The organism is Mesorhizobium sp. M8A.F.Ca.ET.057.01.1.1 (assembly GCF_003952565.1).
GTDB lineage: Bacteria > Pseudomonadota > Alphaproteobacteria > Rhizobiales > Rhizobiaceae > Mesorhizobium.
Map to the genome: position 1 here is coordinate 2798075 of NZ_CP034454.1, position 225425 is coordinate 3023499.

A 225425-nucleotide genomic window follows, 5' to 3' on the forward strand; every position below is an offset into this window, starting at 1 on the left:
CGGCGGCAGATCACTGCCATGGTCGAGGATGTGATCAAGTCAACGACCGCCAATCTGGAGCGGATCAGGCCGCTGAGCGCCGACGCGGTGAGGGCGGCGGGCGAGACGATGGTGACATTTTCGGCCGAAATGGCGGAAGCCGAGAAGGAACTGAAGGCCTTCCTCTACAAGCATCTCTACCGGCACGAGGAGGTCATGCGGGTGCGTGCGGACGCGGAGCAGATCGTGAGGGACCTGTTCGACGCCTATTTCGCCGACCCGCGCGCCATGCCGGACGGCTGGCGCGAAGGGCTGGACCGCGCCGAGGATCGCATCAAGGCACGCAGCGTCGCCGATTTCCTGGCTGGCATGACCGACACCTACGCGCTCAAGGAACACAGGCGTTTGTTTGACCGCACCCCGGATTTGAGCTAGGGCGGGCTCGATTTGCCGGCCAAAGGGCCGGATTCGTCATAAAGCCGCCAGAGCATACACCATGAACATCTTCGCCGATTTCACCGCGCGAGTCGTAAAAGCTGTCGAAGCGCTTGACCTGAAAGACAGCAATGGCGTTTCGCCTGATCTGTCGCGCATCGCCGTCGAGCCGCCGCGCGACGCCAGCCATGGCGATCTCGCGACCAATGCGGCAATGGTGCTGGCCAAGCCCACGGGCCAGAACCCGCGTGCACTGGCCGAGAAACTGGCGGAAGCGCTGCGGGCGGACAATGACGTCGCCGCTGCCGAGGTCGCCGGTCCAGGCTTCGTCAATCTGCGGCTCAAGGACGGTTTCTGGCAGGCACATCTGTCGGCGCTTCTGGGCGAGGGGCGCAACTACGGCCGCTCGACGGTCGGCGCCGGCCGCAAGACCAACGTCGAATATGTCTCGGCCAACCCGACCGGACCGATGCATGTCGGCCATTGCCGGGGTGCCGTCGTCGGTGACGCGCTCGCCAATCTGATGGCGTTCGCCGGTTACGAGGTGACCAAGGAATATGTCATCAACGACGCCGGCTCCCAGATCGACGTGCTTGGGCGTTCGGCGATGCTGCGCTACCGCGAAGCGCTTGGAGAAGATATCGGCGAGATTCCGGCAGGGCTTTATCCCGGTGACTATCTTGTCTCCGTCGGCGAGGCCCTGGTGAGGGAGTTCGGCCGTTCCTTGCTGCAGATGCCGGATGACGAGGCGCTGGCCATCGTCAAGGACCGGACCATCGATGCGATGATGGCGATGATCCGCGAGGACCTTGCGCTGCTCAACGTGCACCACGACGTGTTCTTTTCCGAACGCACGCTGCATGCCGACAATGCCAGGAAGATCCGCTCGGCGATCAACGACCTGACGCTGAAGGGCCATATCTACAAGGGCAAGCTGCCACCGCCCAAGGGCGAGAAGCCGGACGACTGGGAAGACCGCGAACAGACGCTGTTCCGCTCGACCGCCGTCGGCGACGACATGGACCGGGCGCTGGTAAAGTCCGACGGCTCGTTTACCTATTTCGCCGCCGATGTGGCGTATCTGAAGGACAAGGTCGATCGCGGCTTCGTCGACCTGATCTATGTGCTCGGTGCCGACCATGGCGGCTACGTCAAGCGCCTGGAAGCCTTGGCGCGGGCGATTGCCGGCGACGACGTCAAGCTCACCGTCCTCTTGTGCAATCTGGTCAAGCTGTTTCGCGATGGCGAGCCGGTGCGCATGTCTAAGCGGTCCGGCGATTTCGTGACGCTGCGCGAGGTGGTGGAAGAAGTCGGACGCGATCCGATCCGCTTCATGATGCTCTACCGCAAGAACGATGCGCCGCTCGATTTCGACTTCGCCAAGGTGACCGAGCAGTCGAAGGACAATCCGGTGTTCTACGTGCAGTACGCCTCGGCGCGCTGCCATTCGGTGTTCCGGCAGGCGAGCGAACAGTTGGGGGAGGCGAATTTCGATCGCAACAATCTGGCGGCCGCGGCAACGTCGCTGGCCGACGAAGGTGAAATCGGGCTGATCCGGAAGCTTGCCGAATATCCACGCCTGATCGAGTCCGCCGCTCTTGCGCTCGAGCCGCATCGGCTGGCATTTTACCTCTATGATCTGGCTTCCAGTTTCCACGGACACTGGAACCGGGGCACGGATAATCCGGACTTACGTTTTGTTAAGGTTAACGACCGACAATTGACGCATGCCAGACTAGGGCTGGTGCAGGCTGTTTCGGATGTTCTGACGTCCGGCCTGACGTTGATCGGAGCGGCTGCGCCCACCGAAATGCGTTAGGTTTGACTAAAAAACCTGTCACCTTTTGCCCACATTGCGCTGGTAAGGGCCAACCCTGCGCGACGTCCAAGGCGTCCGAATGAGTGCGAGTTCGGGAACAATAATGGCAGACAGAACCCAGCTGAGAGCAGCCGACAACAACGACATCGCCGACGATGATCCGTTCGCGGAACTGACCAGGATCATGGGATTCGACCCGCGCCAGCCGGTCAAGCCGCAGGCGCCCGTCGAGCCGAAAGCCGCCGTCACCGATCCGTCCGCGGGAGAGGGCGATTTCGACATCGACCTCGAAAAAGAGCTGATGGGCGAGTTCGACGCCGCCGACAGCGTTGCCGCTCCAGTTGTCGCGGCTCATCAGCCGGCAATCGAGCCGGTGGCCGTCGATGTTGCGGACGACGATCTCGCATTGTCGCTCGACGACGATTTCCACCTGGACATGTCGGATGCCGATGACCAGGCGGTCGCCGCCAGCCATACGACCACTGGCGCCGCGCAAGCCGTGCCGTCCGTCGAGCCTGCCTTCGACGCCGATTTCGACAATGCCGTCGCCAGTTCGCTCGAAGACATCTCGCCCTTCGACGATGATCTGCCGATGGAGGACGAGCTTGCCGCCTCCCTCGACCAGGATTTTCATATCGAGGACGAGGCTGCCGAGACCCGGTATGCCGTTGAATCGCCGGTGGCCGACATGCCGGTGGCCGTCGAGCCGACCTCCAATCATGAATTCGACGACGCGGTCGCGATCTCGCTCGAAGACGAGCTGATGCTCGACGACCATCCGGCGGATCAGCGCCAAGCGGCTGCTGTCGAATATCCAGAACCTGTACTGGCCACCGCGAATGAAACCCAGGCGATCTCCGACGAGGATTTCGTGGGCTACTTCGACGATGCCATGGCCGATGTCGATTTGGATTTTGACGTTCAGGCGGATGAGCCGGAGGCTTTTGACGAGGCGCAAGCGCACGAGTTGCTTGCCGACGCTGTCGACACGACGGACGAGATTCCAGAGGCCGTTTCGGATGACGCTTTCGACCTGAATCTGGACGAGGCGGTTGCCCAGCCTGCCGAGGAGCCCGTCGCCGAAGTCGCCGCGGCTTCCTCGCAACCGGCAGCACCCGTGGCAGCCATCGTGCCGCCGGTGCAAGCGCCCATCGCGGACGAACGAAGCCTCGAAGACGAGTTGAACGCGCTTCTTGGTGCCATGACCGCGCGCACGCTGCCGTCCGCCAAGGAGCCGGCCATGGTTCAGCCAGCCGTGACCCAGCCAGCCGCTGCGCCCGTTCAGCCGCCTCTCGCCGCGACTACAAAGATCGCGGAGGAACCCGCCGATCTTGTTGGTGATCTCGACTGGGATCTCGATGAAGCGGCATCCGAGGATGTGCATCAATCCGGCTCCGCCCAGGCCGCCGACGCCAACCTCGACGACCTGTTGCTCGATGAACTTCAGGACCAGGATTTCGGCCCGGATGCCGCTGAACAGGGCGATGTCGATCTCGACAATGATGCCTTCGACGCCGCCCTGGGCAAAAGCATCGATTCGCGTGACGAAACGGCGTCACGGCGGGATCAGGCCGATTCGCTCGATTGGCTGGCGGAACGCTCCGGAGCGTCGGAGTCGGCCCGTTCCTGGAGCCGCGTGACACCAGTTCCCCAACAGCCGGCGTTTGCCGCGCAGCCTGCCCCCTCCATGGCGGCCAGGACGGCGGCACCGGAGGTGGCCACGGTGCCGTCCTACCGTTCGGCCGAGCCCGTTGCAGCTGCTCCCTATATGGCTCCCGTATCGGCGCCGCAGGCAGGGCAGTCCTCGCGTTATGAAGAGATGCCCGATGTCGAGACGGTCGATGTGCCGGAGCGCGTCGTGGCGCTGGCTGACGATCTCGACATTCCGGAGTTGCATTTCGAGGAAGATGAGCCGGCAGCAGCCGGTTATGACGATCTCGACGCCGAATTCGCCAGCCTTCTGACTGAGATGAATTCGGTCGAGGTCGCGCCTGCTCCTGCCGGCAACGCCGCCTATGCCGACGAATCCTACAATACTGGGTTCAATACAGGATATGGCGCGGCCAATCCGGGATATGGCGCGGCCAATCCGAGACATGGCGAGGCCAATCCGGGATATGACGGGGTCAATCCGGGATATGAAGAGCCGAGGCAAGCCTATCAGCCGGAAGCGCGGACCTATGCGGCACGGCCGGCGGAAATGCCTGCCCGCGCGTCGGCCTCGGGCTATGCCGATGCTGCCGAAGGCTTCGATCTCGACAATCTGCCCGGCAGCCAGCCGGTCTCGCAGGCGGACGATTTTGCCGTCGATGAACTCGACTACGATCCCGAGCTGGACGAAGCGATGTCGGTTCCGGGCCTCGGCGAGCGGGAAGCCGCCAGGCCGTCGGGCCGACGCGGCCTGTTCATTGCCGCGATTGTCGGTGCCGTTGCGGTCGCGGGCGGCCTTGGCGCCTTCGCGCTGTCTTTGGGCGGCAAGGGCGGCAGCGAAGCTCCGGTGATCGTCAAGGCGGACAACTCGCCGATCAAGGTCAAGCCGGACAATCCGGGCGGCACCGTGGTGCCGAACCAGGACAACAAGGTCTATGATGCGGTGGTCAAGGGCGCGAAGCCCGCCGAGCCGGTCCAGCAGAAGCTTGTCACCAACACCGAGGAACCGGTGGACGTGCAGGCGAAAGACCCGGCCCGCGCCGTCGATCTTTCTCCTGACCAGAACGCCGCCGCCGGCACGGATGGGGGTGGCGAGGTTTCGACCGCTGGCGCGGCCCCGGCCGACAATGCGGCGCCCGCGCCGAAGTCGGAGGATCGCATCGCGCAGGTCCTGCAGGACGCCGACAAGGGCACCAACAACGACGTCGTTGCCGTTGCGCCGCGCAAGGTCAGGACCATGGTGGTCAAGTCCGACGGCTCACTGGTGGCGCGCGAGGATCCGGCCCCGGCGGCACCGCAGGTGGCCGCGGCGGAGCCGACCGATCCGGCGCCACAGCATGTGGCGCCTGCCGGAGCTGACCAGACTGGAGCCGACCAGACTGGCGCCAACCAGACTGGCGCCAACCAGACTGGCACCGACCAGACTGGCACCGTGGCGCCCGCCGCCGCGCAGGCCGACGATGAGCCGGCTCTGAAGCCTGCCGCCAAGCCTGCCAAGGCTGAAGCCAAGGCGCAGTCGGCCAACACGCCAGCCAAGGTTGCGATCGCGCCGCAGCGTCCGTCCGACCAGCCGGTCGACGTGGTCGGCGAGGTCAAGCCCGATCAGGTCGCTTCCATCGATCCAGCCTCGACCGCGGCCGGCAGCGGTTCGTGGTCGATACAGATCGCTTCGCAGCCGACGGTGGACAGCGCCCAGTCGACCTACCAGGATCTGCAGCGTCGCTATGGCAGCGTGCTTTCCGGCCGCACGGCCAACATCGTCAAGGCCGAGATTGCCGGCAAGGGAACGTTCTACCGTGTCCGCGTTCCGGCTCAATCGCGCAACGATGCCATCAATCTGTGCACTAGCTACAAGGCCGCGGGCGGCAACTGCTTCGTATCGCGCTAGACGTCGATCCAATCCCTCAAAGCCGGTGCGGTCCTGGGCCGTGCCGGCTTTTTGATATGGCGATATTCATATGCCTGACTTTTTCATGTGGAAGCATGTCTTGCAGCCCGCCGCCTGCGGTCAGGGATGATTCCCTTTGACCGCGCGAAGCCCTAGACTCCTGAAATGACCGAATCAAAATCCATGATCCTCGGCTGTGCCGGGAAATCGCTCACCCGCGAAGAAATCAATTTGTATCGCAATGAATGCCCGTGGGCCTTCATCCTGTTTGCCCGCAATATCGGCGAGGCCGAGCAGATCCGTGACCTGGTCGCCGAAATGCGTGACTGCATCGGACGCCCGGACGCGCTGGTCTTCATCGACCAGGAAGGTGGCAGGGTACAGCGCCTGCGGCCGCCGCTGGCGCCGAACTATCCGGCCGGAGGCGCGCTTGGGGCGTTGTGGCGCGATGACCACGACGCCGGCGCACGCGCCGCCTGGCTGATGGCGCGGCTGCATGCCTTCGACCTGCTGCGCTACGGCATATCAGCCGATTGCCTGCCGGTGCTCGACGTGCCGATCGAAGGGGCCAGCGATGTCATCGGCGCGCGCGCCTATGGCAAGGATCCGCGTCCGGTCATCGAACTTGGCCGCGCCGCGGCCGAGGGCCTGATCTCGGGCGGTGTGCTGCCCGTGATGAAGCATATTCCGGGACACGGCCGGGCCTTTGCCGACACGCATTTCGAACTGCCTGTCGTCGACGCCTCGCTCAGCGATCTGCAGCGGCACGATTTTGCTCCGTTCCGTGAGCTCAACCATCTGCCCATGGCGATGACCGCGCATGTCGTCTACAGCGCGATCGATCCCAAGAACCCGGCGACGACTTCCGGCAAGGTCATCGACGAGATCATTCGACGCGAGATCGGCTTCGATGGACTGCTGATGAGCGACGACACCTCGATGAAGGCACTTTCTGGGGATTTCCCGACAAAGGCGGCCTCGATCCTTGCGGCGGGCTGCGATCTGGTCCTTCACTGCAACGGTGTTTTGAGGAGATGGCGGGTATCGCATCGCGCACAACGGGGCTTGAAGGCAAGTCACTGGAGCGTGCCAAGCGGGCGATGACCTATATAAGCAAACGCGACGCGGCCGAAGAAACCGAAATCCGTGCCGAATTCGCCACCTATTTCGACGCGGTGGCCTAGCAAAGAGGAAGTGACAGGCAGTGGCGGAAGCATTGGAAAGCAAGGCCGCGAAGGCTGCACCGATGGACCGCCTGTGGGCCGAGAACGATGAGTCACGGCTGACGGGCGACCCGTCGCTGGTCGTCGACGTGGCCGGCTTCGAAGGCCCGCTCGATCTTCTCTTGCATCTTGCCCGCACCCAGAAGGTCGATCTGGCGCGCATTTCCATCCTGGCGCTGGTCGAGCAATATTTGACCTTTGTCGAGACGGCGCGGGCGCTGCGGCTCGAACTTGCCGCCGACTATCTGGTGATGGCGGCGTGGCTGGCCTTCCTCAAATCGAAGCTCCTGATCCCCAAGCAGCCGGGCGAAGAGGGCGAAAGCGGCGAGGAACTGGCGGCGGTGCTGCAATTCCGGCTGAAGCGGCTCGAAGCAATGCGCGATGCGTCGGCGCGTCTGGTCAACCGCAACCGGCTCGGCCGCGACGTGTTCGCACGCGGCATGCCGGAAATGGTCATCATCGAGAAGCGCAACACCTATTCGGCGTCGCTTTACGACCTCCTGACCGCCTATGCGCAGCAGCGGCAGAAGCAGGCGATCACCAATGTGACGATCGCCAGGCGCGGGGTCTGGTCACTCAAGGACGCTCGCGACATCCTGACCCGGCTGATCGGCTCGCTGCGCGACTGGACGACGCTCGACAGCTTCCTCATTCAATATCTGACCAGCCCGCAAGAGCGGCGCACCGCGATCGCCAGTTCGTTCGCGGCCACACTGGAACTGGTGCGCGAGCGCAAGATGGATATGCGGCAGGACGAGGTGTTCGCACCGATCTATCTGCGCGACCACCGCGCACAGACAATCAAGGCAGTCGAGGTGGCATCATGAGCGAACGCGCCAACGCTTCGGTCATTCCTTTCAAGATGGACAATGAGTCGGAAGAGATCGACCAGGCTTCGGCTGGGAATCCAGTACAGAATCCGGCCGAGCGGCTGCATATGGCGGAAGCCGTGCGCATGGCCGAGGCGATCGTGTTCGCCAGCGCCGAACCCGTCAGCGAAAAGCAGCTCGCCGCACGCCTTCCCGATGGCATCAACCTTACCCTCGCCATGACAGAGCTGCAGCAGATCTACTCCCGGCGCGGCGTCAATCTTGTCCGGGTCGGCGACGCCTGGGCGTTCCGCACCGCGGGCGACCTGGCCTTCCTGATGAGCCGCGATACGGTGCAGCAGCGCAAGCTGTCGCGGGCGGCGCTCGAGGTGCTGGCGATCATTGCCTATCACCAGCCGGTGACGCGCGCCGAGATCGAGGACATCAGAGGCGTCGAGACCTCGAAGGGGACACTGGATACGCTGCTCGAGACGGAATGGGTGCGCATGCGCGGCCGGCGCAAAACGCCCGGCCGTCCCGTCACCTATGGCACCACTGAAACCTTCCTCGACCATTTCGCGCTCGAAGAGATCCGCGATCTTCCTGGTATGGAGGAACTGAAGGGCGCCGGTCTGCTGTCAGGCCGCATGCCGTCGAACTTCTCCATCCCGCAGCCGCCGGCCGATCCCGACGCGTTGACCGAGGACGAGGATCCGCTGACCGACATCGATCTCGAGGAGCTTGGTCTGCTGACGCCGCGCGTCACGGAAGATTGACCACGAGCGCCTATCAAAAGCCGTCTTGCGGCTTTACATGCGCCGTTTGGTAGCGGGCCGCATTGCTGAAAATGCGTGACATCCGACACCCTTTCATAAACTCTGTCGCGGTTGTGTTTGAATCCCAACGCGAAAACGCATAGATCATCGCCAGGGAAAACATTCGAGAGAGATTTGCTATGGGTTCATTTTCGATTTGGCACTGGATGATCGTGCTGGTCATCGTGCTGCTGGTGTTCGGCCGCGGCAAGATTCCCGAGCTGATGGGCGACATGGCCAAGGGCATCAAGAGCTTCAAGAAGGGCATGGCCGACGACGACGTTGCCGACGACAAGCGTACCGTCGAACACCGTGCCGATGAGACCGTTTCGGCCGCGAAGGAAAAGGCCAGCAAGAGCTGAGCCAAAGAGTTCTAGTCGGAACAGATTGCCATGTTTGAAGTCGGCTGGACCGAAATGCTGGTGATTGCGATCGTCATGATCGTGGTTGTCGGGCCGAAGGATTTGCCCAACATGCTGCGCACCTTTGGCCGCACGACGGCGAAGCTGCGCGCCATGGCCGGCGATTTCCAGAAGCAGTTCAACGAGGCGTTGAAGGAAGCCGAGCTCGACGACGTGAAGAAGTCGGTCGACGAGCTCAGGGGCCTGAGCCCGGTTGCCGAAATCCGAAAGCAGCTCAACCCGTTCGAGCAGGCGGCGGCCGATGTACGCGCCGGTGTCGATGCCGCGATGAAGCCGAAGCCGGCCGCCGATCCGTCGGCCCCTGCCGCTTCGACGCCACAGGCGGCCGAGCCGTTGAAGAATGGCGCGACTGAAATGCCTGGCGTCAACGGGCCTGAAGCCACGACACCAGCACCGATTTTCCCGGCGATGACCGATGAATCGGTTGTGGCGGCATCCATGGATCCTGTCGTTGCGCCGAAGGCAGCTTCGGCCAAGAAAACCGCCAAGGCCGCGCCGGCCGCGAAGGCGCCGTCCAAGGCCTCGACATCTGCGAAGGCCGTGACGGCAAAAGCCGCACCCGCGGTGAAGGCGAAAGCAACACCTGCAGCCAAGGCGACTGCTGCCAAAGCGTCAGCAAAAGCCGAACCGAAGCCTGCTCCGGCGAAGAAGCCGGCGGCCAAAAAGACGGCTGGAGCCGCCAAGTGAGCGTTTCGGACAAGGAAAAGGACGAGATCGAGAAATCGTCCGCGCCGCTGATCGAGCATCTCATCGAGTTGCGCCGACGGCTGATCTGGTCGCTCGGCGGCTTCTTCGTTGCCTTCCTGGTCTGTTTCTTCTTCGCCAAGAGGCTGTTCAACCTTCTGGTCGTCCCGTTCAAATGGGCGACGAAATGGGCGGGGCTTGATCCGCACAAGGTCGAGCTGATCTACACCGCGCCGCAGGAATTCTTCTTCACGCAGGTCAAGCTCGCCATGTTCGGGGGCATGGTCATCGCGTTTCCGCTGATCGCCACGCAGATCTACAAGTTCATCGCGCCCGGCCTCTACAAGAACGAGCGCAACGCCTTCCTGCCCTTCCTGATCGCGTCGCCCATCCTGTTCCTGATGGGCGCCTCGCTGGTCTATTTCTTCTTCACCCCGATGGTGATGTGGTTCTTCCTCGCCATGCAGCAGGCCGGCACGGATGAGCAGGTTCAGATTTCGCTGCTGCCGAAAGTGTCGGAATATCTCAGCCTGATCATGACGCTGATCTTCTCCTTCGGTCTGGTGTTCCAGCTGCCGGTGGTGACCAGCCTGATGACGCGCGTCGGCATGCTGTCGTCCAAGGCGCTGGCCGAAAAGCGCAAATGGGCGATCGTCATCGCCTTCGTCGTCGCCGCCGTGCTGACGCCCCCTGATCCGATGAGCCAGATCGGCTTGGCCATCCCGACCATCCTGCTCTACGAGGTCGCCATCTGGTCGGCCAGGCTGATCGAGCGCAGCCAGGAGCGTGAGCGGCTGGCGCGCGAAAAGCAGGAAGCCGAAGAGACGGTCGCGGACAAGACACCGGACGAGCCTCCGGCGCCGGCTGCCTCGTAAGACGCCAGCGGCGGAAAACGACAACCGCCGCCCCGCCTCATCTTGCATCGATCAAGGATGCGGTTTACGCCCTCGTGCCTAGCTTGAGGACGGATAACCATGCTTGACATCAAATGGATTCGCGACAACCCGAAGGCTCTCGTCGAGGCGCTCACCAAGCGCTCGTGGCCGTCGGCTGAGGCGCAGTCCACGGTCGACGGTCTGATCGCCAAGGACGAGATGCGGCGCGAGCACGTCACCGAGCTGCAGACCAAGCAGGAACGCCGCAACGCTGCCTCGAAGGAGATCGGCAACGCCATGCGTTCGGGTGATGCCGCCCTTGCCGAAAAGCTCAAGGCCGAAGTCGGCGAGATCAAGACCTTCATCCAGAATGGCGAGGCGCGCGAGCGCGAGCTCGACAGGGCGCTGAACGACGCGCTGGCGGTGCTGCCCAATGTGCCGCTCGACGACGTTCCGGTCGGCAAGGATGAGCACGACAATGTCGTCAGGCATATCGTCGGCAAGGTGCCGACGCGGCCGAACTGGGTGAAGGAGCATTTCGAGATCGGCGAAGCGCTCGGCATGATGGATTTCGAGCGCGCGGCAAAGCTGTCTGGCTCGCGCTTCACCGTGCTGAAGGGCGGCCTGGCGCGGATGGAACGCGCGATCGGCCAGTTCATGCTCGACCTGCACACCACCGAACACGGCTATGAGGAGGTCATCCCGCCGTTGATGGTGAAGGACGACGTTCTGTTCGGCACCAACCAGTTGCCGAAGTTCGAGGAGGATCTGTTCTTCGCGCCACACGGGGAGGGCAGGCTTGGCCTGATCCCAACCGCCGAAGTGCCACTCACCAACCTCGTGCGCGAGGAAATCACCGCGCATGAAATGCTGCCGCTGCGCTACACCGCGCTGACGCCCTGCTTCCGTTCGGAGGCAGGCTCGGCGGGACGCGACACACGCGGCATGCTGCGCCAGCATCAGTTCTACAAGGTCGAGCTGGTGTCGATCACCGACCAGGACTCCTCACTCGCCGAGCACGAGCGAATGACACAATGCGCCGAGGAGGTCCTGAAGCGGCTCGAGCTGCCGTTCCGTACCATGGTGCTGTGCACCGGCGACATGGGTTTTGGCGCGCGCAAGACCTATGACATCGAGGTCTGGCTGCCCGGCCAGAACGCCTATCGCGAAATCTCGTCCTGCTCTGTCTGCGGCGATTTCCAGGCGCGCCGCATGGACGCCCGCTACAAGGACAAGGACGGCAAGGGCAACCGTTTCGTCCATACGCTCAACGGTTCGGGCACCGCTGTCGGCCGCGCGCTTATTGCTGTCATCGAAAACTACCAGAATGAGGATGGCAGCGTAACCATTCCTGAAGTGCTGCGGCCTTACATGGGCGGTCTGGGAAAGATCGAATCGAAATAATGCGTATCCTTCTGACCAATGACGACGGCATCCATGCCGAGGGCCTGGCGTCGCTCGAACGCGTTGCCCGCACACTGTCCGACGATGTCTGGGTGGTGGCGCCGGAACAGGACCAATCGGGTTATGCGCATTCGCTGTCGATTTCGGAGCCGCTGCGGTTGCGAAAAATCGGCGAGAAGCATTTTGCCGTACGCGGCACGCCGACAGACTGCGTCATCATGGGCGTCAAGAAGATCCTGCCTGGTGCACCCGACCTGATCCTGTCCGGCATCAATTCGGGCGCCAACATCGCCGACGACGTGACCTATTCCGGCACCGTCGCCGGCGCCATGGAAGGCGCGCTGCTCGGCATCAGGTCGATCGCGCTCAGCCAGGGCTACAGCTATGTCGGCGAAGACCGCGTCGTCCCTTACGAGACCACCGAGGCGCTGGCGCCGGCGCTGTTGAAGAAGCTTGTGGCGACGCCATTGCCCGACGGCGTCCTGCTCAACGTCAATTTCCCCAACTGCCTTCCCGAGGAGGTGGCCGGCACGGTGGTCACCACGCAGGGCAAGCTGGTGCACAGCCTGTGGGTCGATGAGCGCCGCGACGGGCGCGGCCTGCCTTATTACTGGCTTCGCTTCGGCCGCGAGCCGGTCGAAGGCAAACAAGGCACCGACCTCTTTGCCTTGCGCAACCGGCTGGTGTCGGTAACGCCGTTGCAGCTTGACCTTACCGCGCATGAGATCCGTGACCAGCTGAGCAAGGCGCTTGCATGAACCAAGGCTTTCCAATCGATGATCGCGAAGGATTTGCCGCTTTCCTGCTGCGCCTGCGCGGCAGGGGAACGGTGCCGAAGGCACTGATCGCGGCTTTCGAAGCAACACCGCGGCGCGGCTTCCTTGCGGCGCAGTACCACCAGATCGCCTGGTCGGATCGCATGCTGCCGATCGAATGCGGCGAAGCGATCGAAGGGGCTGACATGCAGGCGGCGGTGATCGCCGCACTCGCCATCGAAACGGGAAACCGCGTGCTCGAGATCGGCACCGGTTCCGGCTACACATCGGCTGTCATGTCGCGGCTGGCGGCGCGCGTTGTGACCGTCGATCGCTACAAGACACTGGTCGAGCAAGCCCGGCAGCGTTTCGAGGCGCTCGGCATCGGCAATGCCATCGTGCGCCAGGCGGATGGTTCCAACGGATTGCCCAATGAAGGGCCGTTCGACCGCATCGTGGCCTGGGCGGCGTTCGACAGCCTACCGCGCTTCCTGCTCGACCAGTTGTCGAGCGGCGGCATCGTCATCGCGCCGATCGGGCCGGAGGAGGGCGAGCAGGTGCTGGCCAAGCTCACCAAGGTCGGCAGCCGTTTCGAACGCGAGGATATCGGCATGGTGCGGCTGCAACCGATCCTGCGCAGCATTGCAGCGGTTATCTAGTTTCAGACAGGCTGGTGATCTCTTTTGCGCCCAGCTATCGGTATCGCTGACCATCCTCAAATGTTTTAAGAAAATTTTCGTCGGATTCTAATGGGTTAACCGCCCAGTAACATTAACGCGCTTTAATCCTGTCCAGTTGGTGCAGCGTTTTGTGCGGGTTAGTGCGATGCAACTCAGTGTTTTGAAGGCAAATAGTCGCAATCTGGCGCGGGGCTGCGCTGTTCTGATGATTGCGGGCGCGGCGGCCGGGTGCAGTTCCCAGGCTTCGCGGTTCAACAGTGTCGATGACGTCTTCACCTCCTCGACGAACAACCAGCGCGCCATCATCAATAAGCAGGATGCGGCGCAGCCTTATCCGGGCGATGTCTCGGCCGCTCCGCTCGACGGCACCCACACGCAGTCGGTGAGCCGCTCCAGTCTCGAACCGGTTTCGAGCCGGCCATTGCCGCCGCCGGCTTCCGCGCAGGCGCAGCCGGCTCCCGCGCTCGCACCTGCCGCCAATCCGGTGCGTGTCGCATCGGCGCCGGCCCTGGTTCGGCCCGCTCCTCACGTCGACCGGACGACGACCGGCACCGTCGCGCCGGCCGCGAAGCCTTTCAAGAATGCCCAGCCCAACGAGCCGAAGACGGCCCAGGCAGGCACGCCGCACGCCACCGAAATCGTAGTCAGGGACGGCGAGACCATTTCCGGCCTGGCTGCGCATTACAAGGTGCCGGCCGATGTCATCATGAAGGTGAATGGCCTGAGCCCGACCAAGGGGTTGAAGTCCGGTCAGAAGATCGTCATCCCGGCCTATGCCTATTCAAGCAAGGGCGAGCCGAAGGTTGCCGACGCAAAGCCGGTGAAGGACGGCAAGCACGATCTCCCGGCCTCCGCGCCGGACAAGGTGGCCGTGCTGCCGCAGCAGCCGAAACTGAAGGAAGGCAAGTCCGCCGCTCAGGTCGACGCGTCGGCCGCGGCGAGCCAGCCCAAGGAGCCCAAGCCTGCACTGGTGGCCAAGGCAACCGGCGCCGCCGGTACCTACACGGTCCAGTCGGGCGACACGATGTCCTCGATTGCCAGGAAGACCGGTGTCGGCGTCGTCGCGCTGAAGCAGGCCAATGGCATGAAGGATGGCTTGTTAAAGATTGGCCAGACCCTGAAGGTGCCGGCCGGCGGAACAGCGACAGTAGCCAGCGCAAAGCCGGCCAAGATCGATCCGGTGACTACGGCCACCACGCAGCCCGCCGCAAAGGCCACGCCGTCGGAAACGCTGGCTTCCTACACGCCGCCGAAGAAGGACGCCAAGGTCATCCAGCAGGCCGAGGACGACGACGCGGTGGCGCCGGGTGGCACGGGGATCGGCAAGATGCGCTGGCCGGTTCGCGGCCGGGTGATTTCCGGTTTCGGATCCGGCAAGGACGGCGTCGACATCGCCGTGCCGTCAGGCACGCCGGTCAAGGCGGCCGAGAACGGCGTCGTCATCTATGCCGGCGACGGGCTCAAGGAATTCGGCAACACTGTGCTGGTGCGCCACGAGAATGGTCTGGTCACCGTCTATGGCCACGCCAGCTCGATCGAGGTGCAGCGTGGCCAGAAGGTCAAGCGCGGCCAGGAAATCGCGCTGTCGGGCATGAGCGGCACGACGGACTCGCCGAAGCTGCACTTCGAAGTGCGCAAGAACTCGGCTCCGGTCGACCCGTCAGGTTATCTCGAATAGAATAAAAAAAGCGATTTGCGGGCCGCCTGACCTCCAGTCCAGCCCGCCGGCTCAGGCCCGCCCCGAAAGGAGCGGGCTTTTTCAGTTTTGTCGGATGCCTGTTGCTCAAGGCTCAAAGGTGATCGCGCAGGGTGTCGGCGATCATGACCTCGAGGCTGCTGGCCTTGACGCCGAGAAGGACCTCCGCGTCGGAAGAATCCACCAATAAGGGTTCTCAAAAAGATAACTCATCTCGATCAGCTCATGCATGCCCAATGCCTCCATCTCGGCGATGGAATAGGAACGCGTTTCTGAAATCTCTCGTCGAAGCATCGCAGCGGTTTTCTGGATGAGCTCCCTGGGTGAGGCGTATTGCGAGGGAACGTGAAACGCGCGCCCCCATTCGCCCGTGTAGCGGGAGGCCGCGACAAGCGTCCTGGCGACGTCCTTGGTGAAGGCCCAGGCATGCGTCGCATCGAGGTTTCCAATGAAAGCGGTGGGTTTCCCCTCGATGATGGAGGGCAGCGCAACCAGCGAGAAGTAGCTGATGGCGCCATGTCCGAGATAGTCGCTCGACCGCACTTCGATCGCCGGTACATCGGCCCGAACCGCCCGCTGCCACATGATCGTCCTGGCGGTTCCTTTCTTCGACGTCGGGTCCAGGGAAAGGTCGGAGCGAAGCGGGCTGTCGGCATTCTCCCCATAGCCATACAGGTTTCCAAGTACGATGAGCTTCGCACCAACCGTTTCGGCCGCGCGCACGGTACCGTCGATGATGGGGAAGAAGTCGGTGGGCCACCTGTGATAGGTGGCCATGGCGCACATGAAGATGGCAACGGCGCCTTGGCAGACACGCGCGAGGTCCGAGGCATCGGTGGCGTCGGCCTGTACGGTCCGCACATTCCGCAATCCGCTCGAACCGACGCTTCGGCTGGTGAGAACGACATCATGTCCGTCCTCGCCAAGAAGGCGAGCGGTTTCGCGACCGACCGGGCCGGCTCCGACAACAACATAGAAACTCATGGCATAGCCTCTCTTCCAAGTTTGGTGGAGAGGCGTGAGTACAGGTCCACGGCATTGAAAATCGCGCGGGAATTGCCAAATCTTGAACAGGTTTTGCCATGAATCGAGAGAGCATGCGTTCGCAATACGCTTCGGCCCAAGCCCCGTCCGACGTAACAATGGCCTCCCGGCATGTCGAAGCTGGCATCCATCGTCTGCCCGGGCGCCACATCATCGCATCATGGTCCATGCCAGCGCGGCGACGCGCTCCTACTGCAATCAGGTCGGACGATATTTCGTCAGGCGCGCCGGTGATATCGACCTGGTGCCGGCCGGCCAGGAGGGCGGCTTCGAGGCCGAAACCTCGTTCGACACGATAGAGATTGCGTTGCAGCCGGCGCTGATGGAAAGGGTGGCGGCGGAACTTGGCGGCAAGGCACAAGCAGCGCGGTTCGACACGCGTCATCTGCTTCGTGACCAGCGCATCGAACATCTCGCCCGGGCGCTCGAGAGCGAATTGAAGTCGAACTCGCCGAGTGACCCCTTGTTTGCCGACAGCATCGGCGCCGCACTGGCGGTGAGGCTGCTTGGGCTCGGTGAACCTGATATCGGTCGAACGAACCGTTTGTCGGATACCCAGCTGAAACGCGTGCTGGAGTACATCGAGGCGGCTCTCCACGAGCCGCTTTCGACCCATCGACTAAGCCGAGTTGCCGGCGCGAGCAGCTCGCATTTGCGGACATGGTTCAAGGTGGCGACGGGCGTCACACTGCACCGCTACGTGTTGCGACGTCGCGTCGAACGCGCACGCGTTCTGCTGCTGCGAGGCGATCTCAGCACAAGCGAAGTGGCGGAATTGACCGGCTTCGCGCACCAGTCACACCTGGCGCACTGGATGCGCCGCGAGATCGGCCAAACACCGGGCGATCTGCGACGGGCTCAACCGCCTGGATGACGTTGCACCCGCGAAGCGAGCAAACGGATCAATCCTTCAACGGTTTGCCAAGCCGGCCGGCCAAATCCTGCGTGAACTGCCAGGCGACACGGCCGGAGCGGCTGCCGCGCGTCGTTGCCCATTCCAGCGCCTCGGCGCGCAGCTGCTCGGGATCGATGTCGAGGCCATGGTGGCTGGCATAGCCGTTGACCATGTCGAGATATTCGTCCTGCGAGCATTTGTGGAAGCCGAGCCACAGGCCAAAACGGTCGGACAGCGAGACCTTCTCCTCGACCGCTTCGGACGGGTTGATGGCGGTCGAGCGTTCATTGTCGATCATGTCGCGCGGCAACAGGTGGCGGCGGTTCGACGTGGCGTAGAAGATGACGTTGGCGGGCCGGCCCTCGACGCCACCTTCAAGCGCCGCCTTCAGCGACTTGTAGGACGTGTCATCATGATCGAAGGAGAGGTCGTCGCAAAACAGGATGACGCGGAAAGGGAGCGCCTTCAGCAAGCTCATCAGCTTCGGCAGCGTGTCGATGTCCTCGCGGTGGATTTCGATCAGCTTGAGCGGCAGGTCGGACCTGGGCCCTTGTGATTTGGCCTTGGCATTGATCTCGGCATGCACGGCCTTGACCAGCGACGATTTGCCCATGCCGCGCGCGCCCCACAACAGGACGTTGTTGGCGGCGAAGCCGGCCGCGAAGCGCTCGGTGTTGTCGACGAGGATGTCGCGGACGCGGTCGACGCCGCGGATCAGGCCGATGTCGACGCGATTGACCTTGCGCACCGGCTCCAGATAGCCGGGATCGGCCTGCCAGACGAAGCAGTCGGCCACGTTGAGGTTGGTTTCAGGCACCGGCGCCGGAGCGAGGCGGCCTACCGCTTCGATCAGGCGGTCGAGTTTCTGGTTCAAGGCATCGATGCTGGTATCGGTCATATCAGGTCTTTTTGCTTTGGTTTTTGCGGTGGCAGGCGGACCCGGTTCGATTCCGGCGGTTTCGAAACTGGTTGCAACCATTTGTTCGAACGTGATCTTTTCCGAAAACCGGCTCGCGCTTTTCGCGATCCTGCTCTAACACGGCTAAACAGGCCGGAAAAGCGGCGGATTTGCCCGGTCGCGCAGTTGCATTGACAACTTTACCGACTATATTCCGGCCAAATTTCTAGGGGCGGCCAAATTCCATGAGACGGTTTGGCGGCTGTTTTCAAAATTCAGGAGTACCTCGATGTTCGTGACACCGGCATACGCCCAAGGCATCGGCGGCGCCTCTCCCGATATGTTCATCAGCATTTTGCCGTTTGTCCTGATTTTCGTGATCATGTATTTTCTGATCATCCGCCCGCAGCGCACGCAGCTGAAGAAGCGCGGCGAGATGCTGGCGGCGGTTCGCCGCGGCGACACGGTCGTCACCGGCGGCGGTTTCGTCGGCAAGGTGACGAAGGTGATCGACGACAACGAACTCGAGATCGACCTTGGCGGCGGCACCAAGGTGACGGCGCTGCGCTCGACGATCGCCGATGTGCGCGTCAAGGGCGAACCGGTCGCCAACCAGAACGCCAAGAAATAACCAAATTCCAGGCGGAGCGATCCGCGGACACGCTCTGACGGACGACGCCATATGCTTTATTTCTCGCGCTTCAAGATGATCCTGATCTGGCTGGCCGTGGCCGCCACAGTGGTCCTCGCCGCGCCGAATCTGTTCCCCGCCAGCACGCTGGCCCAGCTCCCCAGCTGGGTGCCGAAGCGGCAGATGACGCTCGGCCTCGATCTACAGGGCGGTTCGCACATCCTGCTGGAGATGAACCAGAACGATCTGATCAAGGATCGCCTCGAGACGACGCGCGATGAAATTCGCACACTGCTGCGTGATGCCAAGATCGGCTATACGGGTCTTGCCGGTACCGGCAAGACCCTGCAGGTCCGCATCACCGATCCTGCCCAGCTCGATGCCGCCAAGAAGGCGTTGAAGACCTTGACCGATCCTGTCGCTGCCGGCTTGTTCACAGGCGGTTCCATCCAGGAAATGTCGCTCGACGATTCCGAGCCGGGCTTGCTCAAGTTCACCGTCACCGACGCCGGTATCAAGTACCGCACATCGACCGCATTGGCGCAGTCGATCGAAGTGGTCGAGCGCCGCGTCAATGAACTCGGCACGACCGAACCCATCGTGCAGCGGCAGGGCGACGACCGCATCCTTGTCCAGGTGCCTGGCCTGCAGGATCCGCAGCGGCTGAAGGAAATCCTCGGCCAGACCGCGAAGCTGACCTTCCAGATGGTCGACCAGTCGATGCCGGTGCAGGATGCGCTCAGGGGACGCCCGCCGGCGGGTTCTTCGGTGCTCTATTCGCAGGACGATCCGCCGGTTCCATACCTGATCGAGAACCGCGTCATCGTATCGGGTGAAAACCTCGTCGACGCACAGGCGACGTATAATTCGCAGAACAACGAGCCGGTGGTTTCGTTCCGCTTCGATTCTAAGGGCGCTGCCCGCTTCGGCCAGGCCACCGCGCAGAATGTCGGCAAGCTGTTCGCCATCATCCTCGACAACCAGGTGATCTCGGCGCCGCAGATACGTGAGCCGATCCTTGGCGGCACCGGCCAGATCTCCGGTAATTTCACTGCCCAGAGCGCCAACGACCTCGCCGTGCTGCTGCGCGCCGGCGCGCTGCCAGCGACATTGACGGTCATCGAGGAGCGTACGGTGGGTCCAGGCCTTGGCCAGGATTCGATCCATGCCGGCAAGATTGCCGGCATCATCGGTTCGATTCTCGTCGTCGCCTTCATGTTCGTCGCCTACGGCTTCCTCGGCTTCCTCGCCAACATCGCGCTGGCGGTGCACGTGGCGATGATCGTCGCGCTGCTGTCGCTGCTCGGGGCGACGCTGACCTTGCCTGGTATCGCCGGTATCGTGCTGACCATCGGCATGGCGGTCGATTCCAACGTGCTGATCTACGAACGTATCCGTGAGGAGCGGCGCAATGGGCGATCGGTGATCCAGGCGATTGACACAGGCTTCACCAAGGCGCTGGCGACGATCGTCGACTCCAACGTCACGTCGCTGATCGCCACTGTGGTGCTGTTCTATCTTGGCAGCGGGCCGATCAAAGGCTTTGCCATCACCTTCGCCATCGGCATCCTGACCACGGTGTTCACCGCTTTCACCTTCACGCGCCTGCTGGTGTCGATCTGGCTGCGCCGCGCCCGTCCGAAGGAATTGCCGAAGGCGCCGGTGACCTTCATTCCGCCCGGCACCAAAATTCCGTTCATGGGCATCCGTCGCTGGACCTTCGCCCTGTCGAGCATCCTGTCGGTCCTGTCGGTTGTGCTGTTCATGACCGTCGACATCAACTACGGCATCGATTTCAAGGGCGGCTCGCTGATCGAGGTGCAGTCCAAGAGCGGCGATGCCAATCTCGGCGATATCCGCACCAGGCTGACGGAACTCAACATCGGCGAAGTGCAGGTGCAGCAGTTCGGCGCCCCCAACGACGTGCTGATCCGCGTTGGCTCGCAGGATGCGGGCGAGAATGCCGAGCAGACCGTCATCGACAAGGTGCGCGGCGAGTTGCAGGACAATTATGACTTCCGCCGCGTCGAGGTCGTCGGACCGACCGTATCGGGCGAGCTTGCCAAGCAAGGCACCCTCGCCATGCTGGTCGCGCTGGTCGGCATCCTTGTCTATGTCTGGTTCCGTTTTGAATGGCAGTTCGCGGTCGGCGCCATCGTCGCGACGGTGCACGACGTGGTCATGACGCTCGGCTTCTTCGTCATCACCGGTCTCGAGTTCAACCAGTCGTCACTGGCGGCGATCCTGACCATCATCGGCTATTCGCTGAACGACACGATCGTCGTCTATGACCGCGTCCGCGAGGATCTGCGAAAATACAAGCGAATGCCGCTGCCGCAGCTTCTGAACAACGCCATCAACGAAACGCTGTCGAGAACCACGCTCACCTCGGTAACGACGATCCTTGCGTTGCTGGCACTGGTGCTGTTTGGCGGCGAGGTCATCCGCTCGTTCACCATGGCGATGCTGTTCGGCGTGGTCTTCGGCACTTATTCGTCGATCTTCATCGCGGCGCCGTTGCTGATCCTGTTCAAGCTGCGGCCGCAGGCTTCGGCCGATGAGGAAAAGCCGGTGAACGGCGGCAAGGCCGTCGCGACCTGACGCGCGGCCCGAAGGGTGACAGAGTGATGACCGGCAAAGGCATCGTCATCCGCGAGGCGCATTTCCCTGGTCGCGCGCCGATCGAGGCCTATGGCAATGGCGGGTTTCGCTTTGCCGACATGTCGCATCGTGGCTCGCTGCTCTGCCTGCCCACGGGCATCCATGGCTGGGAGCCGGCAAATCCCCTGGCGCTGACCGTCGCGGATTTCGACAAGCTTCTGGCCGAGGCGGACAAGGTCGAGATACTGCTGGTCGGCATGGGCAGGGATTTGCGGCCCTTGCCGGCGGCGCTGCGGGCGGCTCTGAAAGAGGCCGGCATAACGTCCGACCCGATGTCGACCGGGGCCGCGGTGCGGACATACAATGTCCTTCTGGCGGAAGACCGCGCTGTGGCCGCGGCGCTCATCGCCGTCGATTGATATGTTGCAGAATGCCAAAATCGTCATGGACGCGGTGCGCGCCGCCGACCATGACAGGTATCTCACCGCGCTCTACGCGCCTGCCGACAAGCGCGACGCGCTGTTTTCGCTCTACGCCTTCAATGCCGAGATCGCCGGCATCCGTGACCGCATCCATGAGCCGTTACCCGGCGAGGTGCGGCTGCAATGGTGGCGCGATGTCATTGCTGCCGGTGGCGAGGCGGGCGCGGGCCATCCCGTTGCCGACGCATTGAACGTCACCATTACAGCGTTCAAGCTGCCGAAACCGGCCTTCGAGAATATGCTCGAGGCGCGCATCTTCGATCTCTACGACGACCCGATGCCATCGCGCACCGATCTGGAGGGCTATTGCGGCGAGACAGCTGCCGCGCTGATCCAACTGGCGGCGATGGTGCTTGATCCCGCCGAGGCGCCAGGGTTTGCCGAACCGGCGGGCAGGGCTGGTTGCGCCCAGGCGATTACAGGGCTCTTGCTTCTGTTGCCGCTGCACCGCAGGCGTGGACAGTGTTTTATCCCGGCCGACATCCTGGCGGCGGCGGGTTCGTCGCCGGAAGAATTTGTTGCCGGCGATGGCGGCCCCGGTGCCCAGCGCGCGGTGGCGGCGATGATCGCGCTGGCGCGAGAACACCTTTCGGCCTTCGAGCAAGGCGCTGCCACGCTGCCGGGGTCGCTGCGTCCGGCATTCCTGCCGCTGGCGCTGTCGCGCGCTTATCTCGCCAAGATGGAAGGCTCGCCCCACTCACCGCTCGGCGGCGTGGCACGACTGTCGGCGTTGCGCCGGCATTGGTTGCTGCTGCGTCGTGCAGGCAACGGTTGGCCGGCACTTTGACGTAAACGTCAACCGTGTTAAGGAGTCCCCCTGCCGGGAACTGTCGCCGAAGACGACAGGACGGCCGGGAGGAAATCCATGAGCTTGTCCGTTCTGGTTGCGATCGTCGTGCTAGGCATTGCGCTGTCGGTTGCCGCCGTGCATTTCACCGGCGGCAGCAAGATGGCCACTCTGGACAGCAGAGATCAAACTCTGCGCCGTTTCGCCGAGGATTTTCCTGATTAGGCAGCCACGGCAGTCCGTCTGACGGCGGATGGGCGGACGGCGTTTCTGGATATCGGGCGAGGCCGCGTCGGTATCGTTCACGGCATCGGCGACTGTTTCTTGACGCGTATCGTCACCGCCGCGGATGTCGCGGTGTCCAAGCCTGACGAGACGAACACAATTCTGATGCGGCTAACGGACTTCACCTGGAAGGGCGGCCGCTTCCGCTTCGCCGATGCCGCTGACGCGCAGGCGTTGCTGAACGCTCTTGGGCCGCGTGACACGAGCTCGGCCAGGGAGGCCGCGTGATGGACAGTTACGATTTTCCGCAGGTCACCCAGCTGGCCATTCCGTTTTTCGTCGCCGCGATCCTGATCGAGCTATGGCTGGTGCGCACAGGTCGCGCCAAGGGCTCGTTCGAGACGCGCGATACGCTGACCAGCCTGATGATGGGCACCGGCAATGTCGTTGCCGGTCTGCTGCTGGGCGTCGTGTCCTATTGGGCCTTGCTGTGGCTGTGGCAGTTCCGCGTCTCCAATCTCGGCCTGTCGGTCTGGGTCTTCCTTGCCGCCTTCCTGCTCGACGATTTGCGCTACTATGTCTACCACCGCATCGCGCATCGGGTGCGCTGGGTGTGGGCCGAGCATGTCAATCACCATTCCAGCCAGCACTACAATTTGTCGACGGCGCTCAGGCAAAGCTGGACCGGCCTGTTCACCTTCATGTTCGTGCTGCAGGCGCCGCTGGTGCTGCTCGGCTTCCATCCGGCGGTGATTGCCTTCACCTTCGGCTTCAACCTCGTCTGGCAGTTCTGGATCCACACCGAGACGATCGGCAAGATGTGGGGCTGGTTCGAATTCATCTTCAATACGCCCTCGCACCACCGCGTCCACCATGCCACCAACCCGCGTTATCTCGACGCCAACTATGCCGGCACGCTGGTCATCTGGGACCGCATGTTCTGCACCTTCGTCGAGGAATTGGAGGAAGACCGGCCGCGCTACGGCATCGTGAAGAACCTGGGAACCTTCAACCCCCTGAAGGTGGCGTTCCACGAATGGATCGGCATGTTCAGGGACGCGTTCGCACCGGATCTGACGCCGCGCGAGCGCCTGAACTACCTGATCAAGCCGCCGGGATGGAGCCATGACGGTTCGCGCGACACGTCGGAAACGCTGAAGGCGGCGTATGTGCGGAGAAATCCGGGGGAGGCGGGCAAGCCGGGACTGCCTTCGTCAGGTGTCGAGGCCGCGGAATAATATCGCCTGGGGACTGATCGCGCGGTCCGCTACTCCGCCGCCTGAGCCGTCTCCGCCGGCAAACCCAGCCACTGTCGACAATCACTCCGCGCTCGCGACGTGATCGCATGCCGTTTGGCTACGGTCTTGTCCTTGCCGCGCATGCGCTTGCCTTCGATTTTCGGCGCTTCGACGGGCGGGAACAGGCCGAAATTGACGTTCATCGGCTGGAAGGAGCGTTTGCCCGGTTCGTCGTCGGAAACGATATGGCCACCGGTGATGTGGTTGAGCAGCGCGCCGAAGGCGGTGGTGAGCGGCGGCAGGGACGGTGCGTGGCCAAGCCGCTCGGCTGCGGCAAAGCGCCCGGCAAGCAGGCCGATGGCCGCACTTTCGACATAGCCTTCGCAGCCGGTGATCTGGCCGGCAAAACGCAGGCCGGGTCGCGACTTCAGCTGCAGCGAGGCGTCGAGCAAGGTCGGAGAATTGATGTAGGTGTTGCGGTGCAGGCCGCCGAGGCGGGCGAAGTCGGCGTTTTCCAGGCCCGGAATAGTGCGGAAAATACGCACCTGCTCGGCGTGCTTCAATTTGGTCTGGAAACCGACCATGTTGTAGAGCGTGCCCAGCGCATTGTCCTGGCGTAGCTGGACGACGGCATAGGCTTTCACCGTCGGATTGTGCGCATTGGTCAGGCCCATCGGCTTCATCGGCCCGTAGCGCAGCGTCTCGACGCCGCGCTCGGCCATGATCTCGATCGGCAGGCAGCCGTCGAAATAGGGCGTGCCTTCCCACTGCTTGAATTCGGTTTTCTGGCCGTCGATCAGCGCCTGCACGAAGGCGAGATATTGCTCCTTGTCCATCGGACAGTTGATGTAGTCCTTGCCGGTGCCGCCAGGCCCGACCTTGTCGTAGCGCGACTGGAACCAGCAGATGTCCATGTCGATGGTGTCGAAATGGATGATCGGCGCAATGGCGTCGAAGAATGCCAGCGCATCGGCGCCGGTCGCCTCGGCGATTGATTGGGCAAGCGATGGTGCGGTCAGCGGCCCGGTGGCAATGATCGCCTGGTCCCACTCCGCCGGCGGCAGGCCGGGAACCTCCTCGCGCTCAATGGTGATCAGCGGATGCGCCTCGAGCTTTCTGGTCACCGCCTCGGAGAAACCGTCGCGGTCCACGGCCAGCGCGCCGCCGGCCGGCACCTGGTTGGCGTCGCCGGCACTCATGATCAGCGAGCCTGCGAGCCGCATTTCCGCGTGCAGAAGGCCGACCGCGTTGTTTTCGGCGTCGTCGGAGCGAAAGGAGTTGGAACAGACCAGTTCGGCCAGGCCATCGGTCTTGTGGGCGTCTGTGCCGCGAACCGGGCGCATTTCATGCAGGATGACAGGAACGCCAGCTTGCGCCACCTGCCACGCCGCTTCGGAACCGGCGAGGCCGCCGCCGATGATATGGATTGGATTTTTGCTCATGGCCGCCGGAATAATCGCTTGCCGTCGCGATTGCAATTGTCGCGCGGCGGTAACGCGAACTCTGGTCGGGAAAGCCTCCGCCTGAAAACAACAACACCCGCCGGGGGAGGAGGTCCGGCGGGTGTCGTTTTGAGGGTCGACCCTCGGGAGGAGGTGAAGGCCGACCGTATTCGTCATCGCCGGGGAGGAGGTCGGCTCAGACGAAATTCCTTTCGCCATTTTAAAGAGGGCGAAGCCTCTGGGGCAATTTGATTTTTGCCCTGGGGAAACAACGCCCTCCGCGGGAGGAGGTGCGGCGGGCGCCGTTTGGGTGGCCAACCCTCGGGAGGAGGTGAAGGTTGGGCCTATTCGTCATCGCCGGGGAGGAGGTCGGCTTTGACGAAATTCTTTTCGCATTTTTAAAGAGGGCGGAGCCTCTTGGGCAAAGTCGTTTTGCCCCTGGAAACAACGCCCGCCGCGGGAGGAGGTGCGGCGGGCGCCGTTTTGGTGGTCAACCCTTGGGAGGAGGTAAGGGCTCACCGTATTCGTCGAGGTCGGGGAGGAGGTCGACCCGGACGAAATTCCGTCGTTTAGATCGCCTTGCGGGCGACGATCTTGATTTCGTCGCGAACGATACCGAGATCATGCAGCTGGCGGTTCGAAAGGCGACCCAGCTCGGTAACCGTCTCGCGATAAACGCGCCAGTTACGATAGTTGCGGATCAGGTTCATTGTCGTTCTCTTTTTCAAAACTGGTCGGACCATTCGCGGTCCGAAGAATTAGACCGCCTTGCGAGCGACGTAAGGAATGTCGCTGCGGCTGATGCCGAGGTCGGTCAGTTCACGGTTGCTCAGGCGGCTCAGCTCGGAAACGGTGTCCCGGTAGCGGCGCCAGTTGCGGTAGTTGCGGATCAAGTTCATGGTAGTTCTCGTTTCGTCTTTCTTGCGGATCATTCCGTTTGTGTACGAACCATAAATAGGGGGACCCATATCGATTTAAAAGCGCTATGGCTGCATGGCTGCAATGCAAATTGTGCAATGCAACATTAACGCGCCTTCACGGACCTGACACAAAGAAGCCAGAATCAGAAAGTGCCGTGACGTCAACGGTTTGGGTGCATCGGTTGAAATGACGACCGGGTGGGAGAGAGGACATGGCGGGGTACTCGACACGGATCAGGGCCGACATCGAGCGGTGGCGGCAGGCCGGACTGATCGATGCCTCGACGGCTGACGTGCTGAGGCGCGATGTCGAGGCCAACGCACGCCAGTCGCTCAGCTTCGGCTCGATCCTCGCAATGATGGCGGCCCTTCTCTTTGGAGCGGCTATCCTGATCTTCGTCGCCGCCAACTGGGATGCGATTCCGCGGCTGGCGCGGGTGGCGGCGCTCTTTGCCATTATCCTCGGCGGCTATGTCGGCGGCGCGGTGCTGAAGACGCGAGACCACGCGGCAATCGGCGAAGCGCTTTGGATCGTGGCGGCGGCCGCGTTCGGCGGCTCGATCGCGCTGATCGGCCAGATGTACCATTTGTCCGGCGACGAGGCTTCGGCGCTGGTCACCTGGGGCGCCGGCACGGCGTTGGCGGCGGTGGCGCTGCGCTCAAACCCGCTGACCGTGGCAGCAGTTGGCATCGCCGACGCCTGGCTGTTCCTGAAAGGGTTCGACTACTACAACCGCAGCAACTTTCCGCATGCCTTCGTCGTCATGGCGGTCGTGCTGTTTGCCATCTCGTTCTGGACCCGCAGCCAGCCGGCGCGGCACCTGATCATCCTGTCGCTGCTCTTCTATCTCATATTGTTGGCGACGGACCATGCGACGCTGCCGGTAGCGATCCCGCTGGTCATCGTTTCGGCGCTGCTTTTCGCGGGTTCGGTCGTTGCGCCGGAACCTATCGACAGGATCGTGCAGCTTGGCGGCCGCTTGCCGCTGCACGCATTGCTCGGCTTCCTCACCGGCCTGGCCATCATCCAGTTCGAACTGGCCGACGAAAGTACCTATAGCAGCGGCTTCGCCATCGCTTCGGTCGTCGCGCTGGCCGGCATCGTCGCGGCTATCGTCCTCGCAGGGCGCGAGAGCCGGGGCCTGCGCTGGCTTGCCTATCTCGGCTTCGCCTTCGAACTCGCTATCATCTATGTCGTGACCTTGCAGTCGATGCTCGATACGGCCGGCTTCTTCCTTGCCGCCGCGGTACTGCTCGGCGTGCTTGCGATCGTCATCATCCGCGTCGAAAAACGCATGAAGGGTCCACTCAGCGGGGGAGCCACGGCATGATGACCGGAAAGAGGCTTGTCATTTCGGCGCTGGTGCTGGCGCTCGTCCAGATCGGGTTCCTGAGCTGGATCATCGCTGGACGCGCGGCGATCCTGCGCAATGGCAAGGAAGTGCTGCTGAAGATCGAGCCCGTCGACCCGCGCGATCTGCTGCGCGGCGACTATATCATCCTCGGCTACGACATCTCGCGCATACCGGTGAAGATGATCGCCAACATTCCCGAGGGCAAATTCTCCAGCGACGATACCTCAATCGTGGTCCGGCTGAAAAAGGGGGCCGATGGTTACTGGACACCGACCATCGCCTGGTTCGGCAGGGCGCCGACGCCGGTCGGCGCAGAGGAGGCCGACATTTCGGGCCATGTCGCCGCGGGGTGGGACCTGCGTGGCGAAGGCATGACGATCGCGCCGGATTACGGCATCGAACGCTTCTATCTGCCCGAAGGCGAGGGTATGGCGATCCAGAACGACATGCGGGTTCGGCCATTCGGCATCAAGCTGGCGCTCGCCGCCGATGGCACGGCGCAGATCAAGGCGCTGGTGGATGGCGACAAGACGCTGTTCGAGGAGCCGCTTTACTAGGTCGTGGGAGGCACGATAATGCCGGTCCTCATTCGCCAAGGCTTCGGAGGACACTCCTTCGTCTAACGAGCTTCGTGTGGCCTGCCACCCGAAGCTCGAAGAGCGAAGGGTGGTGCGGGTAGAGGGACTCGAACCCCCACGATCTCTCGCCAGAACCTAAATCTGGTGCGTCTACCAGTTCCGCCATACCCGCGTGGCCCGGCAATCCCATGTAGCCATCATTCTGTCAATGTCACAGACAAGATGTCGGGTCAGGGCCGAAATGTGGTTATTCGCCTAAACGCGAAGACTGTTGAAAATTAGGCTCGCCTGTGACAAAAGGCGTGTCAAATGTGACGGGACGCGACGATCCGCTTCTACAAGATGTGATAAGAAGTAGGAAAAACAAGAACTTATTCACATTTTGGAACGCAGTTTGGGAGAGTTTGAGCCGCATTTCCGGTCAAATCGCCAGGTTCCGTACCAAAAGCCATTCCCGGCAAGAATTACCGGCAGGCTGTGAACGGCAGGGAGCCGTTTGGCAGTCTCATTGGTGAAAACAAAGGTTTTACGATGCAGGTCACCGAAACACTCAATTCCGGTCTCAAGCGCGAGATCAAGATCACCGTGCCGGCCGGTGATATGGAAGCCAAGCTGATGGCGCGGCTGTCGGATGCCCGCAACAAGGTCCGCATCAACGGCTTTCGTCCGGGCAAGGTGCCGGTGCAGCACCTGCGCAAGGTTTATGGCAAGTCGTTCATGGCCGAAGTGGTCAACGAGATCCTCAACGACTCGACCCGTTCCATCATCACCGGGCGCGGCGAAAAAGCCGCCATGCAGCCCGAGGTCATCATGACCGAGGACGAGAAGGAAGCCGAGAAGATCCTGGCCGGCGGCGCCGACTTCGAATTCCGCCTCAACTATGAGGTCATTCCGGCGATAGAGATCAAGGATTTCTCCGACATCAAGGTGACGCGGCAGGTGTTCGACGTTCCGGATTCGGAAATCGACGACCAGGTCAAGCGCGTCGCCGAATCGGCACGCAGCTACGAGCCGAAGGCCGGCAAGGCCGCCGAGGGCGACCGGGTCAGCATCGACTATGTCGGCAAGATCGACGGCGAGGCTTTCGCTGGCGGCGCCGGCAACGACCAGCCGCTGGTGCTGGGCTCCAAGGAGTTCATTCCTGGTTTCGAGGAACAGCTGATCGGCACCAAGGCCGGCGACGAGAAGCAGGTCACCGTAACCTTCCCGGAAAACTACCAGGCGGCGCATCTGGCCGGCAAGGAAGCGACCTTCGACGTCACCGTCAAGGAAGTATCGAAGCCCGGCGAACTGGAAATCAATGACGAGACCGCCAAGAATCTTGGCCTGGAATCGCTCGAGCGCCTGCGCGACATCGTGCGCGGTCAGATCGAGAACCAGTTCGGCTCGATGACGCGCCAGAAGGTCAAGCGCCAGCTGCTCGACCAGCTCGATGCGGCCTATTCGTTCGAAGCGCCGTCGAAGCTCGTCGAGGCGGAATTCAACAACATCTGGACACAGGTCAACCGCGACCTGGAAGCCGCCGGCCGCACCTTCGCCGACGAAGAGACGACCGAGGAAGAGGCGCGCGCCGAGTACATGCGTCTTGCCGAGCGCCGCGTGCGCCTTGGCCTGGTGCTGGCCGAGATCGGCGAGAAGGCCGGCGTCACCGTTTCGGACGAGGAACTGCAGCGCGGCCTGTTCGAGCAGGTTCGTCGCTTCCCGGCCAACCAGCAGCAGGAAGCTTTCGAGTTCTATCGCAGCAACCCCGAGGCGCTCAACGCGCTCAGGGCGCCGATGTTCGAGGAGAAGGTTGTCGACCACCTGCTCGAGCAGATCTCGGTCACCGACGTCAAGGTCAGCAAGGAAGAGCTGATGGCCGACGACGAAGAGGCCGAAACCGCGACCAAGGCGAAGCCGGCCAAGAAGGCCGCCGCGAAGAAGGCTGACGACAAGAAAGCCGATGACGCGGAAGAGCCGAAGAAGAAGGCCGCACCGAAGAAAAAGGCGGCCAAGGACGCCGAATAGACCGGACATTCCATCGAATTCCGAAAGGCCGCCCCGGGCGGCCTTTTTCGTTGCGAAATTGCAACATCGGATCTGCTCGTGACGGGCACCGGTGGCGGTACGAAGCCTTGATCATTATCTTGGTTGGAAGACCTGAGGTAATTGGCGATGTCGTTGCGGGTGTTCGTGGAACTGAGGCGCGCTGCCGCCACGGTGCTTTTCCTGGCCTTGCCCTGCGGCGCTGCCGGGGCCGGCACGGACAATTGGCGTTTCGACACCGGCAATGACGGCCTCGTCACCGCCTCGGTCTATGCCACCAACAAGCTGATCACCGGGGGCGGCGCGCTAGGCTACAGCCCGGTGCTGACCATTGCCTGCCGGGCGGACGGCGAGCCGGCCTGGACCGAATGGCTGCAGTTGAACGACGCGGTCTCCGCCAGCCGGAAAATCACCATGTCGGTCACGATCGACAGGGGCAGCAAATTCGACGAGAGCTGGTCGGTCGGCACACGCGCCAGGCTGCTCATGCGCGATGGCGCCGATGGCATAAAGCGCCTCGTTCCGGCAAGCCGCCTGCTGCTGTCGTGGCGCTTCGGGCTGCTGTCCGGGCGCGGTCAGGCCGATTTCGACCTGGCCGGCCTCGGCGAGGCGGTCAGCCAGATTGCCGCGACTTGTCAGACCGAAGTGCCCTGAGCCACCGCAGACCTGCCTAAAGCGCGTCGCGTCGAAACGTTTTGACGCGCTTTTGGCTTTTGCTTCCATGCATGTCGTTGTTCCGAAACCGTGATCAATTTTGGGCGACATGCATCAAACCTTTGTACGGTCGACCTCTTCTACCTGCCAGCCAGATTCTGTGGTATACAGATGCCGCAATTCCATATGGGGAGAAGCGGATAGTCTGTTCTCCCGTGCAAGGCGCATGGTACCGGCATGCGCAGATCGTCTCTGGACATTTGACGATCAGGAGGAAATGCCATGCGCTTGATCGCGTTTTTCGCCGTCGCTTCTGTCGCAACCTTCATTGCCAATCCATCGCAGGCCCAGGACGCTGCGGCTGGTGAGAAGGTCTTCACCAAATGCAAGGTTTGCCACATCGCGGACGAGGACAAGAACAAGATCGGTCCATCGCTGCACGGCGTCATCGGCCGCACCGCCGGTACGCATCCGGATTTCAAGTATTCCGATGCGATGATCGCCGCCGGCAAATCCGGCGTCAAATGGGACGAACCGACATTGACGACCTACCTTCATGACCCCAAGGCCATGGTCAAAGGGACCAAGATGACGTTTCCCGGCCTCAAGGCCGATGCGGACGTGGCCAACGTCATTGCCTATCTGAAACAATTCTCTCCGTAACCCTGCTCTTTCACCGGCTGAAATGTCGACTCAGGAAGGCCGCCTCAAGGATACCGCCATCCGCCTCTCGGATGCGACAGCGGGCGACTTCTTCGCGCTTCTGAAGCCGAGAGTGATGGCGCTTGCCGTATTCACCGCCTTCGTCGGCCTGATGGTAGCGCCCGGCGCGATGAATCCTGTCATTGCCGTGATTGCAATCGGTGCGATTGCAGTCGGGGCAGGGGCGGCCGGGGCCCTCAACATGTGGTACGACGCCGACATCGACGCGCTGATGTCTCGCACGTCAAAGCGGCCCGTTCCGTCGGGCCGCGTCACGCCAGGCGAAGCTCTCGGTTTCGGCCTGGTGCTTTCGGCGCTTTCGGTCATGACGCTCGGCGTGCTGGTGGGGTGGCTTGCCGCGCTGCTGCTGGCCTTCACCATCTTCTTCTACATCGTCATCTATACGATGTGGCTGAAGCGCTCGACGCCGCAGAACATCGTCATCGGCGGCGCGGCGGGTGCCCTCCCTCCGGTCATTGGCTGGGCGGCCGCGACTGGCGCCATCGGCATTGAAAGCTTGATCCTGTTTCTGATCATCTTCCTGTGGACGCCGCCGCATTTCTGGGCGTTGGCGCTGTTCAAGGTCGGCGACTACGCGGCTGCCGGCATTCCGATGATGCCGAACGTGGCCGGCAAGGCCTCGACCAGAAAACAGATATTCGCCTATTCACTGCTCCTGGCGCCGATCGGCGTGCTGCCCTGGATGCTCGGATTCGCGAGCGCGTTTTATGGGATTGCGTCAGCTGCATTGGGCGCGGGTTTCATCTGGCACGCCTGGACGGTTCTGGTCGTTGCAGACAAGGAGACGAAGCCTGCGAAAGCGTTGTTTGCCTTCTCGATTTTCTATCTTTTCGCGATCTTTGCCATCCTGCTTGCAGACACCGTCGCAACGCGGGCGTTCATGTCAGCCGGAGGTTGACGCTGTTGTTGCCACCCGCCGGCTCGAGACCGCCAGTCCGCAATTGTTGCATTGAAGACCCTGCGAGCAGACCAGGATCGGCTCCGAGATCAAGATGGTATTGCCCAAAATCCCAGGATCAGCAAAGCGACTATGCCAAGGCCGAGTATCAGAAGCGTCCTTCCGTCCATGACCTTCACCTTTGACCCGGCGCATGGTCCTGAAAATCGAAATCGATCTTCAGCAGGAACCATCCGCCAATCAATGTGGTATGGCGCCCTTCGCGTGTCCAAAAAGGGCGCGCGGCGCTGTAGCAGAATATCGAAAAAATCCCGCTGGAGCTAGCCAGACCGGCGGTCTCCCTCTGACAAAGCGCGACAAGTCTCCGGCAAGAGAGTATGTTGTTTGCGGTGCAGGTCGCGGTTTTGCGTGGCCAGTCACACAGAACGGCAGCACCACGAAACCGCGACCTTACCGGACCTGGTCTGGAGGAACGGTCATGGCAAGCTTTCACGTGATTGCAGGTTCCAGCGAGACGCTGGAACATATCGGAATTCGAAAAATCGGTGTTTCTGACCTTTTCGACGCGCTCAGGCGGGGCGTCGACGATTTCATGGTCAAACCGTCGCACATCGTTTTTCTCTGCCTGATCTATCCGCTGGTGGGCGTCGTGCTCGCCGCCTGGACTTCGGGCGCCAATGCTTTGCCGTTGTTGTTTCCACTGGTCTCGGGTTTCGCGCTGGTTGGCCCGTTCGCGGCGATAGGCCTCTATGAAATCAGCCGCAGACGGGAAGCCGGGCTCGACACCTCCTGGCGGCACGCTCTCGAAGTCAGGAATTCTCCGGCGCTGCCCGCCATCGCGGCGGTCGGGATCATGCTTCTGGCAATCTTCATCACCTGGCTTTTGACGGCGAAACTCTTCTACGAATATCTCTTCGGTCCGGCTCCGCCGGAATCGATATCCAGCTTCATCAATGAGATATTCGCCACCGGACGCGGCTGGTCGCTGATTGTCCTGGGGCATGCCATCGGCTTCGTCTTCGCAGTGGTGGTTTTGTGCACAACGGTTGTCGCCTTCCCCTTGCTGCTCGATCGCGACGTCGGCGCCTACGAAGCCATCCACACCTCGGTGCGTGCGGTGCTGGCGAACCCGATCACCATGGCTGTCTGGGGACTGATTGTCGCCATCGCCCTGATCATCGGATCGCTGCCGGTGTTCGTCGGGTTGGCCGTCGTGTTGCCAATCCTCGGTCACGCCACCTGGCATGTCTACCGCAAGGTCGTGGAGCCGCCCGCCGGGCCGGCGAGTTGAGGACGTTCCGCCTCCCTGCACCGGCGAGGTGCCGGTGCAGGGCGGATTGAAGTCAGCCGGGTGACTGAAGCGGCCCTGGTATGCGCCCATGGTCAGATTGCGGAAATCCTTGCCGCTGACATGCACCAGCGTCCGATGGTCGCCGCCTTCGAAGTAGACGTCGGGGGCGTCGCCAAGGCTTTCATCGACGATCACCGGCACATCGTAGGCGGCGCCGATCGGCGGGATGGCGCCAGTGTCGCAATCATCGAAGAGCGAAATCACCTCGTCTTCGGAAGCGAGGCCAAGGCGCTTGTCCATGACGTCTTGCAACCTGCCAAGTTCGATCCTGTGGGTGCTCGGAACCACGGCCAGCGTATAGCCAAGCTCGTGGTGAACGACCACGGATTTAGCCATGATGCTGCCGGGCACATGCGCGGCTATTGCCGCCTGCCGGCTTGTCGACGTGCGATGATGAGCGACGGTGTCGTAGGCAATTCCCTTGCCGTCGATGAAGTCCTTCAATTTGTTTGCGATCGTCATCTTGGCCTCCCTTGTTTGAGCATGTTCTTTTCCGAACCGAAGATCAGCACGGCTAAACTGAGTCCATTTCTAGGAAAAATGGACCAGCGGCCGATTGTTTCAAGGCGCCGGCAAGGAGGCTGCACGCACGCCACATCCGTGGGGCCTGACCGGAAGTGCCAGAGGCAAATCCGGTGTGCGCGTCAGGGGCCGGCTCCGAAAAACGACAGTCGGGTGAAAAGCGTGTAGTCGGCCTCGAAGACCATCATGGTCACGAACACCAGCACCAGTAACGGCGGCAGAATGATCGCATAGGCCAGCGCCAGCCTTTCCCAGGCCATGTGCATGAAGACAGCGACGATCAGCCCTGCCTTGAGGATCATGAAGGTCAGGATCAGCGACCATCTGAGATAGCCGTGAAGGCCGAAGTAATCGACCAGGTAGGAGCAGGTGCTGAGGATGAACAGCCATGCCCAGACCACCAGGTAGAGCTTGATCGGATGTTCCTGATGCAAGTCGGTATGTGCGATGGCCGCCGGCGCTTCATGTGCATGACCAGTGTGAAGTGCGTGTTGCCCCAGGCCGTTTGCGGTTGCTTCAGCCATATCTGCCTCTCACCAAAGATAGAAGAATGCGAAGATGAACACCCAGACCAGATCGACGAAGTGCCAGTACAGCCCCATGATCTCGACATTCTCGTAGCGGCCCGTGCGGCTGGTGAAGAAGCCGCGCCGGCCGGTGTCGTAGTCTCCACGCCAGACCTTGCGGGCCACGATGATCAGGAAGATCACCCCGATCGTCACATGGGTGCCGTGGAAGCCGGTGATCATGAAGAAGCATGAGCCGAATTGGGCGGCGCCCCAGGGATTGCCCCAGGGCCGCACCCCTTCGGTGATAAGCTTGGTCCATTCGAAGGCCTGCATGCCGACGAAGGTCGCGCCGAGCGCCGCCGTTACAAGCATGAGGATCGCCGTCTTGCGGCGGTCGCGGCGATAGCCGAAATTGACCGCCATGGCCATCGTTCCGCTGCTTGAGATCAGCACGAACGTCATGATGGCAATAAGGATCAGCGGGATATCCGAGCCACCGATACGAAGCGCAAAAACCTCACTCGGATTGGGCCACGGCACACGCGTCGAAATGCGCGCGGTCATGTAGGAGAGCAGGAAGCAGCCGAAGATAAAGGTGTCGCTGAGCAGGAAGATCCACATCATGGCCTTGCCCCAGGACACGTTCTTGAACGCACGCTGATCTGAGGACCAGTCGGCGGCAATGCCTTGCCAGCCCGTGGGCCGTGGCTCCGTCTGGCCGATATGTGTCAGTGTCTCCGCCATCCGCTTGATCCTCTCAGGTCAGCAATCGTTGGCAAATGTCGACGAATGTCGCGGCCCAGCCGGCCAGCAGCGCGAAGATGGCGAGCCAGATGAAGAGCAGGAAATGCCAGTACATGGCGCACAGTTCGACGCTGAGGCGAAGCCGCTCCGGCCGCGCTCCATTCCAGGCGCCGGCGGTGGTTCTGCCGAGGCCCACCAGCCCGCCCGATATGTGCAGGCCATGCATGCCGGTGATCAGGTAGAAAAAGCTGTTGGCCGGATTGGAGCTCAGGAGGTAGCCGTCGTCGGTCAGTTGCCGCCATGCCATGAGCTGTCCGATCAGGAAGGCGAGCGCCGTGAGCCCGGCCGTGACAAGACCGAGCCTGACAATGTCGACTTGGCCCCTGCGCGCCGCCACCGAGGCGCATTGCAGGGCTATGCTGCTCAGGATCAGCACGCCGGTGTTGAACCAGAGCAACCGCGGCAGCGGCAGCGGCTGCCAGTCCGACACCGTCATCCGCATGAAATAGGCGCTGGTGAAGAGCGCGAACAGGCAGCCGACAACGGCGAGGAAGACGCCGAGGCCGATCTTGGCGGTGGGCAGCGCCGACCTGTCGAAGGCGACAAAATCGCTGGCCAGGCCTTGCTCGAGCCATGGCTTGCCCATCAGCCTCTGGTGTGAAAGCCACCATCCGGCAAAACCGGCAATGACGAGCAGGAAGACCAGTATGACGCTCATGCCGGTTCCCTCGAAGGGCCGAAGGAGCCCGGCATGTTCTGCGGAATGAAGTCCTCCTTGGCGCCCGGCACGCTGTAGTCATAGGCCCAGCGGTAGACGATCGGCAGGTCCTTGCCGAAATTGCCGTGGGCCGGCGGTGTTTGCGGGGTCTGCCATTCGAGGGTCGTGGCCCGCCACGGATTGCCGCCGGCCTCGCGGCCATGGCGGATACTCCAGATCAGATTGAACAGGAACACCATTTGGGCAAAGCCGACGATGAACGCCATGATGCTGATGAACGAGTTCAGGTGGTGGGCCGACTCCGTCATGACCGTCATGTCGGTCAGTTCGGCATAGCGCCGCGGCACGCCCATCAGGCCGAGATAGTGCATGGGAAAGAAGATCAGGTAGGCGCCGAGGAAGGTGACCCAGAAATGGAACCGGCCCAGCATCTCGTTGAGCATCCGGCCGGTGACCTTCGGGTACCAATGGTAGATCGCGCCAAAAACCACGAGGATCGGGGCGACACCCATGACCATATGGAAGTGGGCAACGACGAACATCGTGTCGGACAGTGGGACATCGACGACGACATTGCCGAGAAACAGCCCGGTCAGCCCGCCGTTGACGAAGGTGACGATGAAGGCCAGGGCAAACAGCATGGGTATGGTGAGGTGGATGTCACCGCGCCACAATGTCAGCACCCAATTGTAGACCTTGATGGCGGTCGGAATGGCGATGATTAGTGTCGTGGTGGCGAAGAAGAACCCGAAATAGGGGTGCATTCCGCTGACATACATGTGGTGTGCCCAGACCACGAAGCTCAGCGCGCCGATGCCGACGATGGCCCAGACCATCATCCGGTAGCCGAAGATGTTCTTGCGGGCGTGGGTGCTGATCAGGTCGGATACGATGCCGAAGGCCGGCAGCGCCACGATATAGACCTCGGGATGGCCAAAGAACCAGAACAGGTGCTGGAACAGGATCGGGCTGCCGCCATTGTGCGGCAATTGCTCGCCCATCTCGGAGATCGCCGGCATGAAGAAGCTGGTGCCGAGCACGCGATCGAGCAGCATCATCACGCTGGCGACGAACAGCGCTGGAAAGGCAAGCAGCGCCATGACGGTCGCGGTGAAGATGCCCCAGACGGTCAGCGGCAGGCGCATCATCGTCATCCCGCGCGTGCGGCCCTGCAGCACCGTCACCACATAGTTCAGGCCGCCCATCGTGAAGCCGATGATGAACAGGATCAGCGAGGAGAGCATCAGGATGATGCCCCAGCCCTGGCCACCCGGTGTGCCGCTCAAAATGGCTTGTGGCGGGTACAGCGTCCAGCCGGCCCCCGTCGGTCCGCCGGGCGCAAAGAAGCCCGCCACCAGAACCAGCACGGCGAGCAGGTAGATCCAGTAGCTCAGCATGTTGACATAGGGAAAGACCATGTCGCGGGCGCCGACCATCAACGGGATCAGGTAGTTGCCGAAGCCGCCGAGGAAGAGGGCGGTGAGCAGGTAGATCACCATGATCATGCCGTGCATGGTGATGAACTGGTAGTAGGCCTCCGGAGTGATGAAGTCGAACGTGCCGGGGAAGCCGAGCTGCAGCCGCATCAGCCAGGACAGCACCAGGGCCACCAGACCGATTCCCGTCGCTGTCGCGGAATACTGGATCGCGATGACCTTGGCGTCCTGCGAGAAGACGTATTTCGTCCACCAGCTGCGCGGATGATAGAGTTCCACTTCCGCGACTTCGGCGGGCGGGATGCCGTCCGCAGGGGTGATGTCGACCATAGGAACACCTCCGGTCCTTCTCAGCGAGCTCCGGCCGTTTCGAGCTTTGCTGCAATTTTCAAACCCGTCGTCTTGCCCGGCGCCTGGTCTACCGAACCGGTTTGCTGCGGCGCCGACAACTGCGCAAAAGTCTGCTGCTGGCCAAGCCAGGCCACGTAGTCCTGCTGCGTGTCGACCACGACCACGCCATGCATCAAGGGATGCCCTTGGCCGCAGAGTTCGGCGCACAAGACCTGAAAGGTCCCGGTCCTGGTCGGAGTGAACCAGAAATAGGTGACGGAGCCCGGGATCATGTCCATCTTGGCGCGGAATTCCGGGATATAGAAATCATGAAGCACGTCGATGGAGCGGAGCAGCATCTTGACCGGCTTGCCGACCGGCAGATGCAGATCGGCCGCTTCGACCACGACATCGTCCTGACCATTGGGATCGCCGCCGATCACGCCCAGCGGATTGTCGGCGGTCACGTCGCGGGTGTCGGATGTGCCAAGCTTGCCGTCCTTGCCGGGCAGACGGAAACTCCACTGCCACTGCTGGCCGACGACTTCGACGTCGGTTGCGTCGCTTGGGACGTTGACAAACCGGCTCCAGACAAACAGGCCGGGAACCAGCAATGCCGTGACCCCGACCGCGGTGACGATCGTCAGCCACGATTCGAGCCGCTTGTTTTCAGGTTCGTAGGCAGCCCGGTTCCCTTCCCGATGACGGAAGCGGAAGACGCAATAGGCCATGAATAGAACCACTGCGGCGAATACGATGCCGGTGATCCAGAAGGTGATGATGATGGTATTGTCGATATAGGCCCAGTTCGAGGCAATCGGCGTCCACCACCATGGGCTCAGCAGGTGAAACAACACTGAGCCCACGACGATCAAAACGAGTACAAGCGCTACGGCCATGTCCCGTTCCTCCAGGCATTCCAAGAGGCGCTAAGCCGTCCAGGGGAATACCTGGCCCATCATAGCTTAATTTGGGGTCGCAATTCTAGAGCCGACTATGTTGATGGAAAAATCCCGGCGTTGCCGTCGCCTGGCGCCAGTCCCGCCGCCTAGATAAGCAGCAAGCCTTTCATGCTGGAATAGCCTTTTCGCCCGATGATGATGTGGTCGTGCACGGAGATACCCAGCCGCTTGGCCGCTTCGATGATCTCTTTCGTCATCTCGATATCGGCGCGTGACGGCGTCGGATCGCCGGAAGGGTGGTTGTGGACCACGCCGACAAAACGCGCAATGTATTGATTTTGAACGGATAAATCCAAATGCGACTGCGAATGGTGCCGGTAATTGGGATCTGTTGACCGTGCCCGTTCGTGATCATCACGCCTGATCACCCAGCCGCTCAATGAGTCGTTTGGATGCACTGCACTGCACTCTATTCCTTTCGTCCCACGCATCAAGATCATCGACCGGATATAGGACGGCCTTGCCAACCTTAACGAAAGAAGGGCCCAGACGCATCGCGCGCCAATTTCGCAGGGTCCCGACTGAAACGCCGCCACGATAACGCTCAGCCACCTCTTCCGGCGTAAGGAATTTGCTATCTGCCATTACTGCCTCCTTCGGCAGCACGATTGAGGCCGTGCCGCCGTGCTTTACGTTGCTTATCGCGGCAGCCTTTTCAACGTTTTGAGTAGTTGGTTTTGGATCACTGGTTCAATCGCCCGAGCCCAGTACCTAACGCTTCCGCATGGACATACATGCTGTGATATTCGCGACCGCGAAAGACGTTGAACGCAGGCGTCGGAGAAACGGATACCATGGGTGCCATATAGGCGGGGCTGTCGGCGCCCCCGCCTTAGCGGAGCGCGGCCATCAGCGGGGCTAGGTGCCGCACAAGTGTTTCCAACAATGTGAAGACGATTTCCGGTACGGACTTTTACAGGCTCACTGGCACCGCAAGTTTGAAGAGGCCATCGCCGATCTCCGTTGCCACCTCTACTCGACCGCAGAGTACAAACGGCAACCTTGTTTCAATCGCTGTTTCGGCGGCTTTCTGCGGCGTCTGGAACAGTAGGCTGAATAGGACGTCGAAGCCAATGTCGCCGATGGCGGAGGCGATGACTTTGGCGCCACGGGCGTGGCCGTCCTGACCGAGCTTTGCGACCATTACCTTTGGCTTGATCCCTGACCTCTTGGCGTATTTGGCAAGCCGACCCGCCAGCACTGTCATCTCGGGTCGTCGCCACAGGCTTGCCATAGAGTGCCCCACTTCTGGCGTTGCGCAATGGTCACCGAAAGCGGCACGCATGGCGTCCGAAATCTCGCCGACGGTCGTACGTGCACGCGCCGCGTCCACCGCCGCGCTGAGCAAGGTTGCCCACGGCGTCCTTCGCCACTTGGGTAATTGTTGCGAGCCTTTTCGACGCGTTCGAATGCCGCCGGCGCCACGGTCGACCGCTGCTTGTCGCTTGGTGGCCGCAGCTTCGATCAGTTTTCGGCAGGCCGTCATCCGTCGTTGACTGTGTTGCAACACATCCCTGAACATGTGACGCAAAGCGAACCTAGTCTCGCTCCAGCCTGAAGGACTGGCCGGCTGAGATGAACCTCATGTCACGCGATCAGGCCTGCCGCTCGATCGCGACCCTTGTTTAAGCAACCTGTATGTCATCGAGCATCGGCCTGACAAGGCGCAAGCCGTCCAATACTACTTCTGACAACCGATCGATCTCGGCCTCAGTCATCGGGGTGGATAAAAGGCCCGAACATGTCTCGATCATGAGCAAGCCATTGGAGAAGAAGTGGTCGAGCAGCGCTGAGATACAGTTCTGTTCCTTAGGTCCTGCGAAGGCGCTCCGATAGCTGGTTGGCGCGGTCCCTTTTAGATGTATGCGGAACATGGAACCTGCTCCGGTAACGCACGCAGGCACATCAGCAATCTTGATAGCTTCTGCGATCCCTGCTCGGGCTCGGTCAGCCAGGCTGTTCAAGCTTGCAACGGCGTCCCGATCGAACATCTGCATCGCGACCAAGCCCGCGGTCATTGTGATAGGGTTGGCGCTAAACGTGCCAGAGTGTGGAAATGGAGCTGGGCCGTTCAATGGGTTCATGACGTCCATGACGTCAGCTCGACCGGCCAATGCACCGACAGGAAACCCACCTCCGATCATTTTTCCCATCGCGGTCAAGTCAGGCTTGATTGCATATGAACCTTGGGCGCCATCGAAATTTGTGCGGAAGGTGATCACCTCGTCCACGATTAGAAGTGCGCCGTTCTTGGTGGCCCATTTGCTAAGACCCAGGACGAACTCCTGGGTGGCCTGGATGACACCGATGCGATGTGGAAGCAGATCGATCACAATAGCGGCTAGATCAGCCTTGTGCAGATCCAGGATGGCTATTGCACGGTCCAACTCGTTGAACGGTATGACCACGACCTCGCTCAATGCCGACTCTGGGGTTCCGCGTGACACCGGTACGCTGGTGGGTGATTCCAAGCTTCCCCAGTTTGATGGCCTCGCAGTCTGACTGACTTCCGCGTAATCATATAAGCCGTGGTATGCGCCTTCGACCTTAGCGATCTTAGGGCGATCGGTAAAAGCTCTAGCGGCCTTGATGCAACTCATTACCGCTTCAGTGCCAGAGTTGACGAAGCGTATCTTCTCGAAGCTTGAGTTGCGTGACACCATCTGCTCGGCAAATACCACCTCAACTTCCGTCCCCACAGTAAAGGCTGTCCCTCTGCCGATCTGTTCGATAACAGCCCTTGTGATGTCGGGGTGTGCATGCCCGTGAATGAGCGAAGCCACGTTGTTCGCAAAATCAATCCGTTCGACGCCTTCGATGTCGGTGACGTGGCATCCCTGGGCCTTTGCCACATAGATCGGGTGAGGCTTGCGAAGGATCGTATTGCGGCTGCAGCCACCGGGCATGACTGTTTTGGCGCGTTCATACAACGCGGCGCTTTTCGACATATTATTCATGATCAGTCGTGCCGCGCCAATTTAACGAGGTTTTCCAACTTGCCAGCGATTCCTAACCATTGCTCAGCATCGGGCAATGGGTCCTTCCTTGCCGTTATCTGCGGCCAGACCAGCGACAACTCTTCGTTGATTTCAAGAAAATGCTTCTTTTCAATTGGCAACCTGTCTTCGTTGTATATCGCTTCGGCTGGACATGCCGCGACGCACGCGTCGCAATCGATGCATTCACCCGGATGGATCACCAGGAAATTTGGACCTTCATAAAAGCAGTCGACAGGGCAGACGGAAACGCAATCGGTGAACTTGCACTGGATACAGTTGTCGGTAACGACGTATGTCATCTTCACACCGGGATTAAGTTCGACGCGTATTTTCAGCGGCCAACGGATTATTCGGCGGCCAGGAGCGCCAAAGGCTTAATGTTATACATTGAATAGAGCTCGGCCTCGTCCATTATGACCCGATCGTCATAACCGCCGAACCAGATCGCGTCCGGGTTGCGACCAACGATGGTCACCTTGCAGCGATCTCGAGCATCGGCTGCCGAACGCAGCAGCTTGAAAATCACTACTCCGTTCTCGCCGCCCTTCACGCCCGGGAAGGGTTCGTTCGTCACTGCGGAGACCTCGGTCTTGCCCTTATAGTGTGTGATGGAGAGACGCGCATGTGTCTCCACGCCGGAAAGCCCTTTCTGGGATTCATTCAAAATCTGCCAGGCTCGCTCAATCGGCACATTGAATGCCTTGTGTCCCACGATGTCTCTCCCGCAGAAGAAGTAGTGGTTCTCGACGCCGTTCCGCTTGAGTTCGCGTTGCATTATCCGCAGCGCATCAGGATCGTCATTTATACCGGAAATGATCGGTGACTGATTGTCGATGTTGATCCAGTGACGGCTTCGCAGTGCCTGGACCGCAGCGAGGGTGGGCGGCAGCCATCTGAAACCCGCGTGGGCATCGGGGATGTAGCTGCCATCGGGATTCTTGGCCAGAAATTCATCGGGATGGTTGAAATGAACCATCATACGAAGACTGGCTCGCGGATATGACTTGTGGAATGAATCCAGCATTGCAAAAAACGTTGCGTCGAAACGCTCAGGATAGAAAGCTAGTTCCTTTGTTCCGATTCTGATGTTCTCAATACCGGCTTCCGACAAGGCTGCCAGCCACTGTGCGATGTTTTTGTTTCCAAGCACCATCGGATCGCCGCCAGACATCAGGATCTCGCGCAGGCGTTCTCGATTTGTGGTCGGATGACGACCGCCGTTCTCATCTACCAAGCGGTTATGTTCGCGAATATATGCAACAATCTCGGGAATTTGGGCGAGTCCTTTGGGCGCGACGGTGCCATCGGGTCGCTCGACTTCTTTCTTGGCGATGAGCTCTTCTCGGTAGCAAAACCGACAGTGGGCTGAGCAAGTCGCCGCGACGTAGATCAATCCAAGTTCGTATTTGTGTATCAGCCCTTCGACCGGGCTGTAGGACATCTGCTTTCCCGGATCGGATGCTCCATCCAGATCGTAGGTCTCCTTTGGACTGGCTTTTACCAGTGTCTGGATCGCCTTTGAATTTTTGGCCTGCTCAAAATAGTGGCGCGTTATTTTCACCGGCATGCGAGCTTGTAAATCGCGCGGAGTTCCTTCGAGTTCTTTGATCGCCTCCAGTTCCTCCTGCGAATAGAAACCCTGCATGTCCTGGGGCACGGAGCCGTCAAAAAACTTCTTGAGACCGGTGATGATCTCGCGATCGTATTTGCCATTCGAGACTTCGGCCAAGAAGGCCTGCTCCCTTGACGAGAGCTCGTATTTCTCCGCGATGGCCATAGCGATACCCAACCTTTTCGTTTTGGTGTGGCGCGGCAAATCTGGTGCTGATCCGAGCGCCGCAGACTGTCGATGAATAGACGACGTAAGCCGCGGACATTACAAACAGCGATTTCTCATCGATTCGTGAGTTTTCATCATCTAAGAAGGGAATCTCCTTGTTGACTGGGTGCTCCACGAATGGCCAACTGGTGGGCGTCCATCGTTGCCAAGCGGGTTTACATCTTGGTTGAGAGCGAGAAGTATGTCCCGGTTCCCGCGCCGTTTTCTCCCTTCAAGCTCAGCTTTGACTAGCTTTGAGGCAGCGGCGCGCCATGAGAGCTTCACACTAGCGGCAGAAGAACTGCACCTGACTCAAAGCGCCATCAGCAGGCAGGTCAAGGAACTTGAGCTTACCATCGGAACGAAGCTTTTTAGGAGGGTTGGTCGACATGTCGTGTTAACCGATGCAGGGCGTAGCTTGGCGACTGAACTTTGCGTCGATCTTGAAAATATCCAACGGACTGTAATGCGGGCCATTTCGGCAGGCGGGATGGGGGCCGCTTTGCGCATTGCGACATTACCGGCTTTTGCCAATAGCTGGTTGATACCCCGACTACCCGATTTTTTTGCAAGACACAGTGGGGTCGAGCTCAGTCTGTTCACGCGACTGGAGCCATTCGATATGACCCGGGAACGGTTCGATCTAGCAATTCATTTTGGGGTCGCGGATTGGCCGGACACCGATATGAAACCCCTATGCTCAGAGAGCCTCGTACCAGTCGCCTCTCCCGCTTTTAAGCACATGCATGGGATTGAAGACATCTCCGACCTTGCGCGGTCGCCCTTGCTGCATCTGTCGACACGCCCTATCGCCTGGAAGAACTATTTCGAGCAGGCTGGCCTGGTGGATAACCATAGTCTGGCTGGGAAGTATTTTGATCAGTTTTCGATGGTTATCTCGGCAGCCAAAGCGTCGCTCGGAGCCGGATTGATACCAAGTTACTTAGTTGAAGAGGAATTGCGGTCAGGATCTATAATAGAGATATCCAAGATCAGTATGGTCACAAGCAACAATTACTATCTTGTCACACCGGTAAATCAGCGCAACAAAAATGTCATTATTTTTTCTGACTGGATTACGAGCTGCGCGAGGGAGACTATATTATAGGGTCCTTCCCGAAAGCTGGTCAGGTGGTCGACAAAATGTAGGGAGCCCTCCGAAGACTATGCCGCTATGGCGTCAGCTACCGTGATCTTGAGCAGAGGTTGGGTGAGCGCGGCGTGCCCGTTGATCATTCCACGATTTATCGCTTGGCGCGGAAATACGCGCCGGAGATGGAAAGACGGTTGCGCTGGCAATACCAGCGAACAGCCCACGAAATCACTTCACCCTAAAAATGGCGCCATTTGAAATCCTCATCAAAAATCTCGCGGGAAATCTTTGGCGCTCTTTCAGACATCAACAGCAAAACTTTGCGACGGGCCCCTTTGTCTTCGGTTCCTATGGCGAGCTCGAGATCCGTCGCCGATCGCCGTCTTGCCGAGCGCGCACCACGCAGGACCATCGTCCTTCTCTTCGGTGGGTTAAAAGCGCATATCAAGCGGGCGAGATCTCGTCCGAAACACTGAAGATCAGAGGGACCGCAATTTCTCAACGACTTCGTTCGCAACCTGCCGCATCACATTCACAAAAAGGTCGGCGTGAGTGGATCTCAAGGTCTTGGCCGGTCGCCACAGGTTCAACTGGTACGGAACAAGCACACTAAAGCGACGTAAAGCAACGCCTTTCGCGGCATAGTGCGAAGCTGTCAAAGGATTGACGATGGAGACGCCAACTCCGGAAGCGACCATCGAGCAGACACCCGTTGCCGTCGTTGCTTCCACGCAATATCTCCGAGAGATGCCCTCGGCCTCGAAGATCAGATCAATCTTACGGCGGTATGGATCCTCCTGAGTGAAGTAGACGAAATCAGCACCTTGGAAATCCTTCGGCTCCAACACGCTCTTGGACGTGAGGGGATGGTTGCAAGGAAGCACGCATACGACTTCACCAACATCGATGGTTTCCGTTGTCGCATCGTCAGTTTCAAGGCTGCCTTCCGTCAAACCTATATCGAACATCTGGGTGGTGATGTCGTGCCGCAATTGCACTTCCTCGAGGGAATGTATCGACAGATGGACTTGCGATTTATTATTCAGGAATCGTTGTACGACCATTGGTAGGAACGCCTCAGCGTAGGCGGGAAGGCTCGCGATCCTCAACTGAGCCGCGTTGTGTTGCTTTATAGCCAACGCCACGCGGCTAATTTCCTGCATACCTACGAAAGAGCGGCTTACGGCGGAGTGAAGAAGCAGTGCTTGTTTGGTCGGAGAAAGGCGCTTGCCGAACCGATTGAAGAGTTCAAAGCCGAGATAGGATTCGAGCTCCCGTAGCTCTCGGCTTACCGTCGGCTGGGAGGTGCCGAGCGCCTCTGCAGCCGCGGTAGCGCTCTTGTAAATCATCACAGCATTGAAAATTTCAATCTGACGCTGACTGAGCCGCATGAACCCGACCTCATATATATCAAGAATGAATGAGAGGCGGTCAAATTAGTATTTTGTCGTGGTTTTGTCATCTGCAAAGATCAGACCAAGGGCAGCTAACGATGCGAGATGCAGATGACACTCCTGGACGGAAATGAACGCGCGGCACGATCGCCAGCGCTCCACCACGGCAGCTTCTCTTATGAGAATGGTCAACTGTTTATCGAAGAGATATCGGTTGGCGAAATCGCAGATGCAATTCCAACCCCGTTCTACTGCTACAGCGCCTCTACGATCACCCACGCCTACAGACTGCTGGCCGACAAACTCGGATCGTCGCGAGCTTCGATCTGTTTTGCCGTCAAAGCGAACAGCAACGTTTCCGTGCTGCGACTGCTCTCGGATCTAGGTTGCGGCATGGACATCGTATCGGGGGGCGAGTTGGAGAGGGCGCTCGCCGCCGGCGTTCAGCCGTCTAGGATTGTTTTTTCCGGTGTTGGCAAGGCCCGAGCGGAGATCTCCCGCGCCTTGGAGGTTGGCATCCATCAGATCAATGTCGAATCGCCCGCCGAGCTCGATGTTATCCGCGACATCGCTCGATTGCTCGGTCGTAGGGCGCCTATCGTCTTCCGGGTAAATCCTGACGTCGATGCAAAGACCCACGCGAAAATCAGCACTGGCAAGAAAGGCGACAAGTTTGGAATTGCCCTTGAGGAAATCCCAGAACTGTACACGAGGGCCGAAGCTTCGCCCGAACTCGATGTGGCTGGTCTTGCCGTGCACATTGGGTCACAGCTCCTGGATCTGTCGCCTTACCGGGCAGCATACGAACGGCTCGCTGACCTTGTTAAGACATTGCGGTCTCGCGGTCACCAGGTACGGCGCCTCGACCTGGGAGGTGGCTTGGGAATCTCCTACGAATTCGGAGCCGGGCCTGATGTCGGTGCGTACGCGAAGATTATCGAGGAAGCGTTCAATGGCATTGATTGCGAACTCACCGTCGAACCCGGCCGGTGGCTTGTCGGACCAGCGGGCTTGCTGGTCACCGAAGTACTATATGTGAAGAATACTGGCAATATGGCGACCGTCATCGTTGATGCCGCCATGAACGATCTCATGCGACCCTCGCTCTATAGCGCCGTCCATCCGGTACTCCCGCTACAAGATATCAAGGGCGGCGACTCTTCAACGTATCAGTTGGTCGGTCCTGTCTGCGAAACTTCCGATGTGTTCGGAAGCTATGAAGGCCTACCCAAGCTTCGTGCAGGGGCTCGCCTCGCATTCGGGTGCGCAGGCGCCTACGGGGCATCGATGGCTTCTACCTATAATTCAAGAGATCTGATCGCCGAAGTCCTTGTCGATGGCGCCCGGTTCCGGGTCATTCGGCGTCGCCAGACGATCGAGGACCTCCTCACCCTCGAGGTGGAGAGGCCTTGGCAGGCATCCAATACCTACGCTGACGCAGCAACAGCACTTTGAAAGCGGTCGCGATATGAACCACATCCAATTCCTCTCGCAAACCCCATGCGTGGATGCGCCGACGCTTTGGTCATTCGTGAAGATGCACGGGTTGGAAAACTATTTCGTGATTGTCGATCGGCGTGCGGTCGCAAAGCCGTTTGACGTCGCGGACATCGTCAGGATTTGCAGTACAAACGTCGGAGCTGGCGGCGAACAACTGCTCACGATCGAACGACCCTCCGACGAGGGACGAAGGGCAGGCGCTTACGCGCAGATGAGGATTTTCAACATCGACGGCAAGGAAGTCGGTGCGTGTGGGAATGCTACACGCTGTATGGCTTACTTGTTGCTTGAGGAGACGGGGACTGAGGAAGTACTGATCGAGACCAAGTCCGGGGTGCTGCAATGCTACGGAGCAGGTCTTCGGCAGATCAGCGTCAAATTGGGGCCGATTAGCCTGGACTGGCAGCAAATCCCGTTGAGCCGCGAGATCGATACCCGCCATGTCCTTTTGACAAGCGGACCTCTTTCCGATGGGGTCGCGCTGAACATCGGCAATCCGCATGCTGTGTTCTTCGTCGATCAACTCGTCGTCGACGACATTCCGACCTATGCCCCGGCCGTGCAGAACGATCCGCTTTTCCCGGAAGGCGTCAACGTTGGCGTGGCCCAGATCGTCGACTCCCAAACCATACGCCTCGCCGTGTGGGAGCGTCCCGGCATTCTCACCAAAGCATGCGGGACCGGGGCTTGCGTTGCCGTCTATGCTGCGAAGATGCGCGGTCTCGTGAATTCTCCGAAGGTCACGGTACACCTTCCCGCGGGCGAACTTCAGATCGAGCTTGTCGAAAACAACATGGTGATCATGACCGGTCCTGTCGCTTTCTGCTGCCACGGTTTCATTGAAGGGAGCAACCCCAACACACCTGCGCTGGACATGGCATAAGCCGCTGGGCCGTTTCTTCAGACAACCAAAAGGGGGATGCGATGACAACTAGAACTATCAGCCTGGCACTTAGCTTCGCGGCGATGGCCGTAACACAAGTCTCTGCAGTCCGCGCCGAAGACATTCCGGAAAACTTGAAGGGTTCCGGAGAGGTCGTTGTGGCAGTCGACGGTGGAAGCTACGAGGCGGCGCTTCGAAAGGCGTTCTTCGACCCGTTCACCAAGGATACGGGAATCAAGATCGTGGTCGTTCCCTCCAATCCCGGAAAGCTGCTTGCATCAGTAAAAGTCGGTCAGCCGGATGCGGATCTGACGTCCGTTTCCGGCGGCGAGTTTCCCGGCTGGATCTCGAAGGACGCCGTTGAGCCGATGGACTACAGCTTCTTCGCGAAAGAAACTCTCGCAGCAATGCCCGAGCAACTCGTGGACAAGAACGGCGTCGGAGCCCTGCTCTATTCCGCCGTTATCGCCTTCAATACCAACAAATTCGCTGCCGATGGGAGGCATCCGGACAACTGGGTCGATTTCTACGATGTGAAGGACTTTCCGGGGAAGCGAGCGCTCCCGAAGTGTGAACGTATACTCGCGGGCGGTCTTCTGGCAGGCGCTCTGCTCGGAGACGGAGTTTCGCCGGCGAATCTGTATCCACTCGACGTCGATCGCGGCTTCGCGAAAATCAAGCAGTTTAGGCCCAACGTGGGACGTTGGTGGTCCGGTGGAGCGGAAGCTCCGCAGAGCCTCATCTCCGGAGACGCCGATATGGCAGTTTCCTTCAACGGCCGCATTGCCATTGCCAAGCAGGAAGGTGCGCCCATCGCCTTCACATGGAACCAGTCGCTTCTTCAGTATGATTACTGGGTCATTATGAAAGGCTCGCCGAACAAAGAAAATGCAAACAAGTTTCTGGCCTATATCTCGCGGCCTGTACCTCAGTCGCAGTTCGCGCTGGCCATGCGCTACGGGCCTGTCAACAAGGAAGCTTTCGGTCTTCTTCCGAAGGAAATCGCTGCGGATCTCCCCGGAGCGCCGGAAATCGCCGACAAGCAAATCTTCGAAAACTACAAATGGTGGGCTGAGATGCGTCCCGATGGCCGGACGAACTACGACGACGCAATGAGCCGTTGTGTAGAGATGCTATCGCAATAGGACCAAGCATCGGAAACCACGAGTGCTACGACAATGAAGATAACTGCATCATCGAACAGCGTTGCTTATGGAGAGCCTGGCATCTTCCGAGGCCACTTCTCCTTCGCCGACTCTCGTCTTTCAGGATACATGTGGCCTCTGTGCGAGATCCGTGGCGATCGTGATGGGCCGAGGCTTTGTATCTCGGCAGGCGTTCATGTGAATGAGGTCGCCGCTATCGAGGCTGCTGTTCGCCTTCAGAAGCTGTTCGATCCCCGAAAAATTCAGGGATCGGTTTCGATTATCCCGCTTGTGAACCAGCCCGCACTGTACAAATACAGCGAATACGTCTGTCCCCTTGATGGAAAAAACATCAATTTCTCGTTCCCAGGCGACCCCAATGGCTCGTTTTCTGAGATCCTCTGTGACGCAATAATGAACGAGTGGTGCGTGGGTGCGGACTGCTACGTAGACATGCACGGAGGTGATCTTCGAGAAAACGTTTCCAAGTTCACCATCTTCCAGCACACGGAGGACCCGGTCCTGGACGAACGTGCAAGACGGATGGCGATGTGCTTCGACGCCGAACTCGTCGTCGGGCTCCCCGTTGCTCATATGTCGAAGCCGGGCCGCCCGCCGACAGGATTTGCCTCGAAGGACAGGCTCGCAATCATGTCGGAGGCCGGCGCGAATGGATTAGTTGACGAGACCTCGGCACAATTTCATGTCGACGGCGTCCTTAATGTCGCACGGGCTCTAGGAATACTCGACACGCCGTCAACCGAATTCCAACGAGCACGGGTTCCTTGTGACGACTATATCTGGGTGGCTTGTCCGACAGACGGGGAGTTTCACTCGGACGTAGAGCCTGGCGACCGAATTCATAAAGATCAGCGGCTCGGAAATATCTGCGATCTGTTTGGGGAAACCGTCGCGGAGATTGCCGCGCCCGAAACTGGATTCTTGCTGTGGCGCATGACGCACCCCTCCATTCCGAAGGGGTCGCCGGTGCTCGCGGTCGCTGTGGAAGAACGAGCAGCGAGCCAGCGTCAGGGAGACATCCGAACACCGTAAAGCCAGACAACGACCAGGCCATGGCTCGGGCCTGACGTTTGAATATAGACCAGAGCTACTTCACAAAGGGGAATAAAAATGAAAACCACAACGATTACTCAATCACTCACCGCAGTTTTGTTGCTTGCTGCCCTGTCGGCAACCGCCAAGGCTGACGAAGTACCTGCAAATCTTAAAGGTACAGGCGAAGTCGTCATCACTTCCGGCGGCGGCACCTGGGAAGCGGCGCAGAAGAAAGCCTTCTTCGATCCTTTCACACGTGACACCGGCATCAAGGTGGTGTTGGTACCGGAAGATCACGCCAAATTGCTAGCTTCGGTGAAGCTTGGTCAGCCTGAAGCCGACCTCACATCTGTTCCCGGCGGTGCCCTCAACGGCTTCGTCGAAAAGGACGCCGTCGAGAAAATCGACTACAGCCTATTCGCAAAGGACACCCTTGCGGAAATGCCGGAGCAGCTGAAGAACGAGAACGGTGTCGGCGCGCTACTCTATTCGGTTGGTGTCGCCTACAACACCACGAAGTTTCCGAAAGGCCAAGAACCGAAAAACTGGGTCGATTTCTACGACGTAAAGAAATTCCCGGGCGCGCGAAGCCTTCCCAAATGCGAAAAGATCGTCGACGGCGGTTTGCTTGAAGGTGCGCTTATGGGCGACGGCGTTCCCGCTGACAAGGTCTATCCTATCGACATGGACCGAGCATTCGCGAAAGTGGCGGAACTGAAGCCCCATGTCGGTCGCTGGTGGGTCGCCGGTGCAGATGCCCCTCAGAGTTTGATCAGTGGCGAGGTTGATATGGCCGATGCCTACAATGGCCGCATCTTCGGCGCCAAGAAGGAAGGTGCGCCGTTGGAATTTTCCTGGGATCAATCCTTGCTTCAGTACGACTTCTGGGTCGTCATGAAGGGTTCCCCGAATAAGGAAAACGCCCAGAAATTCCTCGCATACGTTTCTCGCCCGGAACCACAGGCTGCGTTCTCGGAAGCTATCTCCTACGGCCCGGTCAACGAAAAAGCTTTCAGCCTCGTATCGAAAGAACTGCTCGATATCCTTCCAGGATCTCCCTCCATCGCAAAGAAGCAGGTCTACCAGGACTACAAATGGTGGAACGCCAAGAATGCCGATGGACGCACGAACTGGGACGTAGCACTCGAGCGTTGCGTGGCTCTCCTGTCGCAGTGAGGCGGCGCGCGACGCGCCATCTCATAACGAAGAATTCGATACACGCTGCTCGTCCTTGACGAGCAGCGAAGGAGAAAGCCATCATGGACGTGGCAACTTTTAATCTCGTCGCTTCGGCGTCTGAGGGGCTGGCCGAAAGACAAAACCCGATGAAACGATCAAACCGAAAATTGAAGATGGGCAGCATTGTCGCAGCCACTCCACTTCTCGTCTTGTTGATCGGGTTCCTTGTCATTCCGCTGTCCTACATCTTCTGGGGAAGTTTCGAAGGTACGAAGCTGAATTTCGCACATTACGGACGCGTATTTGCCAGTGCCGTGAACTTCAACATTCTCCTTCATACACTTCGCGTAGGTCTTATTGTCACCGTGGTCTCGCTTCTGCTGGGCTACCCGGTAGCCTATCTCCTGACCAAGGTTCGGTCGCTCTCTCTGTCCATTCTGAGCGTCTTCATTCTGATCCCTCTCTTCACAGCCTTTTTGATCCGGACTTATGCCTGGATGATCATTCTGGGGCGTGAAGGGATCATAAATAACGCGCTGATCTGGCTTGGCCTGATCAGCGCGCCTCTCCAGCTCCTAAACACCACCTTCGCGGTTGTAGTCGGCATGACACACGTCTTCGTGCCGATGGCCATCTTCACGATGTATTCAGCAATGGCACGTATCGACCACGATTACGCGCATGCGGCCCAGATCCTTGGCGCGAAACCCGTTCAAGCCTTCCTTCGTGTGTATCTGCCGCTGACGCTGCCAGGCGTATTTTCGGCGGGCATCCTGATTTTCATCACCGCCATCGGCTTCTACATCACGCCAGCTCTCCTCGGTGGACCGAGCGACACGATGATTTCGCAGCTCATCGTAGATCAGATGACGACGCTTCTGAACTTTGAACTCGGATATGCTTCGTCCATGGTCCTGCTTTTCGTCACGATCGCAATCCTCTTCGTCGCGAGCTTGTTCATTCCCCTCGAAATGATCTGGTCGTCGGAGACGAGCTCGCCGGATAGGGAGCCTCGTGCTGCGGCTCGCCTGCTTAAGCGCGCTAAGCGAATGCTTGGTCCGCTCGTCGCCGCTATTGAGGGAGGCACGCATGCGGTCACAAGACCCCTGCTCACCAAAAATGGCGGTTGGCTTTGGGCTTACACCGTCGCGATCCTGATGTTCCTCACAGCGCCCTTGATCGTCGTGGTGATTCTCTCATTTAGCTCTTCGCCGTTCGTGGTGTTTCCTCCCCGGGTTTCTCGCTGCAATGGTGGCAGAAGCTGGCGAATGCTGCGGACTGGCACCAGTCCTTCTTCTTCTCGATCCAACTCGGGATCGCCGCGGCATTCGTCGCTACGATCATTGGGACCATGGGGGCCTTCTGGCTCGTGCGCACGAAGTTCATGTTTAAGAAGATGCTCTTCCTGGTCTCACTGTCTCCTCTTATGGTCCCGGTCGTAATCATCGCAACGTCTCTCTATGTATTCGAGGCTCGTCTGAAAATCCTTGGAACCTTCACGGGCTTGGTGATCGGACATGTGTTGCTGTCCGTGCCCTACGTCATAGTAGTCATGGCCGCCGCATTGAGGAACTTCGACGCCTCACTTGAACCGGCTGCCGCAGTCCACGGCGCTCGTCCGCATCAGGTGCTTCGCCTTGTGACACTTCCGATTTTGAAGCCGGCTCTTCTCACGGCAAGCCTGCTCGCGTTCCTCACATCGTTCGACGAGCTTCTTGTCGGCCTCTTCCTTCTGGGACGTCAGACACCGACCCTTCCAATCAAGTTCTGGGCCGATATCAAGTATCAGATCGATCCGCTTCTTAGCGCAGCATCCACTCTCATCGTCGTGCTCGTTACGGCATCGATAATTACAGTCCAACTGATCCGCGTGCGTTACGAAAAGCGCACTGCGGCCAGTGCGGCCGAATGATCGGAGACAGATATGTCCACTAGTCTTGAAATGAAAAACATTCAGAAGTTCTATGGCTCTCTCCATGTGGTGAAAGACTTCGATCTCCACATCCAACCCGGGGAGTTCGTTACGTTCCTGGGACCATCGGGCTCTGGCAAAACGACTGCCCTCAAGATGATCGCCGGCTTCGAAACACCGACATCAGGGGACATCTTCCTGGGCGCTCGGTCGATCGTCGATCTTCCCGCTTGTGAGCGCGGGATTGGCATGGTCTTCCAGAACTACGCGCTCTTTCCGCATATGACGGTCGCAGAAAACGTCGCCTTCCCCCTCACAGTCCGGAAGGCGCCTCGCAAAGACGTCGAGGAAAAACTCGCAAGGGCCTTGCAACTCGTCAAGATGGATCAGTACAGCAGCCGCTATCCCAACCAACTATCAGGTGGTCAGCAGCAACGCATCGCCTTGGCCAGAGCGATCGTGTTCAATCCGAGCATCCTGCTCATGGACGAGCCGCTCGGGGCATTGGATCGGAATCTGCGTGAGCACATGAAGATCGAAATCATGCGGATTCAGAAAGAACTCAACATGACGGTTGTCTTCGTAACTCACGACCAGGACGAGGCGCTAACAATGTCCGACCGCATAGCCGTGATCAACGAAGGTCGGCTCGTGCAGGTAGATGACAGCAAAAGTCTTTATAGTAAGCCCAAAAACCGCTTCGTCGCGTCATTCGTTGGAGAATCGAACATGATCCGCTGTCGCGTCGATGAGGCGGAAAACGGAGCGGGCAAGGTCACGATGGCAGGGATTTCTACCTTCTCAGCACAACTGACGGGTCAGTCTCAGGGTGACGATGGTTGGCTCTTTGTCCGTCCGGAGCATATCGACATCACTCCTGTGTCAACGTCTTCCGAGACGCTGAACTCCGTCGCCGGCGTCATCGAGAACGTGCTCTTCCTTGGTGAGATGACCCGATACCACATTCGTTGCGGTGACGAAACCATCATCGCCAAGCGGCAAAACCGCGGTCAACCCTACTATACGGGTGGCACCTCGGTAACGGTATCCTGGAAACCCGAGCATTGCGTCATGCTGAACTAACTGAGGCGGGCGGCTTCGCAATCAAGGATAACCGTCGACCTTTGATCTGGACGCGTCCGGACATTTAGCTTCGACACTTCAACGGAAGGGGTTGAGGTATGGCCGAGCTAGCTCTGCGGACGCCCTTCCACTCAGGGTCGCTTCTTCAACGGGGACTATAGTCACAATGACCTTTAAGCTTGCAGTTGGCGGCATCGAGCATGAGACGAATACGTTTCGGCTCCAAGACGCGAAGTCTTCCGACTTTGATGTGGTGCGGGGAGATGCGCTTATTCTCAAGCACGAAGGGGTGCGTTCCTATCTAGGCGGAATGCTGGATGCCGCGTCTAGTTTAGGTGCAACAGTGGTGCCAACTTTACATGCAGATGACGAGCCTTCGGGTATCATTGATGCGGACGCCTATGCACAAATGGTCGACGATCTGCTTTTACACATCAAGAGAGCCCTTCCTCTCGACGCGGTAGCTCTGGCTCTACATGGAGCAGGGGTCGCCCATGGCGTAAGCAATATTGAAGTAGACATTTGTGAGAAGGTTCGGCAACTCGTAGGCCAAGAAGTTAAAATCGTGGTAACTCTGGATCTTCATGGGAACCTAAACCCGAGATTATCAGAATTAGTTGACGCGGCATTTGGCACTCGCTACCATCCTCATACGGATATGTTCGAAAGAGGTCAGGACGCGGTAAATATCATCCCTAGATTGCTGGATGGCAGCGTTATTCCAGAACTGTATATTGAGAAGATTCCCTTCCTACTAGCGCCCGTCACAACAATGTATGGTGTTGCCGCCGCAGTGAACGATCTTTGTCGACAATGTGAAAAGGACGACGACATTGTCTCGTGCACGTTCTTTCATGGCTTCCCGTACGTCGACAACTCGGACTTGGGGGCATCGGTACTTGTGGTGGCCAATGGCAATGCGGAAAAGGCCGGTGTGGCCGCGAAGCAAGTTGCCCGTTTGGTCTGGGATTCTAGAGAGACCATTGGAGCACAATCGTTTTCCCCAGAAGCAGCCATCGAAATCGCTTTATCATCGGGCGACTGGCCTGTGGCTGTACTCGACGGGGCAGATAATCCGGGGGGAGGATGCCCTGGCGATGGGACATATCTCTTGCGCGCTATGCTTGAGGCGGATCTGCGAGAGGCTTGCTACGCTGCCGTTTGCGATCCAGCGGTTGTCAGACAGTCGCACCAGGCAGGTGTCGGTAAGACGATCCAGATAACCCTCGGCGGTAAGACCGATGAAATGCATGGTGCGCCCATCGAGGCAAACGCATATGTAAAAGCCCTAACTGATGGCCGCTTCATCCGTATGTCCGCTGAAGAAAGAGGACGGTCGATGAATGTAGGGCCGACCGTGCGGCTACAAGTAGGTGGCATCGAGATCATCGTCGTTTCCGAGCGCCATCAGGTGTACGATCCTGAGATATTTTTGATGCATGGGATCGATGTATCGCGCTTCAAGATCGTGGGAATTAAATCGACCAACAAGTGGAGGGACGGCTTCGCCGGCATAATCAAGCGTGATTATCTAGCGGATAGCCCTGGCCTGATGAGCCAAGACCTGACCCGCTATGACTATAAGCAGATCCGACGACCATTGTGGCCCTTAGATAAGGAGACACAATACTGACCGATTATCTAGCGTAGTTGCTGCCTTGCGCGCGCCAAGGTATACCATCGACTATAGTCGCTTACTGCTTCGAAAGATCGCGCAAGGCGCTGCGCTAATGACCGAGGCCGCAATGGCGTTCAAGCAGCTTTCGGGGGAAGCCAATCTTGTTGGGAATGCTCCGCTCGAAATGGCTACGCATCGGAACCTGCCGCACTTGGTGGGCCACAATTTGACGAAGCGCATAAAAGTTTTGCGGCCGAGAGTCAAAAGACCCTGTCGCCTACGAACATCAGGACCTCCTACGCGAGTACAGGCTGCCGGAAAAGAATGAGGTGCTTTCAAGCGACATCTATTCGCCGCTGAACGGAAGGTTGCCTCCATCGTCGTCGACGGACGTAGGAACACTTAGTTGGGTCGTACCCACCGTCCAATGCCGTGTGGCGTGTTATGCCGTCGGAACGACGCCCCACTTGTGGCAACTCGTTGCGCAAGGCAAGGCACCAGCCGCACACAAGGGCGTAGCACTTGCAGCCAAGGCAATGGCCGCGGTCGCCTTGGACCTCTTAACGAACGAAAGCCTTTTGTCTGCTGCTAAGACCGAGTTGCAGCGTTCAGGGCCGCGAATGAATTCAGAAATCCCATGGGTCCTGAAATGACCCACCGCTTGCTATGGGTGCCTTGAAGTAAGCGCTCCTCGTTGGGTTTTGCCGCCCAGTGTCTCGATGAGAAGCCAATCCCATTGATCGCATCGGTCACGCAAACTTCTAGAGGGAACCAGATCACTCAGCGGCAAGTTGTTTTGGACTGAGACGAAGTGCGGCGGCGCGGCGATGGCCCTCGAGTTTTTCGGTCGCGCTCTGGCGAACAGCTGCGGGAGCAACGGCGGCGACACCGCGTTCGTCCAGCCATTGGTGGGTCGCGATCTTCACGTAGGAACCGACCCAGAGGCCACCGGTATAACGCCCAGCACCCATCGTCGGCAGGGTATGGTTCGTGCCACAGCATTTGTCGGAATAGACGACGCTGGCCAGTTCGCCGATGAAAATCGAGCCGTAGTTGCGCAGCTTCTGCGCGGTTGCCTGCGGGTCACGGGTGTGGACCTGCAAATGCTCTGTTGCGATGTGATCGGAGTACGCAATCATCGTCTCTTCGTCCTCGACAACGGTGATCTCGCCGTAGTCCTTCCACGCGGCTCCTGCCACCGGTGCCGTCGGCAGGGTTTCCAACTGTTTCTCGACTTCGCTTAGAATGTCTTCAGCGAGTTTGCGGTCGGTTGTGACCACACCAACACGGGTGCGAACGTCATGCTCGGCCTGAGCGAGCAGGTCCGTTGCGATCGTTACTGCATTGGCCGTTTCGTCAGCAACAACGAATATTTCGCTGGGACCGGCAAGCTGGTCGATACCGACCTGGCCGAACACCTGGCGCTTTGCTTCGTTGACGAAGGCATTGCCTGGTCCGACGATCTTGTCGACGGCCGGAATCGTCTCGGTGCCATATGCCATGGCGGCGATTGCTTGCGCGCCGCCGACGCGGAAGATGCGATCGGCGCCCGCGAGATGGCAGCCAGCGATCATTGCAGGGTGAGCATTTGGCGGAAGGCAAGCGATGACCTGGTCGCAGCCAGCGACCTTTGCCGGTACGATGGTCATCACCGGAGCCGAAAGAAGCGGGTAACGACCGCCCGGTACGTAGCAACCAACCGTTTCAATCGGGATTACACGATGGCCGAGGTGAAGGCCGGGAAGGCTCTCGATTTCGAGGGGCAAAATAGTGCCAAGTTGCGCCTCGGCGAAGCGACGGACATTGGCAATCGCGAACTCGGTGTCCTCGCGGGTCTGCGGATCAAGATCGGCAATAGCCTTCAGCTTCTCTTCCTTGGTGACCTCGAAGTTTGCGACGTCAGCCTTGTCGAAGGCGAGGGAGTATTCGCGAACCGCCGCGTCACCTCGCTTGCGGACATTTGCGATGATCTCTTTTACGGTTGTTTCGACCTGAGCTGTATCGGAGACGGCGTCCCTGGTCGGTTGCTTGAGCTGGACAAATTTGCCTTTCAACGCTTCAAGACGCGGCGTCATCAAAATCTCCTGAAATTGGGATAATCCACGCCAGCATCGTGGAAGCTCAGCGGCCCGGCAATCGCCAGTCGCTCGCCCGTTCAGTATATTCACCAGTGTTTAGCCTATATGTTGCATCTGGTCCTCCCTTCGACATGGATGGTGTCATTGTGGGCCTGGTTGAATGATACGGGGAGAGCTGTCACATGCCCAAGATCGGGAGCAAGCTGCATGAGTTGCGCCGTCGACGCAATTTGAGTGCTCGGGAACTGGCCGCCCGTTCAGGGATATCTCATTCAACAATTTCCCTTATCGAACGAGATCGCATGAGTCCCTCGGTTGACACGCTCAGCGCGGTGCTCGAAGCCCTGGGCACGACAATGCCTGGCTTCTTCTCCGATTTGCAGTCGACCCTTCCATACTCTCCATTCTACGCGTCTGTTGACCTGACCGAGATTGGAAAGGTCGATACAATTTCATATCGCGTCATCGGACTGGATCACCCAAACCGACAGTTGCTGATGTTGCACGAGCGCTATGCGCCCGGCGCTGACACAGGCGAGGAGTTTTCACACGCCGCGCAGGAGGCTGGCATGGTGCTGTCGGGGAAGGTGGAGGTCACGGTTGGAGATCAGAAACGAGTGCTGGAGCCGGGTGACGGATACTATTTCGAGAGCCGGCTGCCTCACCGCTTTCGCAACGTCGATGACGGGCAGAGCGAAATCCTCAGCGCGATCACGCCGCCCACCTACTAGCGCCGAACCGCCAACCGGATGGTGAGAATAATAACCAGGGCAGTCGGAGCTGCTTCCCAAATGCTTGAAACGTGATTTCCTATGGCTAGTCCAGAACTCAGGGGAATGGCCGCTCAAGGTTGAAGCTGCGTACGCTCAGGCGGCCGGCTCTGCCAATCAGCCGCGTACCCTTACACTGCTTGAGTGGAAGCCTTAGTCAGGGAGGAAGAAAGCATGAAGACATCAGCACTTGCCATCGCCATCAGCACCGCGCTGGGCTGGTCAATAGTGGCACCATCCGCCTGGGCACAAACTGTGCCTGAAAACCTAAAAGGATCTGGAGAGGTCATTGTTACATCTGGAGGTGGCGCTTGGGAGGCTGCTCAGCGCAAAGCCTTCTTTGAGCCGTTCACTCGTGACACGGGGATCAAAGTTGTCGTCGTGCCGCAGGACGACGGCAAGATGTTGGCTTCAGTTAAACTGGGTCAACCGGCCGCAGACATAACTGAGATAAATGGGGGTTCGTTACCTACCTGGGTCAATAAATCCGCAGCTGAAGAAATTGACTACAGCCTTTTCGGGAAAGATACACTGAAGGGTGTGCCAGATTATCTAAAGTCCAAGTATGGCGTCGGCGCTGTTATCTTCTCGTTGAACGTAGCCTATAACACTAAGGTGTTCTCTGAAACGAATGCTCCGAGGAATTGGGTAGATTTCTATAACGTTGATGCATATCCGGGTAAACGAGGCCTTCCGAAATGTGAAAGTATGTTAAACGGGGGGCTGTTAGAAACAGCACTTTTGGGTGACGGTGTTTCGCCTCAAGCGCTTTATCCTCTCGATGTGGAGCGCGCATTTGCGAAGATCACGAAAATGAAACCGAATGTTGGCCGTTGGTGGGTCGCTGGCGCGGACGCGCCTCAAAGCCTTGTGAGCGGTGAGGTCGATATGGCGGCTTCCTACAATGGTAGGATTATAAGTGCAAAAAAGCAGGGAGCGCCACTCGCCCTATCTTGGGATCAAGCCTTACTGCAATATGATTACTGGGTGGTGCTGAAAGATGCACCCAACAAGGAAAATGCTTTTAAATTCCTGGCCTATATTTCCCAAGCGAAGCCCCAGGCGGCATTTTCCACAGAAATTCCATACGGTCCAATAAATAGCGACGCATTTGCGCTATTGTCAAAGGATCTGGTTGAAGCCCTTCCGGGGGCGCCCGAGCGGAAAGGCAAAGAAATCCCGCAGAACTATGAATGGTGGGGTCAGACACAAGCTGACGGACGCACGAACTATGAGCTAGCGCTTGAGCGCTGCGTGTCAATTCTTTCCCAATGAGAGAACCCGGCACAACTTTGACGGATTGAGGCAAGGTTGTTTTTGAAAATTCGTCGACACCTTCTCGTAGGAGGTGTCGACGTCAGTGCGACTGGTTCCAAGTCAATACGAACCTCTACGTCATTGCATTGTCGGCTGCGACTTCTCGTTAGTCAGGGAAAGTCTCTAACGAGATAGCGGCTTTGCTGGTGGCAGCATCTTGTTCAGGACTCATGAAATATTTGGCCCCGGAGTGGCGATAGAGTTTGATCTATTGATTTCTCGAAGAAGCCATTCCTGAAATTCCACTGCGAGCCCCATCGTGCGCTTCTGCTCGGGGCGAACGACCCAGTACGCATTCTCCGTTTGCATTGATTGGGGGACAAACGGGGCCAGCGCGCCGGAGGCAAGCTCATCTTCAACTAAATATGTAGGGAGGAGCGCAACTCCAAGACCCGCAATCGCGGCCGAAATGATCATCGAGAATTGATCAAACCTCGGCCCCTGATACGCGCGCGGAAGCGATATGGCGTGATGTGCGGACCAGTCAGACCAGAGTTTTGGTCTTGTCGTCAAATGCAACAATTGCGCGCTGCAAAAAGGATCGTTCGTTGCCGCATGAGTTCCCTCTTGAAGGGCCGGGCTTGCAACAGGCAAAACGGTCTCGTGACACAAGAACGTGGCGGTTGCACCTGCCCATGTGGGCTGCCCGAAATGAATTGCCAGATCGAATTTCTCCTCGGCGAAACTGAACGGGCTCGAGCGTGACTCAACAGATATGGCAACGTCAGAATGATCGGCAATGAACCTTCCGAGTTTGGGAACAAGCCACTTGGCCCCGAAAGTCGGAAGCGTGGCAATTCGCAGAGACGAACTCATGGTCCCGGCTGCTACCGCTCCAATCATCAGGCGCTCAGACTGCGCTAGGAACTGTCTAACTTCAGGCAGCAGTCTCTGCCCTGCGTCGGAAAGCACGACACGACGTTTGATGCGCTCGAATAGTCTCAGTCCGGTTTGCTGCTCGAGTTCAGCTACCTGCCTGCTGATGGCACCTTGGGTGAGATTGAGTTCTTCGGCAGCCCTGGAAAAGTTCTCATGACGCGCAGCGCTTTCGAATGCCTGCAGATTTACGATGTCCGGGATCAAGGCTCTGCGCATATATATTCCGTTACCTCATTAATTTAACAGAAAACCTCACAACACGGCCACGAAAATCCGGGTTATGGTGATGAAAGTGGATGATAAGCACTAACCACAGGAATTTCCACCATGACCGGGAAGGTTTCTGCAAGCGACATCCGGGCCTCGTTTTCGAGTGCGATGTCCGTAATGTACCGAGAAGAAGTTCCGGCATATGGCACGCTTATGGAGCTGGTGGCTCGCGTGAACCAACAGGCGCTGGCCAGCGATCCAGAGCTGAAATCCCGTCTCGAAGCGACCGACAATTTGCAACGCATTTCCGAGGAGCGGCACGGGGCCATCCGGCTCGGCACCGCAGCCGAGCTTGCGATGATGCGCCGCATCTTCGCGGTGATGGGAATGTATCCGGTTGGCTACTACGACCTCTCGATGGCGGCCGTTCCAGTTCACTCAACGGCTTTCCGGCCAGTTGGTGAGGCGGCGCTCAGGCGCAATCCCTTCCGTGTTTTCACTTCGCTGCTTCGCCTCGACCTGATCGCGGATGAAGCGCTCCGGCAAGAGGCACAGACTGTTCTGGCGGAGCGCCAGATCTTCACGTCCGCCGCAGTTGCCCTGACGGAAAAGGCGGAGAGGGAAGGTGGGCTCTGCCAGGAAGCCGCGACCCGTTTCGTGGCGGAAGTGCTGGAGACGTTTCGCTGGCACGACAAGGCCAATGTCGAATTGTCCATGTACCATCGCCTGCACGACGCCCACCGGCTGATCGCGGATGTCGTGTCTTTTAAGGGGCCGCACATTAACCACCTGACACCCCGCACCCTGGACATCGACGAGGTGCAGGCGCTGATGCCGGAATATGGCATTTCGCCGAAGGCCGTGGTCGAAGGTCCTCCCACGCGCAAATGTCAGATCCTGCTGCGTCAGACCTCGTTCAAGGCTCTGGAAGAACCTGTCTCCTTCCAGGACTGTGAGGGGGCTGGCAGGCCGGCACCCATACGGCCCGCTTCGGCGAGATCGAGCAGCGCGGTGTCGCGTTGACCCCGACTGGCCGCGCCCTTTACGACAGGCTGCTGGATGGCACGCGCAAGATCGCACGTCCAGCCGCCGATGGCTCTAATGCCGCTGCCTACGAGACCGCGCTTGCCGAGACGTTCAAGGCTTTTCCGGATGATTGGGCGTCGATCCGCTCCCAAGGTCTCGGCTACTTCGCTTACGCGCTGACCGAAAAGGCGGAGCATACGGCTCCGGCGTCGCTCGATCTCGATACATTGATCGCCGAAGGCTTTATCCGCTTCGATCCCGTCGTGTACGAAGACTTTTTGCCCGTCAGTGCCGCCGGAATCTTCCAGTCAAATCTGGGCGGCGGCGCGCAGCAGGAATTTGAAGCGAGCCCGAACCAGAAGCGGTTCGAAGCCGATCTCGGCGCCAAAGTCCTGAACGAATTCGATCACTACGCGGGTATCGAAAAGACGTCCCTCGAAGCCTGCCTCAACGCGCTTCAGAAGCGTGCCGCAGCCGAGTAGCCGGCCGAACCAACCCTCTCTTGGAGTTCCATAGATGAACATTGTTCCTGAAAACCTCTCCCTCAAAGCGGAAGCTGCTGCCATTCTGGACCGCCTCGGGGTGGACAAATCCGCCTATACGGGCGGTAACCTTAGCTCCTTCTCTCCCGTCACCGGCGAGCAGACCGGTAGCCTGAAAACCGTTTCAGCAGCGGGGGCCACCGAGACTATCGAGCGCGCCGATACTGCATTTCGCGCATGGCGCCTGGTGCCCGCCCCGAAGCGTGGCGAACTGGTTCGGCTGTTCGGTGAGGAACTGCGCGCCGCCAGGGCTGATCTCGGACGTCTCGTGTCCATCGAAGCCGGCAAGATTCCGTCCGAAGGCCTCGGCGAAGTGCAAGAAATGATCGATATTTGCGATTTCGCGGTCGGCCTGTCCCGCCAGCTATACGGCCTGACGATCGCCACCGAACGCCCCGGTCACCGCATGATGGAAACCTGGCATCCACTTGGTGTCATCGGGATCATTTCCGCTTTCAACTTCCCCGTTGCCGTCTGGGCTTGGAATACCGCCCTTGCCTTAGTCTGCGGCAACAGCGTGGTGTGGAAACCGTCCGAAAAGACGACCCTAACCGCGCTTGCCGCGCAGGCCATCCTCGAGCGCGCCCTGAAGCGCTTCGGCGATGCGCCGGAGGGCCTGGCGCAAGTGCTGATCGGTGACCGAACCGTTGGCGAGGTTTTGGTCGATCACCCCAAAGTGCCGCTGGTTTCTGCAACCGGGTCGACCCGGATGGGCCGCGAGGTCGGACCGCGCCTTGCCAAGCGCTTTGCCCGCGCAATCCTAGAGCTTGGGGGCAACAACGGTGGCATCGTCTGCCCTTCCGCCGATCTCGACATGGCGTTGCGTGCCATTGCCTTCGGCGCGATGGGCACCGCCGGCCAGCGCTGCACCACGCTGCGCCGCCTCTTCGTCCATGAAAGCGTCTATGACCTACTCGTGCCGCGTCTGAAGAAGGCCTATGCCAGCGTTTCCGTCGGCAACCCGCTGGACGGAAGCGCTTTGGTCGGTCCGTTGATTGACAAGCTGGCTTTTGAGGGGATGCAGAAAGCGATCGCCGCGGCCAAGGCGCACGGCGGCACCGTACATGGCGGCGAGCGGATAGACGCCGGTAGCGCGAACGCCTATTATGTGAGGCCTGCCTTTGTCGAGATGCCGGCGCATGACGGCCCGGTGCGGGATGAGACTTTCGCACCCATTCTCTATGTGATGAAATACAGCGACTTCGACGCCGTTCTGGCCGATCACAATGCGGTGGGTGCAGGTCTTTCCTCGTCGATTTTTACATTGGACATGCGCGAAGCCGAGCGCTTCCTGGCGGCGGATGGTTCGGACTGCGGCATCGCCAATGTCAATATCGGCACGTCGGGCGCTGAAATCGGTGGCGCTTTCGGTGGGGAAAAGGAGACCGGCGGCGGACGTGAGTCCGGTTCCGACGCATGGAAGGCCTATATGCGCCGCGCCACCAACACCATAAACTATTCGAAATCCTTGCCGCTCGCGCAAGGTGTCTCTTTCGATATTGAATAGGGCTCGACGCCATGACGGTCTCAATCAACGTTGGGGAGGGGAGCTTTCGGCCCGCCGCGCGGCTCGCCTGTCGACGTTTCGAAAATCCTGCAAATTGGCGCCAAAGCCGCGGCGATGAAGCAAGAGGGCTTGCCCGTCATTATTCTCGGCACGGGCGAGCCGGATTTCGATACACCAGACCATATCAAGCAGGCCGCGAAGGCAGCCATTGATGCCGGTGAGACCAAATACACCGCGCTCGACGGTTCTCCAGCTATGAAGCCGGCGGTCTCCACTAAGTTCAAGCGCGAGAACGGCATTGAACACGCTACCGACGAAGTGACGTCGGCGCCGGCGCCAAGCAGATCCTGTTCAACGCCTTCATGGCAACCATCATACTCACACCCTGCTATTCCGATATTGTAGAAGTGTGCGGCGGCACATCCGGTCTTGTGCCATGTGATGCTGCGGCCGGGTTTCGTCTTCAGGCGATCGCGCCGAAAACCCGCTGGCTGCTGTTGAGCTCGCCGTCCAATCCGTCCGGCTTGTAGTCCCGTAGATTACCAGCCGCTGATCGAAGTTCTACTACGCCATCTGGATGTCTGGCTGATGGTGGACAATATGTATGGGCATATCGTCAATGATAGGTTCGAGTTCGTCACACCGGTAGCACTACGTCGCGATCTGGTGGTCGGTCGGCTCAATGCCATTCCTGATCTTGAATGCCGCACACACCCGAAGGGCCTTCTGCACCTTTTCGGGCTGCGCGGGCGTGCTGAAAAAGTTCATTCCGAAAGGGAAAGACCCTGCTGACGGATACCGATTTCACCGATTACCTCCTGCGGCTGGCTCTGAAAGGATAAATTCTCCCGCCATGATTCCACGCCTCGATCGCCTAGCTTCCGCCGCTGACGCTCCTGCAAGCTTCTTCGAGCGCCTGATCGAGGCGGGCTTTCGCGGCGATATTGAAAAGCGAGCGGCCTCCCGCACGGTTTATGCCACGGATAACTCCATCTATCAGATGGAGCCGAAGGCGATTGTCTTTCCCCGCGATGCGGAAGATCTGCAAATCATCGCCCGCACCCTCTCCGAGCCAGCTTTCCGCACCATCGTCATTGCCCCGCGTGGTGGTGGTACAGGCACCAACGGCCAGTCTCTGACCGATGGCGTAGTGGTCGATTGTTCACGGCACATGAACCGCATTCTCGAGATCGACCCTGTGCGACGAACGGCTCGCGTTGAGGCGGGCGTCGTCAAGGACCAGCTCAACAGGGCGCTAAAGCCGCATGGATTATTCTTCGCGCCGGAGCTTTCCACCTCGAACCGGGCGACGATCGGCGGTATGATTTCTACCGATGCCTGCGGGCAGGGCTCCTGCCTCTACGGCAAGACGTCGAACCATGTTCTGGGTCTGCGGCTCGTGCTGATGGACGCCTCGGATTTCTGGTCCCGCCCGCTCGAAAACGCGGAGCTTACCGAAATATGCGCGCGCGATGACCGCATCGGTGAAGTCCATCGGATCGTGTATCGCATCACGCGGGAAAAGCAGGAGCGGGTCGCCGAGGTCTTCCCAAATCTCAACCGGTACATGACCGGCTACGACCTGGCGCATGTGCGACGGCAGGACGGGCTTTTCGATCTCAACGCTGTGCTGTGCGGGTCGGAGGGAACTCTCGCCCTGATTGCTGAGGCCGAACTCAATCTCATGCCGCTTCCCGCCGAGGTGGCGCTCATCAACATCCAATATGGCGATTTCAATGCTGCGCTGGAAGATGCCCGCAACCTGGTGGCGCTCGGCGTCGCCTCGGTTGAAACGGTTGACGAGAAAGTTCTCGGTCTTGCCAAAGGCGATATTGTGTGGAGCGCTATCGGCCGTTTCTTTCCCACGGAGGGGGGGCGGGCGGCAAACGGCATCAACATCGTGGAAATCTTGGCTGACGACGGCGACGCGCTTGAGCAAAAGATCGCGGAGGTCGCTGCCTCGCTCGAGGCAAGGCCCGGTGCAAACAGGCTGAGGTTCACGGTCGCGCGCGGCCATGCCGATGCCGGGTCGATCTGGACCATGCGCAAGCGCGCGGTGGGCCTGCTCGGCAATGTCGAAGGCTCGATTCGGCCGGTGCCTTTCGTCGAGGACACCGCCGTGCCGCCTGAGCATTTGGCTGCCTATATCCGCGAGTTTCGCGATCTTCTCGATAGGGCAGGCGTGTCCTACGGCATGTTCGGTCATGTCGATGCCGGCGTGCTGCATGTCCGCCCGGCTCTTGATCTGGTTCGACCGGATCACACAGCCCTGGTTCGCCAAATTAGCGATGCGGTGGTGGCGCTCACTCGCAAATATGGCGGCGTGCTATGGGGCGAGCATGGCAAGGGCGTGCGGTCGGAATATGTGCCCGAATTCTTCGGAGACCTTTACCCTTGCCTGCAAGACATCAAGCGCGGCTTCGATCCGCAAAACCGGCTTAATCCAGGCAAGATCACCAGCATCGACGGAAGACCGTTGCTGAAGATCGATGAGGTGCCGCTCCGCGGCGATTTCGACAGGATTATAGGGCACGAGATCCGCGCCGCGTTCGACAACGCCGCCTATTGCAACGGCAATGGTGCCTGTTTCGATTTCGATGAAAGAAGTCCCATGTGCCCGTCCTACAAGGCGACACGGGATCGGCGTCAGTCGCCCAAGGGCCGTGCGTCATTGATGCGCGAATGGCTGCGGCTTCTGGCGGAGAAGGGCACCGATCCCGGTAGGGAAGTGGAGCGTCTGCGCAAGGCCGTCGGTCTGTGGCAACTGCCGCGCCGTATCCTCAATTCATTCAACCCGACAAACGCAGGCGATTTCTCGCATGAGGTCAAGGCGGCGATGGACAGCTGCCTCGCCTGCAAAGCCTGCGCCGGGCAATGTCCTGTTAAGGTGAGTGTCCCCTCTTTCCGGGCCAAGTTTTTGGAGATCTACCATGGCCGCTATCTGCGGCCCCTCAAGGACTCGCTCGTTGCATCCATCGAGACAATGCTGCCGATGATGGCGCGTGTCCGACCGCTCTATAACCTCGTTGCAGGCACTATGCCTGGCAAGGCTCTGACGCGCATGGCTGGGCTGACGGCACTCCCACCTTTGCCCGCAGTTTCGCTGCGCAGGGAAGCCAGACGGCTGGGAGTGGCCATTGCGCATGCCGAGGATCTGACACGGTTCGCCAATGAAAAACTGGCCCGGACAGTCGTCTTCGTGCCGGATGTTTTCACCTCCTATTTCGATCCGGATGTCGCACTTGCAGCGATCAGCCTTGCCCGCAAGCTGGGGTATGAGCCTTTGCTTGCCGCTCCGCACATCAACGGGAAAGCGCTGCATGTGCATGGCTATCTGGCACGCTTCGAAAAGGCGGCAAGAGAAACGTCCGCCTACCTGCAAGGGCTTGCTGATCTTGGCGTAACATTAGTCGGCATTGATCCTTCAATGACGCTTGCCTTCCGCAGCGAATATAGCGCGCTGCCCGGCAAGCCTTTGGGGGCCGATGTCGCCCTGCCGCAAGAGTGGCTGGCAAATGTTCTAGCAGAGCTACCTCGCGCAAAAGCCATCGAAGGTACGCGTTACACGCTCATGCCCCATTGCACGGAAAGAACCAACGCGCCTGCCGCCATCGGGCAGTGGAAGGCGGTATTCGCGCAATTCGGTATTGAACTCGAAGTTGCCGAGACGGGGTGTTGCGGGATGGCGGGCACGTTTGGGCACGAGACGCGCAACAGAAGATTATCGGAAGCGCTCTACGAAATGAGTTGGAAGTCTCCGATCGCAGGTCGACAAAAAGAGGACGTTGTCATGGTCACTGGATATTCCTGCCGGTCGCAGGTCAAGATCCTTGGGGCCGTTGCTGTGGAGCATCCCCTTCAAATCATAGCACGCCTAGTCAATTCCAACGCATAGAGACTGGCGTTGTAATCAGCGGTGAGGCGCATCTAGCTGGATGTGTTCAGCGGCTTAGTCGAGTGGACATGATGATCGAGGAAAGCGTTCGCTCAACGCCATCGATCATTCCGATCCCGTCCACGAGTTGATCAAGTTCCGAAATTGACGGCGCTTCGAGAACCGCAATTAGATCGAATGTACCGCTCACCGAGTGCAGTGATTTCACACCATGGATTGCCTGCAGCGAAACGCAAACCTGTGATAAGACTTTTGGCGCGAGCGTGATCATGACATGGGCTTTCGCTAGACCTGATTGATACGCATCGGACAGTCTAACGTTATATCCGGCAATGACCCCTTCACGCTCCAGGCGATCAAGTCGGGCCTGAACGGTCGTTCTCGACAAACCGAGCTTTTTGGCAAGGCTTGCCACGGGCGCCCGTGCATTTTCGCCAAGCAAATCGAGCAGTTCCCGATCTTTTCCCGTCACATTCATTGGAACCCCGGCATTCAGTCAATCTGATACGGCGAAATGCTTAAAACAAGCAAACAAAAATAGCAATGTGACCCTATGATATGTTGCCTCATCCCTTCAAACTATCAACATTGAAATCCTGAAGCGGAGGAGACTGAAATGAAGGACGTAGTGGTCATTGGCGCAGGTAAGATCGGTGGCGCCATCGCATTGATGCTGGCCGAAACAGGCGATTACAATGTCGTCGTAACCGATCGTGACCAGGCGCAGCTCAACAAGCTCGACAAGCATCCCGGGATTTCCGGAAAAGTTGTTGATATCACCGAAAACGCGGCGATCGTGGCGCTGCTTCGCGGGAAGTTCGCCGTTCTGTCCGCGGCGCCCTTCAACCTGACCGGCAAAGTCGCCGAGGCTGCGCTGGAAGCCTCGGTGCATTACCTTGACCTGACGGAAGATGTCGCAACGACCAAGAAGGTTGAGGAGCTCTCCGAAGGTGCGGATGTTGCTTTCATCCCCCAGTGTGGCCTCGCGCCCGGCTTTATCTCGATTGTTGCCAATGAGCTCGCCAAGCGCTTTGACACGCTGGATAGCGTACGCATGCGCGTTGGAGCACTGCCGCAATATCCGTCGAACGCTCTGAACTACAATCTGACCTGGAGCACGGATGGGCTGATCAACGAATACATCGAGCCATGCGAGGCGATTGTCGAGGGCAAGTTCATTACAGTGCCGGCCATGGAAGAGCGCGAAGAATTTTCGCTGGATGGTGTTACCTACGAGGCATTCAACACATCTGGTGGTCTCGGCACGCTGGCCAAGACGCTGGAGGGCCGCGTTCGGACGATGAACTACCGCACGATCCGCTATCCAGGCCATCAGGCCATCATCAAGGCACTACTGAACGACCTCAACCTCAAAAACCGCCGGGACGTGCTCAAGGACCTGTTCGAAAACGCTCTGCCGGCCACGATGCAGGACGTGGTGGTGATCTTCGTCACCGTGTGTGGCTGGAAAGATGGCCGCTACATGCAGGAAACCTACGCCAACAAGGTTTATTCGGGTGTCGTCGCGGGCAAAACGATGAGCGCGATCCAGATCACGACGGCCGCCGGCATCACGACGGTTCTCGACCTCCTCGCCGATGGAAAACTGCCTCAGAAGGGCTTCGTTCGGCAGGAGGAAGTCGCGCTGGCAGATTTCCTGAACAATCGCTTTGGCCGGGTTTACGACCCTGAGGCCATTCGTCTGAAGAAGGCGGTCTAGTCCCTGTCATGACTTCGGGCGCCCAGCGCTGATGGTGTCGGGCGTGTCGCTCTGAACGCGGGCTGCGCTCACCCCTCGCGGGGTGGGCTTGGCAACCCGGCAGTCGTTCACAACAACAGCAGACCCCAACGAGCATTGTCCGATGAATTCCGCCAGCTTCCTTGAAAGTGTCGACCAGAACTTCCGCCATGCCATGTCCTTCCTCGACCTGCCGGAAGGACTGGCTGAACGGATCATTTAATGCAACTCAACCTACACGGTTCGCTTCGGGGTGCGCCTGCGTGGTCGAATGTACAGCTTTATCGGCTGGCGATCGGTCCACAGTGAGCACTGCGAACCGGTCAAAGAGCGTTGCCGTGGCCGTTGCAGGGCCAGCGAATACAGAGGGCTATAGCGTCGGCCTAGTTCTCATCTGGTTCCTGAGAATGCGGTCAGCCCAGTCGTTGAACCGAACGAGATCACGATGCCCGATTGCGGCATGGCGCCGAAAGAGGACGAATTGGAGAGCCATAGCGTGGAATCGGATAGAGAGGCAATGTGATCATGCCGGAAGGGATGCATGCAAAAACTGGGCTTGCGGTTCAGCGACAGGCCCTAAGCTAATATCTACTGGACAAGGTGTTTTCCTTGACGGAACTGCGTGCGTTGCAGCATTCAGCTTCCTGCTACATCGGGAATTTGCGGCGTGAAATTCGAGCTTCGCCATCTGCGATATGTTCTCGCAGCGGCTGAGCAGCGAAGCTTTCGGCGGGCTGCTCGCAGCCTTTCCGTCGAGCCATCGACGATCAGTCGCCGTATCCGCGATCTGGAAGACGACATTGGCGCTGCCCTGTTCATTCGCGCTCATGATGGCGTCAGTCTCACTGTTGCAGGTGAGCGCTTCATCCGAAGGGCACGCAAAGCGCTGAACCAGCTCACCCATGCTACCCTTGATGCCAGCGCCATAGGGCGAGGCCAAGCGGGCATCATCAGGATCGGCCTGACGTCCTCGATTGCTTCCGGTTTCATCGCCAAGCTTCTTGATGCCTATGGTGTCACTCATGCCGAGGTACAGATCGAATATGTCGAAGGTCAAGCTTCTCAACATGTTCCGGCGATCCAGCAGCACCAGCTGGATGTCGCCTTCCTGACTGGCACGCCTGCGGCCGAAGACTGCGACGTTTTGCATCTGTGGAACGAGCGGATTTTCGTGGCGATGTCGGGCAGACATGAACTGGCCGGAAAAGACGGGATCGCGTGGAGCGATCTTCGAGACCGGGAGTTCATCGTCAGCGAAGCGCAGTCGGGGCAGGAGATTCACGACTGCTTGGTGAAGCATCTTGCCGAACTCGGCCATAGTCCAAGTGTGCAGAAGCATGCGGTCTATCGAGACACACTGATGCAGATTGTCGCCGGCGGAAGCAGTCTGACGCTCACCAGCGAAGCGACGATCGCTGCGCAGTTTCCCGGTGTTGTCTATCGCCCTCTTACAGGCGAAGTGCTGCCTTTCTGTGCGGTATGGTTGCCCCGCAATGACAATCCGGCCTTCCGGCGGTTTCTCAGCTTGGCCAAAGTCATTTCAAAACGCTGTGAGGCCAGCGTTGTCACGACGGGCGTGACTGGTCCTTCGGAAAGCGGGATGAACGGTTCTGATCCGGCGCTCGCCGCACCTTTGCAAAGCCCCGATCCGTCGCAATAAACCGCTCCAGCATCGGCACGATCAGCCGCTTTGGATCGGCAGCGGGCTGACCGCTTTCCCTGGCCAGGGCCTCGGCATAGGCGGCGAGATCACGATGCAGGCTACCAGGCAAGTCTATTGTGACCTTGACTGGCTTGTCTTCGGTAATCGGGCCGAGTTTCAGTTTGGTCATTTCAGCCCTTGTATGGTTCGAGGACGAGATCGCGGGTGACGATCACGCGCACAGGGAATCCCGGGCGGATCGTGAGCGTCGGCGCAATGTTGAGCTGGCGGCTAACGATCTGCTGACCGGTCTGACTGACGCTGTCTGATGCCCCTTGGCGCAACGCGCGCACGATGTCGCTGTCCTGGCCTGACGATCCTGCCTCTGCGCCGACGCTAAGGATGGTGGAGAGCGCGGCGGCCTTGAGCAGTTCGGCCCAGTGATAGTCGACGCCGTCCTCCAGGCCGGCATACCCCTCGGAGTCGGTGCCTGGTTGGCGTTCGAGCACGATCGAGCGTCCATTCGGCATGATGAGCCGGTTCCAGACCAGCAACACGCGGCGCTGGCCAAAGCCGACGCCGTTATCATACTGGCCGATTAATCTGGTGCCTTGGGGCACAAGCAGGATGCGGCCGCTCGGGCTGTCATAGATGTTCTCTGTGACCTGAGCAGTGATCTGGCCGGGCAGATCGGAGCGGATGCCGGTGATCAGCGCGGCCGAGATTACCGCACCGGCCTGCAGGATGTTCGGCGACGCCGGCGCAGCGACGCGATCCGGGGAGACGGTCCGTCGATCGGCGGCAGCACTCAGGAACGCGAGCTGGCGGTCCTGCGCGGTCGGTGTGGCGGGCGGTGGCGCGAGGCCGAGGCTGGTCAGGTCTGGCGCCGGCAGTTGAGGACTGGCGGCTGGTGTCGCCCCAGGCGATGTCGCCGCGGGCGCGCTTGTCCTGGTTTCTGTCGAGGCGAACAGGCGCGCCGTGCGCGCGGCCTCCAATTCCTGCAGCCGACGCTGTTCCTCGGGGTTGGGTGTCGCCATGCCAGGAACGAGGACCTGCTGTCCCCGGTTCTGAGCGTCGAGGATGGGACGGCCAAGGTCGCCGGGCAGCGGAGGACCCAGCACCGGCCCCGTATAGTCCCGCGGCAGGCCGGCAAGGCCGTCGGCGGTGGCGCGATTGTCAGTGGAATACAGCTCCTCATTCGGGCGGCCGCCGTCGCGGGTCTGGAGGGCGTAGATCAGCGCGCCGCCAATACCGACGCTGGCGACCAGACCGAGACCGGTCAACACCTTCCTCGACAAGCGCGTGACACGCGGCGCCTCGGCGCGCAGCCGCATTGGCGGTGCCGGTTCGCCGGTCAGGGGCTGCTCGACGTTGTCCGGCGCAGGCCCTTCCTCTTTCCGGGGATCGATGTCACTCACGATGCTGGCCTCCCGTCAGTACGGGTGATGCGCACACGCTTCTGGCGGTCGCCCGCTCCGAAGCGCAGCTCGGCGGCGGCGAACAGGCGGTCGACGATCATGTGGTTGCCGCGAACCCGGTAGTTCACCAACTCGGACGTGTTGCCTTCAGGGCCGATGACGAAGAGCGGCGGCATCTCGCCCTGACCAATGCCGCGCGGAAACTCGATGAACACCTGACGGCCGTCGTCGAAGGCGCGGAGCGGCCGCCACGGCGCGCGGTCGCCGTCGATCTCGTAGCGGAAATTGACGCGGGAAATGTCGATGCCGGTGGCGACAGGCTGGACTGCCTGGGCCTCGGTGTTTTGACGGCGCAGCGCAATGAGCTGATCCTGCGGATACTGCCAGGAGACGGACGCCATATATGTCCGTTCGGTCGAGCGCAGCTCCATGTAGTAGGTGCGCAAGTTGGTGTTGATGACCAGGTTCGTCATCAACTCGGCACGGGTCGGCTTCACCAAAATATGGATCTGTCGCGTCGCGCCGGTTCCGCTTTCGGTGTCACCGATGATCCAGCGCACGGTGTCGCCCGCGGCGACGGGACCGGAGCCGACGAGCTGCTCGCCGGGCTGGAGCGCGATGTCGGTGATCTGCCCGACGGCGGTGTAGACCTGATACAGTGCGCCTTGTGTGAACGGATAGACCTGCATCGAGTTGATGAAGCCGTTGCGTACCGGCTGAATGCGAGCAGCGGCGTTGGCCTGGTTGACCCGCGCTGTCGGATCGGACGCCTCAGGCGCTCTCCGCGTCGTCTCGACCGGCTTCATCTGGCCAGGGAGCGGCAGTGGCCGGGGAAGTTCGACCACGGTGACCGGCGCTGGCGGATCGACCGTCTGCACGGCCGGCGCGGCGTCGTCATAGCTGATCTCGGGCGGCTTATGCGTCGTGGCGCAGCCGGCGAGGGCGGTCGTTGCGAGGAGGATGAGCGGCAACCCGGCTTTGCGCAAAACCGACGATGCGGATGAATGTGAAGCCGGGTTTCCGGCTTTACGGAAAGACGACTTCATTGTCCCAGCTCCCGTGACCAATTGATGGCGTTGACGTAGATTCCGAGCGGATTGGCCCGGAGTTTTTCGGCGTCGCGCGGCGGCTGCACGACGATGGTGAGGATGGCAGTCCAGCGTGATGTCTCGGCAAGCGCGCCGTCCTGATAGTGGCGCTCGACCCAGGCGACGCGGAAACTCGTGGGCGACGCGCGGATGACCGACGAGACATCGACCGAGATCTGCTGCTTGCCGACCTTGGTAAAGGGGTCGTTGGCGCGGGCATAGTCGTTGAGCGCCATCGCGCCAGCAGAGGTCGTGAACTCATAGGCGCGCAGCCAGTTCTGCCGCACAATGATGGCGTCGGCCGGGATCGAGCGAACCTGCTCGATGAAGCGGGCGAGATGCCAGGCCATCTGCGGATCGGTCGGTTGATAGTCGGCGGTGGCGGGCGCGACGGCCTGCGCCTGCCCGAGACGATCGACCTGCACCACCCAGGGCACGATCGTTCCGCGCGCCGACTGCCAGACCAGCGCCGAAGCGAAGCCGGCCGAGAGGATCAGCGAGCCGAACGCCATCCAACGCCAGTTCTTCGCCTGCACACGGGCCGAGCCGATGCGTTCGTCCCAGACCTGACCGGCGCGCTGGTAGGGCGTCTCGGGCTCGGGTGATTTGCCATAGTGGGTTGCCGGTCGTTTGAAGAGGCTCATCAGCGTTCGCTTTCGGAGAGGTTGATGGAAGAGCCGCCGCCATGGCTGTCGCCGGAGCGGACGGCATGCGCGGCGGCCTGGACGCCGTGCGTGATGTTCTGAGAGCGCTTCATGCGCTTGGCCCAGTCGGGCGGCCCATGACGGGAAGACGCGCTCTGACTGGTAGAGGAGTCGTTGGCTGCCTCGGTGTCGCTGCCGATCGTGCCTGCGGTCGAAGAGCCGCCGGTTGCCTCGAAAACGGACTTGGCGCCGGCGGAGAAGCTCGACTTCATACTGTCCGCCGTACGCGACGCGGCGCGCTTCAGCGGAGAGGCAGCAGCGGACGCGCCGGCGCGGGCAACGCCACCGAGGCCGGAAGCGACGCCCGCCGCACCGGACTGACCAGCCGCGCCGAGGCTGTAGGCGCTTGACGCTCCACCTGCGAGCGCGGCTCCACCGCGGGCGGCGGCGGCCGCGCCACCGATCGCGGCAGTACCTCCGGAAGCAACAGCTCCCACGGTGGCCGCGCCGGCGGCGACCATGCCCCCGGCGGCAACCCCGGTGCCAATCGCCGCGCCCGCGCCGAGCTGCGGTCCGCCCGAGACCAGGCCGTTGGCGATGCCGGGACCGAAGATGCCGAGGCCTAGCAGCGAGAGCGCTGCGAGCACGATCGCCATGGCCTGGTCGATCGTCGGTGTCGCGCCGCCGAAGCCAGCGGTGAATTCGGAGAACAAGGTGGAGCCGATACCGATGATGACGGCGAGCACGAGCACCTTGATGCCAGACGAGATGACGTTGCCGAGGACCCGCTCCGCCATGAAGGCGGATTTGCCGAAGAGGCCAAAGGGAATGAGAACAAAGCCGGCGAGCGTCGTCAGCTTGAACTCTATCAGTGTCACGAAGAGTTGGATGGCGAGGATGAAGAAGGCGAGTAGCACCAGTGCCCAAGCAAAGAACATGCAGGCGATCTGGATGAAATTCTCGAAGAAGCTCCAATAGCCCATCAGGCCGGAGATGGAATCGAGGAGCGGCCGGCCGGCATCGAGCCCGGTCTGCGCCACCTTGCCGGGACGCAGAAAATCGGCGGTCGTGAAGCCCGTACCGCTCGCCTTCAGGCCGAGCCCGGCAAAACTCTCGAAAACGATGCGGGCGAGATTGTTCCAGTTGCCGATGATGTAGGCGAAAACACCGACGAACAGGGTCTTCTTCACCAGCCGCGCAACGATGTCGTCGTCGGCACCCCAACTCCAGAACAGGGCGGCGAGCGTCACGTCGATGACGATCAGGGTCGTTGCGATGAACGCGATCTCACCGCTCAACAGGCCGAACCCGCTATCGATGTAGCGGGTGAAGACCTCCAGGAAGTGGTCGATGACGCCGGAGCCGCCCATGGTTTTACCTGACTTCTTCGCGTTGGAGCGGAACGACGGGCGCAGGGATGGTCGCCGTCGGGTGCGGCGACTGCGGCGCGTCGGGCAACCGCTCGGCGGGGCGAGATCCGGGGGCCAGGAAGTGACGACGGTTCTCGGCCCAGGCGTGCAGACAGGACGGGTCGCGCGGACCGGCCTCGCCGATCCCTGCGCAGCGGATGAGTTCGGCCCGCAGACGATCGGCGGCCTCGTTACTGGGACGATCGACACTTCGATAGATCGGCGCGTCCTCGTGTCTGGTCATCTCGACCGCCGCGGCGGTGACGGCCACTGCGATGAAGACGATGGCACCGATGCGGGCGAACATCTTTCCATCCATGATCGCACCCTCAGTTGCCGCTCTGGAACATCCGGGCGTTGCCGGGCTGATAGCCGGAGCCGGGGGTAAGGAAGCGACGGCGCTGCTCGCGGCCCTGTTCGGCAGCCGTGGCTTGCTCGGCGGACTGGAGCGCCTGCGCCCGGCCATTGGCGGCGACGACGGCCGTGAGGTCGGCGAGTTGCTGCGCCTGCAGCGCGAGGAGCTGGTTGCCGGCCTGCGTGGCCTGAAGCGCTCCGGTCGCGCCCTGGCTTTGACCGACCAGCGCCGACATCTGCGTCCGGTTGGTGTCGATGTTGCCGACGACGCCAGCTTGGACGCGCATGGAGTCCTGTAGGCCGCCGACCGTGTTCTGCCAACGCGAACGCGCGTCAGCGACAAGCTGTTGGTCGGATGCCGATAGCGAGATGTTGCCGTATTTGGTCTGGAATGCCTTGTCGATATCCTGGACGCTGTAAGCGATGTTCTGCGCTTGGGTGAGGAGCTGTTGTGTTCGCTGGACGGATTGCTGAAGCTGCTGGAGCGATGAGAAGGGCAGACTTGCGAGATTGCGGGCTTGGTTGATCAGCATCGTCGCTTGATTTTGCAACGAGGTGATCTGGTTGTTGATCTGCTCAAGCGCGCGGGCCGCCTGAAGGACATTTTGCGCGTAGTTGGTGGGGTCGTAGACGATGATGGCGTGTGCAGGCGAGGTCAGCAGCGGCGCCAGCGCCAACGGCGCCGCCAGGATGGAGAAGACGAGCCGAGCGGCGCGCGTGCGGGATCGAATACGGGTCATGACGAAACCTCTTGGCTGGTGGGGATGGCGGTCTGGGGAATGACGTTGGTGAGATCGGCGATGACATCCGCCGCCCAGCCGAGCGAACATTCGGCGAGCCACTCGTGCAGGAAGCCATCACGGCCGGACCGGGCGAACACTTCGGCGATCAGAGTCTGGTGCTGCTTCGAGGACGCGGCGCAGAGCGCCAGCGCGACGTCGGACAGGCCCAGCTCGAACAGTCGGTTGCCGCGCCGCGACTGGCAGTAGTAGTCGCGCTTCGGCATGGCCCGCGCGAGGATTTCGATCTGGCGGTCGTTGAGGCCGAAGCGACGATAGATGGCGGTGATCTGTGGCTCGATCGCACGCTCGTTCGGCAGCAGCAGGCGGGTCAGGCAGCTCTCGATGATGGCGGGTGCGATGGCCGAATTATCGATGTCCGACAGCGACTGGGTGGCGAAGATGACGCTGGCGTTCTTCTTGCGCAGCGTCTTCAGCCACTCACGCAGCTGACCAGCGAAGCCCTCGTCATCAAGCGCGAGCCAGCCCTCGTCTATGATCAGCAACGTCGGCCGGCCGTCGAGCCGGTCCTCGATGCGATGGAACAGATAGGCGAGCACGGCGGGCGCGGCGCCGGTGCCGATCAGGCCCTCGGTCTCGAAAGCCTGCACCGAGGCTTCACCCAGATACTCGGCCTCGGCGTCGAGCAGCCGGCCGTAGGGGCCGCCGATGCAATAGGGGCGCAGCGCCTGTTTCAGGTCGTTCGATTGCAGGAGGACGGCGAGGCCGGTGATGGTGCGCTCGTTGATCGGGGCGGAGGCCAATGAGGTCAGCGCCGACCACAGATGTTCTTTCACGTCAGGCGTGATCGGCACGCCCTCGCGCATCAGGATCGCGATAATCCAGTCGGACGCCCAGGCGCGTTCCGGAACCTCGTCGATGCCGGCCAGCGGCTGAAGCGAGACTGAGGTGGCCGATCCCTCGGTCAGGCCGCCGCCGAGATCGTGCCAGTCGCCGCGCATGGCGAGCGCCGCCGCGCGGATCGAGCCGCCGAAGTCGAAAGCGAACACCTGAGATTCGGCGTAACGGCGGAACTGCAACGCCATCAGCGCCAACAGGACGGATTTGCCCGCGCCCGTCGGGCCGACGACAAGCGTGTGGCCAACATCGCCGACATGAAGGGAAAACCGGAACGGGGTACTTCCCTCGGTCTTGCCGTAGAGCAAGGGGGGCGACCCGAAGTGCTCATCCCGTTCCGGCCCCGCCCACACCGCCGACAGCGGGATCATGTGGGCGAGATTGAGCGTGGAGATCGGCGGTTGCCGGACATTGGCGTAGACGTGGCCGGGCAGCGAGCCGAGCCAGGCGTCGACGGCGTTGATCGTCTCGGGCATTGCCGTGAAGTCGCGACCCTGGACGATCTTCTCGACCAGCCGCAGCTTCTCGGCGGCGATGCGCGGATCCTCATCCCAGACCGTTACGGTCGCCGTCACATAGGCCTGGCCGGCATAATCGGCGCCGAGTTCCTGAAGCGCTAGATCGGCGTCAGCTGCCTTGTTGGCGGCATCGGTGTCGACGAGAGCCGAGGCTTCGTTGGTCATCACCTCCTTCAGGATGGCGGCGATCGATTTGCGCTTGGCGAACCATTGCCGCCGGATCTTCGTCAGCAGCTTGGTCGCATCGGTCTTGTCGAGCAGGATCGCCCGGGTTGACCAACGATAGGAAAAGGCCAGCCGATTGAGATCGTCGAGCAATCCAGGCGTGGTTGCCGTCGGAAAGCCGACGACGGTGAGGATGCGCAGATGCGCCGTTCCCAATCTCGGCTCCAGCCCGCCGGTGAGCGTCTGGTCGGCGATCAGGGCATCGAGATACATCGGCGTCTCGGGAACGCGCACGCGGTGGCGTTTGGTCGAGACGCAGGAATGGAGGTAGGTCAGCGTCTCGCCGTCGTCGAGCCAGAGGCATTCGGGCATGAAACCTTCGACGAGCTGCAGCACGCGATCGGTGCGGTCGATGAAGCCGCGCAGGATCTCATGGGCATCGACGCCCGATTGTTCGCGGCCTTCGTAGAGCCAGGCTTCGGTGCGCGCGGCATCCTCGGCAGGCGGGAGATGGAGGAAGGTCAAGAAGTAGCTCGACTCGAAATGCGTGCCCGCCTGCTCGAAGTCGGCCTTGCGCTCGGCATCCAACAGACCCGACGCTGAATCCGGGAACATGCTGGAGGGATAGGTCCCGGCCGCATGGCGCTGCGCTTCGACGAAGATCGACCAGCCGGAGCCGAGACGCCGGAAGGCGTTGTTGAGCCGGCCGGCGACGGCGACCAGTTCGGCCGGCACGGCGGAATCCATATCGGGGCCGCGGAAACGGGCCGTGCGCTGGAACGATCCGTCCTTGTTGAGAACGACGCCTTCGCCGACCAGGGCGACCCAGGGCAGGAAGTCGGCAAGCCGGGTGTTGCGATTGCGATATTCAGCTAGGTTCAACATCGATGCCGCTCCTCAGACCGCCAAGTGGCCCGGGATGCGCAGATGGCGGCGCACCACATCGACGAATTGGGGATCGCGCTTGGCCGCCCAGACGGCGGCGAAGTGCCCGATGGCCCAAAGGCCGAGGCCGACCAGCCAAAGACGCAGCCCGAGACCGAGCGCCGCCGCCAGCGTGCCGTTGAGGATGGCGATCGCGCGCGGGGCGCCGCCGAGCAGGATGTGCTCGGTCAGCGCCCGGTGGACCGGAACGGAGAAGCCCGGCACCTCGCCGGCATGTTCGGTCGGACCGGCCATCAGACGAGCGCCCCACCGCCGAACGAGAAGAACGACAGGAAGAACGAGCTGGCGGCGAACGCGATCGACAGACCGAAGACGATTTGGATCAGTCGGCGGAAGCCACCCGACGTATCACCGAAGGCCAGCGTCAGACCGGTGACGATTATGATGATCACCGCGAGAATCTTCGCCACCGGGCCTTCAATCGACTGGAGGATCTGCTGGAGCGGCTGCTCCCATGGCATGGACGAGCCCGACGCATAGGCGGCGGGCGTCAGGGCGATCGACAGGAAGGTGACGGCCGCCGCAGTTGCGATGTGACGGCGTATATGGTGCGAATAACGGATCATGCTGGATCTCCCGAAGGTTCGGATGCTGCGAGGGTGATGGCGTAGTCGCCGGTCGGGCCGAGCCCATCGACACAGGCGAGTTCGGTTAGGCGTCGCTGGGTGCCGCGGCCGGAAAGGACGGCGACGAGATCGATGGTCTCGGCGATCAGCGCGCGCGGGACGGTGACGACGGCTTCCTGGATGAGTTGCTCGAGGCGGCGCACCGCGCCGATCGCGGTGCCGGCGTGGATGGTGCCGATACCGCCCGGATGGCCGGTGCCCCAAGCTTTCAAAAGGTCGAGGGCTTCAGCGCCGCGGACCTCGCCGATCGGAATCCGGTCTGGTCGGAGCCGCAGGCTGGAGCGCACCAGATCGGAGAGCGAGACGACGCCGTCCTTGGTGCGCAGCGCGACGAGGTTGGGCGCGGCGCATTGCAACTCGCGCGTGTCCTCGATCAGGACGACGCGATCGTCCGTCTTGGCGACTTCGGCCAGGAGCGCGTTGGTGAGTGTCGTCTTGCCGGTCGAGGTGCCGCCGGCGACGAGGATGTTTTTCCGGGACGCGACGGCGTCGCGTAGCGCCTCGGATTGTGCCTTCGTCATGATGCCGGCGGCGACATAATCATCGAGAGTAAAGACGGCGACGGCGGGTTTGCGGATTGCAAATGCAGGCGACGAGACGACAGGAGGCAGCAGGCCTTCGAACCGCTCCCCTGTCTCGGGCAGTTCGGCCGAAACGCGCGGGCTGCCTGCATGCACCTCGGCGCCGACATGGTGCGCGACCAGGCGCACGATCCGTTCGCCGTCGGCGGGCGAGAGCCGCTCACCTGTATCGGAAAGCCCCTCGGAAAGTCGGTCGATCCAGAGCCGTCCGTCGGGGTTGAGCATCACCTCAACGATCGCGGGATCTTCCAGAAACCGGGCGATGGCGGGGCCAAGGGCGGTGCGCAACATACGCGCGCCCCGCACGATCGCTTCGGATTTCTGGTGAGTTGTCGCCACGTCGTCCCCGTTCTATCGCGGGCGCGCACGACACGCGGCCCTGGATCGGGGAGATTAAAAGAGCCAGAACTCAGGCCGCTTCAACAAGATTAGATCGTCGTAGTAGCCTAGCGTGCAAATACAGGAGAACGGCGGAATCGACTCTGATTAATCGATGACAAGCGGAAACTACCGGTCTTCTGCTGGCGAGTCGTCGTCATCGCCGCGAACCCTGCCGGCGATATCGTTCGGGATTTCCCGCAGAAAGCTCTGACTCTTCTGAAGCCTTTTGCCGAGCGTCTCGACAAAGCCTTCGAAGCGCTCCCGACCTTTGATTTGGGCTGCGGCCTGCGCGTCACCGGGCAACGGCGGCGTGATCGTCAGCCAGAAGCGGACGAATAGCGCGAGTGTCTCGGCTGTAACGCCGAGATCGCGCTCGATCCGCTGGGCCTGCCGGGAGAGCCGATCCATCCGGCGGGTGAAGGCGGCCTCGCGTCGATCGGCGGCATCAGGCGACAGGAACGACGCCACAGCCGCCTCGACGATGGCCGATCGCGGGATCTTCTTGCGTTCCGACAACTCGTTGATCCGCGTGATCATTTCGACAGGCAAGGTGAGGTTCAGGCGGTCTCGCATCATCGCCTCCTACAGGTCCATGCCGTCGTTGGGATCGAGCGAGACCTGACGGGCCACGCCGCTCATCTGGCGGCGCAGCGCCTGCCGCTGGCGGGCGACATCTTCGGGCTCCTCGTCGAGCAGAACCGCGAACTCCTCCGCCGGCTGCTGGTCGGTCGTCTCCTTGACGATGGCCACATGATCGGGAAGCTCGGGCTCGCGGCGCAGGCCGCTATTGGCCGGATCGCCTTCCGCCTTCTCCATTTCGGCGAGCAGCAGCGCGTCGGGTTTCTGTGGGGAGCGCGCCGACCAGCCGTCCGCGCGGGACGTACGTCCGGACGTCTGCGGATCGGGTGGCGACAGCACCCGCTCCTTGAAGCGGGAGTCCTCATAATAGCGCGCCTTTTGCGCGCGGATCGGCGGGGTTCCGGCGATCATGACGATTTCTTCGGTCGGCGGAAGCTGCATCACCTCGCCTGGGGTCATCAGCGGGCGAGCGGTCTCCGAGCGCGACACCATCAGATGGCCGAGCCAAGGCGAAAGCCGGTGCCCTGCATAGTTCTTCATCGCCTTCATTTCGGTCGCGGTGCCGAGTGCATCGGAGACGCGTTTCGCTGTCCGCTCGTCGTTAGTCGCGAAGCTGACACGGACATGGCAGTTGTCGAGGATCGAGTTGTTCGCCCCGTACGCCTTCTCGATCTGGTTCAGCGACTGCGCGATCAGGAAGCTCTTGATGCCGTAGCCGGCCATGAAGGCGAGTGCGGACTCGAAAAAGTCGAGACGGCCGAGCGCCGGGAACTCGTCCAGCATCATCAGCACGCGATGCTTTCGCTCCTTGGCGTGCAGGTCCTCCGTCAGACGGCGGCCGATCTGATTGAGCACGAGGCGGATGAGCGGCTTGGTCCGTGAGATGTCGGATGGCGGCACCACGAGGTAGAGCGTCGCCGGACGCGGATCGGCGATCAGGTCGGCGATGCGCCAGTCGCAGCGCCGCGTCACCTGGGCGACGACGGGATCGCGATAGAGGCCAAGAAACGACATGGCGGTCGAGAGCACGCCGGAGCGCTCGTTGTCGGATTTATTGAGGAGTTCGCGCGCCGTGGAGGCGACGACGGGATGCGGCCCCTTCGCCCCAAGATGCGGCGTCGTCATCATCGCCTTCAGCGTCGTCTCGATCGGCCGCTTCGGGTCCGAGAGGAAGCCGGCGACGCCGGCAAGTGTCTTGTCTGCTTCCGCGTAGAGGACATGCAGGATCGCGCCGACCAGCAGCGAGTGGCTGGTCTTCTCCCAGTGATTGCGCTTGTCGAGCGAGCCTTCCGGATCGACCAGCACGTCGGCGACATTCTGGACGTCGCGGACTTCCCAATCACCGCGGCGCACTTCGAGCAGCGGATTGTATGCGGCGGATTTCGGATTGGTCGGGTCGAAAAGCAACACGCGGCCACGCTTCGCCCTGAAGCCGGCGGTGAGCTGCCAATTCTCGCCCTTGATGTCATGGACGATGGCCGAACCCGGCCAGGTCAGCAGCGACGGCACAACCAGCCCAACGCCCTTGCCGGAGCGTGTCGGCGCGAAGCACAGCACATGCTCGGGCCCATCATGTCGGAGATAGTCGCGCTCCAGTTTGCCAAGCACTACGCCATCCGGGCCGAGCAGCCCTGCCGCCTTCACCTCTCCCTTATCGGCCCAACGCGCCGAGCCGTAGGTCTCGACGTTCTTGGCTTCCCGCGCCCGCCAGACCGACATGCCGATGGCGACCGCGATCGAAATGAAGCCGCCCGACGAGGCGATGAAGGCGCCGTGTGTGAATATCTCCGGCGCATAGGCGTCATAGGAGAACCACCAGGCGAAGAAGGCGGGCGGGAAATAGATGGGCATGCCGGCGAGCCTGAACCAAGGCGCTCCGAGCTGGGCCTGAAATCCAAGCTGCCAGGCGACATACTGCGTCGCGCCCCAAGTCGTGATCAAGACGATCAGGAACACAATAATGATCTGGCCCCAGAGGATTTTGGTCGCGGACATAGGCGTCCTCCTTGTCTCTTGTTCGTGGCTAAAGGCCGAGGTCGCGCTGGCGCCCCAGGCTCCACTCGATGCCGCCGCCATCGCGGGCGACGCCGGCGATGTGCTGGCCTAGCTTGCGTTCGATCTCGCGCGACCAGGGCACGAGCTGGAAGCCAAGCCCGTTGTCGATCATGGCGAAGCGGCCCGAGGAGAGCGTCAGCCGCTGGCGATAGGTGCCCGAGACATGCTCGCCGGCCGCAGCCTTCACTTGAGGCAGGCCAGTCTCGGCCGACAGCTTCTCGCCCACGGCGTCCAGCTCGCGGCGGCGCAGCGAGCTGAGGAGATCGCGCTGGAGCATGATGCGCTGGCCCTGGCGGCGACCGAGCCCTTCGTCAGCGAGATGTTCGGCCCGGGCCTGCATAGCGTCGCGCGCCTCGCGGCCGAATCCACCCATGGAGAGGGGCATCTGGTCGCGCTCGACCAGACGGTGGTCGAGCCAGGTGGCGCCCGGCGCGGTGATCTGGCTGCGCAGATCGAAGTCAGAACGGGTGGCGAGCACCAACGTCGGCCGCTGGTCCTCCGGGCCGCCGAACCGTCGAACCTCGACGATGCCGCCGACTGGCGGCGCATGCTCGAAGGCCTCGATGCCATGGAAGCGGACGTGGTGGGCGCGGCCGTCGGTCCCGTCGATTACGGCATAGGCTTCACCGGTCAGCTCGTCGTGGAGACCCTTGTCGACCAGCCGGCCGATGATCGGCGAGCCGGCCCCGCCGTCGATCACATAGTCGGCGACGCTACGATCCTGGCCGCGCTCGGTGAAGGCGCGGTGCATGGTCTTGATGACGTCGCCGCGCATGCCGAGGTCGCGAAGATGGCGTTCAGCTTCCATGCCGACCATCCACTCCCCGGAGCCGGTCGAGGTGGCGAGCCCCATCTTCTCGAGACGCTGAAGACGGCCGATCATCAGGCGGCGGATCTCCGGGTTAGGGGCGTCGCTGGAGTCGGGGCGCAGGTCGATGGCGCCGACGTCGTCGGCCTGGCCGCGGATCTCGACATCGAGGCGGGTCCACCGCTCGGCGGTGACCTCCTTCTCCAGGGCGCTACGGATTTCGTGCTCAGGTTTTGGGCCAAGCTCGATCGCCACCAGATCCTCGGCGCGTGACCGAAGACCGCGGCTGATATAGTCGCGCGAGATCACGAGATCGGCGCCGGTCTCATCCACACCGCGCACGAGCAGATGGACGTGCGGATTGTCGGTGTTCCAGTGGTCGACTGCGACCCAGTCGAGCCGCGTCCCCAGATCGGCTTCCATTTGGCTCGCGAGTTCGCGCGTAAAGGCCTTGAGGTCGGTCATCTCGCCGGTGTCCTCGGGCGAGACGATGAAGCGGAAATGGTGCCGGTCGTCCTTAGACCGGTCGGCAAAGGCGAGATCCTCAGTGCGATCGGAGCCGGCGTCGAACATCACGCCCTTTTCTCCGTCCCGGCTGACGCCTTCGCGCTTGAGGTAAGACAGATGCGCCGACAGCGGCGCGGAGCGGAAGGATCGGCCCTGATGCCGCACGACGCGCGCCTTGACGACGACGCGGCGGGTCGAGTTGAACAGGCGGCTGCGGCTGAAGCTGCCGCGCCCCCGGCCAAAGGTCGAGCGGCCATAACCGGACGCGCGTCTGCCTGACGCCGAGGCGCCGGTATGGCCCGCCTTTTTTGCGGCCCGCAGCACCTGGCTAAGGAAGCTCTTCGCCTTCGGCGCACGCGTGGTGTTGATGCGCGCAGGCCGGACCCGAAAATCGCTATCGCCCTTGGTCATGACGCAGCTCCGAGGAGCAGCATTTCGGGGCCGTGCATATGGAGGCTTTGAAATTCCTCAATAAAAACGGGCTTCATGCCCGCGACCGACCGCCATGCACGCCAAAACGCGAGCCTCTTCAGAGGCTTACAGCGTTTCGGGCATGCGCTTTTATCTCGCCGTCTGTTGGTCGTGTTTCCCTGCCGTCCCCATCCTCCTGCCCAACCTGATCGGAGGCCCGCTACACCGCGCCAAAGTGCGAATGCCGTCATTGTGGCTCTCCCATACGATTGCGGGCGACGAACAGGCCGCCCGACTGAGGCGCGATGGCAGAGACATCGCGTGCGATCGTTGCTATTGGCGCATCGTCCCGCGTACCGCCGCGCTGCACAGGATCGGCAGTCGTGGTGCGCTCGAACTGCGCGATGAACAGCGGCGCTCTGGTCCAGGCGTGCGGATTGGCGGCGGCGGCGACGGTCGCCGAAGCGGTTAGTTCACCGCCGCCGAAGATAGGGAGGAGCGCGGCCACATAGGCGCGTGTTTCCGCCGGCAAGGGACGGCCGGCGAGATATTCCTCATATCGGCCTGGTCCCGCATTATACGCGGCGAGAAAACCCGGCGAGCCGTAGTGATCGTGCAGTTCGCGCAGATACGCCGCGCCCGCCAGGATGTTGTCGCGCGGATTGAAGGGATCCGTGCCGAGCGAATGACGGACGCGCAGCTCCGCCCAGGTTCCGGGCATGAGCTGCATCAAGCCGATCGCGCCCTTCCGCGAGACAGCGCGCAGGTCGTTCGCGCTCTCGACACGCATGACCGCCCTGATCCAGGCCGCCGGAATGCCAAAGCGCCGTGCTGCCTCGGCGATGTGGGCTGCATAGGGATCGATGGAAGTCGCATGGTCGCCCGGCACACTCTGCGCCAGCGTGATGCCCGATGGCGCGCCGACGAGAAGCAAGCCGGAAAGGAGAAGGAGGCCTGCATGCAGGGCGGCACGATGACGCCCGGCAGCAGTGCTTTTGCGACGAGGGAGGAAGGGCCAGGGCATCGGCTCATTCCCGCTCGAAGCGTCTTGGCGCGCGGTTCCAGTGCAGGCCCCAGGCGGTCTTATCGTCGCCTGACTGGAACAGGTTAGCGCGGATCGGCTGCACGAAGACGGGATCGTCGAGCTGCAATGAGACGTAGTCGCCGGCGCGTTCGCCAGTGCGTTTCCAGCCAGCGCCGACCTCCGGTCCGTCTTCGTCGCCGAGGTGGATACGATAGTCTGGGGCGTTCTCAGCGTTCGACGGTTCGGCCGAAACCAGCGTCAGTTCAACGTCGAGCGAGAGCGTGCGGACGCGGCCGGAGTAGCCCGATTTCGTGTGGGTGAATTCTCCGATCTGGGGCATGGGAAGGCTCCTTTGCTATGCGGTGGAGGACGGGATGGACGTGCGTGTCACCGCGTTGGCGCGCGCCATTCGAAGCGGCCGTTGCCCCCTTCATCGGTGTAGAGAGGCGTCGCCCGGCCGATGATCGTGTCGGTCGAAACGGGGCCGAAGTAGCGGCCGTCGAGGCTGTCGCGGACCTGCCAGTTCATCAGAAAGATCTCGCCCACGGCGATGACGCGGCAGCCTTGCCAACTCGGCAGGGCTCGGCCCAATCGGTCGCGATCGAGCGCCTCGGCCATGTCGATGCCATCGACCGAAATCGTGCGGCCCGCGCGACAGACGCGCTGCCCGGCAACGCCGGCGACGCGCTTCATCAAAGGCACGCCGTGCGGCAGGTAACCGCGCTCGGCCAGGAAGGTCGCGAGCGGTTCGGGGGCATCGACGGCGAGGAGGTCCGCGGTCTGGGGCAGTTCGTCGGAGTCGATCGCGTAGAGCCCAAGCGGGGCACTCGCGGAGGCGTTCCAGATGAGTTTGAGCGGCAACGGAAGGAAGGCCGCGATGGCGACACCCATTGTCGCGAAATACGTCGCCATGACGTAACCGAAGCGGCTCATGGCTCGGCCCTCCGGCGCAGAAGGAAGGCTTGATGCTGATCGGCGCTGTAGGCGCGGGGTGTCTCGCCCGCGGTCAGGCGATTGTGGACGTGGCGCCAGTGATCGGGCGAAACGTCGACCGGATCCACGCCGATCGCCTCGATGGCGTCGATCGCCTGCAGCACGCGCTCGACCTTTGGCCAGCCTTCGATCTTCAACAGGATGTCGCCACCAGGCCGCACGAAGGGCAGCGTCTGGAACGGCGCACCGGCGCCAACCGCGCGCACGATGTCGATGCGCGAGATGACCGTTCCGAACTCGTTCGCCGCCCAGCGGACGAAGGCGAAGGCGCTGTTCGGCGCAAAGCCCATGACACGGCGGCAGCGATCGATGATCTGCTCGTAGGTGTCGTGGCCGAAGCGGATCCAGTTTTCGGTTTTCTTCTCGATCCACGTTAGTTCAACCAGCGTTGTGAACGGGGGCGGGCCGGCCGGCGCGGGGCCGCCGCGCACGCGGGGAGCCGCAGTGCCGGTCATGATGGCTCTCCCTCGGTGCTCGGAAATTCGCGCGCGAGCAACTCGCGCAGCATGTCGGCGACAGTGACGCCGCGCTGGAAGGCGGCGATCTTGATGCGCCCGCGCAGGTCCGGGGTGACGTCGATGGTCAGCCGGGCGGTGAAGCCGCCATCGGCCATCCCGCGCGTTGCGGACGCAGCGGATGCCTTGACCCAGCCCTCGGGATCGGCGGGGCGCGTGGCGAAACTGCGCTTCGGGGATCGCTCGCTCATAGCGCGACCCTCCCGATCTCGGCGCAGAGCGCGGCGATCTCACGGGCAGCGGGGCTGTCTTCATCCAGTTCGGAAACTAGGCGGCCGGATTGCGCAGCGTCAGCGAAGGCGACGCGCTGGCCGATGGTGGCGCTCAGCACCGGCGGATCGTGATCGGCAAGCGTCTCGGCCGTCGCGCGGGCGATGACAGTGCGCGCACCACAGCGGTTCAGCACGAAGCGGGCGGCGAGCTGCGGCCTATAGATGCGCGCCTCGCTGAGCAGCGATAGCATCTCGGCCGAGGCCCAACCGTCGAACGGAGAAGGCTGCACCGGGATCAACACCAAATCGGCAGCGAGCAGCGCCGAGCGCATCAGCCCGGCGACACGCGGCGGGCCGTCGATAACAATGTGATCGGCGTCTCGCGCCAGCTCCGGAGCCTCGCGATGCAGCGTGTCGCGCGCCAGACCAACGATGCCGAAAAGCCTCGGGAGCGCTTCGCGAGCGCGCTGCTGCGACCAGTCGAGAGCGGAGCCTTGTGGGTCCGCGTCGATCAGCGTGACGCGCTTTCCCCCGGCGGCCCATTCGCCGGCGAGATGCAGGGCCAGCGTCGTCTTGCCGACGCCACCTTTCTGATTGAGGAGCGCGACGATCATTTCGCCTCTCCCGATGCTGGATCGAGAGGCAGGGAGGTCGCGTTTTCGGGCCGGCCGGCGATGTTTTCCACATCGCGCGCGCGTCTTCTAAAGTTAGATTCTTGGTTAGACTCTAAGTTAAGGGCGCCATTCCGGGTTTGTTTTCCGTGACTTATGCCCTGTTTGGGTTCCCGATAGCACGAGCCTGCGGTTCCCGATGGCACGATAGTCCCGGTTCCCGATAGCACGAGGCCGTCCACAGCTTGTCCACAGGGGGCCGACGGTTCGAAGGCGAGCAGCACTCGGCCGCCGATTTCGACTTCGATGAACAGCGTGTAGCCTGGGAGCGGCTGACGGCGGATGATGTCGCGCAGCTCGAAGGCGAAGCGTTTGAAAGGGGAGAGGCTTCCGGATTTCTGATGGAGGTGACGGAAGTCGAAGCGCCAGCCGTTGCGTTGCTTGCCGCCGTGCTTGCGCACTAGGCGATAGAGCCAGCGGTCGAGCCCGCCGGTGAGATCGAAATACGCCCGGTCGATCGTGAGCACGAGCGCGTCATCGAGGACGGCGCGATAGAACCAGTCGGGGACGATCAACTCGATGCCGGCCGGCCTACCGTTGCGGTCGATGCGCTCCTGCCATTCGTTGATCCAGGAAAATCGATGCCGGCGACCTTCCGCCGGCTGGCGGATCGAGGTGGCGACGGTGGTCGACTGAAGCCTGTCGAGGGCGGCCTTCAGCCGCTGGTAGTCACGCAGGCCGACGCCGCGGCCGATGAAGTTCAAAATCTCATAGGGCGTCGCCGCCATCAGGCGCGATGTGCGCAGACCCGCGTCGCGTGCCTCGACGATCTGGCTCGCCGCCCAGATCAGGATGTCAGCATCCCAGATGGTCGCCATGCCGTGATCGGGCACCGCCTCGACACGGATCGACACGTCGCCGGCGACGAAGTCGATCGGCGCGGTGCGATGTGATTTGGAGAGGGAGAAAAACGGATAGGCCATGAGATCCTGCGTGTCGCGAGGCGCGAAGTCGCCGGTAAGTGCGTGGAACAGATCGAGTTGTCCGCGCTCCGAGAGTGGGCGATGTCGAGCAGTCATTGAGAGGGAACCCGAAGCGGTCAGCGCGCGTGGCGGCTGGCATGCGCGGGCGGCGCGGTGTCTTGGCGCTTGGCGGGAAGCACTGTGCCGCGCGGATCAGAGGTCGAGGTAACGGCGCCGCGTTCGGTCCAGGCCTGCAGGTCGTCGACAGCGTAGACGACACGGCCACCGAGCTTGCGATAGGAGGGGCCAGTTCCGTAGGTGCGGTGCTTTTCGAGGGTGCGAGCGGAGAGACTGAGGAATTCGGCGGCTTCCTTGGTGCGTAGAAAGCGCGGCGGCAAAACAGCGAGATCAGGTCTCATGGATAGGGCCTCCGTGGTGTTCGTTGAGGCCGCTGGCGTTCAGCGGCTGACGAAGGCCACGATGGCGAAGGGAAACCGCGTAGATGCAGTGGGGAGTTGGTGGGTGCTAAGTTCCCACACCGCTGGCCACGTATGATCCGGCTAGGGTCGGCGACGATGACGAAGCAGCTTGCGATAGCCGCCCGCGATCATGGCGAGGCCGTCCTTGATCAGGTCCATGGTCGCGTAGCGTTCCGGCGCGTTTTGCCAGTCGTCGCGACGGATGGGCTTGAGCCGGAAGATCACTTGCGCGATCTCAAGCTGGCTCGCGCCGTAACGATGTCCGTCAACGGCCTGCAACATGCGCCGCGCGCGGGCCAGTTGCTGACGGGTGAGGCGCGTGTCTGGTGGAATGGCGCGGCCATGGAGGGACGCGAGAAGTCGCGCGACCGCCTCCATGCGATCGAAGCCCTCGATACCAAGCGGGATCACGGCCACGAGTGGCGCGCCGGCCGATCCGTCAGCGGGAAACGCAAGGTGCAGACGTTGCCCATTGCTCAAATCGTGCAGGACGTGGGGGCCGTATTCTGATGCCTGATCGCCTACGTGTCCCGGCTGCGGGAGGGGCGTCCTATCCGCAGCGAAGGACGCTGGCGCCGGTGTCAGTATCACCGAGCCGGTGTCTTCTTCCGGAAGCCAGAACACTCGCGTTTCGGTGGATTTCCGAGCAGGGGCGACAAGGAAATCGCAAACCCCACCGTCGGCCAACGCGTTCGATCAGTGGTGGTGAATCTGTCGAAGCGCTGCTGAATTCGGCATAATCGCGCTGATACTCATCGTTTCGTCGCAACCATTCCCAACCGATATCGGGGGCAGTGAGCTGATCGACGTAATCGTAGCTTGATGACGATCGCCACCGGGATCTGTCGTGCGACATGGAAATCCTCCTAGCTCGCAATATTCACGCGTTTCGAGCTGGCTACAATTCCCGGTTGAGCGATGAGAAGGAAGTCCCTGGCCCGGCAACAGGTGTTGCCGCCGCGGCATCACCACGGCTCAGTGACGATAGCCTTCGCGGACAAGCTCGCGATAGCCGTGGGTCGTCATCCAGCGGGCACGGGCGAGATGGGTGCCATAGACCCGCCGGGCACGCTCGGGGTCTCGGTCTGGATCAAGGCCGAAGAGAATACGGACGGCCTCGCGCCAATCGGCGCCGTCCGTCTCCGCGTCGAGCAGGCGCAGATAGAGCTTCATGTGCTCACGATCATAGGACGTGAGCACCACGCTAGCCGGCGGCTCGTCTAGAAAATCTACCTTGGTCACAGTTCTCCCCTGGAATTATTCTTATCCATTCCGGAGCGAATTGTTAACCATACGCCGGTTGCCGCGCAGCAAAACCTGCGTCGTTGACGGCAACGTCCCGACCAAGGCCTGAAGCTTGCAGATTCGGCTCTATCGTTTGTCGATCTTCCCACGGACCACCATCACGCCTTCGCCTTGGTCGGTGGTCAGGAGGAGGATGCCATGGCCTTCAAGTGCCCGCCGGACCTGATCGCGCGTGGTCTCATACACATCGAGCCCGCTCGCGGATTCGAGGCGCTTCAGCGCGGTCAGTGATACCTGGGCCTTGTCAGCGAGCGTCTCCTGGTTCCATCCGAGCAACGCGCGTGCGGCCCGTGATTGTCGGGCGGTGATCATGCATGATCACCTCCCACCAACACCAACCAACACGCTAGAACTACGACTATTATAGTCGTTCTGCGTGGTCGGCGCTAGCCGATACTGCCTTAGATAGTTGGCGCGGCAGCCATTCGGGTGTCAACTGATTCGGTCGCCCACAAAGCGGAAGGCCCCGCCCGGTTCGATCCGGGCGGGGCCTTGGTCGGGGGTCTCACTCCCCGTTGCGGCGGCCGTTGGGGCGGGACCAGATGAGGCTGTAACCTTCGCCTTCCTCGTCGTCGAAGAGGTTGGCGTAGATTGGAGCGGTGAAGCTCGGATCGTCCAGCTTCAGGCCCAGATAGTCGCGACCCTCATTGGAGCGCTTCGACCAGGCGGCGCCGATTTCGACCCGGCCGACGAAGACGCGGTGGCTGGGGGCGTTGTCGCCGGAGCGGTTGGCCTCGGGCACGACGCGGACGTTCTTGGTCTGCAGGCTGAGGGTGACGATTTCGCCGGTGAACTCGTTGTTGCCGGTCTTCTTGAAGGTGCCGATAGTCGCCATGGTAGTTCTCCTTGAACTCTGTTCCGAGCCCGCACCATTGCGGCCTCGATGGCGATCGGTGGGCCGGAGGCGATCGACGCGGCATCGCTTGCGACCGCAGCGTCAGCGGAGGATGGCAGCCAGGCGAGTTTCTTGTTTCGCGAGGAATGTCGGCGCAGCCGGCAGGGGAAGAAAGTCGATCGGCGCCATTGCGGCATAGGCGATCGAGGCGCAGCCGACCTTCGGCCAGATCAGCCCATTGAAGAGGCCGTTTTGGAGCGGTCGACCTGATAGAGATGCATCAACGGAGAACGTGGCGACACCGCGTCCCGCGGAGATCTGGCTATGACGTCCGCCGGTGTCGATGCTTCCGTCGCCCAGGCCTTCGGGGATTCGGAAATTGTTGCCAAACACCGAGTTCAAGACACGGACAGCAACAGACCTTCGTCAGCCGAGAAGCGTGCGCCACTGGATCTCAATCATCGCTCCAATGAGGCGACAGGCGGTGATCGGTCCGAGCTGCCTGTCCGTGCCCTCGCTGCGTCCCCCAACGCTCGTGACGATCCAGGCGGAAGGGTCCCGCCCAGCGCCTAGTCTACCCCCGCCGCTTCGGTGCGTTCAACCCTGCGCTAGGCCCTGTCCGGTCGAACCGGGCGTCGCCATTGCAGCCATTCGCATCAGCGCCGTCACGCCAACCGCGACCGCGCCAACAACGGAAAAGGCGATCTGCCAACCCTCTGACGGCATGGTGTGTTTCACGATGCCATGTGTGGCGTGGTAGCCGGCGAGCGCGGCGGGAGCGACGAATGCGAGCGCGATTGCTATGCGTGCCCAGATCGGCCGGACGAAAACGAGCAGGAGTTGGCCGATGCCGAAGGTGAGCCCGGCTGCGAGCGCGCCGACGAGGATGGCGCCGAGCCACCCGGCGCCGGTGTCATAGGCCCACATTCCGGCGGTGACGCCCGCGAAGAAGGGCAAAGCGAAGATGGCGAGCGTGAACAGCAACCAGCAGAGGAAGCCGATGGCCGCGATGCTGAAGAGAATGCCGATGAAGATCATGGTGGTTGTCTCCGCGAGAAAGGTCTGACGGTCGCGCCTTCCACCACCACCACAGCGCGATCTTGAGTATAAATGAAGAAGTGCGGCGGCGGGAGCGGAAATCCAGCAGGATCTCCGCCTCGCCAGAGCAACACCCGTTAGGGGGCGAAGGGATCGATCTCCGCCACGACCTCGGCGTCGCCGTCGAACTCGGTGATGGGCGTGACCGAATGCGTGCCGTCGCCGGCCTTGAAGATGACCATGGCGACCATGAGGGTGGCGGCGAGGCTGAAAGCGTATGCGTGTGCATCGTTGAGGGACATCGTTCCGGCTCCTGTCTTGGAGGCGGGAGACCATCTCCCGCGCGACAGGCGCCCGATGTGTCTGGCCGAGGGCCGCAATCACCGCGGAGGCAAAGCCGCAGCGGCGGCATGCGTGCATAGCCGACCCTTCACGGGTTGATGGCGTCAGGCCCTCGGCCGGACCAAGGACGAGCGCGATGGAAGCGGGAGATGGTGTCTCGCTTTGACCGGAGCTAGGGTCGCTCCTCAACAGCCTCGCTGCGTTGGATTCGAGCCGTGTCCTGGTCGTCCGCGTCGGAGGACACGGGGGCGAATGATGGAAGCCGGATTTCACATTCCAGACGGTAACGAGGCTCTGCGGGATGATATCCCGGCGGTGGTCGAGCTGATCGAGCGGACAGCCCGATGGGTCAACCCAGAGACTTTCCGCCGTCTGCCGATCTGGGCGCCACATACTGCGCGCGGTCGAGCGCTCTACGATGCAGCATGGTCGCGTCGCTATACGAACACGCGCAAGGCGACGAAGATCACGGCCGAAAAGTTCGAGGGAAATGTCGCCGCGCTCAACGCTCTGGTTGCCGCTCTGGGTGGCGCGTCGCCAAAGCCGAAGAATTGGACTGTCTGTCACATCTGGGGTTACGACGATCCGTCATTCGCGCAGCAAAGCAGCGTCGTGCAGGATCCGCGCTTCTTCTCCTGCGTCGCTAACATGGTGTGGTTGCCGACCCCGCTGAAGGGGTTCACCGACACCCTCCCTGAGATCAAGGCGATGTTGCGCGTATGCTCTTTCCATCTGTACGGATGGGCGTGTGAGCACCAGTCGGTTGCGGCGCAGGCGGAGCAGGTGCGATCCGGTTGGACCCCGCCCGACTACCCAAAGAGTTGGCCTAGTGCGGAACGGCGTGGCGTCCTGCCACCAGGAACAGCGCCGTTCACATCGCGTATCGAGGGCGAGATCGCCAAGCGAAAATCGAAGATCCGATCCGATCTCGTCAACGCCGATTTTCTGCACTACCCTAAGGCCGAGGTCGAAAGTGTGCTGAAGTTCTGGAAGGTGGATCTGGGCTAGCCGGCGCTCACGCGCCGCCGAACTTCCACACCGGGATTCCGAGCTTCTTGGCCTTGTCGGCGAGGTTGTCGTTGATGCCGGTGCCGGGGAAGTGCATCACGCCCTTCGGCAGGATTTCCAGCATCTCGTCGTTGCGCTTGAAGGGCGCTGCGCGGCCGTGCTTCGTCCAGTCCGGTGCGAAACCGATCTGCGGCACGTTCCGGTTCGTCGCCCAAAAGGATGCGATCTTCTCGGCGCCCTTCGGCGACTTGCCGTGCATCAGCACCATGTCCGGGTGCTTTTCGTGGACCTGGTCGAGCTTGGCCCAGATCAGCCGGTAGTCGTTGAAGTCGAGCCCGCCGGTGACAAGGATTTTCGGACCAGGGGGAAGAAGGATCGTCTGCTCGGCGCGCCGTTTCGCTGCCAGGAAGTCGCGGCTGTCGATCATCGCCGAGGTGAGATTGCGGTGGCTGACCCTTGATCCGCTGCGCGGAAGCCAGGTCTTGCCGACGTGGCGTTCGTAATGTTCGGCTGCCTGGTCGCGCATCAGTTCGAAGGCGTTCTGGCGCTCGATCAGCGTCATGCCCTCGGCGGTCAGGCGCTCCAGCTCGACCGACTTCACCTCGCTGCCGTCCTGTTCCCGCTGCGCCCGCTTCTGGGCCTGCTCGTTATCGTCCAGTTCCCGGCTGATCCGGTCGGTGGCGCGGTGGAAGACGTTGACGGTCGACCAGAGGAGATCGCCGAGGTCGGGTTCGAGGCGCGTGTCCTCCAGGGTGCTAATCAGGGCGTCGAAGATGTCGGCGACGGCGCCCGCGACCTGGTTGCCATCGGGCAGAAGCCGCTGGTCGGGCTCGTCGGTGAAGGGGCGATAGCCGTAGAGCTGGAGTTCGTTGAGGACAGGGTCTGTGGGTGAGGGTTCGTGATGCGGTTCGTAGTCGTCGTGCTCGCGCATGGGATGCTCTGTCGGTTGGACCGCGACCGTCGCGGCCTTCATGGCGACGAAGCCCACGGGCCGGACGGCCGGGCACCCGGAGTGCGAGCGGAGGGCTCGATGGCTAAGGCCGGCTATTTTGTCTCGCGATGGAAAGGCCCGCAGGGCCGCCGGAAAATAGTCGGCCGCCGCCATTGCCCGGCTGGCCGGCTTGTGGGCCGATCGCCCCCTAGAAGGCCGAGGCGCGGTCCGCCTTCGACGGATTGACGCGTCCGCCGAGCACGGCGGCGTCCCGCACTCCCGTTCTCCTGCCGGCTATGCCGCCAACGCCATGAAGCGAGCCACGTCCTGCGGTGCGACCTGCAATCGGGTTCCCATCCGCAGCGCATCCAGGCCGAGGGTGCGGAGATCCTCGTTGAAGTCGCCCAGTTCGGGCGAGATGACGATCGCCTCGATCCCCGCCGCATTGGCCCGTTCGATCAGGCTGTCGCGCGCCCCGTCACCGGCGGGATCGTTATCGCGGACGATGTAGAGCCGCCGCAGTGTGTCGGGGAACAGGATGGCGGCGAGATGGGCTGCCGAGAGCGCCGCCAACATCGGCATGTCGGGAAGGACTTGCCGGAGCGACAGCACGGTCTCGATGCCTTCGCCGGCCGCCATCACCTCGCCACCGATGCCGAAGCGGACCGCATGCCTGAGAAGATCACCCATCGCCCGCCTTGGCGTGTCGATCGGAGCCTTGTCGCGACGGCGCGGATCGAGCCAGGTGCGATGCGCCCCGGTGATCTTGCCGTCGAGGTCGGTGACGGCCGCGATCATTGCCGGCCAGGTTTCGGTCGGCGAATGCTCGTCGGGGCGATAATAGCAGCGCGGGTGGTAATGCAGGCTTCCGGTTCCGCGTAAATCCGTAATGCCGCGTTCCCGGAGATACGCCTGTACGAGCGTGCCGTGGATCGCTTGCGACATGCGGGTCAGCCGTCGGGCCGCTTCGGGCGAGCCGTGCGGCGTCGTGGTCTGCACCTGCGGTTCGCGAGGTCCCCGCTCGGGTGTGGGCATGCTGAGAAAGGTCCGGGCCTCGTCCGCGACGTCCTTGAAATCGATGAGGCCGCAACTCTCGCGGATGACGTCGAGGAGATCGCCATGCTCGCCGGTCGCGGCATCGGTCCATTTGCCGGCGAGGCCCTTCGGCGAGTCCTTCAGCCGCACGTACATCGACCGGCCCGGCGTGTTGCGCACGTCGCCCACCAGCCAGTAGCCGCCCTCGCGGCGACCGCTGGGGAGGTAGTGCCGGCACACCGCCTCGGCCTGCCGGCCGAGACGATGGGCAAGATCGGAAGGGTCCTGACGTGCCATCACGCAGCCTCCCGCTCGGAGATGCGCGCCACCGGGAAGGTTTCGAGCAACTTGGCGAGGACGCCAGGCCCGGTCGCGTCGACCGGCACGAAGAAGCGGAGCTTCCACGAGATGATCTCGCTGAACAGGCCATAGGCCCGCAGACGATCCCGCATGGCCTCGGCGAAATTGGTCAGTTCCAGTCGGTGGGCGCTCATGACCCGAGCGCGGCGGAGCTGGAGCCCATCGGCGAGATCGAGGATCGTCGTGCCGTCCATCAAGGCGGCGAAAGCCTGCTCCGGGGTCAGCGACGCGGCGTCCGTCGTCACGGCGTTCGCCGCCCAGGCGGGCGAGACGCGGCGGCCGATGATGCGCTCGCCTGCATCGGTCTGGAGCCGATAGACCCGCGTCGACTCGTGCGGCAGACGCTTCCAGATCGGCAACAGCAGGCCGGCGACGATATGGATCGTGCTGTCGGAGAACTCCGGCACCTCGTTCAGTTCCGCACACCACGCTGCCGCGAAGGTGCCGTGATCGGCTTCCTCCCAGTGGCTCTCGTCCATCATGCGCAGCGGGGCATATTGCTGTTCCATAGGCCGGACCAGGCAGACGCGCCGCTCGATCTCGCCATCGTCGAGCATCATTGATGGGGCGGGGATCTGCACGGCGGCGCGGCCGGAGCGGCCGTTGACCAAGAGCTGCGCCCGTGGATCGGAGAGAAGGTCGAGCGCGTCTGCTAGCGTCGTCGGCCGATTGCACTGCCGGCGCGTGATGGTGAGCAGCCGCGTCTCCGCGCCGGTGCCGGCATGCGTGTGGATCATCTGGCTGTCGGTGACGACGAAGCTCTCGGCATGCAATGTCTCGAGCCCGATGTCATAGACGCCGCTGCGGATCGCGCCCTCGACCTTGGCGGTAAGGAGCTGCTCGAAGGCGGTGAAGAGCACGCCCTGCAGGTCGATGGTGAGGGCCAGCAGGCGATTGAGGAAGGTGGTGATCGGTGGCAGTTCGTCCTTGATGCCGTTGTCGTCCATTAGCTTCAGCCCGGTGGCGGACTCGAAGCGGTCGAGCGAGCAGCCCTCGACCTTGCCGCGGACGAGCAGTAGGTAGAGCTGGCGCAGCGCATCGCGGGCATACGGACTTTCGAGATTGTCCTCGGGCCGGAACAGGCCCTGGCCGCCGGTCTGGCGTTGGCCGCGCGTGATAGCGCCGAGCGTGTCAAGCCGGCGCGCGATCGTCGAGAGGAAGCGCTTCTCGGCCTTCACGTCGGTGGCGATCGGCCGGAAGAGCGGCGGCTGCGCCTGGTTGGTTCGGTTGGTGCGGCCGAGGCCCTGGATCGCGGCGTCGGCCTTCCAGCCGGCCTCCAGTAGATAGTGGATGCGCAGGCGCTGGTTCCTGGCGGCAAGGTCCGCGTGATAGCTGCGGCCGGTGCCGCCGGCGTCCGAGAAAACGAGAACGCGCTTCTGGTCATCCATGAAAGCGGCCGCCTCGCCGAGATTGGCCGACGCTGCCCGGTTCTCGACGACAAGGCGCTCGCCCTTGCGCACCACGCGCCGCGAACGGCCGGTCACCTCGGCGACGACATCGGTGCCGAAGCGCTGGACGATCTGGTCGAGGGCGCCGGGAACAGGCTCCAGAGAGGCGAGCCGCTCGATCAGCTTGTCGCGGCGGGCGACGGCTTCCCGGCTCTCGACGGGTTGGCCGTCCCGGTAGACCGGCCGCGACGACAGATTGCCCTCGCTGTCGGAGAACGGTTCGTAGAGCTGCACCGGGAAGGAATGGGCGAGGTAGTCGAGGACATATTCGCGCGGCGTGATGTCGACGCGCACGTCGTTCCATTCCTCGGTGGGGATCTCGGCGAGGCGTCGTTCCATCAGCGCTTCGCCGGTGGAGACAATCTGGATGACGGCGGTGTGCCCGTCGGCTAGGTCCTGCTCAATGGAGCGGACGAGCGTCGGGGTCTTCATGCTTGTCAGCAGATGGCCGAAGAAGCGCTGCTTGGCGCTCTCGAAGGCCGAGCGCGCCGCCGACTTCGCCTGTCGGTTCAGTGTGCCGCTGTCGCCGGTGATGTTGGCGGCCTGCATCGCCGCATCGAGATGATTGTGGATGATGGCGAAGGCGCCGGCATAGGCGTCGTAGATGCGGGTCTGCTCGGGCGTGAGCTGATGCTCGACCAACTCGTATTCGATGCCGTCATAGGAAAGCGACCGGGCCGTGTAGAGCCCGAGCGAGCGCAGATCGCGGGCGAGCACCTCCATGGCCGCGACGCCGCCATTCTCCACCGCCTCGACGAACTCGGCGCGATTGGCGAAGGGGAAGTCGTCGCCGCCCCAGAGACCGAGCCGCTGGGCATAAGCGAGATTGTGGACGGTGGTGGCGCCGGTCGCCGAGACGTAGACGATGCGGGCGTTGGGGAGCGCGTGCTGGAGCCGGAGCCCGGCACGGCCCTGCTGCGACGGGGCCACGTCGCCCCGTTCTCCCTTGCCGCCGCCGGCATTCTGCATCGCGTGGGACTCGTCGAAAATGATCGCTCCGTCGAAGTCGGAGCCCAACCATTCGACGATCTGCTTGACGCGCGAAAGCTTCTCCCCGCGGTCATCGGACCGTAGCGTAGCATAGGTGGTGAATAGGACGCCTTCGTGCAGCCGGATGGAAGTCCCTTGCGGGAAGCGCGACAGCGGCGTGACTAGCAGGCGCTCCATGCCGAGGGCTGACCAATCGCGCTGGGCGTCTTCGAGCAACTTGTCGGACTTGGAAATCCAGACGGCCTTGCGGCGCCCCTGGAGCCAATTGTCGAGAATGATGCCGGCGGACTGGCGGCCCTTGCCGGCGCCCGTGCCGTCGCCGAGCATGAAGCCCCGGCGGAAGCGGATGACGTTCGGCGCATCATCCGGCGCAGCGGTGACGAGATCGCCGGTCTCGTCCACGGTCCAGGCGCCGCTGAGAAATTCGCCGTGGGCTTCGCCAACATAGATGATCGTTTCGAGCTGAGCGTCGGACAGCACGCCGTCGGTGACGATAGCCACCGGAAGCGTCGGACGGTAGCTCGGCTTCGGAGGCGCGATTGACGCCATGGCGGCCGATTGCACCAGTTTGGTGGGATGCGGCTGCGCGCCCGGGATGCGGATCGACTGGAGCGTATAGACCTCGTAGATCGAGTCCGACAGGCGGCCACCCTCGGGCGGCGTCCAGTCCACGGTCTCATAGTCGAGCGGCACGCCCTCGATCTCAGCCGTGCGCCGGGCGGGCGCTGCGGCTGCCGCCCGGGCGAGATAGCCGCGAACGGTGCGCGGTGCGGCGTCGGGCCTTGCCTTCGGCAGCGTGACGGCGAGCCGTGGTGGGACGTCCCGCTCGATCCAGGCGAGCAGCGTCGCCACGTCCGCTGCAACACCAGGGGATTCGGGAAAGCGAGCCGCATCCTTGGCCGGCGCTTTGTCGATGACGGTCAGGCGCGTTTCGATGCTCGTGCCGTGCTTGGCATAGACCGAGCCCGCGATCGCCGCGGTGAACACGACGCGGCTGCGCTCCTGCAGCCGGACGAATCTGTCTCGCCAGGCCGGCAGCTCGGGCGAGAGATTGGCGCCGGTGATCGCGACCAACCGACCGCCCGGAGCGAGCCGCGCAAGCGCCGAGGCGATGTGGCGATAGGCGGCGTCCGCCACACGCCCGGAGACGTTCGCCATGACGGAGAATGGCGGGTTCATGATGACGACGCTGGGGATGGCGGCGCGATCGAGGTGATCGTGGATCTGGACTGCGTCGAAGCGCGTGACCGAAACGGCCGGAAAGAGGGCTGCGAGCAGATCGGCGCGAGCCTCGGCCAGCTCGTTGAGGATGAGATCGGAGCCGGCGACCTCCGCCAGGATCGCGATTAGGCCGGTGCCGGCCGAGGGCTCCAGCACCCGATCTGAGGGTGTAAGCGACGTGGCGGTCAATGCCGCCAGGCCGAGAGGGATCGGCGTCGAGAACTGCTGGAAAGCCTGAGCTTCCTCAGACCGGCGCGTATGGGTCGGTAGCAGGCTCGCGATCTTGGTGAGCGCGGAGAGACGTGCAGCCGGAGACGCGGCTTTGCGGAAAAGCGGCTTTCCGTATTTGTGCAGGAACAGGACGGTGGCTGCCTCACAGGCGTCGTAAGCCGTCTTCCAGTCCCAGGCGCCGCTGGCGTCGGACGCACCGAAGGCCTGTTCCATGGCGGAGCGAAGGACCGCGGCGTCGACGGGGCGGCCCTTTTCCAGATGAGGGAGGAGGTGGCCGACAGCAGCAAGGATGGCGGAGGCTGGAGGCGCTTTGAGTGCGGGCTGAGGCGGGGTCGCGGGCTCGACCGCGGGGAGCAGGGAGTAAGGCATGGAGGAAACCTCGGAGAGCAGGACACGGTGAGCGGGCCCGGCGCTCTCTCTCGACCGGACGGGCTCAAACCCGTCCCGGCCGTCCTCTTGCTCTCGAACTTCCCGCGTTGGGCAGCGCCCGACGCGGGCATTAAAAAAGCCCGGCTTTCGCCGGGCCTCCTTTGGGGGTGTGAAGCAGTCAGTGAGGGCGCTTCATTTCCTGCGCCATGGCCTCGACGACCAGCTCGAACCGTTCCGGATCGCGAACCGCCTCCTTGAGGCGGTCGGTCCATTCGGGATGAGTGTGGGTCCAGTTCATCATCATACGCGCGTCGACGCCCCGATGTTTGACGAGAAAGTTGCTGATCTTCGCCGGTATGAAGCTCGCGACCGATGCGGCATTAGTCGGCTTTGCGCGCGCCAGGATGATGAAGGCACGCGAGAAGCTCTGGAGATCGTCCTCGTCGGCGAGCTTCGTCATCAGATCGAGGACTGCCCCGGAAGAGTGAGTGTAGGCGGCCGAGCCGTGCTCGGCAATCGCATGGGCGATGCGGGTCTGGGTTTCTAGTGTCACTGTTTTCACCTCGTGGTGGAGGCCTTCGAGCGCTTCGGCTTTTTTTCGACGCTCCTCGGCCAGGTTACGGATATCTTCGGCGTCCTTTTCAGTGGGGACCCACACCTTCACCTCCTGCCATCCGGCGGCGACGCGGATCTCGCGTTGCTTCTGGACACGGGAGAGTGGCTTCTTGTCGGTCATGGGCGCTCCTCGCGATCTAGACATCATAGGGTGGTACGTCGTATGGTGGTACGAAATAAGGTGGTACGTTAATCTGAATTTGTCAAGGGCGCGATTCGAGAAGAGTGGACGGGGCGGCCGAAGCCGCCCCGCGAACGTCACTCCGCGGCGACTAAGGCGACCGGATCGTCCTCGGCGTCGGCCATCTCCGAGTCCTCCTCATTGGAGGAGAGGAATTGCGGCAGCTCGACTGCCGCGCCGGCCTCGCCCGTAGAGAGCTGAGCAGCGCTCGGCTCGTCGACGACCAGCCGCAGGGGCTCCGGCAGCCATCCGGTGTCGGCCAGCAGGCGCTCGGCCTCCTTGGCCATAGCACCCTTCTTCAGGTGGTCGATGAGCTGGGCGGCCTGCGCGCCGGCGCCTTCGCGAACTGCTTCGAGAATGCGGATCTTGGTGACGCGGCCGAGGTAATTGCCGGAGGTTGGGCGCCAGCCGGCGTCGACCATGTCGAGACCCACTGCCTGCGCAAGCCTGTCGGCCTGGCCGACGCGGCGATCCAGGTTATGCTGCGACAGGCCGGCGCCGCCGTACCGATCGACCTTCTCGACCAGCGCGTTGACGCCATAGCTGACGCAGTGCGCAAGCAGCGCCATCCTACTGGTGTCGTCGAGGCCCGCGATCCAGTCCCATAGCGCGTCATCGTCGGTCGGCACGTCGGCCTTCCAAGCCTCATGGCGCTCGGCGACCGACTTGGCGGACGGGCTGTCCTTGAGGTCGTCCGGCTGGGCGGGAAAGAAAACGTGGCGGACCGACGCTTCTAGGCAGGCGCCGCTCGCAGACGTTCGAAGGAAGGTGTCGGTTACGAGCTTGTGGAGCAGCGCCGTCATGGCGACGTGCGGATTGCCGGCGACTGCGTCACGGAGCGCGAGGGTTCGATAGGCGGTGAGTTCGGTCACCAGACGCTCGGGGAGCGGCTTGATGACATCGTCATCGTCTTCCTCCTGCTCAACGGGCGCACCGCCCATGGTGATGACGGCGCGTCGGACCGTGGTCTCGGCGGCTCCGGTCTCCGTGCCGGGCTCGACGGGCTCTCCTACGGGCTCTGCGGGCGCTTCGTCCTCGGGTCGGATATAACCTCGGTCGATATCGAGCGTGCCGTTGGCGTCTATGCTGACGAAGACGCCGGCGCGCACGACCTCGGTCGCGTCGTAGAGGGTGGGGCGGTTGTCGAAGGTCGCAAGGGACGTCTTGATCTCGCCAAGGCGCTGGTCGACCTCGTCGGGCAACTCGTCGGCCCCTTCAAACTCGGCTTCGAGCTTGTCGTATTCCGCCTTCAGGGCCTCGATCGCCACCTGTTCATCGACAGTCAGATCGGTGGGGTGGCCGACCAGCTCACGCAGGCCGTTCGCGGCGCCATAGGGAAAGCTGACGGCGACCGCGACCCACTTCCAGCCCTCGCGCGCGATCTCCTCGCCTGCGACCTTGAGGTTCTCGGTGACAAGCTGATCGAGAAGCGAGACATCCTGCAGCCAGCCGCCGTCATCGTCCTCGAACAAATCCCGCATGATCGCGCCGCCGGCGGCCTCGTAAGCATCGAGGCCGACGAACACGGCCCGCTTGTCGGAAGCGCGCGCGGTTTGCTCGGTCAGCATGCGCCGGATCTGGTATGGCTCCTTTGACCAAGCGTTCTTGATGGCGTCCCAGACCTGCTCCTGTCGGGCGTGATCGCTGGAGACGGTGAAAGCCATAAGCTGTTCGAGCGTCATGTCGTCGGCCTCGTAGACCTCCAACAGCGCCGGCGAGACAGTGAGGAGCCGGAGACGCTGCTTGACCACCGGCACCTGAACTAGGAAGGCCGAAGCGATCTCTTCTTCCGACATGCCCTTCGACAGCATCGCGGCGAATGCGCGGAACTGCTCGAGAGGTGTCAGCGGCAGCCGTTCGATATTTTCGGCGAGGGAAACCTCTTCTGCCAGGATCGGGCTCTTGGCGTCGCCGACAACACATGGGACCGGCGCGGTCTTGGCGAGTCGCTTCTGCTTCACCAGAAGGTCGAGAGCGCGGTAGCGACGGCCCCCGGCGGGGACGTCGAACATGCCGGTCTCGGCGCCATCGGCGTCGAGAACTGGGCGCACGTGAATGCTCTGGATCAGTCCACGACGGGCGATCGACGCCGCCAGGTCCTCGATCGAGATGCCGTCTTTTCTGGTCCGAACGTTGGTCTGGGAGAGAATGAGCTTGTTGAAGGGAATGTCGCGCGAGGACGACAGGACGATCTTCTGAACAGCAGTAGCCATCGGGATTTACTCCGCGACGGGCGGTCGGGAGACTCTCTCTCGACCTCCAACCCGTCACGAAAATCCCGTCACTCCTCTCCCTCTATCGCGCGGCGACGCCTGTTCGGGCGCGCTGCGGCTCGGCGTCGGATTCGGCCGGTTGGGTTTCCGTCTTCCCTTCGTCGGGCTTCACTTCAAGACGAAGTCCGACCGAGGACAGCACCTTCAGGATCGTGGTGAATTCGGGATTTCCCTTGGAATCGAGCGATCGATAGAGGCTCTCGCGAGCGAGGCCGGTTTCACGCGCGACCTGGCTCATGCCCCGATCGCGTGCGAATTGGCCGAGCGTCTCCTTGATCGCGCTCGTATCCGCGCGAGCGAGCGCGTCATTGAGCGCCTTCACGACATCGTCGAGTGAGGGCCCTTGAGGAAGCGAGGCCGGGCCGGCCTCGGCCGCGATGTCCTTAGGTGCTTCGGCCAGGGGGCTCCCTCCGCTTCAGCCGTAGGTGCTTCCTCCATGGAGGACAGGAAAGTGGGCTGATTGCTGGTTTCGACCAGCCGCCACTCATCGGGGGTCGCGCGCTCCTTCACATCCTTGCGCAGATCGTCGCTGCACTGCGCGATGAAGTTCTTCCACGCATCCACGGACTTGATATTCAAGACATCCTTGTCGGGAACGTTGAAGAGGACGGCGATCTTTCCGGCGAGTGCGAGGCGAAGGACGTTGAGGACGGTGCCCGGGCTCTTGCCATCCCAGATCATCAGGCCGAAGTCGGCTTCGCGCGCCATCTCCCGGTCCTTGGCCGCGTAGAACTGGAAGCCTTTGGCGCTCTTGGGCGCATCGACCTGATGGATGACCCACGGTCCGAGATTGTTGCGTGGCGCGCTACCCGAGCAGAACACCGTGACCTTGTCATAGTGCTTGTCGAGGAAGTGCTTCTGAACCGCTTTGTCGGCGCCGTTGGCGTCTCCGACGATGACGCGGTGGCCGCTCGCGACGACATTGTCGAGCCGCTTCTTAACCTCGGGGGAAGCCGGGAAACGTGTCGCGAGCCGCCTATGAAGATCGTGTTCAATGGTTGCTCCGTGTTTTTGTGATGGTGAGGGCACGGACCGACGCGGCCTTGCCTGGGCCGAGCAGCTCATCCGTGATGGCGTTCATCGTGGTTCCGGACCGAAAGAGATCGTCGAAGAGCAGGATACTGCGCCCCTGGGTCTGCGTTGCGTCGACCTGATAGAGACCCTCGACCTGCTTCTTTCGCTCCTCGGGATCAGTCACATTCTTCAGCTGGGACGTCGAGCGTGTCGTGGTGATGCAGGACAGCACCGGAACGCCAAGTGCCGCTCCGATCCCCTCGGCGAGGACAATGACCGGCTGCAAAGCGCGCTGATGCGACGGTGGGACCGGAACGATGCAATCGAACTTGTCGCGATATTGCGCGAGGAAGTTCGCGGTGCTTTCGATGATGGGTCCAGCGGCGTCCTTGTCCGCGCGGTTCTTCAAGCGGAACAGCAGTTCCGCAATTTCCGGCCGCACAGTATCGAACTGCATATGTCCGAATTCATTTGGCCCGGTCGGGGTGCTGCTGGTCGTATGAAGATCCAGCGCAATTCCCGAGTGCCAGCGGCCCTCGATTTTGATCGGATTGATTTTGACTATAGCCATCCGCGCTCCCGAGCCTCCCCCGTTGTAACCTATGGGCTACAGATGGGCAAGGTCCGGTCGCGATTCAAGCCTGTGGAAAGTCAGGCTGCTCGGGAAAACGCGGCTGAGGCCTCGTCCTCCGGGGGAGGAAGCTCAGCAGATAGTCGGCCGCCTTGCTGGCCTGGCTGGCGGCGCGCACGATGGCGCGGTTGTCCTCGCGCAGGACCTCAAGCCAGGAGCCGACATAATCGGCATGCCTGACGGTCGGCACGATGCCGATCGAGGCGCAGCAGAAGGCTGCGTTGATCTCGGCGACCAACTCCTCGAAGGCGTACTTCTTGGTGCCGAACGAGCCCGAGAGATCGCGCCCGACGCGGGATGCGTGGCCGGTAGCATGGCCGAGTTCGTGAAGCGCCGTGCGGTGCCAGTTAATGGGCTCGAAATAGGCCTGCGGTGGGGGACCTGCACGAAGTCGGGACCGGGCGCATAGAATGCGCGATTGCCACCAATCCGGAATTCGATCCCGGTCGCTTTGATAAGCGCTTCCACACGAGGCTCGATGAGGTCGGGCGTCGGCGCCGCCGCCTGTGTCGTGAGTTCGTCGGGAAGCCCGTCGCATTGGGCTGTGTTGAAGACGGTAAAGCGCTTCAGGAACGGGATCGCCTGGGCATCCTCACCGGTTTCGCGGGCGCGCCGCTTCTCGCCTTCCGGCACGAAACGGTCGGCGTAGACAACCGTTGTGCCGCGTTCGCCCTTTCGGACGTTGGCGCCAAGCGAGAGCGCCTGGCGGAAGGTGAGCCAGGTCTGGCTCGGATAGCCGCGGTCGATGACCGCGCCCCAAAGGATCAGGACGTTGATGCCGGAATATGCCCTTCCGGTCGAGGCGTTCCGCGGCAGCGCGAGCGGCGCTTTGGCGGCCGCTGTGCCCCAAGGCTGAACCCACGGAAGCCGGCCGGCTTCGAGTTCGCCGATGATCTTGGTCGTGATGTCGTCGTAGAGGCTCGCCCGATCTGGGGCCGCCTGGCGCTGATGCTTGGTCATCGCGGGTCTCCGCGACGGGCGCCGGAAGCCTCTCTCCCAGCCCTCAACCCGTCACGGCAAACCCGTCCGCACTCTCACTCTGCGGGGCGTTGCGGGGCAGCCGGCCCCGCAGAAGGGGTCGACCGAGACCGCGGGGCTCGGGCGCAGGGGAAGGCTTTCCCCCGCAAAACCGTAGAACCGTAAAAGCGGACATCCGGATTTCAGAACGCGAGTGCGTCCTGGGCGTAGTGCTCTTGCAGGCGTGCGACCTTGAAGCTTCCGGCAGGCAGCGGTCGCAGGAGTTCATTCTCGGGCACGGTGAGATCGAGCCAATCCATTCGCTGGTCTCGCCGCAAGACCGCCATTTGCCGATCATGGTACGGGGAGACATCGTCATTCGCCGTCGTCGTAAGGATCGCATAGGCCTCTGGCCATTGACGTGTTGCAGGCTGCCAGATCCCCGCGAAGTAGAACCAGTCACCGTTGGAGAGGGAGAGGCAATAGTGTTTGCCGTGACTACGATGGCGGAATTCGGAAGCCGGTATCAGGCAGCGATGACTGGGAAACGTTCTGCCTTCTGCGCGCACGACAGAGAAGGGGCGGCCCTCAGCTTCGCGGGGTTGAAGTCCCCAGGGCAGCTCCACCATCTCAACATCGCCGTCGTCGCGCCTTATGATGATACGGCGTTCGTCGAGCGATGCATCGGAGTCGAATACAGTTGCGCTCATGATCTGCGAACATACCAAGAACATGGTCGCACGGCAAGCGCGACGGAAACGGAGGACCCATGTGCAATGATTATCGACTGAAGGTGGACATTGCCTCGATCGTCGAGGACTTCGCCGACCTGAAGATCAAAATCCGCTTTGGCGAAGGCGCACCGAACATCGAGGCGCGCGACGACATCAAGATTACTGATATCGGGCCGATCATCCGGACCGTCGACGGCGCACGCGGTGAAGGCGACCTTGTGCAGCGGCGATGGAGTTGGCCGGGCCAGAACAAGCGGCCCGTCTATAATTTTCGATCGGAGGGCCGGGAGTTCACCTCGAACCGCTGCCTGATCGTCACCGACGGTTTCTATGAATTCACCGATCCCACCGAGAAGGGGAAGAAACGCAAGGACAAGTGGCTTTTCACGAAAAGCGACGAGCGCCTGATGTGCATCGCGGGCATCTGGCGCGAGACCAAGGATGTCGGCGAAGCCTTTACCATGCTGACCATGGAGCCCGGGCCCGATATCGCGCCATATCATGATCGGCAGATTGTTGTTCTCGAGCGCGAGGCTTGGTCTGACTGGCTCGATCCGTCCGTTTCAGCACGCGACCTTATCAAGCCCTTACGGCCAGGATCGCTCAAGGTCGAGCAGGTAGGCTAATGGTGCGACGTGGTAGCATCGACTGGCGCGATGGGATGGTCCGGGGGAATAGAGATTGGGAACTGAGATTACACTCGACGTCGCCGGGGTGTCGGTTACGTACAGCAAGAACCACCGCGGAATTGATCACGGATCTATTTTCCAGGAGCAAGATCGGAAGGCGATCAAGAGTGATCAACTCAACTATGATTGGTACGAGACGGAAGGCGAGGATCCCACGCCTTCTGAAATGGCGTTCACGCGGCAGCTCAGAGATGTCGTTCCCCGACTAGAACTCCTGGGCTTTGATTTGGAGCGGGTACGGCGCGAATACGACGCCGTCGTACAAAACTGGCTGGAGGAGAGGCAGTCTTTTCAGGACGAGGAGGATGGACCAGCTCCAGATGCGATGAGCTTTGTGGAGTTCGCGGAGTTTGTGAACGCGCATCCCCTCGATCGTCTCGACGACACATTCGTCTTAGGTTCCGACGACGCAAGCGAAGCGAAGATTCGGGGTCGGTTTGCCGAGATGCAGCTTGAGCGGCTTCCCCTTTATCGACCTCACGGCAGCCAAGCTTATTCGGAGCGGACCTTTTTCGGCGGTTTAGTCGATATCCTGCACCCGTATTCGGTTCTGCGAATACTGGCGGAGGCGAACGGTGATGCGCCGGTCGTCTGGCAGTATGGGCCGTTGGTCGAAGGCGGCTATGCGCCGGAGCGCGAGTTCGTGCCGCACGCCCGGCGGACCGAGACGTTCCTGATCGCGACAGAAGGCAGTTCGGACGTGCATATCTTGAAGCACGCCCTCGCGCTCTTGCGCCCAGGCGTCGCGGACTTCTTTCGGTTTATCGACGTAAGCGAGAGCCATCCGTTTTCCGGCACCGGCAATCTGGTGAAGTTTGCCGAAGGCCTCGCGAAAATCGACGTCCAGAACCAGGTTGTCTTTGTTTTCGATAACGATGCCGAGGGGCTCGACGCTCATCAGAAGCTTTCGGCTCTCACCCTTCCTGCCAATATGCGCCGGATCATGCTGCCCGAGCTCGACGCGTTTCGCGCGTTTCCGGCTGAGGGGCCGGAGGGCCTGCACAGTTCGGACATCAATCGTCGTGCTGCAGCGATCGAATGCTATCTCGATCTTGAGGTCGGCGGTCACCCGCCAGCCAAGGTGCTCTGGACCAACTACAAGAAGGGCCTCGGCATCTATCAGGGGGCGTTGGAATTCAAGGAGTCCTACGTCAAGGAGTTCTTGAAACAAACCCCTGAGACATTGAGCGATGGCTCATATGACGTTCGCAAGATCGAGGCAGTCCTTAATCTGCTTATTGCCGAATGTACGGCTATGGCTGTCGATCAGTGGGATCCGGCCGAGGTTGAATTGAGAGATACCTACTGATGACTGAAAAAAGCGCGTTTCAAGAGACATATATGCGCGCGGCAGGAGCCGTAGCGTTCGTCACCATCATTGATGGAAAGGGGGACGAGGGGATCGGGTCGGCGTTCCACATCGGCAAGGGCATTTTCGTCACGGCCCGGCATGTGATCGAAGGGGCCACGATCAAGGAGATTGCGACCACAAAGTCGGCGCATCTGAGCGAAGAAGCTGGTGGCAAGACGGCCCCGCCACGTCGGCTGGAAATTGTCGATGGACCCTATTTTGGTCCTGACGGCCTTGATGTCGCGGTTTTCCGCGTCGATCTTGGCGATACGCCGCTGCCGGCGATCGCTGTCAGCCAACACACGGACGCGTCGCTGGGAGAGAATGACCTCGTGCTGTCCGATATTCTCGTGATCGGCTATCCGCCGATCCCGTTCACAACGATTCCGAGCCAGGTCGTCACGCTTGGACAGATCAATGCCGTGGTGCGCGTGCGTCATTCTCCGGTCCTGCATTTCATCGCATCGGCTATGGCGCGCGGTGGATTCAGCGGAGGAGCGGCGCTCGATCAGTCCGGCACCGCGCTGGCGCTGGTGACCGAGAGCCTGGGCCAGGGCGATATGCCCGTGGAGACCGGCTATATGAGTCTGTTGTCGATCGAGCCGGCAGTGGATCTCGCTGCGGAGAAGTTCGGGTTCAGCACTCACGGCGCCTACCCCGGCCGCTACAGCGACACGCTGTTCGCGGCGAAATTCTCGAATCCGTCGAGCGACTCACTCAGTTCATTCATCTACGACGCAAGCCTGTACGTCTATGATGACGATCGTGACCTATTCGTTGAAATCAATTGCACGGACGAAGCGCTGCTTGCCGAGGCGATCGCGACCTTCCATGCGATCACGCCGGTGACTCGAAACGACGTTGACGACGGATATGTCCTCTACATCCCCAATGAAAATCCCCCGGCGACGCTGCTGCTCGAGGCTGGGGAAGCTGTCGCCGCGCTGCTCGAGCGGTCCGGCTATCGGCGCATGGCGTCGGAACGCAGCCAATGGCAGCTCAAGAACAATGCGTAGAGGGCATCGACGCTCTGAGGCGGTTGCCGTGCTCAGCGCCTCGTCCGTCCTTGGGCGTCAGTGGAAGTTGCGGCTCTTCACCCTGATCGTGTCGATGTGCAGGTCGGGAATATAGATGTCGCGCGTGCGCAGCCCCTTTGGAGGCAGCTCGCGCGGATCTGGAGCGGAACCTCCATTGCGGACCTGGTCGCCGCGACCGTGGGGAAGAGGAAAGGCCGCATCGCGGCTGCCGACGCTGGCGAGATCGGCCGAGAGGTCCATGATGCGTTGAGCAACCAGATGAACGACGTCGCCCTCACGCTGAATACGCCCCCGTACCGCCATCATGCTGGCCGATAGGACGGCACGCCGATTGGCCTCGAAGACCTTGGCCCAGACAACGAGATTGGCGATGCCGGTCTCATCCTCCAGCGTGATGAACATGACGCCTTTGGCGCTGCCCGGCCGCTGACGGACGAGGACGATGCCGGCGGCCTCGAGCCAGCGGCCGTCGCGCGTTGCCATGGCGTCGGCGCACGTCACGATGCGGCGGCGCCGCAGGTCCTCGCGGAGGAATAAAAGCGGATGATCACGCAAGGTCAGCCCGACATGGCCGTAATCCTCGACCACCTCGCTGCCGGCGGTCATTGGCCGCAGCGCAACGGAGGGCTCGTTTACCTCGGGGACGATTTCATTCTCACAAGCGGCGGCGGCTGCAAAAAGCGGCAACGGTTCATCCCGCAAGGCCTTGATCGCCCATAACGCCTCGCGGCGGGCGAGCCCGAAGGAAGGCCGAAATCCGTCAGCCTCCGCGAGTTGCACAAGGGCTGCGGACGGAACGCCGGCGCGGCGCCAGAGATCATCGATCGACGCGAACGGCTGGTCGGCGCGCGCCGCAACCATCGCCGCACCATGGGCATTGGCAAGGTTCTTGACCATGCGCAGTCCGAGACGGACGGCAAAGCGGCTATCGTCCTCGGTCGGCTCCAGCGTGCAATCCCATCTTGACGCATTGGCGCAAACGGGACGGACCTTGACGCCGTGCTCGATCGCGTCGCGCACGATCTGGGCAGTCGCATAGAAGCCCATCGGCTGGGCGTTGAGGAGCGCTGCGCAGAAGATGTCGGGATGCCAGCATTTCAGCCAGGCGCTGGCGTAGGCGATCAGCGCAAAAGAGGCTGCGTGCGATTCCGGAAATCCGTAACTTCCAAAGCCTTCGAGTTGCTTGAAGGTCGCCTCGGCGAAATCGCGCTCGTACCCGTTAGCGACCATGCCGTCGATCAGCTTGGCCTTGAACGATGAGACACCGCCCGTGAATTTGAATGTCGCCATCGACTTGCGCAGCAAATCGGCTTCGCCAGGCGTGAAGCCGGCGCACTCGATCGCCACCCTCATGGCCTGCTCCTGAAAGAGCGGAACGCCGAGGGTTTTTCCGAGCACCTTTTCCAGCTCCGGCTTGGGATAGACGACGGGCTCCAAACCTTCGCGGCGGCGCAGATACGGATGGACCATGTCGCCCTGGATTGGGCCGGGTCTGACGATCGCGACTTGAACCACGAGGTCGTAATAGGTTCGGGGCTTCAGCCGCGGCAGCATCGACATCTGCGCTCTGCTTTCGATCTGGAAGGTCCCTAGAGTGTCGGCCTTTCTGATCATCGCGTAGGTGCGCGGGTCCTCGGCCGGGATGGAAGCGAGGTCGAGATTGATCCCTTTGTGATCGGCAAGCATGTCGAAGCCGAGCTTCATGCAGGTGAGCATTCCCAGGGCCAGAACATCGACCTTCATGAAGCGGAGCGAGTCGATGTCGTCCTTGTCCCATTCGATCACTTGCCTGTCGGCCATCGCCGCGGGCTCGATCGGGACCAACTCGTCCAGGCGGTCATGGGTCAGGACGAAGCCGCCGGGATGCTGTGACAGATGACGGGGCGCGCCCATGAGCTGCCGCGCGAGATCTAGCGCCAGGCGCAGGCGGCGGTCGCCAAGATTGAGGTTGAGAGCTTCGACGTGCTTGGCTTCGACCCCTTCCGACCAGCCCCAAACCTGGCTCGATAGCGTCTTGATAAGGTCGTCGGTGAGGCCGAGCGCCTTGCCGACATCGCGCATCGCGCCCTTGGTTCCGTAGCGGATGACGGTCGAGCACAGCGCGGCGTGGTCGCGGCCATAGGTCTCGAACACCCACTGCATGACAATTTCGCGCCTGGCATGCTCAAAGTCGACGTCGATGTCCGGCGGTTCGCGACGCTCTTCGCTGACGAACCTTTCGAACAGCAGGTCGTTGCGACCGGGATCGATGGAGGTGATGCCGAGGACGTAGCACACGGCCGAATTGGCTGCCGATCCGCGTCCCTGACACAGGATGTCTTTGGATCTCGCAAAGCGGACGATGCTGTTTACGGTCAGGAAGTAGGGCGCATACTCAAGCTTCGCGATGAGGCGAAGCTCGTGTTCGAGCGAAGCCCGTACGCTGTCAGGCAACCCTTCAGGATAACGCGCCTCCGCGCCCTCCCTGGTCAGTTTTTCCAGCGTCTCCTGTGGGGTGAGCGTCGGGTCGTCGCGTTCCTCAGGATACTGATAGGCCAACTCCTTCAAATCGAAGCGGCAACGCGCGGCGATCTCGATCGAGCGAGCGACCGCCTCGGGATTGCGGGGGAAGAGCCGGTACATTTCCTCCGGCGGCTTGAGGTAGCGGTCGCCAAATTCACGGCGATCACCGAGCTCGTCGATGGTTATGCCGTGGCGGATGCACGTCACCACATCCTGGAGAATGCGCCGTGCCGGCTCGTGGTAGAGCACGTCGTTGGTAACGACGGCTGGCACCCGCATCTGCGTCGCCATGTTCGATAACTCGTGAACGCGCAGCTGATCGTTCGGCCGACGGCGAAGGGTCAGCGCCATGTAGGCCCGGTCACCGAAAGCGTCCCGGAGGCGTCGCAAATGGAGGCCGCAGGTTTCGTCGGCCTCGTCCGGCACGAGAATGGCGATCAGCCCGTCGCCGTAAGCGACAACATCCTCCCAGGTGAGAATGCACTTGGCCTTGCCGCCGCGCTTCTTGCCGAGGGAAAGCAGCCGGCAGAGCCGTCCATAGGCCGAGCGGTCGGTTGGATAGACCATGATCGACATGCCATCGGCGAGATCGAGGCGACAGCCGACGATCAGCCGCACGCCGGTCGCCTTGGCGGCCTCGAAGGCGCGTACGATGCCGGCAAGCGAGTTGCGGTCGACGATGGCCAGCGCTTCGATGCCTTGCGCAGCGGCCTGCGCGAATAATTCGTCGCAAGAGGACGCGCCCCTCAAGAAAGAGAAATGCGACGTCGCCTGCAGCTCGGCATAGCGCTGCGCGGTCATCCGAACACCCCATGCATGAACCAGCGCTGCGAGCCGGTGTTGGGGTCCTCGCCGTCGCCTGAGCGGAAAATCCAGTAGCGCTCGCCCGCATCGTCCTCGACCCTGAAATAGTCGCGAACTGCGGCCAGCTCGGCGTCGCGCCGCCACCATTCGCCGCGGATGCGCTCGGGGCCATCGGCGCGGCGGACGCGGCGACGGATACCGCGCCAGGTGAAGGAAACGGGCGGGTGGTCTGGGAGAAGCGCGACGGTGTCGATCAACTCGGGAGGCGCCAGCAGCCGCGAGGGCCGCGGCCAGCGGCTTGGCCAGGTCGCTCCTGTTTCCGGAGCCATCGGCGCAATCCGGCAGACCGAGCGCTCCGGCACCTCGGTTGCGACGGGCGCAGCACGATAGAGGCTTCGCTCGCCCACGCGGTTGATAAGGGTGTCGACCAGGTCAGAGACATCCGGAACCCCTTCATCGACCATAACGGTCAGGGTCTGCTTCTCGGCGAGAGGTTCGGCCAGAGTCGCGGTCAGGCTGAGGGTCTCGATGCCGAAGCCTGGCTCAATGGTTTCGATCTTGTCGGTAAGCAGCCGGGACAGGCGTTTGACGTCGCGCACGGGCAGCGCCGTTCCGACGCGGATGGCCTGTTTCAGCTTGTCGACGCGATGGCAGATGAAGTCGAGCCGTTTGGCCCCGAGACCCTTTGCCTCAAGCTCAGCGCAGAGCTGGACGACCAGTTTGCCGATGTAGCGAGCGATGGTTTCAGCCGCGCTGATCGGCTCAGCGAAATTCCGTTTCACCTCGATCAACTCGTCTGGCCGCACGGGCTCGATGGGCTCACTGAGCATACCGAGCGCCTGATCGATGCGACGGCCGAGCTGCGGGCCGAAGCGCAGCGTAAACGGCGCGCGCGGTTGCGCGAGGAGATCTCCAATCCGCTCGAAGCCGAGGATCTGCAGCCCGGAGACGGTTTCGGTCGGCAGTCGCAGGGCTGCGAGCGGCAGCCCTGCGAGGACGGATGCGCCGTGGCCGATGGGGGCCACCAGGACCGGCCGGGCATCAAAGCGCGCCAAGGCGTGAGCCGCACCCCAAGTGTCGGCGATCGCGGCCCGGGCGCGCACGCCTGATGCCGCGAGCCTGTCGATCAAGCCCGCGAGCATGACCTCTTCGCCGCCATGGAGATGGTCTGCGCCGGTGGAATCGATCACGAGCCCGTCGCCGGCGTCGGCAGCGACGATCGGCGCATACCGCTGAAGCACCCAGAGCGCGAGCCGGTCGAGAGCATCTGCATCGCCGGCCGCGTCATGATCATGAACGATAAGGTCGGGCACGATGACACGCGCCTGCGTGGCGGGCATTCCTACGCGCACGCCGGCTCGATGGGCCGCAGCGTCCGCCGCCAGCACCACCTGCTTTCTCCCGTCACGGCCTATCAGAGCGAGCGGTGCCTCAGCCGGAGGCGCCGCGCCGCCAGCCTTCCGCCTGTGCCGGTCGACGGACCAGCTCGGCAGGAACAGCGAGACGACCCGAGTCATCACATGCCTCCACTTCAAAATCTCCGCTTTCGCCCGCGCGGGCCCGAATCAGTTCCAGCAGCCAACGGTGTCGGCCGACGCCTGGCACCGGCAGCACTGCCGACGGCATGACCGAGACGCGCCATCGCGTTGAAGCGGCCGTGGGCTGGCCGAAATCGGCTGCTTCGGTTTGTCGCCGCCAGCGCCGTAGGGCGAGGCCGATCGTGCCACTTTCTTCGGCGCAAAGCTGAAGCCGCCGGGACGCGGTCATGTCGAGCCTTGCGACTTCGCCGACCACGGCTCCGAGGCCGCCATGCCGCAAACCTTCCTCAATGCAGGCGAGCACGGTCTTGTCGTTGCCGGCCTCGACGTAGATGACCCGGTCGGGGGCAGGCCTGCCTGGGCCAGCGCTGGTGCGAACAGGTCCGGGCGAGTGATAACCCAGAGCACCTTGCCCTTGGTGCGGGCGGCAACGCCGGCTGCAAACAGGGCGGCGGCAGCGCCGTCGATAGCGCCGTTACCGCCGCCTGCGATTTCGTGCAGCGCGCCGAGTGCTAGGCCACCGCCTGGCAGGCGCGAGTCGACCTCGGCGATTCCGAATGGGAGCACCGATTTTGCGCGCCGGCTTCGGCCTTTGATCTTTTCGATCTGAGCGCGCAACAACTCTATGGCGGGCTCGGGCCGCAACTTCTTTGTCGACCTCCAGGGACGGGTTCAACATCATGTTCGCTATTTGTTCTTCTTTCGACAGCCAGAGTCAAGGTGGATCTCGATGCGTGCTTACCTGAACTCTCGCAAAACGTGGACTTCGCGGAGGCGTGGGAACGCCGTGCCCGCGATCGGTGCCTTGTTTTGCGGGATCGCACAGTGTTACGCTGTCACTGTGACAGAGTGATAGGATATACGTGGATCAATCCGCAGCAGTCAGGCGCATCGCGCAGGAACTCAACGACGGTGAAGCCAGTGGCCGCAGCGCCCGGCTTGCCCGGTTGACCGGATCGAGCGCCGTAACTGTTCGCTCCTGGGGAGCGGCCGGAGCGAGCGAGGGGCGGAAAAGGGCGATGAGCCCGACGGCTCGTCGGTTGCTGTTCGTCTTACTCGTGCTTCACCGATCTGGTCACGACCTTGATCGCCTGCGCGCTGACGCGCGGAGGCTAGAGAACGAATTTCTTGACGAGGACGATGATGCCTAAGAGGGGAGTCTCGGGAGCTCAGCCGACTGAGGTGGACGCGCGACCTGAGCGGAGGTTTACGCGAGTAACCGCCCTTGTTGTCGCGATCGAGAACTATCGAAAGCCGCCCAAGGGCGAGCCGTTGCCATCCGTCGATTTCGCACATGCCGACGGGGACGCCTTCGCTGACGTTATCAAGAGAATCTATGCCGATCTACCGGACGAGGACGTGTCGGTACATGTCCTTAAGGACACCGATGCCAGTCTGACGGCTTTGCGAGACGATCTGAAGTACACGATCAAGACTCTCGCTGATGATGAGCTCTTCATCTTCTACTATGCTGGACATGGGTTTCACGGTGCTGGCGGCAACCGCCTCAGTACCTACGATACCAACCGCCACACCGTCGAGGATACGTCGCTGTCGATGCGCGACGATCTTCTGGAACCGCTGATGGATAGCGAGTGCCGTCAGGCGCTGGTGTTTGTCGATGCGTGCGCAGAGAGATTCAGCGGTGTCGTCAGATCGCGCGATGTTATCACCAATCTCGATGCTGATGAGGTCAGGGAGTTTCTCGACAGCGGGTGGTACCTCGGCGTCTTCTTGTCATGCTCGCCGGGCGAAAAGTCATATCCCGCGGCAACGCTAAAACACGGCATTTGGACGCACTTCCTGCTTGAAGCGATGGAAGGTCGGGCGCCGAAAGCCTTGACGCGCGATCGCTGGCTGACCGACTTCGGATTGCGCGATTATCTTCAAAAGGAAGTTCCGGGGTTCATCACGCGCCAAATGCAGGTGCGAGGTACTCAAACGCCTCAAGCGATTCTCTCGGGAAGCAGCAGCTTCCAGATTCGCCATATTCCGAAACCGCCCACCGTGCCGGCCGATGCGGCGTTGGCGGGCATCTCGCTGCGCAACAACAGCGAGTTTCTGGAAGGCACGGAAACGGGAGAGATCCGCCGGCTTCCTGGGTTTACGCGAACCAAAAAGCACACCGTGCCGACCGAAATAAGCGAGTCAGTGGAATCGTGGTGCCAGCGTCTGCTCACCGAGCGCGTCGCGGAAGAGTTACAGGAGCTCTACGAGTCCGCGCGCAAGGCGCTCAACGCGCGGCGGAAGGACGTCCAGAAGGCCGGCGATGGCGGTGGCGGTGACCTGGACACGGCGGCCTTCCGTTATTCGATCGAGACGGGCCAGAACCCTGATGACCCCGCAGAGTATATCATCCGGCGTCGACTGGAGCTGCGCGATGGCTGGGACGCGCATCGCGCCGCGATCGACGAAATATTCGGCAATGAGTTCGACCGCTTGGTAATAGAGTTCGAGCGGATGGACGACACGTTCGACGCATTGGTTGAAAAGCTTGAAGACATCCAGGAAAGCCAGGGTGGTGAGGTCCACGACGACGATCGGACCAAACGAGCGACGTACGACAGAGACGGCGTGACGTTTACTTTCGATCTGAGTAAGCGACGTCTAGAAATTTCGTTCGGTCGATCGGGCACGCTCGAACTCGTCGATGCTGCGCAAAAATTCCAACTAGGCACGAGCCGAGCAAGCCCAATGCTGGCGGCGCCGACCAGGCAAGCCGTGTCTGCATCTTCACCTGCACCCGTTCGCCGCGATGCACGAGGTCGGTAAATCCGCCGAGCCGATCAGATTTGATGGAGACGGACCTCACACCCACCATTGGTGAGAAGTGTCTGGAGCCGTGCGGCCCGGCTTTTCGGGACAGCAATCGCGAGCAGGCGCTCGGCCCGCGAGGCTCCGACGTAAATCTTACGGGCCTCTTCGTCGGCGTCCGACGGTTGGCCTTCGAGGAGGTCAATGATCGCGCCGGCGGTCTTCGTCGTCATGACCACGCACACCGCAGGAAACTCCTGGCCCTTTACGGAGTGGATCGTGCGGGCCGGCGGAGAGTTTGTGGGGGCGCGGGCAAGCGCCGTCGTCAGGTCTGCGTGCGCTTTCAGGCGCTGGTTGATGGTGGAGTTTGCGACGAGACCAGCGACGAGAAGATTGCGCGCCCTGGCCAGCCATTCATCAACGGTGTCGCCTTGACCGAAACGGAGGCCATTGGCGAGCGCGATGATCTCCGGTCGCCAACGGCCGTCCTCAAGTGCCTCGCTCAGCAGGTAGCTATGATAGCCTCCCAGCGCACCGAGGCGGCCTTGAACCAGCAGGACAACGCGGTGCAGGTTGACGAGTGCGTCACGACGATTTCCAACGGCGAACGCGAAATGATAGTTCATGGCCGCTTCCGCCAGAAGGAACGTCATGTGGGCGGTCGGCTCGATCGTCGGCTGACCGATGGCTTTTGAAGCACTGGCCCGCGTGGAGGCTAGAACCGGCGCGAGATGTAAGGGGATGCTCAGTCCCTCGACCAGGCCCCGGAAGGTTGAACCGATGGCCGGCGAGACGGCGCTTCCGCCATACGACAGGATGTGGACCGGCGTCGTATCGGCGCGATGCGGACCCAACGGTTTGTCCGGATCGGAGCGCGAGGACGGTGGTCGAAGCGTCACGATCGCGGCACAGATTGCTGGGCTGGATCTGAAATTGCCGCTCATCGGCAAACGATCCGTTGCCTCGAACGTCGCGGCGAACCGTTGAAGTTCGTCGGTCACGCCGCCCCGGAATTCGTAAATCGACTGGTGGGGGTCGCAGATGACCTTCACTCTGATCCCGGATGCCCGCAGCCAGTCGACAATCTCGAGATCAGCAGGGTTACAGTCCTGGGCTTCATCGACAATGATCTCCCGAAATCGGGCCGCGAGCGCAGCACCGAGACGCTTGGCGAAGGCCAGGTCGGTCAGCCTTTCACGGACACAGACGCGGACATCTTCGAAGTCGATTTGGCCTTGGCTTCGCGCACGTCTGATCGTGGAGAGCGCGGTGGTCTCATGCGCCGCGATCTGGCGCTTGTCGACGTCGAAGCCCTCGTCCTTTGCGAGCGCGGGAATAACCTTGCCCGTTGCTCGGTCAAAGCATCGCAACCGGAGCGCCTGCGCGCCGTCGTAGGGCGGCTTCACCTCCCAATTGCTTTTGTCGGGGACAAGCCTCGGCAGTTGGTGGCAGTCCGGAATGCCGAAGGGTGCGATCAAGAACTGCCAAAGGAATCGATCGAACGTTCCGATGAAACTGGGAAACACTGGCGCCGGCAGCACACCGAAGGTGCGGAGGCGTGCCTCCAGCTCATCGACCGCGGCGTTTGTGAACGACAGGAACGCGACGCCGCGTCGGTCGTCGGGATGATTTAGCAATTGACGGGCGCGCTCGACCATCGTCCTGGTCTTACCCGCGCCAGGGCAAGCCGTTACGAACGCCGTGCCGACGTGATCGATAACGTCCTGCTGCTCTTGGGTCGGAACATACGAGGAGAGGGTCACGGGACGACGACCTCTTCGATGGCCTTTGCGATGTAGGCGGGGACTACGAACGTGTCGCCATCCTCGATCAGCCGCGCGAGAATCTGAGCGAAATCGCCCTTGCGGGTCTTCTTGAATATCTCGTGGATTTTCTTCGCGCGCTCGTCGCCGCTGAGCGCAACGGCGTTGTCCCACTTCTTCTTCGATCTTGGGTGAAGCGTCAGGTAGGCCTTGCGAAGGATAGCGGAATTGCCCGCCTCCAGCAGCTCGGTCTCCAGCGAGTAGATGCTCGTGACCGCCGCAAGATGCTCGCTCGCGCCGAGTGAGCTAGCCAGGCTCATCAATGCAGCCTTGCGCATCTCACCTGGAATAGATGGCTCCTCTGGGACGGCCTCATCATCCTCGTCGGAGACCAGGGGTACGTCTTGCTCCGATGCGGGGCTGGCGGGGACTCCGTCCGAGGCGTCGCTTGGCAGTTCCTCGTCATCATCCTCGTCATCGTCGCTGTCGCCGGTCCCTTTGTCTCCGTCCGTCAGGATGACGACGCGGTCCGCTATGCGAGCACCATTGACCGTCGTCAGCAACAGCGTCGCGTAGGGACTGAAATCGACGCCATCGATGGGCACAAACACCGTTGATTTGAACAGACGAAGTTGGTCGGGATGATCCTTCAGCGTGTGATGCTTTGCGATGGCCGGGAGGAGAAGCGCTTCTGCAATTCCTTCGACGAGCAAGACTCGTCCGCCGAATAGTAGCGCCGCCTTCGTCACGTCGAGATAGCGATCGACCTTGCGCCGCTCCAGCGAATCAAGCGGCATCAGCGACAAGGGAATGCAGCGGGTAGACCTGCGAAGTGCCGCCGCTGTCATGGTGGCGGTGAGTGCATCGGTACCTGCCACGTCGGTCTTGGCGTGGTCAGTGCCTAACCCGCCTCCAATGACCGCTGCATCCGCCAAAGTCGGCTCGATACCTGGTTCGCCGGCCTGCGCTTGTTTGGTGCTCGCGACGACGGATTTGAACACCACCAAACGGTCGCTGCTGACCCATGCAGAAAGGTTCGGCGAATGCGTGGCGACTATCACTTGGAGCTCGCCAGATGGAGCGTGGTCGGCGGGCGCGTCTTTGCGTGATTGCTCGGCCTGGTCTCTCAAGAAGGAGAGGACGGCCGCCTGAAGCTGGGGATGGAGATGGGCCTCTGGTTCCTCAACGAGGAAAAGCGTGAGGTCGGCTGATCGGACCTTCTCAAGCTCAACGGCGATGATCGCCATGAACAGGAGATTTGCGTATCCGTGCCCAGAATACCGAAGGTCTTCGGGATCAACGCCGTGGTCGGCGAGCTTGAAACGCAGGTCTCGGGCGATATCGACTAAAGCTTCGTCGGTAGCGAACCCGAGTGAAGCCGTTTGTCGGCGAACCCCGGACGTCAGGGCTGATAGACCCTTCTCGACTGCACCGTCTACCTTGACGAGGATATCATGCGAGTGGGTCCGCGCGAGTTCTTTCGCGAGTTGCGCTGGAGTGGTCCCCTCGAGAAAATGATTTAATAGCGCCATGATCCGCGTTGGGTTTCCGGACGCCAAAGAACGCTTCGCATCGCGCAGCGGCGGTAGATAGACGTGCCGGACCATGTCGTGGCAGCCTGGTTCTGGAGAGTTTCCTTCTTTGCCGGCCCAGAGCACCGGTTTGACGCCGGCTCGCGTGCCATCGAAACGCAAGCCGAAGCGCGCTTGGGTCAGCGACGCATCCGTCGCAGCCGAAATGAAGCGGCCTTGCTGCCCCGTCGAAAGCTCTGCGAAGCACCCCTCCAGCTCGAAGTAGCTGGTCGCGCTTTGAAAGCGAACGTCCGTCGACTCGCAATATATTTCCCGTCGTCCACCGAGAGGGGTCGTAAGCAGGCGAACTGCGTCGATCGCGTTGCTTTTGCCGCCGTTGTTTTCACCCACGAAGACCGTCAAGTCTTTTTGGAGTTCGATCTCTCCTTCGTCGAAAGAGCGAAAGCTGTTGAGCTTTATATTCCTGAGATACATTGAACCCCTCGCAGAATCAGGAAGCATAGAGCAACGGCAGGGATTTCTCGATAGAGGCAGATCCCGAGTGCCCACATTGCACAGGGGTTTGAAGGAGGAGCGATGTTCACGGAATTAGAGAACGCATTTGAAGCGATCGCAGAGGCGATGAAACATGCCGCTGGGGACTGTTCGGCTTCAACCGCCTCTGCGGAAGCAGAGCGTCATGGGTTGCTTGAGCAGGGAGATGGAAAGCCTTCCCAATTACATGTCTGGGAGAGGAGTGAGGGAGGAAAGACTCTGCGGTTTCAGTGGCGTTGGTACGACCAGTCGAAGGCTTTCTCGATCCAACCTGACATGAATATCCTCTCCTTGGAGCTTCGAGAGGCTGACGGGCTTCTTCGAAGTACTGAGAAGCGATATGAAGACTGAGAATTTGGTTTATGTTCACACGAGAGGGCTGTGAACGAACATGAACGGGCTGAGTTTGAACTACGTCTGGGGGCAGGAGGTCATACCGGTCGTGCTGCGGCGAACGGGTAAAGGTCAGCTTTTACGTGTTCGTCTTCCGTATGTGGAGACAAACCGCCAGTGGCTTCAAAATGGAAGGCGAACGTCGCCGGCTTGGATCGCGGGCAAGAAATATTGGGAATTGCCGAAGTCCTGGTTCAACGACTTCGTTGATCGGGCGCTTCTGCGCTTCAGCAAGGTCTACATCATCCAGCCCTACCGCGAGCAGGAGATCTGCGCGCGGGCGTGCCAGGAAGCGCAGGGTCACGAATGCCAGTGTTCTTGCATGGGCGCCAACCATGGCGTCGGCAATGACGGAAGCTGGTTCGAGGTTTCCGACACCTTCTCGACCCGCTGGGGCGAGCGCGAGCTCGCGTGTCGTCTACTCACGGCCCGGTAGAGACGAGTGCCCGATCAGACGCTTACGTCATCGGACACCGGATGAATCTCTCGACTGTGCCGTCGAGAAACACTCGCTCGATGTGATGCCCGGCGCCTTCGACAAGACTGCGTGCCACCATCGGCAGCTCCCGGATCGAGCGCTGAACGTCATCCATCGCGATCGGCGCGTCGCTTTCCGGCACATCGATCCTTGTGACGTTGTTCTTGCCGACCAGCAGATAGGCTTGTCCCAGGGCATTGCGGGATTGCGCGCGGGCGGCCGCAGTGAAAGAGCGCATGAACGCCCAATCCTTGATGCCGCCGGTGCGCGCCCGCTCATCGACAGTGAAAATGGACTCACCCGTTCCCAGGCTCAGGATACGCACGTCCTCGCGCGCGATGTCGAAGCAGGCGAGGGCGTCGATCAGCGCGTTCATGACCGGATTGTTGGCCCAAATGCCGCCATCGATCATGACGTAGCCGTCGTCCTCGACACCGGGGTAATAGGACGGGGCCGCCGTCGTGTGGAGCGCCACATGCGCAAACTTCTTATGGCGGTCCTTCTGGTAGTCCGGGTGGTGCGGCGTCTTGTAGAGGAACGGCTCTCCGTGGCGCCCTTCGAAGCTCGGGATGACCAGCCGGGTGACGGCATCGTCCAGCACCTTGTCGCCAAAAATCCGCAGCAGCTCCTCCTTGAGGGCTGCCTGGTCGTGCTTTGGCTTGAACAGCCAGCGCAGCGCCCTCGACATCTTGCGGAGCCCCGCCGCCGGCGGAAAGATGCGCTCGCCGCGCTCGAGATAGATGTTCAAGGCCTGTCCGGCCGTCATCCCGTGGGCAAGGGCGAGCGCGATGATGCCGCCCGTTGAGGTGCCGGCAATCATGTCGAAGTGATTGGCGATGGAAGCGCCGCCCAGGAAGCGGCTTTCGAGTTCGGCCAGGACCGCCGCAGGAAACACGCCGCGAATTCCGCCACCGTCGATCGACAGGATGCGCAACGGGCGGCCCTGCGGCCATGACTGCTTTAGTCGAGCATGTTGGATCGTGCCGTCAGACCGGCGCGGCGGAATATAGTTCATTGGCTAGCCTCCGTTACCTCGGCGAATTCTGATCCGGCGTGCCGCCCGCCGCCGGTCCAGCGCCCGGTCATCAACCAAAGTTCGTAGCAGGCGAGCCAGTCGAGCGCCCAAGGGATGGTCGTGTTGGCGATAGTCATCGTCGATGACCATTCCCTCTCGCGAGGATCGAACAGGCAAAGAGTCGGATCCTCGGCAGGCGGATAGACATGGGGCAGTTGCCCCTCGGAATTGCCGGGCAACCGAACCAGCTCGGGTGAGAGCACCCGCACCCCGGGGAACGTCCCGAGCTCATAACGGATTTCCAGTGAGTAGCTTGAATATTGCGGCCTCAGGCTTCCCACCCACCGAGCGGACTGCGTGCGGCGGTCGATGCGGCGCGCAGCGAACTGTGGCCAGGTCGCCTTCATCGCGGCGATCTGCTGGTCGATGGAGAGGGGCGCCGCCCGCATCAGATCTTGCGCCCGAAGAAAGTGTGGGGCCGCGCCGCCGAGACCGCCGGGTTGACGGTCGACGCCGCGACCGCGGCGGCAGTAGGAAACAGCACGCCGCCGCGTCGCGTGTAGAGCTGACGGGACTGCTGGATCCCGCCACCAACCTCGATGGCGATCTGGTCTGCGGCACGGGTCACGACCCGTTCGCCGAAGTCGTCGCGCAACGTGTCCATCATCGCGTTGGGGAACATTTCGCCCTTGCGCATCGCCTCGAGCGAACGGACGAGCTCGTGCAGGTGTTCGGCGAACTCATCCTGCTGAGCAATGGATTCCGGCCAGCGGTCGGTGAAGACATCGGTCGCGCAGACCGGATTGGCGACATGTAGGAGCCGCCCGTAGAGCGAGGCCTGCTCGACTTCGCGGATGATCCAACTCGCGAGGCGAACGAGCATGGCGCTGAGCGACATGTTCGGCTGCGCGGCGAGCCCGGCGTAGTAGGAGAGCATCACCGACGGCGGAATACGCCCGGCAGAGTTGGCGTAGCGAATGTTCCGGACGCGCTTGAGGAGCTGGAGGGCGAGCGTCGCCGTGTTCTTGACGATGAAGTCGCACTGATCTGGAACATCGTCCACATCGGCGTCGGCGCGAGCCGCAAGGCCCGCATGGTCAAGCCACCGCCGGTGGAACTCCTTCGCCATCCGCAGTTCGAGCGGCGTCCTGTTCGCATACCACTGCGCGAACCCATAGGCATTCATGTCGACCAGGCGGTCGTCGTCCGAACGCCTCGGACCCTTGGCATGGGTGATCCGGCTTTCGCGATCGAGCCTGCTGTAGACGCGCAGCGACGGCGTGACGTCGAGATGCATCTTGTCGGCGTAGAACAGAGTGACGCAGCGCGTCTGCCGCAACACACGCTGCACGGGATAGTCACTGAGCGCGGATTCCAGCTCGGTCAGGATTTCAAGAGGCGCCATACCGCGAAAGCGGCCGCCGAGCTGCGAGACGATGTCGAGATCATACTCGTCGTCGGTGCCGCGCGTCGAAATCGTCGCATCAATCGCCATGGAGCCCTGCGGGTAGAAGTGCTCGATCTGGTCGAAGAAGGCGGTGGTGGCCTCTAGATGGCGCCGCACCGCCTCATAACGCGACTTCGCCTTGTCATGGAGCGAGGGCGGCAGCTGAACGCTGAGCGCAATCTCGGCGAGGATGCGGTCGAGAGGGTCGTCGAAAGGATTGAGGCCGGTCGGCGCAAGCTGGATATTCACATCTATCTCCACGGCGGGCTGGGCTGTATCTGTGCATCTCGCCACCGCCCGCGCAGTGTTCGGGGTGATGCAAATATAAGTGCGTCTACTCCGAACAAGATGGGGAGCTTGAATGCGTCTGTCAAGGGACCTACAATATAGCTACTCCGAACGCGGGTCGGGCGGATCGAGTGGAAGGGCCAGCTATGAAATTTGGTGAGCGGATCAAAGACTTACGAACGCAGAAGGGCTTAACGCTCGATCAGCTTGCGCAGGAGACCGGCTCGTCGAAGAGCTATATTTGGGAGCTCGAAAACAAGAATCCGCCCCGGCCGTCGGCCGAGAAGCTATCCGCGATCGCAGCCGCGCTGGGGGTTACCGTCGACTATCTATTCGGGGCCGACACGCAAACGCTCAGCGAGGCTGAGGACACCGCCTTCTTTCGACAATATAGCGGTCTGCCAGAGGAGACGCGTCGGCAGCTTCGAGAAATGGCCCGCATCCTCGATACAAAGACCCGCAAATGAGCGATCCGAGCCGTCCCCAGCCGCTGAAGGAGGCAGCGCGAATTACCCAGATGCTCGACTTGGTCCTCGGAGCGGATCGGTTTGATCGCGCGCCCGTCGACGTGATCGGTCTTGCGCTGGAGTATTCCCGAAAGGTCGCGCCCCAGAGTCCCATCCACGAAGTCGTCGAGCGCAACATCCCAGGCTGCGTTGGGGCCTTGGTCTATGGCGAGGCGCGGCCGCGCCAATGGGCGATTATGTACCATCTCGGCCAGTCTGCGGGGCGCCGCTCGTTCACCGTGGGGCACGAGTTTGCCCACTACGTCCTGCACCGCGAGTTAATCGAGGAGGACGGGCGTTTCGACGGCGGGATCTATTGCGACGAGAACGCGGTAGTTCGTCGCGACGGGTCCGGTATTGAGCAGGAAGCCGACGAGTTTGCCGCCGCGTTGCTCATGCCGTTTCATGACGTCCGTCGCCAGCTGCCAGCCAAGGCTAGCGCCGATTTCGACGCGCTCGGTCGAGTGGCAAAGCGCTACGGCGTTTCGCTGACTGCGGCGATCTTGCGCTGGCTCGAATACACCGAGACGCGGGCAATCATGGTGGTGTCGAATGAGGGGTTTGCCCATTGGGCGAAACCCAGCAAGGCGGCGCTTAAATCGGGACGCTACATCCGCACGAGAGACACCGTATTCGAACTCCCCCTGCAGGCCTTTGCGGCACGACGCGATTATTCCGATGCGGCGCTTGCCGGCGTCACGCAGCAAGCTGGCGTCTGGTTTCCCGAGCCGGTGCACGAGATGTGCCTCCGCTCCGACCGCTACGATCAGGAAATCACGGTGCTGCAATTTGAAGCGGAAGGCCCACGCTTTCAGGAGGAGGAAGAGGAGAGTGACGTCTTCGACCATTTTGTTCGGAACGGACAGGTTTCGGATCGCTAGCGCACAGACGGATCACTCCATGGATTTTGTTCATATAGCCATTTCTGCCCGCCTGGCCCACGGCGATCTCGTCGCCGCCGACGCTGCCCTTGAGACCGACCCCAGCGATGATGGCGTCAGACTCATCCTGGTGAAACAGCTTCTGGTATCTTGTGCAAACGTGACTGATCTCGAGCTAATTTGTCGTGCTCTTTACAAGGACCATCCGGCCATTTCGGAGATCATCACGCCGCATCGGCGGAACTTCGAATTCGCGAAATACATCCGGAACATCGCGGTTGGTCATGTCAACCCAGCGCTCAGCCAGAAGACTCTCGAATGGCGCCCCGAACTCAACGTCGTTCTGACGCAACCCGGTGCGCCGGCCGAGGCGTTTCTGGGTTACGCGGTGTTGGAGAGCGCGATCAACACCTTCGTGGATGGCGAACGGCACCGTATCTTCGAAAGCGATACCGACCTGGCTTACCCGCCGGACTTGACCCGATTTCTCAATTTCTTGGGGTCGACCGTGCATGTCGGGATCGCCTATTGCGCTGCGGTGGCCGCCGCGGCGCTCGAGCATACCAATCTGCCCAACTTCAACGAGCACTGGCTGGAGTTGTCCGCGAAAGCAGGCGCCACTGACTTCGCCTTCATTACGCGCAAGGGGTAGGGAATGATTTTGGCCTATCCGAACGCCGCCGATCGCCCTCTATGGCCATGAGGAAACCGATCGCGGTCACCTTCGACACCAACACATACAGCACGATCGCCGATCCGAAGATCGCCCGTCTCCTGGAAAAGTGGTGGCCGCTCGATAGGGACCGCTGGGAGTCGAAGAAGCGGCGGATCGCCTGGTGGTACATCCAGCGCTGCATCCGCAAGGGCCGCATCCACGCCGGCATTCCCGAAGCGGCCTTCGCCGCCGAGAGCCTCAGGAACTCCGACCGCGTAGACCTCCTGCTGACGGTCGGCACGAAAACGCAGCCGCCAGCCATTCCGCCGACGCGGCAGGAGATCATCGCTGCCGCACTCGCGACCGGCTTCCGGATCATGCGTGGTCCGCGTATTGGCTATGGCGCGCTGCCAACGTTCGGACCGGCCGACTGGGCTTCTGACACGCGCTACGCGATCGGCGAGCGGCAGGACCGCATGAGCGCCTTCATCCGGCATTTCGGCGAATATCCGTTGCGCGCCCTGCAGAGTTTCGGCGAGCAGCTCTCGGCCGCCCACGGTCTTGCCGCGTCGAATCAGCAATACGCGCAGGCGGCGGCACTGAACAACATCACGCTCGATCGCTATCTCTGGCGTGAAGGGATCGGCGCCGAGGCAGCCAGTCCACGCAATCACGCGACGCAAGCGTCTTTCCTGAAGGTATTGCGCAAGCTTATGGCCGATTGGGCGGATTTCGACATCGGCGCGGTGCATTATTCTTATGGATACGACCTGCTTTGCACTGACGACCAGGGCAAGCTCGTCTCGAATTCCATCTTCGGGGCACAGCACGCGACCGATGCCCAGGGTGTGTTCGCCCTCCGCTCAATCACCGTCATGGATCTCGCCGCACTCTGCTGGAAACGGTTCTGGTTTCCGCTGTGCAGGTGGGGAACGCCATGATGGTCTTAAGTGAGCAACTCCCTCGGATATTTCAGGCGAACCTGGCCCGGCTCTACGAGCGCATCATCGAGCCCGCGATGGATGGCCTGGTGGTCCATCCCATCCTCGAAGACGGCGAGGCAAGATCGATGGACGAATTTCTGGACCGCGCAGGGGCCCAGGTCGATAATTATACGTCAAACGAGGCCGCCAAATCCTTCGTGCTGACGCTGGCCGCAGTCTTCGAGCGGCAGCTCAGCAGTTGGGCGAGGGCCATGGGACTGGTCGACTTGGCAAAGCTCCGCGGCTTCCAGGAGCATTTGCTTGCCTGTGCAAACCTTGCGAGTATCGATCTGGCGATCGGCGATCTCGGCACTGAGCTGACTGAGATTTTCACGGTAGCCAATGTCGTGCGCCATGGCGAAGGAGCGTCCTGCGAGCGGCTTCGCGCGATGGCACCGGCGCTGTGGTCCGACACCGCTAGCGACTATGTCGACCTGATGCCCGGGCCCCGGCTGCCAAGCGAGAATCTCAGGATCAGAAGGAAAGACCTCGTCCGCTATATCAGGGCGACGACGAGGTTCTGGGGCCGGGCGGACCCTTTGCCGATGGCGGTAACCGATCCGCTATACTGGCTGTCTTGAACGTGCGGGGGCGAATGCTTAGAAGACGACCATATCGATGAAGACTGTATGATCAGCTTGGGAGCTGGAACCTTAAGAACAGCAAGCTACTGCTCCTTCTCGGCCGCATTCAGCCTTCGGACGGCGTGAAGGCTTCCACTAGTGATTGAGGTCCGTCCGTCTCAACACGACAATCAGTCATTCCATTCAAAGCAGGCGCTGCGCGCGATAAACATCCGAAGGATGTGATCGCTGGCTACGACAAGCTCATGATCGCGGAAATTCTCCGGCGATTTGGAACCGTGAAAGAGATTACATCGGATGGTATAAACGGTTCGAAGGAGCTGAGGCCAGGTCGGTGTGTCGCCGGCTGTCCAACCGACTGGCTGAAGCTTGACACCCTGACGTAAGACTTCGGACATAAGCTCTCCACGAGAAAATCGCCAGAATGCGTCGCGCCGGAGTTTTCGGCGCACGTCGCGGACATTGAGTACCGGCCACATCGTCGCGAAATCCTCGACCTTCTCGCGAAAGTCAGGCGAATTCCTCACCAGCTCGTTATAAGCCTCCGTGAGACGCTGGTGGTTGGCCAGTGCGGTGATCATCTCCGCGTCGGTCGCGGCATCCGTCACACATTCCATCCACCCGTTGAAGCCCATCCATAGGTTTACGAAAGAGGAGAAGGCGGATCGTTGGACGTTGGAGGCGTCAATGAGCTCGCGCGCAAGATCCGCTGTCTCCGGATCGAGCGTTCTAAAGTGACTAAAGCAAACCACGGCAATCGGCCTTCCAAACGAGAGTTCAATATTGCTTTTCGGAGCGTCACAGTAATTCTTATTTTTCTTTGGTTTGAGGCCAATTACTGCCAACTCGAATCTCATTGACGCCTTGGGCGTCTGATTGTGCTTGCAAAGATATGCGCCAGTCTTGCGTCCGCTGAGACGAAAACTCTACCCGATGAACAGAACTACCATCGGGATCCGAGTACGACACCTTAAGCGCCTCCTCGATCGGGACCATCTCCGGCTCGATCCACATCGCCATGCTCAAGAAGACATGGCCGAGTGTCCACGGCCCATGTGGAGTGTCGATGGAGACCGTTCCGGGGTAGGGAATACGCGCTGTCCGCGTGATAGGGGGTTGGCCCTTCGCAATTTCGGCATACGGGTTTAAGGTTTCCTGGACCTTCCGCCAAACGTCATTCAGCGTCCAACTCGAGCCGTCTTCGGTGTCGTGAAAGATCGGGGCAAACAAGTCTGTATCAGGCGGAAGTATGTACTCCACCTCGTCGGGCTCAGGAACTTTATCGTCCACGGCTCGATACGCGCGAATGCCGACCCTGCCGATGGCACATGCCTTATGCCAGAACATAACCAGGTCGAGGCCGAGGATTGGATTAATGTCCGCGACCGTTAGATCGGAGATGTTGCGAAGCGAAATGCCTGCGTGAGATGCTGCAATCTGAGCTGCGGCGGAGAAGCCGGACGCACTGACGGCAATGGTGCGATCTGCTCCAATCGAAGACTTCTTCGTGGCTAGCTGCTCGATCCAGGTGACATCCTGAAGCTTTGATCTGCATCGACATTCGATCGTGACAAGCATTTCAGTCGTGCCGACTTTGGCACGAATGCTGGCATCCACTTCCCTGAGCCGGCCTGTGAGCTTGCAGCGCAGACGATCCGGTGACTTGACGACCAGCCCTCGGGGGCCCGCGTCGGCCTCGATCCGCGCAATCAGGCGTTCGAATTCGCGCCATTCGGGATCCCGACGTCGGTGCGAGGTCATTCTTTTGGACCGCCTCCTGTCCCGGCATTCAGGAACATAGGGAAGAAGCTGATCTGCTTCTTCATTTTGATGACGTCATCAACGCCAATCGTATTGGCCTTTCGTCGCTCCCCGCCTGTGGGGGTTATTACCTCAAGGTCTGGGTTTTCGATGATCGCTGCATGGACATCGTCGGCGTGCGCAGGGGTAATATTGTATATGCTTTCGTAGAAATCCATGACAGGCATGGCATCACCGGATTCCATGATCAGGCGCGGAATGTCCCCGAGAAGCTGGTTCTTCGCCGACGCTCGGCCGCTGATATCGAAGAGGTAGAGCATGCCTTCATCATGCTTTGGATCGTAGGAGAGCATGTTGAGGCCGGATCGACCGAAGTGTGCCTGTAAGCTGGCGTTGTCGTGAAGAATGTTATTGTAGACCTGCCTTGCCCGATAGGCATTCGCAAAGTGGATCAGCCAGTACCGCCATCCGCCGGGATTATTGATCGAGAACGGGCTGACATAAGGGGCGCACAATCGGAAAGCGTCGAAGACGATTTTCTCGGCTGTGCCGAGCCAGTCCTTTTGGCTCATTAGCGCATCGAGCGCCTGGATATCGTTGCTCGTCAGTCCGAGATGATCGAGCTGGGCGCGAAGCCGCTCCGGCTGGTCCTTTTGAAGGAATGCGAGCAGTGAACTGATGACGAAGGTGTAGAAAATCTCAGCCGCGGGATAAGAGTGCATGATGTCGAGGATAGTGTTCCGCTCGACATGGCTATGACCACATTGATCGAGGTTGAAGATGACGCTCCGATAGCGGCCTTGCCCTAATAGGCGCTTGATATCAGGATAAGCAGCTTCGAAGAACTCGTTCAGATATTCGACCCGCAAATGCAGCTTTGGGCAGCTCTGGCTGGCCCTTGCTTGCATCGGTGCGACATGCGTCTTCAGAAGCTCGATCGCATCGCGACTGGCATCGTTGAATATGAGGAGGCATTCGACTTCGACGGCGCCAAGTCCTTGGACGGCGCGTTGTGTGTTCACGGCGTCGACGGCTCGCTTCAATTCTTCAATGAAAATCAGAGGCGATCCCGGCGAGCCACATTGATATCGTCCACCGCCGGCAAAACCATCGACAATTGCGAGGCGAAACCGCTCCTGCTGAGGGAGCCTGCAGCGGACGGTGAGATAGTCGAAGACATACTCACGTAGAATTTTGTGTTTGCGGCGTGAATGCTCCTCAAGCTTTGCGCCGTCGGCCCATTCGTATCTTTTCTCGACCACCTTGCGCCCCCACCCAACAAGTATTGTTTCTTACATTACAGTCGCTTCCGCTGGGGTGACTGGCATCTCGTCCCAAGTGCGGCCGCGATACTCACGTCCGTTGGCTTTCTTGGAGCGTTTTTTGTTGTCCTTGCCCCATGTCCCCCACTGTTTGAAGAAGAAGGCGGTTCTCGCCGTCAGGCATTGGCCGTGGATCTCGTCGATCCATTCTTCTTTGATCGGCCGAGCCGATTTGCCGCTTTCGCCGCCGACGATCGCCCAATGGATATCGCGGAGGTCGACGGTGCCAACCGATCCAATCAGAGGTTCGAAGGAGATGAACCGGATGGCCGCAGGCGCTTGGCGGAGATTGTCGGCACGGCTCACCACATCTGCGTTTTCAATGCTGGTGCCGAGCCAGACGTTAGGAAGGACGTCACCCATCCGGGAAGCGACGAGTGCCGCCATTCGTTCGGGCCGCTTGGTTAGGATTTGATAATTGTGACGCGGGGTCTCGCGCATGACCCTCCAAACTCGGAGGATGAATTCGTCGCTGACACCCTCGTGGAACAGATCGCTCATCGAGTTGACGAAAATCTTCCGCGGCTTCTTCCAGCTGTAGGGAATGGAAAGGGCCTGATGATCCTCCCGCACGACGCCGTTCCACACCGTGCGGTTGCCCGTCTTTCGGGTCAGTCCTGCATACTTTTCGATACCCATGGCCTCAAGGCGTTTGGCCATTTCCATCGCATAGCAGTGTGTGCAGCCGGCGGTGATGATTGAACATCCTGCCACGGGATTCCAGGTGGAATCCGTCCACTCGATTTGAGTTTCAGCCATTAGATCCCCCCACGCATTCGTTGAGCCGGCGCTGCATTAGATCGCTCCGCGCATAGGATTGACGATCTCAACTCCGACAAAATCGTTTTCATTGTCAGTTACTACCACGCAGTCGTTTGCACCGGCGACAGCAGCAAATGGCAAAAGCACGATTTTTACAAATGGTCAAAAAAAGCCAATGATTTCAACAGCGCTGTTTTTTGACCGTCTACGTGACGGTATATCGAAGAATGAAAAATATTATTCATCGGAAAAACAACGCCTTATGGCCGCAGTAAACAATCGAGTGGGATGCTTTGAAGCTGGCGAGATAGAACTAACCGCCTGAGCGGTTCCGTCGGCTTCGATGTTTCTGCGCCGATCTTAGGTCTGGTGTTCCTTCCACTGCCGGTGTTGCTCGCGCAGTGCAGCCTCGATTGCGGCGAGTCGGGCACTGTAATCCAGTCCGTTCGGGCTCTTGGTGGCGACTTCGGCTGACGCGATAATGAGGCGCCACGCGCCGTACTCGTGAAAGGGATTGAGTCCGATGACGTTGCCGAGCGCAAGGTCGCTAGGTTCCGGCGCGGACAACAGCTTGGCGAAGGCTGCGATCGCAGCGTTCATGTCCCAATCGGAGACGAACAACATCAGCGCGCATAGGGCAAGCAATGCCGTTGGCGCGCCTTTCCATCGATAAATTTCGGGCTGCCGCTTGCCGAAATCGATGCCGCCGTTCGCGGTGACGAAGGTGCAAAGCGAGATCGCGGCCTCGTAGTACGGCTGGAGCTTGGTGACGTCGAACACCTCGCGCCCATGATTTTTCTGGGCGAGTTCGCTCGCTTGTCGCCACGTCGCGTCCTCGAACGGTAGCGATCGGCCCTTCACCAGTTCGAACAGATGAAAATGCTCTTCGGTGAACTGCTTTTTTGCGGCGGCTTTCCAGTCGAAGGCGGGCATCTCCGCCTGGGATGGGTGGAACTGCCAGCGCTGGTGGTGGGGATGGCGCTGAAGTGCATAGGCCCAAGAGATAGCCTCCAACGGCATCGAAACGGTTAAGCGGGAGGCGGATTTGAGATCGAAGAACCACTGCCGCATGTCTCGGATACGACGTTGGTCAAATATGCTTTGTTCGATGCCCTTGCATACCAGGAGCCGTATGGCTCTTGTTTCAGCGCTTTTTTCCGATCCGAAGTCAGGAGGCTGTCTTGGGTCGAACGAGTTTCGTCGTTCCCGTGGAATTCGCAAAATGGATGGTGGGCGTCGCCGCCGTTCGGATCGACAAATCTGAAGTGGGCTTGCCGGAGGACTGCCTTAGATGCTCGCGACTTTGCGGGCCGTACGATGTGAGCGCCGAATTTACCGCAGGATGAGCATTGAACGTCTGCGCGGATCGCATCGCCGTATACGCTGAGAAGTTCGGCCCCATCGCGGTCCTGCGTCGGCTTTGTGCCGGTCATCAGGATCGCGAGTTGGTCGACGTCGAGTTCGCGCTCGAACCTCACGGAAAATGCAGTTGCTGGCATTTGCTCCCCTAAGCGTATTGATCGTCATGCGTCGGACGAGCGATCGAACGACGCGGCAATCCACTAATTATCAGTATTGCTATTCGAATCGGCGCCAGTGACGATTTCAAGCATTCCTTCTGCCGCCATCAAGTCTATTGCAAGATTCAGCGCCTCGTTTTCTGCGTCGGTAAACGCTGCTGATTTATGCCGAGCGCTAAGATCAACGCTCAATTCCTCAACGAGGCGGATGATCATGTAAATGTGGAGGGCGTAGGATCGTCTTGCGAGCCCTTCGTCGGTCTCCGGGAAATAGCGGGTCATGTTTGTCGGGCCGGGCAGGCCGTCCAGTTTGCCGTCCCACGCGGTCGCGCTTTGGACGATGTCGTGCCTGGACACATGGGCGGCTGCGGAAAGCCCACCATAGAGACGGCCTAGCGACTGTTCGAGAGCTGCGACGTAGGGAGCGCCGTTGGGCTTTCGCCGGTTTGCACCAACCGCCTTGAGCTGGGCGAGGATCTCGAGCTCCTGGCGCAGCAGCGCGTGGGCCTGTAGGTAGCGGGCCTCGGCGATGGCGCGCTCGCAGGGATCAAGGCCGATGATGAAGGCGGCGAACAGCGCGTCGCGCTCGAAGGTGGTCTGATCGCCCTCAACGACGGCGCCATTGATACGCAAAATGCCGCTTGCGAGGACGCCGGTCACCAGCATGTGGGCGTCGATTAGCCGTCCGTATGTGGCCATCGACTTGGCCTTGGCTTGATCTCCGAAAACCTTCTGGACGGCATACAGGGTGGCAGCCGGCTCGATCAGCGCCTCCTTGTGGCGCTCGATGGCGTCCTCGTCGAGTGTATCAGCCATCGGCGCTCAAATCCCTGATTTCGGCGAGAAAGGCCGTCCCGATATTCCGGACGTCAATCGGCGTCGTGCTCATTCGGCCGCCGATGGTTCGGTTTCAGGCTGCGGTGCGAGGATGTCGGTGGCTTCCCAATCCTCGCCATCGACGACGGTCACGAATTCTCGGTCCCAGACACCCCAGCGGACCGGCAACGGATGCGTAGCGAGAGGATTGTGGACATAGGTCAGCGGCCTGGTTCCGCGGGACAGATTGCCCAGGCTGACGCGAGACCACAGAACGCCGGAGACATCGGCAAAAGCCGGATCGAGGAAGGCGGTGCGCGGGATCGGCCCGCCCTGACGCGCGATCTCCGGCGCGGCGTGAAAACCTTGATCCACCACTTCGTCCGTCTCGCGATCGATGGTGATGTAGGCGTCGCCGATTGGGAACAGGGAGGTCATAATCAGCGGTGGGCGCTCGGATACATAAACCCCAAACCGGCTCGCGCTGATCGCAATGATGCGAACGTCATTCTCGCCGATGACACCTTCTCGCAGGTAGTCCTGAACTCGTTGGAATTTGGTCCAGAAGGCGCTGGTGGTGCGAAGTTGCGCCTGACGGATTGGGGCGGCGCTGAGGCCGCCGCCCTGGTTCATCGGCACAGGCCGGATAACCTGATCCGGGCCAGCGTCGCCTTCGTCCGGCGCGATGGCTTCGATCCAGATTCGGCCTTCGTCGGTCAGAACGCAGAGGTCGGGTTGACCGCCCTCGCGCAGGCGTTCGGAAACCGGCAGCAGACTGCGGCCGGCGTCGAGGAGGGTGCAGCCAAGATACATTTCCCAGAAACGGCCGTCGACGTCGCGCGCAAAGCCATGGCGGAAATCCGGATCGGCATACGGCTCGTAGCGCTCCCACATTCGCTCGATGAGGTCGTGCAATTCCCTCTCGACTGGATGGTCAGCAGTCCTGAGGTTGACGAAGCCACGATCAAGGTTTGGTCCATCGAAGTCGAAAATGCGGGTCACAGTCGTCTCTTTTGAGTTTTACACTACGCCTCGGCTGACGCGTTCGTGCTCCGCGATCAGAAACGTCAGGTAGCTGCGGATGAGGTTGCAATAAAGACGCGCCTCGTCGATGCCGAGAGCGAGGCCCTCTTTAAGATCGACGCCATGACGCACCCCGCCGCCCGTGGGCGACGAAAGGTATCCATGCAGCGTCATCATCCAGTTCAGGATCTGCTCTTGGTGCCCTCGGCCGCGCTGGCGCAATTCGAGGATGATCTTGTTGAAGTAGCGGCCCTGGATGCTTCCCTCGGCAACGTCGAGGCTCCGAAAGGCGGTTGCGATGGTTTCCAGCAGCCAGAGTACTTCCTGGACCGCCTGACGGCCGTTGCCCTCGCTCAGGAACCGCTGAGACGCGTCGAGGGACTCGTGGATGAGGGCTCGCGCCTGGAGATCGAGGGACGGGGGCGCGTCCGGAACGGTGATCGGAATGTGGACGCGGGTGGCGACCAGCATCGGAGGATTGAGCTGATAGCCGGCGTTGGCGTCGGCGAGGATGCGATTGATCCTCCCCGCTTCCGGTATCACCATCGCCGGATTGCGAGCCCAAAGTTCCTGGCATGCGTTCCAGAACGCTTCGATGAAGACCGGAGCGTTCTCACCGGCGCGTTCCATGTCTCGGTCGAGATCTTCGGAGGCGAACCGCTCGTTGGAGCTCGGCCAATACTCGGCGCTGGCAGCCGCACAGAATCGCGCTTTGAAATGCTCGAAAATGGCCTTCCGTTGCCCTTGTCCGCTGATGCGGTTGATAAGGTCGCGAAAGCCCTCTTGTACGGCGGGCTCTATCGCGCCGGGACTGTCGAACCGCCAATTGCCGTCGAACTGAAGCATCAAGAGCGGGCTCTGGCGGCCTTCCGCACGCGGGCGGGGCCGCGCGTGGGCGTATTCGATGCAATCACGTCGCCCAGGCTGTGAAGCTTGAGGGGCGGATGCGACGGCAGCTTCACGGTGAGTTCAAGCTTGCCGCCGATCGCCTCGACGTAGCTGCGCAACGTCGATAGATACATATCCGCCTGCTTTTCGATCTTCGAGACCGAGGGCTGTTTAATGTTCAACGCACCGGCGACATCTTCCTGTGCCTTCCCGGCGATCTGCCGCAGCTCGCGCAGACCCTCGACCTCCTGCCGAAGCTCCTTGTAGCGGGCCTCGACCTGCTCCTGCTGGTCGCGGGGCAGCGAAGCGATGACGTCCGTGATGCTGCGTACCATCGGGCTATCCCTTCTTTACGGATTTCAGGTTTTCCAGATGGTCGGAAAACCGCTTGTCCGCCTTTGCGATAAGCTGCTTGTAAAAGCGCTTCTGACTTCCGCCCGACTTGTCACCTGCTACAAGCAGGATTGCGTTTCGCTCCGGGTCGAAGGCAAAGGCGGTTCGCCACTCGCCATCGGCCGCTGAAAAGCGCATTTCCTTCATGTTGGCATGCTTCGAGCCCTTCAACGTATCGACGTAAGGTCGACCAAGTTGCGGCCCGAATTCGGCCAGCAGCTTTGCGAGGGCGAGCATTTCGATCTGCACCTCGTTCGCGAAAGCCTGAAACTCCGCCTCGAAGGCATCGTGCAGTCTGACGTCCCAATTCATATAGCTTCCAGGCTATGTTAAGTCAATGGTGGAGGCCCGCATCAGTTGCCGCCCTCGGGCGCTCCGGCTTGGCGCAGCATGTCACCAATGGGCTGAGAGCCGACACGGCAGCGGGCAATGACGCGGTCGAATGAGATCACGCGTCTGCTGCGGCCACGCTCCGTTGTGCACGTCACCTCACGGTGAAGCGCAATGCGTTCGAGCACGACCTTTCCTTGAGCCCCGCGGTCTTCGTGGAGCTCTGGGGCGTCGAAGTCGGCAAGCCTGACCTCGATCCAGGCGTTGGGGTCGGCCGTCTTGCCTACGCAAAGGCTGTCGCCATCACCGACATAGCGAACCGTGCCAGAGAACCGCACGCCAGCTTGGGCTGGCAGCGGTGCTTTGCACGGATCTGCATAGGCGGGGATGACCGGGCAGAGGAAAACAAGCATGCAGGCAAGAAGGAGAGGGCGGTGGCTCACGCGGCAGCCTCCAACGCGCTGCAGACGCTATGGCCCGAGCGCAATTGTGCAACGACCCGTTGCGCAAATTCGGCGTCGGGCTGGCTCATGCCGCCGCCTTCATGCGCTTCTTCGCAAGCATGGCGCGGACGAATTTGTCCCATTTCGCCATGCCGGCACGCTTCTCCACCATGTAGTTCCAGCGGTCGTAGTGCTTTGAGCTGACGTCCTGCAAGGCGTGGTTCTGCAGGCGGTCGCGGATCTCCTTCGGCACACCTGCTTTGCCGGCCAGTGTCTTGAAGGTTCGACGCAGATCGCGGTTCGTCACGTAGGGAATCACGCCACGATCACGCTGGCGCCACATGAACGAATAGAGCGTGCCATGGCTGACGGGCTTGGAGGGATCCTTGGCCGACGGGAAGAGCCAGCCGTACTCGTTGACGTTGATTGACGAGATTAGCTCTGCGGCCAGATCCGGCACCGGAACGGCATGGGGCTGGTCGTTCTTGGTCTTGGACCAGTCGATAATCTTCTCCTTAGCGTCCCATTGCTCGATGTGAAGGTTCGCGATCTCCTCGACCCGCTGACCGGTCAGCATGAGGATTCGGACCGCACGCGTATAGGGAGGATGGACAGGCGTATCGGGGCACTCCAACCAGCGATAGAGCTGGATCCACTCGTCCTCATCGAGCCAGCGCGTGCCCAGGACCTTGGGCTCGGTCGGGATGCCTGCTGCTGGATTGAACGGGATGCGGAAGCGCCGAGCGGATTGCTGCCGATAATCGTTGTCGGACTTGATGCCCCAGCTAAAAGCGGCGTGGATATAGGATCGTACGTGATCGGCCATCGACCTGGCGCCGCGGTCATAGATCGGGCGGATCAGTTCGATGATTTCCTCGGACTCGATCTCGCGGGCGAGACGGTTGCGCCCGAGCGTGTCGGCAATCTTGTTGAGACCCTTCTCGGTTTCCTTCCAGGAGGGTTTGTTCGCGGCCTTCAACGATGCGACGTAACCCTCGAAAAGATCGGCGACGGTGCCGGGGCGCGTGTCGGTGGCGATCTTTATGCTGCGACCTTTTTGGATGACGTCGGCGAAGTCGCGCTTGAAGATTTCGCGGGCCTGGCCGAGCGTCATTGACGGATAGGCCCCGAGCTTCTTCTTGGTGCGCTTTCCGTCGCGCCACTGCTGCGCCATCCAGTCGGCCGTCACGCGCTTCGGCATGGGCTTGAGGACAAGGACGAGACGTCCCGTGCCACGGCCTTCGCCATCGGCGAGGTTTTCTTGCTTCTGGCTCACTTCGACCCGCTTCAATGCATGTCGGATCGCGGTATCGGTTAGGCTTGGCATTGCGTTTTTCCTGTTCCGCAACTGGGATCGGTCGAGGAGAAACGGGGATCGTTTTCTGGGAGCGGAAAGCCGTTTTCTATCCCTTCAACCGCGCCCAATTTGCCATAACCGCCCCCAGTACGCAATCCGCAAAAAACCGCCGAAGCTATTGATGATTCAGTGGTATCGAGCGTGATCCAGCGTGATCGAAACGGGGGTAGTGGGGTGGTTGTGGACCAGGATGATCGCTGTGGCGGACAATTCGAGCGCGCGCTTGACCACTTCCCTGGGATAGACGGGCGTGTGGTCGACCGTGCCGGTCTGCTGCACTTCGTCGGATATCAGCGCGTTCTTCTTGTCGAGGAACAGGATGCGGAATTGCTCGCGCGCCTCGAACGCCATGGCCGAGCGGCAATAGTCGAGAAGCTGCTGCCATGAGGCCAGGACTTCGCGGCCGTGGATCTCGCCGCGCGCCATGCGCTGGGCGGTCGCCGCGACGACCTTCAGCTCGAGCGCCACGGCTGGGCCGATGCCCTTGACCTCCTGCAACAGGCCGACCGGCGCGCCGAGCACTTCGGCCAAGGTACCGAAGCGGGCCAGCAGCGCCTTGGCGACCGGTTTGGTGTCGGCGCGCGGGATCAGGCGGAAAAGCAGGAGTTCCAGCAGCTCATAGTCGGGCAAGGCATCCGGACCGGCCGAGGCAAAGCGCTCGCGCAGACGATCGCGATGGCCGAGATAATGCGGCTTTTCATCGGCTGCCGCCTTGGCTCTCGCCGCCGGCCGTACCGGCACCTCGGAGAAAAAACTCCGCTCGTCGTCGTCGCCTTGTGTCGCCATGTGCCGCCCATATCCAGCCCGCAGCTGAGCAATGATCGCTGATCCCCACGAAATACTAGGACGGCGGGCAGGGGCGGTCGAGGTCTTTTGTTTCAACGCTTTCAAACAGCCCGTAGCCGTCAGACAGCCCGGAATGGCTCCCCAGTCGGCGGCAAGGAATGAGTGGCCTCCGCCTTTCGCGCAATGTTGCGGCAATGGGGAGCGCACAAGCTCTCGGTGTCGTCATTGGTGGCGCCACATTCGGAGACAACCAAGATGCCCAGGCTCATTCGTATCCTGCTGCCCGCCGGGCTGCTTCTGGGCGTCAGTCCTGCAATGGCTGCCCCGGTGATCGATGCCGTAGCCGCCGTTAGCCGCCCCGCTCAAAACCTTCCGATCCATCTCATCCAATACGATGATCCCTGCACCGACGGTCGTTACGGCGACGGGAGGCCGCATAATTGCCGGGAGATCCTGCGCATGCTGGATCGCCGCGAGCCTTATCGGGAAAGGCACGACTATTACCTGCGCGAACGCTACGATCCATGCACCGATGGCAGGGTCAGCGATGGCCGTCCGCGCAGTTGCCGGGAAATAATGCGCTGGTTCCGAGACCAGGACGAGGACGAAGACTGGCGGCCACGCAAACGCCGGAAATAAACCATACGATAGAAGGCGACCGCCTCCTAGGCGGGCAAGCCGGGGCGGTCGAGCTTTTTGGGCGACAGCGTGAAGATCTCGCAGCCGGCGTCGGTTACGCCGACCGTGTGCTCGTATTGCGCCGACAGCGAGCGGTCGCGCGTCACCGCCGTCCAGCCATCCGACAGCACCTTCACATGCGGCCGGCCGAGATTGATCATCGGCTCGATGGTAAAGATCATGCCGGGGCGCATTTCAACACCTTCATTGGCACTGCCGTAGTGCAGGATGTTGGGGGCGTCGTGGAACAGCTGGCCGACTCCGTGGCCGCAGAAATCGCGCACCACCGAGCAGCGCTCGGCTTCGGCGTAAGTCTGGATGGCGGCGCCGATGGCGCCGGTGCGCGCGCCTGGCCTGACGGCGGCGATGCCGCGCATCAGGCATTCGTGGGTGACCTCGAGCAGGCGTTCGGCCGCCCGCTTGATCGTGCCGACCGGATACATGCGCGAGGAATCGCCGTGCCAGCCATCGAGGATGTAGGTCACGTCGATGTTGACGATATCGCCATCCTTCAGCGGCTTGTTGTCGGGAATGCCATGACAGACGACATGGTTGATCGAGGTGCAGGACGATTTCGTGTAACCGCGATAGTTGAGCGTGGCCGGCAGTGCGCCGTGGTCCATGCCGAACTCGAAGACGAAACGGTCGATCGTGTCGGTGGTGACGCCGGGGCCGACCATCGGCACCAGTTCGTCAAGGCAGCGCGCGGTGAGGTCGCATGCCTTGCGCATGCCGGCAAAGCCGTCCTCGCCATAAAGGCGGATCTGGCCGGTGTTTCTGAGCGGTGCCGTGGCGGCGTCGAGATAGGTGACCATTTTGTCCGTATAGAAGGTGGCGCGCCGCAGGAGTGCTGGCGCTGAGATGTCACCAGATTTGGCATTTGGGGGCGAAAGGTTCAAGGAAGAACTGCCTGATGCGGCTCCAGCGCCGGGATATTCGCTTGCCGATGCGATCCTTTTCCCGGTTTTGCATGGCGTTGCTTTCCTTTGTGGCCGTCCTGGGTTAGGGCGGGTGATGTTTTGGAGGTCGCACCCGTTCCCGGCGGTCAGGCGCATCAAGTCTCTTGAATCGCCACTGACGGCAGCCTGTTCATGTCTGATGGGCCTGGTGCTGCTGGCGATGCTGTGCCTCGGCCGGCCGGACACGCCCATTTCCTGGGATGCGCAAGGCGGCGCCAGCGTTGGCCTTGAACGGTCGGGTGAGGTCGCAGCGCTGCTGCGTGTCACCAACAAGGCCCAGGCGCTGGAGGTTCGCGGCGCCCGGCCGGTGCTTGCGAAGTTCGCCGGCGGCCACCCGGCCCTCCCGGATCCGCAGGCTGTCTTCCGTCGGCTCGCCCCGACGTCGCCGGAGATGTTTGTCGCCGGCCATGGGCCGGTCTGCGCGCCCCGTGTCAGCACCAACCAGCCGCGTGCGCCTCCCTCCACGCGAGCCTGAGCGGTCCGGACCGCACGTTCACCTCCATTCCAAGCCATTCGCGTCGCAACCCGTGCGGCGGCCAACAGCCGCGCATTGGTGGCGCGGCGCGTCATTTTCGGATCATTGCGATGCAACAGCGTATCAAGACATTCAAAAGCCTGTCACGCGCGGCCTCGGCTGCTTCATTTCTTTCCGTCCAGGCCCTCATCGGTATCGGAACCGTTTATTGGGAGATCGCCGAGACGCTCTATTTGTCGGGAACCGGAGCGCTCATCCTCGGCGCCCTGTTCGCCTTGCCGTCAGCCTACGTTCTGCTGACGGTGGCGCGTATGGCCTTCGACGCGGAGACCGACCCGGCCAACCAGTGACCGGAGGGTTCCACACGCCCGTGTTCGAAAGTTCACGGGCGTCTGCTGGTCCTTGCCGCAGCAAACGGCCGCGGTTGACTGCGGCAAAACGTCCGCTTCCGCAGTAGCGACACATTCTCACGGCATAAGATGCTTCGAGCAACTATTTACGATGAGCGGCGTTGCTTGGACGATGCCGGTTCGGGAGATGTGGGATGGACAGATTGCAATTCGAGGTGCCGGTGCGCATCGCACCAGGTCCCGGCTTGCCCGTCGAGGAAATCTACGGCGTCGAGCAGGCGCTCGATTTTCTGCAGGACTGGCCGGCACGCCGGCAGGGACCGGTGTATCAGAAAGCCTTCAATGCCTGTTTTGGCGCGACCGTGGATGTGGTCAAGACCGAAGACGCCTGCCGGGCGTTCATGGCGTTCTGCCGCGTCACCGGACTGATGGCCGGCGACATGATGGCACCACGCAAGCGCGGCGGCGAGGCGAGAGCACTGCAGGCCTGAGGGCCGCGTCGAATGGCGTAAACCAGTTCAGCTTCGAGTGCGTATGACAATGCGCGTGCGGCGATACATTGGCCGGCGCCGTTAAGCTTCCGTTTCCACCTTCGCGGTTAGCCATTGCTTGTTCGGCAATGGTTGATTCGTTGCGTCAGTTTCATGGTTCGGAAGATGTCCCCAGAAAAAGTCCGTGCGTTCCCGATCGATCGTCAGCTATTCTTGGTCAGGGAAGTTGCCGCCAGGCTCGGCAATCTGCATGGCGAGACCGCTACCTCGTTCTGGAAGGCAAAAGCGGCGGAGTTGCTCGATCTCGTTGTCGGGACGGGCAGGGACAGAACGGCGGCCAGTGACGAAGTACGCAGGTTTTTCGTCGCCGTACAAAGAGAGCTGTCGGGTGGGTCGGTTGCTGAGCCGGCTCCCGTTCTTTCTGCCTGAAGCCGGTGTCATCCCAAAGATCGCGCTACCGGTTCGCGTTTCCTTGGCTCATCGTTCGTGTCGGCCACTGCCGGTGCCGTCGCATGTTGTTGGGAGCCAGACGGACGCTGGTCCAGCTTGCCGTGATAGGTCCTAGGCTGGGCCACTTGATCCTGTCCCATACCGGCTCCCCTTGCAGTGCTTCGCGTGGTCGTTTCGTCAGGGAACGGTAAATCACCGGGCGCCCGGCCGTTGGCTTCCTGTTCGTTAGATAGGGCGGGCGTGCATCCATCAACAATGGCGGCCTTGATCAAAAATGAGCCAAAGTTTTTAGGCGTTCATTCATATATGCGTGCTTTCTAATGGATTATGGCGTTCAACTGCTTCACCCGGATCCGGCTCATGGCGGCCAGCATACGCCGCAGCAGAGCGGCGAATGTCGCCACCATCTTTGCCCTCACCCTGCCGATCGTCGTCGGCGCGGCGGGTTTTGGCGTGGAAACCTCCTATTGGTACTACAACAGCTTGAGACTGCAGGCCACGGCGGATGCCGCCGCCTACGCCGGCGCACTGGAGCAGATCTCTGGTTCGGATACGCCGACGATCGTCGCTGCCGCGACCCAGTCGGCGGCGACGAATGGTCTTGGCGCCGGCACGATCGTCGTCAATACACCGCCCGCATCCGGACCGAACACGGCCAAGAAGGCGGTCGAGGTCATCGTGGGCCAGAAGCTCGACCGGATGTTCACCTCGATCTTCACGCAGGGCCAGGTGCCTGAACAGGCGAGGGCGGTCGCCCTTATCACCAATGCCTCGAAGTCCTGCATGACCGCGCTCGATCTGACCGCCTCGCAGGCTGTACTGTTTTCCGGCAATACCAGCGTGAAGGTCACTGGCTGCGTAGTGATGGCCAATTCGAACGCTTCGGACGCCATCAAGCTCCAGGGCTCGGCAGCACTGCAGGTCGATTGCCTGATATCGGCGGGCGGCGTTTCACTGAGCAATCCGGTCACCACCATTTGCCCGGCCCCGATCACCCAGGCGCTGCCTGTCGCCGATCCATTCGCCGATCTGCCGACCCCGGCCGCTTCAAATCCCTGCCAGAACACCAACAAATCGACGCTGAAACCCGGCACCTACTGCAGCGGACTCAGCCTTAGTGGCAGCGTTACCCTCCAGCCGGGCGTCTATGTCGTTCAGGGCAATCTCAAGATAAACGCCAACGCTTCCGTCACCGGCAGCGGGGTGACCATCTTCATGGCAGGCAGTTCGACGGTCAGCATGAATGGCAACGCCTCCGTGCAGCTCAGTGCGCCGACTTCGGGCGCCTATTCAGGCGTTCTGTTCTATGGCGACAGGGCCGGCAGCAGTGCATCCAGCACCTTCAACGGCACAGCCGACTCGCTGCTGACGGGGGCCATCTACTTCCCAAGACAGCAGATCAGCTATCTCGGCAATTTCTCGGGCAATGGCGGCTGTACCCAAGTCGTCGCCAATACGATCCAATGGTCAGGCAGCTCAACCATCAATCAGGATTGCACCAGCCTCGGAATGCGCGACATTCCGGCCGCGCAGTCCGTGGCATTGGTCGAGTAACCTCTCATGGAACGCGGATCAAAGCCGATCCTTGCCGACCTTTCGGGCGTTGCCGCGGTCGAGTTCGCATTGGTGCTCCCTTTCCTGTGCGCAGCGCTGCTCGGCATCCTGGACGGCTGGTCTTACGTGACGAGCTCACTGTCCATGCGCGCCGGCGTCAAGACCGCGGCAAATCTGATCATGGCGGGATCGACCGATGATACGGCAACCCAGGCCGTTGCAATCGCGAGCTGGGAAAAGCGGCCGACGGACGGCCAGGTCACTCTAAGCCGGATCTACATGTGCGGAACGACCGTGGTCGATGCTTCCACCTTGTGCAGCGGGCCGAAGGCGCCATCGGTCTACGTTCAGATCCAGGCATCCGCCACCTGGGACCCGCCGGTTACATTCGGCGTCTTTTCCGCCTCCAGCACCATCGGCCACCTGGAGGTGATCCGTGTTCGCTAGGGCTATTCCAGGAAAGGTGCCTATTGGGCTTCCTTCCGGAATTGCGTCGATAGATAGCGCAAGAGCAAGCTCGTTCAGGCGCAATCGGTCCGGCGGAGCCGGATTGGAATTCGCGCTCATCGCGCCTTTCCTTATCATGCTGTTGTTCGGAATCTTTGCCTTTGGCTGGTCGATGAACGCTGTCTCGAGCGTTCGCTATACGCTGGAGACGACGTCGCGTTCGCTGCAACTCCAGAACACGATGTCCCAGGCTGCCCTCCAATCGATCGCGACGCAGAAACTGCAGGCCCTGGGCCTGCAGGATGTCAACGTCACGATCGCCATCGATCCGGTGAGCGGCGGCTTTCGCATGGCGCATCTGACCGCCACCTATGCCTTCGTCATAGACTTCCCTTATTTCAACGCCTTCCCGATCAATTACGCGACAACGGTTACCGTGCCGCTGGTCGGCAGTTAGACACGCAGTCTGTCCAGACCACGAAGCTGCTGGCTCGAGCCCCGCGGTCAGGCTCTTTTCCGCAATGGGTGTTGCCGAAATTTTTACCCAAGACATCAAGAATCCTTAAACTTCTGCACGTTACCAAAGCACGCATGGCCTCGTGGCGGAGCGGCTACGCTAGAGACTGCAAATCTCGGAAGCCTCGGTTCGATTCCGAGGCGAGGCCTCCAAAATTCCGAAGCAAATGGACTGGATCGGGCGGGAGTAAATCCCATCCCCGGTTCATTTCCGTCACGCCGGGCGATTCCACGTGGCCGCAAAAAGCTCTATCGGAACAGGTATTTCGACACCTCGGGATTACCGCGACGCCACATCACATTGTCCAGGAAGTAGTGGTGCACGTTGATGAAAATCAACACGATGAAGAAGAACAGTGACGATCCCAGGACCTCCTGGTCATAGGGGATAAGGGCCGTCAGCGCGGTCGGAATCAGCCAGAAACCCAGACCGCCGAGGAGGAGGCCAGCACTGATGAACTCCAGAAGCCGCACCCTGTAGGCCGGACCAAGAATGGACAGGATTCCGGACGGCGGAACTTTCTCGGCATCGCGCCCGTCACGCTCGACATTGCTCTGGTAACGCCAGACCACCGCCAGGTACTGCAAGGAATGGAGCGCCGGCACCACGAGCAGCCAGAGCGGATTTGTCCTTACAATCAGAATCCAGAGATATAGCGACGCGACGTAGGCGGTGACGCCGTTATAGGGCAGGCCGCCGCCGTTCCTGCTCCAACGATTGATCAGCATCACGGCAGTGGCGGCCGTGGACGCGGCTGCGGCCGACAGCGCAATCGCATTGAGCCATGCAGGGGTGGCAAACGTATAATACTCCAGCCCCAGGTATTTTCCCTGGCTGACCGCCGTGTTCGTCTGAAGCCATGCGAACAGCCAGACGGCATAGCTGTTGATCAGCAGGATTTTCTTGTCCGGATCGGTGAAGAACCTGCGCTTCAGGACGGCATCCACCATCAACATGCCGTAGCCTTGCTTGACGTAGTGCCAGCCGACGAAAAAGAACATCGCGTTGGCTGCGTTTCCCAACAGCCGGGCGTTCGCCGTGATCGAGCCGTAGGCAAAAAATGCGCCCATGAGCAGGGGAACGACGATGCCGGCGAAGATGTAGCGGACCTGGAGGTTCCTGTCGTAGCCGTCGCCGCGCAGCTTCCGCCCGAAATTGCGATAGAAGAGTTGGTATGAGTGGGCGAAGTGCGGATAGTTGATCACATAAGCCAGCAAAAGCATCGTCGCCGCCACGAGACTTTCGTACCTCAGCGGCACGAAGTACAGCGCTGGCAATATCAGAAATGCGCTGCCGCCAAGCATCAGAAAATCCGCGAGCGGACCAAAGAGATATTTTGGGGGGGTTGCCGCGGGAGCGCGTACATCAGCCGAAAGGTGAACTGTCATATGAGCGCTCCCTTCGCACCATTTAATCACCGGCCCGTCCGCTCGACAAGATAGACGAGCCGAGCGGTCAGCGCGAAGGCATGGCTGCAGCCGATCTCGTAACCCGCCATATTGTCGCGGTGCCGCCCCTGCCAAATCGCATTAGCCAGGCATTCGCCGCTTAGGATCGTGAGCGAGAGCGAGGTCTGATAGACTGGGGTTGGTGATCAGGAGGAACGCGCTGTAGCGGCCTCGCAAGCCCGCTTTTGCCGCACCGATCCACCATCCCGCCGCGAGCGAGAGAGCCGAGACCCGCGTTGTCATTTGAGGATGAAGTAGATTGGAATCAGGATGGAAAAAGCGGCGACGCCAGTGAGAAATAGGTTTGTGATCATGCACCGTCGCGGTGCGCGGCGTACACGAAATGTCGGTATCTACGCAAAACCCGCCCCCATTATTGCCCCAAGCGAGCATCGCGTAATCATGGCAGGAGTGCAAGCATCGTCTAAATTAGGAGTGCGCAATCATTTAGCCGTAGCGCAAGCTTCACGGTTCCGACCGCGGTCTATCGCCGGTCATGTCCGCCTTGCGCGGCACCAGGGGATAACCGATCTGGCCAAAGATGTTCGAGGGGATCGGATCGTCGACGCCGTACTTGGCCGGCATTGAGGCTGTAGGCACGCGATAGGTGCCAAACACCAGGTCGATGAGCGCCAGTTGGCCGGCGAAGTTGCGGTCATAGGCGGCTCGCTCGCCGGCATGGTGCCAGTGATGAAACTGCGGACCGGCGATCAGCCGGGTCAGCGGCCCGAAGCCGATCTTGATGTTGGAATGGACCAGCATCGTGTGCCCCATATAAATCACCGAATAGAGCGCGATGGCCTCGCCGCTGAAGCCGAGCAGGAACACCGGCAGCAGCGCCGTTGCCTTGGTGACGATCTGGTCGACGGGGTGGACGTGGAAGGCGGCGAGGCAGTCCATTTCCTCGACGCTGTGATGGATGGCATGGAAGCGCCAGAGGATCGGGACGGCATGAAACGCGCGGTGCGCGGCGTAGACGCCGAGATCGGTCAGCACGATGACTTCCAGTACCTGCATCCAGGTCTGTTGTCCCGCCACCGCCGTTGTCACCCCGTCCGGCACCAGCAAGGCGATCGCGCTGAAGATCGGCACGAAGATCAGGCCGCCGACGAAGTTGACGACGAAGCCGTTGAAGGCCGCGTAGGACAGGTCGTTGAAAAAGCCCTTTCGAAAAATCCGTTGCAGCCGCCGCAACGGAAACAGCCGTTCCAGCGGAATGAAGATCAGCAGGCCGATCGCGACCGCCTTCAGGCCGAACAGGTCGGCGATCTGCTGTATCGCATCCACGCCCCCAACCCTCCCAACGGACAGAGAGGATATCCAAAGCACCACGATCATCGCCGTGCAAGGCGGAAGGTGTACAGGAGGTTAATTCCTGTTCGGCGCTAGGTCAGCCAAAGCGCGTAACGCTTTACCCATGCCTCGTCTCTTTGACGCCTCAGTTCGTATTCCGGCACCAATGCCGAGTTTACCACGGCGGCTGGATGCTTCGGCCATATATGATCGCCGGCCTTCTGCACGCCCCAAATGGCGATCAGCACGACGGTCGCTACACCGCAGACTCGTCCAAAAGATAGTCGTTCCATCGGCAACGGTCCCCTCTGCCGCCAGGGATGATGAGCAAATAGTCCCAACAAAACATGAACAGGCGGTCCGCTGAACGGTCCTCGCCGCCCGACCAAGGGCTGGACACCATGGAAAGCCGGCGCCGGTATTCCTCCGTCCGCAGCCGAACTGTTCAGGCAAATTCCCTGGCGTTATTCGTCGGATATTCGACGCATCGTCTCAAAAAGGGAGCTCAGTGCTTGAAAGATCTGGTACGCCCAAGGGGAATCGAACCCCTGTTACCGCCGTGAAAGGGCGGTGTCCTAACCGCTAGACGATGGGCGCGCTCAGACGAAGCGGCTTATACTGACGTTGCGCGCAACCGGCAACCCGTTAGGTGCCGCCTTGGACAACTTTTTTCCGGCCTGCCAAATCAGCTATTTCACGAGGGTTCGCAGGGCCTGGCAATTTGCGGTGACGTTGGTCGCTTCGCCATCCTCGGGTCGTCGCGACAAGGCTTCGCGTCTGCTTCGTCCAAGGTGACGAAGTCGAGTCGGCTTCGGCCGATCTTGAAGGTTTCACGGGAACGATATTGGCGAGCTAGTTGCCAACAGGCTCAGGCCATTGACGCTGTCAGCCGTCGCCACCGCCGCTGCGCCGGCGGCAGCGCCAGTTCCAGTCGCGCTCAGGGCCGACGTCGACATGGACCGATTCGGTGTGGCAATAGGTGCCGACGCCGCCGCGGCCGGGCATGGTCCTGATGTAGTTCGCCAGCTCCCATTTGGAGACGCCGGGCACCTGGATGTCGGCGGCGGCGCAATACATGTGCAGCGAATTTTTGGCGCCGTTGGCGCGGCGGTTGCGGGCCGGGTCGCGATAGCCGGAGGTCACCATCATCTTGCGACCGTAGTGCCCTTCGATCGTCTTCAGCACGCGCACGAGGGACGGCTTCAGGCAGGCGACGTCCACGCTCTCATTCTGCTTCAGGAGACCGTTGGGGGCCAGGCGGGCCATGCCGGCTGCCGACGCTACCTGATAGCTGCCGCCCGAACCTTCGTCCTCGTTGAGGTCGACGTCGCTTTCGTCGTCGAGGCCGGATTTGCGCTTGATCTCGAACAGGGCCGTCTGGCGCACGCCGGGCAAGGCATCGCTGCCCGTGATGTGGCCGGCTTCGTCACCGGTCGAAGCCAACTGTATCGGCTTTGCCGTGGAATCGGCCGAGGCCAAAGTGATGATCGGCTTTGCCGCTGCCGGAGCGGGCTTGGCCTGCACGGCCGGCTGTTCGCCCGATCGTGTGTTGACCAGCGGGGCGGGCGTCGCCGAAGCGGGGGTGGCGCCGAACATCGAGGCCAGGAAGCCTTTCTTCTTCGGCGCCTCGGCTTGCGGCGCCTCGCCGGCGGTCACATAGACCGGATTGTTCATCACCGGTGCCGCGGCCGGCTTCGGCGCCGTCGCGGCGGCATCGGCGGCGGCGATCTTCTGGGCGACGGCGTCGGTCTGCTGCGCCGTCTGTACCGGCTGCTGCAAGGCCTGCGGCGTCTGCCCCGCGATCGTTTCCACGCCGGCCGGCGTGGTGAGTGGAAAGGCGGCCTGGGGCTTGGCAATCGGCACGTAGGCAACCGTCTCGGGGAGGGCCGCGTCGCTTTCGCTCATCACGGTCGTCTGCTCCGTCGCCACCTGCGACGACGAATCGGCGGCGGCGAGGGGCTTGCCCGTGGAGGCGGCGTGGATGTACGACGCGGAAGCATTATAGCCCGGCATTCCAACCGACATCGTCGGGTCGCCAGCCGATGTGCAGGAGGCCAGAAGCACGGAGCAGAGCGCTGCCACAATGGCGCGGCGTTCTCCCTTTGCGAGGCTCCATCCTGCTGATTTCAAAATCAAATTCCCCCTCGATGTCCGGTCGGTACATCCGTGTCGCTGACTGGCATGTCCGCGTCAGGGTGACCTTTGTCTCCGATCCGGAAACGAGACCTGTGTCAAATCAGCAAGCCTGTAAGTATTTTTGCAGCGATTGCCGAATTGCGGCTGCCTGATGGTTGACGACACCATTTCGCCCGCTTTTAGGGGGCCGTCAACTCACCACACATTACAGTCCGTTACACACGCACCTTGACATAGGTACCGGGAGCATCGCCCAAGGTTTTCATATGCTTGCCGGGTTTGCGGGCAGGTACGCGGGTGTTGTCCTTGGCCTCTATCCAGCTTTGCCAATGCGGCCACCAGGACCCGGGATGGTCCGTGGCTCGGGCTACCCACTCGTCGAAGTCGCCTTCCGGCGGGCCGCCGGTCCAGTACTGGTACTTGTTGGATGCGGGCGGATTGACGACGCCCGCTATATGCCCCGATCCCGCCATCACGTACTCGACCGGGCCGCCGAAATATTTCGAGCCGAGGAAGACGGACAGCGCCGGCGCGATGTGATCTTCCCGGGAGGCGAGATTGTAGATGGGAATGGTGACATCGCCGAGCGAGACCGTGTGGCCCGCCAACTCCATCGTGCCGCGCGAGAGGTTGTTCTCGAGATAGCAGTTGCGCAGGTAGAAGGAATGGTTGGCCGCCGCCATGCGGGTCGAATCGGCGTTCCAGTAGAGCAGGTCGAAGGGCAGGGGATCCTTGCCGCGCATGTAGTTGTTGACGACATAGGGCCAGATCAGGTCACCCGAGCGCAGCATGTTGAAGGCGGTCGCCATCTTGGTGCCGTCGAGATAGCCTTTTTCGTTCATCGACTTTTCCACCGCCGCGACCTGTTCCTCGTCGACGAACACTTTCAAATCGCCGGCATGGGTGAAGTCGACCTGCGTGGTGAAAAAGGTCGCCGACTTGATGCGGTCGTCGCCTTCCCCAGCCATCAGCGCCAGTGCCGCCGCCAGCAGCGTGCCGCCGACGCAGTAGCCGATCGCGTTGACGTCGCGTTCGCCGGTCGCCTTCTCGATCGTGTCGAGACCGTATTGCAGGCCCTCCCGGATATAGGCTTCCCAGTTCTTGGCGCCGTGGCGTTCGTCCGGATTGATCCAGGAGATGACAAAAACGGTGTGGCCTTGCTCGATCGCCCAGCGGATGAAGGATTTCTGCGGGTTGAGATCGAGGATGTAGAACTTGTTGATCCAGGGCGGGCAGATCAGCAGTGGGCGCTTCAGCACCGTCTCGGTCGCGGCATCATACTGGATGATCTCGGCGACATCGCTGCGGCCGACCACCTTGCCGGGCGTGGTGGCGATGTTCCTGCCGATCTCGAAGGGCGAATAGTCGGCCTGGCGCAATTTCAGGTCGCCCTTGCCCGCGGCGATGTCCTCAGCCAGCATCTTCATACCGCGCACCAGGTTTTCGCCGTTTGAGGCGACGGTTTCGCGAAACAATTCGGGATTGGTCAGGATGAAATTGGACGGCGAGATGGCGTTGGATACCTGCTTGACGTAGAAGCTCGCCTTGTGACGGGTATGCTCGTCCAGGCCTTCGGCGTGGTCGACCAGTTCGGACGCCCAGCGTGAGGTGACCAGATAGGCCTGCTTGAGGAAATCGAAGAAGGCGTTGCGGCCCCATTCCGGATCCTGGAAGCGCTTGTCGCCGCGCTCCGGCTTGACGGCATCGTCGGCGTCCTCGGCGTTGGGGCTGACGCGCTGGATGGCGTTCGCCCAAACCGTCATATAGCCGGCGAAGAGCCGCGTCTGCGCCTCGAGCGCGCGCTGCGGATCGGCAAGCCAGTATTCGCTGAGCTTGGAGAAGGTCTTGACCATGTCGACGACCGGCTCGGCGACATGGTCGCGCACCTCACCCTTTTCGCGCGGCTCGGCCCAGGCGGACGCCGCCTTGCCGGCCTGTTCGATCATCCGCGCCATGTTCAGCGCGAAGCGTTCCGGGTCCTTCACCAGATATTGCTCGACCGTCGAAGGTCCGCCATCTTCCGCTTTGCCCGAATCGGGTGTTTTGGACATGGTTCGCGGGGTTCCTCCGGAAGCGTTTTCTTGACATATTAACATGGGACATCCGACAGGGTCCAATCTCGCTCTACCCCGGCTGCCAAGGAAACAATATGACGATTAAGTTTGGCGAGACTGTTTTTTTCGGTGCCGGCCATTTTTGCCGCATCGGCGCGGCGATCATGTTCCTGGCCATCGCCGGATGCTCGAGCACGAATACCGGCGGTCCGGTGCCGATGGCCACCGACGCGGGTCCGAAGGATACCGGCACCTTTCCGAACCTCAACATCCCGCCGCAAGTGGCGGCGAAACAGTTCACCGAGGCCGAGAAGAACGCCAAGCTGGCCCAGTTGAAGGCCGACGAGAACGCGCAGCGTGCCAAAAGAGGCGGCGCGGCCGTCACCAACCAGGCGGCGTTGACCGATCTCGCCAAGAAACATGGTCCGCAGACGCTGACGCAGATCGAAGGCAAATGCGACCCCGCCCTCGACCCTACCTGCAAATGAGTATATAGCGCGCGCCCAATGCCCTAACATATCCTGGGCTCCCTTTGCTGTCTGGAACTGCCATGGAAGAATTTCACAAGGTCCGCCGGCTTCCGCCTTATGTGTTCGAGCAGGTCAACCGGCTCAAGGCCAGCGCCCGTTCGCGCGGCGCCGATATCGTCGACCTTGGCATGGGCAATCCGGACCTGCCGACACCCAAGGCCATCGTCGACAAATTGTGCGAGGTCGTGCGCGATCCGCGTACGCACCGCTATTCCTCATCGCGCGGAATTCCCGGCCTGCGCCGCGCCCAGGCGAACTACTATGCCCGCCGCTTCGGCGTGAAGCTCAACCCCGACACCCAGGTGGTGGCCACGCTTGGCTCGAAGGAAGGCTTCGCCAACATGGCGCAGGCGATCACCGCGCCGGGCGACGTGATCCTGTGCCCCAATCCGACCTATCCGATCCACGCCTTCGGCTTCATCATGTCGGGCGGCGTCATCCGTTCGCTGCAGGTCGAGCCCGATGACGGCTTCATCCCGGCGCTCGAGCGCGGCGTCCGCCATTCGATCCCGAAGCCGCTGGCGTTGATCCTCAACTATCCGTCGAACCCGACAGCGCTGGTCGCCTCGCTCGATTTCTACAAGGATGTGGTGGCCTTCGCCAAGAAGAACGACATCATCATCCTATCCGACCTTGCCTATTCGGAAATCTACTTCGACGGCAATCCGCCGCCTTCCGTGCTGCAGGTGCCGGGCGCCATGGACGTCTGCGTCGAGTTCACCTCGATGTCGAAGACCTTCTCCATGCCCGGTTGGCGCATGGGCTTCGCCGTCGGCAATGAGCGGCTGATTTCGGCGCTGACCCGGGTCAAATCCTACCTCGATTACGGTGCCTTCACGCCGATCCAGGTGGCGGCCGCGCACGCGCTCAATGGCGACGGCGCCGATATCGCCGAGGTGCGTGACATCTATCACAAGCGCCGCGACGTGATGGTCGATGCCTTCGGCCGCGCCGGATGGACCGTTCCCGCACCAGCGGCCTCGATGTTCGCCTGGGCGCCGATCCCGGAGCCGTTCCGCCATCTCGGCTCGCTCGAATTCTCCAAGCTGCTCATCGAACACGCCGATGTGGCGGTGGCGCCCGGTGTCGGTTTCGGCGAGCATGGCGATGATTTCGTGCGCGTGGCGCTGGTCGAGAACGAGCACCGGATCCGCCAGGCGGCGCGCAACATCAAGCGCTTCCTGTCGACCAGCGCCAAGCAGCCCAACAATGTGGTGCCGCTTTCCGCCCACCGGTAAATACAAATTCGATCTGATTTGAGGGGCGTCGCCTTCCATGGCTGAAGCACTGCGTGTTGGAATTGCCGGACTCGGCACAGTCGGCGCATCGGTGGCGCGCGTGTTGCGCGACAAGGCGACGGAACTGACCCGCCAATGCGGGCGCGACATCATCGTGTCGGCGGTTTCAGCTCGCGACCGGAAACGCGACCGTGGCATCGATCTGAGCGCCGCGAATTGGTTCGACGATCCGGTTAAGATGGCGCAGACCGCCGAGATCGACGTTTTCGTCGAGCTGATCGGCGGCGATGAGGGGCCGGCGCGGGCCTCGGTGAAAGCCGCGCTCGAAGCCGGCCGTCATGTCGTCACCGCCAACAAGGCGCTGCTTGCCAAGCATGGCGTGGCGCTTGCCGAAATCGCCGAGAAGAAGGGCGTGCTGCTCAACTACGAGGCCGCTGTGGCAGGTGGCATTCCCGTTATCAAGACGATGCGCGAAGCGATGGCCGGCAACTCGGTCAACCGTGTGTTCGGCATCCTCAACGGCACCTGCAACTATATCCTGACCCGCATGGAGGCCGAGGGCGTCTCCTTCGACGTCGTGCTGAAGGATGCGCAGCGGCTGGGCTATGCCGAAGCCGATCCGACCTTCGACATCGAGGGCCATGACACCGCGCATAAGCTGTCGATCCTGACCAGCCTAGCCTTCGGCACCAGGATCGCGGCGAACGACATCTACATGGAAGGCATTTCCAACATCACCCAGGCCGACATCCGTGCGGCCGGCGATCTCGGCTACCGGATCAAGCTGCTCGGCGTCGCCCAGCGCACGGAGAGCGGCATCGAGCAGCGCGTCCATCCAACTATGGTGCCGACGGCTTCCGTCATCGCGCAGGTGCATGGCGTCACCAATGCGGTGGCCATCGAGACCGATATTCTGGGCGAGTTGCTGCTCTCCGGCCCCGGCGCCGGCGGCAATGCCACCGCCTCGGCGGTCATCGGCGACGTCGCCGACATCGCCAAGAGCCGGCCCGGCTTCCAGCATGGTCCTGTGTTCGGCCGGCCGGCGAAGGAGTTGAAACCCTACAGGAAGGCGCAGATGCGCAGCCATGCCGGCGGCTACTTCATCCGGCTGACCGTGCACGACCGCATCGGCGTGTTCGCGGCGATCGCCAAGCGCATGGCCGACAACGATATTTCCCTGGAATCGATCGTCCAGCATGCGGTCAGCGGCGAGGCGGCGGCGCAGAAAACGGTGATCCTCGTCACCCACGAGACCACCGAAGCCGCCGTGCGCAAGGCCGTCGACGGCATCACCAAGGACGGCCATCTGACCGACAAGCCGCAGGTCATCCGCATCGAGCGGGCAGGGTAGCAGGCCCCCGGAATCGCCGGGCATAACCACCGCCGGCGCATTTCGGTTCGATGAGGAAGCCCGGAACGAATTGGCGTCGGCGCCGTTTTCTTGGTCAGCAACCAAGGGAGCCGCTTCATGGCCGATACCAACAAATCCGACAGCCCTGACATCGGCGACATCCAGAAGACGCTGGAAAAGCAGATCGCCGACCTGCGCAAAGAGATCACCAAGATCAACAAGAGCATTTCGGCGCGCAGCGCGGAAATGCTCGATGATGCCAGCGAGCAGGCATCGGATTTCTACGAGACAGCCGCTTCGCGTGCCTCGCGGACGGCACAGCAGTTGCGCAGCCAGGCCCAGGCGGTTTCGGACGTCGCGCGCGAAAATCCGGGCACGACGACCGCCGTGATCGGCCTTGTCGGCCTGCTCGGCTTTCTGGCCGGGATCGCCGTCGGCCAGTCGATGAACGACACGTCGCGCCGCTGGTACTGAGCGCGCCGGTATTGAGCCGGCGCTGCCGGCTCGTTTCGTTTCAGGACATCATTTGAAGGAGGGCACCATGGCTTCGTCCGTGTTGATCGGCATCCTGATCACGTTTCTCGTCATCATTCTCGTTCTCTATCTGGTGCAGCGGCTGCCGCTCGACGCCAGGATGAGGCAGATCGTGCAGATCATCGTCATCATCATCGGCATTATTTCGCTGCTCAAATACCTCGCGGTTTTCTAGGCCGCCAAGAGCTGCAATTTCCCGCTTCGTGTCGGCCCGGTTCGTCTCGAACCGGGCCGGCATTGTTTCAAGAATAGGTTTAATCGATTGATATTGCTATCCTTTCGATAAAGCCGCCGGCAGGTCTTGCCGCTGTCATGCTCGTTTGACAAAACAAGCGCGCCTCCGGCGGGAGGCGGCATCAAACGAGGATTTGCCGAAATGAATGTGGCCCAGAATATCGTCGCCGGCCTTGACCGGATACTCACCATGGAATTGGTGCGCGTCACCGAACGAGCCGCCGTCGCGGCCGCCAGACTGCGCGGCCGCGGCGACGAAAAGGCCGCCGACCAGGTCGCAGTCGACGCCATGCGCGAGGAGCTCAACCGTCTTGCCATCAAGGGGACGGTGGTAGTCGGCGAGGGCGAGCGGGACGAGGCGCCGATGCTCTATATCGGCGAGGAGGTCGGTACCGGCAAAGGCCCGGCGGTCGATATCGCGCTTGATCCGCTCGAGGGCACGACGATTTGCGCCAAGAACCTGCCGAACGCGCTCGCCGTGATCGCGATCGCCGAGAAGGGCAGCCTGCTGTTCGCACCCGACGTCTACATGGACAAGATCGCGATCGGCCCTGGTTATGCCGAAGGCGTCATCGACATCGATGCCTCGCCGGCCGACAATATCGCCAGCCTCGCCCGGGCGAAGGGCGTCGCCGTGTCCGACATCACCGCCTGCATCCTCGACCGGCCGCGCCACGCCAAGCTGATCGACGCCGTACGTGCCACCGGCGCAGCGATCCGCCTCATCGGCGACGGCGACGTCGCCGGCGTCATCCACACCACCGACCCGGAAGAAACCGGCATCGACATCTATCTCGGCACCGGAGGCGCGCCGGAAGGCGTGCTGGCCGCGGCCGCGCTGCGCTGCACCGGCGGCCAGATGCAAGGCAGGCTGATCCTCGATACGCCGGAGAAGATCGCCCGCGCGGCAAAGATGGGCATTGCCGATCCGAAGCGGGTTTATCGGGCCGAGGACATGGCACGCGGCGACGTGCTGTTCGCGGCCACCGGCGTCACCGACGGCAACATGCTGGCCGGCGTCAAGTTCGGACGCACCTACATCACCACGCATACGATCGTGCTGCGCTCCTCGTCGCGCACCGTGCGGGAGATCAAGGCCCGGCACCAGGATCTGGATAAGTTCTAGACCTGCTTGCGGAGCCGGGTCGCAGTTGTTAGCCATTGACGGCATCCGAACCTGGCGGCGCAAGGATTGACGATGAAGGCGTTTGACCGGCACGCGGATCCGATCCTGCGTGCCACTCCCATCACAAAATCCTATCGCAACACCCTGAACGCGCGCCGCTTTCTCACCCGTGAATGCGGCGACACGTTCGGGTTCGATCGACCCTTCATGGAGATGCAGCCGAAGAATGGGTCCGGCGACAGGCTGAAAAGCGGAAAGCGTAGTTCTTCTTGAATTTCTTCTGCGACGGTTACTGCCGCGACCGCTTGGCTTTGCCGGCTTTAGAGTATTGTTTGTGCATGTCGTTATCCCCAAAACCGCTGCACACTTTTGGGCGACATGCATTATCCTGCGGCCAACCATGAGTTGGCAAAGCGCATGACGGGCGAAAGGCGCCTCTTCCTCGATGTCAGGCAGTCAGCTACCGGTCTCTCCTGGGAGCACCGGCTAACCGAACGGCAGGACATGATCGCGCTCGCCATCGCGCAAGGCCATGGCGTGCCAGACATCGTCGCCCGCGTTCTTGCCGGGCGCGGCGTGACCGCCGATGAGACCGAGCGGTTTCTCGACCCGACGATCCGCGACCTGTTGCCGAACCCGGCCTCGCTGACCGACATGGACAAGGCCGCCATCCGCATCGCCGCCGCCGTCGTGGCCCGGGAAAAAATAGCGATCTTCGGGGACTACGACGTCGATGGCGCGGCCTCGTCGGCCTTGCTGAAGCGGTTTCTCGCGCATTTCTCGGTGCCGTCGGAAATCTATATCCCGGATCGTATTTTCGAAGGCTACGGTCCCAATCCCGATGCCATGCGCGAACTGGTATCGCGGGGCGCGACGCTGATCGTCACCGTCGACTGCGGCACCAACAGCGCCGCCTCCGTCGAGGCAGCCAAGGAGGCGGGCGCCGATGTCGTGGTGCTGGACCACCACCAGGTTGGCGGCGCGCTGCCGGCGGCGCATGCCGTCGTCAATCCCAATCGCGACGACGACCTTTCCGGGCAGGGCCATCTCTGTGCAGCCGGCGTGGTCTTTCTCGCTCTGGTGCAGACCGCGAAGGTTCTGCGCGCAATGACCGACGCCGCGCCGCCGGACCTGCTCTCCCTGCTCGATCTCGTGGCGCTTGCCACCGTCTGCGACGTGGTGCCGCTCACCGGCGTTAATCGCGCTTTCGTCGTCAAGGGCCTGCAAATGGCGCGGCAGCAGAGGAATGAAGGGATGGCTGCGTTGGCGCGGGTGTCGCGCATCGGCGAGCCGATCAGCACCTTCCATCTCGCCTATCTGATCGGCCCACGCATCAATGCGGGTGGGCGCATCGGCGATGCGGCGCTTGGCAGCCGGCTGCTTGCAACGGATGATCCGGTCGAGGCGCAGACCATCGCCGAGACGCTCGACCGGCTGAACCAGGAGCGGCAGCTGATGGAGCAGGAGATGCTCGCAGCCGCGCGCGCCGAGGCCGATGCCGAGCTCGCGGGCGGCAGCGGCCCGGCGATCGTCGTCACCGCCAGCAACAACTGGCATCCCGGCATTGTCGGCCTGCTCGCCTCGCGATTGAAGGATCATGCACGCCGGCCGGCTTTCGCCATCGCCTTCAACGCTGTGGGCATCGGGACCGGCTCCGGCCGTTCGGTGTCGGGGTTCGACCTTGGCCGGCTGGTGCGCGAGGCTGCCACTGCCGGGCTCATCGTCAAGGGCGGCGGCCATGGCATGGCCGCCGGTATCACCGTGGAGCGCGCAAGGCTGGGCGAGCTCAGGGCCTTCTTCGAGGAGCGGGCGGCTGCAGACGTTTTCCGGTTGCAGGATGAGGAAAGCCTGGCGATCGACGGCGCGCTTGCCGCTGAAGGCGCGACGCTCGGCCTGCTCGACGCGCTGGAAAAGGCAGGCCCGTTCGGCGCCGGGCATGTCGCGCCGGTTTTTGTGCTGCCGCGCCATCGGCTGGTCGATATCAGGCCGGTCGGCACCAACCATATTCGCGCTGATTTGCAGTCGGAGAGCGGCGGCCGCATCCAGGCGATCGCCTTTCGCGCCGTCGACACCGTGCTTGGCGAATTCCTGTTCAAGAACCGAGGCAAGACCGTGCATGTCGCCGGCTCGCTGTCGGGCAATCACTGGAATGGCAACCGTACGGTGCAGTTTCGCATCATCGATGCCGCGCGCGCGTAGCCGCGCGGCGGAAACCGGGCAATTCAGCCGGCCGGCGCATAACGCAGCAACGTCACGCCTTGGCTAAGACTTTGCGTGCCGAGCGGTTTCAGCGTCAGCGACAGGCCGGATTGGAAATATGGCTTGCCGCCACCCAGCACCACAGGATGGATGTAGAGCCGGTATTCATCGATGAACCCGGCCCGTGCCAGTGAGGCCGCAATGTCGGCGCCGCCGAGGATGACGAGGCCGTCGGCCCGTGCCTTGAGAGACTTTACCGTGTTCTCGGTATCGCCATCCACCAGCCGGGCATTGAGCCCGACTTGCTGAAGCGTGGTTGAGAAGACGATCTTCGGTGTCTCCCGCCACGCGCGCGCAAAATCCCGCTCGACCTCGGTGGCGCCGGTCTCCCGCTCAGGGCTGTCCCAGAAGCGCATGGTCTCGTACATGCGCCGTCCCGCGAGCACGGCGGAGGCCTGTCTCATCATGTCGTTGAAATGTTGGTGCAACTCCGCCTCGGGTACCGGCAAGCCGATGTCCTCGTCCGACCGGGCGATGTAGCCATCCAACGACGTCAGCATGGAATAGACAATCCTGGCCATCGGCACCTCCGCTTCGCACGGCGCAGATCACCATAACCAATTGCATGTTGCAATCAGTTTGTGCGGAAGAGAACAGAGCTTGATGATCTAGGCGAGAACCGTCTGCAACCGCGTCAGTTCGCCGATCTGCGCCATCGTCGCCTGGTAGCCGAGCTGGATCGCCTCGTCGGCCCGGTGGAATTCGGTCAGGCCGATATGGCTGAGCTTGGGCTGCAGCGACATGTCGGGCGGATCCCCGGCAAGCCTGGCGCGCGAAATGCGGTCCTGGATGATGTTGAAGGCTTCGACCATCACGCCGGTGATGCCCAGGCGCGTCTGGTGCGATTGGTGCTGGGCGTCGGCCTGGCCCGGCCTTGGCGCGTCCTTTTCGATAACCAGTTCGCCGGCACTGTGTTTGATCACGGCGGCGCGGCCGAAGAGGTCGTAGTGCAGGTTGACCGCCACGACGAGCGGCTGCTCGTAGGCGCGGCAGACCGAAACGGGCACCGGATTGACCAGCGCGCCGTCGACCAGCACGCGACCATTGCAATCGACCGGCTCGAACACGCCCGGCAGCGCGTAGGACGCGCGCATGGCCGTGATCAGCGAACCGCTCGACAGCCAGATCTCGTGGCCGGTGCGGATTTCCGATGCGACGCAGACAAAAGGCTTAGGCAGATCGTCGAAGCGGATGCCGGCCACATGCTCGCGCAGGCGCGCGTCCAGCTTCATGCCGCCGAAGAGGCCGCTGCCGCGCAGGTTGAGATCGAGCAGACCGAAGATGCGCCGCCTGGTGAGGCTGCGGGCGAACTCTTCGAGCTCATCCAGTTTGCCGGCAAGGTAACAGCCGCCGACCAGCGCACCGATCGAGGTACCGGCGATCATTGAAACTTCGATGCCGGCTTCATCGAGCGCGCGCAGCACGCCGATATGAGCCCAGCCTCTGGCGCAACCGCCGCCGAGGGCGAGCGAAATGCCTGTTTTCCTTGGAGATATTGTATCGGATGCGCCGCCGGCCGAGGACAGGCCGTTGGCCTCCCTGACGTCTGGTCTGCTACGCAATGACGCCCATTCGAGCATCATGATCTCCCTTGTCCCAAGACTAATATACGGATGGGCCGTATCGAAATGATGAATCTGTGTGGTTGATGTGAGGCAGAAGGTTCAAGCTGATGGCTTCCGATACGTGTTTTCCGCATCGAACAGCGGCTTGCTGCCGTCGTCGGCAAGCGTCCCCTTGCCGTCGATCAGCCCCACCGTCCGATAAAAGCATGAACGTCGGCCAGTGTGACAAGTTGCGTCGTGGCCCAACACTTTCACGCGCAACCACAATGCGTCCTGGTCACAATCCGTGAGCATCTCGACCACGTGCTGGAAATTGCCCGAGGTTTCCCCCTTCTTCCAGAGCGTGTTGCGCGAGCGCGACCAGTAGTGGGCGATGCCTGTCTCCAGCGTCAGTGCCAGCGCTTGCGCATTCATATGCGCGACCATCAGCAGCATGCCGTCGGCGGCATCACTGACGACGACGGTGACCAGGCCGTTGGCGTCGAAGCGCGGCGAAAACACCGCGCCTTCTTCCAGGGTCTTCTTGTCTGACGGAGCTTTCGGAAATTCCAGTGCCGACATATCAGGTCTATTTTCCTGTTGACCGTGACGTCGGCAAGGGGCTTACTCCCCGCCGCCGCGCACCATGGTGACAAAACGAACCTGCTCTTCGGGCGTATCCTTGAAGACGCCGGTGAAGGTTGAGGTCAGCGTGGTTGAGCCCTGCTTGCGGATGCCGCGCATGGCCATGCACATGTGCTCGGCCTCGATCATGACGGCCACGCCGCGCGGGTTGAGCACGTCCTGGATGACCCCGGCAATCTGCGCGGTCAACGCTTCCTGCGTCTGCAGGCGATGGGCGAAGATATCGACGACGCGGGCGATCTTCGACAGGCCGACCACCTTGCCGTCGGGCAGATAGCCGACATGCGCCTTGCCGATGATCGGCACCATGTGATGCTCGCAATGCGAATGGAACTGGATGTCCTTGACGATGACCAGGTCATCGTAGCCGGCGACCTCCTCGAAGGTGCGGCCGAGCTCGTCCGCCGGGCACATGTCGTAGCCGCCGAACATTTCACGGTAGGCCTTGGCCACGCGCTTGGGGGTGTCGATCAAACCCTCGCGATCCGGATTGTCGCCGGTCCAGCGCAGCAAGGTGTGCACGGCGGCCTCGACTTCGGCTTCGCTCGGGCGGTCGGTGACCGGCTTTTCCATGTAGGCGGACTGGGGCATGAGCTTCTTGATGACGGCATCCATAAAAGGCGTCTCCCGTAGTTCCTCTCTCAGGAGGAACGAGTTGAACGGACCACGACCTTTCGGTGTCGGAAACTCGCCCCGTTTCCAGCCCCGTAAGCGGCGTGAACTTCCCGGCAAGGACAGTGGCGTTCGCCGCCTTGTCGATACCGGACTGCCAGCATTATATATGGTCGTGCCGAGCGAATGAAAGACGCAACAACGGCAATCGCTGTTCGCTTGGCGGCGACGGATTGGAAAATAATGATCAACGACGTCTACAACGCGAAAATTCTCGGTTTTGCCGGAAATATCGCCCGCATCGGCCGGCTCGATCATCCCGACGCGACCGCGAAGGCGCATTCCAAGCTGTGCGGTTCGACCGTTACCGTCGACCTCAAGATGGAGGACGGCGTGGTTACCGACTTCGCCCACGACGTGAAGGCCTGCGCGCTCGGCCAGGCATCGTCATCGATCATGGCGCAACATGTCGTCGGCGCCAGCGCCGAGGAATTGCGCGCGGTGCGCGAAACCATGCTGAAAATGCTGAAGGAGAACGGGGCGCCGCCGGAGGGCCGCTTCGCCGACCTCAGCTATTTGGAGCCGGTGCGCGACTACAAGGCGCGCCATGCGTCCACCATGCTGACCTTCGACGCCGTGGTCGACGCCATCGGCCAGATCGAAAAGAAGCGGGCCGAAGAAGCGGCCTGAGCGTGGGCTTTGGCCTTACGACCGCGGGCAAGTCCAGCCAGGGCACAGCCGGTCATTCATGCAATAACCTCATGTTCGCGGGCATTCTTGCCGCTTCACTTGTGTCGAGCGGCGGCTCGTGCAGGGCGGAACCAGCGGTCCGGCGCGATATCGGCGACTATCTCATGAAGGCTATCCAAGCCTGTTGGAGCATGCCTGCCAATACCACAAGCATTGCACGCGTTCGGATCAATCTGAACAAGGACGGATCGCTTGCCGGTCCGCCAAAAATCGTCGGCCCCGTGACACCACCACGGGATAAGGTTGCCGAAGCCGCCATTCGGGCAATCACACGCTGCGCGCCGTTTCCCGGGCTGGCATCCTATGCTGCCCACTATGATTTGTGGCGCGACATCGTCGTCACATTCAACCCGGCAGACGACCCTGCGGCGGGACATCCGCCCCTGGACGTCAACGACCTCGACAAACTTCTCGAAAAATACAAAGCAAAGTAGCGGCATCTTGCCAGGCAGCGTCTCAGGCCGGCGCTTTCACCGCCTTCCTGCTGTCGGCAAATTCGCTTCTTAGCCAATCGGCGAAGGCCGCGGCCGGTTCGGAGAGATCGTGCAAACTCCTGGCCACCAGCCAATAAGCGCCGGACGCGACATCGACGTCGAACGGCTTGACCAGCGCCCCGGTCGCCAATTCTTCGCCAATCTGAAGGAGATCGCCCAGGGCCACCCCATGTCCAAGCAGCGCGGCCTGCTTCGAGAGCGAGGCGTCCGCAAGCATCGGGCCGCGCGCGGGCACGGCATCGGCAGGCACGCCCGCAGCCTCGAACCAGCGCGCCCAACCCTGGCGGTTTTCCTCGTGCAAAAGCGTGAAGCGAGCAAGGTCGGCCGGCTTCTCGAGGGCCGGACCCGATGAAAGCAGCGCCGGCGACAGAACCGGCGAATCGACTGTTGAAGCCAGCCGTTCGGCCTCGCTACGGGGCCATGACGTCGAGCGCGAGCTGAAACGCAAGGCAAGTTCGGGCTGGTCGCTGCGGAACTCGATCAGCCTTGGGTCGACTTCGAGGGAAACGTCGATGTCGGGCCGCAACTGCCGGAACCGGTTGAGCCTCGGCACCAGCCATACCGCTGCGAGCGAAGGTTCGACGCTGACGCGAACCACGAACTGGGCCGGGGTGGCGGCCAGATCGCCGAGCAGGCGGTCGATCGCATCGAAACTCCTGACCAGTTGAGCAAGCAGCCGGCGGCCCGCATCCGTCAGTTCGACGCGGCGATGGTGCCGTTCGAAAAGCGGTTGGCGCAGGAAGGTTTCGAGTTCGCGGATCTGCCGGCTGATCGCCGCCTGCGAGACGAAAAGCTCCTCGGCGGCCTTGCTGAAGCTCAAATGCCGCCCAGCCGCCTCGAAGCTCCTCAATGCCGTCAGGGGCAGGCGTCCACGCTTCATTTCGCATAACCCAGGATTATCCGTAGCGGAAATTATACTCGTTTGAAGGCGAAGGCCAGCAGCGGTCTAATCCGGTCAAAGGAGACACGACCATGATCCAGTTCCTGAACATCCTTGGCGATGTCATGCGGATCGCGACGTTTCAATGGCGTGACGAAAGACGCGATGCAGGGCATCACGAAGAGTGGCCCCACCCTGGCCGGTGGGCACCTCCGGCGACCGGCAGCCATTTCGCCGTTACCGCCCCTGACGGCGCGGCGAGCGGGATTGCGTTCTCCGGCGCAAGCGCACATCTATCAGCTGGAAACGCGGAGATCGCAGTGGGCGACCAGCACGGGCATGCGCATACAGCCGGAGCGTCGAGGCGCGGCCGCAATTGGCCCGGCCCTTGGCGCAAGACGCCCGGCCGCGTGCTCGGCACCTCGCTCGTGCGGCTTTACCAACTGACGCTGTCGGGCTTTGTCGGCAATTCCTGCCGGCTTCTGCCGACCTGTTCGGAATACGCGCATGAGGCAATCGCCCGCCATGGTCTTTGGGCCGGTGGCTGGATGGGGTTGTTCCGCGTGCTGCGCTGCGGTCCATTTGGGACGCACGGCATCGACCTCGTGCCGGAGGTTCTGGCACCCCGTTACGCCTGGTTCATGCCATGGCGGTACTGGGGAATCGGCCGTAAGCGCGGCGAAGCGCAGGGTTGAGGACGCTGCTCAGGCGCGGCGCCAGCCGCGCCGGTTTACGATCCGGTAGGGTTAACGCAAGCCTGCACAACAACTGCGCATTTGAGACAAAATCGAGACAAGAGACCTCGCTAAGCCCGCTCGCGAACCCCTTCTGGAGCGAGCATCCCATGCGCAACATCGACCGTCTTCCCTTCATCTTTGCCGGAATCCTGTTCCTGCTTGCGTGGCTGTTGGGATTTCCGATGCGTGCTCAATCGGCGCCGCTCGCGGATGTGCACTGCACGCTCATCGCCGACGCCCAGAGCGGCAAGACGCTTTACCAGGACGGTACCTGCGACCAGCGCTTCAGCCCGGCATCGACGTTCAAGGTGCCGCTTTCGCTGATCGGCTACGACGCAGGCATCCTCACCGATGAACACACTCCGGCATGGGACTACAAGCCTGAGTTCAAGGCGGTGAAGCGCGACCAGAAAACCGTCGATCCGACGATCTGGGAACGTGATTCCATCATCTGGTTCTCACGCGAAATCACCCGCAGGCTCGGCGCCGAGAAATTTGCCGGCTACGTATCGAAGTTCAGCTATGGCAACAGTGACGTTTCCGGCAATCCCGCCAAGGATGACGGACTGACCCATTCCTGGGTGAACTCCTCGCTCGAGATCACGCCGGTCGAGCAGGTTGCCTTCTTGCGGCAACTGCTCGCCGGCACGATGCCGGTGTCGGCCAAGGCGCATGAAATGACACGGGCCATCATACCGAGCTTCAAGGCCGGCGATTGGGCCGTTCAGGGCAAGACCGGCAGCACCAGGCTCGGCAAGGGCGGCAACGACAAGCGCTCGCTCGGCTGGTTTGTCGGCTGGGCGCGGAAAGACGGCCGCCGGATCGTGTTCGCGCGGCTCGTCGTCGATGCGGAGCGGACCGACATGCCTAAGGGGTTGGCGACACGGGCCGCGTTCCTGAAGGACCTGCCGCAGCTGATTAAGTGAGCCGGGCTTTACGGCGGCGGCATCTGCTCATAAAAGACTGCCGCCGCCGGACGCCTCCGGCACCCTGGCAGGTCGCAGCTCCCGAACCGCTGATATCTGCATTTTACCACCCGCGCTCGTTTGCGGGACTGGATAGGAGATACACATGCTGAATTCCGTTTCCCTGACATTTCCCGATGGTTCCGTCCGCGACTACGATGCCGCGATGACCGGTGCAGGCTTGGCCGAATCGATCTCCAAGTCGCTGGCCAAGAAGGCCGTCGCCTACGCCATCGACGGCACCGTGCGCGACCTCAGCGATCCCCTGGGCAAATCCGGCAAGGTCGAGATCATCACCCGCGAAGACCCGCGTGCGCTGGAACTCATCCGCCATGACACCGCGCATGTGCTGGCGGAAGCCGTTCAGGAATTGTGGCCGCGAACGCAGGTGACCATCGGGCCGGTGATCGAGAACGGATTCTACTACGACTTTGCCCGCAACGAGCCGTTCACCCCGGACGATTTCCCGGTGATCGAGAAGAAGATGCGCGAGATCATCGCGCGCAACAAGCCGTTCACTAAGGAGGTCTGGTCGCGCGACAGGGCAAAAAAGGTCTTCGCCGACAAGGGCGAGCGCTACAAGCTCCAACTGATCGATGCCATTCCCGAGGATCAGGATCTCAAGATTTATGCGCAGGGCGACTGGTTCGACCTTTGCCGTGGTCCGCACATGGCCTCGACCGGCCAGATCGGCAACGCCTTCAAGCTGATGAAAGTGGCCGGCGCCTACTGGCGCGGCGACTCGAACAACCCGATGCTGACACGCATCTATGGCACGGCCTGGGCCGACCAGGCGCAGCTCGAAGCCTACCAGACGATGCTGGAGGAGGCCGAGAAGCGCGATCACCGCAAGCTTGGCCGCGAAATGGACCTTTTCCATTTCCAGGAAGAGGGGCCGGGCGTGGTTTTCTGGCACGCCAAGGGCTGGAAGATGTTCCAGAACCTGGTCAACTACATGCGCCGACGCCTCGACGAGCAGGGCTATCAGGAGGTCAATGCCCCGCAGGTACTCGACAAGAGCCTGTGGGATACGTCGGGCCACTGGGGCTGGTACCGCGACGCCATGTTCAAGGTTACGGTCGCCGGCGATGAAACCGATGATGACCGCGTCTTCGCGCTGAAGCCGATGAACTGCCCGGGTCACGTGCAGATTTTCAAGCATGGGTTGAAGTCATACCGAGATCTACCCGTAAAGCTTGCGGAATTCGGCAATGTGCATCGCTACGAGCCATCGGGCGCGCTGCACGGGCTGATGCGGGTGCGCGGCTTCACGCAGGACGATGCGCATATCTTCTGCACCGAGGAACAGCTGGCTTCCGAGTGCTTGCGCATCAACGACCTGATCCTGTCGACCTATGCCGATTTCGGTTTCGACGAAATCAGCGTCAAGCTGTCGACACGGCCGGAAAAGCGCGTCGGCACCGACGAGGCATGGGATCATGCCGAGGCAATCATGGGCAGCGTGCTGGAAACGATCAGGACGCGCTCCGGCAATCGGATCAAGACCTCGATCAATCCGGGCGAGGGCGCCTTCTACGGGCCGAAGTTCGAATATGTGCTGAAGGATGCGATCGGCCGCGAATGGCAGTGCGGCACGACGCAGGTCGACTTCAACCTGCCTGAGCGTTTTGGCGCCTTCTACATCGGCTCGGATTCCGAGAAGAAGCAGCCTGTCATGGTGCATCGCGCCATCTGCGGTTCGATGGAGCGTTTCCTCGGCATCCTGATCGAGAACTATTCCGGCCATTTCCCGCTGTGGTTCGCGCCGCTGCAGGTGGTGGTGGCGACCATCACCTCGGACGCCGACAGCTATGCGAACGAGGTCGTGGCGAAGCTGAAAGCCGCAGGGCTGTTGGCGGAAGCCGATCTGCGCAATGAGAAGATCAACTACAAGGTTCGTGAGCACAGCCTGGCCAAGGTGCCGGTCATCCTCGTCTGCGGCAAGCGCGAGGCGGAGGAGCAGACCGTCAATATCCGCCGGCTCGGTTCGCGCGACCAGGAATCGCTTGGCCTTGCCGAAGCGATCGAGCGGCTGACCGAAGAAGCGATCACACCCGATCGCCGACGCAAGCGCGCTTCTTGATTCGGACTGTTTTCGATCGAATGGCGGTGGAGCGATCCACCGCCATTTTCATATCTCTGTCACGGCGATGTTGTACCGGAACGCTATGCTCAAGCTGAAATCGCGCGAACGACCATTTCCCGAGCTTTCCTATGCCAATCCGCACCAGCCGGCTCTGGCGCGCTGGTTCATTCATTCGGTGGAAGGGCTTTCGGGTCGCGACAGGTTCGCGGCACTCTATGAATTCTGGCGCCATCAGGTTGTGCCGACCGGTGAGCGTGTGTTCAGCCGCATGCTGGACCTCATCGATGTAGGCGTGCGAACGCCCGACCAATGGCCGCCCGCGCAATTGCCCGACACGCCGCTGGTGATCATTGCCAACCATCCCTTCGGCATTGGCGACGGCATCGCCGTGCTGTCACTGGCAGAGCAACTCGGGCGACCTTTTCGAGTGATGATCCACAAGGATCTGCTCAGGATTCGCGAGATGGGGCCTTATTCGCTGCCAATCGACTTTTCCGAGACCAAGGAAGCGGTGAAGAACAACATGGCTGTGCGCCATGAAGCGGTGCGGCTGCTCAAGGAAGGTGTCACCATCGTGGTGTTTCCGGCCGGCGGCGTCGCCACCGCGCCAAAGGGTTTTGGCCGCGCGCGCGACCTGCCATGGAAGATGTTTCCGGCCCGTCTCGTCCAGGAGGCCAAGGCATCGGTCATCCCCATGCATTTCTCCGGGCAGAACGGCAGGCTGTTCCATGTGGTCAGCGGGCCGATGAACATGGCCGAGCGCGACGGGCGTGTGGCCAAATTCGTCGGCAAGGCCTCGCTGACCTTGCGCACTTCGCTGCTCATCCGTGAATTCGCGCGGCTGTCCGGCAAGGCGATCGAGGTGCGCGTCGGCAATGTGCTCAGCTGGAACGAACTGGAGCCGTTGCGCGACCGCAAGGCGTTGCTCGATCGCCTTTATCGCGGCGTGTTCGACCTGGCGCCAGAGCTGCCGCGTCGGCGCATTCCTTTCCTGCCGGCTCGAACGAAACTGGCGGCCTGAAGGAGCATCTCCGGCGAAATCGAGATCGCCTCCAGTGCTCTATCTCTTTGCTTTTACGCGATTCCGGACGCGAAACCGCTTGCATTGTTTTAGTCCGCGCCTTCTTCCGGGTCCATGGCCGCTGCTTCGGTGGCGAGAACCTCGATCTCCTGGTTCTGCCCGCCCACGACGGTGAAATCCTTCTGATAGATCCGGTCACGGTTCTTGGCGATGATGGTGTAGTCGCCTTCGGCGAGCACCATCGAGGCGAAGGCGCCGACGGTTTCCTTGATCGGATCGCCGGATTCGTTGAGCAGCGACCAGGACGTGTCGGCGATCGCTTCGCCACCCGCCTCGCGCACCAGCTTCATCGTGATTTCGGCGGCATGATGCTCGACGGTGGCTTCGGTCAGCTTGCCGGCCTCGACGCGGATGTCGGAGCGGATGACGGCATTGACCGCGCCATAGGTCGAGACGACATGGTAGATGCCGGCGTTGAGCCGCACGACGCTGTTGGGTTCGACATCGGGAATGATCAGCGCGCGGTCGCCATTGGCCTCGGCGGTGCCTTCATAGATCGAGAAGCGCAGTTTTTTTGGCGGAATGCGCACGCCGCCGGACAGAACCGCGTCGAGCTTCAGGCCGCCGGCATCGAGCACCAGGCTTTCTCGCTTGGCTTCCTTGCCGACGGTGATGCGCTTGGTGGCGCCGGCGCGGCCATAGGAGGCGTGGACCAGATAGCTGCCGGGTTCGAGCTGGAAGACGGCGCTGCCGCCATGCGCGGAGGCGACCATCGGCAATTTGCCGTTGACGGCTTCAGGCTTGAAGACGCGCCAAACGAGACCGCGGGTGATGTCGGTGCCCTTGTCGGTCAACTGAGCCGACAGGGTGATGGCGCCACCGCCGCCAAGCGCAAGCGGGGTCCCGCTCTTCGGCGTCGCATAGCTCGAAATTCCGGGAAGTTTCAGGTCGCCAACGCCATCCTTTTCCTGCGCGACAGCCATGGAGACCGGCAGCAGGAACAGCGCGGCGCAGAGCCGGACCAGGAAAAGACGCAGTCGCCCCTCAAACATGCCTTGCGTTGAAGCCCATGGCGGTGGCAATTTCAAGGCTTAAGAGTCCGATCCGCGACTCTTCAGCCCGGCGTTAGCGCGCCTTTGCCCGAGCCGCCCGAATTCCCGATGGTGCGCTTCAGCTCAAAACAGAATGTCCAGGAGACTTGCGCCCATGGCGTCGCCGATCATCGACTTCCTGCTGACCCGAAATTCAGCGCCGATTCCCGATCTCAAGGAGCCTGCGCCCAGCGACGCCGATATCGCCACGATGATTGCCGCCGCCACACGCGTGCCAGACCACGGCCGGCTCGAACCCTGGCGCTTCATCCTCTATCGCGGCGAGGCCCGCATCGAGATCGGCAGACAACTGGCGGACTTGGCTGAACAACGTGAAGGACCGTTGCCAGAAGGCCGCCGCAACCAGGAACTGGCGCGGTTCTCGCGCGCGCCGCTGGTGATCGGTGTCGTGTCGATTCCCAGGGAGAACCCGAAAATCCCGCAATGGGAGATGTTCCTGTCCGGAGGCATGGCGGCGATGAACCTGATGATATCAGCCAATGCGCTGGGCTACGGCACGAACATGATCAGCAACTGGTATTCCGACGTGCCGGAGGGCAGGGCGATTCTCGGACTGGCGCCGCAGGAGCGCGTTGTCGGTTTTGTCCATATCGGTTCCTATGCCGGTCCGGCGCCGGAGCGGCCACGGCCCGATCCGGCCAAGCTCTACGCCGATTACTCTGGACCTTGGGTGGGCTGATGTTCTACGAGCCGGCGAAGGGCCATGGGCTGCCGCATGATCCGTCCAAGGCGATCGTGGCGCCGCGTCCGATCGGCTGGATATCGACGCTGAACAAGGCCGGCGAGGTCAATCTCGCGCCATACTCCTTCTTTAATGCCGTCTCGACCCGGCCTTTCATCGTCTGGTTTTCCTCCGAGGGCGAGAAGGACAGCGCCTCGTTCGCGCAGGAAACCGGCGAGTTCGTCGCCAATCTGGTCAGCCGCGACCTTGCGGAGAAGATGAATTACACGTCCGTCGCCGCGCCGCGTGGGGTCAACGAGTTCGTTTATGCCGATCTCGCCATGGCGCCCTCGCGCCTCGTCAGGCCGCCGCGCGTGGCGGCGGCACCTGCGGCGCTCGAATGCCGGGTGACGGAAGTGTTTCGCCCAAAGGCGCTCGACGGATCGCCGACGAGCGCCGTTGTCGTCGCCGGTGAAGTGATCGGCGTGCACATCGACGATGCCTTCCTGAAGGATGGCCTGTTCGACATCACCAAGGCCGGCAATGTGGCTCGTCTCGGCTATATGGACTATGCCAGCGTCGATGAGGTCTTTTCGATGCGCCGGCCGCGCTGGGGCAAGGAATAAGAGACCTCGACCTCGGACTGTCATCGCGCCTTGCTGACGTTCGGCACTCCTGCTTGGCTCCTGGTGGGGATTGCTGTCGGTGCTCGTGTTCGTCGTTCTGCTGGGCATCCGACCTTCATCGAAGAGAAGACGCTTCGCACTGGTCTGCGCGGCTATGACGACTATGCGGCCCAGGTTCGCTACCGCCTGATTCCGATGGTCTGGTAGTCAGGCGGTAATTCCGGCCGCCTTCGCTCGCGCCAGAAGCCGTTCGGCCAGCCGCAGATGCGGGCGGTCGAACATCTTGCCATCGATGCCGACGACGCCGGGATTTCCCGCTGCCTCGAACGCCGCCACGATGGCCGCCGACTGTTTCACCGCCGCGGCCGAGGGCGTGAAGGCGGTGTTGATGACGGGCACCTGATCCGGGTGGATCGCCATCTTGCCGGTGAAACCATCGCGTTCGGCCTCGGCGCACTCCACGGTGAAGGCCGCCATGTCGCGAAAATTCGGAAACACGGTGTCGATCGCGGCGACCTCCGCGGCCCCGGCCGCGAGGATGGTGGTCACGCGGGCGTGACGGAAGAGGTCGGTGTAGTGGCCGTGCTCGTCGCGGGCCGCACGCGCGCCCACCGCGGCCGACAGGTCTTCCGCGCCCCAGGTCAGGCCGGCAAGCCGCTCGCTTGCGCCGGCATAGGTCGCGGCGGCAAGCACGCCCGCCGGAGTTTCGGTGATGATCGGCAGGATTTTGATCGAACCGTCGGGCAGATCGTTCTCTGCCTCGCGGACCCTGAGCTTTGCCGCGAGCTGCTGCACATCCTGGCCGCTGTTCGATTTTGGCAGCATGATGCCGTCCGGCCTTGCCGGGACGAGCTTGGCAAGATCATCGTCCGTCAACCCGGTCGAGAGGTCGTTGATCCTGACATAGATCGCCGAGTTGGTTTGCCCCCTGCGGTCGAGGATGAAGCGCGCCGCTATCTCGCGCGCCTGCGCCTTGTTCCGCGGCGCCACGGAATCCTCGAGATCGACGATGACCACGTCGGCGCCGGCGCCAAATCCCTTTTCCAGCTTCCGCTCGGAATCGCCGGGAACGAACAGCAGCGAGCGCATCAGGCCGCCTTCTTCAGCATCATCGCTTGCCTGGTGCATTTGGCGACCAGATCGCCATGCTGGTTGTAGGCGCGGTGCTCGAATTCGACGATGCCGCGGTCGGGCTTCGACTTGGACTCGCGCACCGAGACGACAGATGTTTCGACACGGATGGTGTCGCCATGGAAGACCGGGTGCGGAAACACGGTTTCCTTCATGCCGAGATTGGCGACCGTGGTGCCGACAGTGATGTCGTTGACCGAGATGCCGATCATCAGGCCGAGCGTGAACAGCGAGTTGACCAGCGGCTTGCCCCATTCGCTCTTGGCGGCGAAATCGAAGTCGATGTGCAGCGGCTGCGGGTTCAGCGTCATCACCGAAAACAGCATGTTGTCGCTCTCGGTGACGGTCTTGCGCAGCGTGTGCTGGAAGACATGGCCGACGACAAACTCCTCGAGATATAGCCCGGCCATTTCCGTCTCCTGCGCTGTCTGACGGTTGATAGGCGCTGCATCCAGCGCTCGCAAGCCAGTTAATGAACATGGTGAACCGTTCGTAAACCATTTCTGCCTACCGTCCTCACGGGGCCGGAAACCTTCCGGCTAGGGGCGTAAGCAGACGGGCATGGTTGTTGTTTCGCATTTCCTGAAATGGATCTACACGGCCAGGGTGTCGGAGCGCGCCGCCGCGGCCAATGCGCTGGCCCGGGCCTATGTCAATGCCGAATTGCCGTTCGAGGACCGCTGCGCCGCCGAAGCGGCGCTGACGCTGCTGCTCGACGACGCCTCGTCGAAAGTGCGGCTGGCGATGGCGGAAGCGCTCTCTATGAGCCACCACGCGCCGCTGCAGATCATAAGCGTGCTTGCCGCCGACCAGCCGGAAGTCGCCGGTGTCGTGCTGGCGCGCTCGCCGCTGCTCACCGACGCCGATCTGATCAACCGCGTGGCGGCAAGCCAGAAGGCAACGCAGAAACTGATCGCCGACCGGCCGCTCGTCTCGATGGCGCTGTCGGCGGCTATCGCCGAGATCGGCGAGGCGGAGGCCTGCGCCGTGCTTCTGGCCAACGCCGGCGCCGCCATCGCTTCAATGAGTTTTCGCCGCATGGCGGAGCGCCATGGGCATCTGCCTTTGGTGCGCGAGGCCCTGATATCGGATGTCAGGCTGCCTGCCGACTGCCGGCACATGCTGCTCATCAAGCTTGGCGAGACATTGAAGACATCGCCGCTGGTCATGGCATTGATGGGAGCCGCGCGCGCAGACCGCGTCATGCGGGAGGCCTGCGTCAAGGCCTCGGTGACGCTGATCGAAGGCACGCGTCAGGAAGAGCATGCGGCGTTGATCGAGCATCTCAGGCTGCGCGGCGATCTGACCGCGAGCTTCCTGATCCGCACCATCGCCCACGGCAAGGTCGATTTCTTCGGCTCGGCGCTGGTTGCGCTCAGCCAGCAGTCCGAGCCACGGGTGAGGGCGCTGCTGGCCGGCGGGCACGACGTGGCCCTGCAGGCGTTGTTCCGCAGTGCCGGCCTGGCTGCCGCCACGCATGCCGTCATCCTGAGCGCCCTGAAGATCTGGCGCGAGGTTGCCAACGGCAAGCGCGTCGCCGGCGTTCAGGAGGTCAGCTGGCTGATGCTCAAGGAATTGGGTGGGCAATCCGCCGAAGGCGATCTTGCCGCTCTGGTCAAGTCGATCCACCTTGACGCCCTGCGCGAGAACGCGCGCGGCCACGCGCTGGCGATCGCCGCAGCCTAGGTTTTATCCCTCGCGAAGAAATCCGGGAAATCCTCCATCGCCGCGGCGATAATGCGCAGGGACGCCGCGATCTGCAGCATGTCGCCGGTGGCGTTTCGCTGGGCGATGCCCGCCGCATACTGCCGGGCGACGGCGACGGTCGCTGTTTGCGGATCGCCAGGGGCACGGAAAAGCAGCTCGCGCGCCAATCCCCTCAGGAAGTTGGCGATTGAAAGCGCCGTTTCCGATGGGATGGCGTGGTTTTGGCTGGCACTGCGCAGCCGCAGGATTTCCAGGCCGACCGTGACGGAGGCGACGCCGCCGCCCAACACCGCCTCGCCCTTCCTGCCGGAATTCTGCACCAAGGGCATCAACTGATTGACCCGGTCATAAGCGAGGCTCTCGAAGGCCGAACGCCTCGGCACGCGCTCATGCAGGCAAAGCCGCGCCAGATCCTCGCGCATGGCCCGCACGATGCGGTCGGCCGCGAGCCATGGATCCGCCGGCAACACGCCGATGAAGACGCCGATCGCCAGCAGGATGCCGACCAGGATCGATGCCGAGCCGGCGAAGAAGGGGCCGGGATCATAGGTCATTGCCTGGTGCGGGCTGAGGAAGGCCAGGAAATTGATGGCGAAGGCCGTCGCCACGCCGACATAGCGCGGATTGGCCATGGCGAGTGCCGCCGGCACCATGATGGGCACGACGAACAGCATGAACCAGCCGAAGCCGGGCAGGGCGGGAAGCGCGATCTGGCCGACGAGAAAGGCGAAGGGCAAAGCGAGCAGCGTTCCCTTGAAGAAACCCCATGATACCTGCACGGGATCGGGGCGAGCGGCAAACAGGCTCGAGACAACGGCAACCAGGATGACGGTGCCGGCCGCTTCCGACCACTTCGTCGTCAGCCAGAAAGCCGCAACCAGCAGCGTTGCAACGGCCGCGCGGATGGCGTTGCGCGCGGCACCGGGATAGTCGCGATGCACCACCAGGGCCGGCTGCTGGCTGCCAGGACCTGGTCGGCGGGTCACCGGCGCGCGCAGCGCGTCAAGGCCACGAAGCACCTGTTTCAGCGCCTCGGCGAAATCGGCTGCTATGGTGAGGCGGGTGATGGTTCCGACCCTGTCCTCACCCTGGTCGACCGAGGCATCGGGCATTTGCCGGGCCTTGGTCGAGATTGCGTCGAGCCGCGCCAACCAGGGCGAGGTATCGTCCAGCGCTCCCGGCTTGGCTGCCAGTTCGCTGACAAGGGCTTGCAGCTCCGAGCGGACCGGGATGAGGGCCGCGTTTTTCGGAGCGGCATGCGAATAGAGCGCGCGCGCCGCCGAAAGAGCCGAGAGCAGTTGTCCGATCGTGCGTCGCACCGGATGCGCGCGCGGCGCGAAGCTCGGCGCTTCGAGCCTGGCATAGGCGCGCATCTCGCCAAGCGTCTGGGTCTCGGCGACAAGCTTCCGGTGCAGGCCGATGAGGGTTGCCCGGTCTCCGCCGGAAAACGCGCCGCCGGCATAGGTGGCGAGGTCGAGAATGCAGCGTTTCAGCCGCGAGATGATGGCGTCGCTGGCCAGTTTGGGTAGGATCAGCCGGCTGGTGAGGCCGGCGCAGACGATGCCGAGCACGATCTCGGCACAACGCGCGACCGCTAGGTCAACGACGAGATGCGGTTGTCCGAAAGCGGGCAGGCCGATGATCATGGCGGTGTAGCCGGCAAGGGCGGCGCCATAGGCTTCGGGATTGCGCAGCAGCGACGAGACGAAGGTGCAGATGCCAATCCAGACGGCAAGCGCCGTCACCAGAATCCAGGGGCCGGTGCCGAACGCCGTGGTGATGCCGATTGCCGCGACACCCCCGGCAAGCGTGCCGAGCAGCCGGTAGAAGCCTTTCGCCAGCACCATGCCGGCAACCGGCTGGGCGACGATGAACACCGTCATCATCGCCCATTGCGGATGATCGAGCTTCAGCGCATAGGCGACGAGAAGCGCGATCATGCCGGCGGAAACGGTGCGGAGGGCAAAGATCCAATCCGAGCGCGTCGGTTGCGTCAGGCCGGCCAGGCTCGTCTCGAAATAGGTTTTCAGCCGCGCCCAGGTCACATGCCGGTCTCCATGTCAGGGACGCAAGCTAAGCTCGCCAGCGGCTAGATATCCAGCACTTCCGTCTCGGCGAATTCGGCGCGTTCCTGGATGAAGCGGAAGCGGGCTTCTGGCTTGGTGCCCATCAGTGCATCGACCGCATCCTTGGTCGCCGCCTCGGCGTCGATCACATCGACCCGGAGCAGCGTGCGCTTCCTCGGGTCCATGGTGGTCTCCTTGAGCTGCGAGGCCATCATTTCGCCCAGGCCCTTGAAGCGGCCGAGCTCGACCTTGCCGCGCCCGGTGAATTCGGTGCGCAGAAGCTCGTCCTTGTGCGCGTCGTCGCGGGCATAGGCGACCTTGCCGCCTTGCCTGATCGAGTAAAGCGGCGGCACCGCCAGATAGAGATGGCCGCCGCGTACCAGTGCCGGCATCTCCTGGTAGAAAAAGGTGATCAGCAGCGAAGCAATGTGGGCGCCGTCGACGTCGGCGTCGGTCATGATGATCACGCGATCGTAGCGCAAATCCTCGTCGCGATATTTTGACCGGGTGCCGCAGCCAAGCGCCTGGATCAGGTCCGATATCTGCTGGTTGGCGGCCAGCTTGTCATTGCCGGCGCTGGCGACGTTGAGGATTTTTCCGCGCAGCGGCAAGACGGCCTGGCTGGCACGGTCGCGCGCCTGCTTGGCCGAGCCACCGGCCGAATCGCCTTCGACGATGAAGAGTTCGGCACCTGCCGCCGCGTTCTGCGTGCAGTCGGCGAGCTTGCCCGGCAAGCGCAGCTTGCGCACCGCGCTCTTGCGCGACACCTCTTTTTCCTGGCGGCGGCGCACCCGTTCGTCGGCGCGCGCGATCACCCAGTCGAGCAGCTTCGAGGCTTCCTGCGGATTGTCGGCCAGCCAATGGTCGAACGGGTCGCGGATCGCGGTCTCGACGATGCGTATCGCTTCGATCGTCGCCAGCCTGTCCTTGGTCTGGCCGACGAATTCCGGCTCGCGGATGAACACCGACAGCATGCCGGCGGCCGAGATCATGACATCTTCCGAAGTGACGATCGAGGCGCGCTTGTTGCCGACGAGGTCGGCATAGGCGCGCAGGCCGCGCGTCAGCACGTTGCGGAAGCCGGCCTCGTGCGTGCCGCCTTCACCGGTTGGAATGGTGTTGCAGTAGGAATTGATGAAGCCGTCGCCGCCGAACCAGGTGACTGCCCATTCGAGCGAGCCATGGCCGCCTTGCCTGTCGCTCTTGCCGGCGAAGATTTCGCGCGTCACCTGGAATTCGTCGCCGAGCGACGCTTTCAGATAATCCTTGAGGCCACCGGGAAAATGGAATTCCGCCTTGGCCGGCGTCTGATCCTTTTCCTTGATGAGGGAAGGATCGCAGGTCCAGCGGATTTCGACGCCGCCGAACAGATAGGCCTTCGAGCGTGTCATGCGGTAGAGCCGCGCCGGCTCGAAGGCCGCGCCCTTGCCGAAGATCTGCTCGTCGGGATGGAAACGCGTCCTGGTGCCGCGGCGGTTGTGCACTTCGCCGAGGTGCTCCAGACCGCTTACCGGAATGCCACGTGAAAAGCGTTGGCGATAAAGCTGGCGGCCACGCGCGACTTCGACCTCGAGATGGTCCGACAGGGCGTTGACCACGGAAACGCCGACGCCGTGCAGGCCACCGGAGGTCTCATAGACCTTGGAATCGAACTTGCCGCCCGAATGCAGCGTCGTCATGATCACTTCGAGCGCAGGCTTCTTGAATTTCGGATGCGGATCGACCGGGATGCCACGGCCATTGTCGGTGACCGTGAGATAGCCGTCGGCCGAAAGCTCGACATCGATGAAGGTGGCGTGGCCGGCAACCGCTTCGTCCATCGAGTTGTCGATGACCTCGGCGAACAGATGGTGCATCGCCTTGTCGTCGGTGCCGCCGATATACATGCCCGGCCGGCGGCGCACCGGCTCCAGGCCTTCGAGCACCTCGATGTCGGCGGCGCTGTAACCCTCGCTGCCATCCTTGGCCGCGGCCGGGCGCCTGGCGGCCGCTTGCACCAGCGGATCCGCTGGGCGCGCCGGGGTGCGAACCGGCTGCGGCTGCTTGTCCATGTTGCCGAAGAGATCGTTGTTGTCGTCCATGCCAACCATAGGGTCCGGTGCTGCGAATCACCCGTCGATACTGCCACGCTTTTCGGCGCCAGGCGACGGAGGTTCCTGTTACGTTCGCGGATTTAACCCCTCTTACCCTAAAACCATTCGATAACCAAGCGGGCGGAAATAGGTCGAATGCCACCGCACAAGATTCCTGATTCTTTAACAATGCGGACTAGCGTGAGCCCAACATAACAAGAAACTGCGGGCGTCAGGGGTTTAGGTGTGAGGGGCAAGGCCATAACGATGATCGGCATCGCCGCCGTGTTCGGCGCGATCTCGATCTTTGCCGCGGATTTCTGGGTCAAGAGCCAGGCCAAGGCCGATGCCCAGGAGAAGACGGCCTCGATCGCCGCTCCGGCCGCCCCCAGGATCGAATTCAAGACGATCGTGGTGGCGACCGCGCCGTTGCGTTATGGCATGGAGCTCGATCGCACCAAGCTCAGCGAAATCCCGTGGCCGCAGGATTCCCTGCCGCAGGGCGCCTTTGCAACCATCGACGGGTTGCTCGGCGAGGGTGGCCGGGTCGTGCTGTCGGCGATCGAGGTCAACGAGCCGGTGCTGTTGACCAAGCTGTCGGGACCGAACGGCCGCGCTACGCTGTCCAATATGCTGACGCCCGGAATGCGGGCGGTCACCATCCGCACCGACGAGATCGCCGGCGTCGGTGGCTTCGTCACGCCGGGCGACCGGGTCGATGTCGTGTTGACCCGCGATGCCGGCGAAATCCAGGAAGTCGCCAAGAACGCGCAAGGCGCGGCCGGTTCGACCATCACCTCGGAAATCGTCGTCGCCGACGCCAAGGTGCTGAGCGTCGGGCAGGGCGCCGACGAGCGCCAGACGACGCCGCAGGTGGCCAATTCCGTGACCATCGAGGTGACGAGCGACGGCGCGCAGAAAGTGGCGCTGGCCCGCACCGTCGGCACGCTGTCGCTTTCGCTGCGCTCCGCCAGCGAAGGCGGCGACGGCAAGAACGGCGTCACCACCATCTCTTCCTTCGGCGGATCCGTGGCTTCCAAGGCCCAGGCCGCGGCCGGCTCCCTGTTCGATGCCATCGTCAAGGAGCCGGAGAAGCCGAAGTTCAAGACGGTGATCGTGACACGCGGCACGCAGGCCGAGGAATACAAGGTTCCTTCGCGGGATCAGAAGTAAAGACCGGTGGGGACCGGGCGGGACGGGATCATGGTGATGCATACCCTATATCGAATGACGGATCGGTTGCGTTTCGTGCGCGCCCTGGCGATGGCGGCTTCACTGGTCGCGAGCGGCATGCTCGCCTTCGCCGGCGCGGCCAAGGCGGACAATGACATCGTCCATGTCTCGTCGACCAGAAATGCGTCGATCAAGGTCGCCAAGGGCAAACCCAGGACGATCATGACGAGCGCGGCCTTCTACCAGATCGTCATCGGCGATCCGGAGATCGCCAACGTCAATCCGCTGACCGACAAATCCTTCTATGTGCTGGGCAACAATCTCGGCACCACCGGCATTGCGCTGTTCGACGAGAACAAGCAGCTCGTCGGCACCATCGACATCGAAGTGACGCTTGACACCGACCAATTGGCGAGCACCATCCGCGCCAGCGTGCCGGACGCCAAGATCAAGGTCGGCTCGGCCAATGGCCGCGTGGTGCTTTCGGGCGAGGCTGATGACGCGGTCGCCGCCGAAAAGGCAAACAAGATCGCCACCCGCTTCTCCGGCAATGAGGAGGTGATCAATTCGGTCAATATCTCCTCGTCGCAGCAGGTTCAGCTCAACGTCCGCTTCGTCGAGATCAACCGCCAGGCCGGTCAGGATCTGGGCGCGAAATACAGCGCCAATTTCGCCTACGGCTTCGGCGGTCGCGATGTCTCTCTCGACCCGGGCTCGCTGCCGGCGGCCGGCACCGGCGAGATCATCGGCCGGCTGCTGTCCAATGGCGTCTCGATCGATATCGCCATCAAGGCGCTGGAGGAGCGCGGCCTTGCCCGAAGGCTGGCCGAACCGAACCTGATCGCCCGCTCCGGCGAAACGGCGAGCTTTCTCGCCGGCGGCGAATTCCCCATCCCGGTTTCCGAAGACAACGGCAAGATCTCCGTCAGCTACAAGAAATACGGCGTCAGCCTGGACTTTACGCCGACCGTGCTGAAGGACGGGTTGGTCAGCCTCGACATCGCGCCGGAAGTCTCCTCGATCGATGCGTCGGCATCGTACAATATCGGCAGCATTTCGGTGCCGGGGTTCATCGTCCGCCGCGCCAAGACTTCGGTCGACCTGAAGAACGGCCAGAGCTTCATGATCGCCGGGCTGCTGCAGTCCCAGAACGACATCACCACGTCTCGCATACCCGGTCTCGGCAAGATGCCGGTGCTGGGATCGCTGTTCTCGTCGAAATCCTATCAGCGGCGCGAGACCGACCTGGTCATCATCGTCACACCCTATCTGGTCAAGCCGGTCGATCCGTCGAAGAAAATGGCTGAGCCGACCGATGGCACGCAGCCAGCCAGCAATGTCGACTATTTCCTCAACAACACCGAGGAAGTGAAGGCGCCGGACACCAACCGTGCGCTGGCGCTGGCTGACAGCGGCGCTGCGCGGGGCGCTTCCGCGACCAAAGTCGGCCATTTCCTCGACCTGCCGAAGGACTGAAGCCATGCGTCTGGTCCTGAGATCGAGCATCGCCCTGCTTCTTGCCGGTTTGGCAAGCGGCTGTACCAGCGACGACTATGTGCGCAGCGAAGGCGTGACGTCAGCCGCCGGTGAGGCGCAGGCCGCCAACACCGTCATGCAGATGGTCGATCCGTGGAAGTACGGCGTCCAGAACACGAGGCTTCTCGTGCCTGCCAAGCGTGGCGATGCCGGACCCGCCACGCCCGATCAGGCGGCCGGTGCCAAGGCAGCGCAAACGACCACCGGCAACTGATCCAGACGGCGATCGACCTCACAGGCGGCGAGAATGGCAAACAGCACCAAGAAGATCCTGCTCGTATCGACAGACCGGACCTTCGCGCAGGACACGAAGACGGCCTTTGCCGCCTCCGAGATCATCCAACTCATGACGGTCGAGAAGAACGTCACCGAGCTGCGCGGCGAGGTCCAGGAGGCCGAGTTCGGCGTCGTTATCGTCGACATGGATGCGGCGAAACTGGAAGAAATCGAGTCGCTGCAGCGCGTCATGCGCCGGCTCGAGGGCAAGGCACCGGTGGTCGTGGTCACGCAGGAGTTCAACGCCGCCGCCGTGCGCATCCTGGTGCAGCTCAAGGTCGCCGACTTCCTGGTCAAGCCGATCACCACGGCCGACCTCGTGCGTTCGGTCGTGCGAGCGTTGCAGGGACCCGGCCGCGAGGAAAACACCGAGTCGCAGATCTATACCTTCATGCCCGCCGCCGGCGGCGTCGGCACGACGACACTGGCGCTGCAGACCGCGTTCCAGCTGCATCATTCGGTGACGCGCGGTGCCTCGACCTGTGTGGTCGACCTCAATTTCCAGCAAGGTGCCTGCGCCGAATATCTCGATCTGGAACCGCGTTTCGACATCGCCGAAATCGAGAACCAGCCCGAGCGCCTCGACCGGCAGCTGCTCGATGTGATGCTGTCCAAGCACGCCAGCGGACTTTGCGTGCTGGCGGCGCCGACGCATCCGGCCGAGATGCGCTCGTTCAAGACCGATGTCGTGGTGCGCATGCTGGACCTCGTCTCGGCCTATTTCGACAATGTCGTCATCGATATGCCGCGCACCTGGTTTCCGTGGACGGAAACGGTGCTGCTCGGTTCCAACAAGCTCTACATCGTTGCTGAAATGACGGTGCCGTGCCTGCGCCATACGCAGCGGCTGATCCAGGCCGTCTATGAGACCGCCGGCAAGGAAGTGAAGCCGAACGTGATCGTCAACCGTTTCGAGCAGAAGATGTTCGACAACGGCATCAAGCAGGCGGATGTCCAGGAAATCCTTGGCGAGCATTTTGTCGGCGGCATCGCCAACAACTACCGGCTGGTGCGCGAGGCGGTCGACCGCGGCGTGCCGCTGCACGAGATCGATCCCAATGCCAATGTCGTCAACGACCTGAAGAAGATCATCCTTCCGGAAGAGTCGGTGGCGACCGCGAGCAAGTCGAAGTCGCTATTCGGTTTCGGCAGGGGCCTCTTGAAAAGGAAAGCTGGATGACCAGCCGTTTTTCCACCCTGCAGAATCGTGACGCCCGCCCGCAGCGTCCGGCGGAATCGACGCCGGTCGCGCATCATGCCGTCGTCATCCCGACCAGCCGAAAGGCTTTGCCGGCGAAAGCGGAAGCAGCACCGGCAAAGAATGCCAACAAGGTGCTCGATGCCCGTGTGCGCATCCATCGGATGCTGCTCGAGGAGATCAACCTCGTCGCTCTGGAGCGCTTGCCCAAGGACGAGATGCGACGGCAAGTGCATGATTTCGTATCGGAAAAGACCCGCCAGGAGCGGATGGCCATCAATACCGCCGAACTCGACGCGCTGGTCGACGATATCGTCGACGAGATGGTCGGCCTAGGCCCGCTCGAGCCGCTGCTCAAGGACCCAGACATCAACGATATCCTGATCAACGGCCACCAGAACTGTTTCGTCGAAAAGAAGGGCAAGCTGCAGCAGGTCCACATCCCGTTCAAGGACGAGGCGCATCTGCTCAGAATCGTCAACAAGATCGTGGCCGCCGTCGGCCGCCGCGTCGACGAATCGCAGCCTATGGTCGACGCTCGCATGCTGGACGGCTCGCGCTTCAACGCGGCCATCCGCCCGGTGGCCGTCGATGGTCCGCTGGTTTCGATCCGCAAGTTCTCCAAGAACAAGCTTGGCCTGCACAGGCTGGTCGAATTCGGCGCCATCACTCAGAACATGGCCGAAGTGCTCGCGGCGGCCGTGCATGCCCGCAAGACGACGATCATTTCGGGTGGCACCGGCACCGGCAAGACGACGATGCTCAACGCGCTGTCGGCCTTCATTCCGGAAGACGAGCGGCTGATCACCATCGAGGACGCGGCGGAGCTTCAATTGCAGCAGCCGCACGTCGCGCGCATGGAAACGCGCCCCGCCAACATCGAAGGCCATGGCGAGCTCAAGCAGCGCGACCTGGTCAAGAACGCGCTGCGCATGCGTCCTGACCGCGTCATCCTCGGCGAGTGCCGCGGCGAGGAGGCATTCGACATGCTGCAGGCGATGAACACCGGCCATGAAGGGTCGATGGCGACCATCCATGCCAACACGCCGCGCGACGCCATTTCACGCCTCGAGCAGATGCTGGGCATGACCGGCATGCCGATGACGGTGCAATCGATCCGCAGCCAGATCGCCAGCGCCATCGACATCATCGTCCAATTGACTCGGCTTTCCGACGGCAAGCGCAAGGTGACGAGCGTCGCCGAGGTGACCGGCATGGAGGGTGATGTCATCCAGATGCAGGAAATCTTCCGGTTCGTGCGCACCGGCATGGATGCCGACGGCAGCATTCTCGGCTATTTCGAGGCAACCGGCATCCGGCCGCGCTTCCTCGAGGACCTGCGCGCCATGGGCATCGACTTCCCGGGACGCTATTTCGAGCCCGGCCGGCCGCAGGAGTAGCCGGGGTGTTCGATGGGTTCAGCGCGATCTATGTCGTCTATGCCGGGGCCGCACTGACCGGCATCATGGTTGCCGAGGCGGTCTACCTGCTCTATGCCGGCCGCAGCGACAAGCGCACCGCCATCAACCGGCGCATGAAACTTCAGGAAAACAAGATCAGCCAGGAACAGGTGCTGATCCAGTTGCGCAAGGAGCGCGGTCTCGACGCGGGAACGTCGCTGTTCTCGCCCGACCGGTTCCGTGCCTTGCGCACGCAGTCGGGCATGGTCATGCCGCTGTCGAAATTCCTGATGATCACCTCCGGCGTGGCGATGGCCATGACGCTGTTCGCCATCTCGCGCGGCTTGCCGCTGTTGATGGGGCTCATTCTGTTCGTCATGCTGGTGCCGCTGCTGCCGGTCGTGGCGATGCGCTCCATGCGCAAGCGCCGGCTAAAGCGTTTCGGCATGCAGTTGCCGGAGGCGCTGGAACTGATCACGCGGGGCCTCAAGGCAGGTCATCCGGTTCCGGTGGCGATTGCCATGGTGTCGCGCGAGATGCCCGATCCGATCGGCACGGAATTCGGCGTCATTGCCGACGAAGTCACCTATGGTTCCGACCTGGTCTCGGCGCTGAACTCGCTTTTCGACCGGGTCGGCCACGAGGACCTGCCGCTGTTCGTCACCGCCGTCTCGATCCAGACCAGCTCGGGCGGCAATCTGCGCGAAATCCTCGATGGGTTGTCGACGACGATCCGCGAACGCGGCAAGCTGCGCCGCAAGGTGCGCGCGATTTCGACGGAAGGCCGCCTGTCGGCCTACATTTTGACTGCCGTGCCAGCGCTGCTGTTCACCGCCATCATGGCCATGATGCCGGGATATTACAGCGACGTCTGGGGCGTGCCGAAGACATGGTACATGATCGGCGGCTCGGTTACCTGGCTGATGCTGGGCAATCTGATCATGTTCAAGATGTCGAACTTCAGGTTCTGACATGCGAAGCGTCGTCGAATTCCTCGCCTCGCTCGCCCCGACCTCGCTGATGCCGGTCGCTGTCCTCTTGCTGGTCGTCGGGGCCGCCGCGGTCGCCTGGCCGATGGTGGCGGCGAAGGGCGACCGCAATGAAGTCAAGCGCCGGCTCAAGGTCGACCGCGGTCCGGTGGCGGCTCAGCCCGAACCGGTGCAGAAGAAGAATAGCGGCGTCGTGCGCGAGAAGGCGGTGAAGAGGGCGCAGGAATTCTATGCCAAGAGCGACCCGGAAAATGTGGCCCGCCTGCGTTTGAAGCTCATCCAGGCCGGTTACATGGAGCCGCGCGCCGTCGGCATGTTCTTCCTGATCCGGTTCACGGCAATGATCGGCACGACGTTCGCCGTCTTCGTGCTCAACCGGTGGATGGCCAGCCCGGACGCCACCATGACCAGCCGGTGGACCTTCATCATCCTGTCGGGCGCTGCTGGCTATTTCCTGCCGGGCCTGGTGCTGACCCAGAAGGTGCGGGAGAAGATGCGCGAATACCGCAACGGCTTCCCCGATTTCATGGACCTGATGATCGTCTGTTGCGATGCCGGCATGAGCATGGAAGCGGGCGTCGAGCGCGTTTCGAAAGAACTCGCCAAGACCTATCCGTCGCTCAGCCAGAATTTGCAGCTCGTGTCGTTGGAGCTTCGGGCAGGGCGCAGCCTCGACGACGCGCTGAAGGCGCTCGCCGATCGCCTCAGCCTGGACGAGGTACGCTCCTTCGCCACGCTCCTGCAGCAGTCGAAGGAACTTGGCACCAGCCTGTCGGGCGCGCTCAGGGTGTTTTCAGATGAAATGCGTCACAAGCGCATGTCGCTGGCCGAGGAGAAGGCGCATGCTTTGCCGGCAAAGATGTCCGTGCCGGTCGTGGTCTGCATCCTGCCGGTGGTGCTGATGATCGCCGTCATTCCCATCATCGTAAAAATGACGGGCCACTAAAGCGCGCCGGGTCGAGATGGATTCGGGCAACTTGCACGCAAACATCCGTCGACGTGCTACATCGGGACCTGCAAAGCCGTAATCAGCGAGAAGTCCATGCGAATACCCTTGCCCACTCTCTTGCTGGGTCTCGCCGCGGCGGGCTTGTCGCCCGCCCAGGCCGCGGCTAGCGATTGCGGCGATGCCGCCGCGTTGGTGCAGCAGGCCTATCCGAAGGCTCTAAAGAGCGCCGATGGTGCTTCATTCACGCTCGAGCCCCACACCAGCATCGCCTTGGCGCCTCGGGACAGCGATTCGCCATTCCGCCTGGTCTGCAAGATCTGGCCCGCCCATGACGATCTGCTGCTGGTCGCGGTGCCGCTGACCGACAGCGCCCAATCCAGGGAGGACGGGCACGTTGGCGATGTCGAGCTTCTGGTCGTCGACAGGAACAGCCGGCAGGTGCGTCAGCGTTTGCTCCAGCCCGGGCTGATAACCGATGATGCCATCGCCATCCGCAAGATTGAATTCGATACTGGCCGCTATGGGTTGGCGCCCGGCGTCACCGCCTTTGGTCTGCGTATCGAGATGGCAAATCACTCGCAGGCCGATCCCTTCAGCGAAACCGACCTGCGGGCTCTATGCCGTCGCCGGCGATGCTCTGCGCATGGTGCTCGATGGTCTTGTCGTTGCCGGTAATGGTGGTGAAGGCGATACCAATTGCGCGGGATCCTTTCATTCCAGTCGGGTCAGCCTGACGATGGGCGCTGCGAGACATCACGGCTATCGCGATATCACCGCGGTCGAACGGACGGATACCGACGAGCCGTCCCCCGACAAGGATGGCGAGTGCCAGTCCCATCCCGGCAAACCTGTGAACCGAACCTACCGGCTGCGCTATGATGGCAGCCGTTATCCGGTTCCGGGCAAGCTCAGGGCCATGGAGCCATAAGAACCCTGCGGTATCGAGGCGTCGCGACCCGTGGTTAATGGCCGGTATTCAGGACACTAAAAGTTAGCCGCATTTCGGCACCGAAGCTTAATCGCTGTGCTGTAGTGTCTTTCCCTGAAGAACGACCCGGCAAATCGGGCGACGGGGCAGGGCATGCGTCAGATAAAATTTGCGGCGGTGGCCACGATGGCAACCGTCCTGATGATCACCGGGTGTACGACGAACACCAACGTCGACACGACCAAGACAACCGCCATCCACCCGACTGCCAAGGATGTCGACACATCCGACCTGGCGGAAGGCAAGGCGCAGTTTCGCGACGCCAATTATGGTCTTGCCGAACAGCATTTCCGCAAGGCCGTCGAATTGAAGGCCGACAATGCGGAGGCCTGGATGGGGCTTGCCGCTTCCTATGACGAACTTGGCCGCTTCGACTTCGCCGACCGCGCCTATGGCCAGCTTTTGAAGGTCGCCGGCCGCAAACCGCGAATCGTCAACAATATGGGCTATTCGCAATTGTTGCGCGGCAACAAGACGAAGGCCAGGGCACTGCTGCTGGAAGCGAGGGCCGGCATGGCCGATCCCACCGTTGTCGACGCCAACCTCGCCTTGCTCAACAAGGGCTGATGCCGGTTGATCTTCGCGCCGGCTAGGGGTGCGGTTTCGGCACAGGTGGCATCGACGCTTTGTAAACCCTATCCGCAGGTTGGGTCGAGAGATCGCCTGAAAACCATGTCCGAGGGCTGCCGCTGACCTAGAATGCGGCGCAACCGCCGACGAGAGGCCCCCGCCCGATATGCTGGATTTCAGTTCGCTCCTGCTCGCAGCCGCGCTGTCGGGCACCTGTCTCAGTGTAACCATGTTCGCGATCTGGGCCACCGCGCCGCGGGCCGGTTTCGTGCTGACGGTGGCATGCGGCATTCTCGTGCTCGTCGCGCATGTGATCCTGTTTTGGCGCTACACCAGGGAGCCCGATCCGCTGCTTTGCCAGATCGCGCTGGCGCTGCTCAGCCTGGGTTTTCTGATCATCTGCATTTCGGCCATGCAATATCTCGGTGTGCCGGACCACAGGCGGGTGATTGCTCCGACACTGGCCGCCATGGCCGTCTGTGCGGCCGTGACCTTCATCGGCCTTGACGGTATCGGTTTCGTGATCACCTACGCGACGGTCACCGTGCTGCTCTCGACGATCGGGGCCATGTTCTGGATCAATGGCAGCCATGATCGCCGCATCCTGCTGGTGGTTTCGTTCCTGAGCGGCACCTGTGCGCTGTCGTTTGCCCTTTGCGGCGTGGTTCTGATGGCCAAAGGGCAATGGACACTCGGTGTCGCGCCCGATAATTGGGCTGAACGCCTCAACTCGGTCGTGGCGGTGGCCTGTATGACCGGCCTCGGAGCGTTGACGCTTTCGCTCCACCATTTGCAGGCGCAGATCGAGCTGAAGGCCGAGACCATGACCGATCCGCTGACCGGGCTGATGAACCGTCGCGGTCTGACGTCGCTTTATGGCGAGCGCACCTTCGGCCCGTTCATGGCGATCGTCATGTTTGATCTCGATCACTTCAAACGGACGAACGACATCTATGGACACCCGGTCGGGGATCAGGTCCTGTGCCGTTTCGCCGCCGTCATCAGGAAATATGCCAGGACCGGGGTCGACGCTTTTCGCCTGGGCGGCGAGGAGTTCGCGATCGTCATGTCGCGCATTACGGGAGAACGCGCCCATGATCTTGCCAGCAAGATCGGTGTCGCTTTCGGCACGGAAGTCGTGCCAACGCCGCTCGGCCCCTTGCGCAGCACGGTCAGCGGCGGGATCGGGTTCGGCGAGGCCGACGGCAGCACCCTCGACGAGGTGCTGGCCAGGGCCGACACCACGCTCTATGCCGCCAAGCGCGCGGGGCGAAATTGCGTCATCAGCCGCAAAAGAACGGGCAAGGCCGACCCGGTCAAGCCGGCCTTGCGCTCCGCGTAGCTATTCGGCCGCGCCCAGATAGTCAGACAGCGGCGGGCAGGAGCAGACCAGGTTGCGGTCTCCCGCGACATTGTCGATGCGCGATACCGGCGGCCAGTACTTTGCCGCTGTGTCGGCGTCGCCGGCGGGATAGGCCGCCTCCAGCCGCGAGTAAGGGTGGGTCCATTGACCGGCCAGCGCCTCGGCTGACGTATGCGGTGCGTTGACCAGCGGATTGTCGGCCAAGGGCCATTCGCCTTTGGCCACTTTCGCCGCTTCGCCGGCTATGGCGATCATGGCCTCGCAGAAACGGTCGAGTTCGCGCTTGGGCTCGGACTCGGTCGGCTCGACCATCAGCGTGCCGGCGACCGGGAACGACATGGTCGGCGCGTGGAAACCATAGTCGATCAGGCGCTTGGCGATGTCCTCGACGCTGATGCCGGCGCTCTCCTTGAGCACGCGGGTATCGAGGATGCATTCATGGGCGACACGATCGCTCCTGCCCTTGTAAAGCAGCGGGAAGTGCGGGGCGAGCCGCGTCGCCACGTAGTTGGCCGAAACGATCGCCGTCTCGGTCGCCTGCTTGAGGCCGGAAGCGCCCATCATGCGGATGTACATCCATGTGATCGGCAGGATGGAAGCGCTGCCGAAGGGGGCGGCGGCCACGGCGTGCGCCGAGCCTTCGCTGACATGGCCGGGCAGATAGGGCTTCAGATGCGCCCTGACGCCGATCGGACCGACGCCCGGTCCGCCACCGCCATGCGGGATGCAGAAGGTCTTGTGCAGGTTCATGTGGCAGACGTCGGCGCCGATGTCGCCGGGACGGGCAAGTCCGACCAGCGCGTTGAGATTGGCGCCGTCGAAATAGACCTGGCCGCCATGCTCATGGATGAGCGCGCAGAGGTGGCGCGCGCCTTCCTCGTAGACGCCATGCGTGGAGGGGTAGGTGAACATCAGCGCCGCGAGATTCCTGGAATGCTCATTGGCCTTGGCGCGCATATCGTCCATGTCGATGTTGCCGTCTTCCAGGCAGCGCACGACGACGACGCTCATGCCGGCCATCGCGGCACTCGCCGGGTTGGTGCCATGGGCGGAAGAGGGGATCAGGCAGACGGTGCGATGACCCTCACCGCGCGAGCGGTGATAGGCGCGGATGGCCAGCAGCCCGGCATATTCGCCCTGGCTGCCGGCATTGGGCTGCAAGGTCACGGCGTCGAAGCCGGTGATCTCCGCCAGCCAGCCTTCCAGCTCGCCGATCATGGCGCGGTAGCCGGCCGAATGCGCTGCCGGCGCGAAGGGATGCAGGTTAGCGATTTCCGGCCAGCTCACCGGCATCATCTCCGCCGCGGCGTTGAGCTTCATGGTGCAGGAGCCCAGCGGGATCATGGCGCGGTCGAGCGCCAGGTCCTTGTCGGCCAGCCGGCGCAGGAAGCGCATCATCTCGGTTTCGGACTTGTTTTCGTGGAAGACCGGCTGGGTCAAAAACTCCTTGCCGCGCGGCTTGCCGGGCACCGTGCCGTCGGCGGAAGAAGCAGCCTTGGCGTCGAACAGGGCTGCGATCGCCTCGAGATCGGCATCGGTCGAGGTTTCGTCGAAACTGATGCCGATATGGTCGGCGTCGAGCACGCGCAGCAGCCGGCCGGTCTTTTCGGCGGCGGCGGCGATCTGGGCGGCCTTGCCCTTCACCTCGACTGTCACCGTGTCGAAACGGCTGGAGCCGAGCACCGATATACCCGCAGCCTCGAGGCCGCTTGCCAAGCGGTTGGCCAGCGCGTGGATGCGCCCGGCGATCGCCTGCAAGCCGACCGGACCATGCCAGATGGCGTAGGCGGTCGCCATATTGGCAAGCAGCGCCTGCGCGGTGCAGATGTTGGAGGTCGCCTTGTCGCGGCGGATATGCTGTTCGCGCGTCTGCAAGGCGAGGCGGTAGCCCGGCCGGCCCTTGCTGTCGGTCGACTGGCCGACCAGGCGGCCGGGCATCAGCCGCGTCAGCTTGTCGGAGACGGCGCAATAGGCGGCGTGCGGGCCGCCAAAACCCATCGGCACGCCAAAGCGCTGCATCGGGCCGACCGCAATGTCGGCGCCGAGCTTTGCCGGCGCGTCGGTCAGCGTCAGGCCAAGCGGATCGGCGATGAAAACGACCAGCGCGCCGGCAGCGCGAGCCTTGGAGATCGCGGCCATATGGTCGCCATAGACGCCAAAGGTGTCAGGCCAGGAGACGAGCAGGGCTGCGGTGTTGTCGTCGATCTCCTCGCCGTCGATCTCGATGCCGAGCGGCTCGGCGCGGGTGCGCACCACGTCCAGTGTCTGCGGGTGCGGCGTGCCGGCGAGCGCCACCTTGGTGCGCTTGTCGCGGTGGTGGCGTAGCGCAATGCCGACCGCTTCGGCGACCGCCGTTGCCTCGTCGAGCAGTGAGGCCGATGCCACCGGCAGGCCGGTCAGTTCCGTGACCAGCGTCTGGAAGTTGAACAGCATTTCGAGCCGGCCCTGGCTGATCTCGGCCTGGTAAGGCGTGTAGGCTGTGTACCAGGCCGGATTCTCGAACAGATTGCGCTGGATGACCGGCGGCACGTGGACGCCGTGGTAACCGGCGCCGATGAAGCTCTTCAGCACTTTGTTCTTCGCCATGGTCGCGGACAATTCGGCAAGCGCTTCGGCTTCGCTGGCTGGCGCTGGCAGGGCCAGCGGCTGGTCGAGGCGGATCGATCTCGGCACGGCCTGACTGATCAGCGTCTCCACCGAGGGAACACCGATGACGGCGAGCATGGCTCGAACGTCGGCAAGGCCGGGTCCGATGTGGCGGGCCGAGAAGGGGTAGGGGCAGCGGTCATGTCAACAAGTTCCTGATATCAGGCGATATGGGCTTTGTAGGCGGCCTCATCCATGAGGCTGGCGAGCTGGCTTTCGTCGGCGAGCTTCATCTTCCATAGCCAGCCGGCGCCGGTCGCCGCCGAATTGACCAGTGATGGGTCGGACGACAGCGTGCCGTTGGCCTCGGTGATTTCACCGTCGACCGGCGCGTAGACGTCGGAAGCCGCCTTGACGGATTCGACCACGACGGCTGTATCGCCCTTGGCGAGCTTCTTTCCCGTTTCCGGCAGCTCCACGAAGACGAGGTCGCCGAGCTGCTCCTGCGCATAGTCGGTGATGCCGACGGTGGCGATGCCGCCTTCGACCCGGAGCCATTCGTGGTCTGATGTGAAATAGGTCGTTGCCATGGAATTCATCCTTTGCGGTAGCGATGAGGGGTGAAGGGCAGGGAACTGATTTCGACTGGGATCTTCGTGCCGCGCACATCGGCGAAAACACGCGTTCCAGTCTTTGCCAACGATGTGGTGACATAGCCCATGGCCACCGGATGGCCGGCCGACGGGCCGAAGCCGCCCGAGGTGACATGGCCGACCGGGTTGCCGTCGGCGTCGAACAGCGCCGCGCCCGCGCGCACCGGCTGGCGGCCTTCGGGCTTTAACCCAACGCGCTTTTGCGCCGGGCCCCGCTCCACGGCGGCGCGCAAGGCGTCGGCACCGATAAAGGCGCCGGAAGCCCTGGTATCCTTGGGGATTGCCCACATCAGCGCCGCCGCGGCCGGGTCGGTCTCCGGCGTGATGTCCTGGCCGTGCAGGCAGAGGCCGGCTTCAAGTCGAAGGCTGTCGCGCGCGGCAAGGCCGATCCAGAGCACGCGCTCGTCCTCGAGCAGTTTGGCGACGAGTTCTCTTGCATCGGCCTCCGGCAGGCCGATCTCGAAACCGTCCTCGCCGGTGTAGCCGGACCGGCTCATGAACCAGTTTTTTCGCGGTTCGATGCCATGCATGAACAGCAGCGAACCCGTCTCGAGGCCGGCGCGGGAAAGTGCCGCCCAGGCCTCCGGTCCCTGGATGGCGAGGAAGACACGGTCGAGCGGCTCGACCTTGGCGTCGAAATCGGTTGCCAAGGCGCGCAAATGCTTTTCGTCGGCGACGGCGTTGCCGGCATTGGCAACCACCATGAAGCTTGTATCGCCGAGCCTGGTCACGATGAGGTCGTCCAGAATGCCACCTGCTTCATTGAGGAAGAAGGTCAGCTTGGATTGCGAGATTTCGAGCGTGCCGGCGTTTAGCGGGCAAGCGCGGCTCAACAGCGCAGCCGCTTCCGGCCCGCCGACCTCGAACAGTTTCATATGCGAGATGTCGAACAGCCCCACATGTTCGCGGGTGTGAAGATGCTCCTTCATGACGCCGGCCGGATAGGTCAACGGCATCGACCAGCCGGCAAAGCCGCCGAAGCGCGCACCGGCGGCTGTATGGATGTCTTCGAGGGGAAGGTGTTTGTCGTCGCCCGTCATGTCGTCTCCAGAGTCGCACGCAATCGGCCGCTGATGGCGACCAGTCCGTGCCCCTCTGTCTGAAGCCTGAGAGACTCGCGCAGCCGGAACTCTGTCAGCGGCGCTTACACCTTCGGCGCGGGGGCAAGCCCCGACTTTCCAGAGTGTCTTTCCCGTCTACGGTTCTTTTGCCTGAGAGATTTCGGGCGATTTCCCCTTCGGCGGCAGCTCTCGCTGCTCTCTCCCGCAAACAGGTAGGACTCAAACTCTGAGCCCTCGACGCGCCATCCATAGCCCGTCGGCGACACCTTGTCACCTCCCAGCGACATCTAAGCGCGTCTCGCGCTTTAGATCTTTGTTGATGCATGTCGTTCTCCCAAAACCGCTGCACACTTTTGGGCGACATGCATTGGCCGACAAGTCTTCGCTAACCACGCCATTTGGCGGTTTTTCAAGACACTCCTGATATAGCAGGCCGATGTGAGGCCTTGGGCGGACGGGGACGACAGATGGGCGAATTGATCATGAGCGCTCCGGTGGCGGGGCTGACGTCGAAGAACCGGATTGCTGCAGAGGATGTCGTGATGCTGCGCCGCGATGTGTTCGCCGACGGCGTGGTGACCCGGGGCGAAGCCGAGGCCTTGTTCGCGCTCGACCAGACGGCGCGAGACAAATGCGCGGAATGGGCACCGTTCTTCGTCGAGGCGGTCACCGACTACATCGTCCACCAGGAAAAGCCCTCGGGCTATATTTCGCAGGAAAATGCCGATTGGCTGGTCCGCACGATTTCGCGCGACGGCATGGTCGACAGCCGGACCGAACTCGAATTGCTGGTCCATGTGCTGGAAGCGGCGAAATCCTCGCCGAGCCGGCTTTGCGTCTACGCGCTGGAGCAAGTCGCCCACGCGGTCGTCGACGGCAAGGGACCGCTGATGCTGGGTGGTGCGCTGGTGCCAGGACTGATCGCCAAAGCGGAAGTCGAGCTTCTGCGCCGCATCCTCCACGCCCATGGCGGCGATGGCAACATCGCCATCACCCGGGCCGAGGCCGAGGTGCTGTTCAGGATCAACGAGCGGACAGCCCAGGCCAACAACGATCCGTCCTGGAATGACTTGTTCGTCAAGGCTATCGCCAATTTCGTCATGTGCTCGGCCGGTTACGAAGCGCCCACCCGCGAGGTGGCGCTGCGCAGGGAAAGCTTCCTCGATCACGCGGGTACGGAAATCGGCGGTTTCTTCAGCCGCATGGTCTCCGGTGGCCTCGCCGGCATCATCGAGGCCTATCGGTCGCCGGATGACATAGAGACCGAGTGGGAGGCAAAGAACAGGGCGACCGAGGCGCTGGCCCGCCGCGCCGAAACCATCGATGCCGGTGAAGCCGGCTGGCTGGTCGGACATATCGGGGTGAACCGGCCTCTGTACGAGAATGAGCGTGCACTGCTGACCTTGATCAAGCATGCCTCGCCGGAAATCCATCCGGCGCTGAAGCCGTTGCTCGAGAAGGTTGCCTAAGCCGCGCCGGCCGCCGCGACCGTTTTACAAAGGATGATATTGGAATGGCCTTCGGGCCATCCCGCCAGTTCGGCCATGCGCTCGAAGCCGGCCTTTTCATATATGCCTGGTGCCTGGAAGTCGTGGCTGGAGACCCAGATATTCTTGACGCCGCGATCGGCGGCCTCGGCGACAAAAGCATCGAGCAATTGCCTTGCGTAGCCGCGGCCTCGGTGAGCCTCGTCAATCCACATCAATGTGAGCTCGCACGTGCCTGCCCAGGAATAGCCGGCGGCTACTCCGATCGCGTGTCCCGCATCATCGCGGATGACAAAGGCCAGTTCCCGGTCGTCGTCGCGGTCCGTCGTACGCCGGTTGTCGCGATGGAGACGCTCCTCGAGCGAACTCAACTCGATGGGCGACAGATCGTGCTCGGCCTCTATGCGCGCGGCCATCAAATCCCGCCATACCAGTCGTAGCCATTGTCTTCCCAATAGCCGCCGCGGCCGCCGCCAATATTGGCAAAGCCGTCGACCAGTTCGATCTTGTAGAGATATTTCGGCATCTTGTAGCCAAGCTGACGTTCGACACGCACGCGCAGCGGCGCGCCGTTCTCGACCGGCAGCGGCTTGCCGTTCAGGCCATAGGCAAGGATAGTCTGCGGATGACGGGCATCGATCAGGTCGATCGTGCCGTAATATTTGATGTCGCCCGACAGGCTGCGGTCGATCGTGTCGAGGCAGTGGAACATGACATAGCGCGCCTGCGGCTTGACCATTGCCTGGTCGAGCAGCAGGGACAGCGGCGTGCCCGTCCATTTGGCGATGCAGCTCCAGCCCTCGACGCAGTCATGGCGGGTGATCTGGGTGCGGCTCGGCATGTTCATGAGCTGCTCGCGGGTGAGCGACAGCGGCTTTTCGACAAGGCCTGACACCTCCAGGCGCCAATCGGCGAAGTTGTTGGCGAGCAGGGCCTTGTATGCGTCGTCATCCGGCGCGGTTACGCCGTTCGGCCGCATTGGCTGGCGGATATCGGCTTCGGTGAATTCCGGCGCCAGCGAATTGCCGCCGCCGAGCAACCGTTGTGCCCTGTGAGTGAGGCCATTGGCGTTTTCGAGGAAACTGCGCAGGCCGCTGCCGATGCTGAGCTGGCTGTCGAAGGCGTCGCAACCCGACAGCATGATGCCGGAAGCGCCGAGGCTGGCGGTGGTGAGGAATTTCCGGCGGCTGATCTCGAATTTCGCCATGTCAGGCGCTCCTCTCGGATGTGTTGTCGTCATGCGCGGGAGGATCGGTGCGGTACCAGCCGGTGATGATCGAACGCAGCTCATTGATCGGGCCGGCGGCCAGAATCATCAGGACGTGAATGATGAAGAAGGCAACCAGCAGAACCATGACGGTGAAATGAATAGTGCGTGCCGTCTGCCGCCCGCCGAGCAGATCGTTGAGGAAGGGAAGCACCGAATCCATGCTCGGCGACATGGCCAGGCCAGTGATGATCATCAGCGGCAAGAGCACGAACAGCACGCCGCCATAGGCCATTTTTTGCAATGTGTTGTATTCGCGCGTGTGGTGGAATTTGAGCCTGGCGTGATTGGCGATGTCCTGTGGCAGGCGTTTGAGGTCATCCAGGCGCGGCGCCAGATCGCGGCGGATGTGGCCGTTGATCAGGCTGGCGACCAGCCAGACCAGCAAAGTCGTGGTCAGGATCCAGGCAAAGAAGAAATGGATCACGCGGGCGGTGCCGAGGTCATAGTAGGAGGGGATCGTCGCCCAGGAAGGGAAACCACGCGCCGTCTCGTTACCGGCAGAGCCCGACCAACCGAGGACGCCTGTCGTGTCGAAGCGGTGCCCGAAGATTTCGGTGTAACCGCGCGGGCCGGCATTGGTGTTTTCGGCGCCTATGGCGAAAATGGTGTTGCTGTAGCCGAAGCCGGATTGCTTGCCGATGTAGAGCTGCGGCCGGGCATTGAAAATCTGCAGGCCGGATAGCAGCATGAAAAACAATGAGATGGCCCAGAGCCAGTGTGTCAGCCGCGTCCATCGCGACTGCCGGTAGATCAATGTTTTCTCTTTTGAAGCGGGGACACCCGGTCCAATTTCGGATTGGCTTCTGGCAACCGATTCCATCTTGTCTGGTCTCCCGGCCTTGCGGCTTGGCCTACGTGTTCATTGTCCTCCTGATACGTCGCGATCCAAACCGATGTTTCATCCGATCACGGATTTATTACGGACCGCCCAGGCTGACGGCGAGATTGACGGCCGCGGCGACGATGACGGTGTTGAAGAAGAACGACAGGACCGAGTGGACAAGCACGACACAAACGCATGTGCGTCGTAGAAATGTTTGTGTCGGCGGTCTGTGCCGTCATGCCAATGACGGTCGAGAAATAGAGGAAATCCCAGCCCTCGGGGCGTTTGTCGCCCGGAAACAGCAGACCGCCGACCGGGATTTTCTTCTTGGTCTCGGCGTCGACCGCATCGCCGTCCATCCAGTAGACATGGGCATAATGGAGCGCCGCCATGGCATGGAGGGTGAACCAGCCGAGCGGGATCGACAGCAGCGCGAAGCCGAGTTGTATCGGGTGACCTCCGTCCTTCCGATTGATCAGCAGGAACAAGGAGACAACGGCAAAGGCGACGACAACGAGCGTCACCGCGAAGATGACCAGCACCGGCTGATCGGTGGCGCGTGCATTCTTGCTGAGAAACTTGCCGGTGAGTTTGGGCATCTGGCTAACGACAAGGATGACGTAAGCGGCGAAAAATGCGTTGGCGCCGATCGAATAGGCGAGCGGGGCGTGGAGCAGCAACGCCACAAGCAGCGCAAACGCACCGAGACACGCCGATACCGCAAACAGCATGTGGCGCTGCATGGGTTTCTCGATCGGGGTTTCGGCGGCCATGGCGGTCTCCACCTGGATGGCGCTTTGTTGCTAGTCCGGTGTGGCGGATTTCAGGGCGCGCCGCAAGATACGGTCGAGTTCACCGAGGAAGCGCGAGCGGTCCTGCGGCGCGAAGGAGGCATTGTAGCCCTTGCTTTCGCCGGTCTCGCGCAGATGCTGCTTGAGGTCCCGCATCGCTACCGCCATGCCGATCGTTTCCGGTGTGAAGGGCCGCCCGGTCGGTCCAAGCACATGCGCGCCGAGCGCCACCGTGCGGGCGGCAAGCGGAATGTCCGCGGTTACCACGATGTCGTTAGGCTTGGCGTTCTCGACGATCCAGTCGTCGGCGGCGTCGGCGCCCTTGGACACCACGAGATTGCGGATCATCGGGTCCCGGGAGGGACGCAGCCCTCCATTGGAAACGTAGGTGACGATGACGCCATGGCGTTCGGCGACCTTTTCGACCTCGGCCTTGACCGGGCAGGCGTCGGCGTCGACGTAGATGGCGGGTGCGGGCATCGTCTCTCCAGAAACAAGCAGGGGCCGGAAACGCATCCGGCCCCATACCTGAAATGTCACAGTTGTCAGGCGGGCAGCGCGCCGGACTTCTTGGCCGTCCAGGTGGCGATGTAATCCATCAGGCCCGGATTGAGGCAGTCATAAGGCTCCAGCCCGATTGTCTTCAGCCGGGCCCGGATGCCGTCCATACGCTCGGGATCAACTCCGGATTCGATGATCGACGAGACGAAGGCGGTGAAGCCCGGAGGCGACCAGCCGTCCTCCTCGAAGCGCTCGGGATGGATGAAGGACAGGCCCTTGAACGGATGGTCGCGCTCGACCGGCCCATGCATGTGGACGCCGCAGCCGGTGCAGGCATGGCGCTGGATCAGCGCAGAGGGGTCGACCACTTTGAGCTTGTCACCATTCTCGGTGACCGTGACGTCGCCCGTGCCGGCCACCGCAACCACGGAGAATATCGCGCCGTCGGGCTTCCAGCATTTGGTGCAGCCGCAGGCGTGGTTGTGGGCGATCTGTCCCTTGACCTTTACCTTGACCGGCTTGCTGGTGCAGGCGCAGACCAGCGTGCCGCCGGCAAAGCTCGCGCTTTCCCTTGGCAGGCCATTGTCGATTTTCGGATGCAGTTTCTCAGGCATTTCATTCCTCCCTGTTTGTCATCTCGACTATGTCTCGATGACGACCTCATTTTCCATGAAGTGCACCTTCAGCAGGCGATGTACTTCGGTGAGACTCCTCCTTAGAAAATGTCCATGCACGAGGTAAGCGACCTGATCATGCGCCCGATCGATCTCCTCCAGATTGATCGTGACGCGCTTTTCTTCCCGAAAGCTGCGCCAAAGATCCTCACCAAAGTTCCGTATTCGATGGATCGTCGACTTCTCAGGGTCGACGAAGCGAATTCGAACCTCCTTCAATAAACCACCACGCTCCTGATCGACTTGCCCTCATGCATGAGGTCGAAACCCCTGTTGATGTCCTCGAGCTTCAGCGTGTGGGTGATCATCGGATCGATCTGGATCTTGCCGTCCATGTACCAGTCGACGATTTTTGGCACGTCGGTGCGGCCGCGCGCGCCGCCGAAGGCGGTGCCCATCCAGGAGCGTCCGGTGACCAGCTGGAACGGCCTTGTCGAAATCTCCTGGCCAGCGCCGGCGACACCGATGACGACGGACTTGCCCCAGCCGCGATGCGAAGCCTCCAGCGCCTGGCGCATCACCTTGGTGTTGCCGGTGCAGTCGAAGGTGTAGTCGGCGCCTCCGATCTGGTCGGCGCCGCGCTTGGTCATGTTGACGAGGTGGGGGACGATGTCGCCCTCGATCTCCTTCGGATTGACGAAATGCGTCATGCCGAAGCGCTCCCCCATGCCTTCTTGTCGTTGTTCAAATCGACGCCGATGATCATGTCGGCGCCGGCAAGCTTCAGGCCCTGGATGACATTGAGGCCAATACCGCCGAGGCCGAAGACGACGGCGGTGGCCCCTTGCTCGACCTTGGCGGTGTTGATGACCGCACCGATGCCTGTGGTCACGCCACAGCCGATGTAGCAGATCTTGTCGAAAGGAGCGTCGGGGTTGACCTTGGCGACCGCGATCTCGGGCAGCACGGTGAAGTTGGAGAAGGTCGAGCAGCCCATATAGTGAAAAATCTTGTCCTTGCCGATCGAGAAGCGCGACGAGCCGTCGGGCATCAGGCCTTGCCCCTGGGTGGCGCGGATGGCGGTGCACAAATTGGTCTTTCGCGACAGGCAGGACGGGCACTGCCGGCATTCCGGCGTGTAGAGCGGGATGACATGGTCGCCCTTCTTGACGGAGGTGACGCCCTTGCCGACATCGACCACCACGCCGGCGCCCTCATGGCCGAGAATGGCCGGGAAAATGCCTTCGGGATCGGCGCCCGACAGCGTGAATTCGTCGGTGTGGCAGATGCCGGTCGCCATGATTTCGACCAGCACCTCGCCGTCGCGCGGGCCCTCGAGGTCGACCTCCATGATCTCCAGCGGCTTTCCGGCGGCGACAGCGACTGCGGCGCGGGTTTTCATCGGGCAATTCCTCCAAGGCGATTTTTGTGTCCAAGTTTTCAGGTTTTGGGCTGCTCATCAACTGCCAGATGAGACGAAATGTCGGCTTTGTTTGACGCAGATAGCACACCATTCGACAACCGGCTCGGCAGGGACCGCAATGGTGCATCGCAGACGCGGTTTTCATGTCGTCCACCGCGGTACTTGAGACATGGCGACATAGTCCATAGAACTGAACCGATCGCCGGAGGGGAATTCTGCCCGCATGTTCACCAAGATCCTGATCGCCAACCGTGGCGAGATCGCCTGCCGCGTCATCAAGACGGCGCGCAAGATGGGCATTGCCACGGTCGCCGTCTATTCCGATGCAGATCGCGATGCCGTGCATGTCGAGATGGCCGACGAGGCGGTGCATATCGGACCGTCGCCGGCCGCGCAGAGCTATCTCTTGCCGGAAAAAATCATCGCCGCCTGCAAGGCAACCGGCGCTCAGGCGGTGCATCCCGGCTACGGCTTCCTGTCGGAAAGGGCCGCCTTCTGCGAAGCGCTGGAAGCGGAAGGCATCATTTTCATCGGCCCCAAGCCCAAGGCCATCAAGGCGATGGGCGACAAGATCGAGTCGAAGAAATTCGCCAACGCCGCCAAGGTTTCCACCGTGCCCGGCTGGCTCGGTGTTATCGAGAATGCCGACCATGCCGAAAAGATAGCCGGCGAGATCGGCTATCCCGTGATGATCAAGGCCTCGGCCGGCGGCGGCGGCAAGGGCATGCGCATCGCCTGGGACCAGTCTGAAGTGCGCGACGGGTTCGACCGGGCGCGCTCCGAGGCCAAGAGCTCGTTCGGCGACGACCGGGTGTTCATCGAGAAATTCGTCGTCGATCCGCGCCATATCGAGATCCAGGTGCTGGCCGACGCGCATGGCAACGCGCTCTATCTCGGTGAACGCGAATGCTCGATCCAGCGCCGCAACCAGAAGGTCGCCGAGGAGGCGCCATCGCCCTTCCTCGATGCCAAGACTAGGAAGGCCATGGGCGAACAGTCGGTGGCGTTGGCAAGGGCGGTCGACTACCAGAGCGCCGGCACAGTCGAGTTCATCGTCGACAAGGACAAGAACTTCTATTTCCTTGAAATGAATACACGATTGCAGGTTGAGCATCCGGTGACGGAACTGGTCACCGGCATTGATCTGGTCGAGCAGATGATCCGCGTCGCCGCCGGCGAAAAGCTGGCCTTGAAGCAGGACGACATCAAGCTGAACGGCTGGGCGGTGGAAAGCCGGCTCTACGCCGAGGATCCCTATCGTAATTTCCTGCCTTCGATCGGCAGGCTGACACGCTACCGGCCGCCGGAGGAGGGGCAATTCGGCGACATCGTCATCCGCAACGACACCGGCGTCACCGAAGGCTCGGAGATTTCGATGTTCTACGATCCGATGCTCGCCAAGCTCTGCACCTGGGCGCCGACGCGGCTCGAGGCAATAGACGCCATGTCGGAAGCGCTCGACAGCTTTGTGGTCGACGGCATCGAGCACAACATCCCGTTCCTGGCGGCGCTCATGCAGCATCCGCGCTGGCGGGAAGGGGCGATATCGACTGGGTTCATTTCAGAGGAATATCCCGACGGTTTTGCCCCCGTCGTGCCGAACAGCAATGAAAAGGCCGTGCTGGCGTCGATTGCCACCGCGGTGGAACTGCTGCGCCGCGACCGTCTCGACCGGCTGAGTGGCCGGCTGGCGCCGCATTCGGGAGCGCTCAAGCGCGATTGGGTGGTCAAGATCGGCGAAGACTATCTGCCGGTTTCGATCCTCGAAGGCATGATTTCCATCCCGATGGAAATCGACCTGTCCATCGATGGCGGCAAGGCGCTGACCGTTTCGTCCGATTGGCGGCCGAGCGACCTCATCTGGCGCGGTACGGTCGGCAAGCACAGGGTCGCCTCCCAGATCCGGCCTGTCGCCAATGGCCTGCGCATCGCCTGGAAAGGCATGTCGGTGACCGCTCACGCCATGCTGCCGCGCATCGCCGAGCTTGAACGGCTGATGCCGGAAAAGGTGGCGCCGGACACGTCGAAACTGCTGCTTTGCCCGATGCCCGGGCTTGTCGTATCGATTGCCGTTGCCGAGGGCCAGGAGGTCAAGGCCGGCGAGACCTTGGCCGTGGTCGAGGCCATGAAGATGGAAAACGTGCTGCGCGCCGAGCGCGATCTTGTCGTCTCGAAACTCAACGCCAAGCCGGGCGACAGCCTGGCTGTCGACGCGGTAATCATGGAATTCGCCTGAGCGGGCTGGAAGCCTGTGGTCAGTAGTCGTTTGTGCTGGACTGGTATCGCCCGGTCCCGGACAATACATTCTCATCGACTCAAAGACCTTCGGCAGCGCGAAAAACCATGGCGGATGACAGACTTCCACGCGACCCCCTGAAGCGCGAAGCCGCGATCGCGGCGGCGCGGCCTGAGATGCCGGCGCGGCCGTTCGTTCATCTGCGCGTGCACTCGGCCTATTCGCTGTTGGAAGGCGCGCTGCAACTCGGCAAGATCGTCGGCCATGCCGTCAAGGACGAAGCGCCGGCCATCGCCGTCACCGACACCAACAATCTGTTCGGCGCGCTGGAGTTCGCGCAGAAGGCGGTGAAGGACGGCATCCAGCCGATCATCGGCTGCCAGATCGCGCTCGCCTTCTCCGGCGAAAACAGCGATGGCCAGCGTGATCGCCGTCGGCAAGGTCCCGATATGCGGCCGGTCGCGCTGATCGCGGCCACCGAAGCCGGCTATTCCAATCTCGTCCGGCTGGTCAGCCGCGTATACCTCGAAACACCGCCCGGTGAAGCCGTGCACCTGACCACCGAAATGATGGACGGCCAATGTGACGGCCTGATTTGCCTCAGTGGCGGGCCGCGCGGGCCGATCGGCATAGCCCTGAAGGAAGATCGCCGGGATCTCGCCGAGGCGCGCCTGCTCACGCTCAAGACGATGTTCGGCGACCGCCTCTATGTCGAGCTGGACCGGGTTTCGGGTTATGATCGTATGATCGAGAAATCCTCGATCGATCTCGCCTATTCCCATGAATTGCCGCTGGTCGCCACCAACGAGGCCTTCTTCTCGTCGCGCGACGAGTATGAGGCGCACGATGCGTTGATCGCCATCGCCGAAGGTTCGGTCGTCGCCGTCGACACCCGCCGCCGGCTGTCGCCGGACAATTTCCTGCGCAGCCAGGCCGACATGGCGAAATTGTTCGCCGACCTGCCGGAAGCGATCGACAACACGGTCGAGATCGCGTTGCGCTGCTCCTATTATCCGAAAACCCGTAGCCCGATCCTGCCGCGTTTCACGGGCGGCGATGCCTCCGACAAGGATGCCGCCGAAAAAGCCGAGGCCGAGGAACTGGCCCGCCAGGCGCGCGAAGGGCTCGATGCCCGGCTTGCGCTGCACGGACCGACACCGGGCTACACGGTCGAGCAATATCGTGAGCGGCTCGAATTCGAGCTTGGCATCATCGAGAAGATGAAATTCCCCGGCTATTTCCTGATCGTCGCCGACTTCATCAAATGGGCCAAGGCGCAAGGCATTCCGGTCGGACCGGGGCGCGGTTCGGGTGCGGGATCTCTGGTCGCCTATTCGACCACTATCACCGACATCGATCCGCTGCGCTTCTCACTGCTGTTCGAACGCTTCCTCAATCCGGACCGCGTGTCGATGCCCGATTTCGACATCGACTTCTGCCAGGATCGCCGCGAGGAGGTGATCCGCTACGTCCAGCAGAAATACGGCCGCGACCAGGTCGGCCAGATCATCACCTTCGGTACGCTGCAGGCCCGCGCCGTGCTGCGCGACGTCGGTCGTGTGCTGCAGATGCCCTATGGCCAGGTCGACAAGCTCTCAAAAATGGTGCCGCAGAACCCGGCCAATCCGGTCAAGCTTGCCGATGCCATCGCCAACGAGCCACGCTTTGCCGAGGAGGCCGAGAAGGAGCCGATCGTCCAGACGCTGCTCGACATGGCGCAGAAGCTGGAAGGCCTCTACCGCCATGCCTCGACGCACGCCGCCGGCATCGTCATCGGCGACCGACCATTGTCGGAACTGGTGCCGATGTACCGCGATCCCCGCTCGGACATGCCTGTCACCCAGTTCAACATGAAATATGTCGAGCAGGCCGGGCTGGTGAAGTTCGACTTCCTCGGCCTGAAGACGCTGACGGTGCTGGAGACGGCGGTGAAGCTGATCCGTCGGCGCGGCATCGACATCGATCTCGCGACCATCCCACTCGACGATCCCGAGACCTACGCGATGCTGTCGCGCGGCGAGGTGGTTGGCGTGTTCCAGGTGGAAAGCGCCGGCATGCGCAAGGCGCTGATCGGCATGCGGCCCGACTGTATCGAGGACATCATCGCATTGGTCGCGCTCTACCGGCCGGGCCCGATGGAAAACATCCCGACCTACAACGCCAGAAAGCATGGCGAGGAGGAGATGGCCTCGATCCATCCCAAGATCGACCATCTGGTCAAAGAGACGCAAGGCGTCATCGTCTACCAGGAACAGGTGATGCAGATCGCGCAGGAGCTGTCCGGCTATTCGCTCGGCGAAGCCGACCTTCTGCGCCGCGCCATGGGCAAGAAGATCCGCGCCGAGATGGACAAGCAGCGCGAGCGCTTTGTCTCGGGCGCGGTCGAGCGCGGCGTCGCCAAGCCGCAAGCCGACTTCATTTTCGACCTGCTGGCCAAGTTCGCCGACTATGGTTTCAACAAGTCGCACGCGGCCGCCTACGCCGTCGTCTCGTACCAGACCGCCTATCTCAAGGCGCATTATCCGGTCGAGTTCCTGGCGGCGTCGATGACGCTCGACATGGGCAACACCGACAAGCTGGCCGACTTCCGCCAGGATGCGCTGCGCCTCGGCATCGAGGTCCTGGCGCCGTCGGTGATGACCAGCTTCCGTGCCTTCGAGGTCGGCGAGAACCGCATCTATTACTCGATGGCTGCCCTCAAGGGTGTCGGCGACGCCGCGGTAGAGCACATCGTCGCTGTTCGCGGCGAAAAGCCGTTCAAGAGCCTGGCCGATTTCTGCGAGAGAGTCGACCCGAAGATCGTCGGCAAGCGGGTTTTCGAAAGCCTGATCATGGCCGGCGCGCTCGACTGCTTCGGCCACGATCGGGCCCAGATGTTGGCTGGCGTCGAGCGGATGATGGGGCTGGCGTCACTTGCCCAGCAGAACGCTGTTTCCGGCCAGGCCGATATTTTCGGCGCCTCGCTCGGCGCCCAGTCGCAGGCGCTCAACCTGCCGGCGACCGATCCGTGGCTCGCCGCCGACCGCCTGCACCGCGAATTCCAGGTCGTCGGCTTCTATCTCTCGGCGCATCCGCTCGACGAGTACAAGGCGGCGCTGCAGAAGATGCGGGTGCAGAACTGGGCGGAGTTCTCCGCTGCCGTCAAGCGCGGCGCTTCCGCCGGCCGGCTTGCCGGCACCGTTACGAGCAAGCAGGAGCGCAAGACGCGCACCGGCAACAAGATGGGCGTGGTGGCCTTTTCCGACACCTCCGGCCAGTACGAGGCCGTGTTGTTTTCAGAAGGATTGGCCCAGTACCGCGACCTCCTCGAAGCCGGCCGCTCCGTCGTCATCACCGTCGCGGCGGAGGATAGGCCCGAGGGTGTCAACCTGCGCATCAACTCCGTGCAATCGCTGGAAGACGAGGCAAGCCGAATCCAGAAGGCGCTGCGCATTTTCGTCCGGAACGATGGGCCGGCCTCGATCATCCAATCCCAGCTCACACAGCGCGGTGAAAGCCAGGTGAGCATCATTGTGATCAAGGAAGAGGCGCAGGGCGAGGTCGAGATTGCCTTGCATGGCGGCTATCGCGTCTCGCCGCAGATCGCCTCGGCGATGCGCGCCGTGCCGGGCGTGGTCGAAGTGGAACTGGTGTGATTCGCGCGCTTGCCAGCCGGCAATCCCAAGGAAGGCATCCGCTGCTCACGCTGTCGCGATCGGCATGAAAGGCGCCGACAGCAAGGCACCGCAGGGTCTCTCCCCGACGGCACAGATGCGCGACACGCTGCGCAGGCTCTATCATGGACGCTCGCCGGCCGCGTTCCGGTTCCAGCTGGTCGCTGTCATCATCGACGTCGCCATCCTCGCCTTCTTCATCGCCACGCCGGTCATCCAGCAATCGGCCTCGTTTCTGTGGCTGGACTATGCCGTGGCGGCCCTCGTCGCCGCCGATCTGGGCGCCAGGCTGCTGGCCTCAAACGACATGCTGCGCCTGATGAAGCAGCCGACCTTCTGGGTGGATGCCTTCATCCTTCTGACGTTGCTGATGCCGACGGCGCTCGCAAATCTCGGCTTTCTGCGCATTCTGCGGCTGTGGTCGCTATCGCGCAGCGGTTCGATCTGGCGGCATTTCGAGATGCGCGGCTTGAGACCCTGGCGCGAGGCAAGCCACGCGGTCATCAATCTTTTGACCTTTCTCTTTGTCATCACGGGCTTCGTCTACACGTTCTTCTTCCGCAACGGAGCCGGGCTGGAAAACTACATCGACGCGCTTTACTTCACCGTCGCGACCGTGACGACGACCGGCTTCGGCGACATCGTGCTGCCGGGCATCGCCGGCAAGCTGACGGCGATCGTCACCATGATCATCGGCATATCGCTGTTCGTCAGGCTGGCGCAGGCGATTTTCCGGCCCGCGAAAGTGTTCTTTCCCTGTCCGCAATGCGGACTGCAGCGGCATGAGCCGGACGCCGTGCACTGCAAGGCCTGCGGACACGTTCTCAACATACCGAACGAGGGCGACTGACCGGCGGCGGCGGTTTACGAAGCGGCCACTTCCGCCGGCCTTGCCGGTTTCCGCTGAAGATTGAGCAGGTTGCCCATAAGGATGAGCAGTGCGCCGCCGGCGGTGAAAGCGTCGATCTGCTCGCTGTAAAGCAGCCAGCCGATCAGCGCCGACAACGGCACGCGCAGGAAATCCATCGGCGAAATGACGGTGGCGTCGGCATAGCCAAGCGCGCGGGCCATGCAGAAGTGCGACGACATGCCGGCGAAGGCAATCAGCACGATCCACGGCCACAGTTCCAGCGGCGGGTTGCGCCACTCGTAAAGGGCTGGAACGAGGCCGACCACCGACTGGATGATCAGCATCCAGAAGATGATGCGTACGACGCTGTCCGTCCGCGTCAGCGACTTGACCATGACCACCGAGATGCCGAAGCAGACCGCGGCGCCGAGCACAACGAGATGGCCCGGATCGACCGAGCCCACACCGGGCCGAACGATGACCACCACGCCGATCAGGCCCAGCACGATCGCGGCAAGCTTTGGCCGGGACAGCCTTTCACCGAGAAAAGTCACCGCCAGGATAGCCGTCCAGATCGGCGTGGTGAATTCGATCGAAATCAGCACGGCCAGCGGGATCAAGGTCAAGGCGTAGAGCCATGCCGCCTGCCCGGTATAGTGGATGACGTTTCGGGCGACATGGGCGAGGGGGCGCTGCGTGCGCATCGCCGCAAAACCGCCGCCCGCAAACACCAGCGGCAAGAGGATAAAGAAGCCGATCACCGAGCGCAGTTCCAGCACCTGGAAAACGTTGAGTTCGGCCGTGGTGGCGCGGCCGGCGACGGACATCGCCAGGAACGACGCGATCGACAGCGCCATCCAGAACGCGGCCTTGGGGATCGAAGGGTGGGTGCCATGTCCGCTATGTCGCAAGCCGGGGTTTTTGCCGCAACCACTAGCTGCCCCATTTGACTGGGCCAGAGACTTTGCACCTGTTGCAAAACAGTCTTGGCGGAACCTGACATGGCAAGGTGCGTTGAGTCGCGGTATCCGCCTGAGCATCGCCGATTGCCCTTCCACCCGACACAAGGAGACCTTCGATGACATCACTCACGCGGTTTGCGCTTGCTGGATGCCTGCTCGTCGCGGCGACTGCCGCGCATGCCGACGACAGCAAATTTCTCCAGTCCTTCCAGGGCAATTTCGCCGGCAAGGGAACCGTTCAGGTGACGACGCAGGCGCCGACGGTCAGCGTTTCCTGCACATTCAAATCGGGTGCGACATCATCTTCGCTGTCGCTCGATGGCAACTGCCGCGGCCTGATCCTGGTGACACGCGCCATCAGCGCCCGTCTGAAGGCCAGCGGCGCCAAATACAGCGGCGTCTATGTGGGATCGCGCACCGGACCGGCGCAGCTGAACGGAAGCCGTTCCGGCAATGCCATAAACCTCGCCATCCGCTGGGCCAAGGAGGTCAATGGCGACCGCACCGCGCAGCTTACCGTACAGAAAAACGGGGCGGACGGCATTGTCTTGACCGTGGTCGACCGTGATCCCAAGACCGGCAAGAGCGTCGTGACCAGTCGCATCGATCTTCGACGCAGCTGATCGGGTTCAATCCTCAAGCGGCTCCGGCGGATGGGCGTCGCGGCCCTTGCCGAAGGTGTAGCCGGTTTGCACCGCCTTGCGCCCGAACTTGTCGCGCAACGCATCGATGGCGCCTTCGGCCATGGCGCGCTTGCGCGACTGGACATCGACCAGATCCGGTGGGTCGGCCTTGTCGTCGTCCGAAAGGTCGCTGACGCCGATGCCGAGCAATCGAAATTTCGTCCCGTCCGTTTCCTTGCGAAGAAGTTCCACGCCGGTCGAAAAGATGCGGTCCGCGAGCCGGGTCGGGTCGCCAAGCTGACGGTTGCGCGTGCGCAGCTTGAAATCCTGGGTCTTCAGCTTCAGCACTACGGTGCGACCCGCAATGCCTGACTTCTTCAGCCGCGCCGAGACTTTCTCCGAAAGGCCCCTCAGCACCGAGACCAGCTCGTCCAGCGAGGCGATGTCGGTGTCGAAAGTGGTTTCGGCCGATACGCTCTTGGCATCCTGGTCGGGGTCGACGCGGCGGACATCCTCACCGCGCGAAAGCCGGTAGAGCCGTTCGCCCATCACCCCGTAACGGCGCATCAGGTCGCCACGCTCCATCTTCTGGAGCTGACCGATGGTGCGGATGCCATCCTGTTCCAACGTGGCGTTGAACGCCTTGCCGACGCCCCAGATCATGGTCACCGGCTGCGTTGCCAGGAAACCTACCGCCTCTGCCTCGCCAATGACCGAAAAGCCGCGCGGCTTGCGGAAGTCGGACGCTATCTTGGCGAGGAACTTGCAATAGGACAGGCCGGCCGACACGGTGATGCCGATCTCCTTCTCGACGGCTAGCGCGAAGCGCGCCAGCACCACCGCCGGCGGCAGGCCGTGCAGCCGCTCGGTGCCGGCGAGATCGAGGAACGCCTCATCGATCGACAGCGGCTCGACCAGGGGCGTCAACGCCTGCATCATGGCGCGTACCTCGCGGCCGACACGCACATATTTTTCCATGTTGGGTGCGATCACGACCGCCTCGGGGCAGGCCTCGAGCGCCTTGAACATCGGCATGGCGGAACGCACGCCGCGAATGCGCGCTATATAGCAGGCGGTGGAGACGACCCCGCGCTTGCCGCCGCCGATGATCAGCGGCTTGTCCTTGAGCGCAGGATTGTCGCGCTTTTCGATCGCCGCGTAGAAGGCATCGCAATCGATATGGGCGAGGTGCAGCCGGTAAAGTTCGGGGTGGCGGGCAAGGCGAGGGCTGCCGCAGCGTTCGCAGCGGCGCGTTTCACCGCGCTGAAACGTCAGGCAGTCACGACAAAAACCGTGATCCGGATTGTTGACAGGAGCCGCCATCGCTGCGAACATAAAGAGAACAAATGCAATGGTACGACAGCGCAGGGCCAGCGACAAGCCTGGCCTGGGGAGAACGCATGAGCACGACCATAGTGCCGCTGGCGCCAGAGCTCTGGCCCGAATTCGAGGACCTTTTCGGCAAACAGGGCGCCTGCTACGGCTGCTGGTGCACGCATTTCCGGCTGGCGCCGGCGGCGCGGCGCGAGAGCAGCCGCGAACGCAACAAGGATCACATCAAGGCGCGCATCGAGGCCGGCCCGCCGCCCGGGCTGCTGGCCTTCGAGGACGGCAAGGCGGTCGGCTGGATGCAGATCGGGCCACGCGCGGACGTGCCCGAATGGAACAACAAGGGCAGGGGGTCGGCGCCGATCGATCCCGCCGACGCCTCCGATCCGGCCGTTTGGGCGATCTCCTGCTTTTTCATCCGCGCCAAGGCGCGCGGCAGGGGCATCACGCACCGCCTGGTCGAAGGCGGCATCGATTTCGCCCGCAGGAACGGGGCACGGCTTGTCGAGGCCTGCCCGATAGACCTGTCCCGCGATTCGCGCTCGATCGGCCTGTTCGTCGGCTCATCGGGGGTGTTCGAGAAGGCCGGGTTCGAGAGGCTCGTGGAGCGGAAGGCCGGTCGGCCGTTGATGCGGCTGATGTTGGAGCCGATTGCCTGACTGTCATCGTCTTGCAGTCGTGATGGTATTTCCCTACCAGAGATACGAAACGATTTTTGCCTTCGACCGAACGGAGAATTCCCGTGAACCGCATTTTGCCAATTGCCTTTACCGCACTTCTGCTCAGCGCGCCTGCTTTCGGCCAGACCGTCGACAGCCAGGGCGCCAAGCAATTGTCTGATGACCTGTCGCGCTATGTCGGCAAACAGGCGCTCGACAAGGGTATCCTGAAGGTTTCGGCCGAAGGCGACGCCTACAAGATCGTGTTTGATTTCAAGGCGCTTGCCGCGACCTTCCCCGACCAGAAGATGGTGAAATTCGACTTTGCGCCCTACGCCCTGCTGGTCAAGCCGCGCAGCGACGGGTCCTGGGATGTCTCGATGGACTTTACGCAGAGCGCCTCGTTCGAGTTCAATGGGCCCGAGGGAAAGCAGAGCACGCGGTTTTCGATCAAGGACGGCAAGGGCAGCGGCGTCTACGACCCCAAGCTGGCGGCGCTCACCAGCGCCACCAGTTCGATTGCCGGGATGACGATGTCGTCGCAGGACGCCAAGCAGCAGATGGATGCGAGCGCCGGTGCCGGCACCGCGACCCTGTCCGCCACTAAGGCTGCCAATGGCGGCGTCGATTTCACGACGTCGCAAAAGATTTCGAACTTCGTCGAAGCGATTAAATTCAATGATCTCGAGAGCGGGCTGAATTTTCCGGTTACCGTGAAGTCGCCGGAATTGTCGGTGGAGGCCAGCGGCAAGGGCGTGCAGACCAAGCCGCTGCTCGATCTCCTGGCGTTTGCCGTGGCCAATGAGGACGAGAAGACGCTGAAGGCAAACCAGGCGCAGCTCAAGTCGCTTCTGCTCGCCGCGCTTCCGGTGTGGGAGCGTATCGACGGAACCTATGGCTTCAAGGATTTCGCGGTCGACAGCCCGATCGGTACGTTCGGGGCGACCCAGCTCGGCGTAGCGTTCGGCTCCGACGGCGTCGCCCAGAATGGCAAGATCAGCTATGGTATCAAAGCTTCGGGGCTCACCGTGCCGCAGCAGCTCTTGCCAAGCTGGAGCGTGGCACTGCTGCCCACGGATATCGACCTGAACTTCGGCGGCGCCAGCATCGATCTAGACAGCATGGCGAAGAAGGCGATTGAAGCCTTTGATCTCAATCAGGATTCGCCGCTGCCGGCCGAGTTTGGCGACCAGCTCAAGGCCGACTTCCTAGCCAAGACGCCGAAGGTCGTCATCGGCCACAGCACCGTGAAGAACAAGGATATGGAGATCGCGCTCGAAGGCGAGATGACGACCTTCGGCCAGAAACCCGACGCAAATCTCACTGTCGACGTCGCCGGTTTCGATAAGATCATGGAGCACCTGCAGGAAGCAGCGAAGGCGGAGCCGGAGGTCGGGCAGTACGTGCCTGTCGCTCTCATGGCGAAGGGTTTTGCCAAGACGCTGCCGGATGGCAAGCTGGAATGGGCTATCAACACCAAGGCAGACGGCTCGGTGACCGTCAACGGCGTCATGCTGAAGCCCGCCGATCCGGCGGTGGATGACAGTGTCGATGATGGTGGCGGCGCGGACGATGAGAGTAGCGATGACAATGGCGGTGGCGCTAATGGCGGTAGTGCTAACGAAGGCAGCAATAGCGACGGCACCGATAGTGGCGGGGCAGGGGCGAAGTTGAACCCTTGAGGGAGCAGCCCTCCAGCAATTCCGCCCGGAATTGCGTCAACGCGCCTGAAGACCCAGAGCGCTCGCGATCTTCGGCGCGGCTTCGTGCCAGTCCTGGACGACGATGACATCGTCCGAGACCGGGGGCAGGAACGCGCGCAGCGAATTGTCGGCCATCAGGTGGAAAAGATTTGCGTCGGCGACCGATTCCCGCACCGACGCCAGATTGTGCGGCTGATCATCGACGAAGACCACGGGCCGCTCGGTCTTGCCGCGCAGCCTGGCCACCGCCGGGCCCTTGGCCATCTCGGTGGTCAGCAGCGGATAGGCTAGTCCTAGTGCATCGAGATGGGCGCGGCGCGCGGCGCGATGCCTGTGCGGCATGGCCGTCAGCAATATGATTTCCGCGCGACCTCCAAGCCCCGTCAAGGCCTCCGCGGCGCCATCGGTGATGCTTTGCCAATCAGCTTGCGCGTCGAAGAAATCGCCCAGGAGTGCCGTAACTTCGGGTTGTTCGATCAGGCGGCCGCTGGCCGTTTCGGCAATGTTGCCGGTCAGCCGGAAGGAAGCCAGGGTCAGGCCGTAGCCGCGCGCCTTGAGGAAATGCGGAAACGGGCGGATGAATTCGAGCACCACATCGTCGACATCGAGCACCAGCAGCGGCCGGTCGTCGGCCGCCAGTTCCTCGATCTGGCGCGCGGTTTCGGGATCATCGCTCATGTGGAACGCTCGTGATTGTCATCGCCGAGCGGCAAGGCGCGCAACGCCTTGCCAACGGCCGCCGGCGGGGTGCCGGTTTCCTCGGCAAAACGCATCAAGGTCGGCTCGTGGGCCAGAATGAACTGCAGGACGCCGGCCAGGAAACCCGGCTCGCCGGCCGCTCGGCGGATCGAATGCGCCTCTATTCCCGTGATCGCCAGAAAACGCGGTAGAAGCTCAGGATCGGCGGCAACGAAGCCCAATGCCTTCACGGCAATGGTTTCCGCCTCTTCGCGCATTGACGCTGCGTTTGCCATCACTACCTTCGGTGTGTGGAATGAGTCTCTCCCGCAGTAATGGCAAGAGTTGCTTGCGGCAAGCCATTAGAGTGTGGCGCGCCTTTTGGACGCGCAGGGAGGCGAGGCGGAATTCGTGCTGCTTTGCAGGCCGCGGGTTTCCGTTTCGTCAATCATATTGCCGTATAGTGAAGCAGGGTTTGGTGCGTTCAAGGAAAGAGCGCATGACGGCCACCTCCGGGCGGAGGACGGCCGGGACGGGATGTCGATGCCTAAGAAGGTCATGATCGTCGAGGACAATGAGCTCAATATGAAGCTCTTTCGGGACCTCATCGAAGCTAGCGGTTACGAGACTGTGCGAACCCGCAACGGTCTCGAGGCGCTCGACCTGGCGCGCCAACACCGGCCGGACCTTATCCTGATGGATATCCAACTGCCCGAAGTGTCGGGGCTGGAAGTGACCAAATGGCTGAAGGAGGATGATGATTTGCACGTCATCCCGGTCATTGCAGTGACTGCCTTCGCAATGAAAGGCGATGAGGAGCGCATCCGCCAGGGTGGCTGCGAGGCCTATATTTCGAAGCCGATCTCGGTGCCGCGCTTCATCGAAACCATCAAATCCTACCTGGGCGATGCCTGATGTGCCCTTCCAGCCGAGCCGGAGCCTTGTGAAATGACCGCGCGGATCCTCGTCGTCGACGATATCCCTGCCAATGTGAGGCTGCTGGAAGTCCGGCTGCTGGCCGAATATTTCGAGGTGCTGACCGCCACCAACGGACCCGACGCGATCGAGACCTGCGAGAACGGCAAGGTCGATGTCGTGCTGCTCGACGTGATGATGCCCGATATGGACGGGTTCGAGGTCTGCCGGCGGCTGAAGAGCGATCCGGCGACGTCGCACATTCCCGTGGTGATGATCACCGCGCTCGACCAGGTCTCAGACCGCGTGCGCGGGCTGGAGGCCGGCGCCGACGATTTCCTGACCAAACCAGTCAACGACCTGCAACTTATGACGCGCGTCAAGAGCCTGGTCCGCCTGAAATCGCTGACCGACGAGCTTCGGCTGCGCGCCTCGACCACACGCAACATAGGCATCGAGGAACTTTTGAGCCGCAATTTCGCGTCCGAGGACACGACGCCGAAAGTACTTTTGATCGATGAGCGCAAATCGTCGGTCGAGCGCATCCAGAAGATGTTGCGCGACCGTGCCGATCTCGACGTCACCGGCGATCCCCATGCCGGGTTCTTCCAGGCCGCCGAAACGCCCTATGAATGCGTGATGATCTCGACAGCCTTCGCCGATTTCGATCCGCTCAGGCTCTGCTCGCAACTGCGCTCGCTCGACCGCACCCGTTTCGTGCCGATCATCCTGCTGGCGGAGGAGGGCGAGGAGGAGCGCCTCATCCGAGGGCTCGAACTCGGCATCAACGACTATCTGATGCGGCCGATCGACCAGCAGGAACTGACGGCGCGGCTGCGCACCCAGGTGCGCCGCAAGCGCTACAACGACCAATTGCGCGCCAGCGTCACCCAGACCATCGAAATGGCCGTGACCGACGGCCTGACCGGGCTTCACAACCGCCGCTATCTCGACAGCCATCTGCAGACGCTGTTCGACCGCGCCGTGGCGCGGCGCCGGCCGCTGTCGGTAATGATCACCGATCTCGACCGCTTCAAGTCCATCAATGACGCGTACGGCCATGATGGCGGCGACGACGTGCTGCGCGAATTCGCGCGGCGGCTGCGCAAGAACGTCAGGGGTATCGACCTTGCGTGCCGGTTCGGCGGCGAGGAGTTCGTGGTGGTGATGCCGGACACCGACGGCACCGTTGCCGAGAAGGTGGCCGAGCGCATCCGTGCCGAAATCGCCCAGAAGCCGTTCGCCATCGGCGCCGACGGCAAGACGATCGAGGTCACCGTCAGCGTCGGCGTGTCATCGGTGTTGAAGGGCGTGGATACGGTGGCCGCGCTGATGAAGCGCGCCGATCTCGCACTCTATGAAGCCAAGAGCGGCGGCCGCAACCGCGTCGTTGCCAAGGCGGCCTGACGGTCCGGGCCCGATTATCCGGTCAACCCAACAGGGTTACCCATTTACCTTAATCCAAGCGATTCGCGAGCCTTGGTTAAGAAACTGTTGATTTTCATAAGCTCTTGCGCAAATGTGCAGGCCAAGACGAAGCCGGCACGAGGGTAGACAGCCGGCTCGGTCCCTCAGGAATACCCCATGATGCTCAGGTCCGCCGCATCTCCTGGGTCCGTGGGGTCGGCCGGCCGGCGCTGGCACATAGTGGCCTCCTCGTACCGCTGCCAAACGCCGACCGGCCCCCTCTTGTCGATATGACATCAGGATTCCGCGCCAAGCCCCGGAAGTGCCGGGGCTTTTTTGTGTGCGGCAGGATCTGAAGAACGCTTTCCTGGGTTCTAACGGCACCTCGCGCGCTATTGCTTCGCAACGCGCGACCTTTTCACTGCCGTATGCATTGGGGAAGGCGAGAGGCTACCCCCTCCATTTCATACATATGGCGCACAAGGGGCTTGCGGCAAGACCTGGCTGTTCCCGTAAAACCACGACCCAAGTTAACGGAAACGGGAGTGGCGAATGCCGGAACTGTTGTCGAGAGGGCAAGTGCGTCGGGACCATGCGGTGGTGATCGCCGGAGGCGGTCCGACCGGGTTGATGCTGGCTGGCGAACTCGCATTGGCGGGCGTCGATGCGGCCATTGTCGAGCGGCGGCCCAACCAGGAACTCATCGGCTCGCGAGCGGGTGGCCTGCACGCACGCACCATCGAGGTGCTCGACCAGCGCGGAATTGCCGACCGGTTCTTATCACAGGGACAGCTGTCGCCGTCCGTGGGTTTCCACATGATCCGGTTGGACATCAGCGATTTTCCCACGCGGCACAACTATCTGCTGGCGCTGCGGCAAAATCATATCGAGCGGCTATTGGCCGACTGGATCAGCCAGTTGGGGGTGCCGATCTATCGCGGACAGGACGTCACGGGCTTCGCACAGGATGACGATGGTGTCGACATCGAGCTGTCCGGTGGCCAGCAGTTGCGGACGCAGTATCTCGTCGGCTGCGACGGAGGACGCAGCATCATCCGCAAGGCGGCGGGCATCGCGTTCGACGGGTGGGATCCGACGATGAGCTGGATGATCGCCGAGGTCGAGATGTCGGGGGAACCTGGATGGGGCTTTCGCAGCGACGCCTACGGTATTCACGCGATAGGCAAGATTGAAGAAAGCGGCCGCGTGGGTGTGGTGTTGACCGAGAGGCAACTGACCATTGGCGGCGAACCTACGCTGCGCAATCTCAGCGAGGCGCTTGTCGCGGTTTACGGCACCGATTACGGGGTCCACAGTCCGACCTGGATTTCCCGGTTCACCGACATGACACGCCAGGCCGCGGCTTACCGCAACAGACGTATTCTGCTCGCCGGCGACGCTGCGCACATCCATCCCCCAATGGGCGGACAGGGCCTCAATATCGGCGTGCAGGACGCGGTGAACCTGGGATGGAAGCTGGCCCAGGTGGTCAAGGCGACGTCCCCTGAAAGTCTGCTCGACAGCTACCATGCCGAACGCCATCCGGTTGCCGCCCGCGTGCTGCGCAATGCGATGGCACAGGTCGCGCTTCGTCGAATGGACGACCGCAGCAAGGCTCTGGGCGACACGTTTGCCGAACTGCTTGCCATGGATGGGCCACGCAAACGAATCGCAGCGGAGATGTCCGGCCTGGGTGTCCGCTACGATCTCGGGGAAGGCCACGCGCTGCTTGGGCGGCGAATACCCGACCTCGATCTGCTCACCGCCAACGGCCCGTTGCGGCTGTTTACCTTGCTGCACGACGCGCGGCCGCTGCTCCTCGATTTCGGTGAACCAGGCAGGCTGGACATTGCGCCTTGGGCCGGCCGGATCCGGCAGATCGATGTCAGGTATGCCGGTGCCTGGGAGCTTCCCGTACTCGGAACGGTCGCTGCGCCCGACGCGGTTTTGATCCGGCCCGATGGATACGTGGCCTGGGTAGGAGTTGGGACTCCACAGGGATTGGCCGACGCGTTGACCAGATGGTTCGGACCGGCTGCCGCGGCCGAGCATCCCTCCGGATATGGCGTTTCACGGTCTTCAACAGGCTGACGACCGGCTGCCCTCCTGACAAGCGATTGACAGGAGGTTTCATCTGTGCAGAAATTGGTTGGACCATTGGACCACTTGGAGGAAATGTGGACCAGAACAGCCTGCCACCCATTCAGACGACGGCGCGCGACGACGCCGTGCTGAAGGCGTTAGTGGGCTTCGTCCGCGCCGAGGCCTTGCAGCCTGGCGAGCGACTGCCGACCGAGCGCATCCTGGCCGAGCGGCTCAAGGTCAGCCGCAACACGGTGCGCGAGGCGCTGACGCGGTGGGAGGGACTGGGCCTGGTCGAACGCCGGCAAGGCAGTGGCACCTATCTCAAGGCGGCCGTCTCGCCCGACATGCTGCATCTGCCGCTGACCCTGGCGGGCGGCAATGACTTCACCAGCCTGATGCAGACGCTGGAAATCCGCCGCGCACTGGAAGCGGAAGCGGCGGCGTTGTGCGCCGAGCGGGCAAGCCCCGCCGACATTGCCGAGATCGAACGCAAGCTCGATATCATGGAGCAGGCGTTTCGCACCCTGGACGGCATGTCATCGGAAGAGGACTGGGAATTCCACCAGGCGATCTACCGGGTCTCCGGCAATCCGCTGTTCGAACAGATCATCGCGGCCATGCACGAACTGTTCCACCGCTTCTGGGAACATCCGCTCGGCGTGCGCGATTTCGGCCATGCCAGCTTTCCCTATCACCGCACCATCTACGAGCGCATCGCCGCGCGTGATCCGCAAGGCGCCCGCGCCGAGGCGCTCAAGCTGATCGCCACCGTCGAGGACGACCTGAAGCGCGGTGCGGCCAAACTCAAACTTTCGGACCTGAGATGAACGAGCACCCAGCCGGTTTCGATCAAGACTATCTCGCCGAGGCGGCGACGCTTTTGGCGCATGACGAACCGTTCCCCGGTGGCGCCGTCGTACCGCCGATCTACCAGACGTCGCTGTTCACCTTCGCCAATTACGCCGAAATGGCGGATACCTTTGCCGGCAAACGAAAACAGCCGATCTATTCGCGCGGCGACAACCCGACGGTCATGGAGTTCGAGGCGCGTGTCGCGGCGCTCGAAGGCGCCGAGGCCGCGCGCGGCTTTTCAAGCGGCATGGCGGCGATCAGCGCCACCGTGCTTGCCTTCGTCGGGGCGGGCGAGCGCATCGTCGCGGTACGCAACTGCTATGGCGATGCGTACCGGCTGTTCGAGCGGCTTCTGCCGCGGCTCAACATCAGGGTCGATTATGTCGACGGCTCGGATCCGGATGCGGTGGCGGCGGCATTGCCCGGCGCCAAGCTGCTTTATCTGGAGAGCCCGACCTCGATGATGTTCGAGCTCCAGGACCTGCCGCATCTGACCCGGCTGGCCAGGGATCAGGGCATCATCACCACCATCGACAATTCCTGGGCGACGCCGGTCTTCCAGAAGCCGATCTCGCACGGCGTCGACCTCGTGCTGCACTCGGCCTCGAAATATCTCGGCGGCCACAGCGACACCGTTGCCGGCGTGGTGGCGGGCTCGGCCGCGCACATCAAACACATCAACGAGCAGACCTATTCCTATCTCGGCGGCAAGCTGTCGCCGTTCGAGGCGTGGCTCTTGCTGCGGGGCCTGCGCACGCTGCCGCTGCGCCTGCCGCACCACATGAAGAGCGGGCTCGCCATTGCCGAGCGGCTGAAGGCGCATGGCAATGTCGAGCGGGTCAACCACCCCGTCTATTCGAACCATCCGGGCAAGGCGACGCTTGCCGGCTATGGCGGGTTGTTCTCGTTCGAGGTTACCGAGGACATCGACATCCCCCTCTTCGTCGACACGTTGAAATATTTCCGCATCGGCGTCAGCTGGGGCGGGCATGAGAGCCTGGTCGTGCCGGCCAAGGCGTCGCTCGAACAGACGCCGGGACTGAATTCGATGGCGCGCTTCGGCGTCAGCCCCCGAACCATCCGCTTCAATGTCGGATTGGAAAGTGTCGAGGATCTCTGGGCGGATGTCGCCCAGGCCTTCGAAAAAGCCAGAAAATAACAAGCGGGTTCAAAATGGGAGTCTTAAACATGAAAAAACTGACCGTCATGCTTGCCACCGTCGCGGGGCTGGCGATTTCCGCCGGAGGAGCGCTTGCCGATTCGACCCTGAAAATGGTCGAGGTCATCACCAGCCCGCCGCGCACCGAATTCCTGAAAAAGCAGATCGCCGAGTTCGAGGCGGCCAATCCGGGCGTCAAGGTCGAGCTGGTCTCGCTGCCCTGGGGACAGGCGTTTGAAAAATTCCTGACCATGGTGCAGGCCGGCGATACGCCCGATGTGGTCGAGATGCCGGAACGCTGGATGGGGCTTTACGCCAACAACGCCCAGCTCGAGGATCTCGGCCCCTATATGGCCAAGTGGGACGACGCCAAGACGCTCGGCGACCGCGCCAAGCAGTTCGGCTCGACGGTCAACAACACCCAGTTCATGATCCCCTACGGCTACTATGTGAACGCGCTGTTCTGGAACAAGAAGCTGTTCAAGCAAGCCGGCCTCGACGGCCCGCCGGCGACACTCGACGAATTCGTCGCCGATTCCAAGAAAATCTCGGCCATTCCCGGCAAATACGGCTACTGCCTGCGCGGCGGCCCGGGCGCCTTCAACGGCATGCACATGTTCATGAACATCGCCGCCGGCAAGGGCGGTTATTTCAACGAGGACGGCACCTCGACCATCAATGAAGAGGGCTCGGTCAAGGGCCTGCAAATGCTGGCCGACATGTACAAGGACGGCCTGGCGCCGAAGGATGCCGTGAGCTGGGGTTTCAACGAAACGGTCACCGGCTTCTATTCCGGCACCTGCGCCATGCTCAACCAGGATCCGGACGCGCTGCTCGGCATCGCCGACAAGATGAGCGCCGACGACTTTGCCGTGGCGCCGATGCCGACCGGTCCGAGCGGCAAATCCTATCCGACGCTGGGCTATGCGGGCTGGGCGATGTTCGCCAACTCGCAGCACAAGGATGATGCCTGGAAGCTGATGGCAACGCTGCTCTCACCGAAGGACAATCTGGAATGGGCCAAGGAAGTCGGCGTCATCCCGATCCACAAAGGCGCCGACCAGGACGCCCACTTCAAGACCGAGCAGTTCAAAGGCTGGTTCACCGAGCTCAGCGACGGCGCCAAATATGAGATGGTGACGCCGCCGACGCATCTCGAGAATCTTGGCAACTTCGTCGACCAGGTGGCGATCAAGAACTTCCAGGAAGTGCTGCTCGGCCAGAAGACGGCCAAGGACGTCGCCGACCAGTGGGCCGCCTTCCTGACCAAGGAACAGCAGGACTGGCTGGCGAAGAACAAGAAGTAAGGGCAGAGGCTTTTCCTTCTCCCCGTTCAACGGGGAGAAGGTGGCCCGACAGGGCCGGATGAGGGGCAGCGCTGAGTTCTCAGAAGCTGGCGCCGCCCCTGATCTGCCTGCCGGCCTCTTCTCCCCGTTGAACGGGGAGAAGGACGCTTGTCGCCAACGCCGCGCTCCCAGAGGACGTTCCACAGCCAATGACCTATGCCGTGTCCGAAATACGATCTGCCGGCAAGCCGCGACGTAAGTGGCTCACCCACGCTGCCATCGAGCCCTGGCTCTATCTCAGTCCGGCGATCATCCTGCTGGTCGTGGTGCTGCTCGTGCCGCTGGTCATCGGCATCAGCTATTCCTTCCGCAAGTTCTCCGCATTCAAGTCGGACTATGTCGGGCTCGGCCAGTATCAGGCGATGTTTTCGGACCAGGTGCTGGGGCAGGCGCTGGTCAACACGGTGTGGTGGACGGTCGCCAGCCTGTTCTTCCAATTCTTCCTCGGCCTTGGCCTCGCGCTGCTGCTCGACAAGCCTTTCCCAGGCCGCAAGGCGGTGCAGGCGCTGGTCTTCCTGCCCTGGGCGGTGCCGTCCTTCCTGTCGGGCCTGACCTGGGCCTGGCTGTTCAACCCGATCATCGGTCCGCTGCCGCACTGGTTGTTCGCCTTGGGGCTGAAAGCCGAGCCGACCAACGTTCTGTCCGATCCGGCCACCGCCATGTGGGGGCCGATCGTCGCCAATGTCTGGTTTGGCATTCCGTTCTTCGCCATCACGCTGCTGGCGGCGCTGAAGTCGATTCCCTCCGAGCTGCATGAGGCGGCGGCGATCGACGGCGCTTCCCCATGGCAACGCTTCACCAAGGTGACGCTGCCGTTCCTGGCCCCGACCATCGCCATCACGGTGATGCTGCGGACGATCTGGATCGCCACCTTCGCCGACCTGATCTTCGTCATGACCGAAGGCGGACCGGCCGGCTCGACCAACACGGTGCCGGTCTACATCTATGTCAGCGCCTTCAAGTCGCTGGACAAGGGCTATGCCTCGGCTGTGGCCGTGCTGCTGCTCGTCCTGCTCATCGCCTATGCGATTGCGCTGATCGCCATCCGCCGCTCGCTTGTGAGGCACGTCTGATGATCGCGGGACGCTCTGCTTCACAACGGTTCTTCGGCGGCGTCGGTCTCTACGCGGCAATCGCGGCTTATGTGGTCTTCGCACTGTTCCCGATCTACTGGACGCTGAAGATCTCGGTCACGCCGGAGCGGCTTCTCTATTCCGAAGGCATCACCTTCTGGCCGTCGCACATGACGTTGCAGAACTTCATCACAGTGCTCGAAGCCACCGATTTCCCGCGCTATTTCCTCAACAGCGTCATCGTCTCGGTGTCGACGGCGGCCCTGGTGACGGTGATAGCCACGCTCGCCGGCTACGCCATGTCGCGCTTCACCTTTCGCGGCAAGGCGGCACTGGCGCTGATGCTGCTTTTGACCCAGACCTTTCCGCTGGTGATGGTCATTCCGCCGATCTACCGCGTGATGGGCCAGATCGGCCTGATCAACAGCCTGACCGGGCTGATCATCATCTACACCGCCTTCAACACCGCCTTCGCCACCTTCCTGATGCAGTCCTTCTTCGACGGCATCCCGAAGGACCTCGAAGAGGCGGCGATGATCGACGGCTGCACGCGCGCGCAGGCGATGCGCCGGGTGATCGTGCCGCTGACGCTGCCCGGCATGGGTGCGACACTGGGCTTCGTCTTCACCGCCGCGTGGAGCGAGCTCCTGTTCGCGCTGATGCTGATTTCCAGCGACGACCAGAAGACTTTCGCCGTCGGCCTGCTCACCTTCATCGGCAAGTTCGCCGTCGATTGGGGGCAGATGATGGCGGCGTCCATCCTGGCGCTGATCCCGGTCTGCATCTTCTTCGCCTTCCTGCAACGCTATCTCGTCACCGGCCTGACCGCCGGCGCCGTCAAAGGATGATCGATGGCCTCTGTCACGCTCGAAAAGGTTCGCAAGGATTATGGCGCCGTGCGCGTCCTGCACGCGGTCGATCTCGAGATCGCCGATGGCGAGTTCGTCGTCCTGGTCGGACCGTCCGGCTGCGGCAAGTCCACGCTTCTGCGCATGATCGCCGGGCTGGAGGAAGCTTCCGGCGGCGAAATCCGCATCGGCGAGCGGCTG

At 61.9% G+C, this 225425-nt stretch carries 212 protein-coding genes, 3 tRNA genes, 15 pseudogenes and 1 riboswitch (2 of these 231 running past the window's edge); of the genes and pseudogenes, 115 read left to right on the forward strand and 115 right to left on the reverse strand.

Annotated features, from left to right (window positions below):
- From EJ077_RS13000 to EJ077_RS13060, 13 genes and pseudogenes are all read left to right on the forward strand, one after another.
- On the forward strand, positions 1 to 414 hold the end of the coding sequence (locus EJ077_RS13000; RefSeq protein ID WP_208702508.1) for a deoxyguanosinetriphosphate triphosphohydrolase. It extends 801 nt beyond the left edge of the window; only the last 414 of its 1215 coding nucleotides appear in the window; its start codon lies beyond the left edge, outside the window; its stop codon occupies positions 412 to 414.
- A 61-nt stretch (positions 415 to 475) separates the two neighbouring features.
- On the forward strand, positions 476 to 2233 hold the full coding sequence (gene argS, locus EJ077_RS13005; RefSeq protein WP_208702510.1) for an arginine--tRNA ligase: 1758 nt from the start codon (positions 476 to 478) through the stop codon (positions 2231 to 2233).
- Positions 2234 to 2336: 103 nt separating this feature from the next.
- Complete coding sequence (locus EJ077_RS13010; RefSeq protein WP_208702512.1) at positions 2337 to 5771, forward strand: SPOR domain-containing protein; 3435 nt, start codon at positions 2337 to 2339, stop codon at positions 5769 to 5771.
- A 165-nt stretch (positions 5772 to 5936) separates the two neighbouring features.
- Positions 5937 to 6955: pseudogene (gene nagZ, locus EJ077_RS13015) on the forward strand (beta-N-acetylhexosaminidase).
- A gap of 62 nt (positions 6956 to 7017) precedes the next feature.
- Positions 7018 to 7821 carry a segregation and condensation protein A gene (locus EJ077_RS13020; RefSeq protein ID WP_127872728.1) on the forward strand — a complete coding sequence of 268 codons (804 nt, stop codon included), beginning with the start codon at positions 7018 to 7020 and terminating at the stop codon, positions 7819 to 7821.
- On the forward strand, positions 7818 to 8579 hold the full coding sequence (scpB, locus tag EJ077_RS13025; protein WP_208702514.1) for an SMC-Scp complex subunit ScpB: 762 nt from the start codon (positions 7818 to 7820) through the stop codon (positions 8577 to 8579). The genes EJ077_RS13020 and scpB overlap by 4 nt, the downstream gene beginning before the upstream one ends.
- 179 nt (positions 8580 to 8758) lie before the next feature.
- Entirely contained in the window at positions 8759 to 8980 is a 222-nt protein-coding gene (locus EJ077_RS13030; protein ID WP_015317533.1) for a twin-arginine translocase TatA/TatE family subunit, read from the forward strand.
- Positions 8981 to 9010: 30 nt separating this feature from the next.
- Positions 9011 to 9727: a Sec-independent protein translocase protein TatB gene (tatB, locus tag EJ077_RS13035; RefSeq protein WP_208702516.1), complete on the forward strand. Its 717-nt coding sequence runs from the start codon at positions 9011 to 9013 to the stop codon at positions 9725 to 9727.
- Positions 9724 to 10599: a twin-arginine translocase subunit TatC gene (gene tatC / locus EJ077_RS13040; RefSeq protein ID WP_208702518.1), complete on the forward strand. Its 876-nt coding sequence runs from the start codon at positions 9724 to 9726 to the stop codon at positions 10597 to 10599. Before tatB ends, tatC begins: the two co-directional genes overlap by 4 nt.
- A gap of 99 nt (positions 10600 to 10698) precedes the next feature.
- Positions 10699 to 12003: a serine--tRNA ligase gene (gene serS, locus EJ077_RS13045; RefSeq protein ID WP_208702520.1), complete on the forward strand. Its 1305-nt coding sequence runs from the start codon at positions 10699 to 10701 to the stop codon at positions 12001 to 12003.
- Positions 12003 to 12761: a 5'/3'-nucleotidase SurE gene (surE, locus tag EJ077_RS13050; RefSeq protein WP_127281111.1), complete on the forward strand. Its 759-nt coding sequence runs from the start codon at positions 12003 to 12005 to the stop codon at positions 12759 to 12761. The genes serS and surE overlap by 1 nt, the downstream gene beginning before the upstream one ends.
- The gene (locus EJ077_RS13055) at positions 12758 to 13417 is read left to right on the forward strand and encodes a protein-L-isoaspartate(D-aspartate) O-methyltransferase (RefSeq protein ID WP_208702522.1); all 660 of its coding nucleotides are present in this window, start codon (positions 12758 to 12760) and stop codon (positions 13415 to 13417) included. The genes surE and EJ077_RS13055 overlap by 4 nt, the downstream gene beginning before the upstream one ends.
- Positions 13418 to 13583: 166 nt before the next feature.
- Positions 13584 to 15116 (forward strand): peptidoglycan DD-metalloendopeptidase family protein, encoded by a 1533-nt coding sequence (locus tag EJ077_RS13060; RefSeq protein ID WP_208702524.1) that lies wholly within the window; start codon positions 13584 to 13586, stop codon positions 15114 to 15116.
- 112 nt (positions 15117 to 15228) lie between these two features.
- Here the strand turns inward: EJ077_RS13060 and EJ077_RS13065 are convergent.
- Positions 15229 to 16118, reverse strand: a pseudogene (locus tag EJ077_RS13065) (NAD-dependent epimerase/dehydratase family protein).
- Positions 16119 to 16231: 113 nt separating this feature from the next.
- On the opposite strand from EJ077_RS13065, the pseudogene EJ077_RS13070 reads away from it, so the two are divergent.
- Positions 16232 to 17052 (forward strand): annotated as a pseudogene (locus tag EJ077_RS13070) (helix-turn-helix domain-containing protein).
- A gap of 28 nt (positions 17053 to 17080) precedes the next feature.
- On the opposite strand, the gene EJ077_RS13075 reads toward EJ077_RS13070, so the two are convergent.
- Complete coding sequence (locus EJ077_RS13075) at positions 17081 to 17971, reverse strand: ATP-binding protein (protein WP_208702526.1); 891 nt, start codon at positions 17969 to 17971, stop codon at positions 17081 to 17083.
- Between the two features lie 289 nt (positions 17972 to 18260).
- On the opposite strand from EJ077_RS13075, the gene yajC reads away from it, so the two are divergent.
- From yajC to EJ077_RS13105, 7 genes are all read left to right on the forward strand, one after another.
- Entirely contained in the window at positions 18261 to 18602 is a 342-nt protein-coding gene (gene yajC, locus EJ077_RS13080; protein ID WP_010909882.1) for a preprotein translocase subunit YajC, read from the forward strand.
- Positions 18603 to 18653: 51 nt separating this feature from the next.
- Positions 18654 to 21203, forward strand: coding sequence for a protein translocase subunit SecDF (gene secDF, locus EJ077_RS13085; protein ID WP_208702528.1), 2550 nt, complete (start codon positions 18654 to 18656; stop codon positions 21201 to 21203).
- A gap of 26 nt (positions 21204 to 21229) precedes the next feature.
- On the forward strand, positions 21230 to 21622 hold the full coding sequence (locus tag EJ077_RS13090; protein WP_127872650.1) for an Mth938-like domain-containing protein: 393 nt from the start codon (positions 21230 to 21232) through the stop codon (positions 21620 to 21622).
- 1 nt (position 21623) lies between these two features.
- Positions 21624 to 22472 (forward strand): phytoene/squalene synthase family protein, encoded by an 849-nt coding sequence (locus tag EJ077_RS13095; protein WP_208702530.1) that lies wholly within the window; start codon positions 21624 to 21626, stop codon positions 22470 to 22472.
- Between the two features lie 78 nt (positions 22473 to 22550).
- A complete protein-coding gene (locus EJ077_RS32780; RefSeq protein WP_367142337.1) occupies positions 22551 to 22697 on the forward strand; it encodes a hypothetical protein in 147 nt (48 codons plus the stop codon).
- 99 nt (positions 22698 to 22796) lie between these two features.
- Entirely contained in the window at positions 22797 to 22985 is a 189-nt protein-coding gene (locus EJ077_RS32785) for a hypothetical protein (protein WP_367142338.1), read from the forward strand.
- Positions 22985 to 23935 carry a sterol desaturase family protein gene (locus EJ077_RS13105; RefSeq protein ID WP_208702532.1) on the forward strand — a complete coding sequence of 317 codons (951 nt, stop codon included), beginning with the start codon at positions 22985 to 22987 and terminating at the stop codon, positions 23933 to 23935. Before EJ077_RS32785 ends, EJ077_RS13105 begins: the two co-directional genes overlap by 1 nt.
- 29 nt (positions 23936 to 23964) lie before the next feature.
- Here EJ077_RS13105 and trmFO read toward each other — a convergent pair whose 3' ends face one another.
- The 3 genes from trmFO to EJ077_RS13120 form a co-directional block, all read right to left on the reverse strand.
- Complete coding sequence (gene trmFO, locus EJ077_RS13110) at positions 23965 to 25377, reverse strand: methylenetetrahydrofolate--tRNA-(uracil(54)-C(5))-methyltransferase (FADH(2)-oxidizing) TrmFO (RefSeq protein WP_208702534.1); 1413 nt, start codon at positions 25375 to 25377, stop codon at positions 23965 to 23967.
- A 569-nt stretch (positions 25378 to 25946) separates the two neighbouring features.
- The gene (locus EJ077_RS13115; protein ID WP_135904405.1) at positions 25947 to 26087 is read right to left on the reverse strand and encodes a DUF1127 domain-containing protein; all 141 of its coding nucleotides are present in this window, start codon (positions 26085 to 26087) and stop codon (positions 25947 to 25949) included.
- A 48-nt stretch (positions 26088 to 26135) separates the two neighbouring features.
- Positions 26136 to 26276: a DUF1127 domain-containing protein gene (locus EJ077_RS13120; protein ID WP_013531315.1), complete on the reverse strand. Its 141-nt coding sequence runs from the start codon at positions 26274 to 26276 to the stop codon at positions 26136 to 26138.
- A 233-nt stretch (positions 26277 to 26509) separates the two neighbouring features.
- Here EJ077_RS13120 and EJ077_RS13125 point away from each other — a divergent pair, with 233 nt between their 5' ends.
- Both EJ077_RS13125 and EJ077_RS13130 read left to right on the forward strand, forming a co-directional pair.
- Positions 26510 to 27628, forward strand: a complete 1119-nt coding sequence (locus EJ077_RS13125) for a DUF2157 domain-containing protein (RefSeq protein WP_208702536.1) — start codon at positions 26510 to 26512, stop codon at positions 27626 to 27628.
- Entirely contained in the window at positions 27625 to 28209 is a 585-nt protein-coding gene (locus tag EJ077_RS13130; protein ID WP_208702538.1) for a GDYXXLXY domain-containing protein, read from the forward strand. Before EJ077_RS13125 ends, EJ077_RS13130 begins: the two co-directional genes overlap by 4 nt.
- A gap of 110 nt (positions 28210 to 28319) precedes the next feature.
- On the opposite strand, the gene EJ077_RS13135 is transcribed toward EJ077_RS13130, so the two are convergent.
- Positions 28320 to 28402: transfer RNA gene (locus tag EJ077_RS13135), tRNA-Leu, on the reverse strand.
- 359 nt (positions 28403 to 28761) lie between these two features.
- Here EJ077_RS13135 and tig point away from each other — a divergent pair.
- From tig to EJ077_RS13160, 5 genes are all read left to right on the forward strand, one after another.
- Positions 28762 to 30237, forward strand: coding sequence for a trigger factor (gene tig / locus EJ077_RS13140; RefSeq protein ID WP_208702540.1), 1476 nt, complete (start codon positions 28762 to 28764; stop codon positions 30235 to 30237).
- Positions 30238 to 30390: 153 nt separating this feature from the next.
- Positions 30391 to 30909, forward strand: coding sequence for a hypothetical protein (locus EJ077_RS13145; protein ID WP_208702983.1), 519 nt, complete (start codon positions 30391 to 30393; stop codon positions 30907 to 30909).
- Between the two features lie 282 nt (positions 30910 to 31191).
- On the forward strand, positions 31192 to 31572 hold the full coding sequence (locus tag EJ077_RS13150) for a c-type cytochrome (protein WP_208702542.1): 381 nt from the start codon (positions 31192 to 31194) through the stop codon (positions 31570 to 31572).
- A 22-nt stretch (positions 31573 to 31594) separates the two neighbouring features.
- A complete protein-coding gene (locus tag EJ077_RS13155; protein WP_208702544.1) occupies positions 31595 to 32530 on the forward strand; it encodes a heme o synthase in 936 nt (311 codons plus the stop codon).
- Positions 32531 to 33008: 478 nt separating this feature from the next.
- Positions 33009 to 33821 carry a DUF2189 domain-containing protein gene (locus tag EJ077_RS13160; RefSeq protein ID WP_208702984.1) on the forward strand — a complete coding sequence of 271 codons (813 nt, stop codon included), beginning with the start codon at positions 33009 to 33011 and terminating at the stop codon, positions 33819 to 33821.
- Between the two features lie 54 nt (positions 33822 to 33875).
- Here EJ077_RS13160 and EJ077_RS13165 read toward each other — a convergent pair.
- The 12 genes and pseudogenes from EJ077_RS13165 to EJ077_RS13220 form a co-directional block, all read right to left on the reverse strand.
- Positions 33876 to 34343, reverse strand: a pseudogene (locus EJ077_RS13165) (aminoacyl-tRNA deacylase); the annotation flags it as partial.
- A 182-nt stretch (positions 34344 to 34525) separates the two neighbouring features.
- Positions 34526 to 34927 carry a cytochrome C oxidase subunit IV family protein gene (locus EJ077_RS13170; RefSeq protein ID WP_245458725.1) on the reverse strand — a complete coding sequence of 134 codons (402 nt, stop codon included), beginning with the start codon at positions 34925 to 34927 and terminating at the stop codon, positions 34526 to 34528.
- A 9-nt stretch (positions 34928 to 34936) separates the two neighbouring features.
- Positions 34937 to 35656, reverse strand: coding sequence for a heme-copper oxidase subunit III family protein (locus tag EJ077_RS13175; RefSeq protein WP_127872646.1), 720 nt, complete (start codon positions 35654 to 35656; stop codon positions 34937 to 34939).
- Between the two features lie 13 nt (positions 35657 to 35669).
- A complete protein-coding gene (locus EJ077_RS13180) occupies positions 35670 to 36374 on the reverse strand; it encodes a cytochrome c oxidase subunit 3 (RefSeq protein ID WP_208702546.1) in 705 nt (234 codons plus the stop codon).
- A complete protein-coding gene (gene ctaD, locus EJ077_RS13185) occupies positions 36371 to 38140 on the reverse strand; it encodes a cytochrome c oxidase subunit I (RefSeq protein WP_208702548.1) in 1770 nt (589 codons plus the stop codon). The genes EJ077_RS13180 and ctaD overlap by 4 nt, the downstream gene beginning before the upstream one ends.
- A gap of 20 nt (positions 38141 to 38160) precedes the next feature.
- Complete coding sequence (locus tag EJ077_RS13190) at positions 38161 to 39039, reverse strand: cytochrome c oxidase subunit II (protein WP_208702550.1); 879 nt, start codon at positions 39037 to 39039, stop codon at positions 38161 to 38163.
- 149 nt (positions 39040 to 39188) lie between these two features.
- A pseudogene (locus tag EJ077_RS13195) lies at positions 39189 to 39353 on the reverse strand (JAB domain-containing protein); the annotation flags it as partial.
- Positions 39354 to 39456: 103 nt separating this feature from the next.
- Positions 39457 to 39687: a helix-turn-helix domain-containing protein gene (locus EJ077_RS13200; protein ID WP_135928480.1), complete on the reverse strand. Its 231-nt coding sequence runs from the start codon at positions 39685 to 39687 to the stop codon at positions 39457 to 39459.
- 328 nt (positions 39688 to 40015) lie between these two features.
- A complete protein-coding gene (locus EJ077_RS13205; RefSeq protein WP_208702552.1) occupies positions 40016 to 40624 on the reverse strand; it encodes a hypothetical protein in 609 nt (202 codons plus the stop codon).
- Positions 40625 to 40727: 103 nt separating this feature from the next.
- Positions 40728 to 42059, reverse strand: coding sequence for an aspartate aminotransferase family protein (locus EJ077_RS13210; RefSeq protein WP_135928482.1), 1332 nt, complete (start codon positions 42057 to 42059; stop codon positions 40728 to 40730).
- A gap of 2 nt (positions 42060 to 42061) precedes the next feature.
- Entirely contained in the window at positions 42062 to 42400 is a 339-nt protein-coding gene (fdxA, locus tag EJ077_RS13215; protein ID WP_135928483.1) for a ferredoxin FdxA, read from the reverse strand.
- Between the two features lie 47 nt (positions 42401 to 42447).
- On the reverse strand, positions 42448 to 43878 hold the full coding sequence (locus tag EJ077_RS13220; protein ID WP_135928484.1) for a KamA family radical SAM protein: 1431 nt from the start codon (positions 43876 to 43878) through the stop codon (positions 42448 to 42450).
- Positions 43879 to 44122: 244 nt separating this feature from the next.
- On the opposite strand from EJ077_RS13220, the gene EJ077_RS13225 reads away from it, so the two are divergent.
- Positions 44123 to 45028 carry a LysR substrate-binding domain-containing protein gene (locus EJ077_RS13225; RefSeq protein ID WP_135928485.1) on the forward strand — a complete coding sequence of 302 codons (906 nt, stop codon included), beginning with the start codon at positions 44123 to 44125 and terminating at the stop codon, positions 45026 to 45028.
- 44 nt (positions 45029 to 45072) lie between these two features.
- Positions 45073 to 45216, forward strand: a pseudogene (locus EJ077_RS13230) (IS6 family transposase); the annotation flags it as partial.
- Between the two features lie 276 nt (positions 45217 to 45492).
- Here the strand turns inward: EJ077_RS13230 and EJ077_RS13235 are convergent.
- Positions 45493 to 46404 (reverse strand): LysR family transcriptional regulator, encoded by a 912-nt coding sequence (locus EJ077_RS13235; protein ID WP_135928486.1) that lies wholly within the window; start codon positions 46402 to 46404, stop codon positions 45493 to 45495.
- A 114-nt stretch (positions 46405 to 46518) separates the two neighbouring features.
- On the opposite strand from EJ077_RS13235, the gene lysA reads away from it, so the two are divergent.
- The 9 genes from lysA (at position 46519) to EJ077_RS13275 (ending at position 56798) form a co-directional block, all read left to right on the forward strand.
- Positions 46519 to 47862: a diaminopimelate decarboxylase gene (gene lysA / locus EJ077_RS13240; protein WP_208702554.1), complete on the forward strand. Its 1344-nt coding sequence runs from the start codon at positions 46519 to 46521 to the stop codon at positions 47860 to 47862.
- A gap of 13 nt (positions 47863 to 47875) precedes the next feature.
- Positions 47876 to 48790, forward strand: coding sequence for a diaminopimelate epimerase (gene dapF, locus EJ077_RS13245; protein WP_208702556.1), 915 nt, complete (start codon positions 47876 to 47878; stop codon positions 48788 to 48790).
- A 41-nt stretch (positions 48791 to 48831) separates the two neighbouring features.
- Complete coding sequence (locus tag EJ077_RS13250) at positions 48832 to 49935, forward strand: ABC transporter substrate-binding protein (RefSeq protein WP_135928489.1); 1104 nt, start codon at positions 48832 to 48834, stop codon at positions 49933 to 49935.
- A gap of 33 nt (positions 49936 to 49968) precedes the next feature.
- Entirely contained in the window at positions 49969 to 50988 is a 1020-nt protein-coding gene (locus EJ077_RS13255) for a succinylglutamate desuccinylase/aspartoacylase domain-containing protein (protein ID WP_135928490.1), read from the forward strand.
- 78 nt (positions 50989 to 51066) lie between these two features.
- Positions 51067 to 52167 carry an ABC transporter substrate-binding protein gene (locus EJ077_RS13260; RefSeq protein ID WP_135928491.1) on the forward strand — a complete coding sequence of 367 codons (1101 nt, stop codon included), beginning with the start codon at positions 51067 to 51069 and terminating at the stop codon, positions 52165 to 52167.
- 83 nt (positions 52168 to 52250) lie between these two features.
- Entirely contained in the window at positions 52251 to 53612 is a 1362-nt protein-coding gene (locus EJ077_RS13265) for an ABC transporter permease (RefSeq protein ID WP_245458726.1), read from the forward strand.
- Positions 53555 to 54082 (forward strand): ABC transporter permease, encoded by a 528-nt coding sequence (locus EJ077_RS32040; protein ID WP_245458727.1) that lies wholly within the window; start codon positions 53555 to 53557, stop codon positions 54080 to 54082. The genes EJ077_RS13265 and EJ077_RS32040 overlap by 58 nt, the downstream gene beginning before the upstream one ends.
- A 12-nt stretch (positions 54083 to 54094) precedes the next feature.
- Positions 54095 to 55165, forward strand: coding sequence for an ABC transporter ATP-binding protein (locus EJ077_RS13270; RefSeq protein WP_135928493.1), 1071 nt, complete (start codon positions 54095 to 54097; stop codon positions 55163 to 55165).
- 166 nt (positions 55166 to 55331) lie between these two features.
- Complete coding sequence (locus EJ077_RS13275) at positions 55332 to 56798, forward strand: M81 family metallopeptidase (RefSeq protein WP_135928494.1); 1467 nt, start codon at positions 55332 to 55334, stop codon at positions 56796 to 56798.
- A 761-nt stretch (positions 56799 to 57559) separates the two neighbouring features.
- Here EJ077_RS13275 and hisD read toward each other — a convergent pair.
- Positions 57560 to 58858 carry a histidinol dehydrogenase gene (gene hisD, locus EJ077_RS13280; protein WP_208702558.1) on the reverse strand — a complete coding sequence of 433 codons (1299 nt, stop codon included), beginning with the start codon at positions 58856 to 58858 and terminating at the stop codon, positions 57560 to 57562.
- A gap of 185 nt (positions 58859 to 59043) precedes the next feature.
- Here hisD and EJ077_RS13285 point away from each other — a divergent pair, with 185 nt between their 5' ends.
- Entirely contained in the window at positions 59044 to 59592 is a 549-nt protein-coding gene (locus EJ077_RS13285; RefSeq protein ID WP_135928496.1) for a cupin domain-containing protein, read from the forward strand.
- Between the two features lie 213 nt (positions 59593 to 59805).
- On the forward strand, positions 59806 to 60906 hold the full coding sequence (locus EJ077_RS13290) for an ABC transporter substrate-binding protein (RefSeq protein ID WP_135928497.1): 1101 nt from the start codon (positions 59806 to 59808) through the stop codon (positions 60904 to 60906).
- 210 nt (positions 60907 to 61116) lie between these two features.
- Here EJ077_RS13290 and EJ077_RS13295 read toward each other — a convergent pair whose 3' ends face one another.
- Positions 61117 to 62049, reverse strand: a complete 933-nt coding sequence (locus EJ077_RS13295) for a LysR family transcriptional regulator (RefSeq protein ID WP_189521807.1) — start codon at positions 62047 to 62049, stop codon at positions 61117 to 61119.
- Positions 62050 to 62154: 105 nt separating this feature from the next.
- On the opposite strand from EJ077_RS13295, the pseudogene EJ077_RS13300 reads away from it, so the two are divergent.
- The 4 genes and pseudogenes from EJ077_RS13300 (at position 62155) to EJ077_RS13315 (ending at position 69007) form a co-directional block, all read left to right on the forward strand.
- A pseudogene (locus EJ077_RS13300) lies at positions 62155 to 63545 on the forward strand (VOC family protein).
- A gap of 34 nt (positions 63546 to 63579) precedes the next feature.
- Positions 63580 to 65112: an aldehyde dehydrogenase family protein gene (locus EJ077_RS13305; protein ID WP_208702561.1), complete on the forward strand. Its 1533-nt coding sequence runs from the start codon at positions 63580 to 63582 to the stop codon at positions 65110 to 65112.
- Positions 65113 to 65123: 11 nt separating this feature from the next.
- Positions 65124 to 65875, forward strand: a pseudogene (locus EJ077_RS13310) (aminotransferase class I/II-fold pyridoxal phosphate-dependent enzyme); the annotation flags it as partial.
- Positions 65876 to 65965: 90 nt separating this feature from the next.
- Entirely contained in the window at positions 65966 to 69007 is a 3042-nt protein-coding gene (locus tag EJ077_RS13315; protein WP_208702563.1) for an FAD-binding and (Fe-S)-binding domain-containing protein, read from the forward strand.
- Between the two features lie 46 nt (positions 69008 to 69053).
- Here EJ077_RS13315 and EJ077_RS13320 read toward each other — a convergent pair whose 3' ends face one another.
- On the reverse strand, positions 69054 to 69485 hold the full coding sequence (locus tag EJ077_RS13320; protein WP_135928502.1) for an Lrp/AsnC family transcriptional regulator: 432 nt from the start codon (positions 69483 to 69485) through the stop codon (positions 69054 to 69056).
- Positions 69486 to 69623: 138 nt separating this feature from the next.
- Here EJ077_RS13320 and EJ077_RS13325 point away from each other — a divergent pair, with 138 nt between their 5' ends.
- The 3 genes and pseudogenes from EJ077_RS13325 (at position 69624) to EJ077_RS13335 (ending at position 72405) form a co-directional block, all read left to right on the forward strand.
- Positions 69624 to 70727: a saccharopine dehydrogenase family protein gene (locus EJ077_RS13325; protein WP_135928503.1), complete on the forward strand. Its 1104-nt coding sequence runs from the start codon at positions 69624 to 69626 to the stop codon at positions 70725 to 70727.
- A 193-nt stretch (positions 70728 to 70920) separates the two neighbouring features.
- Positions 70921 to 71073, forward strand: a pseudogene (locus EJ077_RS13330) (glutamate dehydrogenase); the annotation flags it as partial.
- 339 nt (positions 71074 to 71412) lie between these two features.
- Entirely contained in the window at positions 71413 to 72405 is a 993-nt protein-coding gene (locus EJ077_RS13335; protein WP_245458728.1) for a LysR family transcriptional regulator, read from the forward strand.
- On the opposite strand, the gene EJ077_RS13340 is transcribed toward EJ077_RS13335, so the two are convergent.
- From EJ077_RS13340 to EJ077_RS13480, 30 genes are all read right to left on the reverse strand, one after another.
- Positions 72311 to 72577, reverse strand: a complete 267-nt coding sequence (locus EJ077_RS13340) for a DUF2274 domain-containing protein (RefSeq protein ID WP_135928504.1) — start codon at positions 72575 to 72577, stop codon at positions 72311 to 72313. The genes EJ077_RS13335 and EJ077_RS13340 overlap by 95 nt on opposite strands.
- A gap of 1 nt (position 72578) precedes the next feature.
- Positions 72579 to 73805 carry a TrbI/VirB10 family protein gene (locus tag EJ077_RS13345; protein ID WP_135928505.1) on the reverse strand — a complete coding sequence of 409 codons (1227 nt, stop codon included), beginning with the start codon at positions 73803 to 73805 and terminating at the stop codon, positions 72579 to 72581.
- Positions 73802 to 74851 carry a P-type conjugative transfer protein TrbG gene (gene trbG, locus EJ077_RS13350; protein ID WP_135928506.1) on the reverse strand — a complete coding sequence of 350 codons (1050 nt, stop codon included), beginning with the start codon at positions 74849 to 74851 and terminating at the stop codon, positions 73802 to 73804. Before trbG ends, EJ077_RS13345 begins: the two co-directional genes overlap by 4 nt.
- On the reverse strand, positions 74848 to 75537 hold the full coding sequence (trbF, locus tag EJ077_RS13355) for a conjugal transfer protein TrbF (RefSeq protein ID WP_135928507.1): 690 nt from the start codon (positions 75535 to 75537) through the stop codon (positions 74848 to 74850). Before trbF ends, trbG begins: the two co-directional genes overlap by 4 nt.
- On the reverse strand, positions 75537 to 76907 hold the full coding sequence (gene trbL / locus EJ077_RS13360) for a P-type conjugative transfer protein TrbL (RefSeq protein ID WP_208702566.1): 1371 nt from the start codon (positions 76905 to 76907) through the stop codon (positions 75537 to 75539). Before trbL ends, trbF begins: the two co-directional genes overlap by 1 nt.
- Positions 76908 to 76911: 4 nt before the next feature.
- A complete protein-coding gene (trbK-alt, locus tag EJ077_RS13365) occupies positions 76912 to 77265 on the reverse strand; it encodes a putative entry exclusion protein TrbK-alt (protein ID WP_148671496.1) in 354 nt (117 codons plus the stop codon).
- A 10-nt stretch (positions 77266 to 77275) separates the two neighbouring features.
- Positions 77276 to 78040 carry a P-type conjugative transfer protein TrbJ gene (gene trbJ, locus EJ077_RS13370; protein WP_135928509.1) on the reverse strand — a complete coding sequence of 255 codons (765 nt, stop codon included), beginning with the start codon at positions 78038 to 78040 and terminating at the stop codon, positions 77276 to 77278.
- The gene (trbE, locus tag EJ077_RS13375) at positions 78037 to 80505 is read right to left on the reverse strand and encodes a conjugal transfer protein TrbE (protein WP_135928510.1); all 2469 of its coding nucleotides are present in this window, start codon (positions 80503 to 80505) and stop codon (positions 78037 to 78039) included. Before trbE ends, trbJ begins: the two co-directional genes overlap by 4 nt.
- A gap of 12 nt (positions 80506 to 80517) precedes the next feature.
- Positions 80518 to 80799 (reverse strand): VirB3 family type IV secretion system protein, encoded by a 282-nt coding sequence (locus EJ077_RS13380; RefSeq protein WP_208702568.1) that lies wholly within the window; start codon positions 80797 to 80799, stop codon positions 80518 to 80520.
- Positions 80799 to 81131, reverse strand: coding sequence for a TrbC/VirB2 family protein (locus tag EJ077_RS13385; RefSeq protein WP_135928512.1), 333 nt, complete (start codon positions 81129 to 81131; stop codon positions 80799 to 80801). Before EJ077_RS13385 ends, EJ077_RS13380 begins: the two co-directional genes overlap by 1 nt.
- Positions 81128 to 82111 (reverse strand): P-type conjugative transfer ATPase TrbB, encoded by a 984-nt coding sequence (trbB, locus tag EJ077_RS13390; RefSeq protein WP_135928513.1) that lies wholly within the window; start codon positions 82109 to 82111, stop codon positions 81128 to 81130. Before trbB ends, EJ077_RS13385 begins: the two co-directional genes overlap by 4 nt.
- A 168-nt stretch (positions 82112 to 82279) precedes the next feature.
- On the reverse strand, positions 82280 to 82726 hold the full coding sequence (locus EJ077_RS13395) for a ribbon-helix-helix protein, CopG family (RefSeq protein WP_135928514.1): 447 nt from the start codon (positions 82724 to 82726) through the stop codon (positions 82280 to 82282).
- Positions 82727 to 82735: 9 nt separating this feature from the next.
- A complete protein-coding gene (locus EJ077_RS13400) occupies positions 82736 to 84727 on the reverse strand; it encodes a conjugal transfer protein TraG (protein WP_135928515.1) in 1992 nt (663 codons plus the stop codon).
- A 28-nt stretch (positions 84728 to 84755) separates the two neighbouring features.
- Positions 84756 to 86513, reverse strand: a complete 1758-nt coding sequence (locus EJ077_RS13405) for a relaxase/mobilization nuclease domain-containing protein (protein ID WP_208702570.1) — start codon at positions 86511 to 86513, stop codon at positions 84756 to 84758.
- A gap of 247 nt (positions 86514 to 86760) precedes the next feature.
- Complete coding sequence (locus tag EJ077_RS13410) at positions 86761 to 87537, reverse strand: lytic transglycosylase domain-containing protein (RefSeq protein ID WP_135928517.1); 777 nt, start codon at positions 87535 to 87537, stop codon at positions 86761 to 86763.
- A 4-nt stretch (positions 87538 to 87541) separates the two neighbouring features.
- A complete protein-coding gene (locus tag EJ077_RS13415; protein WP_208702573.1) occupies positions 87542 to 87877 on the reverse strand; it encodes a DUF736 domain-containing protein in 336 nt (111 codons plus the stop codon).
- A 47-nt stretch (positions 87878 to 87924) separates the two neighbouring features.
- Positions 87925 to 88470: a S26 family signal peptidase gene (locus EJ077_RS13420; protein WP_208702574.1), complete on the reverse strand. Its 546-nt coding sequence runs from the start codon at positions 88468 to 88470 to the stop codon at positions 87925 to 87927.
- Complete coding sequence (locus tag EJ077_RS13425; RefSeq protein ID WP_135928520.1) at positions 88467 to 88985, reverse strand: DUF2840 domain-containing protein; 519 nt, start codon at positions 88983 to 88985, stop codon at positions 88467 to 88469. The genes EJ077_RS13420 and EJ077_RS13425 overlap by 4 nt, the downstream gene beginning before the upstream one ends.
- The gene (locus EJ077_RS13430) at positions 88982 to 89236 is read right to left on the reverse strand and encodes a hypothetical protein (RefSeq protein WP_135928521.1); all 255 of its coding nucleotides are present in this window, start codon (positions 89234 to 89236) and stop codon (positions 88982 to 88984) included. Before EJ077_RS13430 ends, EJ077_RS13425 begins: the two co-directional genes overlap by 4 nt.
- Entirely contained in the window at positions 89233 to 89871 is a 639-nt protein-coding gene (gene parA / locus EJ077_RS13435; protein ID WP_135928522.1) for a ParA family partition ATPase, read from the reverse strand. Before parA ends, EJ077_RS13430 begins: the two co-directional genes overlap by 4 nt.
- Positions 89868 to 90947, reverse strand: coding sequence for a replication initiator protein A (locus tag EJ077_RS13440; RefSeq protein ID WP_210212164.1), 1080 nt, complete (start codon positions 90945 to 90947; stop codon positions 89868 to 89870). The genes parA and EJ077_RS13440 overlap by 4 nt, the downstream gene beginning before the upstream one ends.
- Positions 90948 to 90967: 20 nt before the next feature.
- Complete coding sequence (locus EJ077_RS13445) at positions 90968 to 91249, reverse strand: helix-turn-helix transcriptional regulator (RefSeq protein ID WP_135928523.1); 282 nt, start codon at positions 91247 to 91249, stop codon at positions 90968 to 90970.
- Positions 91250 to 91390: 141 nt separating this feature from the next.
- Positions 91391 to 91726, reverse strand: a complete 336-nt coding sequence (locus tag EJ077_RS32045) for a DUF2285 domain-containing protein (RefSeq protein ID WP_245458729.1) — start codon at positions 91724 to 91726, stop codon at positions 91391 to 91393.
- Between the two features lie 133 nt (positions 91727 to 91859).
- Entirely contained in the window at positions 91860 to 92165 is a 306-nt protein-coding gene (locus tag EJ077_RS32050) for a transcriptional regulator domain-containing protein (protein WP_245458730.1), read from the reverse strand.
- A 119-nt stretch (positions 92166 to 92284) separates the two neighbouring features.
- A complete protein-coding gene (locus EJ077_RS13455; RefSeq protein WP_135928525.1) occupies positions 92285 to 92551 on the reverse strand; it encodes a DNA -binding domain-containing protein in 267 nt (88 codons plus the stop codon).
- A 129-nt stretch (positions 92552 to 92680) separates the two neighbouring features.
- On the reverse strand, positions 92681 to 92926 hold the full coding sequence (locus EJ077_RS13460; protein ID WP_135928526.1) for a helix-turn-helix domain-containing protein: 246 nt from the start codon (positions 92924 to 92926) through the stop codon (positions 92681 to 92683).
- Positions 92927 to 93119: 193 nt separating this feature from the next.
- On the reverse strand, positions 93120 to 93449 hold the full coding sequence (locus tag EJ077_RS13465; RefSeq protein ID WP_135928527.1) for a DUF736 domain-containing protein: 330 nt from the start codon (positions 93447 to 93449) through the stop codon (positions 93120 to 93122).
- A 102-nt stretch (positions 93450 to 93551) separates the two neighbouring features.
- A complete protein-coding gene (locus tag EJ077_RS13470; protein WP_189521752.1) occupies positions 93552 to 93851 on the reverse strand; it encodes a hypothetical protein in 300 nt (99 codons plus the stop codon).
- A gap of 195 nt (positions 93852 to 94046) precedes the next feature.
- On the reverse strand, positions 94047 to 94487 hold the full coding sequence (locus EJ077_RS13475; protein WP_135928528.1) for a hypothetical protein: 441 nt from the start codon (positions 94485 to 94487) through the stop codon (positions 94047 to 94049).
- Positions 94488 to 94624: 137 nt separating this feature from the next.
- Positions 94625 to 94789 (reverse strand): hypothetical protein, encoded by a 165-nt coding sequence (locus tag EJ077_RS13480; protein WP_208702576.1) that lies wholly within the window; start codon positions 94787 to 94789, stop codon positions 94625 to 94627.
- A gap of 292 nt (positions 94790 to 95081) precedes the next feature.
- Here EJ077_RS13480 and EJ077_RS13485 point away from each other — a divergent pair, with 292 nt between their 5' ends.
- Positions 95082 to 95837 (forward strand): hypothetical protein, encoded by a 756-nt coding sequence (locus EJ077_RS13485; protein ID WP_245458731.1) that lies wholly within the window; start codon positions 95082 to 95084, stop codon positions 95835 to 95837.
- A gap of 7 nt (positions 95838 to 95844) precedes the next feature.
- Here the strand turns inward: EJ077_RS13485 and EJ077_RS13490 are convergent, their stop codons facing one another.
- The 10 genes and pseudogenes from EJ077_RS13490 to EJ077_RS13535 form a co-directional block, all read right to left on the reverse strand.
- The gene (locus tag EJ077_RS13490; RefSeq protein WP_135929144.1) at positions 95845 to 96768 is read right to left on the reverse strand and encodes a DUF2493 domain-containing protein; all 924 of its coding nucleotides are present in this window, start codon (positions 96766 to 96768) and stop codon (positions 95845 to 95847) included.
- A 294-nt stretch (positions 96769 to 97062) separates the two neighbouring features.
- A complete protein-coding gene (locus EJ077_RS13495; RefSeq protein ID WP_208702578.1) occupies positions 97063 to 98100 on the reverse strand; it encodes a DUF7146 domain-containing protein in 1038 nt (345 codons plus the stop codon).
- Positions 98100 to 102266: a strawberry notch family protein gene (locus EJ077_RS13500; protein WP_245458732.1), complete on the reverse strand. Its 4167-nt coding sequence runs from the start codon at positions 102264 to 102266 to the stop codon at positions 98100 to 98102. Before EJ077_RS13500 ends, EJ077_RS13495 begins: the two co-directional genes overlap by 1 nt.
- A 334-nt stretch (positions 102267 to 102600) precedes the next feature.
- The gene (locus tag EJ077_RS13505; protein WP_245458733.1) at positions 102601 to 103158 is read right to left on the reverse strand and encodes a hypothetical protein; all 558 of its coding nucleotides are present in this window, start codon (positions 103156 to 103158) and stop codon (positions 102601 to 102603) included.
- A gap of 137 nt (positions 103159 to 103295) precedes the next feature.
- The gene (locus EJ077_RS13510; RefSeq protein ID WP_208702582.1) at positions 103296 to 105431 is read right to left on the reverse strand and encodes a ParB/RepB/Spo0J family partition protein; all 2136 of its coding nucleotides are present in this window, start codon (positions 105429 to 105431) and stop codon (positions 103296 to 103298) included.
- A gap of 82 nt (positions 105432 to 105513) precedes the next feature.
- Entirely contained in the window at positions 105514 to 105813 is a 300-nt protein-coding gene (locus tag EJ077_RS32055) for an addiction module antidote protein (RefSeq protein WP_208702584.1), read from the reverse strand.
- On the reverse strand, positions 105810 to 106520 hold the full coding sequence (locus EJ077_RS13520) for a putative addiction module antidote protein (RefSeq protein ID WP_208702586.1): 711 nt from the start codon (positions 106518 to 106520) through the stop codon (positions 105810 to 105812). Before EJ077_RS13520 ends, EJ077_RS32055 begins: the two co-directional genes overlap by 4 nt.
- Positions 106483 to 107076, reverse strand: coding sequence for a ComF family protein (locus tag EJ077_RS13525; RefSeq protein WP_210212165.1), 594 nt, complete (start codon positions 107074 to 107076; stop codon positions 106483 to 106485). The genes EJ077_RS13520 and EJ077_RS13525 overlap by 38 nt, the downstream gene beginning before the upstream one ends.
- Positions 107077 to 107140: 64 nt before the next feature.
- Positions 107141 to 108030: pseudogene (locus EJ077_RS13530) on the reverse strand (ArdC family protein).
- Between the two features lie 266 nt (positions 108031 to 108296).
- Positions 108297 to 108806, reverse strand: coding sequence for an SOS response-associated peptidase family protein (locus EJ077_RS13535; protein WP_189521808.1), 510 nt, complete (start codon positions 108804 to 108806; stop codon positions 108297 to 108299).
- Positions 108807 to 108862: 56 nt separating this feature from the next.
- Between EJ077_RS13535 and EJ077_RS13540 the strand changes: the two genes are divergently transcribed.
- Genes EJ077_RS13540 through EJ077_RS13550 form a run of 3 tightly spaced genes read left to right on the forward strand, consistent with a single transcriptional unit; the run spans position 108863 to position 111883 of the window.
- Positions 108863 to 109453: an SOS response-associated peptidase gene (locus tag EJ077_RS13540; RefSeq protein ID WP_135928535.1), complete on the forward strand. Its 591-nt coding sequence runs from the start codon at positions 108863 to 108865 to the stop codon at positions 109451 to 109453.
- 55 nt (positions 109454 to 109508) lie between these two features.
- Entirely contained in the window at positions 109509 to 110825 is a 1317-nt protein-coding gene (locus EJ077_RS13545) for a HEPN/Toprim-associated domain-containing protein (RefSeq protein WP_135928536.1), read from the forward strand.
- Positions 110825 to 111883 carry a S1 family peptidase gene (locus tag EJ077_RS13550; protein WP_135928537.1) on the forward strand — a complete coding sequence of 353 codons (1059 nt, stop codon included), beginning with the start codon at positions 110825 to 110827 and terminating at the stop codon, positions 111881 to 111883. The genes EJ077_RS13545 and EJ077_RS13550 overlap by 1 nt, the downstream gene beginning before the upstream one ends.
- A 57-nt stretch (positions 111884 to 111940) precedes the next feature.
- Here EJ077_RS13550 and EJ077_RS13555 read toward each other — a convergent pair whose 3' ends face one another.
- The 3 genes and pseudogenes from EJ077_RS13555 to EJ077_RS13565 all read right to left on the reverse strand — a co-directional run bounded on the left by EJ077_RS13555 (position 111941) and on the right by EJ077_RS13565 (position 117393).
- Complete coding sequence (locus EJ077_RS13555; protein ID WP_135928538.1) at positions 111941 to 115207, reverse strand: error-prone DNA polymerase; 3267 nt, start codon at positions 115205 to 115207, stop codon at positions 111941 to 111943.
- Positions 115204 to 116727 (reverse strand): Y-family DNA polymerase, encoded by a 1524-nt coding sequence (locus tag EJ077_RS13560; protein ID WP_135928539.1) that lies wholly within the window; start codon positions 116725 to 116727, stop codon positions 115204 to 115206. The genes EJ077_RS13555 and EJ077_RS13560 overlap by 4 nt, the downstream gene beginning before the upstream one ends.
- Positions 116642 to 117393, reverse strand: a pseudogene (locus EJ077_RS13565) (ImuA family protein). Before EJ077_RS13565 ends, EJ077_RS13560 begins: the two are co-directional and overlap by 86 nt.
- Before the next feature lie 537 nt (positions 117394 to 117930).
- On the opposite strand from EJ077_RS13565, the gene EJ077_RS13570 reads away from it, so the two are divergent.
- Positions 117931 to 119520 (forward strand): caspase family protein, encoded by a 1590-nt coding sequence (locus EJ077_RS13570; protein WP_245458734.1) that lies wholly within the window; start codon positions 117931 to 117933, stop codon positions 119518 to 119520.
- A gap of 14 nt (positions 119521 to 119534) precedes the next feature.
- Here EJ077_RS13570 and EJ077_RS13575 read toward each other — a convergent pair whose 3' ends face one another.
- Positions 119535 to 121265, reverse strand: a complete 1731-nt coding sequence (locus tag EJ077_RS13575; protein ID WP_135928542.1) for a UvrD-helicase domain-containing protein — start codon at positions 121263 to 121265, stop codon at positions 119535 to 119537.
- A complete protein-coding gene (locus tag EJ077_RS13580; protein WP_208702589.1) occupies positions 121262 to 123271 on the reverse strand; it encodes an ATP-dependent nuclease in 2010 nt (669 codons plus the stop codon). The genes EJ077_RS13575 and EJ077_RS13580 overlap by 4 nt, the downstream gene beginning before the upstream one ends.
- 102 nt (positions 123272 to 123373) lie before the next feature.
- Here EJ077_RS13580 and EJ077_RS13585 point away from each other — a divergent pair, with 102 nt between their 5' ends.
- Both EJ077_RS13585 and EJ077_RS13590 read left to right on the forward strand, forming a co-directional pair.
- Positions 123374 to 123682: a hypothetical protein gene (locus EJ077_RS13585; protein WP_135928544.1), complete on the forward strand. Its 309-nt coding sequence runs from the start codon at positions 123374 to 123376 to the stop codon at positions 123680 to 123682.
- Positions 123683 to 123737: 55 nt separating this feature from the next.
- Positions 123738 to 124160 (forward strand): hypothetical protein, encoded by a 423-nt coding sequence (locus EJ077_RS13590; RefSeq protein WP_245458735.1) that lies wholly within the window; start codon positions 123738 to 123740, stop codon positions 124158 to 124160.
- 22 nt (positions 124161 to 124182) lie between these two features.
- Here the strand turns inward: EJ077_RS13590 and EJ077_RS13595 are convergent, their stop codons facing one another.
- From EJ077_RS13595 to EJ077_RS13605, 3 genes are read right to left on the reverse strand one after another with little or no spacing between them, the layout of a single operon-like run.
- Entirely contained in the window at positions 124183 to 125217 is a 1035-nt protein-coding gene (locus tag EJ077_RS13595) for a CBASS cGAMP-activated phospholipase (protein ID WP_135928546.1), read from the reverse strand.
- Positions 125214 to 125666, reverse strand: a complete 453-nt coding sequence (locus EJ077_RS13600; protein ID WP_245458736.1) for a hypothetical protein — start codon at positions 125664 to 125666, stop codon at positions 125214 to 125216. The genes EJ077_RS13595 and EJ077_RS13600 overlap by 4 nt, the downstream gene beginning before the upstream one ends.
- On the reverse strand, positions 125666 to 126913 hold the full coding sequence (locus tag EJ077_RS13605; RefSeq protein WP_135928547.1) for a nucleotidyltransferase: 1248 nt from the start codon (positions 126911 to 126913) through the stop codon (positions 125666 to 125668). The genes EJ077_RS13600 and EJ077_RS13605 overlap by 1 nt, the downstream gene beginning before the upstream one ends.
- A gap of 185 nt (positions 126914 to 127098) precedes the next feature.
- Here EJ077_RS13605 and EJ077_RS13610 point away from each other — a divergent pair, with 185 nt between their 5' ends.
- The 5 genes from EJ077_RS13610 to EJ077_RS13630 are packed head-to-tail and all read left to right on the forward strand — an operon-like array spanning position 127099 to position 130558.
- Positions 127099 to 127419: a helix-turn-helix domain-containing protein gene (locus tag EJ077_RS13610; protein WP_128222382.1), complete on the forward strand. Its 321-nt coding sequence runs from the start codon at positions 127099 to 127101 to the stop codon at positions 127417 to 127419.
- Complete coding sequence (locus tag EJ077_RS13615) at positions 127416 to 128339, forward strand: ImmA/IrrE family metallo-endopeptidase (RefSeq protein WP_208702591.1); 924 nt, start codon at positions 127416 to 127418, stop codon at positions 128337 to 128339. Before EJ077_RS13610 ends, EJ077_RS13615 begins: the two co-directional genes overlap by 4 nt.
- A 19-nt stretch (positions 128340 to 128358) precedes the next feature.
- Positions 128359 to 128991 carry a hypothetical protein gene (locus EJ077_RS13620; RefSeq protein ID WP_208702593.1) on the forward strand — a complete coding sequence of 211 codons (633 nt, stop codon included), beginning with the start codon at positions 128359 to 128361 and terminating at the stop codon, positions 128989 to 128991.
- 41 nt (positions 128992 to 129032) lie between these two features.
- Positions 129033 to 129935 (forward strand): hypothetical protein, encoded by a 903-nt coding sequence (locus EJ077_RS13625; protein WP_135928550.1) that lies wholly within the window; start codon positions 129033 to 129035, stop codon positions 129933 to 129935.
- Complete coding sequence (locus EJ077_RS13630; RefSeq protein WP_210212166.1) at positions 129914 to 130558, forward strand: hypothetical protein; 645 nt, start codon at positions 129914 to 129916, stop codon at positions 130556 to 130558. The genes EJ077_RS13625 and EJ077_RS13630 overlap by 22 nt, the downstream gene beginning before the upstream one ends.
- Before the next feature lie 173 nt (positions 130559 to 130731).
- On the opposite strand, the gene EJ077_RS13635 is transcribed toward EJ077_RS13630, so the two are convergent.
- The 5 genes and pseudogenes from EJ077_RS13635 to EJ077_RS32060 form a co-directional block, all read right to left on the reverse strand.
- The gene (locus tag EJ077_RS13635; RefSeq protein WP_210212167.1) at positions 130732 to 131406 is read right to left on the reverse strand and encodes a hypothetical protein; all 675 of its coding nucleotides are present in this window, start codon (positions 131404 to 131406) and stop codon (positions 130732 to 130734) included.
- Positions 131372 to 132322 (reverse strand): restriction endonuclease, encoded by a 951-nt coding sequence (locus EJ077_RS13640; RefSeq protein ID WP_208702595.1) that lies wholly within the window; start codon positions 132320 to 132322, stop codon positions 131372 to 131374. The genes EJ077_RS13635 and EJ077_RS13640 overlap by 35 nt, the downstream gene beginning before the upstream one ends.
- Positions 132319 to 133584: a three-Cys-motif partner protein TcmP gene (locus EJ077_RS13645; protein ID WP_135928551.1), complete on the reverse strand. Its 1266-nt coding sequence runs from the start codon at positions 133582 to 133584 to the stop codon at positions 132319 to 132321. The genes EJ077_RS13640 and EJ077_RS13645 overlap by 4 nt, the downstream gene beginning before the upstream one ends.
- A gap of 30 nt (positions 133585 to 133614) precedes the next feature.
- Positions 133615 to 134403 (reverse strand): DUF5131 family protein, encoded by a 789-nt coding sequence (locus EJ077_RS13650; protein ID WP_208702597.1) that lies wholly within the window; start codon positions 134401 to 134403, stop codon positions 133615 to 133617.
- A 36-nt stretch (positions 134404 to 134439) separates the two neighbouring features.
- Positions 134440 to 134538, reverse strand: a pseudogene (locus EJ077_RS32060) (VapC toxin family PIN domain ribonuclease); the annotation flags it as partial.
- Between EJ077_RS32060 and EJ077_RS13655 the strand changes: the two are divergent.
- Positions 134495 to 134731, forward strand: a complete 237-nt coding sequence (locus tag EJ077_RS13655; protein WP_210212168.1) for a hypothetical protein — start codon at positions 134495 to 134497, stop codon at positions 134729 to 134731. The pseudogene EJ077_RS32060 and the gene EJ077_RS13655 sit on opposite strands and share 44 nt — an antisense overlap.
- Before the next feature lie 35 nt (positions 134732 to 134766).
- Here the strand turns inward: EJ077_RS13655 and EJ077_RS32065 are convergent, their stop codons facing one another.
- The 9 genes from EJ077_RS32065 to EJ077_RS13700 form a co-directional block, all read right to left on the reverse strand.
- Entirely contained in the window at positions 134767 to 135477 is a 711-nt protein-coding gene (locus EJ077_RS32065) for a hypothetical protein (RefSeq protein ID WP_245458737.1), read from the reverse strand.
- A gap of 491 nt (positions 135478 to 135968) precedes the next feature.
- Entirely contained in the window at positions 135969 to 136742 is a 774-nt protein-coding gene (locus EJ077_RS13665) for a hypothetical protein (RefSeq protein ID WP_135928554.1), read from the reverse strand.
- 69 nt (positions 136743 to 136811) lie between these two features.
- Complete coding sequence (locus EJ077_RS13670) at positions 136812 to 137744, reverse strand: hypothetical protein (protein WP_135928555.1); 933 nt, start codon at positions 137742 to 137744, stop codon at positions 136812 to 136814.
- Positions 137745 to 137762: 18 nt separating this feature from the next.
- Entirely contained in the window at positions 137763 to 138611 is an 849-nt protein-coding gene (locus tag EJ077_RS13675; protein WP_135928556.1) for a hypothetical protein, read from the reverse strand.
- On the reverse strand, positions 138611 to 138988 hold the full coding sequence (locus EJ077_RS13680; RefSeq protein ID WP_135928557.1) for an XRE family transcriptional regulator: 378 nt from the start codon (positions 138986 to 138988) through the stop codon (positions 138611 to 138613). Before EJ077_RS13680 ends, EJ077_RS13675 begins: the two co-directional genes overlap by 1 nt.
- 4 nt (positions 138989 to 138992) lie before the next feature.
- Positions 138993 to 139358 carry a type II toxin-antitoxin system RelE/ParE family toxin gene (locus EJ077_RS13685; protein WP_135928558.1) on the reverse strand — a complete coding sequence of 122 codons (366 nt, stop codon included), beginning with the start codon at positions 139356 to 139358 and terminating at the stop codon, positions 138993 to 138995.
- Positions 139359 to 139399: 41 nt separating this feature from the next.
- Positions 139400 to 139819, reverse strand: a complete 420-nt coding sequence (locus EJ077_RS13690) for a thermonuclease family protein (protein ID WP_135928559.1) — start codon at positions 139817 to 139819, stop codon at positions 139400 to 139402.
- Positions 139820 to 139904: 85 nt separating this feature from the next.
- A complete protein-coding gene (locus EJ077_RS13695; RefSeq protein ID WP_208702599.1) occupies positions 139905 to 141146 on the reverse strand; it encodes a tyrosine-type recombinase/integrase in 1242 nt (413 codons plus the stop codon).
- Between the two features lie 156 nt (positions 141147 to 141302).
- Complete coding sequence (locus EJ077_RS13700) at positions 141303 to 141962, reverse strand: JAB domain-containing protein (protein WP_208702601.1); 660 nt, start codon at positions 141960 to 141962, stop codon at positions 141303 to 141305.
- A 255-nt stretch (positions 141963 to 142217) separates the two neighbouring features.
- Between EJ077_RS13700 and EJ077_RS13705 the strand changes: the two genes are divergently transcribed.
- Entirely contained in the window at positions 142218 to 142601 is a 384-nt protein-coding gene (locus EJ077_RS13705) for a hypothetical protein (protein ID WP_208702603.1), read from the forward strand.
- Positions 142602 to 142627: 26 nt separating this feature from the next.
- Here the strand turns inward: EJ077_RS13705 and map are convergent, their stop codons facing one another.
- Positions 142628 to 143455: a type I methionyl aminopeptidase gene (gene map, locus EJ077_RS13710; RefSeq protein ID WP_208702605.1), complete on the reverse strand. Its 828-nt coding sequence runs from the start codon at positions 143453 to 143455 to the stop codon at positions 142628 to 142630.
- Positions 143456 to 143654: 199 nt separating this feature from the next.
- Here map and EJ077_RS13715 point away from each other — a divergent pair, with 199 nt between their 5' ends.
- The 8 genes from EJ077_RS13715 to EJ077_RS13750 all read left to right on the forward strand — a co-directional run bounded on the left by EJ077_RS13715 (position 143655) and on the right by EJ077_RS13750 (position 148035).
- Positions 143655 to 144074 carry a hypothetical protein gene (locus EJ077_RS13715; RefSeq protein ID WP_208702607.1) on the forward strand — a complete coding sequence of 140 codons (420 nt, stop codon included), beginning with the start codon at positions 143655 to 143657 and terminating at the stop codon, positions 144072 to 144074.
- Between the two features lie 110 nt (positions 144075 to 144184).
- The gene (locus tag EJ077_RS13720) at positions 144185 to 144424 is read left to right on the forward strand and encodes a hypothetical protein (RefSeq protein WP_208702609.1); all 240 of its coding nucleotides are present in this window, start codon (positions 144185 to 144187) and stop codon (positions 144422 to 144424) included.
- A gap of 194 nt (positions 144425 to 144618) precedes the next feature.
- On the forward strand, positions 144619 to 144915 hold the full coding sequence (locus EJ077_RS13725) for a DUF982 domain-containing protein (protein ID WP_127276690.1): 297 nt from the start codon (positions 144619 to 144621) through the stop codon (positions 144913 to 144915).
- Positions 144916 to 145080: 165 nt separating this feature from the next.
- Positions 145081 to 145344, forward strand: coding sequence for a DUF6074 family protein (locus EJ077_RS13730; protein WP_208702611.1), 264 nt, complete (start codon positions 145081 to 145083; stop codon positions 145342 to 145344).
- A 348-nt stretch (positions 145345 to 145692) separates the two neighbouring features.
- Positions 145693 to 146919 (forward strand): pilus assembly protein TadG-related protein, encoded by a 1227-nt coding sequence (locus tag EJ077_RS13735; protein ID WP_208702614.1) that lies wholly within the window; start codon positions 145693 to 145695, stop codon positions 146917 to 146919.
- Positions 146920 to 146925: 6 nt separating this feature from the next.
- On the forward strand, positions 146926 to 147366 hold the full coding sequence (locus tag EJ077_RS13740; RefSeq protein WP_208702616.1) for a TadE/TadG family type IV pilus assembly protein: 441 nt from the start codon (positions 146926 to 146928) through the stop codon (positions 147364 to 147366).
- Between the two features lie 103 nt (positions 147367 to 147469).
- A complete protein-coding gene (locus EJ077_RS13745; protein ID WP_245458738.1) occupies positions 147470 to 147823 on the forward strand; it encodes a TadE/TadG family type IV pilus assembly protein in 354 nt (117 codons plus the stop codon).
- A 136-nt stretch (positions 147824 to 147959) separates the two neighbouring features.
- Positions 147960 to 148035, forward strand: a tRNA-Cys gene (locus tag EJ077_RS13750).
- A gap of 96 nt (positions 148036 to 148131) precedes the next feature.
- Here the strand turns inward: EJ077_RS13750 and EJ077_RS13755 are convergent.
- The 5 genes from EJ077_RS13755 to phaC all read right to left on the reverse strand — a co-directional run bounded on the left by EJ077_RS13755 (position 148132) and on the right by phaC (position 154811).
- Complete coding sequence (locus EJ077_RS13755) at positions 148132 to 149271, reverse strand: hypothetical protein (RefSeq protein ID WP_208702618.1); 1140 nt, start codon at positions 149269 to 149271, stop codon at positions 148132 to 148134.
- A gap of 525 nt (positions 149272 to 149796) precedes the next feature.
- A complete protein-coding gene (locus EJ077_RS13760; RefSeq protein ID WP_245458739.1) occupies positions 149797 to 150618 on the reverse strand; it encodes a sterol desaturase family protein in 822 nt (273 codons plus the stop codon).
- Positions 150619 to 151146: 528 nt separating this feature from the next.
- Positions 151147 to 151221: transfer RNA gene (locus tag EJ077_RS13765), tRNA-Glu, on the reverse strand.
- Between the two features lie 288 nt (positions 151222 to 151509).
- Positions 151510 to 152760, reverse strand: coding sequence for a YcbK family protein (locus tag EJ077_RS13770; protein WP_208702620.1), 1251 nt, complete (start codon positions 152758 to 152760; stop codon positions 151510 to 151512).
- 215 nt (positions 152761 to 152975) lie between these two features.
- Positions 152976 to 154811 (reverse strand): class I poly(R)-hydroxyalkanoic acid synthase, encoded by a 1836-nt coding sequence (gene phaC, locus EJ077_RS13775; RefSeq protein WP_208702621.1) that lies wholly within the window; start codon positions 154809 to 154811, stop codon positions 152976 to 152978.
- 98 nt (positions 154812 to 154909) lie between these two features.
- Between phaC and EJ077_RS13780 the strand changes: the two genes are divergently transcribed.
- From EJ077_RS13780 to recJ, 8 genes are all read left to right on the forward strand, one after another.
- Complete coding sequence (locus EJ077_RS13780) at positions 154910 to 155302, forward strand: hypothetical protein (RefSeq protein WP_208702622.1); 393 nt, start codon at positions 154910 to 154912, stop codon at positions 155300 to 155302.
- Positions 155303 to 155364: 62 nt separating this feature from the next.
- The gene (locus EJ077_RS13785; protein WP_127872635.1) at positions 155365 to 156582 is read left to right on the forward strand and encodes an LL-diaminopimelate aminotransferase; all 1218 of its coding nucleotides are present in this window, start codon (positions 155365 to 155367) and stop codon (positions 156580 to 156582) included.
- Between the two features lie 37 nt (positions 156583 to 156619).
- Positions 156620 to 157933, forward strand: coding sequence for a homoserine dehydrogenase (locus EJ077_RS13790; protein WP_208702623.1), 1314 nt, complete (start codon positions 156620 to 156622; stop codon positions 157931 to 157933).
- A gap of 117 nt (positions 157934 to 158050) precedes the next feature.
- Positions 158051 to 158407, forward strand: a complete 357-nt coding sequence (locus tag EJ077_RS13795) for a hypothetical protein (protein WP_208702624.1) — start codon at positions 158051 to 158053, stop codon at positions 158405 to 158407.
- 67 nt (positions 158408 to 158474) lie between these two features.
- Positions 158475 to 158642, forward strand: coding sequence for a Thivi_2564 family membrane protein (locus tag EJ077_RS13800; RefSeq protein ID WP_081295122.1), 168 nt, complete (start codon positions 158475 to 158477; stop codon positions 158640 to 158642).
- 201 nt (positions 158643 to 158843) lie between these two features.
- Positions 158844 to 159827, forward strand: coding sequence for a class II fructose-bisphosphatase (glpX, locus tag EJ077_RS13805; RefSeq protein ID WP_208702625.1), 984 nt, complete (start codon positions 158844 to 158846; stop codon positions 159825 to 159827).
- Between the two features lie 72 nt (positions 159828 to 159899).
- A complete protein-coding gene (locus tag EJ077_RS13810; protein ID WP_245458740.1) occupies positions 159900 to 160100 on the forward strand; it encodes a DUF6434 domain-containing protein in 201 nt (66 codons plus the stop codon).
- 144 nt (positions 160101 to 160244) lie between these two features.
- The gene (gene recJ, locus EJ077_RS13815; protein WP_208702626.1) at positions 160245 to 162026 is read left to right on the forward strand and encodes a single-stranded-DNA-specific exonuclease RecJ; all 1782 of its coding nucleotides are present in this window, start codon (positions 160245 to 160247) and stop codon (positions 162024 to 162026) included.
- 23 nt (positions 162027 to 162049) lie between these two features.
- On the opposite strand, the gene EJ077_RS13820 is transcribed toward recJ, so the two are convergent.
- The 4 genes from EJ077_RS13820 to folE form a co-directional block, all read right to left on the reverse strand.
- Positions 162050 to 162607, reverse strand: coding sequence for a dihydrofolate reductase family protein (locus EJ077_RS13820; RefSeq protein ID WP_208702627.1), 558 nt, complete (start codon positions 162605 to 162607; stop codon positions 162050 to 162052).
- 87 nt (positions 162608 to 162694) lie between these two features.
- The gene (locus EJ077_RS13825) at positions 162695 to 163666 is read right to left on the reverse strand and encodes a patatin family protein (RefSeq protein ID WP_208702990.1); all 972 of its coding nucleotides are present in this window, start codon (positions 163664 to 163666) and stop codon (positions 162695 to 162697) included.
- An 84-nt stretch (positions 163667 to 163750) separates the two neighbouring features.
- On the reverse strand, positions 163751 to 164212 hold the full coding sequence (gene hisI, locus EJ077_RS13830; protein WP_127277422.1) for a phosphoribosyl-AMP cyclohydrolase: 462 nt from the start codon (positions 164210 to 164212) through the stop codon (positions 163751 to 163753).
- A gap of 42 nt (positions 164213 to 164254) precedes the next feature.
- Positions 164255 to 164890, reverse strand: coding sequence for a GTP cyclohydrolase I FolE (folE, locus tag EJ077_RS13835; protein ID WP_208702628.1), 636 nt, complete (start codon positions 164888 to 164890; stop codon positions 164255 to 164257).
- A gap of 240 nt (positions 164891 to 165130) precedes the next feature.
- On the opposite strand from folE, the gene EJ077_RS13840 reads away from it, so the two are divergent.
- Positions 165131 to 165577 (forward strand): iron-sulfur cluster assembly scaffold protein, encoded by a 447-nt coding sequence (locus EJ077_RS13840; RefSeq protein WP_208702629.1) that lies wholly within the window; start codon positions 165131 to 165133, stop codon positions 165575 to 165577.
- Positions 165578 to 165648: 71 nt separating this feature from the next.
- Positions 165649 to 166071 carry a cell envelope integrity protein TolA gene (locus EJ077_RS13845; RefSeq protein WP_208702630.1) on the forward strand — a complete coding sequence of 141 codons (423 nt, stop codon included), beginning with the start codon at positions 165649 to 165651 and terminating at the stop codon, positions 166069 to 166071.
- A 22-nt stretch (positions 166072 to 166093) separates the two neighbouring features.
- Here the strand turns inward: EJ077_RS13845 and EJ077_RS13850 are convergent, their stop codons facing one another.
- The gene (locus EJ077_RS13850) at positions 166094 to 167011 is read right to left on the reverse strand and encodes a LysR substrate-binding domain-containing protein (RefSeq protein WP_208702631.1); all 918 of its coding nucleotides are present in this window, start codon (positions 167009 to 167011) and stop codon (positions 166094 to 166096) included.
- Positions 167012 to 167331: 320 nt separating this feature from the next.
- Here EJ077_RS13850 and yidD point away from each other — a divergent pair, with 320 nt between their 5' ends.
- The 4 genes from yidD (at position 167332) to EJ077_RS13870 (ending at position 171820) form a co-directional block, all read left to right on the forward strand.
- Entirely contained in the window at positions 167332 to 167706 is a 375-nt protein-coding gene (gene yidD / locus EJ077_RS13855; protein WP_208702991.1) for a membrane protein insertion efficiency factor YidD, read from the forward strand.
- Positions 167707 to 167855: 149 nt separating this feature from the next.
- Positions 167856 to 168674: a class D beta-lactamase gene (blaOXA, locus tag EJ077_RS13860; protein ID WP_208702992.1), complete on the forward strand. Its 819-nt coding sequence runs from the start codon at positions 167856 to 167858 to the stop codon at positions 168672 to 168674.
- A 145-nt stretch (positions 168675 to 168819) separates the two neighbouring features.
- The gene (gene thrS, locus EJ077_RS13865) at positions 168820 to 170796 is read left to right on the forward strand and encodes a threonine--tRNA ligase (protein ID WP_208702632.1); all 1977 of its coding nucleotides are present in this window, start codon (positions 168820 to 168822) and stop codon (positions 170794 to 170796) included.
- An 85-nt stretch (positions 170797 to 170881) separates the two neighbouring features.
- Positions 170882 to 171820 carry a lysophospholipid acyltransferase family protein gene (locus tag EJ077_RS13870; protein WP_208702633.1) on the forward strand — a complete coding sequence of 313 codons (939 nt, stop codon included), beginning with the start codon at positions 170882 to 170884 and terminating at the stop codon, positions 171818 to 171820.
- Between the two features lie 89 nt (positions 171821 to 171909).
- Here EJ077_RS13870 and EJ077_RS13875 read toward each other — a convergent pair whose 3' ends face one another.
- Positions 171910 to 172872 (reverse strand): hypothetical protein, encoded by a 963-nt coding sequence (locus EJ077_RS13875; RefSeq protein WP_127277443.1) that lies wholly within the window; start codon positions 172870 to 172872, stop codon positions 171910 to 171912.
- A gap of 154 nt (positions 172873 to 173026) precedes the next feature.
- Between EJ077_RS13875 and EJ077_RS13880 the strand changes: the two genes are divergently transcribed.
- The 3 genes and pseudogenes from EJ077_RS13880 to EJ077_RS13890 form a co-directional block, all read left to right on the forward strand.
- Positions 173027 to 173611 carry a nitroreductase gene (locus tag EJ077_RS13880; protein WP_208702634.1) on the forward strand — a complete coding sequence of 195 codons (585 nt, stop codon included), beginning with the start codon at positions 173027 to 173029 and terminating at the stop codon, positions 173609 to 173611.
- The gene (locus EJ077_RS13885) at positions 173611 to 174219 is read left to right on the forward strand and encodes a flavin reductase family protein (RefSeq protein WP_208702635.1); all 609 of its coding nucleotides are present in this window, start codon (positions 173611 to 173613) and stop codon (positions 174217 to 174219) included. The genes EJ077_RS13880 and EJ077_RS13885 overlap by 1 nt, the downstream gene beginning before the upstream one ends.
- 40 nt (positions 174220 to 174259) lie before the next feature.
- Positions 174260 to 174426, forward strand: a pseudogene (locus tag EJ077_RS13890) (isoprenylcysteine carboxylmethyltransferase family protein); the annotation flags it as partial.
- Here EJ077_RS13890 and EJ077_RS13895 read toward each other — a convergent pair.
- Positions 174427 to 175308 carry an HpcH/HpaI aldolase/citrate lyase family protein gene (locus EJ077_RS13895; protein ID WP_208702993.1) on the reverse strand — a complete coding sequence of 294 codons (882 nt, stop codon included), beginning with the start codon at positions 175306 to 175308 and terminating at the stop codon, positions 174427 to 174429. It abuts the pseudogene before it with no gap.
- Positions 175308 to 175760: a MaoC family dehydratase gene (locus EJ077_RS13900; RefSeq protein WP_056572267.1), complete on the reverse strand. Its 453-nt coding sequence runs from the start codon at positions 175758 to 175760 to the stop codon at positions 175308 to 175310. The genes EJ077_RS13895 and EJ077_RS13900 overlap by 1 nt, the downstream gene beginning before the upstream one ends.
- Positions 175761 to 175911: 151 nt before the next feature.
- On the opposite strand from EJ077_RS13900, the gene EJ077_RS13905 reads away from it, so the two are divergent.
- Complete coding sequence (locus tag EJ077_RS13905) at positions 175912 to 177036, forward strand: DUF2336 domain-containing protein (RefSeq protein WP_208702636.1); 1125 nt, start codon at positions 175912 to 175914, stop codon at positions 177034 to 177036.
- On the opposite strand, the gene EJ077_RS13910 is transcribed toward EJ077_RS13905, so the two are convergent.
- Together EJ077_RS13910 and parE are read right to left on the reverse strand one after the other, a co-directional pair.
- Positions 177033 to 179102 (reverse strand): FUSC family protein, encoded by a 2070-nt coding sequence (locus tag EJ077_RS13910; protein WP_208702637.1) that lies wholly within the window; start codon positions 179100 to 179102, stop codon positions 177033 to 177035. The two genes, EJ077_RS13905 and EJ077_RS13910, sit on opposite strands and share 4 nt — an antisense overlap.
- Before the next feature lie 44 nt (positions 179103 to 179146).
- Positions 179147 to 181204, reverse strand: coding sequence for a DNA topoisomerase IV subunit B (parE, locus tag EJ077_RS13915; RefSeq protein ID WP_208702638.1), 2058 nt, complete (start codon positions 181202 to 181204; stop codon positions 179147 to 179149).
- Positions 181205 to 181441: 237 nt separating this feature from the next.
- On the opposite strand from parE, the gene cpaB reads away from it, so the two are divergent.
- From cpaB to EJ077_RS13965, 11 genes are all read left to right on the forward strand, one after another.
- Positions 181442 to 182368, forward strand: a complete 927-nt coding sequence (gene cpaB, locus EJ077_RS13920; RefSeq protein WP_245458741.1) for a Flp pilus assembly protein CpaB — start codon at positions 181442 to 181444, stop codon at positions 182366 to 182368.
- A gap of 90 nt (positions 182369 to 182458) precedes the next feature.
- A complete protein-coding gene (locus EJ077_RS13925) occupies positions 182459 to 183844 on the forward strand; it encodes a type II and III secretion system protein family protein (RefSeq protein ID WP_245458779.1) in 1386 nt (461 codons plus the stop codon).
- 4 nt (positions 183845 to 183848) lie between these two features.
- Positions 183849 to 184118, forward strand: coding sequence for a hypothetical protein (locus EJ077_RS13930; RefSeq protein WP_208702640.1), 270 nt, complete (start codon positions 183849 to 183851; stop codon positions 184116 to 184118).
- Between the two features lie 33 nt (positions 184119 to 184151).
- Positions 184152 to 185360 (forward strand): AAA family ATPase, encoded by a 1209-nt coding sequence (locus EJ077_RS13935; RefSeq protein ID WP_208702641.1) that lies wholly within the window; start codon positions 184152 to 184154, stop codon positions 185358 to 185360.
- On the forward strand, positions 185357 to 186778 hold the full coding sequence (locus EJ077_RS13940; RefSeq protein ID WP_208702642.1) for a CpaF family protein: 1422 nt from the start codon (positions 185357 to 185359) through the stop codon (positions 186776 to 186778). Before EJ077_RS13935 ends, EJ077_RS13940 begins: the two co-directional genes overlap by 4 nt.
- A gap of 5 nt (positions 186779 to 186783) precedes the next feature.
- The gene (locus tag EJ077_RS13945; protein ID WP_208702643.1) at positions 186784 to 187749 is read left to right on the forward strand and encodes a type II secretion system F family protein; all 966 of its coding nucleotides are present in this window, start codon (positions 186784 to 186786) and stop codon (positions 187747 to 187749) included.
- Position 187750: 1 nt separating this feature from the next.
- A complete protein-coding gene (locus tag EJ077_RS13950; protein WP_208702644.1) occupies positions 187751 to 188713 on the forward strand; it encodes a type II secretion system F family protein in 963 nt (320 codons plus the stop codon).
- Positions 188714 to 188833: 120 nt separating this feature from the next.
- On the forward strand, positions 188834 to 189391 hold the full coding sequence (locus EJ077_RS32070) for a hypothetical protein (RefSeq protein ID WP_245458742.1): 558 nt from the start codon (positions 188834 to 188836) through the stop codon (positions 189389 to 189391).
- Positions 189360 to 189644 carry a hypothetical protein gene (locus tag EJ077_RS32075; protein ID WP_245458743.1) on the forward strand — a complete coding sequence of 95 codons (285 nt, stop codon included), beginning with the start codon at positions 189360 to 189362 and terminating at the stop codon, positions 189642 to 189644. The genes EJ077_RS32070 and EJ077_RS32075 overlap by 32 nt, the downstream gene beginning before the upstream one ends.
- 153 nt (positions 189645 to 189797) lie before the next feature.
- Positions 189798 to 190271 carry a tetratricopeptide repeat protein gene (locus EJ077_RS13960; protein WP_208702645.1) on the forward strand — a complete coding sequence of 158 codons (474 nt, stop codon included), beginning with the start codon at positions 189798 to 189800 and terminating at the stop codon, positions 190269 to 190271.
- Between the two features lie 169 nt (positions 190272 to 190440).
- Positions 190441 to 191616, forward strand: coding sequence for a GGDEF domain-containing protein (locus EJ077_RS13965; RefSeq protein WP_208702646.1), 1176 nt, complete (start codon positions 190441 to 190443; stop codon positions 191614 to 191616).
- On the opposite strand, the gene gcvP is transcribed toward EJ077_RS13965, so the two are convergent.
- The 3 genes from gcvP to gcvT form a co-directional block, all read right to left on the reverse strand.
- Positions 191617 to 194361, reverse strand: a complete 2745-nt coding sequence (gene gcvP / locus EJ077_RS13970) for an aminomethyl-transferring glycine dehydrogenase (protein ID WP_245458744.1) — start codon at positions 194359 to 194361, stop codon at positions 191617 to 191619. It lies immediately after the preceding gene.
- Between the two features lie 83 nt (positions 194362 to 194444).
- Complete coding sequence (gene gcvH, locus EJ077_RS13975) at positions 194445 to 194813, reverse strand: glycine cleavage system protein GcvH (protein ID WP_208702647.1); 369 nt, start codon at positions 194811 to 194813, stop codon at positions 194445 to 194447.
- A 5-nt stretch (positions 194814 to 194818) separates the two neighbouring features.
- Positions 194819 to 195916: a glycine cleavage system aminomethyltransferase GcvT gene (gcvT, locus tag EJ077_RS13980; protein ID WP_208702648.1), complete on the reverse strand. Its 1098-nt coding sequence runs from the start codon at positions 195914 to 195916 to the stop codon at positions 194819 to 194821.
- A 149-nt stretch (positions 195917 to 196065) separates the two neighbouring features.
- Positions 196066 to 196152, reverse strand: a riboswitch (glycine riboswitch).
- 252 nt (positions 196153 to 196404) lie between these two features.
- On the opposite strand from gcvT, the gene EJ077_RS13985 reads away from it, so the two are divergent.
- Positions 196405 to 197406, forward strand: coding sequence for a hypothetical protein (locus EJ077_RS13985; protein WP_208702649.1), 1002 nt, complete (start codon positions 196405 to 196407; stop codon positions 197404 to 197406).
- Here EJ077_RS13985 and EJ077_RS13990 read toward each other — a convergent pair.
- The 8 genes and pseudogenes from EJ077_RS13990 to EJ077_RS14025 all read right to left on the reverse strand — a co-directional run bounded on the left by EJ077_RS13990 (position 197403) and on the right by EJ077_RS14025 (position 202825).
- Entirely contained in the window at positions 197403 to 197840 is a 438-nt protein-coding gene (locus tag EJ077_RS13990; RefSeq protein ID WP_208702996.1) for a GNAT family N-acetyltransferase, read from the reverse strand. The genes EJ077_RS13985 and EJ077_RS13990 overlap by 4 nt on opposite strands.
- Positions 197840 to 198631 carry a molybdopterin-binding protein gene (locus EJ077_RS13995; RefSeq protein ID WP_208702650.1) on the reverse strand — a complete coding sequence of 264 codons (792 nt, stop codon included), beginning with the start codon at positions 198629 to 198631 and terminating at the stop codon, positions 197840 to 197842. The genes EJ077_RS13990 and EJ077_RS13995 overlap by 1 nt, the downstream gene beginning before the upstream one ends.
- A gap of 1 nt (position 198632) precedes the next feature.
- The gene (locus tag EJ077_RS14000; RefSeq protein ID WP_208702651.1) at positions 198633 to 199514 is read right to left on the reverse strand and encodes a cytochrome b/b6 domain-containing protein; all 882 of its coding nucleotides are present in this window, start codon (positions 199512 to 199514) and stop codon (positions 198633 to 198635) included.
- A gap of 97 nt (positions 199515 to 199611) precedes the next feature.
- A pseudogene (locus EJ077_RS14005) lies at positions 199612 to 200290 on the reverse strand (DUF1345 domain-containing protein).
- A 30-nt stretch (positions 200291 to 200320) separates the two neighbouring features.
- Positions 200321 to 200788 (reverse strand): YaiI/YqxD family protein, encoded by a 468-nt coding sequence (locus EJ077_RS14010; RefSeq protein WP_208702652.1) that lies wholly within the window; start codon positions 200786 to 200788, stop codon positions 200321 to 200323.
- 65 nt (positions 200789 to 200853) lie between these two features.
- On the reverse strand, positions 200854 to 201423 hold the full coding sequence (gene gfa, locus EJ077_RS14015) for an S-(hydroxymethyl)glutathione synthase (protein ID WP_208702653.1): 570 nt from the start codon (positions 201421 to 201423) through the stop codon (positions 200854 to 200856).
- A 27-nt stretch (positions 201424 to 201450) separates the two neighbouring features.
- The gene (locus EJ077_RS14020; protein ID WP_135919493.1) at positions 201451 to 201702 is read right to left on the reverse strand and encodes a hypothetical protein; all 252 of its coding nucleotides are present in this window, start codon (positions 201700 to 201702) and stop codon (positions 201451 to 201453) included.
- Positions 201699 to 202825 (reverse strand): annotated as a pseudogene (locus EJ077_RS14025) (S-(hydroxymethyl)glutathione dehydrogenase/class III alcohol dehydrogenase). Before EJ077_RS14025 ends, EJ077_RS14020 begins: the two are co-directional and overlap by 4 nt.
- A 244-nt stretch (positions 202826 to 203069) precedes the next feature.
- Between EJ077_RS14025 and EJ077_RS14030 the strand changes: the two are divergent.
- From EJ077_RS14030 to EJ077_RS14040, 3 genes are all read left to right on the forward strand, one after another.
- Positions 203070 to 205082, forward strand: coding sequence for an acetyl-CoA carboxylase biotin carboxylase subunit (locus tag EJ077_RS14030; protein WP_208702654.1), 2013 nt, complete (start codon positions 203070 to 203072; stop codon positions 205080 to 205082).
- A gap of 107 nt (positions 205083 to 205189) precedes the next feature.
- A complete protein-coding gene (gene dnaE, locus EJ077_RS14035; RefSeq protein WP_208702655.1) occupies positions 205190 to 208717 on the forward strand; it encodes a DNA polymerase III subunit alpha in 3528 nt (1175 codons plus the stop codon).
- Positions 208718 to 208781: 64 nt separating this feature from the next.
- Positions 208782 to 209585: a potassium channel family protein gene (locus EJ077_RS14040; protein ID WP_208702656.1), complete on the forward strand. Its 804-nt coding sequence runs from the start codon at positions 208782 to 208784 to the stop codon at positions 209583 to 209585.
- A gap of 14 nt (positions 209586 to 209599) precedes the next feature.
- On the opposite strand, the gene EJ077_RS14045 is transcribed toward EJ077_RS14040, so the two are convergent.
- Positions 209600 to 210442: a DMT family transporter gene (locus EJ077_RS14045; protein WP_208702997.1), complete on the reverse strand. Its 843-nt coding sequence runs from the start codon at positions 210440 to 210442 to the stop codon at positions 209600 to 209602.
- A 221-nt stretch (positions 210443 to 210663) separates the two neighbouring features.
- Here EJ077_RS14045 and EJ077_RS14050 point away from each other — a divergent pair, with 221 nt between their 5' ends.
- Complete coding sequence (locus EJ077_RS14050) at positions 210664 to 211170, forward strand: hypothetical protein (RefSeq protein ID WP_208702657.1); 507 nt, start codon at positions 210664 to 210666, stop codon at positions 211168 to 211170.
- Positions 211171 to 211176: 6 nt separating this feature from the next.
- Here EJ077_RS14050 and EJ077_RS14055 read toward each other — a convergent pair whose 3' ends face one another.
- Positions 211177 to 212505, reverse strand: coding sequence for a DNA polymerase IV (locus EJ077_RS14055; protein WP_208702658.1), 1329 nt, complete (start codon positions 212503 to 212505; stop codon positions 211177 to 211179).
- Positions 212506 to 212570: 65 nt separating this feature from the next.
- Here EJ077_RS14055 and EJ077_RS14060 point away from each other — a divergent pair, with 65 nt between their 5' ends.
- Entirely contained in the window at positions 212571 to 213158 is a 588-nt protein-coding gene (locus tag EJ077_RS14060; RefSeq protein WP_208702659.1) for a GNAT family N-acetyltransferase, read from the forward strand.
- A gap of 83 nt (positions 213159 to 213241) precedes the next feature.
- Positions 213242 to 214840 carry a hypothetical protein gene (locus EJ077_RS14065; protein WP_208702660.1) on the forward strand — a complete coding sequence of 533 codons (1599 nt, stop codon included), beginning with the start codon at positions 213242 to 213244 and terminating at the stop codon, positions 214838 to 214840.
- Between the two features lie 36 nt (positions 214841 to 214876).
- On the opposite strand, the gene EJ077_RS14070 is transcribed toward EJ077_RS14065, so the two are convergent.
- The gene (locus tag EJ077_RS14070; RefSeq protein ID WP_208702661.1) at positions 214877 to 215539 is read right to left on the reverse strand and encodes a hypothetical protein; all 663 of its coding nucleotides are present in this window, start codon (positions 215537 to 215539) and stop codon (positions 214877 to 214879) included.
- Positions 215536 to 215835 carry a DUF3572 domain-containing protein gene (locus tag EJ077_RS14075; RefSeq protein WP_027144983.1) on the reverse strand — a complete coding sequence of 100 codons (300 nt, stop codon included), beginning with the start codon at positions 215833 to 215835 and terminating at the stop codon, positions 215536 to 215538. The genes EJ077_RS14070 and EJ077_RS14075 overlap by 4 nt, the downstream gene beginning before the upstream one ends.
- Positions 215836 to 216082: 247 nt before the next feature.
- On the opposite strand from EJ077_RS14075, the gene EJ077_RS14080 reads away from it, so the two are divergent.
- The 9 genes from EJ077_RS14080 to EJ077_RS14120 form a co-directional block, all read left to right on the forward strand.
- Positions 216083 to 216454, forward strand: coding sequence for a response regulator (locus EJ077_RS14080; protein WP_006334976.1), 372 nt, complete (start codon positions 216083 to 216085; stop codon positions 216452 to 216454).
- A 33-nt stretch (positions 216455 to 216487) separates the two neighbouring features.
- Positions 216488 to 217861, forward strand: coding sequence for a PleD family two-component system response regulator (locus tag EJ077_RS14085; RefSeq protein ID WP_208702662.1), 1374 nt, complete (start codon positions 216488 to 216490; stop codon positions 217859 to 217861).
- Between the two features lie 552 nt (positions 217862 to 218413).
- Positions 218414 to 219952, forward strand: a complete 1539-nt coding sequence (locus tag EJ077_RS14090) for an FAD-dependent monooxygenase (RefSeq protein WP_208702663.1) — start codon at positions 218414 to 218416, stop codon at positions 219950 to 219952.
- Between the two features lie 86 nt (positions 219953 to 220038).
- On the forward strand, positions 220039 to 220773 hold the full coding sequence (locus EJ077_RS14095) for a FadR/GntR family transcriptional regulator (protein ID WP_140757603.1): 735 nt from the start codon (positions 220039 to 220041) through the stop codon (positions 220771 to 220773).
- A complete protein-coding gene (locus tag EJ077_RS14100) occupies positions 220770 to 221957 on the forward strand; it encodes a PLP-dependent transferase (RefSeq protein WP_208702664.1) in 1188 nt (395 codons plus the stop codon). The genes EJ077_RS14095 and EJ077_RS14100 overlap by 4 nt, the downstream gene beginning before the upstream one ends.
- Positions 221958 to 221986: 29 nt before the next feature.
- Complete coding sequence (locus EJ077_RS14105; protein WP_127280536.1) at positions 221987 to 223264, forward strand: ABC transporter substrate-binding protein; 1278 nt, start codon at positions 221987 to 221989, stop codon at positions 223262 to 223264.
- 188 nt (positions 223265 to 223452) lie between these two features.
- On the forward strand, positions 223453 to 224376 hold the full coding sequence (locus EJ077_RS14110) for a carbohydrate ABC transporter permease (RefSeq protein ID WP_208702665.1): 924 nt from the start codon (positions 223453 to 223455) through the stop codon (positions 224374 to 224376).
- Positions 224376 to 225224, forward strand: a complete 849-nt coding sequence (locus tag EJ077_RS14115) for a carbohydrate ABC transporter permease (RefSeq protein WP_127872593.1) — start codon at positions 224376 to 224378, stop codon at positions 225222 to 225224. Before EJ077_RS14110 ends, EJ077_RS14115 begins: the two co-directional genes overlap by 1 nt.
- Before the next feature lie 3 nt (positions 225225 to 225227).
- Positions 225228 to 225425 carry the 5' end (the start) of an ABC transporter ATP-binding protein gene (locus EJ077_RS14120; protein ID WP_208702666.1) on the forward strand. The gene runs 870 nt beyond the window's last position, so only the first 198 of its 1068 coding nucleotides appear in the window; it begins with the start codon at positions 225228 to 225230; its stop codon lies off the right edge, out of view.

Excerpts from the sequence above, each read along its gene's own strand:
- argS (WP_208702510.1), top strand. The coding sequence starts at position 476 with ATGAACATCTTCGCCGATTTCACCGCGCGAGTCGTAAAAGCTGTCGAA.
- EJ077_RS13010 (WP_208702512.1), top strand. The coding sequence starts at position 2,337 with ATGGCAGACAGAACCCAGCTGAGAGCAGCCGACAACAACGACATCGCC.
- EJ077_RS13020 (WP_127872728.1), top strand. The coding sequence starts at position 7,018 with ATGGACCGCCTGTGGGCCGAGAACGATGAGTCACGGCTGACGGGCGAC.
- scpB (WP_208702514.1), top strand. The coding sequence starts at position 7,818 with ATGAGCGAACGCGCCAACGCTTCGGTCATTCCTTTCAAGATGGACAAT.
- EJ077_RS13030 (WP_015317533.1), top strand. The coding sequence starts at position 8,759 with ATGGGTTCATTTTCGATTTGGCACTGGATGATCGTGCTGGTCATCGTG.
- tatB (WP_208702516.1), top strand. The coding sequence starts at position 9,011 with ATGTTTGAAGTCGGCTGGACCGAAATGCTGGTGATTGCGATCGTCATG.
- serS (WP_208702520.1), top strand. The coding sequence starts at position 10,699 with ATGCTTGACATCAAATGGATTCGCGACAACCCGAAGGCTCTCGTCGAG.
- surE (WP_127281111.1), top strand. The coding sequence starts at position 12,003 with ATGCGTATCCTTCTGACCAATGACGACGGCATCCATGCCGAGGGCCTG.
- EJ077_RS13055 (WP_208702522.1), top strand. The coding sequence starts at position 12,758 with ATGAACCAAGGCTTTCCAATCGATGATCGCGAAGGATTTGCCGCTTTC.
- EJ077_RS13060 (WP_208702524.1), top strand. The coding sequence starts at position 13,584 with ATGCAACTCAGTGTTTTGAAGGCAAATAGTCGCAATCTGGCGCGGGGC.
- EJ077_RS13075 (WP_208702526.1), bottom strand. The coding sequence starts at position 17,971 with ATGACCGATACCAGCATCGATGCCTTGAACCAGAAACTCGACCGCCTG.
- yajC (WP_010909882.1), top strand. The coding sequence starts at position 18,261 with ATGTTCGTGACACCGGCATACGCCCAAGGCATCGGCGGCGCCTCTCCC.
- secDF (WP_208702528.1), top strand. The coding sequence starts at position 18,654 with ATGCTTTATTTCTCGCGCTTCAAGATGATCCTGATCTGGCTGGCCGTG.
- EJ077_RS13090 (WP_127872650.1), top strand. The coding sequence starts at position 21,230 with ATGACCGGCAAAGGCATCGTCATCCGCGAGGCGCATTTCCCTGGTCGC.
- EJ077_RS13095 (WP_208702530.1), top strand. The coding sequence starts at position 21,624 with ATGTTGCAGAATGCCAAAATCGTCATGGACGCGGTGCGCGCCGCCGAC.
- EJ077_RS32780 (WP_367142337.1), top strand. The coding sequence starts at position 22,551 with ATGAGCTTGTCCGTTCTGGTTGCGATCGTCGTGCTAGGCATTGCGCTG.
- EJ077_RS13105 (WP_208702532.1), top strand. The coding sequence starts at position 22,985 with ATGGACAGTTACGATTTTCCGCAGGTCACCCAGCTGGCCATTCCGTTT.
- trmFO (WP_208702534.1), bottom strand. The coding sequence starts at position 25,377 with ATGAGCAAAAATCCAATCCATATCATCGGCGGCGGCCTCGCCGGTTCC.
- EJ077_RS13115 (WP_135904405.1), bottom strand. The coding sequence starts at position 26,087 with ATGAACCTGATCCGCAACTATCGTAACTGGCGCGTTTATCGCGAGACG.
- EJ077_RS13120 (WP_013531315.1), bottom strand. The coding sequence starts at position 26,276 with ATGAACTTGATCCGCAACTACCGCAACTGGCGCCGCTACCGGGACACC.
- EJ077_RS13125 (WP_208702536.1), top strand. The coding sequence starts at position 26,510 with ATGGCGGGGTACTCGACACGGATCAGGGCCGACATCGAGCGGTGGCGG.
- EJ077_RS13130 (WP_208702538.1), top strand. The coding sequence starts at position 27,625 with ATGATGACCGGAAAGAGGCTTGTCATTTCGGCGCTGGTGCTGGCGCTC.
- tig (WP_208702540.1), top strand. The coding sequence starts at position 28,762 with ATGCAGGTCACCGAAACACTCAATTCCGGTCTCAAGCGCGAGATCAAG.
- EJ077_RS13150 (WP_208702542.1), top strand. The coding sequence starts at position 31,192 with ATGCGCTTGATCGCGTTTTTCGCCGTCGCTTCTGTCGCAACCTTCATT.
- EJ077_RS13155 (WP_208702544.1), top strand. The coding sequence starts at position 31,595 with ATGTCGACTCAGGAAGGCCGCCTCAAGGATACCGCCATCCGCCTCTCG.
- EJ077_RS13160 (WP_208702984.1), top strand. The coding sequence starts at position 33,009 with ATGGCAAGCTTTCACGTGATTGCAGGTTCCAGCGAGACGCTGGAACAT.
- EJ077_RS13170 (WP_245458725.1), bottom strand. The coding sequence starts at position 34,927 with ATGGCTGAAGCAACCGCAAACGGCCTGGGGCAACACGCACTTCACACT.
- EJ077_RS13175 (WP_127872646.1), bottom strand. The coding sequence starts at position 35,656 with ATGGCGGAGACACTGACACATATCGGCCAGACGGAGCCACGGCCCACG.
- EJ077_RS13180 (WP_208702546.1), bottom strand. The coding sequence starts at position 36,374 with ATGAGCGTCATACTGGTCTTCCTGCTCGTCATTGCCGGTTTTGCCGGA.
- ctaD (WP_208702548.1), bottom strand. The coding sequence starts at position 38,140 with ATGGTCGACATCACCCCTGCGGACGGCATCCCGCCCGCCGAAGTCGCG.
- EJ077_RS13190 (WP_208702550.1), bottom strand. The coding sequence starts at position 39,039 with ATGGCCGTAGCGCTTGTACTCGTTTTGATCGTCGTGGGCTCAGTGTTG.
- EJ077_RS13200 (WP_135928480.1), bottom strand. The coding sequence starts at position 39,687 with ATGGCAGATAGCAAATTCCTTACGCCGGAAGAGGTGGCTGAGCGTTAT.
- EJ077_RS13205 (WP_208702552.1), bottom strand. The coding sequence starts at position 40,624 with ATGTTCAGGGATGTGTTGCAACACAGTCAACGACGGATGACGGCCTGC.
- EJ077_RS13210 (WP_135928482.1), bottom strand. The coding sequence starts at position 42,059 with ATGAATAATATGTCGAAAAGCGCCGCGTTGTATGAACGCGCCAAAACA.
- fdxA (WP_135928483.1), bottom strand. The coding sequence starts at position 42,400 with ATGACATACGTCGTTACCGACAACTGTATCCAGTGCAAGTTCACCGAT.
- EJ077_RS13220 (WP_135928484.1), bottom strand. The coding sequence starts at position 43,878 with ATGGCCATCGCGGAGAAATACGAGCTCTCGTCAAGGGAGCAGGCCTTC.
- EJ077_RS13225 (WP_135928485.1), top strand. The coding sequence starts at position 44,123 with ATGTCCCGGTTCCCGCGCCGTTTTCTCCCTTCAAGCTCAGCTTTGACT.
- EJ077_RS13235 (WP_135928486.1), bottom strand. The coding sequence starts at position 46,404 with ATGCGGCTCAGTCAGCGTCAGATTGAAATTTTCAATGCTGTGATGATT.
- lysA (WP_208702554.1), top strand. The coding sequence starts at position 46,519 with ATGACACTCCTGGACGGAAATGAACGCGCGGCACGATCGCCAGCGCTC.
- dapF (WP_208702556.1), top strand. The coding sequence starts at position 47,876 with ATGAACCACATCCAATTCCTCTCGCAAACCCCATGCGTGGATGCGCCG.
- EJ077_RS13250 (WP_135928489.1), top strand. The coding sequence starts at position 48,832 with ATGACAACTAGAACTATCAGCCTGGCACTTAGCTTCGCGGCGATGGCC.
- EJ077_RS13255 (WP_135928490.1), top strand. The coding sequence starts at position 49,969 with ATGAAGATAACTGCATCATCGAACAGCGTTGCTTATGGAGAGCCTGGC.
- EJ077_RS13260 (WP_135928491.1), top strand. The coding sequence starts at position 51,067 with ATGAAAACCACAACGATTACTCAATCACTCACCGCAGTTTTGTTGCTT.
- EJ077_RS13265 (WP_245458726.1), top strand. The coding sequence starts at position 52,251 with ATGGACGTGGCAACTTTTAATCTCGTCGCTTCGGCGTCTGAGGGGCTG.
- EJ077_RS32040 (WP_245458727.1), top strand. The coding sequence starts at position 53,555 with ATGTTTAAGAAGATGCTCTTCCTGGTCTCACTGTCTCCTCTTATGGTC.
- EJ077_RS13270 (WP_135928493.1), top strand. The coding sequence starts at position 54,095 with ATGTCCACTAGTCTTGAAATGAAAAACATTCAGAAGTTCTATGGCTCT.
- EJ077_RS13275 (WP_135928494.1), top strand. The coding sequence starts at position 55,332 with ATGACCTTTAAGCTTGCAGTTGGCGGCATCGAGCATGAGACGAATACG.
- hisD (WP_208702558.1), bottom strand. The coding sequence starts at position 58,858 with ATGACGCCGCGTCTTGAAGCGTTGAAAGGCAAATTTGTCCAGCTCAAG.
- EJ077_RS13285 (WP_135928496.1), top strand. The coding sequence starts at position 59,044 with ATGCCCAAGATCGGGAGCAAGCTGCATGAGTTGCGCCGTCGACGCAAT.
- EJ077_RS13290 (WP_135928497.1), top strand. The coding sequence starts at position 59,806 with ATGAAGACATCAGCACTTGCCATCGCCATCAGCACCGCGCTGGGCTGG.
- EJ077_RS13305 (WP_208702561.1), top strand. The coding sequence starts at position 63,580 with ATGAACATTGTTCCTGAAAACCTCTCCCTCAAAGCGGAAGCTGCTGCC.
- EJ077_RS13315 (WP_208702563.1), top strand. The coding sequence starts at position 65,966 with ATGATTCCACGCCTCGATCGCCTAGCTTCCGCCGCTGACGCTCCTGCA.
- EJ077_RS13320 (WP_135928502.1), bottom strand. The coding sequence starts at position 69,485 with ATGAATGTGACGGGAAAAGATCGGGAACTGCTCGATTTGCTTGGCGAA.
- EJ077_RS13325 (WP_135928503.1), top strand. The coding sequence starts at position 69,624 with ATGAAGGACGTAGTGGTCATTGGCGCAGGTAAGATCGGTGGCGCCATC.
- EJ077_RS13340 (WP_135928504.1), bottom strand. The coding sequence starts at position 72,577 with ATGACCAAACTGAAACTCGGCCCGATTACCGAAGACAAGCCAGTCAAG.
- trbG (WP_135928506.1), bottom strand. The coding sequence starts at position 74,851 with ATGAAGTCGTCTTTCCGTAAAGCCGGAAACCCGGCTTCACATTCATCC.
- trbF (WP_135928507.1), bottom strand. The coding sequence starts at position 75,537 with ATGAGCCTCTTCAAACGACCGGCAACCCACTATGGCAAATCACCCGAG.
- trbL (WP_208702566.1), bottom strand. The coding sequence starts at position 76,907 with ATGGGCGGCTCCGGCGTCATCGACCACTTCCTGGAGGTCTTCACCCGC.
- trbK-alt (WP_148671496.1), bottom strand. The coding sequence starts at position 77,265 with ATGGATGGAAAGATGTTCGCCCGCATCGGTGCCATCGTCTTCATCGCA.
- trbJ (WP_135928509.1), bottom strand. The coding sequence starts at position 78,040 with ATGACCCGTATTCGATCCCGCACGCGCGCCGCTCGGCTCGTCTTCTCC.
- trbE (WP_135928510.1), bottom strand. The coding sequence starts at position 80,505 with ATGTTGAACCTAGCTGAATATCGCAATCGCAACACCCGGCTTGCCGAC.
- EJ077_RS13380 (WP_208702568.1), bottom strand. The coding sequence starts at position 80,799 with ATGGCCGGTCCGACCGAACATGCCGGCGAGGTGCCGGGCTTCTCCGTT.
- EJ077_RS13385 (WP_135928512.1), bottom strand. The coding sequence starts at position 81,131 with ATGATCCGTTATTCGCACCATATACGCCGTCACATCGCAACTGCGGCG.
- EJ077_RS13395 (WP_135928514.1), bottom strand. The coding sequence starts at position 82,726 with ATGCGAGACCGCCTGAACCTCACCTTGCCTGTCGAAATGATCACGCGG.
- EJ077_RS13400 (WP_135928515.1), bottom strand. The coding sequence starts at position 84,727 with ATGTCCGCGACCAAAATCCTCTGGGGCCAGATCATTATTGTGTTCCTG.
- EJ077_RS13405 (WP_208702570.1), bottom strand. The coding sequence starts at position 86,513 with ATGACCAAGGGCGATAGCGATTTTCGGGTCCGGCCTGCGCGCATCAAC.
- EJ077_RS13410 (WP_135928517.1), bottom strand. The coding sequence starts at position 87,537 with ATGCCCTGGCCCTTCCTCCCTCGTCGCAAAAGCACTGCTGCCGGGCGT.
- EJ077_RS13415 (WP_208702573.1), bottom strand. The coding sequence starts at position 87,877 with ATGCCCCAGATCGGAGAATTCACCCACACGAAATCGGGCTACTCCGGC.
- EJ077_RS13420 (WP_208702574.1), bottom strand. The coding sequence starts at position 88,470 with ATGAGCCGCTTCGGTTACGTCATGGCGACGTATTTCGCGACAATGGGT.
- EJ077_RS13425 (WP_135928520.1), bottom strand. The coding sequence starts at position 88,985 with ATGACCGGCACTGCGGCTCCCCGCGTGCGCGGCGGCCCCGCGCCGGCC.
- EJ077_RS13430 (WP_135928521.1), bottom strand. The coding sequence starts at position 89,236 with ATGAGCGAGCGATCCCCGAAGCGCAGTTTCGCCACGCGCCCCGCCGAT.
- parA (WP_135928522.1), bottom strand. The coding sequence starts at position 89,871 with ATGATCGTCGCGCTCCTCAATCAGAAAGGTGGCGTCGGCAAGACGACG.
- EJ077_RS13440 (WP_210212164.1), bottom strand. The coding sequence starts at position 90,947 with ATGACTGCTCGACATCGCCCACTCTCGGAGCGCGGACAACTCGATCTG.
- EJ077_RS13445 (WP_135928523.1), bottom strand. The coding sequence starts at position 91,249 with ATGAGACCTGATCTCGCTGTTTTGCCGCCGCGCTTTCTACGCACCAAG.
- EJ077_RS32050 (WP_245458730.1), bottom strand. The coding sequence starts at position 92,165 with ATGTCGCACGACAGATCCCGGTGGCGATCGTCATCAAGCTACGATTAC.
- EJ077_RS13460 (WP_135928526.1), bottom strand. The coding sequence starts at position 92,926 with ATGATCACCGCCCGACAATCACGGGCCGCACGCGCGTTGCTCGGATGG.
- EJ077_RS13465 (WP_135928527.1), bottom strand. The coding sequence starts at position 93,449 with ATGGCGACTATCGGCACCTTCAAGAAGACCGGCAACAACGAGTTCACC.
- EJ077_RS13475 (WP_135928528.1), bottom strand. The coding sequence starts at position 94,487 with ATGATCTTCATCGGCATTCTCTTCAGCATCGCGGCCATCGGCTTCCTC.
- EJ077_RS13480 (WP_208702576.1), bottom strand. The coding sequence starts at position 94,789 with ATGTCCCTCAACGATGCACACGCATACGCTTTCAGCCTCGCCGCCACC.
- EJ077_RS13485 (WP_245458731.1), top strand. The coding sequence starts at position 95,082 with ATGATGGAAGCCGGATTTCACATTCCAGACGGTAACGAGGCTCTGCGG.
- EJ077_RS13490 (WP_135929144.1), bottom strand. The coding sequence starts at position 96,768 with ATGCGCGAGCACGACGACTACGAACCGCATCACGAACCCTCACCCACA.
- EJ077_RS13495 (WP_208702578.1), bottom strand. The coding sequence starts at position 98,100 with ATGGCACGTCAGGACCCTTCCGATCTTGCCCATCGTCTCGGCCGGCAG.
- EJ077_RS13500 (WP_245458732.1), bottom strand. The coding sequence starts at position 102,266 with ATGGAACAGGCCTTCGGTGCGTCCGACGCCAGCGGCGCCTGGGACTGG.
- EJ077_RS13505 (WP_245458733.1), bottom strand. The coding sequence starts at position 103,158 with ATGACCGACAAGAAGCCACTCTCCCGTGTCCAGAAGCAACGCGAGATC.
- EJ077_RS13510 (WP_208702582.1), bottom strand. The coding sequence starts at position 105,431 with ATGGCTACTGCTGTTCAGAAGATCGTCCTGTCGTCCTCGCGCGACATT.
- EJ077_RS13525 (WP_210212165.1), bottom strand. The coding sequence starts at position 107,076 with ATGGCTATAGTCAAAATCAATCCGATCAAAATCGAGGGCCGCTGGCAC.
- EJ077_RS13540 (WP_135928535.1), top strand. The coding sequence starts at position 108,863 with ATGTGCAATGATTATCGACTGAAGGTGGACATTGCCTCGATCGTCGAG.
- EJ077_RS13550 (WP_135928537.1), top strand. The coding sequence starts at position 110,825 with ATGACTGAAAAAAGCGCGTTTCAAGAGACATATATGCGCGCGGCAGGA.
- EJ077_RS13555 (WP_135928538.1), bottom strand. The coding sequence starts at position 115,207 with ATGACCGCGCAGCGCTATGCCGAGCTGCAGGCGACGTCGCATTTCTCT.
- EJ077_RS13560 (WP_135928539.1), bottom strand. The coding sequence starts at position 116,727 with ATGACTCGGGTCGTCTCGCTGTTCCTGCCGAGCTGGTCCGTCGACCGG.
- EJ077_RS13580 (WP_208702589.1), bottom strand. The coding sequence starts at position 123,271 with ATGTATCTCAGGAATATAAAGCTCAACAGCTTTCGCTCTTTCGACGAA.
- EJ077_RS13585 (WP_135928544.1), top strand. The coding sequence starts at position 123,374 with ATGTTCACGGAATTAGAGAACGCATTTGAAGCGATCGCAGAGGCGATG.
- EJ077_RS13595 (WP_135928546.1), bottom strand. The coding sequence starts at position 125,217 with ATGAACTATATTCCGCCGCGCCGGTCTGACGGCACGATCCAACATGCT.
- EJ077_RS13600 (WP_245458736.1), bottom strand. The coding sequence starts at position 125,666 with ATGCGGGCGGCGCCCCTCTCCATCGACCAGCAGATCGCCGCGATGAAG.
- EJ077_RS13610 (WP_128222382.1), top strand. The coding sequence starts at position 127,099 with ATGAAATTTGGTGAGCGGATCAAAGACTTACGAACGCAGAAGGGCTTA.
- EJ077_RS13615 (WP_208702591.1), top strand. The coding sequence starts at position 127,416 with ATGAGCGATCCGAGCCGTCCCCAGCCGCTGAAGGAGGCAGCGCGAATT.
- EJ077_RS13620 (WP_208702593.1), top strand. The coding sequence starts at position 128,359 with ATGGATTTTGTTCATATAGCCATTTCTGCCCGCCTGGCCCACGGCGAT.
- EJ077_RS13625 (WP_135928550.1), top strand. The coding sequence starts at position 129,033 with ATGGCCATGAGGAAACCGATCGCGGTCACCTTCGACACCAACACATAC.
- EJ077_RS13640 (WP_208702595.1), bottom strand. The coding sequence starts at position 132,322 with ATGACCTCGCACCGACGTCGGGATCCCGAATGGCGCGAATTCGAACGC.
- EJ077_RS13650 (WP_208702597.1), bottom strand. The coding sequence starts at position 134,403 with ATGGCTGAAACTCAAATCGAGTGGACGGATTCCACCTGGAATCCCGTG.
- EJ077_RS32065 (WP_245458737.1), bottom strand. The coding sequence starts at position 135,477 with ATGCGGCAGTGGTTCTTCGATCTCAAATCCGCCTCCCGCTTAACCGTT.
- EJ077_RS13665 (WP_135928554.1), bottom strand. The coding sequence starts at position 136,742 with ATGGCTGATACACTCGACGAGGACGCCATCGAGCGCCACAAGGAGGCG.
- EJ077_RS13675 (WP_135928556.1), bottom strand. The coding sequence starts at position 138,611 with ATGCTTCAGTTCGACGGCAATTGGCGGTTCGACAGTCCCGGCGCGATA.
- EJ077_RS13680 (WP_135928557.1), bottom strand. The coding sequence starts at position 138,988 with ATGGTACGCAGCATCACGGACGTCATCGCTTCGCTGCCCCGCGACCAG.
- EJ077_RS13685 (WP_135928558.1), bottom strand. The coding sequence starts at position 139,358 with ATGAATTGGGACGTCAGACTGCACGATGCCTTCGAGGCGGAGTTTCAG.
- EJ077_RS13695 (WP_208702599.1), bottom strand. The coding sequence starts at position 141,146 with ATGCCAAGCCTAACCGATACCGCGATCCGACATGCATTGAAGCGGGTC.
- EJ077_RS13700 (WP_208702601.1), bottom strand. The coding sequence starts at position 141,962 with ATGGCGACACAAGGCGACGACGACGAGCGGAGTTTTTTCTCCGAGGTG.
- EJ077_RS13705 (WP_208702603.1), top strand. The coding sequence starts at position 142,218 with ATGCCCAGGCTCATTCGTATCCTGCTGCCCGCCGGGCTGCTTCTGGGC.
- map (WP_208702605.1), bottom strand. The coding sequence starts at position 143,455 with ATGGTCACCTATCTCGACGCCGCCACGGCACCGCTCAGAAACACCGGC.
- EJ077_RS13715 (WP_208702607.1), top strand. The coding sequence starts at position 143,655 with ATGTTTTGGAGGTCGCACCCGTTCCCGGCGGTCAGGCGCATCAAGTCT.
- EJ077_RS13720 (WP_208702609.1), top strand. The coding sequence starts at position 144,185 with ATGCAACAGCGTATCAAGACATTCAAAAGCCTGTCACGCGCGGCCTCG.
- EJ077_RS13725 (WP_127276690.1), top strand. The coding sequence starts at position 144,619 with ATGGACAGATTGCAATTCGAGGTGCCGGTGCGCATCGCACCAGGTCCC.
- EJ077_RS13730 (WP_208702611.1), top strand. The coding sequence starts at position 145,081 with ATGTCCCCAGAAAAAGTCCGTGCGTTCCCGATCGATCGTCAGCTATTC.
- EJ077_RS13735 (WP_208702614.1), top strand. The coding sequence starts at position 145,693 with ATGGCGTTCAACTGCTTCACCCGGATCCGGCTCATGGCGGCCAGCATA.
- EJ077_RS13740 (WP_208702616.1), top strand. The coding sequence starts at position 146,926 with ATGGAACGCGGATCAAAGCCGATCCTTGCCGACCTTTCGGGCGTTGCC.
- EJ077_RS13755 (WP_208702618.1), bottom strand. The coding sequence starts at position 149,271 with ATGACAGTTCACCTTTCGGCTGATGTACGCGCTCCCGCGGCAACCCCC.
- phaC (WP_208702621.1), bottom strand. The coding sequence starts at position 154,811 with ATGTCCAAAACACCCGATTCGGGCAAAGCGGAAGATGGCGGACCTTCG.
- EJ077_RS13780 (WP_208702622.1), top strand. The coding sequence starts at position 154,910 with ATGACGATTAAGTTTGGCGAGACTGTTTTTTTCGGTGCCGGCCATTTT.
- EJ077_RS13785 (WP_127872635.1), top strand. The coding sequence starts at position 155,365 with ATGGAAGAATTTCACAAGGTCCGCCGGCTTCCGCCTTATGTGTTCGAG.
- EJ077_RS13790 (WP_208702623.1), top strand. The coding sequence starts at position 156,620 with ATGGCTGAAGCACTGCGTGTTGGAATTGCCGGACTCGGCACAGTCGGC.
- EJ077_RS13795 (WP_208702624.1), top strand. The coding sequence starts at position 158,051 with ATGGCCGATACCAACAAATCCGACAGCCCTGACATCGGCGACATCCAG.
- EJ077_RS13800 (WP_081295122.1), top strand. The coding sequence starts at position 158,475 with ATGGCTTCGTCCGTGTTGATCGGCATCCTGATCACGTTTCTCGTCATC.
- glpX (WP_208702625.1), top strand. The coding sequence starts at position 158,844 with ATGAATGTGGCCCAGAATATCGTCGCCGGCCTTGACCGGATACTCACC.
- EJ077_RS13810 (WP_245458740.1), top strand. The coding sequence starts at position 159,900 with ATGAAGGCGTTTGACCGGCACGCGGATCCGATCCTGCGTGCCACTCCC.
- recJ (WP_208702626.1), top strand. The coding sequence starts at position 160,245 with ATGACGGGCGAAAGGCGCCTCTTCCTCGATGTCAGGCAGTCAGCTACC.
- EJ077_RS13820 (WP_208702627.1), bottom strand. The coding sequence starts at position 162,607 with ATGGCCAGGATTGTCTATTCCATGCTGACGTCGTTGGATGGCTACATC.
- EJ077_RS13825 (WP_208702990.1), bottom strand. The coding sequence starts at position 163,666 with ATGCTCGAATGGGCGTCATTGCGTAGCAGACCAGACGTCAGGGAGGCC.
- hisI (WP_127277422.1), bottom strand. The coding sequence starts at position 164,212 with ATGTCGGCACTGGAATTTCCGAAAGCTCCGTCAGACAAGAAGACCCTG.
- folE (WP_208702628.1), bottom strand. The coding sequence starts at position 164,890 with ATGGATGCCGTCATCAAGAAGCTCATGCCCCAGTCCGCCTACATGGAA.
- EJ077_RS13840 (WP_208702629.1), top strand. The coding sequence starts at position 165,131 with ATGATCAACGACGTCTACAACGCGAAAATTCTCGGTTTTGCCGGAAAT.
- EJ077_RS13845 (WP_208702630.1), top strand. The coding sequence starts at position 165,649 with ATGTTCGCGGGCATTCTTGCCGCTTCACTTGTGTCGAGCGGCGGCTCG.
- EJ077_RS13850 (WP_208702631.1), bottom strand. The coding sequence starts at position 167,011 with ATGAAGCGTGGACGCCTGCCCCTGACGGCATTGAGGAGCTTCGAGGCG.
- blaOXA (WP_208702992.1), top strand. The coding sequence starts at position 167,856 with ATGCGCAACATCGACCGTCTTCCCTTCATCTTTGCCGGAATCCTGTTC.
- thrS (WP_208702632.1), top strand. The coding sequence starts at position 168,820 with ATGCTGAATTCCGTTTCCCTGACATTTCCCGATGGTTCCGTCCGCGAC.
- EJ077_RS13870 (WP_208702633.1), top strand. The coding sequence starts at position 170,882 with ATGCTCAAGCTGAAATCGCGCGAACGACCATTTCCCGAGCTTTCCTAT.
- EJ077_RS13875 (WP_127277443.1), bottom strand. The coding sequence starts at position 172,872 with ATGTTTGAGGGGCGACTGCGTCTTTTCCTGGTCCGGCTCTGCGCCGCG.
- EJ077_RS13880 (WP_208702634.1), top strand. The coding sequence starts at position 173,027 with ATGGCGTCGCCGATCATCGACTTCCTGCTGACCCGAAATTCAGCGCCG.
- EJ077_RS13885 (WP_208702635.1), top strand. The coding sequence starts at position 173,611 with ATGTTCTACGAGCCGGCGAAGGGCCATGGGCTGCCGCATGATCCGTCC.
- EJ077_RS13895 (WP_208702993.1), bottom strand. The coding sequence starts at position 175,308 with ATGCGCTCGCTGCTGTTCGTTCCCGGCGATTCCGAGCGGAAGCTGGAA.
- EJ077_RS13900 (WP_056572267.1), bottom strand. The coding sequence starts at position 175,760 with ATGGCCGGGCTATATCTCGAGGAGTTTGTCGTCGGCCATGTCTTCCAG.
- EJ077_RS13905 (WP_208702636.1), top strand. The coding sequence starts at position 175,912 with ATGGTTGTTGTTTCGCATTTCCTGAAATGGATCTACACGGCCAGGGTG.
- parE (WP_208702638.1), bottom strand. The coding sequence starts at position 181,204 with ATGGACGACAACAACGATCTCTTCGGCAACATGGACAAGCAGCCGCAG.
- EJ077_RS13925 (WP_245458779.1), top strand. The coding sequence starts at position 182,459 with ATGGCGGCTTCACTGGTCGCGAGCGGCATGCTCGCCTTCGCCGGCGCG.
- EJ077_RS13930 (WP_208702640.1), top strand. The coding sequence starts at position 183,849 with ATGCGTCTGGTCCTGAGATCGAGCATCGCCCTGCTTCTTGCCGGTTTG.
- EJ077_RS13935 (WP_208702641.1), top strand. The coding sequence starts at position 184,152 with ATGGCAAACAGCACCAAGAAGATCCTGCTCGTATCGACAGACCGGACC.
- EJ077_RS13940 (WP_208702642.1), top strand. The coding sequence starts at position 185,357 with ATGACCAGCCGTTTTTCCACCCTGCAGAATCGTGACGCCCGCCCGCAG.
- EJ077_RS13950 (WP_208702644.1), top strand. The coding sequence starts at position 187,751 with ATGCGAAGCGTCGTCGAATTCCTCGCCTCGCTCGCCCCGACCTCGCTG.
- EJ077_RS32075 (WP_245458743.1), top strand. The coding sequence starts at position 189,360 with ATGGTGCTCGATGGTCTTGTCGTTGCCGGTAATGGTGGTGAAGGCGAT.
- EJ077_RS13960 (WP_208702645.1), top strand. The coding sequence starts at position 189,798 with ATGCGTCAGATAAAATTTGCGGCGGTGGCCACGATGGCAACCGTCCTG.
- EJ077_RS13965 (WP_208702646.1), top strand. The coding sequence starts at position 190,441 with ATGCTGGATTTCAGTTCGCTCCTGCTCGCAGCCGCGCTGTCGGGCACC.
- gcvP (WP_245458744.1), bottom strand. The coding sequence starts at position 194,361 with ATGCTCGCCGTCATCGGTGTTCCCTCGGTGGAGACGCTGATCAGTCAG.
- gcvH (WP_208702647.1), bottom strand. The coding sequence starts at position 194,813 with ATGGCAACGACCTATTTCACATCAGACCACGAATGGCTCCGGGTCGAA.
- gcvT (WP_208702648.1), bottom strand. The coding sequence starts at position 195,916 with ATGACGGGCGACGACAAACACCTTCCCCTCGAAGACATCCATACAGCC.
- EJ077_RS13985 (WP_208702649.1), top strand. The coding sequence starts at position 196,405 with ATGGGCGAATTGATCATGAGCGCTCCGGTGGCGGGGCTGACGTCGAAG.
- EJ077_RS13990 (WP_208702996.1), bottom strand. The coding sequence starts at position 197,840 with ATGGCCGCGCGCATAGAGGCCGAGCACGATCTGTCGCCCATCGAGTTG.
- EJ077_RS13995 (WP_208702650.1), bottom strand. The coding sequence starts at position 198,631 with ATGGCGAAATTCGAGATCAGCCGCCGGAAATTCCTCACCACCGCCAGC.
- EJ077_RS14000 (WP_208702651.1), bottom strand. The coding sequence starts at position 199,514 with ATGGAATCGGTTGCCAGAAGCCAATCCGAAATTGGACCGGGTGTCCCC.
- EJ077_RS14010 (WP_208702652.1), bottom strand. The coding sequence starts at position 200,788 with ATGCCCGCACCCGCCATCTACGTCGACGCCGACGCCTGCCCGGTCAAG.
- gfa (WP_208702653.1), bottom strand. The coding sequence starts at position 201,423 with ATGCCTGAGAAACTGCATCCGAAAATCGACAATGGCCTGCCAAGGGAA.
- EJ077_RS14030 (WP_208702654.1), top strand. The coding sequence starts at position 203,070 with ATGTTCACCAAGATCCTGATCGCCAACCGTGGCGAGATCGCCTGCCGC.
- dnaE (WP_208702655.1), top strand. The coding sequence starts at position 205,190 with ATGGCGGATGACAGACTTCCACGCGACCCCCTGAAGCGCGAAGCCGCG.
- EJ077_RS14040 (WP_208702656.1), top strand. The coding sequence starts at position 208,782 with ATGAAAGGCGCCGACAGCAAGGCACCGCAGGGTCTCTCCCCGACGGCA.
- EJ077_RS14045 (WP_208702997.1), bottom strand. The coding sequence starts at position 210,442 with ATGGCGCTGTCGATCGCGTCGTTCCTGGCGATGTCCGTCGCCGGCCGC.
- EJ077_RS14050 (WP_208702657.1), top strand. The coding sequence starts at position 210,664 with ATGACATCACTCACGCGGTTTGCGCTTGCTGGATGCCTGCTCGTCGCG.
- EJ077_RS14055 (WP_208702658.1), bottom strand. The coding sequence starts at position 212,505 with ATGTTCGCAGCGATGGCGGCTCCTGTCAACAATCCGGATCACGGTTTT.
- EJ077_RS14060 (WP_208702659.1), top strand. The coding sequence starts at position 212,571 with ATGAGCACGACCATAGTGCCGCTGGCGCCAGAGCTCTGGCCCGAATTC.
- EJ077_RS14070 (WP_208702661.1), bottom strand. The coding sequence starts at position 215,539 with ATGAGCGATGATCCCGAAACCGCGCGCCAGATCGAGGAACTGGCGGCC.
- EJ077_RS14075 (WP_027144983.1), bottom strand. The coding sequence starts at position 215,835 with ATGGCAAACGCAGCGTCAATGCGCGAAGAGGCGGAAACCATTGCCGTG.
- EJ077_RS14080 (WP_006334976.1), top strand. The coding sequence starts at position 216,083 with ATGCCTAAGAAGGTCATGATCGTCGAGGACAATGAGCTCAATATGAAG.
- EJ077_RS14085 (WP_208702662.1), top strand. The coding sequence starts at position 216,488 with ATGACCGCGCGGATCCTCGTCGTCGACGATATCCCTGCCAATGTGAGG.
- EJ077_RS14090 (WP_208702663.1), top strand. The coding sequence starts at position 218,414 with ATGCCGGAACTGTTGTCGAGAGGGCAAGTGCGTCGGGACCATGCGGTG.
- EJ077_RS14100 (WP_208702664.1), top strand. The coding sequence starts at position 220,770 with ATGAACGAGCACCCAGCCGGTTTCGATCAAGACTATCTCGCCGAGGCG.
- EJ077_RS14105 (WP_127280536.1), top strand. The coding sequence starts at position 221,987 with ATGAAAAAACTGACCGTCATGCTTGCCACCGTCGCGGGGCTGGCGATT.
- EJ077_RS14110 (WP_208702665.1), top strand. The coding sequence starts at position 223,453 with ATGACCTATGCCGTGTCCGAAATACGATCTGCCGGCAAGCCGCGACGT.
- EJ077_RS14115 (WP_127872593.1), top strand. The coding sequence starts at position 224,376 with ATGATCGCGGGACGCTCTGCTTCACAACGGTTCTTCGGCGGCGTCGGT.